Below are 230,686 nucleotides of genomic sequence, written 5' to 3'. Positions count from 1 at the left end.
GAAGAGCGTTTAATCGAGACTTATTTACAGTTTGGTATTGATGGCATCATTATTTCTGGTACCCACCATACAGAACGAAGTAACCGCTTATTACGTAAATCAAATTTACCTGTCGTTGAAATCATGGAATGTAATGATAATGCAATCGACATGTCTGTTGGTTTAGACCATGCACAAGCAGGGTATAAGATCACTGAGCATTTAATTGGTAAAGGCTATAAGAATATTGGTTTTGCTGGTGCGCGAATGGATTTACGTGCGCAGCTTCGTTTAGATGGTTGGCGTAAAGCGATTTGGGAAACAGACCTGAGCGATGAACGTGTGATCACCAGTTCTTATGCATCTACTTACCAGATGGGCGCAGATATGCTCACTGAGATATTAAGTGAATGGCCTGACACCGATTGTATTTTCTTCTGTAATGACGATTTAGCAGCGGGTGCATTATTTGAATGTCAGCGTCGTAATATGAAAGTACCCAAAGATATTGCGTTAGTTGGCTTTAATGATCTGGATATTTGCTCTGCGACAAACCCGAAATTAACGTCTGTTTGTATTCCTCGTTTTGACATTGGCGAACAAGCTGCCAAGCTATTATTGAAAAAAATCAACGATGAACCGATTGAAAATAAACATCTAGATCTCGGTTTTATTATTTCTGAACGCGCGAGCACGTAACTCAAGCGGATAACACTTGTTTTTTCTCGTGTTAACGGTAACATTGCGTTAGTTGATTTAGAGCGATGTTAAGAAGTAAAGAATATGATAGGCAGAACAATTATTGTAATGGGCGTTTCTGGTAGCGGAAAGTCCACGATAGGGTTAAAACTTGCACAGCAACTTGGTGTTAAATTTATTGATGGAGATGATCTCCATCCAAAAGCCAATATTTTGAAAATGGCTGCAAGTCAGCCGTTGGATGATTCTGATCGAAAGCCGTGGTTAGAGCGTATTAGGGATGCATGCTTTAGTATGGAACAAAAGCATGAAGCCGGTGTTATCGTTTGTTCTGCGCTGCGTAAAGACTATCGTGATCAAATTCGTGAAGGGAATAAAGCTGTTACTTTTATCTACTTAGATGGCAGCTTTGATTTAATTTTAACGCGTATGAAAGAACGAGCTGGTCACTTCTTTAGTGGTGAAGCGATGTTACAAAGTCAGTTCAATACTTTAGAGTTACCACTTAGTGAAGAAAGTGACGTACTTTCTGTGCCTATCGATGGTACAATCGACGACATCGTAGGACTGAGTATTAAGGCTTTAACAAGCGATTAGTACTATGATGTTGTGTTGATATGATTATTTTTATAAAACATTAACGCATCCATAAAGAATAATAATGGTCATATTTTAAACAAAATATGACCGTTTTTTTTATCTCGAGTTTTAGCTTTCAAATGAAACTGAAAAGTTGAACATATGTAACAATAGTGACTTAAAAGTTGAAATTAACCGATAATTTTATGTGAAAATGTGATGTTACCCCTAGAGTTTAACTGTTTGGGAGGGTAGTATTGCCTCAACAGTTACCGGTAACATAATAAGAACATCATTATCGGGTTTATCAGAAACAAGGATACCGCTACTAATGAAAACGATTACTAAAACAATTATTGCTGCATCAGTTGCAACAATGATGAGTGCATCAGCATTCGCAGCTGAATTTAATTTTAAATTCCAATCTTCAGATCCATCAGGTGAGAAGAACTTCCAAGTACAACAAGAATGGGCTGACCAACTAGAAAAAGATTCTAATGGTCGTATCGATGTCACTATGTTGCCTGTAGGTGCTGTAATTAAGCACACAGAAACACTTGATGGTATTAAATTTGGTGTTTTACAAGGTCACATTACTGCAACGGGTTTCTTTGCTGGTAAAGATCCTGCATTTGGTTTGATGGGTAACACAGTTGGTGCTTGGTCAGAACCAGAGCAACTACTTGATTACATGTATAACGGCGGCGGTAACGAGCTAATGCGTGAAATCTACAAGCCATATGGTATTTACTATATTGGTGCATCAGCGACAGGTCTTGAAGCGTTTGTTTCTAAAGTACCATTAAATGGCGTTGAAGATCTTAAAGGTCTTAAACTGCGTGCACCAGAAGGTCTGGTACAACAAGTATTTGCTGCGGCAGGTGCGTCACCAGTTAACTTACCGGGTTCTGAAGTATTTACAGGTTTAAGTAAAGGCGTTATTGATGCTGCCGATTACACGGTATTCTCAACGAACCAGAAAGCGGGTCTAAATGATGTTGCACCGCATCCTGTATATCCTGGCTTCCACTCATTACCTGCAATTGAAGTATCAATCAGTGCTAAATCGTGGAACAAACTACCAGCTGATCTACAAAAAATAATGCAAGATTCAGTTAAAACATTTGCTTACACTATGGTTGATACACTGAAAAAAGCAGATGCTGAAGCGGTTGCTGAAGCGATTGCAGATCCAAAAATCACAGTACATGACTGGCCAGCAGCAGAACGTAAAAAATTCCGTGCTATTGCGCGTAGCCAATGGGAAGTTTACGCAAAACGCTCTCCAAACGCACAAAAAGTATATGACTCTGTTACAGCACATTTAAAAGCGAAAAACTTACTGTAATTTAAGTAAGCGTTATACCTGAAGGCTGCTTAGCAGCCTTTTTTTTCCACTTAGAAGATGAAAAAATCTATGAGTAATCCAGAAGAACTGCAACCAAGAAACCGTCTCGATGCGGGTATTATATGGGCTGGCAATGCAATCAGTGTGTTGTTTCTGTTCACGGTATTAATATCGTTTTATGAAGTACTTATGCGTTACGTATTTAATGCACCGACGATTTGGGTACATGAAACCGCGTCCTTTATTGGCGGCACATTATTTGTACTTGGTGGCGCTTATGGATTAGCGACAGATAAACACGTACGTGTTGTACTTATCTATGATCATGTATCAGAACGCACAAAACAGTACTTAAATGTGTTCCACCATATTATGGGTTTGCTGTTCACTGTATTACTTTCTTTTGCTGCATGGACAATGACTGAAGGTGCTTGGTATGCACCTTGGGGTGAAATGCGTCTAGAAACATCGGGCTCTGCTTGGGACCCTGCATATCCTGCGCTACTTAAAGCGTTAATTTTTGGTACTCTGTGCTTAATGTCAGTGCAATTTATGTTGCACCTCATTCAAGAAATCCACGGCTTAGTTAAGAAGAATAAATAATATGTTTGATCTTTCATCTATCGGTATTGGTTACGGCAGTTTGTTAATGCTTGTGCTTATGATCGGCCTGTTATTAACAGGTATGCAGTTGGCATTTGTAACTGGCTTAGTTGCTGTTATTTTCACATTTGGTTGGTTTGGTCCAGAGGTTTTACCGCTGATCACTAGCCGAATTTATAGTTTTGTTAGTGGGTACGTATTTTTAGCCGTGCCTATGTTTGTATTGATGGCCGCCTTACTTGACCGTTCTGGTATTGCGCGTGATTTATTCGATGCAATGAAAAAAGTGGCTCGTAACGTTCGTGGTGGTGTTGCGGTTCAAACATTGTTAGTAGCTGTATTACTTGCATCTATGTCAGGTGTAATTGGTGGCGAAACGGTACTACTTGGTATTCTTGCATTACCACAGATGTTACGTCTTGGTTACGATCGTAAATTAGCGATTGGTACGACTTGTGCAGGTGGCGCGCTAGGTACAATGTTACCACCAAGTATTGTATTGATTATTTATGGTCTAACGGCAAGTGTATCAATTGGCGATCTATTTAAAGCGTCGTTCTTACCTGCGGCGATATTAGCCTTGTTATATATTGTATATGTATTGGTTCGCTGTTATTTAAACCCGTCATTAGCACCTTTGCCATCAGCTGAAGAATTAGCTGAAGACGAAGCAAAAGATATTAACTTCAAAAAAGCATTATTGTTCCCAATGTTATCTGTGGCTGTGGTACTAGGTAGTATCTACAGTGGTATTGCGTCAATTACTGAAGCATCGGCATTAGGTGTTGTAGGTATTGCGATTAGTGCGGCAATTCGTGGTGAACTTAACTGGAACATGTTGAAAGAAAGTTCAATTGCGACGTTACGTACTTGTGGCATGATCATCTGGATCGGTATTGGTGCGAGCGCATTAGTTGGTGTTTACAACTTAATGGGCGGTATTGATTTTGTAAGTGAAGGTATTCTTGCAATGAGTGGTGGTAGCCCAATGGGTACTATCTTAATCATGATGGCAGTGCTGTTTGTATTAGGTATGTTCCTTGATTGGGTTGGTGTGGCACTGTTAACTATGCCTATCTTTGTACCGATTGTGGTTGGTCTAGGATATGATCCGATTTGGTTTGGTGTGGTGTTCTGTATGAATATGCAGGTGTCATTCTTGTCTCCACCATTTGGTCCAGCGGCCTTCTACCTTAAATCGGTAGCACCAAAAGATATCAGCTTAGGTGAGATCTTCAGCGCGCTTGTACCGTTTATCTGTTTACAAGTTGTGGCATTAGCGTTACTTATCGCGTTCCCTCAGTTGGCGCTGTGGTGGCAGTAATCCTCACGCTCTAAGTTTGTAAGATAAGTAAATGTTAGATGTAAAAAAGCCAGCTATTGTAGCTGGCTTTTTTGTGAGTCAAATAACGACTATATTTTTAATATTTCTTTTTTCTTCAGGCTATATTCTTCTTCAGTAATAATACCTTCTTTATATAGCTTGTTTAATTCACGAATTGATTCGAAGCTATTAATTAATTCAGCTTCTTCGTCCGCTTTTTCTTTTTCAATTACTTGTGCTGTTTCAGCAGTCACTGTGATGCTATCAATTGACTCGTATTCGCCGATAGTAAAACCTGTGTCATTTTTTAATGACTCATAACCTTTACCTTCATAAACCGTGTCAATGTCATTACCTTCAAAGCGTACATAGTAGTGAGTTAGCTCGTTATTGCTACTCGATAGGTACTTGTATATTGCTTTACCCGGAATACCTACTTCTGCTACCCAAGCGTGCCATTTAATACCACCGCCAAGACCTGCAACTGATGGTTGTGAACGATAAAATTTCATTGGTTCACTAATCACATACTCAGCAACTTCAGGGTTATTTAACTCTTCAGCAAAATAATCCTTAATTGTTTGTTGGTAAGCTTGCGGTGCAGCACCAAATTCAGTATCGGCGCTAAGCTTTTCGATATTACCTGCACAGCCAGAGGCTAATACCGGTACAGCGATAACCAATAATAATTTACGCATTTTTTGGCTGATAATATTCATAACTATTCCCTGATGTCGTACAAATTGTGTTGTTTACATAGTCTGTTTAATGCAATGTAAACAGGTAGTTTATTCTGCTTCACCATACAGGAATGAGATTAGTTTTCAAATTTAAATCATTGGCTCGATGACACACTATTACAATTCAAATAACACATCTGTACGGATAATGTATTTTATCCCGCTATAAATAGGTTCCGAACTGTGAATGCAGTGCAAAGGGTGCATACCATGAGGGAAACAAAGTACGCTGCCTGCGGGTGTGCGAATATCTACCTCGGCAACTGAATCGCCACGACGAGCGGGCTGACGAGTGTCATTAGCATTGACTAAAAATCGGGTTGCACCACCGTCAAAATATTCAGAGAGTAATATTAAGAATGTCATTTGACTAAACCTATCGCCATAGGCATCAGCGATAAGCTTGTTATTAATGACGCGGCTACCGGGCCAAGAACCGTCTGAATGTGGTTTAAAATAATCCCCTTTACTGTAACGATAAAAGCGAAAGCGGGCGTTAATTCCTACAGCGGCTTTATTATCGAAGATACCTTCATCATCGGTCATTAAGTGTTTAACTCTATCCCAAATAAGATGGTCAGTTTGCTCATCAACCACCCAGGTTAGGCTATCGTTATGTCGAACATTACGAGGTAATGAAACCGCCGCATCTGGCAGGTAGCCCATTGATTCACTGACTTTAATAAGGCGCAGGCATTCTTGTGGCGAGAATACATTGAGTAATTGAAAAGCACCGGGTACGTGTGGCACTGGTTTTTTTATGATGTTATTACTGCCTACTGGTGATAGTGCTGCTAAATTATTTTTGCTATTCGTCCATGTTGGTAGCGCTGGATGTTCAGCCCCCGGTTCGAAGGCCGCAACAAAAAAATCAGTGTTGATGGGGCCTTTATTCTTGGATGTTGTGTTCATTAAATTTGTCCTCTATTAAATGGGGTGGTGCTATTTGCTGATAACGCGCACTTGTGCGAATTGACGATGGCCAGCCGCTGACCCATGGAAGCCAAACCCGCTTTGCTTTGCACCAACCCAAGGCGCATTGCCACCACCAACACCTTGGTTTACGCCAACCATGCCTGCATCAAGTTGTTCTGCAACGGCATTTGCCCCTTGACCACCAAAAACAACTGCACCGAGTCCATAGGGGCTGTCATTTGCGCGGATAATAGCGTCATCAATATGGTTAAAATGACTGATGGCCACGATTGGCCCGAATGTTTCATCCTGTTCTAAACGCATATCTGGCGTGATCCCTGTAATAACGGTTGGGTTGATGAAGGGCTGTGGATAATCATCGCGACCAAGTAATAACTGTGCGCCTTTTGACGTTGCGTCCTGTAATTGAGATAAAATACTTTGGTGTTGTTTTGGATTAACAATTGGACCGATATTGACGTGCGGTTTATCCCACGGACCTACTTGATATTGACGAGCAAGCGCAACGACTTTGTGTTCGAACTCTGCGGCAATGCGGGCATCAACATACACGCGCTCAGTTGATGTACACATTTGTCCGGCATTTTCGAATGAACTCGCCACTGCAAATTGTACGGCAGCATCGATATTGGCACTGGCCATCACGATCATCGGGTCGTTACCACCAAGTTCCATCACTAGACGTTTTAGCTTAGGTGCAGCACTCGCCATGATCTGCTTACCTGCAGACATCGAACCTGTAAAAGCGACCATATTAATGTTACTTGCGACGAGTGCTTGGCCAGTTTGCTTATCACCGTGAGCCACTTGTAATACGCCTTGTGGTAATATTTTATTAAGGGTGTTAACAAAGAGTTCTGCAACTAATGGCGTTTCTTCTGATGGTTTTAAAATAACAGCATTACCAGCGATCAAGGCTGGCATTAATAAATTATTTGCCATCGCTAATGGGTAATTCCAAGGAGAAATAACCGCGACAATACCCAGTGGCCGATATTGCAGTTCAGTGGAACGATCAAGCTGGTCTGTTGTGAGTGCTTGGGCAATTTCATCGGCAAAATAAGCGGCGCTTTGAATCGTACCGCCTGCTTCATAGGTTGCACGACGGTAATCTTTTCCCATTTCTTTACTAATGAGCATTGCAAGTTGGTTTTGTACAGGCTCTAGTTGTTGATAGGCTTGGGTCACGCATTGTTGACGCTGAGTTAAAGATAATGCAGCCCATCGTTTTTGTGCTTTTTGCGCATTATTAATTAATGCTGGCATTTGTTCTGCTGTGGTTATTTCGACTGTGCCTAAGGCACTGCGGGTATGGGCATCGTAAGATGTTAACGTCGGCATAGGTAGTTTTCCTGAATAAATATAACGATTTAATGGGTACGTTTTGGTTATATTTTGATACTCTGGGATATAAAAGCAACCAGTATACTTTTAGTAACCTTGTGGTGAATAATGAAAACAGCAGTAGAAACAATGGCTAATGGTCATAAAAAAGTTATCAACCCGTGTGAAGAACCTTGTTCTGTTGAGCGTGGAATGCGCATGTTAGGCGGAAAGTGGAAAGCATCTATACTGTGGCACTTACAAGATGGCCCAGTCCGTTTTAATGATTTGGCCCGTATGTTGGGTGGTGCAAGTAAGAAGATGGTCGATCAACGTTTAAAAGAATTGGAAAACCAAGGTTTAGTCATACGAGAAGTAATAAGTGACAGACCGATTGCTGTCACTTATGAAATCACGGAGTTTGGCCGTACTGCGCTGGATATTTTGAAACGCTTAAAAGATTGGTCGGAAGAACACGGTATATAAGTACATGGTATATAAACACATGGAATATAAAGACAGAGCAGAGGTTTATATTTTTGCTAAACGTCGATGTTGTTCGAACGCCATTAAGTCAGTTTGTGTTATGGGCTCTCGAATCACATGAGCCTGATTATCATCAACTAACACTTCTGCGATGATTGTACGGCTGTTATAGCTGTTACTCATGACGGCGCAATAAGCACCGGCATCAAGAAAACACATAAGTTCTCCTGCGGTTAATTCACTGGATAATTGCACTGACTTTGCAAATGTATCAGTACTTTCACACACAGGACCAACAATATCGTATTGGGTCAATAGCGACGAGCGTGGCTGTTGAACGGGAATCAAGGCGTGGTTTGCTTGATATAATGCCGGACGCATAAGATCATTCATTGCGGCATCTAATACCAGAAATGGTGTGGGTTGGCTTTCTTTACGGTATGTTATCTCACTGACCATAACTCCAATGTCGGCAACGAGTGAGCGCCCCGGTTCAACACTTAATCTGCCTTGCCAATCAGGTAATGCTGATTTGATTGCGTTGGCAAAATCCGCAAATGTTAAATAATGTTGTGCTGCCGTGGAATCAGTTTTATTAAGTGCTTGGTTGTCTCTATATTGAATACCAAAACCGCCACCAAGGTCGAGATGGGTGAGGGGATAGTCTTGTGCTTCAAGTCGGTTTAATAGTGCGCGTATTTTAGCTATTGCATCAAGATAGGGCGCTACACTGTGTATTTGTGAGCCGATGTGCATCGCTAATCCATTGATGTTTAAAAATGGTGATTGCTTCGCCGCTGCTAGCATTGGCAGTACATCGTTAAAGCTCACTCCAAATTTGTTCCCCTTTGCACCTGTGGTTATATTTTTATGCGTATCAACTGTGATCTCTGGATTCACGCGGATCAGTGCTGAAACGGATTGTTGGCACTCACTTGTCACTGATATTAATGCGGAGAGTTCTTCTTTCGATTCTACATTGAATTGTCCTACGCCTGCACGTAGCGCGGCTGTCAGTTCTGATGTGGTTTTTCCTACCCCTGAAAACACAATGTCTTGCGCATTAAATCCAGCATTGAGAGCGCGTTGCATCTCACCAATAGAAACAATATCAACACCTAACCCTTGCTCTGCGACAATACGTAATAATGACAGATTACTGTTCGCTTTCATCGCATAATGAATGTGTATATTTTCTGGTTCAAACGCTGCTTTACACGCGCTGATATTGTTGACTAATCCGGCTTTAGAATAACAATAAAAAGGAGTATCTACTTGCGTAGCTAGCTGCTTAATAGATACATTTTCTAGGCATAATGTTGATAGCTGATCATGATGTAAATAATGCAGTTGAGGAGGTAATTGTGTCATGGCCTAAATCCTTTTGTTGGTGAACAAATAGAATAATAAAGGGAGGCGCTGTGTACAATGTACAAAATAACACTTTGATCAGACAAAATATCACTATGACGGTTATTTTGTCTGAAGTGTGTTTCACTTGGTTAAAGGGATTAAGCAGTGTAAGGTGATTATTATAAAGATTAACGCAGAGCTACTTATGGATAAGTTTGATCGGACTATTATTGATTTACTCGTTGCCAATTCACGTCGTTCGATCGCCAGTATTGGGGATGATATTGGTTTATCGCGAACGGCTGTCAATGATCGGATCCAGCGTCTAAAAGAGTCCGGTATTATCCAGCGTTATACGATTGATGTTGCTAGTGACGACCTATCTAAGGTGACGGTGTATTTTCAGCTGACATTTAGACCGTTTGATGCGAAGTTAATCGCCCCTTACTTACAAGGTATCAATGAAATAACGCATGCACATACGTTGTGCGGTGATACTGATTTGATTATTTATGTTGAAGCGAATTCAATGACTCGTATTTCACAAATTCGAGAATTACTATCAGCTTTACCTGATTTGGATAAACTCCAAACATTTACCGCTTTAGATACATTAATTTAATCTCCCTTCTATGTTCACGATTTCACCATACAGAGTGTAACTACTTTTTATAAAACTACTGTTATGTTATAACATACGATTACGTATTTACGTTATAGGCAACTGTGTATCTATAAATCAGTTACCGATTATCCTGAGTTATTATTTGAGAGTTTAAATGATGTCTGTATTTGCATTAAAACCAAATAACAAAAGCGCCTTCTCGCAAGTTGCTACGCTGTTGTTTGGTGCATTGATAAGTATGAATAGCGTTGCACATCCACATTCGTGGGTTGATATGAAAACTGAAATTCAGGGCGACGGTCAATATATTACAGGCTTTAAGATGACCTGGGAGTTTGATGCAATGACGTCGGCTTACATGCTTGATGGGGAAGATTTATCGCCTGAAAATAAACCCAACACATTACAAGTTTTAGCCGACTCAATCATGGAGAATATGACAAAGAATCACTACCTGACTTATTTTTATGAAGAGGGAATTCCGGTTAAATATGCCTTGGCAGAAAATGGACTGCTAACACAAGAGAGCATCAAGGCTACGTTAACTTTTTACCTGCCTTTGGCTAAACCTAAGTTATTGTCAGATAAAGAACTTAAATTGCTTATTTATGATCCAAGTTACTACGTTGATATGAGTTGGCCTGCACATAATGCAATTAAATTATCGCCGAAGTTAGCGCAATACTGTAAGTTGTCTGTGATAGATGCAACTCCCACATCCGAGCAACTTGCATATGTAATGTCATTACCTGTTGATGCGGCTAGAGATGATGCGATAGGGGAGTTATTTACTCAATCTGCCATCATTAATTGTCAACTTTAACGCTATTTATAACAAGGATAAACAATGGCACCGTCAGTTCCAAATAGTAGCAATACGAAAGGAAATCTACTTAAATCACACTTTTTAACGACATTTAGCATCATTATCACGCTTTGTTGTTTTGCTGCTTTAGGCTATTTTCTTTATCAGATTTGGCCAACGCTTATGACGACAGGCATGCAGTGGCAAAAGCAGATTAATAATGAGTTGAGTGAGCTATTACAGGCCGCGAAAAATGAAAGTTTAGTTGCAGGTTTATCGCTTATCGCACTTAGTTTTCTCTATGGTATTTTGCATTCTGTTGGCCCCGGTCATGGCAAGTTAATTGTTACAACCTATATTGCGACCCAAGACGCGAAAGTGAAAGTAAGTTTGATTATTACGCTTGTGTCATCACTAATGCAAGCGTTGGTTGCAGTGGTATTAGTATCGGTATTACTCATGGTTTTTGATGCTTCGATGCGTGAAATTAATCATACGGCTGAGCTGCTAATACCGTTAAGTTTTTATACTGCTATCTTGCTGGGTATCGTCATTATTTGGCGTAATTTAGTATTGATGTATCGCGTGATTAAAAATCACCGGATGACATTGAAACAAGCATTAACGCCAGATTCAATGTTAGTTATTAAGAAAGTAACGCCTGTTAATGTAGGACATGAGCATAATGATAATTGTGGCTGCGGTCACCAGCATGTAGTCTCATCAGAAAAGATAAATGAGGCGTCATCATTTAAAGAGTATTTAGCCATTATTCTAAGTATCGGTATACGTCCTTGTACTGGCGCTATTATGGTATTGCTGTTTGCTAATATGCTTGATATTTATTGGTTGGGTATTATTAGTGCCGTTATCATGGCTTTAGGTACAGCGTTAACAACTTCATTAATTGCTGTTATGACAATTACGGGAAAGAAAGCAGTTAGACGCTATTTGCTGACCGGTAAGTCGAATCAAGTTCGAAGTGGTCGACCTAATTTAGCCAAATTTATCGTGCCTATTTTTGGTGGGGTATTATTAATATTATTAGGCGTACTACTATTAGGTTCAAGGCCAGTTGGAATGTCGCCGATGTTTTAGTCATAAAGAATAATTGAAAAGCCCGAGGCATACGCTACTTAACATAAATACGATGTTAGTAGCGTTATGTGCTCGGGCTTTTTTGGAACTGCGCGTTGTTACTTTAAAGCGTTGACGATGGTATCGACGTTATACTGCATCATCTCTAGGTAAGTTGCCGCAGATTGGCCTGGAGCCGATAATGCATCAGAGTATAATTTGCCGCCAACTTTAGCGTTTGTTTCACGACTGATTTGTTCAATGAGACGATTGTCAGCGATGTTTTCCATAAATACTGCGTTGACATTATCATGACGTATTTGTTTTATTAACTTAGCGACATCGGCAGCACTGGCTTCAGAGCCTGTACTTGTTCCCTGAGGGGATAAGAAAGTGACATTAAAGTCGCGAGCGAAGTAAGCAAATGCATCATGCGGTGTGATCACCTTACGCTGAGTTTCTGGTATTGTCGCTAGTTGAGAATTTAATTTTAATGCTAACTGGTCTAATTTTTGGATATAGTTAGTCGCATTTTGCTGATAATCAAGTCGGTTTTCTGGATCAACCTGAATCAGCCCTTGTGCTATGTTGTGTACGTAGACTTTGACGTTTTTAATACTGTGCCAAGCATGCGGATCTATATCACCGTGATCATGGTGTTCATGCTCGTCATTATGTTGTTCGTGATCATGGTGTTCATGTTCGTCGTTATGCTGTTCGTGATCATGATGCTCATGCTTGCAGCCACCTCCTGTCGTTTTAAGCTCTTCAATGCCATTAGCGGCGATAACTTGCACGCCTTTATAGTTGGCTGCTTCAATCAAACGTGGCATCCAGCCTTCAAATTGTAATCCGTTAATGACAACTAATTGTGCTTTAGAAATGGCCTTCGCATCTTGGGGGTTAGGGCTAAATACGTGTGCATCACCATTAATTTTCACTAAGTTGGTGACCGCTACATGTTCTTTACCTACTTCTGATACGAGATCACCAAGGATAGAAAAGCTACTAATCACAGCTAGCTTTTGTTCTGCCATAGCAGCCGAGCTAGCTCCTAAACCAAGTATTATCATTGATGTTGTAAGCGTGTTTTTAAGCATGTGATCGTCCTGTATAAATTTTATTTTAATAGATGAATAATTCAGAGTTGTTAGTTGTTAGTTGTTAAGCATTAATTTCGGTTTTTAAACAATAATCCACCTTGACGACCAGATAGTAATGAGGTGATATAAAGCAACCCAAGCACTAATATAATTGCAGGGCTTGTTGCTAAGCTGGCGTGGTAGGAAAGAAATAGTCCGAAGTAGCCACTTAATATTGCACTGATAAAGGCGACAATTAGCATTCCACCTAAGCGATTAGACCAAAATCGAGCGATTGCTGCGGGCAAAATCATTAAACCGACGGCCATTAAAGTACCTAACGCATGAAAACCCGCAACCAGATTGAGCACGACGAGTAATAAGAATCCATAATGGGCAACTGAGCTGAGTTTACTGACGGTTTTAAAGAAGTGCGGGTCAACACATTCCATTACTAAAGGGCGGTAGAGTAGTGCTAAAGCTAATGTCGAAATGCTGGCAATCATGGTGAGTAATATTAATGCATCATCATTTAGGGCAAGTGTTGATCCAAATAGCACATGCAATAAATCAACATTACTGCCATTAGCAGAAATAATTAATACACCAACAGCCAAAGAAAGTAAGTAAAAAGCCGCTAAACTAGAGTCTTCTTCTGCCTTTGAATGTCTGGCGACTATGCCTGCTAATACCGCGACCACACAGCCAGCAACAATGCCACCAATAGTCATCGCTGTGACAGACAAACCTGAAATAAGAAAACCAATGGCTGCACCTGGTAAAATGGCATGGGCCATCGCATCGCCGGTTAAACTCATGCGTCTTAGGGTTAGGAATACACCGACAGGTGTCGCACTAATGCTTAACACGATAATTCCCCACAAGGCGCGTTGCATAAATACAAAGTCAGCAAAAGGGGCGATAAATAGTTCGTATAATTGAGCACTCATGATGCGTGTTTCTCGGTGTTAGCAACAACAGACGTTACTGTATTTTCATTCGCATTATTAACTGCGGTATTGTTTACACTGCTTACGGCGTTGTAGGCTGGGTTATTAAAAGTGTTATGCACAGCGCAATGAGCGAAGTGCTGATAACCTGCTTGAAGTAAATACTGTTGAGTTAATACGTCTGTGGTTTTACCTGCTGCAATTAACTTGGTTGCCACAAGTAGTGTGTTTGGAAAATAGCGTTGTACTAAGGCGAGATCGTGGATCACTGCAATAATGGTTTTGCCTTGTTGCTGACATTCTTTGATGACACGCATTAATAGCTCGGTGGTTGGAGCATCAATACCGCCAAAGGGTTCATCAAGTAGCAGAATATCTGCATTTTGTAATAGCATGCGAGCAAACAGCATACGCTGAAATTGCCCGCCTGATAGCTGACTAATCTGGCGTTCAGCCATATCCTCAAGATCTACCTTTACTAATGCTTGCTGTAATAATTGTAATTCGTTGCGGCTAAAGGCACGCCAAAAACTGGTGCGTTGCCAAGCCCCTGCAGATACAAATTCAGTCACTGTGATGGGAAATGAGTGATCTATTTGACTGCTTTGTGGCAAGTAAGCAATATTTTTTAAATTTAAACCACCAAGTTCGATAGAACCTGATTTGATCGTGACTTGTTGCATGATGCTTTTTAATAAGGTTGATTTACCAGCGCCATTTGGACCGACTATCGCGCTTAAATCACCGTGTTTAATCACTGTTGAAATATTACTTAGCGCTATATTATCTTGGTAATTAACACTTAGGTTATTAATTTTAATCATTATTTATGATCCAACGAGTCGCAATAAAGCGAACGATAATAGTGCGATGACACTGATCGCGATGGCAATACGTGAATACAAGCTACTTAATAAAAGTGAAAATTGACGATTGTGGATTAAAATTGGAGGTACTGACATTTATTGTTCTTTATAATACGCTAGGAGTTGTTATGTTATAACATAACCGTAGTCACTGGCAATGATAATGTTATAACATAACAATAACTGCTTGGATTTTGCCGAAGAAAACCTTGTTGGGATTCTAGTATGTGATTAATAACGTGATGTGACGCACATTTATTATTCTGGTCTAAACTTACGTATAACTTGAGAAAGTATATTTCACTTCATCTAATGATTCATAGCATTACTAGGGAGTGGGTAGGCAGGCAGGGAGATGACTATGAATTTATATAAAGGTATGTTGGTGGCATGGGTGCTTTCCGTGGGGAGTGTCTACGCTGAAATACTCGAAATTGGTGAAAATTCCGACTTTGATAGTTTAACGAGTGCTTATCAAGCGGCAAAGCCTGGCGATGAACTTGTATTTACAGATAGCCGAACATACGACGAAGGATTAGATGTATATAAAGAAAATTTAACGATTCGTGCAGAGGCTGGGCAGTCACCGACATTAACGGGTACTGGTTCCGCATATCAAGGCATATTACATATCGGTCGCGACGGCATTGTTATTGATGGCATCAATTTTGATGGTGAAGGAGTATCGAATAAACTCGTATCAACTGGCGCAAGAACGTCAGTTATTGTGCGTAATTGTGAATTCAAAAATGCAGTTTATGGATTATTTGTCCTGCATACAAAAGCGGCTAAACGTGACGATTTTATTATTGAAAATAATGTCTTTAATAATAACGGTAATGACTTATGGCTACATAATGTAAGTGGTGGTATTGCGCGCAATAATATTGCAAATTCTGATAACGGTAATGGTATAACCGTGGGTTATTGGAGTTCGGATATGCACATACTTAACAATACCATTTACAGTAATGGTAATGAGTATCTGATGCGAAATCGTGGCGGGATAAATATTCAAGGTAATGATAATTATGTTGCCCACAACACGTCTTACAAAAATACATGGGGTATCAGTCTCTCGCAAGGCTTGAATAATCTTGTTGAACATAATACGTTATGGGATAACACCCATGAAAATATCTATTTCAGTAGTAACTCAAATGATAATACCTTCACAAATAATCTAGATTATTTTACTGATGATTTCCAAGGGTATGGTATTTCTATTCTGTTTTATCGATCATCCGGCAATGTGATTTCTCAGCATACCTCAATAAATGCGCTACGTGGTGTTTGGTTTTCAGAAATGGGTGGTGCAAGTACCAATAATAGTGTGATTAACTCATTGTTTTACGGTAACAACAAGCTGCACTCTTTTGGTATTGACGCGAAAAGCCAATCTTATGCACAAAATCAGTTAACGCATATTTCTGTTAATAATTTCAAGACGTTAGTAAATGAAAATCTAACCTTTACTCAGTTGTATGAAGATGATCCTATGCTGAGCAGTATCTATATGTTTAACCCTGCAAGTTGGGCGTTAACGGCAAGTACGCTGGGTAGACCACTGGGTTCACAAGGCGTTGATGCAAGTGTGATGGATACTTTATCTTGTCAGCCTGCGCTAATGAGTGGTAAACCTTTATTAGGTGATAATATGACCCTTAATTTAGCGTTTACCCTTGTTGATGATTTTGGTGATGTAAGAACAGATGTTAAGCCCCCTGTTATTGAGGTTGTTTATAATGACCAATATTTGGATTCAAATGCGATGGCCGCGCACAGCCAATTAACGTCGGGTGGCTCGAGTAGTTTAGGTAATAAACTAATGCCTAATGGCAGTGATTGGTGGTTTGATATTGGTGCGGATAATTTGTCTGATGGTAATTATCAGGTGAGGCTCAAACCGTCCGGTAATTACCTTATTGGCGATGATTGTGCAGGTGTCTTCTCACGTCAGTATGACTAGGCTTAATCAGCTTAAATAACATAAAAATAGCCCTAATAGATAGTATCCATTAGGGCTTCATTATTTTTAAGTCACTGTGTTAGCTGTTGCTGTGAATATGCAGTACTAGCCATTACATTTAATACGTTCAAAAATATCGACAGCCTTTTGCCATACATCTGAGCACTCGTTCTCACTACCGAGTTGTAGGAGGTGTAGCAATAGCGCACCAGCAAACTCTTCACTTGATTCTTTTGGTAGCAATGTTGGTAGATGATCAATTGCTTGCACGTAAACAGGGTGATGCTCACTGTATTTTGCCTGCACAAATGGCTGCTTCATATTTGTTATTGCATCATAAACAGGTAGCGGATTATTCGCACTGTTTGGATCGCAACTCACATCACTGATAATACGCAGTTTACTATTATCTGCTAATAATGACTGATCTATCATAGGTGGTATATCACCTTTTAAATAAACACTATTAATAAATACATCTTGTGACAAAATTGCGGTAATGGGTTTTGGTGATTCGTCATATTCTTGTTTATCCCACAGTGTCAGTTTATCAATACCGACCGCTTTAAGTAGGTCTGTTGCACCACTACCACAACGACCAAGTGCTCCCATTACCATCACACTTAATTCATTCACGTTATTACCTAGTTGTGATTGAATTGCAGCAATAAAACTTTCTTTATTTGCAAAGGGAGTAATTGCGGGAAAAATGGTTTGCTGTTGTTGATAGTGACCATAACCAAGTAGTCCTAATCCTGCGCCAACAAATCCAGCCCAATAGCCAAATGCAGCCACACGTCGATTATCTGCATCAGTCAAAAATTCAATATCAAAAATACGTCCGCCGCCATTGTTAAATCGCGCGAGTATCTGCGGGGCTTCATCTTGACCTTTAAACGCATGGGCAAAATAAATATGATCATGAGCAATCGGTTCATCACTAACGGGTAACTCTTTTAGTCCTAAAATCAAGACGTCTGTTGGCATATCTTGCCAAGGCACTGTTGTTATTTCAATACCAAGGTCACGATAATCTTGATCACTAAAGGTTCGTGTTGTCGATGACTCTACAAGTACAGTAATACCTGCAGCCATTAATATCTTAGCGCCCTGTGGTGTAAGAGGTGAACGACATTCACCTTTTTTAGTTTCACTTCTAAGATAAATTGTTTTCATGATTTAGTTTGCCTTGTTGAGATTTAGAATAAAGAAAATAGAAGCTGCCCATTGCGCCAGCCATGATTAACACGGTTAAGTTAGAACCACTTATCGACGCAAGAATAAAGCCGATAAAGGTAAAGAATGCCGTTGTCATAGCATAAGGCATTTGAGTTTCAACGTGGTTGATGTGGTTAACACCGGATGACATTGATGACAGTACCGTTGTATCTGAAATTGGTGAGCAATGATCACCAAATAAGCCACCACTGAGTGCAGCTGCAAAGCATAAAATAATACTTGCATCTAAGCTATACGCTATCGGCGCTACAATTGGTATTAACAACGCAAATGTACCCCATGACGATCCTGTCGCAATAGATAGAAATGCACCAATAATGAAAATGGTACTGGCAAGTAACCAGATAGGGAAGTTAAGTTGTTGTAACATAGTTGCAATAACGGCACCTGTATCTAATGCTTTTAAGATATCGCTGAGTGTCCAAGCAAGCAATAGAATACAGAGGATACTGACAATTTTCCCCATGCCTTGGAAAAATGAATCGGCAGATGCACTCATTTTACGGATACCAAAGTAGCGTAGAGCAATGATTGTGACAACAGATGCAACAGAGTAGGAAACCGCTAATGCAGTTCGAATTTCTGAGCCCACTAATTTTGCTTCCGCTGAGCCTGATGCACCTCGTGTAAAGTAAAAGAATAAGCCTGCCATACATAACGCAAGTGAAGACAGGGCTAATGCGACAGTTTTCGCGCCATATTGTTGCACTGCATTCATGTTTATCAGTGGATTGACGGTATCATTTTTAGTTATGTCACTTTCTGACAGGTATTCACTTGTCCCCATTTCACAGTTTCGTTGAGCTTGTTTCATCTTTCCAAGATTAACGCCAAACAGAATAATGAAGAATAAACCGATAAGTGTAAGCAGTGGGTAAAGCTGGAATAACCAAACTTCTTTAAATAACGCTAATCCATCTTTTTCTAAGCCGACATTGGTATATGCTTTTTCCATTAATCCCATCGAGTAAACACCCCAACTAATGACAGGGATCAGTACACATACTGGCGAAGAGGTTGAATCGATAATCAGTGCGAGTTTTTCACGGCATATTTTCATTTTATCGTATAGTGGACGATAAATAGGGCCTAGGATCAGTGAATTACCAGAATCGGTAAAAAAGATAGCAATGCCGGACAACCAAGTGCCTGCTTTTAACTTGGCTGGCGTGCTGACGTAACGCGTGATTGCTTGTGAAAATGCAGTCATTGCTTTAGAGGATTCAAGCAGGTAGATAAAACCAGATATGATCGTAATAACGATAACGATCTGTGCGTTGCTGCCCTTCAGTTGATTAAAGATACCATCTTTGTAGACGGCAATAATAGACTCTATCGGTGCATAATCGTGAAGAATAAAGCTACCGAGTAGAACAGCGCAAAATAGCGATAAAATAACTCTACGAGTAGTAAATGCTAAGAAAAGTGCAAGTAAAGAAGGGGATAGTGGTAATAAGTAATCCATGACTAACATATCCATTGTTAAAATAAATATAGTATTTAACTTTGGAGAGTCGGTCAATGATAAATCAGTAATAAATGGATTTTTATGCTTTATTTATGGTTTTTTATTCACGTAGTGACTAAGGTGATCTCTTACTTTAGTCACTCGTGCGGTTCTACTGCGCAGTTTTACTATGTTGCTCTACTGTGTCGTTCTATTATGTAGATCTACTGTTTAACTATCCTACTGTGTAACTATATAGTGTAACTCTGCGATAGGATTTAACTGTTATCGTATTTAGCTTCTATTTCTATGGCTTTTAATAAGCTTGGATGGGTATGAAGCTGTTTGTTGTAACGAGCTAGGTGGGTAAAATGAGCCAGTGCATTGTTATTACCTAATATCTCAACAATAAATGACATCATAATATCGGCCCCTGTTAACTGCTCTGAAACAAGGTATTTTTTATCTGCGAGCGCATCATTAAAATAGCTAATTACTTTTGCTATCTCTATGTCAGCATAATCTGCCATAAAGTTAGTTTTACAGCCATCTTTTTCAACAAACATCTTTAATAGTAACGGTAAAATAGCAGAACTTTCAGCAAAGTGTATCCATTGTGAATAATCGACGTATTCTTGTGACCACTGTTTAGGTGCGAGTTTATCTGCCGCATATTTATTAATAAGATATTCTGTGATAGCGCCTGATTCGGTGATAACTAGTCCGTCATCTTCAATCACAGGTGATTTACCCAATGGATGAATTTCTTTTAATTCAGCGGGCGCTAAGAAGGTCTTGCTATCTCGCTGATATGCAATGATCTCGTAATCAACGCCTAATTCTTCTAATAACCAAATAATACGTTTAGAACGTGATTTGTTTAAATGGTGTAATTTAATCATTTTGGCCTCTTATTTAGTGACATTAATTACAAGTTTGCCGAAGTTCTCACCTTTTAGCATACCAGTGAATGCAGACGGTGCATTTTCTAGTCCGTCAACCATATGCTCACGATACTTGATTTGACCTGATTGTAACCACGTCATCATTTGTTCAAAAAACTCATTATAGCGGTGTGCATAATCATCAAAAATGATAAAGCCCTGCATCTTAATGCGCTTGACCAATAAGGTGCCCATTAATAGTGATAAACGATCGGGACCTGATGGTAATTCTGTTGCGTTATATTGTGAAACCAAACCGCATACGGGTACGCGTGCGCCTGTATTAAGTTGTGGTAGCACGCTATCGAATACTTTGCCGCCCACATTTTCAAAATACACATCAATTCCCTTTGGACAGGCTGTACGTAATTGCGCATCAAAATCTGCCGCTTTATGATCGATACATTTATCAAAGCCTAATACGTCTTCAGCGTATTTACACTTTTCAGCCCCGCCTGCAATACCCACGACATAGCACCCTTTTAGTTTACCAATCTGACCGACGGTTGCGCCAACTGGTCCTGTTGCTGCAGCCACAACAAGCGTATCGCCTGTTTTAGGTTGGCCGATATCAAGCAGGCCCATATAAGCGGTAAAGCCGGGCATTCCTAAGATCCCAAGCGCATAAGAAGCATTGGTTGGATCAGAGCCTAACTTTACAAGACCTTCACCATTTGAAATGCCGTAATCTTGCCAGCCTGTATAAGCAAGTACCCATTCATCAACTTGGTAGTCTGGGTGTAACGAAGTCACTACTTGGCATACCGTTGCGCCCACCATAGTACCGTCAATACCAACGGGTTCAGCGTAAGATGCCCCATCATTCATGCGACCTCGCATATAAGGATCAAGTGATAAATAACTTGTTCGTAATAATATTTCACCTGATTTTGGTGTTGGGATTACTGTTTCTTCAAGGCGAAAATTGGTTGCTGTCGGAGCACCAACAGGTCGTGAAGCCAGTGTAATACGGCGATTTATAACATTTGATTGAGGCATAAAAGCTCCTTATATATAAGTCATTTACAATGTAATGACCGATCGTCTTTTAATTAGGTGTAAATAAGGTAGGATTATTTCCGATTCTAAATACGATCGATATCAGTACTGTATTAAAGATAAATGGTGATGCCTTAAAGATACGCCTTAGTAGACCGGTCGTCTATTAATTGGGGTTGTTTTTTGGTGAAATATCAAAGTTTGTAATCTAAACTTCGATCTATATCACACTTTAAGAGTGTCTTTATGAAATATTTAATCATCATTTTTAGTAGTTTATTGCTTGTAGGTTGTCCTAATGGTAGTGACAGTAACGTAGAGCGAAATAGTTATCCAGGGGCTGGTGGTAGTTTTTTTCTGCCTGATTACAGCATACGTATGAATTTAAATCCTGCTGGAATTAGTGTTGATGAGAATTTTATATCTCAAGAGAGCTTGTTAGATTTAGCCAAAATAGGGGCCAAAGGAGTCGCAGTTTCTGAAAATTCGACTGAGTGGTCTTGCGTTTTAGATAATCAAACAGAGCTGATGTGGGAGGTCAAATCGGCGCTTGGTAACGGTAGTGTTAATGATGCTGATTATGTTTACTCATGGTTTAAGTCTAGTAGTCAGGAATTTAATGGTCATGGCGTTGCTGAAAATGGCGGTATTTGTGTTGATAGTCGTCATTGTGATACCGAAAAATTCATGTTGGCGATGAATCAATTAAATTGGTGTGGCTATAGTGATTGGCGCTTACCAACGCGATTAGAATTACAAAGTATTATTAATTATTCTCAAGCAATTCCTGCAGTTGAAATAGCGTATTTTCCTTATGCACAAAATGAATATTACTGGACTGCTGATATTGATATTGATGATTTAGATTCAGCTTGGATGGTGAATTTTTTGTATGGCAATATTCAGGGGAATTTGACGAATATACCGAGAGCAGTGCGTTTAGTACGTAATAATATCGAATAAATGGTCCTCAGCAACAGGCTGAAATCATAAAAGGATTTAATGATGAACATCAATTTAACTCGTCGTATTCTCTATGTGATTAGCGTTATGCTATTCGTCACACCTATGACTGTTAGAGGGCTAGAGCAACGCTGCAATGATAATGCTCAATATTCAACACCAACAGAGCGTTTTGTTCGGAATTCTGACTGCACTTTATTTGATAAGGCGACAAGATTAGAGTGGCAAGTGTGTGTTATCGGACTGGTAGGTTCACGTTGCGAACAAGGGTTGATACGTTACTTTACTTGGTGGGAAGCGTTGGCAGCACCTGGGGTGTTTAATGTAACGAGTTCAGGTCATAAAGACTGGCGATTACCTGATATTAAAGAGCTTTATAGTATTATTGAAACTGCCTGCGAAGAACCCAGTTTGAATAAATCAGTGTTTCTCAATGCACCATTATTACCAGCGATTTCTAAGTCGTGGTCTAACACGCCAAGCAGTACTAATGGAGGAAAGGCGTGGCAAATCGAATTTCAAAATGGATTATTGTATAGCGTCTCAAATAGTGAACGTTTAAATGTTCGTTTAGTACGTAGTTGCGATGCAGCATGTCAGCAAGCCTATGATTAATATCTGTTATTTATAGTTATATTTGTATTGTGGTTTCTTATTACCATGGGTAATATAGCGGCAATTATTTATAACCAATAGGTATTACAAATATTATGTGGGTAGGCTATCGCAGTATTATACGCTTGGCGTGTATTTTCAGTATGTCTTCAAGTGTTGTCTATGCTGAAAATAGCACGACTATTGATAATGAAATTCAATCGGAAAATGTTTCTACCGAGTTAGTAAGTGATAGCGAGGTAACGAATACAACTGAATTACCTGATAGCCAATGGGGTTTAGCGATAGGTATACGTCGTGCTGATATCCCTTTCGCAGTGTCTGAGATGAGTGAAGATACAGCGGTATATGATATTTTACCTTTAATTCGTTTCGAGAATGAATATGGTTTTATTCGAGGTTTAGAAGGTGGTATTCATCTTTGGAAACAAGATGATCACGAAGTAAACGCGTATAGCCGTTTTAGATTTAATGATATCCCTAAAGAATTTCAAAATGAAGTGAAGGGACAGTCTTTTGATTTTGGTTTACAGTATCGTTATTTTGATGGTCCGTGGGCAGCTGACATTGCTGTGCTTTCTGATAACTATCAGCGCGTTTATGGTGTGACAAGAGCACAATATTCTTGGCATTATGATCGTTTGTCATTGATCCCATTTGCGGAATTAAAGTGGAAAACGGCTGATTTTAACGACCACTACTATGGTTTTGACCGTGAGAAAGCGGGCGCGGGTGTTTCTGTGAGTGGTGGTGTGAAAGCGGCTTATCATGTTGCTAGTAATCTTCACCTTATTGGTCAGTTTGGTGTAACGCGTTTAGAAAATAATGTGCATGACTTAAGTATTGTAGACAAGAATTATCAGTTAGAGTCATTTTTAGGCATTGCTTTTTATCCCGATCCTGAGAAGCCATTTATACGTACATCAGAGAAACAAAAAAATGATGAATATTTACGTTTAGCACATGGTTGGGCGACACCGTCAGATATTGGTGAGGTATTGATGTTCCAAGCTGAACGAGATACTGAAAACAACCAAATGAGTTCTCTATTTTATGGTACTCAAGTTGGTGATAACTTGTTTTCATTACCGATTGATTTGTATTTCACACCGGGTATTGCTTGGCATTATAGTTCAGATGTACAAAAAGATATTGGCGAAGTCGTCCTTGCGATTAAAGCTTTTTATACGTTTGAACTGGGTCCTCGTTGGCGTGTAGGTCTTGCTGAAGGTTTATCTTATGTGTCAGATGTTACGTATATCGAAGGATTTGAATTAGTCGGTGAAGACAGTAAGCGTGGCTATGAGAATGCATCTAAATTACTTAACTATGTTGATTTTTCTTTGGATGTGAATGTTGGTGATATCTTTGGCAGTAAAGCCCTCGCACAAACGTGGTTAGGTTATAGTATTCATCACCGTTCTGGTATCTTTGAAACTAGTTCTGCGTTTGGTCGTATTAAAGGTGGCAGTAATTACCAAACCGTTTACCTGCAGTGGCACTTCTAAAGAATTCAGTGGCATTGCTAAAGATTATAGCTCTGTTTATTGCGTGATCGAAACACGCAATAAACAGAGCTATACATTGTGAGTTAAACTAACGGATTACTACCGTTAGCTACTCGATTTATTATGCTTATGCGCAGCAGCTAAATTACCGACTGTATTTTTATCTTGGTTGCTGTGTGCTTCTGTTGACCAAGCGTCATTTAAATTGTCGTAATAGGTCAACGCATCTAATCCCAATAGCTTTTTAAGTATACGGCGTTCAGTCAGGCTGCGGTTCACAAACTCTGGCTCGTGTTCGTGTATACGTTTTGCTTCTTCATGTAATACCGCTTCGTCATGACGACGGAACACTTGACCAGCACGATGAGCCTGATTGGCACGCATCCCTAATGCTTTTAATGTTTCAACACCCAAACTGATCCCTGAATCGAGAGACTCTCTAAACACGTGGTCAGCACCAAGACGGATTAATTGTTGTGCGTGATTACGATCGGTTGCACGTGCTAATACAGTGAGGTGTGGAAAATGTTTCTTCACTTGGATCAAGATACGCTTAGTACGGCTGGCACTCTCTACCGCAATAATAAATAATTTCGCGTTATCTGCCCCTGCGGAATGTAACAAATTTAGCTGCTCAGCATCGCCATAAAATACCTTGTATTTGAATTGCTGTAATAGCTCTATCTGGCCCACATCATTTTCTAAAATAGTCGTGTTGATATGGTAGCCGTGCAGTAATCGGCCGACAACTTGCCCAAAGCCACCAAAACCTGCAATGATTACCGAGCTATCTGTATCATCAGGGATCTGATGCTCTGGAGTCTCTTTATCTTCTTGCTGTGGCAACCTACGTTTGAATGTTGGTGCTATCACTTTATCGTAAATAATTAATAATAGTGGAGTGAATACCATTGATAAGGTGACGACTAAAACTAATAAACTCGCTATTTCATTATCTAGAACCTGACGTTGCAGTGCGAATGAGGTCAATACAAAGGCGAACTCACCACCTTGGGCTAATGCACAGGAAAACAGCCAATTTTGACTACGCTGGATCTTAAAGACGATCCCAGTAACAAATAGCACAATAAATTTAACGGCAATCAATCCCCCAACGAGTAAGGCAACGAGTATAGGTTGATCAAGTAGCAGGTTGAAATCGATACTTGCGCCAACAGAGATAAAGAAAATACCAAGTAGCAAGCTTTTGAATGGCTCTATATCACTTTCTAATTCATGACGGTATTCACTGTCTGCTAATACCACACCAGCTAAGAATGTACCGAGTGCCGCAGATAAACCAACGGCTTCCATTGCTAAAGCGATACCCACAACAAGTGCTAGAGCAGTTGCAATGAAGATTTCACGTGAGCGAGAACTGGCAATAATGCGTAATAGCGGCACAACTAAAAAGTGACCACCAATGATAATACCTGCAATGACGCCTGCAATCATTAATGCACTTTGCCAACTGGGTATAGAGGATTCAATAACCGTTGTGTCTTGTATGACGAGTAAGGGTAATATCGATAGGATGGGGATAACGGCAATATCTTGAAACAATAATACGGCAAAAGCATTCTTACCGGCTTCTGTTTTCATCAATTCTCGTTCTTGTAAATTTTGCAGCACAATAGCGGTCGATGACAATGCCACAATTAAGCCAATTGCGAGTGAGGTTTGCCAAGCAAGGCCGCAAGCAAGTAATAATAAGAAAATAAATAAGGTGGTGGCACAAAGTTGTAGCCCACCAGTGCCCAGTATCGGCATTTTCAATTGCCATAATAAAGCGGGTCTTAATTCTAAGCCCACTAAAAATAGCATCATGACAACACCGAACTCAGCTACATGCATAACATCTTGTTGATTGGATATTAAGCTTAAAGCATAAGGCCCAACGATGACGCCTGCAATCAAGTAGCCGAGTACTGAACCAAGTCCTAAACGTTTGGCAATAGGTACTGCAACAACACCTGCAGCAAGATAGATGAAAGTATTAAATAATACGCCATGTTCCATGGTTAGTTATTCTCCATTCTTGTCTTTACTGCGCCATCATCAATTTGTTGTAAGCGAAGTAATTGTTGGCGGTATTCTTCCGCTTTACGTGCAATGCGCTGAGGGTCATGTCGTTTATGAATATCATGTACCACAAATGGAGGCAGGTACTCCAAGTTACATATTTGACTCATCTGACTAAAGGGCAATAAGAACGCGTTGATGTCGTGTTCATTGTAGCCTGAAGCAGAATAAGAATTCGCACTGCCCCCTGTCGATACGGCTAACATGAGTTTTTTACCGATGAGTTTATTGCCATGTTCACCATACGCAAACCCGTGTTCGAGTACGAGGTCTTGCCACTCTTTTAAAATTGCAGGGCATGAATACCAATAAAGCGGAAATTGAAAAACGATAATATCGTGTTGTAATAATAAGGCTTGCTCATGTTTAATATCGATAAATGAATCGGGATAAGCATCGTAAAGATCGTGACAAGTGATGCCTTCAATGTGCTGAATTTCATTGAATAGTGATTTATGAGCAAGGGATTTTTGTAATGCAGGATGGGCAAATAAAACGAGAATTTTGTACATATATTTTCAATCATCCTTTATTGAAATAGATCTTGATACTGGAATTTAATCGGGCATACCTCTTAGGTCAGATTGAAAGAATAGATTAGCGCAAACTGAAAGAATAGATCGTCAGCTTATTAGGCTTGGACATTATATTTTTTAGTTACCGATGATACATCTTAAAATCGTCTGGATATAGCGCATAAGCTTATAATATAAAACAAATCATTTCAGTGTTTTTTTTAGTTGTTCTGACTGATAGTTCTGATATGTATGCTATTTTTAAATTACTGAGTGGTCATTGTCCTAAATGGTTATTAAGTATTTTATATTGGATTGGTTGTGTTATGCTTTTGTGACTAAATTGACATGGATCAATATACATCAATATATATTTTTATCCTTGATACTGACTTAACCATTGGAGCTATTTTCTTACATGAGCGTTAAAAATAATAATGCATTTTCATTACCCTTATTATTCGCCAGTAGTTTACTTGCTTTCGGTAGTGTAGCTATTGCAAAACCATTAGCCAAGAGTGCAGGGTTTTCCGGTACGATTGGTGTTAACGTTGGTGTGAGTGATACTCAAGATCAATTTAATATTCATGATGATAATAAACAGATAAGCGATCTCAATAGCGCCCCTGAAAGCGTGACTACGGGGGTATTATTTCCTTTTTTTCGTGTTGCTTATACAACCGATGATTTGCAGGCCCAATACTTCCTTGGTCAGAGTCCTCAAAATATCTTAGATAGTGCGATACAATATGAGTTGGGCGTTACACACAAATTTGATAAACGCCAGAGTATGACGCTTGCGTATATCCCTCATGTGCCATTTCTAAAAGAAACTTGGTCAGATCCTTTTTTAACGGGTGCGGAAAGAGAGAAAACAGACATAGATTCAACCGCTGTACGAGTGGCTTATAAATTTATGCCAGTGCAAATTGAATATGCGTATGCATCGTATCAAATAGAAAATGAGCAAAGTGGTTCTCAAAATAACGCGTGTGGTAGTCAAACGTGTTCCGCAGAACAGCAAGATTTGCTTAACCGAGACAGTGATTACCATAGACTGAGCTTAGAAAGTTTGATTCCCCTGTGGAAAGGTACATTTGCAAAAGGCAATGCATATTATGCTAACCAAGATGCGAAAGGTGAGAGTCAAAGCTTTGATGAATTACATTATAGTGTCAGCATTATGACCAAATACGAACGTCACTTTTTATCGCTTCAAGCGGCATTTAGTGACCGTGAATACAGTGCTGAAAATCCAATTTTTGGCCAAGTACAAGAAGAAGATGCTGCGCGTTATTCTATCGTTTATTCGTACTCTGCGCCCTTTGATATTGAAGACAGTAATCTAAATATTCTTTATCAAAATAAAGATATTGATGCCAATATTGATTTTTATGACAGCACGAATCAGTTTGTCTCTATTGGTATGAGTTATAATTTTTAAGCGATAAACAATAAACAATAAACAAATAAATAAACAGTAAAGACGTAATATAAACCGGTTAATACCTGTCGATATTACGTCTTTTTTGTTTCTATAGCGCTAGATTAATACCCTAAACTTAATGCGCTCGGACGACGTGGATCGGATGCGCCGTAAACGCCTTCTTCGGTTAGCATGATTGTTTGTGTACTCCCCATCGCAGATTTCACTTCAAGCTTATGACCTTTACCTTCTAATAGATTAATCGTATCGACATTTAAGCCCTTTTCAATACGGATCATATCCGGTAACCATTGATGGTGAATACGGGTAGCTGCACTGGCTTCTGCAATATTCATCTTATGATCAATGACATTCATAATAACCTGAAGTGTTGTGGTGATAATACGTGAACCACCGGGACTACCAGTGACTAAATAAGGTTTGTTATCTTTTAATACAATGGTTGGTGTCATCGAGCTAAGTGGGCGTTTTTTTGCTGCGACAGCATTGGCTTTACCACCAATAAGGCCATAAGCATTTGGTGTCCCCGGTTTTGCAGAGAAGTCATCCATTTCGTTATTTAATAATACCCCAGTGCCATCAGCGACCAGCCCTGAACCATAGCTAAAGTTTAGGGTATAAGTATTACTGACTGCATTACCAAATTTATCTACAACGCTGTAATGAGTCGTTTGGTTACTTTCATAAGGCAGTAACGTGCCTGGTGAAACCTCGCTGCTAGGTGTAGCTTTGTTAGGGTCTATTTGACTGACAAGCTGTTTGGCGTATTGCTTACTTGTTAACGCGGCAACGGGTACATCCACAAAATCAGGATCGCCCAAGTACAAGCTACGATCGGCATAGGCGCGGCGCATAGACTCGGCCATGACATGAATTGTCGCGGCACTATTGTGGCCCATTTTATCAATCGGGAATTGCGATAGCATATTCAACATTTGAATAATATGCACACCACCAGAAGAAGGGGGTGGCATTGATATCACTTGGTAACCGCGATACTCACCAGTTACTGGTTTCCGTTCAATTGCTTTGTAGGTGGCTAAATCTTGCATTGTCATGATACCACCGGCATTTTTAACCGACTCGCTGATCTGCTTAGCAATTGCTCCTTGATAAAACGCGGGGCTGCCTTTCTTGGCTATTGCTGTGAGCGTATTAGCAAGATCGGTTTGTTTTAATATTTCACCGGGTTGATACTGACTTCCATCCGCTTTATAAAAAATAGCATGGGTACTTGGCCATTGGCTTAGGCGTTTTTGCGTTGCACTGAGTGAGTTCGCTAAATCAGGTGTTACAACAATCCCGTCTTGGGCTAATTTTATGGCGGGCGCAATCACTTGTGCTAATGACATTGTGCCGTATTTTTGTAAGGCAAGTTCAAAACCAAGTACGGTACCAGGTACTCCGACTGCAAGGCCGTGATAGCGAGATAGTTTTTTGCTGGGATTTCCTTCCTCATCCAAGAACATATTTGGATACGCGCCTTGTGGTGCAACTTCACGATAATCAATCGCTACAGATCGTTGTTCATCAGCCAAATACACCAGCATGAAACCACCACCGCCTAAATTACCAGCACGGGGCAAAGTGACGGCTAATGCGTATCCAACTGCGACCGCTGCATCAATCGCATTACCGCCTTGCTTCATAATATCGACACCGATTTGAGTCGCTAGTGCTTCTTGGCTCGCGACCATGCCATTGGCTGCCCAGACAGGATGGTGAATAGCCATTTGACTATAAATCGCACTTGGCGAGGGCTTGATCTTGGCGACAGTATCACTACTTGGCGTATTCGTCTTGGCCATTGCCGTTGGTAGCGTGACGCTAATACAGCCGATGAGCCCGAAGGTAAGTCCTTTAATAAGGTGCGTTGTTGACATGAATATTCCTTATTCGATTGTTCTTGGTGTTGATACAGCATAGCAAAGGGCGGTTATTACTTGTTTTCGGGTAGATTAATTTGTTGGTTCATTCACATAAATAGCAGGTATATGTATCAAAGCGTAACGTTGTTAGCGGTGACATTGAATTCAGTCTAAATTTTATCTATTTTTATGTATCTACCGATATATTAAATTATTAAGGGAATAAAATGACAAAAGTATCACGCACCAAAATAGCGCCAGAAGGACCTGTGTTTTCCTCGTTAGTGCAGGGATATTGGCGTATGGGTGATTGGAACATGGACCCTCAGTCACGCTTAACTTTTTTAAAGCAACATGTGGAATTAGGTATTACAACCGTCGATCATGCGCATGTGTATGGTTCTGCTCAAGCGCCTTGTGAAACCTTGTTTGGTGAAGCGCTTAAGCTGGACCCAGCAATGCGAGATGAAATCGAGATCATCTCAAAATGTGGGATTGAGGTCATGCGAGGTGATGCTCCGAGTAATCATGTTAATCACTATAATAGTTCGCAAAGTAATATCATTCGCTCTGTCGAAACATCATTACAGCGTTTGGGTGTTGAGCAGCTGGATGTACTATTAATTCATCGCCCCGATATATTGATGGACGCAGATGAAGTGGCAAGTGCTGCCGCGTTATTAAAGCGTCAAGGTAAGATAAAACATCTTGGCGTCTCTAATTTTACACCTTCACAGTTTGCTTTATTACAATCACGTTGTGATGCGCCATTAGTCACGAACCAAGTTGAAATTAACCCATTAAATTTAAGCGTGACAGAAGATGGGACATTAGATCAACTTCAGCAATTCTCTGTTCGTCCTATGGCTTGGTCTTGTTTAGCGGGAGGGGCCTTGTTTGATACGAATACTGATAATGTGCAGCGTTTACAACAAACATTAAATGCAATTAAACAAGAAATAGGGGCTAAATCAATCGAGCAGGTTGTGTTTTCGTGGGTGTTAAGGCTACCATCTCAACCGCTTCCTATTATAGGCAGTGGTAATATAGAACGAGTGCGTAGTGCGGTTGCAGCAACAGAATTAACATTGAGCAACCAGCAGTGGTATCGCATTTGGGTAGCCTCAAAGGGACATGGCGTCGCTTAGGGGTTATTAAGCCGCTTTGCTTTCTGATTCTGCACTCGAAAATTGGCGTTTGGCAGTACCGAGGTCTTTCCATATTTGCATATGCGCTGGTAATTGTTGTGGACGTTGTTCTACGGGAATAATTTCCATGACTTTATCGGGAGCGACTACTTTTCCTTTTTGTGTAAATACCGCTTTAACTAAACTGTAATTACACAACTTTCCATCAGCAACACATTTTTGTTCTAAATAGAAATACTTTTCATCCCAACCTAAATAAGTTGTTTCGACATCGAATTTTTTAAATAAACGTATTTCGCGGATATAGCCTACTTCAACCCCTGCCACGATAAAATTTAGTTTGTTCTTTAGCAGTGGATTAAATGTATTGGTCTGGATTGAATGATCCCAGCGCGCTTTTTCAAGAAACATCAGGTATTTTGCATTATTAATGTGTAGGTTTAGGTCTATATGGCGAAAACCGACTCGAAAAGACCGAGTGATGGTATCGAAGAACCCTTTAGTGTTGGTTTGTTTGTTACGAAGATAAAAACAACGAATCAATTCACTGATCATAATGCCTCAATAATTATTGTTATAAGTAATAGAATAAAGAGTCTACGTCGTTATTTTTTATTGTCACGCGAATTGTAACTTAAATGTTAAATCAGGCGCTGTCTCTCGTGAACAAGTCGCAGTGTGATGATCAATTTTATATTTTCAGACAAGCTGATAACTCTGTGTTAACCATTTTTACATTGTAAAATAAGTTAAATCAACTTGATAAGTATAACCTGCTAGGTTTTATCCTGAACGTTAGCTTTAACTAGTTTTTTATATTGTTGTGGTTGCGTGATTTTACGCTGGAAAGTGTTATCTAGTTCACAGTTGTAGATATGTTTTTACATATGTGGCGCTAGTTATTATTTATTGTTACTTGGTTTATATTTAAATATTTAGTCGTAGCGACCTTTTTTATTCATTTAAGCTACTGATTAAATTGAGTATTTTTGATTTTTCAATCGCGAATTGTATGACAAGCTGTTACCTTTTGCTTTTTTCTATAAGTAAGTTAATTATCGATGGAAAATAAGTTGTCTATAATCGCGGTGTGTAAGTGTAATAGCATTATAAACTGCCTCTTAAGTGTTATATTTATTTCATCTTCTGACCTATAGTCAGCGAATAAATTGCTTTTATAAGCGATATTTCTCAGTGTGAAAAAAGTCACTAAATATAATCGAGGTTCCAATGAAAAAAATAGCATTAACTCTTCTTTGCGCATCAATCGCGGCTCCAGCCATCGCTGGTGATTCATATGTTACTGGTAACGTTAAAGCTAATACAGAACGAGATACTGAATACACATTGGAAGCAGGCCATACATTTTCTGCAGGAACGACTTTATTAGTAGAAGTTGCAGGTACATTACACGATGGCGTGCGTAGTGTGACTGATACAACATTTGGTATTGAGCAGATGGCTTATACAAATGGTGGTTTATGGACTGCTGTTGGTTACCATGACCTAAGTCTTGATGGTTCTGTTGAAGGTGATTCTGGTCAGCGTCGTCCATTAGTTAAAATTGGCTATAATTTCGATAATGGTTTGTTCGTAAGTAACCGTACTCGTTTCCACTACAGCACGACAGAAAGTGATTGGAAAGAGATCCGTTATGACAATGCGATTGGTTTTAACATGGATAACGGCATTCAACTTAAACTGAATGTTATCTATAACCAACGCGGTTTTGCTGACACTGCAAAATTTGGTGATAATGGCGATCGTGATAGCTACAACACCGAGTGGCGTGTAACAAAGAATGATTTCATGGGTACTGGTATTGCACCATACTTTGAGTTACGTGATGAGGACATGGGTAAAAATGAAGATCGTAACCTAGCGTTCACATTTGGTGCTTCTTTCGGTTTCTAAGTCTGACGAATAGAAAAGTAATAAATCCTTTATGTAAAATCCCACTTATTTGCAGTAAGTGGGATTTTTTATAACACGTCTTTTTTACGTATTTGTAAGTGAGCGTTGTTGTGTTGCTCTGAGCCGTTAGCCGTTAGCGGAAATAGGCGATGAAGTTAGATCTATATTCTTATTCTTATACATCGCTAAATCTGCTTTACGCAATAATTCATCAACACTGGTATCATCTTGTGGATACATACTCACGCCCATACTTGCAGTTACATCTAGCATCATATCATTCACGAAATAAGGTTTAGACAGTTCGCTGACAAGTCTACTAATCGGCACCTCAATACATTCTGGTGTATCAAGGTGATTAAGAATAATCGCAAACTCATCTCCACCTAAACGCGCTACCGTATCTGTTTGACGGCTAGCATCAACCATTCTAGCGGCGACCTGTTGCAGTAAAATATCACCTACCTGGTGCCCATAGGTATCATTAACAGGTTTGAACTTGTTTAAATCAATCAGCATCAGACCCACTGATTTATTATTTATTTTTGCTACATCGAGCGCTTCTTCTATCCGTAATTCAAATTGATTACGGTTAGCAACACCAGTGAGCGGATCTGTCATGGCTAACTTGCGGATCTCGGCCTCTGCTGCTTTACGCGCGGTAATATCATGAATAACAGTGGTGTACATTAGCTTGTCACCAACGGTCATTTCGTTAATCGACATTTCAATTGGAAAATGAATGCCGTTAGCGCGTAATGCTTCTTCTTCATAGACCTTACCTTGTTCACTTTCGGTAAAGGTTTTATTTGCTTTTGGTAGTAGTAGCTTGATGTTTCTACCTAGAATATCATCCAGCTCGTAATCAAAAATAGCTAATGCAGCAGGATTAAATGCCAGAATAACACCACGGTCATTCGTGGTAACAATGGCATGTACAGCCGTATTGATAACGGCTTTTACCTGTGCTTCGGAATCTCGATGTTTTAATGCGTTAGCGCGAAAAATTTCTAATGAACGCGCCATTTCACCAATTTCATTATCACGGTCGGTGGCGAAAACCTCGATGTTAAAATTACCTTCCGCTAACTTTTTCATCGATGTAATAAGCCCTTTAATTGGGAGCATTAAACGATTACGCATCAGTAAAATAGCAGTAATGATAAAACCAGTAGTAAAGATAATTGTAAACCATGATAGCCAGTTAATGAGTTGGCTAACAAAAGAGAGTGTGTCACTCATGTTCTCTGCATTTTGTTCTATTTGAATTACGATTTCTCTGTCTAATACAGATAACCCTCGTAATGCCGATTTATCATCAATTTTTACTTGTTTATCAATTTCATGGGCTGTTTTATCTTGACTGAGTAGTTGACGTATAGTGGCAACTTCTTGTTTATAATTATTCAGTGTTCGATCGATATCTTCGAGTGCGAGCTTCTCTGCGCTAGTCAGACTTTTGTTACGATATAAGGTGATGATTTCATCTGCTTTGGCTAAACAGCTAACTGCTTTGCTGAGGTATCTTTCATTGCCACGTAATACTGCATTTTTAAAGTTATGAATAAACCCACCATAACCAAGTGCTGAACGTAGTTTTACCGCAAGATTCGCTTTGCTGATATGGAGTGTGTCGTTATTGCCGTCAACGAGTTGTAACTCTTGCTGTAGTTCTAGGTTTAAAATTTGTAGACCGCGCATTGCGAGCGAATCATCAATCGCCACGTTTTTATCCACTTCAGTCAGTGGCACGCCTTGTTTAAATAACAGCTCAGCCTGTGTGAGTGCTGCGCTATATGCGTCCACCATATTTTTAATGTCATTTAATGCGATGGCCTGAGAATTGGTTGGCCCAAGAGTATTAAACTGTATGATGGCTGAATTAACCGCACCTAGTTTTGCTTGCACACGTTCGATTCGCCAAGGTTCTTGACGTAATAAGTAATTTTTAAACTCATGAATCGCACCACCATAGCCCAGTGCCGAGCGTAGGGCACTATCGATTCTGACTTTTTCAGACTTATCCGTTTTATATTCACTCCATACAGAAGCTACTAAAGTGACATTGTTATTGATAACAATACTTGAAGTAATAAAGACAAGTGCGGAGAGGACGAAACCACAAGTGAAAAATAATCCGATTGTACTGAGTTTGATGTGTTTGAAGAGGGAATTACTCATGGTTATAAACTGCCTTGTTACCCTGAATTATTTATTAAATGAAATAAAACCGTATGGTTTTTTATGATGAAGGGCGTACATTGCGTGAAGTTGACAGTTATTTCAATGCCGTAACTTACCTATTTACTCAAAAAGGGGGGGGGATAAGATTATCTTAAAATACATAGTTGTTTAGATGCGTATCTATAAAGAAGTATATGGGTGGTGGTGTAAAGATAACCAGCGTGTACAAGACTGGTTACCTCATTCGCATTGTTTATAACTAAGGCGTTATTTGTCGTTAAGGTAATCTTGGCGCGATGATTATGTCGATATTTTTTGCTTCAATGGCACTGCGCTGTTCTTCGGTAATGTCGGCATCGGTAATTAAGGTGCTAATGTTATCCCATGCTAATTCTAAATTTGGCATCTTGCGGCTGATCTTGTCAGACTCGACCATGACAACTACTTCGCGTGATACTTCTGCCATGACACGGCTAAGGCCGATTAATTCATTGAATGTGGTGGTTCCGCGCTCTAAATCAATGCCGTCGGCCCCGATAAACAACTGATCAAAGTCGTAAGAGCGAAGTACTTGCTCAGCAATTTGACCTTGAAATGATTCTGAATGTGGGTCCCATGTACCCCCTGTCATTAATAGCGTCGGTTCATTCTCTAAACCATTCAGTGCATTGGCTACTTGCAGCGAATTTGTCATCGTGATCAGGCCTTTCTTATCTGCAAGCTGTTCAATTAAACTCGCAGTCGTTGTGCCACTGTCGATAATAATTCGATTGTGATCTCGAATACGCTGTGCCGCAGCAATGGCGATTTCAATTTTACACTGAGAAACTTGGTCCGTTTCAACCTCTGGTAACAGCTCTTTTGGAATCGGTACTGCACCACCATAACGGCGTAGTAATAAACCATTTTGTTCTAACGCAGTGAGGTCTTTTCGGATGGTAACCTCTGAAGTTTCAAAACGTTGTGCTAGTTCGTCAACGCTGAGTTTACCTTGCTCTTCAAGTAACTTTATGATGGTATGGCGACGTTGTTGAGTGTTACGTTTTGACATAATATATTGAGTTCTTTTATCATTCTTTATTTGACGTATAAGTGTAGCAATATAATGAATTAGCGTCAGCCGTTATCTAGGCTGAAACGCTGTATTCGGAATAAATTAATCACTCGTTGGAAAATATAAATTATTACGTTGTATTAAGCTGAATTTTTCTATTTGTTCTGGAGCAATATCATTGCAGCTTACACCTTTTATTATTGTTATTTGATCATCAATACAATGGCGTAAAAGTGGTCGTTTTTTGATTGGCTCAAGCATATCAAAATCAACAATGAGTGGTTGTTTCAAACTATCAGTAATCCCCATCTGAACTTGTGCTTGTTGTGCTTGATACTTAACAATAGTGCCTACCGGATATATTCCCATCATTTTAATAAACTGTTCAAGATAGGCTTTGTTGTAGTGCTTATCAGCCAGCTTAAATAATAGACCGATAACAAGGTGAGGGGAGTAGCGCTGTTGAAGCAGGTTGGAATTACACATCTCATTATAGCGGGTTGTAATCGCAATTAATTGCGCATATTTCGAGATCTTGTCTTGTTTTATTCCTCGTGGATAACCACTGCCATCAAACTTTTCGTTGATCTGTAAGATACTATTAATAATCACATCGGAAAGAGGCTCGATACTTTGCAATTTTTGTGATGCATAAGCGGGGTGTTGTTTGAGATAATTGACTTCTGGCTTAGTTAACTCTGACTTCTTATTACGAATCGAAGCTGGTACCCAGAGCATACCAAATTGACTTAATAATGCGGTCTGCGCCACAATCGCCACATCTTTCGAACTAAAAGACAGCTGTTGAGCTAATCGAGTACTTAAAACGGTGATATTCATGGCGTTTTGGTAAAGCGTGTCACTGGATAATTCTTCGTTACATAATGCAAGGTTGTAATGTGACGTTTGTTCAGACGCGATAGTGAGCTCACCAGAAAGTGATTCTAGCAGTGATATTGCTTTTAACGGCTGTAAGTTGAGTTTGCTATAAATATCTTTCAGTATCGCAATTTTATTTTGGTATGTTGATCGCGCTGTACGTATCTGTTTCCACCAAGCTTGCTGCTGTAATAATTGGTTTTGTTCTTCAGTTTGTTTCAATACTGCTTGCTCTACAGCTTCATTCTCTTTTGCTATGTGGGCCGCGACCGCTTCAGCCATCGCTATATCATTCGTTATCGACGGTGTTGATGGCGATTGTGCATGTATTACTTTTTCTTCAATCACGCTAGGCACAACACTCGGTTGTGATATTTTGCTACGAGACGGATCTACTGAAATAGTGTCTAAACCAAGATGTTGCAGCATGAGTAGCTGTTTTTCATCTTTAATCACAAACGAATTTAAGATGAAGGGATGAGACGTCCAACCAATAGGAAGATTAATGTAATGACCTACTTGTAAGTCTTTGATTGCTAATAACACGTTTGCTATGCCTCTTCCTTGTATTACTTTTTGATTTAACAAGCTCATCGTTAATATGGCATTGGAAATGCGTTTTAAATAATTATAGGGAATATATTTATTCTTATCAAAATTAAATATAAGGACTCGATGTAGATCAAACTTTAGAAATGGTTTGTGTTATTCGCTAAGGTTAGCAAAGTATAAAATAAATGCGTTCAACATTGATTAGCATAATAAATGGTATGGTAAAGCAGATTACGATAAAAATAAGGTTTTTGGCTAACTATTTATGGGTGATTTTGACGTGGAGATACTTGTAACGAGAGGATATTAATTTAAATATGTCTGTTGTATTTTTAAACGTTTTTACGTGGATTATGTTGGTTAAAAGCCCAGCTAACCATAAAGGCTAACTGGACTGTTATTATTTACTTAGCAACTGATTTTTCAGCTACCTTTTTTTCTTTATTTTGTTCTAGTACATAGCTTTCTTGATAATCATTACCGTAATAAGAAGCCAGTAATAGTGCTTTTAACTCGCTGATTAATGGGTAACGTGGGTTAGCACCTGTACATTGGTCATCAAACGCTTCGATTGCAAGTTGGTCAATTTTAGCAAGGAAATCTGCTTCATTTACACCAGCCGCTTGAATTGATTTAGGAATATCTAAATCAGTTTTAAGTTCGTCTAACCAGTTTAATAACGCTTCGATTTTGTCTGCTGTTTTACCTTCACGGAAACCTAAGTGCTCTGCAACTTCAGCGTAACGAGCACGTGCTTTCGGACGGTCGTATTGTGAGAATGCCGCTTGTTTCGTTGGCATATCTGTTGCGTTATAACGAATCACGTTGGTGATAAGCAATGCGTTTGCTAAACCGTGTGGAATATGGAATTCAGCACCGATTTTGTGTGCCATTGAGTGACACACCCCCAAGAAAGCATTGGCAAAGGCGATACCGGCAATGGTTGAACCATTGTGTACTTTTTCACGTGCGATTGGGTCTTTCGCGCCGTTTTTGTATGAACTTGGTAAGTACTCTTTTAATAGTTTCAGCGCTTGTAATGCTTGGCCATCAGAGTATTCGTTTTGTAGAATTGAAACATACGCTTCTAGTGCATGTGTTACTGCATCATAACCACCGAATGCAGTCAGTGATTTAGGCATGTTCATTACCAAGTTTGCATCTACAACAGCCATGTTTGGTGTTAGTTCGTAATCAGCGATAGGGTATTTTTGACCCGTTACTTCATCTGTTACAACTGCAAATGGTGTTACTTCAGAACCGGTACCTGATGTTGTTGTTATCGCCACTAATTTTGCTTTGATACCCATTTTAGGGAATTTGTAAATACGTTTACGAATGTCCATAAAGCGCATTGCAAGGTCTTCGAAGTGCGCATCTGGATGTTCGTACATTACCCACATGATCTTCGCTGCATCCATTGGTGAACCACCACCGAAGGCAATGATAACGTCAGGTTGGAAGCTATTCATCACTTCAACACCTTTCTTCACGACTGCTAGCGTTGGATCTGCCTCTACATCGTAAAATACTTCTGTGTCGATGCCTTTGCTTTTTAGGATTGATACTAACTCATCAACATAACCGTTGTTGAATAAGAATTTATCAGTCACGATACATGCACGTTTTTTACCTACTAGGTCGTCCATTGCAATTGGTAATGAACCACGGCGGAAGTAAATTGATTCTGGAAGTTTATGCCACAACATATTTTCAGCTCGCTTAGCAACAGTCTTTTTGTTAATAAGGTGTTTAGGACCTACGTTTTCAGAGATAGAGTTACCACCCCAAGAACCACAACCTAGCGTTAGTGATGGTGCTAGACCGAAGTTATATAAATCACCGATACCACCTTGTGAACTTGGTTGGTTAATCAGGATTCGTGCGGTTTTCATTTTATCGCCGAAATCTTTAATGCGATCTTCGTTTGCATCTTGGTCTGTGTAGATACCAGATGTATGACCGATACCGCCAAGCTCAACCATCGTGATTGCTTGTTCTACAGCGTGGTTGTAATCACGAGCGCGGAACATACCTAATGTTGGTGATAGTTTTTCGTGAGCGAATGCGTCGTCAACGTGTACTTCAGGACCTTCACCGATAAGTACTTTTGTGAATGGTGGTACTTTAACGCCAGCCATTTCAGCAATTGTAATCGCAGACTGACCCACAATAGCAGGGTTCATGTTGCCATTGATTAATACTATTTCACGCACTTTATCTGCTTCTTTTTTCGATAAGATGTAGCCACCGTGTGTAATGAAACGCGCTTTTACTGCATCATATACTTCGTCAACAACAATAACTGCTTGTTCTGACGCACATACAACGCCGTTATCGAATGTTTTAGACATTAAGATTGAAGATACTGCGCGTTTAACGTCGGCAGTTTCGTCAATTACAATCGGTGTATTACCAGCGCCAACACCAATTGCAGGTTTACCTGATGAGTAAGCCGCTTTAACCATACCTGGACCACCAGTCGCAAGGATAAGGTTGATGTCGTCGTGGTGCATTAATGCATTTGATAGTTCAACTGATGGCTCATCAATCCAACCTACGATGTGTTTTGGTGCACCTGCTGCAATCGCTGCATCTAATACAATTTTAGCTGCTGTGTTTGTTGCATTCTTAGCACGAGGGTGTGGAGAAAAGATAATACCGTTACGAGTTTTAAGCGAGATTAACGCTTTAAAGATAGCGGTTGATGTTGGGTTAGTCGTTGGAACGATACCACAGATGATACCTGTTGGTTCTGCAATCGTGATGGTACCAAACTCGTTATCTTCTTCAATGATGCCGCAAGTCAGTGTGTCTTTATATTTGTTGTAGATATATTCTGATGCGAAGTGGTTTTTAGTTACTTTATCTTCTAGTACACCCATACCTGATTCTTCAACAGCCATTTGTGCTAAAGAGATACGTGATGTTGATGCCGCAAGTGCAGCAGCGCGGAAAATTTTATCAACTTGTTCTTGGTTAAATGTAGCAAACTCTTGTTGTGCCGCTTTAACCTTTGCAACCATTGCGTTGAGTGTTTCAATATTCTTAACAGTCATAATATATCCTTAAAACTAATTTGAAATCTAAAAAATTATTTACTAAGGGTTACCTCTTAGTGAATACCTTTGATTTGAAGTATAGGCAATCTTACGGATTAAAAATTGATCTGTGTCAATTGTAGGAATATTACGTATTATATTTTCATATTAGTGTTAACTTGGTCATATATATTAAAAATAGATGTATTGTGTAATTTTATTTCAGTATCGCTTATTCTCAATTTTCAAATTAATGAATTATAACGCTATGAATATTGGAATATAGTAGCTAATTGAACAAAGTTATTGTAAATTCCAGAACCATTAAGGTAGCATTCACTAAATAGTTTTTATTAAAGGATTTTACACTATGCCAAAATTATCTAAGGTTATGGCGACTGCGCTTAACCAACAAATGACAAAAGAGTTCACAGCATCTCACCTTTATCGCAGCATGGCATCTTTTTGCTATGCTTCTGATTTTATTGGCGCAGGTGATTTCTTTTATACGCATGCAGCAGAAGAGCAACAGCATGCACAACTATTATTCCGCTATATGATTGACCGTGGCATCCAGCCATTAATGGAAACTATTCCAGCGGCAGAGTCTGAGTTTTCTGATCTATTAGACGTGTTTAATAAAGCACTTGATCACGAAGTAATGATTACTGAATCTATTTCTGAAATCCTTGGTTTAGCGCACGAACTGAAAGATTTCCAATCTGTTGCTCACCTAAATACATTAATGGAAGAGCAAACAGAAGAAGAAGCATTATTTAATGGCATCGTGAGCCAAATCCGCCGTGTTGGTGTTGATAATGGTCACGGTCTATTCATTATGGATCAAGAATTAAAAGCAATGAGCAAAGCACCTGCTGCAGCGCCAATTACAATTTAATTCTATTCGCGAATAGGTATTCATATTCGCTGAAAAGTATTGTTATTCTAGTATTAAAACCACTTATACGTCTGTGTAAGTGGTTTTTTATTTTTAAAATGTACTCTTTAGTGGTAGTGTTGCTTTAATTAATCGAACATTTAAATCAATAGGTAGAATAATTATGTCTAATAATAACGATGCTGATATTAAAGATTGCTGTGGTTCATTTGCTGAAATTGGCAGCATAATTCAGCCCGATGATACTGAACTATCTTTTCCTATTACATTTGATTCTCAAGCAGCTGCAGACGAAAAGTTACGCGAACTTGAAGCGTATGTTGATGAGCAATTTGATGAAGAAGTAACAATTAATTTTTCAGCACAAAGCGAGTTTTCTTACCAAGTCACCTTGTCGTTTACGTGTACTGCTGAAAAAATGATTTTTGAAATGAATTTACGTCATTTATTAGCATAATTAATTGACGTCACTTGTTCGTTTGAAGTGGCTTAAATAGTTATCATAAATAAGGGCATAGAGTTAGTTACTCTATGCCCTTATTTTATATATACAAGACTATTTATACGTCGGGTAAGCAGTCAAAACTAGCCGAAGTGCTGTTTACAATAAGCAAGTCGTTGGTCTAGATCCATGTTTTCGGTATTCGCCGCTTCAATTTGTTGTAATCGAGGCAGTAAGCCCATTCCGTTGGCTATTTGAATCGCCAGACCTGGTCGTGCATTTAACTCAAGTAACATCGGGCCATGATCTCGGTCTAGTACTACATCCGCACCTAAATATCCTAAGCCTGAAATGTCATAGCACTGCGCCGCTAAGCGAATCACTTCTTCCCAGTGTGGTACTTTTAGTAGTGCGAGCTCTTTTTGTGTGTCTGGATGATGCGTCACCATTGCATCATATTGCACGGCGTTAAGGGCTTCACCTGTAGTGATATTGATACCTACACCGACGGCACCTTGGTGCAAATTAGCTTTGCCGTCAGACATCGAGGTTGATAATCGCATCATCGCCATCATAGGAATGCCTTTAAATACGATAACACGTACATCTGGCACACCTTCAAAGCTATAACCTTCAAAACTGTCATCAAACACAATCAGAGCTTCAACAACGGCAACATCGATGCCACCACCGAGTGAAAATAGCCCTGCTAAGATGTTGGAGCAATGGCGTTCAATGTCATCAAGAGAACATTCACTACCGCTGGGTTTGTAATAGCGACCGTTTTCGACCTTGGTGATCACTAAAATACCTTTACCACCAGAGCCTTTCGCTGGTTTGATCACAAAACCATTTAAGCCGGTAATGAGCTTATTCACTGATTTCACGGCATGTTGATTATCAACAACACCAATGAGTTCTGGTGTACTCACATTTGCATCTTCAGCGATTTGTTTCGTCTTTAGTTTATTATCAACTAAAGGGAAAAGTTTTCGGGGATTGTAGCGTGATATGTACATATTATTACGCTGGTTCATCCCCAAGATACCTTGTTTTTTTAACTTACTCGGTCTCGCGAGTTCTTTAAAAAATGAAAATGTCATGTTTACTCACCTTGCATGTCTTTAAAGCGGCGTAGTTCAAGTAGACGATAGCCTGTATAGGTACCTAACATTAATATAACGGCCATAATGATCAGCTGTAGACCAAGGAAGTTAAATGCCCAATAGCGTAATAATTCATTACTAATGGTGAGGTAAACAAGGACTGCAACAAATAGACTGCCACCACCTTGTACAAATACTTCTTTCGGGCCTTCTTCTTCCCATAGGATAGACATACGCTCGATAGTCCAAGATAAAATGATCATTGGGAAGAAGGTAATTTTAAGTCCTTCAGTCAGACCAATTTTGTAAGACAGCACGGAGAACAAACAAATGATGGCGATAACCGTAATGATCACCACGGATATTCGCGATACTAATAATAAGTTCAGTCGAGAAAGGTATGAGCGGATCACAAGACCAACACCGACAATGAGTGTAAAGCCAATGAGACCTGTTGCTAAGCTAGTTTGTACAAATGCCATTGCAATTAATACTGGCATGAAGGTACCGGAAGTACGTAGCCCAACCAGAATTCGCATTAAAACAACAATCATGACACCCAATGGGATCAGTAGGATACCTTTGAATAACGCTTGCTCTTCAAGTGGCAGGCTATAGATACTAAAGTTAGACAAGTTAGTACTATCTGCTTTTTCTTTTAGTACCTGCATGACTGGTTGAGTCTGCTGAATGATAGAGAAACTAACACGAGAGTTTACACCACCAATAAGATCGAGAGTCGGTTCGCCATTTTGCTCCCAAAGCAATAGGTTGCTTTGGTCTGCTGTTTTACCTAACTTTACATCAATTAAACGAGAGTCATCTTCGCCAAAAACTAGTACAAATGGCTGTAGCTGTTGCTGACGACGACCATCTTCAAGGTATAGACCTTTAACCAGTAATGCGGGAATGTTTGCGTCATTTAGCAAGGCAACAAATAAGGCTGATTTACTGTTTTCTTGCAGCATTAGTTTCGCGTTTTGGCCTAAATCATCACCCGACAGTAATTTGAGTAATTCTCGGCTATATGAAAAGGCATCTGCACTTTTTTCCATTGCGCTGTTAACAAGTTGCTCTGCAGCGATATCATAAGGCGGCAACCACGTTGTTTTATTAATTGGTACGTCTTGCTCGTTGATCACATCAAGTGGAATGTCATTAGTCAGTACATTTACTTTATAGTATAAATCTTGCTTGCCTTCGGCATTGCGAATTGTCCATTGTGCGCGATTATCGACAAAAGATAACCCGTAACCAGGTGACGCTGCGGTCTGACTTAAGACTGTAAAGTTAGATTGCGTTGCAGGCGTGGCAAAAGAGGCATTAACGGCATCCCCTTGAGCTGTAAATTCTACTTTCGCTTCAATCATCCAAGTTGAATATGTTTCACCAGGAAACCAAGGGATCTCACCACTGTAGTGACGTTGTGCAATACTGCCTACGCCAAGGAGAAATAGTAACGCAACAAAAATGCGAAATGGGATCTTAGATGGCATGATTAGTTAGCCCCTTTTTTAGCGGAAGTTGGTTGTTTTTTATTAGAAGTCGGCTTTTTCTTTGGCTGTGTATATTCTTGTGCAACATCGACGATTGCAATGTCCTTTAAGAATGTACGTCCTAAGAGGATAGGGAAGATCATACGGCTTCTGTCTGCGAGGGTAAACTCGGTTTCAGTTTTAATGTCACCTAGTTCGATGGGTAAGCTCACCACATAGCGTCGTAGTGCTTCAACAGCATTAGTCTGACGTATTTTAATGGTACGTACGACAGGTGCTTCCATTGGGAATGTAGTATCGTCGTCTTTGTGAGATAAATTGAATTTAACCCAGTCTCGACCATCTCGTTCAAATTTGACGATGTCGGTTGCATTTAGTGAGGATGTTGTCGCGCCAGTATCAACACGTGATTTAAAGTTGGTTTGAAATTCATCTATCCATACCCACTCTTCTTGACCAAGGATGACCTTGTTTTTGTAATCACTGTCGGCTTTGCTTTCTACGGGTACCACGATAGGCGTTACCTTTTTAATTTTGCTATCCGCTGAGAGTTCATCAAGTTGTTCGGTTAATTTTTCAATCGCTTTATCTTGCTCGCTGAACTTGTCTGGTTGTGATTGTAATGTCGTTAGTATTTGCTGCTGCTGTTGCAAGATGGTTTCTATTTGTGCTTGCTGCTGTGTCACAATCGCAGTATTCGCTTTATTTTGTGTCATGGCACAGCCATTTAAAAATACAAGACTTAGCACACTAGCAATCGCTATTTTTGATGTTTTGACGGTACGAGATGTAGCTGTATTTTTCATTAGGTATGTGGCCCTATTGGCTGATGAAAAAAGAGGGTTAGTTCACTAAAGTTGGATAAAAGTTCAATCCTATCTATACAAATAATATATTTATTTAAAGAAATTGTGGATTTATATTTAAAATCAATCGATTCATCATTAAAAATGAGATTAAACCAGAGTGCTTCTTAACGTAATGATTATAGTAAACGAAAGTATGGCTTATTTAGAGCCATAACTTAGCCTTTTACAACGCTTATATATCAACTGTTTATACGTCAGTTAGTTGTAAATAGCAATTTCTGGCGATGCTTTCTTTTATCGTGTCAGGGGGGAAGTATAGGAAAATTATACTGTTTCTAGAATATTGTAGAGGGTGAAGCTAGGTAGGGCAGTAATAGAATGCGTATTTAACGTGTTGATACGCATTCTATTTTAATTTAGATATTACTACGTGTTTTGCATTACTGTATTGCCGATTCAGTTAGCATATAAGTACGAGCAACATCGACCATGACAATATCTTTTAAGAATGTACGTCCCAGTAATACTGGAAATGTCATGTGGCTACGATCGGCCAATGTAAACTCTGTCAGCGTTTTTATGTCACCAAGTTGCACTGGTAATTCAATGATAGGGCGACGTGTTGCTTCACTGTTGTTTGCTTGACGGATTAAAATAGTACGAGCGATCTTAGCTTCGATAATTTGCGCTTCATTATTGACGGCTTGACTGAAGTTAAAACGAACCCATTTTTTACCGTCGCGTTCAAATTCAACAATGTTTGTTGCATTAAGTGATGATGTCGTCGCACCTGTATCAATACGCGCTTTATATTTTTCTTTGAGATCATTAAGCAATACGAGTTCTTCAGAGCCAATGACTAATTTATCAATGGGTGCCGTTGCGTCTGTTGACTGTATCGAGGTGAGGTGTTTGGCTGCTAATTCGACTTGCTTATCTGCTTGGCAATCTGCAATGCGCTGGGTGTTATTGATGACATCTTGGCGTAATTGAACATAACTTTCGAGCTTGTTATTTAGGTGAGTGATATTTTGTTTTTGCTGTGAAAATAATGCTGGTTGTTTTTTCAGTTCAGCTAATATCATGTCTTGCTGCTCAACTAATAAGGTCATTTGTTGATTTTGCTGTTCAATTTGTAATTGCAGTGCTTGCGCAGATGTATCACCTTGATTGATAAATTGATCAATACTGGCGCAGCCTGAAAGTAGGGCGCTTAGTATAATACTGGTAATCAATCGTTGTGACAGTTTCAAAGTATCCATTTCTTTAGCTCTAACTTTTAATTTTAATCACCGGAAATTTACCTGACCAGTTTTCTTTTATTTTTATCTAAGCACCGTTTCCGGTGCTTAGATATCGCATTATTCGTCTAACGGTTCAGCGTAAGGTTTCGTCGCAATTAACACCGCACGTTTTGGTGCAGGGTAACCTTCCACTGTTTTACTGTGATCGTTTGGATCAAGGAAATCAACCAGTGATTCGTTGCGCATCCATTCTGTTGCACGTTGTTCTTCAATGCTGGTATCTGATACATCAACGATACGTACATTTTCAAAACCGAGTTTTTCAACCCACAATTTTAATGCCGCACAGCTTGGTAAGAACCAGACATTACGCATTTGCGCATAACGATCGCCGGGTACTAATACTGCTTGTTCATCACCATCAATCACTAATGTTTCTAATACTAACTCACCGCCATCACGTAGCTGGTTTTTAAGCTGTTCGATATGGTCAATTGGCGATTTACGATGGTACAGGACTCCCATAGAGAAAACGGTGTCGAATGCACGTAATTTTGGTAATTCTTGAATACCAAGGGGTAATAAATGCACGCGTTGGTCATTGTTAGCAAAATGACGGATCGCTTCAAACTGCACTAAGAATAATTGACTTGGGTCAATACCCACTACAAATTCAGCATCATCACCCAGCATACGCCACATGTGATAGCCACTGCCGCAACCTACATCTAATACATAACGGTATTTTAGTGGTGAGATGAATTCACGTAGACGTTCCCATTTCCAATCACTGCGCCATTCTGTATCAATGTGAATGCCGTGAATATTGAATGGGCCTTTACGCCATGGGTGGAACTTTTGTAATAGGCTTTCGGTTTTACGTAAATCGCTTTCACTTAACTCACCCGGCGCACCAACTTCAAATTTGTCAGTGATGTTGATGTGCTTGGTTTCGACCTTTGGTAGTTTTTTTAATACCTTTTCCCAGCGCGGCAAGAAACCATGTTTGTGTTCGCGTTCCCATTCGTGCATTTGTGCTGGTAGCGTGTAAAGCCAATGGTGTAATTTGTTTTTCGCAATTATCTGGTAAAAATTTGAAAAGTCGATCATGGGTAACCTATTATTACTTTAAATTAATGCTACTACTTTAAATTAATGCTACTGCTTTAAATTAATTCGATTTGTGGTGCTACTGATGCTGCTTGTTTACTGCGATAACCGACCATCTTATTTGATCGCAATCATAGAACCAAAGTTAAAACACTGGAACCAAGAGTTTGCGCTACTAAAGCCAATCTCTTTGAAACGGTTTAGGTGTGTTTCAATACTATCTGGACGCATTACATCTTCAATTGCGCTGCGTTTTTGACTAATTTCTAATTCACTGTAGCCGTTTGCACGTTTAAAATCTTCGTGCAAATTAATCAGTAAATCATTGACATTTTCGTCACCAAAGCAGAATTTCTCTGACAGGATCAAGATACCACCGGGTACTAAACCATCATAAATTTTGGTTAATAGTGCTTGGCGTTCTGCTGGTGGAATAAATTGTAACGTAAAATTTAATACCACGATTGATGCATTGGTAATATCGACAGCGCAGATATCGTCACACAATACTTGTACTGGGGTTTCACTTTTATAAGCGGATAAATGACGTTCACAACGCTCTACCATTGCTTCGGAATTATCAATTGCCACGATATTACAGTTTTTTGCTTGTACGTTACGGCGCATTGCAATTGTTGCTGCGCCAAGTGAGCAACCTAGATCGTAAAGCTGAGTGTCATCTTGGGTATAACGCGCGGTCATCATGCCTATCGCAGAAATGATATTAGAGTAACCAGGTACGGAACGTTTGATCATATCTGGAAAGACTTCTGCAACACGTTCGTCAAAGGTGAAATCACCGATTTGATCTAATGGGGCTGAGAAAATCTGATCGCGTTGTGGCATTGTTATAACCTGCAATAAAAATTAGCGAAATAAGGCGGCGTATTTTAGTTAAAATGACCCGCTTTGTCTCTAGCTAAACCGCATATAGGGTGAATAATTTGATTGTTTCTTTATCATGTTGGTTTTTTCATCGGTAATAATGTTTTTTTTGTTAATAAAATAACGGTTATTTAACCAGCAAGACGCAATTGGAACTGTATTTAAGAAGCGGGTTTTGGTGTTGTTTAGGGATAACTTGAAGTTGTTTATCTATAACTATTGGTTGCATCGCTAATTTCAATTACAATAAAGGTAATTTTTTGAGGGTAGCTAAGTCTAGTTATCCGATTCATCGATTTAGTAGGATTATACAGATGCGTACAGTGTATTGCGGACAGGTAAATGAAGCACATATCGGCCAACAGGTTGAGTTGTGTGGTTGGGTTAATCGTCGTCGTGATTTAGGCGGTGTTATTTTTATCGATTTACGTGACCGTGAAGGTATTGTGCAAGTTGTTTATGATCCAGATGTAGAAGCTGTATTTGAACGCGCTAGCCAATTACGTAACGAATTCTGTGTAAAAATCACAGGTAAAGTACGCGCTCGTGACGAACGTCAAGTGAATAAAGATATGGCGACTGGTGGTATTGAGGTTTTAGGTCTAGAACTTGAAGTTATCAATAAAGCTGACGTACTACCGCTTGATTTCAACCAAACAAACACGGAAGAGCAACGTCTTAAGCACCGTTTCCTAGACTTACGTCGCCCAGAAATGAGCAACCGTCTTAAGACACGTGCTAAAGCAAGTAACTTTGTACGTCGTTTCATGGATGACCACGGTTTCCTTGATATCGAAACACCAGTACTAACAAAAGCAACGCCAGAAGGCGCACGTGACTACCTAGTACCAAGCCGTACACATAAAGGTGAATTCTTCGCGCTTCCACAATCACCACAGTTATTTAAGCAACTGTTGATGATGTCTGGTTTTGATCGTTATTACCAAATCGTTAAATGTTTCCGTGATGAAGATTTACGTGCTGACCGTCAGCCTGAATTTACTCAAATCGATATCGAAACATCATTCATGACTGCACCACAAGTGCGTGAAGTGACTGAACGTTTAATCACAAGCATGTGGAAAGAAATCTTAGACGTTGAATTGCCAGCGTTCCCAAGCATGACTTATGCTGATGCAATGCGTCGTTTTGGTTCAGATAAACCTGATCTACGTAACCCATTAGAGCTTGTTGATGTTGCAGACATTCTAAAAGATGTTGAATTCAAAGTATTCGCAGAACCAGCTAACAACCCGAAAGGTCGTGTTGCAGTATTATGTGTTACTGGCGGTGCTAAACTGTCTCGTAAGCAAATTGACGAGTACACTAAATTTGTTGGCATCTATGGCGCGAAAGGCATGGCATGGATGAAAGTGAAAGACGTTGCAGCTGGCGCTGAAGGTGTTCAATCACCAGTAGCTAAGTTCTTAACGGCTGACGTTATCACTGCATTACTTGAGCGTACTAACGCGAAAGATGGCGACATTATCTTCTTCGGCGCAGATACAAACAAAGTTGTAACTGAAGCACTTGGTGCACTACGTCTTAAAGTAGGTACTGATTTAGAATTGACTACAAACGAGTGGAAACCACTTTGGGTTGTTGACTTCCCAATGTTTGAAGAAGATGAAGAAGGTAACCTACACGCGGTTCACCACCCATTCACAGCACCTATGGATGTTAACGCAGAAGAGCTTCTAGCTAACCCTGCTAACGCAATCTCTGATGCTTACGACATGGTTATCAATGGCTATGAAGTTGGTGGTGGTTCTGTGCGTATTCACAAAGGTGATATGCAAAAAGCAGTATTCGAAATCTTAGGTATCGAAGCGCAAGAGCAACAAGATAAGTTTGGTTTCTTACTTGAAGCACTTAAATACGGTACGCCACCACATGCTGGTTTAGCATTTGGTCTAGATCGTCTAGCGATGTTGCTAACAGGTACTGATAACATCCGTGACGTTATCGCATTCCCTAAAACAACAACTGCTGCATGTTTATTAACATCAGCACCAAGCGAAGCAAACCCAGCTTCTCTTGAAGAGCTAAGCATTGCTGTTGTTAAAAAAGAAAAGAAACAAGACGCTGAGTAATTACAGTCGCCATTATTTTATAATGGTTATGTAGTGAGTAAGTGTGACTAATAAAAAGCGGATATAGCCTTAGGTTATATCCGCTTTTTTGTGAGGGTAATAGAAGGTCTTTACCCGCTATGTGTCGTGGTCATGATATCATCTAGCACTTACTTTCATTCTCTAAGTCCTTTAATTTGATAGCTTATGATTTTTTCTAAACTTAATAGTAAAACTTTTCATTTTTCCGCACATCAAAAGGGAGTAATGGCTTCAATAATAGCGTCTTGTTTATTTGCATTGCTACCCATGTATGTACAGTTTCAACCAGCCTGGCCAGAGACTGCTGTTGCCTCTGGTGCTGGTCATTGGTTAGCTGGACAAAGAGTGTTGTGGAGTGCCGTCATTATGCTATTAGGCTTAATCATAGTAGGCCGAATTTCAATGTTGTGGGAACAATTAAAACAATGGCGGCTATGGCCTCGGTTTTTACTTTCTGCCTGTTTAATTGCGCCACAGTTTTGGATTTTTATCTGGGCGCCTCTACAGGGAGAAATACTCTCTGTGGCATTAGGCTATTTTGCGTTGCCTTTGACGTTGGTTGCCGTTGGTTATTTTGTGTATGGTGAGAAATTAACCCGCGTACAGTTACTCGCATGTATCATCGCTGCTTGTGGCGTTGTTTATGCCTATGTCATTGCCGATGGCATCTCTTGGATTGTGTTTGTGGTTGCTTTAGGTTATCCGTTGTACTTTATGAATCGCCGACGTTATCCAATGGCGAGCGATTTGGTATTTACTTTAGACAACATTTTTTTACTACCAATCGCACTGTTTGGTATGTTTTATTTACAGCCCTTTGATGATTGGCTACAAATCGAAGCCTTATCTTGGGCTTATTACCTAGGGCTCGGGATTGCAGGTACGCTTCCCATGTTATTATTTTTATACGCCTCACAGATGCTTCCACTTAGCTTGTTTGGTTTATTGACCTATTTAGAACCAACATTGGTTTTTTGTGTTGGTCTATTACTTGGTGAGCGCATTGATCTAATCCAGTGGCCAATCTATGGCGCGATTATGCTGGCCTTGGTATTAATCGCGATAGACAGTTATAAGCGACGGGATTAGTACTGTATTGGGCATAATGAGTGGGTTACTCTAAGCCATATTTGGAGTGCCCATTTAAAATCTACCATTTGAAACCAACTTCCTATTCCAAAATATAAGTTCAGACTTTGTTAACTTCACTTATTTCACCTGAGCGATATCATCATTCTTTATTGTGATCTAGCACCACGCAATTACGACCGTTATTTTTAGCTTTGTAGAGTAACTTATCTGTATAGGCAATAAACTCATCATTATTAAATGAGTCGAACTCATGCCATTCTGCAAGGCCAATACTGACTGTTAAGTGAATATGCGCTTGGCCATAAAGGACTGTTAGTTCACTGATATTAAGGCGTAGTCGTTCTGCTATACACTGTGCTTGTTGTTTCGTTGTTTCTGGCATTAAGATAGCAAACTCTTCGCCACCGATACGTGCGACGATGTCAGACGATTTAACACTATTAAAGCAAGCCTCGTAAAAATCACGTAACACTTGGTCGCCACCTGCATGGCCATAGTTATCGTTAATTGTTTTAAAGTGATCAATATCAAGCAGCATTAACGAGAGTTTTTGCTTGTCCTGTTTAGCAAACCCAATTTCTTGTTTCAGAATATGATTGAATTTACGTCTGTTTAATGCCCCTGTTAAGGTATCGCGTGAAGCCAGTTCGCGGTATTTATCTCGTTCTTTACGGCGATCTAATAAGGATTGTTGCTGACGCTTAATAAGACTTTTCGCCATGTCTGCCTGTAATAGCTTTCTGCGCAGGGTTTCATATGCGTCATACATATCGCCAATTTCATCATTTGAATAGCAGTCATCCATTTGCTGATTATAATGACCTAACGTCACTTTTTGTAAGGCGTTTGTGATACGACGGATTGGCGTAATGACGCTGTGAAATAAGACGGTGAACAGTAAAATATTAAAGATGACAATCGTGGTGATTAGCATTAACACGAAATAAAATCGTTGTTCTAATTTGCTTAGTCTTAATTTCGTTTTAACTTCGAGTTCGCGTACCAGTTTGTCGGTAACAATCTTAATATCATCAATGCGCTGAGACAGTTGAACAAACCAAAATTGACTACTTTTCTGCGTTAGTGGCTGTAGCATAAAGTCAGATATTGTTTTGTTAATAAAAGCTTTATGTTGAATGGTGTTGCATAAGTCGCCACAAATTTGTTTCTGTTCTTCAGTTGCGGAATAATTGAAAATGAAGATGGCATTAAGTTGCATGCCCAGTTGCGTATAAAGTTGGTTGTAACGTTCGTTGTGTATTATATCGTGTGTTGAAATCTTTTCGTCGATCAGCAGTGTGCCTATTTCACGTTGCTGTCCGAGGATCTCCTTTAATCCAGAAATTGCGTTAATTGCGGTAATATGGTTAGCAAACCGAGCATTCATTTTAATCTGTGATAAGTGATTAACGCGTGATAATAACTTGCCAATAATGTCATTATAACCCGTTAACATTTGCTCGTTTGTGAGTGATGGGTCGAGTACGTTTTTTCTGAATTCGATCAGTTCTGCGATATCAACTTGTGTCGATTGAATAAAGTCGACTAGTGTGGGTTCTTTTAACAAGGCTACCCGAGAGTTTAACAGTGTTGAAAATACGTGTATTTCATTGGTACTTTTATATTGTCTTGTTATTAGCGCTTTAGAGAAGCGGGTGAAGTCAGAACTTATATAACTAGACAGCAGTCCACGTTCAATCTGTAAACTGTGTGTGAGCGAGCTAACCTGTATCACGATTTGAGTTAGGTTCTCTAATAGCTGCATATTCTTGTATTGCTGGTAGTTATCTTTAATGGCGACAAAGCTTAGAATGAGAACGCCAATAATGGGTAACACAGAAGTAATAAGCACACGAGTCGAAATATTAACGCGGTGACTGAGCCATTCTGATGAGCGATAGAAGAGTGTTTTTAATGATGTTGAACGGCGAGTTTCGTTATGAAAAGCGTGTACGTAGTCCATGTCTGAAATGAGAATATGCTCAATTACCCAGTCATATAAAAACTGACAGACTTCTTCAGCATTTTCGACATTGCTTGAGTCGACGATTTGTTTTTGTAATTCAGGTATTTTATTGAGAAATGCACAATGGTCTTTTCGATGCTCAATGAAGTCGATGAAGTTCATTGTTTGCATTAATGCTTCTTCATGTTTGAAGTGGGCGGTTGTATGAATAAGTAAATCAGTAAAGTGTTTATCAATTGTTTCAGTGTTACTGTTCGTCTCAATAGCGTCGATAATAGATGCAATAATAGAGAGGATTTTTTTATGGTCAGCATCGATTTCATCGATACCTACGCACATGTCTTCATTCCATTTTAGACTTATCATTGCTGCTATTACTTAACCCTGCCCTAAGAGACTGCAGTATAAAATTTCACTAAGTTATGTCAACTTAATTCAGCCATTTTTAACCCTAAGTGAGTGGTTTATTTATGTTTATACTTTTTTATTAAGTATTTGATTTTACATCTCGTAGTTTATTAAGCCGTAATTGTGTAATGCCAAAGACAGAATGTTCAGGGTACTCCTCATTATCGTAGGCTTCTCCGGCGATCATATTGGTGAATAGGTTCACGGCTTCTTTTACATGATCGATAGCCCAAATATGGAATGTTTCATTTTCAACAGCCTCGACAACATCATTACGCAGCATTAAATTATGCACATTTGCTTGCGGAATAATGACGCCTTGAGTGGCAAGAGCTCCCTTTGATACACACACATCAAAAAAACCTTCAATTTTTTCATTTACGCCACCAATCGGCTGCGCATGGCCAAATTGATCCATGGATCCTGTAATGGCTATATCTTGACGTAAGGGCAGTTGTGAAAAGGCTGAGATAATAGCGCAGCATTCGGCTAATGATGCGCTGTCACCATCGACTTCTCCGTAAGATTGCTCGAAGGTTAAGCGTGTTGTAAGGGGGATCTTCGCTGTTTTCCCAAACGCAGAAGCAAGGTACGCAGATAGGATCATAACTCCTTTGGAATGAATATTACCGCCGAGTTTGACCTGGCGTTCAATATCAAATATTTCACCCTCACCAAATGATGCTGTTGCAGTTATCCGTCCCGGAATACCAAATTGATGTTCGGATGTAGCAATAACGGATAGGGCATTAATTTGGCCTACCTTTTTACCGCTAATATCAATTAATGTTGAGCCGTTAACGAAGCTTTGTAATAAGTAATCTTGAAGTCGACTCGCGCGTTGCTGCTTATTGGCTAGCGCTTGTTCGACATGGTGCTTTCTAATGAGAGTGGCATTGGCTAAACGTGCACAGTAATTGGTTTCACGTAAAAGGTTCGCAATATCGAGAGAGTGCAGTGATAATTTATCTTGGTCTTCAGCTTGTCGAGAGCTGTACTCAATAATTCGACTCATGGCTTTTCGGTCACAGTGCAACATATTGTTATCATGAATGATGCTCGATATAAATTGAGCGTAATGCGCTTCTGCGATAGGGGTTCTGGGCATGACATCTTCAAAGTCTGCAGTGACACGAAATAGCTCTTTAAATTCGGGATCATATTGCTGTAAAAGGCGGTAAGTTTGATAGTCTCCGAATAAAATAATCTTAACAGACAGAGGGATTGGTTCAGGATCTAATGAGATAGTGCCTGATAAACTGACTTCTCGTTCTAGTGAGCTTAAATTCAATTTGTTGGCGCGTAATGCCCGCTTTAACCCGTCCCAAACATAGGGCCTTTCGAGTACTTTGACTGCATCCATCATTAATACACCACCGTTTGCTTTGTGCAAGCTACCACTGCGGATCAATGATGCATCGGTAAAAACAGTGCCTTTAAATGTCGCATTTTCAATATAGCCAAAGATAGTATGATAATTGGGACTTTCTTCTACCACGATAGGGAAGCCATCTGTTTTTTGACTCACTAATACGTTAACTTGATACCGGCGTGGCATTTTTTTGTCTAATGCTGCATAAGCTAAGGAAATATCATCGTCACTGCTTTCTATAAATATTTCAAGATTGGTGAGTATGTCTTTATTCATCGCACTCAGGTGTGCTTTTATTTCTGGCTGTTGGTTGTATTTATCTTTTAATGTTGTGGTGCAATGCACTAATACTTCAAGAGCGATTTGTTCATCTAATTTTTGAAGTTTATCGCTAAACTCTTCTTCCCAAACTGTTAATTGGCGGATGATGTCTCGTAGTTTACTTTCTAACTCGCTGATGTTTGTTTCAAAGTGCTTCCTTTCTTTGTCGCTTAATTGGTCGAACCCTTCTTCTGTATAAGCTTCACCCTTGGCATCGACTGCGGTGAGTTGATAATCTCCTTGGGCTGTCAGAGTCAGGCTAATGCTATGTTGCTGTGCTAACTTAGTGAGGTTTTGTAACACCGCTTCTTGTTTTTCTTCCAGCTGATTTTTTAGTTTGTCGGAGCGGGCAAAATAGATTTCATTATCAAATGCCATGGGTAAGGCTTTGACTAAACGATGGATTAAGTTTTCTACATCCTTTTTGAATTGCTGTCCTTGTCCTGCGGGGAGTTTCAATACTTTGGGGTGGCGTGCATTATCAAAATTAACGACATAACACCAATCAAAGACAGCGCTATTATTGAGACTACAATTTAAATTACTGTGATGACCGTTGGGCTCGTGGCGATTTAAATACCGCAATACCATGGTTCGTTTACCTAAACCATTATTACCAAGCGCATAAATGTTATAGCCTTTTTCTTTGATCGACATGGCAAATTCGACGGCTTGTTGGGCCCGATCTTGACCAATGATTTGATCTAACGGCTGTAGATGTTTGGTGGATTTACAGTTTTCGGAAAGTTCTGACAGTGTTGAAGCACGATATAACTGGCTACAACTTAGAGGTTTTATCGACATACAGTTCCCTCTTATAAAACAGCTATTACCCTTAGTGTAGACTTAGATCGGTTGTGTTAGCATACGGTTTTATATTTCCTGCCAGCTTGTAAGCAATAAAGAAGAGAGAAAGTTTGAATGATAGCGAATGCTGATACCCTTATTATACTGGATTTCGAGACAACAGGACTATCACCTGACATGGGTGATCGTGCAATTGAGATCGGTGCAGTAAAAATCGAAAATGGTGAGATCACAGGACGTTTTCAAGAGTTGATGCACCCGGGTAGACGAGTGAGTGGTTTTATTGCCAATTATACGGGCATTACCAATAGCATGTTAGAAGATGCTGCACCTTGCGAAGAAGTAATGCACCGTTTTGCTGACTTTATTCAAGGTTATAATTTGGTCGCGCATAATGCGTCATTTGATAAACGTTTTTTAGATGCTGAACTGACGCGTATTGATCGACACTATGACGGTGAATTCAGTTGTTCATTGCTGGTGGCAAGGCGCATACTTCAAGATGCGCCCAGCCACAAATTAGGTGAACTGATTAAGTACACCAATATACCTTCAGAGGGTGGGTTTCACCGGGCTTTATTTGATTCTGAAATGACGACTAAGCTTTGGTTAGTCATGTTAGATGAAATAAAGTCTCGTTGTAACTTAGCGATTGTCCCGTTTACCTTGGTGCAAAAGATCGCTAAAACACCAAAAAAATCAGTGGATAAAGTGTTAAGCCGTTATACCAATTAATCGCCTATATGAGTCCTTGTTTTTTCGCCTGGGTGGGAATGATGAGTGTGAACTTAGCCCCTCCTAGTTTGCTTTTTGATACGATAATTCGCCCGCCTAAGCGTTTTGATGCGCTTTTGGCAATGGGTAAGCCGAGGCCTAAACCACCGGTTTTACGGCTGCGGCTTTTATCTAAACGCGCAAAAGGAATGAAAATCTGGTGATAGTTTTCTGGCGGTATACCGGGACCGTCATCTTCCACGGTGATTTTAATGGTTTTAGCAAGTTGAATGACGTTGACTTCAACGTGAGAACTAGCGTGATTTAACATATTTTTTAGTAAGTTATCAAAGGCTAAACGTAAACACATTGGGCTGCTTTGAATCGTGGATTCGTCTTCAGCGTGGAAGCTTATATTGATATTACTGTGCGTATCATAGAGCATTATTCTTGAATGAATGAAGTGAGCTAATTCAATTGATTGCTCGTCTTCATTACAACAAGAGTGTTTAGAACTTACGCGTGAAAATGTGGTTATTTGTTCCGATAACTCAACCATGTCATCTACATAATCATCAATACTATCAAGTAAATCGGTGTGTTTCTTTTGTTTTAGATCCTGCTTTAATAGACCCACTGCGAGTTGTATTCGGCTAAGCGGTGTTCTTACCTCATGGGGTAAGGCTTGCGCGAATATAGCACCTTCATCAACACGTTCGGTAATCGCTTTTGCCATCGCATTAAAGCTCGTTGATAAATCATGAAGTAAAGGGGTTGTCTTAATATCAACGCGCGCAGTTAAATCGCCATTACCGAAGGTATGATTGATGGCAACTAAATGATTTATCTGTAATTGTAACTTACGAATCGGTCGATAGAGGTTTAACGCGATAAGAAATAACATGAAAGCAAAGGTACCAAGTAAGATGATATCATCACCCACACCTTTTTCGACATTTGCATCATAAAGATCTTCACTGATCGTGATCGCTGCAATTGCGTTACTGAGTCGGTATACCGCTAAGTATTCGTTACTCTCTTGCATGTAAATATCGACTTTATTCATCGTCTTTATATATTCACATTTCTGGCAAGGAGATAGGCTTTTTAATAACGTTATTTTTTCAATATTGTAGTTATATAAATCTATTTCAGCGCGCTGATAAAAATCATCAGCACTCATTGACACACTATTACGCTGAGACTCTAGCTCTCGATAAACTTGCATCGTGTTGGTATAAAAATGCTCAGTATCTTTTTGATAGGCAAATATATTCATTAACCACACGGTTAATAAAATACAAGCGCAGATGGCGATCACTATGCATATATAAATATGCGAAAATAGTGAGGTGATACGATTATTCATTGATTAGCATATAGCCTTTATTACGCACTGTTTTGATTATTTGTTGGGTAGAACAATCAATATTGAGCTTTTTACGCAAGCCTGAAATTCGCATATCAATAGAACGATCCGAAAAATCATGGTCGATACCACGTAGCTGCTGACAGCATTCTTCTCGAGAAATGATTTGCCCAACATTTTTGGTTAATAATAATAATAGATCATATTCAGAGTCGGTGAGCTCTAAGGCCTTTCCTCTAAATTCAACACGCTGTCTTCTTGGGTCTATTTTAAGGCGTTTGAGTTCTATTGTGTTATATCTACTTTTTTGGTGTCTTGTTGTGCGACGTAATAATGCTGTAATGCGTGCTGCCATAATATGTGGGCGCACAGGTTTTGTCAGGTAATCATCAGCGCCCAACTTGAGCAAGCTCACTTCGCTTAGTTCATCATCACAAGCTGTTAATACGAGAATAGGTTCTTTGAAAAAATTTCTCGCTTGCGCACAAATCTCCATGCCAGATAATCCTGGCAGCATTAAATCTAAAATGAGCAGGTTAGGTTGGTATTGCTTGATGGTACTTAATGCTATCGCACCATCATTGATAACTTTCGTTTCATAGCCTTCACTGTTTAAATACATTGCAGTTAATCGGGCAATTTCGTGGTCATCTTCGACAATTAATATTCTAGTTTTAGGCATTTGTCCTACCTTGGATAGTTTAATGTAGAGTGTCGGTCTGTCCGCACTAAATAGTTTGGTGGATTATAAACATATTTAAAACTATGTAACCTATCCGTAATTGGTATGGGAATCGTTGTCACAATATGTGTTATTTTTAATGCGAATTTTTAGCATATTTAAGTACTTTATTATGATTAATTGTACTATTTAGTTTGATAAATACCTTTATACCGACTTTTCGCTGACAACTTCTTACAATAAAATTAATTTATCGTGGGGAAATGGGCGCTGATTAACCATAATACATAAGTTGGCGGTATATTTTATGCTGGTCGCTGAATAGGCTAGTCGAGCCTCAACTTGTATTTGTAACTTGGCTCGGTATATCATGATCAGTCTTTTGTTATAAAGCACTTAGTGTTTTACGTTTTTAATTAAGTACTGACTGTGAAAGGATGCTAATGTCTCGTTCTGTCTTTTTTATTTTGTTTATGCTGCTGTCAGGTTGCGCGGGCGTGCTCGTTGTAAACTATGATGTGATGTATGGTGCTGAAGAGGTTCAGGACCGAATTGTTCCTCCTTTAAGTTCACAAGCGTCAACTTACCTTAATGATGTACAACCCTTGTTAAATCAGCGCTGTGTTGTTTGTCACGGTTGTTATGATGCGCCTTGTCAGCTAAAACTCACCTCTCCAGAGGGAATTGACCGTGGATTAAGTAAAGCATTGGTTCACAGTGGTTCTCGATTACGATCTGTACTTCCTACGCGGTTATATGATGACGCAACGTCAATACAAGCGTGGCGTGAAAAAGGTTTTACATCTGTTTTAAATGAGCGAAAACAAGTTGAAGAAGCAAACCTAATGGCAAGTGTACTGTATCGCTCATTGGTGCTAAAACAGCGAGATGCGTTAAGCGGTCAAGCTGTCTCGGGTAAGGTATTGCCTGACAGTTATGATTTTTCACTTAACCGAGAACAGCAATGCAGTACGATTAACGAATTTGATGAATATGAATTAAAACACCCAACAGGCGGGATGCCTTATGGTTTACCGGCATTAAACAATGATGAGTTTTCATTATTATCGTCATGGTTAACGAAGGGCGCAAAGATGTCGCCATTACCTGCGTTATCTGAAGATATTCTTGCTCAAATCACGTATTGGGAAACGTGGTTAAATCAACCATCACTCAAGAACCAGCTAGTCTCTCGTTATATCTATGAACATTTGTTTTTATCCCATATGTATTTTAGTGAGTTAGATGCAGCGTATTCTACTCAGTTAGATATGGACTACTTTAAGCTTGTCCGTTCTAAAACGCCTCCCGGTCAGCCCATTGATATTATTGCCACTCGTCGACCTTATGACGACCCTAAGGTTGACCGTGTGTATTACCGTTTACAGCGTGAACGTGAAACTATTTTAGCTAAAACGCATTTACCTTATGCGCTTAATACCGCTCGTATGTCGACATTTGAAGAGATATTTTATCAGCCTAACTATAACGTAACTCATTTCCCAAGCTACAAAGCGGAGGTCGCCTCAAATCCTTTCATCACGTTTGAAGCGATTCCACCACAGTCTCGTTATAAGTTCATGCTACAAGAGGCTCAAAATACCATTATGGGCTTTATTAAAGGGCCTGTGTGTCGTGGTCAGATAGCGGTGAATGTGATTGACGATCATTTTTGGGTATTTTTTGTCGCACGCGAGGCACAAGCTGGACTTAATAGTGACAACTTCTTGTCTCAGCAAAAGGCACATTTACGCCTACCAGCAGAGTCTGAAAGTGACGCTGGTTTAGTGGTTAACTGGTTCCAATATTCGCAAGCACAAAATAACTATTTAGATGCCAAACAGCAGAAGGTGAATGAATTATTTGAACAGGATTCATTGCTTGATTTACATTTGATTTGGGATGGCCGAAATCTAACAAAAGCTAACCAAGATAAAAAGGGCAATGATAATGCGGCTCTGACTATTTTCCGTCATTTTGATAGTGCGACGGTCGTTAAAGGGTTAGTCGGTCAGCAGCCTAAAACAGCGTGGTTAATTGACTATCCACTACTTGAACGCATTCACTATTTGTTAGTCGCTGGTTTTGATGTATATGGTAATGTCGGTCATCAGCTGAATACGCGTTTATATATGGACTTTTTACGTATGGAAGCGGAGTTTAACTTTTTAAATCTGCTGCCTAAAGAAAGCCGTCAAAAAGAACATGATTACTGGTACCGTGATGAAGGCATTAACCTAAAAGAATACTTAGAAGATAATGATCATTTTGTGGCGAAAGATACGGATATTAATTACAAAACAAAAGATCATAAAACGGAACTATTTGGCCTATTAGAGCAGCGCTTGGCTAAAGTATTACCGAGTCAATATGCGTTGCTTCAACCGGGCACGCCAAGTAAAGAAACCGCATTGATGCGGGTATTAACCGCGCTTGAGGGGGCTCCAATTAACCAATTGCCAGAGATCTCGGTATTACTCGTTAATGATGGCAGTAAAAAGCGTGTTTATACATTATTGAAAAATGTTGCCCACAGTAATATGTCGAGTTTACTGGATGAGGAGTCAAACTTATTACCAGCTGAAGATACGCTAACTGTGGTGAGTGGCATTATTGGTGATTACCCAAGTGTGTATTTAACGGTTGAAGCTGACAAGTTACCGACATTTGTGGCACATTTAGCGGCGATGAGAACGGCTGATGATTATGCTGCTTGGTTAGACAATTATGGCGTAAGGCGTTCAGATCCTCGATTCTGGCAACACAGCGATATGATTCAAGCGCTAAACCAACAATTACAGCCTATTAATGCGGGCTTGTTAGATTATAATCGCTTACAAAATAGATAATTTCCAACATGATAACTAATTGATTTTTTGATGCTTAAAACGTAAAGTAACAGGGTGTTATAGCGCCAGAATACGAAGTGAAAATCGATGTCCGTACAAGGTATGGCGCGATTATATTAGAGTCGGCAGGCAAGATAGGTGGCCATTTATGTCAATGATTAAACCATGGAAGTTAATAAGTCTGTTATTTATTTTACAGCTGTTAGCTGGCTGTGAATCAAAATTAGAGCAAACTCAAGTTACAATAACGCAAGGGATCACTAAAACACAGGGTGATATCGATAGGCTAGGCCAAGCCATTGAACGAGGTAGTGTACGTAATGCACGGTTACTGGCCGAGTATGCCGCTGTTTTAAAACAGCAAAAACCAGAATTAACACGTATCGCGAACCTGATTGCTGAAGATGCAACCCGACAGGGACCATTATATCAAAACCTGACGATGCGTTTGGGTGATGTTCAATCTGAAACGGTAACATTAGAGAATGCAAATGCGTTACTTGATGAAATAACTCGTATCCAAGAAGCCGCTAAGCTTAGCTTGTTTAATGATGCGTTAACCGATCCGATCAATGTATTAGCTGATATGTCTGATGGTCAACTGGCGCGTGTCGGTGCGATTAGCCAAATGGCAGAAAAAAGCGGTGGTGATGGTACAGACTATGGCGCTGGTAGCCAAATGGTTGGTAATCCAAACTATGGTGGCTGGCAATCGGGTAGTGGTGGCACCAGCTTTTGGCAATGGTACGGCATGTACCGTATGTTTGGTGATTTAACGAATCGTGTTGAGTATTCAAACTGGAGTCGTAACCGTCGTTATAGCTATTATAGCGATTATGGACGTTCGCGTTATACCAGCCCTAAACAAAGTGTTCAGCAAGCTGCTGTTGAAACGCGAACGCGTAAATCGTTCCAACGTAAAGGCCAATCGTTTAGCTCGCCTTATGCGAAGAAACGTACTGGGTCTGCGGGTTTAAGCCGATCTAGTTACACCCCGACTAAAACGGTGAGTAGTTATGCGAAACCGAAAAAGTCGTTCACGAGTAGCAATAAACCAGCGAGTAACAAGGCCACAAGCAATACGGGGTCATTCCGTAATAGTGGCAGTCGTACATCACGTGGTGTCAGTCGCGGTAAATAAAAAAACCGTAATAAAAGATGACCGTGAGTAAACAGATAGAACAGTTATGGAGAGTTAAGTATGTACGAGTTTGATGGATTGACTATGTGGACGACACAAGCACTGATTATTGATTTTATTATCATTATTGCTTTATTCGTTAGTTTAAAAATGATTAAAGGCTGGGTATCAAACCTGCATGCCAATGATGAGATTGCAAAACGCGATAACTTTGCTTTTGGTATCAGCTTTGCCGCAGGCTTAGCAGGACTTGCTATCGTATTAACGGGTGTGACAAGTGGCGATTTTGCTGATTCATTATTTGAAGAAGCAACACAGATGACTGGTTATGGTTTATTAGCTATCGCCTTAATTAAAGCTGGTCATTTTTTCCAAGATAAAGTGACATTACAAAAAGTCAGTCTGCATGATGAAATTGTGAAAGGCAATGTGACAGCTGCCTTTGTTGATTTTGGTCATGTTGTGACTGTTGCTATCGTTGTACGTTCTGCGTTGATTTGGGTATTAACGGAAGGCTGGCATGGATTACCTGTTGTGATAGCGGCATTTGTTGTGGCAAACGTCATTATGTTATTGGTCAGTAAATACCGCGTGCGCTTATTTAAACGTACAGGCGATTGTCTACAACAGCTTATCTTAGATGATAACCTTGCTGTTGGTATTCGCTATGCTGGTTTCCTTGTTGGTTCAGGTCTGGCTATCACTGCTGCGACGGGTCTTGCTCCGTATGCTGCCGATAACATTGGTTTAAGTCTGATGTATTGGGCATTCTTTGCTGTTATCAGTGTGATTATCTTTTCGATTCTACAATTAATCACCATCAAAGTGATTCTCTCTGGTGTGGATATTGCGGATGAGGTTATTCGTCAAAAGAACATTGGTGTTGCTGTTATTTCTGCAACCGTGTCGTTTTCAGTCGGCTTAACAATGGCAACATTACTTGGTAGCTAATGACTTATTAAAGTACAGCTCGCATTACTAAGTAATAGGTTTCATCGTTAAATAATAGATATGCTCAAATTCAATTACGTTACTCAGTATTCGTCATGCTGATAGTGTGTTTGAGTTTGGGCTTTTTAAGTTTTAACCCTTGGCTTAATCCGCTAAACATCAATTAAAATCCAATAAGGCATTGCGTGACACACTCAGTTGTAAATAGTGATAATAAAACAAAGCAGGCACAGGATCGTAAACGTACATTGTTGTTTCACGATGTATTATTAATTTCAGTCATGATTGTACTTGCAGGGTGCGGTTTGATTTACGAATACTTGCTGTCGCATTATGCGGGTAGGGTATTAGGTTCTGTTGAAAGCGCCATTTATGCGATGATTGGCACCATGATTGTAGCGATGGGTATCGGTGCATTTTTAGCGCGCTGGTTTAAAGATGCGTTTACTGCATTCGCGTGGCTAGAGGCTTTAATTGCATTAATCGGCATGAGCTGTATTTTGGTTATTTCGGCGATGATTGCTGTAAGTTATAGCTTACCACAGTTGTTATCGGCGACGTTTAATTTACCCAGTAACATTGTACTTGATGGTTATTTGCCGCAACAGTTGGAAAAAATAGCGAAGTTCATGCCTTATGTATTCGGGTTAATCCTCGGTATTTTTATTGGTATGGAAATCCCGCTGATTGCACGTGTTCGCCAGCAAGTTTATGGTCATTTTTTAGAAAATAATGCGGGTACTATTTACGGCGCTGATTATATTGGTGCGGGTATTGGTGCGGCTATTTGGGTTCTAATCATGTTGTCGTTACCGATTATGGAGGCGGCAGCGTGGACTGCATTATTTAATATTATTGCGGGACTGGCGTTTCTATGGCGTTATCAAGATAAGATCCGTTGGGCTAAATTACTATTCGTCTGTCACCTGTTATTAATTGTTTTATTTACGGTTATTTTAACTTTAGGGACAGGCTGGTTAGCTCAATTAAGTAGTGTACTGTATAAAGACAAAGTGATTTATTCACAGTCAACAAAATACCAGCATGTGGTGGTGACAGAGCGTTATTTGAAAAACCAAGTAGACCCTGTGACGGATTTATTTATTAATGGTCATTTACAATTTTCGAGTGTGGATGAGCAGTTGTATCATGATTTATTAGTGTATCCGGCCATGCTTGCATCAAACCGTCATGATAATATTTTGATTATTGGTGGTGGTGATGGTTTAGCACTACGTAATGTACTGCGCTGGCCTGTTAAAGCGGTGACCTTAGTCGATTTAGATGCGGAACTATTGGCGTTATTTGGTGCCGATACGGTTGATTACGCGGCGCCAGAAGCGATCAAGCAACGTATGCTGAAGCTAAACGAAGCGTCGTTACAAGACTCTCGTTTAACGCTTTATGCGACAGATGCATTTTTACAAATTGAAAAACTACTCGATGAAGGGGCTAAATTCGATACCATCATTATTGACTTACCTGATCCGAATCATCCTGATTTGAATAAGCTTTACAGTGATTATTTTTATAATCAGGTGCGCCAATTATTGGCGGCTGATGGTGCGTTAGCAATACAATCGACATCACCTTATCATGCGCAAAAAGCCTTTTTAAGTATTGGTAAAACAGTGAAACAAGCAGGCTTTTTACATGTTGAACAGTACCAACGCAATATTCCCTCATTTGGGCAGTGGGGCTGGACGATTGCCACGACACGAGGTAAATCACCGAGTCGACGTATTGGTGATGTGGAAACCTTGCCTGTGCCATCGAACTGGTTGAATAAGGAGTTCTTGTTAGCTTCTTTTGTGTTCCCTGGTAACTTCTATGACAAGATGGATACCATTGAAATTAATCGTTTAGGTTCTGGTGTGTTATACGATTATAATCGCGAAGCATGGCAAACAGAATCAGAGCTATATAAGAATTAGCGGTTAATTAGCCATTCGTTATCAAGCATAAAGTATTTTAGTAAGTGAATATAATTATGGAAGCAAAAATATATAATCAACGCTGGTGGTTAAGCTGTTGTGATAGTGAAGCGTTGAAACGTGTTATTTCAGCGGATCTCGAAGCCGCGGGTTTTACCGTATTGAACTTTGTAGAACACTACTTTCAGCCACAAGGTTATACAGCGTTGTGGTTATTGGCTGAAAGCCATGCTGCGGTGCATACTTTTCCTGAAGAAGGGAAGTCGTATGTCGAACTATCGAGTTGTGCAGATACCCTGTTACAAAATTTTGACCGTTACCTGCAAGTGGCAGCGTCAGAGCACCAGTGGCAGATAACGGTATCCTAGTTTGTGTACTCTATTGGTTTAAAATAGGCGTTCAAAGAACTATGAATAGAGCAGTTTTAAACTCATTGCGATAGACATAGTGACCATTAATGGCTTAATGATTTTAACGCCTTTTGATAGTACTAAACGTGAGCCAAGCGTTGCCCCTAACGCTTGGCCTACTAGCATCACGCCACCTAAAACCCATAATACCTTGCCACCTAATGCGAAAAACATTAATGATGCAATATTAGTCGTGAAGTTAAGTACTTTGGCGTGAGCGGTTGCTTTCGCTAATCCAAACCCTGCTAATGATACAAATGCCATTGCAAAGAAACTGCCTGTCCCTGGGCCAAAAAAGCCATCATATAAACCCACACCAAAGGCAGCAGTAACAGCAAACAGTGTCGGGGTGAGTACTTGGTGTTTATCTTCATCGGTGACTTGCTTTGAAAATAAGAAGTACCCACCGATAGCAAGAATAAGAAAAGGTAAGATGACTTCTAATATACTTGGATCAATAGATTGGATGGCGATACTGCCGAGGGCTGAGCCTACAAAGGTACAAGCGATGGCGAGTTTCATTTTCTTTATATCGACCATGCCCTTACGAATAAAGTAAAAACTAGCGAAGAAGCTTCCACCGCAGGCTTGCAGTTTGTTAGTAGCAAGGGCCGTCGCAGGGGGAAGGCCTGCCCATAAGAGTGCTGGAATTGTTAATAATCCGCCACCGCCTGCAATCGCATCAATAAAACCAGCGATGACAGCGACGATAAACAGCATGCTGACTATCTCTGTTGATAATTGTAAGGACATATCCAAAACCATGATGTTGTACTCCTGCGTAATTTGAGTGGGCAATATAATCTTATTTGCACAGGTAACGCAAAGGAGTTATCTTCTTCCATGCGTGAGATATTCTCACACTAATTAATTGAGGCGTATTTTCATGTATCCTAATTTACCACCATTAAATGCAATGCGTGCATTTGAATCCGCAGCTCGAAATGTGAGTTTTACGCTTGCAGCGAAAGAGCTGTTTGTGACCCACGGTGCAGTGAGTAAACAGGTAAAGATTCTGGAGGAGTACCTCGGGGTTACTTTATTTATCAGGCAGCATCGTAAGTTAGTGCTTACTGAAGAGGCAAAGCCTTATTTAATGAAAGTGCAAGGTGCATTGCAAACCATTAATAGTGCGACACAAGAGCTGATTACTCAACCTCAATTAGCCCAGCGTTTATCAATTAACGTGTTACCAAGCTTAACGATTAATTGGTTAATACCAAGTTTAGAAAGCTTTAAAATCAGTAATCCTAATCTATATGTTGATTTATCCATTGGTGATTTCAACATTGATTTTAGGCAGCATCAATATGACATTGCGATACGCAGTGCAACGACATTACCGCAAGGGTGTAACGTTATTAAGTTAATGGATGAAGATCTGTGCCTTGTTTGTTCGCCGCAATTAGCAAAACAGATGACGTCATTGCAAGATATTAACAACATGACGTTGCTTGAGCATACGTCAAGGCCGGGTTTATGGCGTTATTGGGCTGATGATATCGGTATGGAATTAACGACGGACAACAAGTTTGGTATGGAGCACTTTTATATGCTCAGTCAAGCAGCGGCAAGCAGTATGGGGGTCGCGCTTATCCCCCGATTTTTTGTTCAACAGCAACTTGAAGATGGCTCGCTGGTTATTCCATTTTCAGCTGGGTTTATTAGCCCTTATTGTTATTATTTGCTTACCCCAACAGCCAGTCCATTACCGCTTAAAGTTCAAACATTTATTGACTGGCTATTGCCTTTATTTGAACCCTACAGAGAGTGAACAATCATTAATAGCCTGCTATTTACGATGGATCATTTTTCGAGACACAACTTCTACACCTGCTTGATGGCGTCCGTTTGCCGCATTTAGCGCCATTTTTAGAGCGTGTTCGGCGATTAATTCAAACTGTTGTGGTAATGATTGTATCTTACTTGGTAAAAAGTCGAGTAAACGGTTATCACCAAAAGTCGCCAGTTTGGTTGTTGCCATTAAATTGGGATTCAAAATCAAGCAATCAAGCACACCTTCGAATAAGGTATACGAGGTCGCCAAGATCGCGTCGGGAAATGTGTCATTATCAATCCAGTGCTGTACTTGGGCTTGGCCTTGTTCTTGGCTAAAGTGATCACCGTAGGCAATTTGCTGTGTAATTAATGAATTGTGCTGACTAATGGCAGAAAGGAATCCTTGTTCACGTTCTTTCGAGATACCCAATTCAGCGACTGCACCAACGAGGCCAATACTGTTAACGCCTTGTGCGAGCAATGCTTGAGTCAGCTCATAAGCACCATCTAAGTCCTCACTTATTACACAAGAAAATATATCATCATCCATCGCGCGGTCTAACCCGATAACAGGTACGCCATTGGCTTGGACTTTACGGTAATAATCATGATCGATGGGCAAGGCACTTGCTACAAGTAATGCATCAATACGACGACTGAGTAAAGTTTCTGCTACTTTCATTTCAGTATCTACGTCATCATCAGAGCAAGAGATAATGAGTTGGTATCCGGCTTTGCGAGCATCACGTTCAAGTAATTTAGCTAATTTGGCATAACTGCTATTTTCAAGATCAGGAATGATTAACCCAAGTGACCGGTTACTGCCAGCACGCAAAGATTGCGCAGCATGATCAGGACGGTAATTATGTTCATTAACGACAGCCATTACTTTTGTCTGTGTTTTTTCACTAATACGGTATTTACTGGCTTTACCGTTGATTACATAACTGGCCGTAGTGCGTGATACACCTGCTAGTTTGGCTATTTCATCTAATGTCATATTCACTCGTCCCCAAAATTGTGCGCTTGCTCATAGTTTCTCACATGATTTGTTATTGAAAATTGTAATCTGCTCAGAAACACTTCAATATATTAGCTGAAAGGTTTCAGCAATGCCATTTATAATCATTTTGCATCACTGAAGCCTTTTTTACCACCTTGTTGCTGAAACGATTCAGCTGACTGTAAAGCAAATTGTAAAACAGATTGTAAAACAAGTCGTCAGCTAATCGAAAGCAAGGTTAAAGCAAATTATAAGCGGTGTTATGAACAACGCTATTATGGAGTAACGTTATGTTGTCACTATCTTCGAATGACATTAAATTAAATAAATCTGCATCGAATAAACAGCAAGCCATTAAATCCCTCGCGCAGGATCTCGCTAACAAAACGTATGTTGAAGCAAATTATGTTGAAGGGATGCTGGCTCGTGAAGCGCAGAACTCGACTTATTTAGGTAATGGCATAGCGATACCACACGGCACAGTTGCAACACGTGACTTAGTGAATAAAACAGGCGTGCAATTACATCATTTCCCACAAGGCGTGAATTGGGGGGAAGGGCAAATTGTGTATTTAGCGATTGCGATCGCAGCTAAGTCAGATGAGCATTTATCGATTTTAAAACAGCTGACTAAAGTATTAAGCGCTGACGGTATCGAGCAACAATTACAGCAGTGTGACAGTGCTGAATCCATCATTGCTTTGCTGAATGGTAGTCAACAATCAGAAACATTGTTAACGACTGAGTTAGTGCAACTGAATTTTCCTGCTCAAGACCTATCACAGTTAACAGCTGTTGCAGCTGGCTTACTTAAGCATCATCACTGTATCGACAATATCGGTGTTGCAGATGCAATTACAACATCGGCAACCCACCTTGGACAAGGCTTGTGGTTAGCGAAGACAGCGAAGTCGGTAGCAACAACGGCAATTTCATTTGTGACACCTGATCATGAGTTACAACAGGGTGGAGTGCCTGTTCAGGGGCTGATTATGCTAGCGAGTGCTAACAACTTACATCTAAATAATATGCAATGCGTTGTTGACCTTATTTATAAGCAACAAATTAATCAGTTATTTAATGCGGATGCAGAGTCGGTTATTAGCCTATTAACGGATGTAAAACCGAGTGGTTTAAGTGCTTCATTTATTATTCATAATAGCCATGGTTTACATGCACGACCAAGCGCGATGTTGGTGAGTATTGCGAAGAAATTTAAGGCTGATATTCAAGTTACAAATCAAGCAGGAAAATCGACGAATGTAAAAAGCTTGATGAAGTTAATGTCATTGGGTGTGCGTTGTGGTGAATCACTGATTTTTACTGCGAAAGGTGGCGATGCTGCATTAGCACTGACAGCCATCGGTGAAGGTATTGAAGCTGGTTTAGGTGAAGGTAAATAATGACAATGCAAACAACAAATCTAAAAGTCGTCACTGTGACGTTAAACCCAGCATTGGATTTAACTGGTCACTTGCAAGCATTAACAACAGGAACAGTAAACCAAGTTGAACGCAGTGCTCTCAAGCCTGCAGGTAAGGGCGTTAATGTTGCAAAAGTATTAGCAGAGCTGGGCGCAGATGTCACGGCTACCGGCTTTTTGGGCATTGAAAACGAAGCGCCATTTTGTCAGCTTTTTGATGATATTAATGTTTTGGATAAATTTGTTCGAGTACAAGGCTCAACACGCATCAATGTGAAGTTAGTCGAAGCCAGTAGTCAGGTTAGCGATATTAACTTTCCGGGTGTGAATGTCACCGCAGCTGCGATGGCTGAGTTCGAAACGATGTTATTTGACTTGTCTCTCACGCATGATGTTTTTGTTATCGCAGGTAGTTTACCTGTCGGTATTACGCCTGAAATGTGTGCTGGCTGGATAGAAAAATTGCAACAAGCGGGTAAGAAAGTCTTTTTTGATAGCAGTAATGCCGCACTCACTGCTGGACTTACAGTGCAGCCTTGGTTAATCAAACCAAATGATGAAGAGTTAATACAGTGGGCAGAAAGTGCGTCACAAGCAGATAAGTCATTAACAGAAATCGCGGAACAATTATCAAGTACAGGCATTGCCAATGTGGTGGTATCGCTTGGTGCTGAGGGTGTTATGTGGCTAGACCAAGCTGGTTGGTTACAGGCTAAACCGCCTAAGATGACTGTTGTTAGTACGGTCGGTGCAGGTGACACCTTAGTTGCTGGTATGTGCTGGGGACATTTAAATAATTGGGGTAAGACGGAAACATTACGCTTTGCAACGGCATTATCAGCGTTAGCTGTGACACAGGTTGGTGTAGGCGTAGAAGATATAAATTCGGTACAGACGTTAAGTAAACGCATCGATATTTGCTAATTAAAGGATATTAATAATGAAAATTGCAATTGTAACAGCATGCCCAAGTGGCATTGCAAGTAGCCTTATTGCTGCTGGATTATTAGAAAAAGCAGTGACAGAGCTAAATTGGCAGGCGGATATCGAGTGTCATTCATCTGTCGCCCCTGTTACCCCATTAAGCGGTAAGCAAATCACAGATGCTGACTGTATTATTATTGCTGCTAGCGCAAATATTGATGATACGCGCTTTATTGGACATAAAGTGTATCGTTCAGAGGTTGATGCGGTATTTACAGATGCAAAGACATATTTAGAATATGCTGCGAACAATGCAGAAGTGCTTGCTGCCAGTGATGAGTCAACACTCATTACTGCTGATACAGTGAGTCACGGTAAAAATATCGTGGCTATCACAGCATGCCCAACGGGTGTCGCACATACCTTTATGGCTGCTGAAGCGTTAGAGCAAGAAGGTCAACGTTTAGGTCATGCTATTAAAGTAGAAACGCGTGGCTCTGTGGGTGCTAAAAACCAATTAACGAGTGACGAGATTGCTGCGGCTGATGTCGTTATTATTGCCGCCGATATTGATATCGACTTAGCACGTTTTGATGGTAAAAAAGTGTTTAAAACCAGTACTGGTTTAGCATTAAAGAAAACCAAACAAACAATGGATAATGCGTTTAATGACGCGCAAGTTTACAGCCACGGTAAAGCAGCGACAAGTGAGCAGGCAAGTACTGAAAAAACGGGTGCTTATAAGCATCTAATGACAGGCGTATCGCACATGCTACCACTGGTTGTTGCGGGTGGTTTGGCTATTGCGTTATCGTTTGTATTTGGTATCGAAGCATTTAAAGAAGAAGGTACATTAGCTGCTGCATTAATGACGATTGGTGGAGGCTCTGCATTTGCATTAATGATCCCTGTTCTTGCTGGTTTTATTGCATTCTCTATTGCTGACCGACCGGGTCTTGCTCCGGGTCTGATTGGCGGTATGCTAGCTAGCTCAACGGGTGCTGGTTTCTTAGGTGGTATTGTTGCAGGTTTCCTTGCGGGTTATACGGCTAAGTGGATTGCAGAGAAAGTACAGTTGCCACAATCAATGGAAGCGTTAAAACCAATCTTAATTATTCCGTTAGCAGCCTCGTTAATTACTGGTCTAGTCATGATCTATGTGGTTGGTGGTCCAGTATCAGCAGCAATGAATGCACTAACTGAATTCTTGAATAACATGGGCTCAGCTAATGCTGTGTTATTGGGTATTATTCTTGGCGGCATGATGTGTTTCGATCTGGGTGGTCCAGTAAACAAAACGGCTTATACGTTTGGTGTGGGTTTACTTGCATCACAAACATATGCACCGATGGCTGCTGTTATGGCTGCGGGTATGGTACCTGCGTTAGGTATGGGTTTAGCGACACTGCTTGCGAAACGTAAATTCAATAACAGTGAGCAAGAAGCGGGTAAAGCCTCGTTTGTGTTAGGTCTGTGCTTCATCTCTGAAGGTGCAATCCCGTTTGCTGCACGCGATCCAATGCGTGTAATTCCAAGCTGTATTGCTGGTGGTGCGTTAACTGGTGCATTATCTATGTACTTTGGTGCAGAGTTAATGGCACCACACGGTGGCTTATTTGTATTACTTATTCCAAATGCAATTACACCGGTATTAATGTACTTAGTTGCTATCGCAGCAGGTACGTTAGTGACAGGCGTAAGTTATGCGATGCTTAAAAAGTCAGAGGAACAAGCTGTAACAGCATAAAACGAAGTGTTTTCTGTGCATTAAAAAGCCAGCGTATATCGCTGGCTTTTTATCATGTTAGCTAAGTACTGGGTTAGCACTGATAACTTGATTCCGACCGTTACTTTTTGCTTTGTAAAGGGCTTCATCAGCACGAGCTATCATTTCCGTTATACGTTCGTCTCCCATTTGAGCGATACCGATACTGCAAGTTAACTCATTATGATGACACCATTGATGTGTTGCGACGATATTTCTAATCCTTTCAGCCCGATGCTTCGCTTGGTGGCTATTAGTTTCTGGAAAGAATACGATAAACTCTTCACCACCCCAGCGAACCAAATAATCGCTACTACGAATGTTAGCCGATATAAGCAATACAAACTCACGTAAGATATCATCTCCAACCTGATGCCCATATCTATCATTAACATGTTTAAAATTATCTATGTCGATAAAGAGTGCAGAGAAATCTTGTTTATCCCAGCGTACTTGTTGTGACATCTCTTTTAGCCAATCTTGTACTGCATTTCTATTTAAGGCTCCGGTGAGTGGATCTCTATTGGCTAATTCAGAAAATTTGACATTTTTTTCAGTTAGGCGCTGGTTTAATTTAAATAACTTGGCTGCCCTTTGGTGACTTTTTCTCAATCTCTGATGTAGTTTGCTTTGCTCATATAAAATAAAACCAATGATTAATAATAGCCAAGTGTATAGCAGTATTTTTAGCATGGTTGATTCTTTGATCCATACTCCTTGAAACTCAATGCTGTTTACGATGATTTCAAACGAGCCCTCGGTGACACCCGATGCGGTCGCAATTTCAATAATAGGCACATTGGAAAAGTCAGTTGATGCATGCTCTATGTCGATATTATTATCTGCGATCCACCATGTTAATACTTGAAAAGTATCGAGGTTAATGGCTTTTTTTCCATCACCAAAACCTGGGGAGTATTCAATGCCATTAAATTTTAATGAGGTTCTTTCATCTGCGCGCGTATAGGCGGGATGGCTATTGCGGATATATACACGCAGTCGTTTATTTGGGTGGCTGGTTGTATAATCAATATCAAGACTGATCTTATTATATTCTGAAAAATCGATGCCTTGAAAAACATTATCTGAAAGGCTGATTTCTAATTCACAATATGGCCATGGATAATCTGAGTTTTTTACAACCTCACAGGTAATGTACGCCTTTCCCTCTTTAAATTTGATTGCAGAACTGCTTAAACCGCCTTTACTGCTATCGTCTATATTCATGAAGCGAAAGTTATCTGGTGTGATCGTGTAGGTTTTAGTATTCGCGCGGAAGTGATACCACACTAATATAATTAGGGTGACGATAACAATTCCGATTGTTATTTTTTGAATATTTCGCACTTACCTCTCCCTTTGCGACCACTCGTCATATGAATTGAGAGTATAGAATGAAGTGATTTAAAAAAATATAATAATGATACTTTAATATGCTGATTTAACAGCTATTCATTCTGACCATAATAACACGAATGCTATTTAGTGATTATATAATGATTGTTATGACTTGTTGTTATGACTTGTTGTTATGACTTGTTGTTATGACTTGTTGTTGTGCGAGTGACTGGGATTAATATCGTTGTAACTAAATTGGAGTTGTAGTGGGATTCAGTCGTAGGTATCAGCGAGAGGGGATAGTCATCATCGGAATATACTCTTTTTAATCGATATATTGTAGTATTGTAGACTAACTCATTATTTAAAATGAGGATTATATTTATATTACGGAGCAATTATGCCATCTCATTTACCTAAAAAATTTAGTCAGGTATTTTTAAAGCTATTTAGTTATGTCGAAGCAGTGCTACTTGTTGCGATTACGATTGCCACCATCTATGCGATGGCGAATGATTTTTTCCATGTTTACGAAGAAAGAACGGTAAAGTTAACTGATATTTTATTAATGTTTATTTACCTAGAAGTACTTGCGATGATTCAACAGTTTGTTGTTAATGGCAAGATACCTGTTCGTTATCCTATCTATATCGCGATCATGGCAATTGCGCGTTATGTGACGTTAGGTATGAAAGAACTGCAGAGCGTGGATGTTGTATGGCTTGCTATTGCGGCATTAGTATTGGCTGTATCGACAGTTATTATCCGTGCTGGCCACTTTTATTGGCCGTATAAATCGCTGGGCGACGAATAACAACTGTCTTGAATTAGGCCTTAATCTCTCACACAAACAGATGAGGTTTTAAGCGGCTGTTGTATCGCCGCTATTACTTTTTCTGGTGATTGGGTAAACGCAGTACTAAGTGAATCAACATCCAGTTTAGCTTCTAAATAACGCACGTAGTCATTTACTTTATGTTGCGCGTAAGCTGCTGGATAGCTTGCTTTACATGATTGATACCACTGCACATAATTGTCAAAGAACTGGCTTGCGTTATCCGCAGGCATTGTCGACATTAAATTAGCCATATTTCGACTTACTTGAAAATGTTGGTAGTCGATAGGCGTATTCCAAAAACCACCCCAATATAAAAAGCCATTATCAGCAAAGGTTGCTAATACATCTTCAGCAAAGCCTTGGCGTTCATCTTTACCATATCTAAACTGCATTCTATTTGCATATTTAGAGCCTTCTTCAGGTTTAAATGTCGCCTCTCCTTGCTCACCAAATTCAATGAATGGATTTTGCTTTGGATTAATATCGATGGCTAAACCATAAGCGTGTACTGATAGCGAACGCTTGCCTGCGATAGGGCGGTAATTAAATGCAGAGGTGTTATTGTCTGCCATTGATAAATTATCATCACCTTGATAATGGCGTATCGGTACCGCTTTATTGATCGGGAATTCTAACGTGTATAAACGATCAAAAATGGCAGCGATGTAGGGTGATACTGCATCCATGACGATAATCGAACCATCATTATGCTGCTTACCCTGAAAATCGACATAGTTAAATTGTACTTCTCTTAATCGGTCACATTGCACAGGTGCTGCTGGCGACATTGTTCCTGCATCAGCCATTGCATTACATACTTGTTGTGATAATTCAGAGATGTTTGCTGCAGATACTGATAATGAAGCACTACCAATAATTACTGGGATTAGTGTTTTAAACCAAAGGGTTGACATATGTTTCCATTCATTTAGTCATGTGTGAATTTCATCTTAACCTTGATGTAATAAATGTAAATACATCAAGGCTTTATTTGGTGCTCATTATTATGCGTTTGTTCTTATTTTGTACTGTTTATCACTACTTACCTTGATTTTGTAACCTATACTGGATTGGACATTAGAGATTAAAATATTATGTCGTTTATGAAGATAAGGAAGTATTGATGCATAAGATTATAGCAATAGCGTTGTTTGCTGGTTCATTGGCTGGCTGTGAAACATCATCTCAAGCTTACAGTATGGCGCAGCAAGGTGCGGATGCATTTTCGTGTAGTGAGATCAGTAAAGCATTCATTGCTTATGAAGCTGACCGTCAATCGGCCAATGCGTTAACTGTGATCGCTCCGCTTATTTCTGCGGATGTCGGTACGATGACTCAAGGTGCAGCAACGACTACTGACGCCTATTATGCACAAGCTAAATCCAGTGCCAACGTGGCTCTGCTACTGAAAGGATGTGGCCCTATTATTTAAGACAATGGGTGTCATATTTGAGTAATAAAACAAGCTGATACACAGTTGTTTAGCTTGTTTTATTATATTAGGTAGGAATCGACGTTATCGTCAACTTAGCCTGATGGCATCGCTAGAATTTCACTAATGTTAATACTCTTTGTATATTGCACTAGTTTAGGTTCTTGCTGACTACGTGCTAATACAGCCATGCGATCTGATAGTTCGTTGCCTTCAATATTTGCGTGGCCTTTTACATGAGAAATAATTAAATTAGATTTTAGTTGCTCATACAAAGTAAAACATTGTTGAATAATCGCGAGGTTTTTAATTTCTTCATTTTTACCCCGTTTCCAACCTTTATTTTTCCAGCCTTTTGCCCACTTAGTGATGCAGTCAATTGAATATCTTGAATCAGACAAGACCTGTACTGTTTTACCTTGTTGGATATGAGAAGCCGCAAAGCGAAAAGCAACCAACAAACCATTTAATTCCGCAGAGTTATTCGTGCCGTTTGCTTCATATAGGCCATACCAAAGCTGCGTAAGCTGTTCTTTCTCATAGACAGCCATGCCCGTACCGGATTTACCCGGGTTAGGTGAACAAGCGCCGTCACAATAGATATTTAAGTCTGCTACTTGTGGTGCGGCAGACAAAATAGACTTTGGTGCACTTGATGAGCGAGTTGTTTTTGGTTTAACACCAGAACCCGTTGACCCTTCTTTTGCTAATGAGCGTTTCATTAATGCACGGGTATAGGTTGAGGCGAATGCTTGATCAGCTTCGTCTTTTGATGGAAACCCCATGTATTGGGCATCGCTACGACCATCAATCTGTGCTTTGGTTTCAGACCAGTTGTCAAACACACCTGTTTTAACACCTTTCCACACTACGTAATGTTTTTTACTCATAACTCAATTTAATACTCTTAAAGTGTAATCACTAAATAATAAATGTCTTCACTCAAATTACCAACTATAACCACAGTATTGTACATAAATCACGCGTCATAAAGTGATGTTAGCGCAGTGATTATAGCGTTTCACTTTCAATAAAGGTTTTAATTAAATGCACAACCATATCGGGCTGTTCATTTGTTACCCCGTGGCCGGTATTTGGTATTACAACCAGTGGAGCTTGTATTTTTTTACTCAGGTAAATGCCATTTTCGACGGGAAAGATGCGATCTTTTTCTCCCCAGATCAGCAGTGTTGGGGTTGGCGTTATGGGTATTTCTAGTAAGGCGTCTCGGTCGTCTTGCAGTGATTGGATCATAGCAATTTTTTGTTTGTGCCACGCAGAAAAGTAATTTTGATAGATTTGGTCTGCAATAAAATCAGGCATCATTTTAGGCGCAACGAGTATGCCATCAAATAAACGGCGTAATTCATCACTATTCTTCGGAACAAAAAAATCTTCAGGACTATCAACAGAAAAACGTTGGTTTAATGCGGCAAGATCATCATCACTAAAATAAGGCCCAGGACTGGCGATAATAATGGCTTTATTAATTCGCTCATCTTGGAGGTTATTGTTCAGCATGTTGAAAGTGATAAAGCCACCATAAGAGATACTGGCAATATTGACGTTATCGAGTTGCAGGTCATCGATTAGCTGCCAGATAGCTTGTGTTTGTGTTGTTAGATTCGCTTCACCCGCACTGAATGAGTCACCAAACCAAGTAAGATCAGGTGCAATGACTTGATAGTTTTTACTTAGCTCAAACATTTCATTTTTCCACGTAGTGACTGCATTACCGCCAAAACCGTGGATAAGCAGTAGAGGTTGACCTTTACCACCACGCCAATAACTCAGCGTGCCACCTTCTTCTAGGGCAAGACTATGCTGCTCAAAACCCACTGATTTAAGGTGTTCTTCAGCGCTATCTATCTGCCATCGAACAATAGAGCAGCCAGAAAGTAATGAGAAACATATAAAGAGAGTGAATAATCTTAGTTTGTTTGAAATCATATCGTTAGGCCGGTTGCTCGTGAATATCAAACCATACCTTAGATTCATGACAAATAAAATAACATTAATTTAACTTAGCGATATGGAGGGGCATATTATGAGAGGACGAGATTGGTTTTAAGGTGCGGCATTAAAGTAGGCGGTGTGATAAGAGGCATGCCTAGGTAATTCACCGCGACATGCTTTATACGATAGCGTTACTGCGTTCTAGCGGTTTTTCTTTGCTTGTTTCTGTAGTGCCATATCAAATTCGTCTGGGAACATAATAAGACCTTCGTCATCAAGATTTGGGAAAACAACGATAGCTAAGTCGTCATCCATTAAACCTGATGTCCAACGGCTTTGCCATTTAGCTAATGAAATCGATTCTGTTTTACAATCTTTCCATTCGCCTGTTGCCCAAGCTTGTGCAAACTCTGCGTTAGGCCATACTGGCACACAATCTTCGTCATCGTTATTTAGCATTACACAACCGTGTTCATCCGTTAAGATCCAGATTTTACGTTCGCTTGTTACTTCTTTTAATAAATAGCTAAGGCGCTTCTCTTCATCGTAAGCTTGAATTGTTGCTATTTGGTTCTCATCGAGAGTCTTTGACATGCAGTCTGTTCCTAATTTTATTCATATGACGGTAAATATTCATCACCGATATTTCATTGTTTATTCGCGAAGACTTAAGCGTTAATTAACCAAAAATCAGTTGCCAAACGCTAGGCTTACTTTTCTTGTGGTATTCTTTTCTTAAGCTATCAACTTGCTCCAACTTACTTTTAGCAAGGTCTAAGTTGGCTTCAGTTACATCCACTTTTTGAATGCTATTAAGCACAGACTCAACTTTATTTAAACCTTGATTTGACATCTCTGCGCGATCTGGTGAAAAGTTATAGCTTTGTGCAACGGCAAGCATTTTACTCATTTCATCAATACGCACGTTAAACTCATCCGCAGATGTGGTTTTCATTGCTTGAGTATACGCTAATCTCATTTGTTTCATGGTGACTTTAAGGTCGATACTGTCTATTTCTGCGCTATTTACAAACGTTGAAAACAATAAAGTAATGATAAGACCTATCTGAGCAAAACGGTTTTTCATGATTCATATCCATATAGTAATGATTAAATGCTGCTGTTAATGACAAGGGCACTAACAGCCTATTCGTACAGGGGATTTAACTGCGATACATGCTTTCAAATGATTTGATTGAAAAACCACGTAGTACTTGATCGCCTATCTTGAGTGTTGGTACACCACGGCCACCAATTGAAGCGAGTTCTTTACTGCCGCGTGGTTCATTCACGCTGCATAAGCGGTAAGGGATTTTCTTCTCATCTAAGTAGCGCTTTGCCGTATCACAATTTGGACACTTCTTTTGCGTATATAATACGACTCTTTTCATTTTAGCCCCACAAGGTATGCTGTAAAAACGCGCATTATAACAAGCTAACATTTATTCACAATGTATCAATATCGCCAAACGATTTGAAATACACTTCTTTACAAAATAGAACTGGCAGCACGTTATAGCATCGTATTTTTATTGTTTAATTTATATGCGTTATCTCAATTGATTAGTCATAATCATTTAGCCTTTGGGTTTCAAAGGATGGGACAGGTATACTGTAATTATAAACATGACTTTTAAAGATGATAAAGATGAGCATTATTCTTGGTATTGATCCGGGTTCTCGAATCACTGGATACGGTGTGATCCGGCATGTACAGGGCAAATTTCAGTATCTAGGCAGTGGTTGTATCCGTACATCGGGTGACTCGTTACCTGAGCGGTTAAAACAAATTCATGCAGGGGTAAGTGAAATTATTATTCAATTTCAACCTGATAAATTTGCGATTGAAGATGTATTTATGGGTAAGAATGCCGCGTCAGCATTAAAATTGGGTCAAGCCCGTGGTGCTGCAATTGTTGCAGCTGTATCAGCTGATTTAGAAGTGGGTGAGTATACCGCTAGGCAGATTAAACAAGCTGTTGTTGGTAATGGTGGGGCGGATAAAGAGCAAGTTCAGCAAATGGTCGTTAATCTGCTTAAACTAGCGGGTACACCACAAGCAGATGCTGCGGATGGATTAGCGGTTGCTTTATGTCACGCTCAGAGCTTACGCACCTTAATAAACATGGCTGGTAAAGTGAAGGGCACTGCACGTGGTCGCTTTAATTAATCGTGTGGTGTCGTGATAGCAAAATAAAATGATCTGGATATTTAACCAGTATTTTATTATGCTACTGAACATTATATTCGTTTTAAAAAATGTTGGAAATAATTGTGATTGGACGTTTACGTGGCACCTTATTAGAAAAGCAACCACCAGAGATTTTACTTGAAGTAAACGGTGTCGGTTATGAAGTTCAATTACCGATGAGCTGTTTTTATGAATTGGGCGATGTCGATTCAGAAGTGATTGTTTACACCCACTTTGTTGTTCGAGAAGATGCGCAATTACTTTACGGTTTTAATAATAAAATGGAACGTTTGATGTTCCGTGAATTAATTAAAGTAAACGGTGTTGGTCCTAAGTTAGCGCTCGCTATTTTGTCTGGCATGACAGCCAATCAGTTTGCACACTGTGTTGAACATGATGATATTAACAGTTTGGTTAAGTTACCTGGTGTGGGTAAAAAGACTGCGGAACGTTTATTGGTGGAAATGCGTGATCGTCTGAAAAACTGGGTTACTCAAGATTTATTTACACCAGAAGCAGATAAAGCGCAATTACAAGGTTATGGCAATACGTCGTCAAATGCGATTGAAGAAGCTGAAGATGCCTTGGTTGGACTTGGTTATAAACCAGCTCAAGTTGCGAAGATGATTAAACAAGTTGCACAACCAAGCATGAGTTGTGAAGATATCATTCGTCTTGCATTACGCGCTACCTTACAGAATTAATTTAGGAAGTTACTTTAGTGATTGAAGCTGATCGATTAATTTCTGGCGGTGTTATCCGCGAAGAAGAAGTCATAGACCGTGCAATCCGACCTAAGATGTTATCGGATTACCAAGGTCAAGATCACGTACGTGATCAAATGGAAATTTTTATTGAAGCCAGTAAACGTCGTGATGATGCATTGGATCATTTATTAATTTTTGGTCCACCCGGATTAGGTAAAACCACATTAGCAAATATTGTGGCGAACGAGATGGGTGTGAGCATTAAAACCACATCTGGGCCGGTATTAGAGAAAGCAGGCGATTTAGCTGCGTTGTTAACGAATCTTGAACCCCATGACGTATTATTTATTGATGAGATCCACCGTCTTAATCCATCAATTGAAGAAATACTATATCCAGCAATGGAAGATTATCAATTAGATATCATGATTGGTGAAGGCCCGTCTGCACGTTCTATCAAGCTTGATTTACCGCCTTTCACACTTATCGGTGCAACGACACGTGCAGGTTCATTAACATCGCCATTGCGTGACCGCTTTGGTATTGTTCAGCGCCTTGAGTTTTATAAAGTTGAAGATCTACAAGATATCGTTTTACGTTCGGCAAATTGTTTAGAATTGAACATGGACAGTGCTGGTGCGTTAGAAATAGCGAGACGCTCACGTGGAACACCACGTATTGCTAACCGCTTGTTACGCCGTGTACGTGATTACGCGGAAGTTAAACACGATGGCGATATCGATGCCGAGATCTCATCAGCTGCACTCAGCATGCTTGATGTTGATACCTGTGGTTTTGATTACATGGATCGTAAACTGTTAATTGCGATTGTTGATACCTTCTCTGGTGGCCCTGTTGGTTTAGATAACGTGGCAGCTGCAATTGGTGAAGAGCGTGAAACGATTGAAGATGTACTTGAACCTTACCTTATTCAACAAGGTTTTTTACAACGTACACCGCGTGGACGTATTGCAACACCGCGTGCTTATCTGCATTTAGGCTTCGATTACCCAGAAAAGTAAGTGTAGAAACGTATTCTTCACATTAAATCAATTTCATATCTAATTTTTGTCAGGTATATTAATAAACTTATAACGTAAAACAACGCGATTGTAGCGTTATAAGTTAGGCCTGTAGTGTTAGAAATGTGGACTTGAGAATAATGCAAAATGAAATAGTACAAAATGAATTCAATGTGCGAGTTTATTTTGAAGATACTGATGCTGGTGGCGTGGTTTATCACAGTAATTATTTAAATTACGCTGAACGCGCAAGAACCGAAATGTTACGTAATAAGGGCTTTTCGCAAGCGCAACTATTACAGAGTGACATTGCATTTGTGGTTCGCAAAATAGATATAGATTATCGTTATTCCGCATACCTTGACGATTTATTAATTATAAAATCACATATCAAGGAACTAAAACGCGCATCTCTGGTCTTTTCTCAGAGTATTTATCATGAAAATGGTAAGTTGTTATCAGAATTAACAGTTAAAGTGGCGTGCATTCAATTATCACATAAGAAACCTTGTGCGATGCCGACAGAAATTATAAGGAAACTTACCAGTGGAACCTGCTGACATTTCATTTTTTGGTCTTTTTTGGGAAGCTAGCCTATTGGTTAAAGCGGTAATGCTATTATTGCTTTCCATGTCCGTAGCATCATGGGCTATGATTTTTCATCGTTCAAAAGTTTTAACGCAAGCAAGTGAAGCGTCAAAGCGATTTGAAGATAGATTTTGGTCTGGTATCGACTTATCAAAATTATATAAAGAAAGTGAAGCCCGAAAGAATAATATTCAAGGAATGGAATTAATTTTCCACTCTGGCTTTAGAGAATATGTACGTATTCATAATGCAAACCAAGAGAATACAGATGCGATCATGGATGGCAGTCATCGTGCGATGCGAGTGGCTTTATCTCGTGAAGTTGATGATCTTGAAGTTAATTTAAATAACTTGGCGACCATAGGTTCTATTAGTCCTTATATCGGTCTATTCGGGACTGTATGGGGTATCATGAGTTCATTTATTGCGTTAGGTGCTGTACAACAAGCCACTCTTGCGATGGTTGCACCGGGTATTGCAGAAGCGTTGATTGCAACCGCAATGGGCTTATTTGCCGCTATTCCTGCTGTTATAGCTTATAACCGATTCTCTAATACTGTCATGAGAATAGAAAATAATTACGCTAACTTCATGGAAGAGTTCTCAAGTATTTTACATCGCCAAACATTGGCTAAACGAACGCAGGACTAAGCGATGCAGCCTTATCAACGCAAACGTAGACGACCTGTTGCGGAAATTAATGTCGTACCTTACATCGATGTGATGTTGGTACTACTTATTATCTTTATGGTGACAGCACCATTAGTTACTCAAGGTGTGCTTGTTGATTTACCTCAAGCACAAGCTGAAGCATTATCAGAAGACAGTAAGCCGCCAATTGTTGCTTCTGTTGATAAAGACGGTCTGTATTATCTTGATGTGGGCGATGGTGATAAGTCACCTATGTCTCCAGATGATTTAGCTACTTTGGTTGCTGCACACTTGAAATTACAACCGGACACACCTGTTGTAGTTAAAGGGGATGGGTCTGTTGCTTATGAACAAGTTATTCGTTTAATGGTTGTTTTACAGCAAGCTGGCGCTCCCTCTGTTGGTCTAATGACTGACCCTGTAGAGTAAAGAGTAGGGTTATAGTAGGGTATATATAAAGATGAAGGATAATCAGTCTAAGTACTCGGTTGCAGTTATTGTTTCAGTAGGGCTACATGCTGTACTGCTTATAGTGTTAGGCCTTAGCGCCACATCTACACCATTAAAACCACAGCCAAAACCAAAAGCGCAAGCGATTCAGGCCGTGGTCGTGAATGAGCAAGCGGTTAAACAGCACGCTGAACGTATTAAACGTACAGAACAAGATAAACGTAGAAAAGAACAACAGCGTTTACAGCAAGCGGAAGATCGCATTAAAAAGTTGAATGAAGAGCGTCGACAGAAAGAAGCTGCAATTGTAAAAGCTAAAAACCAACAGTTAAAAGCAGAACAAGCGGCAAAACGCGCTGAAACTAAACGAGCAGAAAAGGAAGTTGAGCGTAAATTAGCGGAAGCTGCGGCGGTTAAAGCAGAGCAACAACGCTTGAAAAAAGTAGAAGAACGTAAAAAAGCGGAAGCTGAAACGAAAAAAGCCGAACAGCAACGTGCTAAAAAAGAGTTAGAGCGTAAAAAATCAGAGCAAGCAGCCGCAGCGGCGGAGAAAAAACGCCTTGTAGCTGAAGAGAAAGAGCGTAAGCGTCAGGCTGAAGTTGCTGCAGAGAAGAAGCGTAAAAAGGCAGAAGAAGCCAAGCTGAAGGCTGAGCAGGAGCGTAAACGTCAAGAGGCTGAAAAGAAACGTGTTGCAGAGCAGAAACGTAAAGCTGCAGAAAAAGAACGTCAACGTTTAGCTAAAATAGAACGAGATAGACAAGAGAAGTTAATGCAAGCCCAGATTGAAGCTGAATTTGCGTCTGAACTTGATAGTGAAATTCAACAACTTGATGCTGTACGTCAGCAAGAGGTATTGAGTGAAGTAGACAAGTACACCGCACGAATTCAAAGCTCAATTCAACGAAATATGTTAACAAGTGATGCGATGAAAGGTAAATCATGTGCGCTTAATATTCGTTTATCTAACTCTGGGTTGGTGTTAAGTGTTACGAGTGGTAAAGGTGATAACGTTGTTTGTAGAGCCGGTGTTAATGCCGTAAATAAAGCGGGTTCGTTACCTATGTCTGCGGATCCAGATGTTGCCAGCAAACTTAAAAATATTAATTTGATTTTTAGACCAGAGATTTAATATGAGAATGACTAAACGATTTTTATCTTTTTTTATTTTATGTTTCATGCAGATTCAAATCGCGTATGCAGCATTAGAAATTGTGATCACAGAAGGTACAAACAGCGCTAGACCTGTTGCTGTGGTACCGTTTAAGTGGTTAGGTGCACAGCCTCAACCAAAGGATATGACGGACTTTGCCAGTATTATTGCTGATGATCTACGTAATAGTGGTCGTTTCTCACCGTTAGAACGTAATTTGATGCCGCAAACACCTGCAACAGAAAGTGCGGTTGATTATGCTGCCTGGAAAGAAACGGGTGTTGAAGCGATTGTCATTGGTACGATAAAGCCGTTAAGTAATGGCCGTTTACAAATTCACTTTCAGTTAATTAATGTGTTGTCTGGATTTAAAAATCAAACACCGCAAAAGATTGATGAGCAGTTAGTGAAAAATACCGACCATATTAAACTTAATTTAAAAGGTAACTTTTCGACACGTCGTCCTCGTCATATTTCGCATCGCTTAAGTGATTATATTTTTGAAAATCTAACGGGTACACGTGGTGCTTTCTTAACTCGTATTGCTTATGTGTCTATTAACTATGATGATAAATATCCATTTAAATTATTAATTTCTGATTATGATGGCATGAATCAGCATGTATTGTTCCGCTCAACTGAGCCTGTTATGTCTCCATCATGGGATCCGACAGGTAAAAAGTTAGCGTACATGAGCATGGAAGATAAAAAACATGAAATCTGGATTTATGATCTTGTTACTCAAAAACGAGAGCTGATTGAACCATACAAAGGTAGCAATATTTTACCGGTATTTTCACCGGATGGCACAAAACTCGCGATGATACTCTCTAAGTCGGGCCAAGCTGATGTCTACGTTTATGATTTAAAGACAAAAGGGTTAGAAAGACTGACTAAAAATCGCGGTATTGACACGGAAGCTACGTGGACGCCAGATGGTAAGTCGATTGTATTCACATCGGAACGTGGCGGTCGCCCACAGATTTACCAAATTAATTTAGAAAGTAAGAAAATTAAACGACTTACCTTTGAGGGGAACGCAAACTTAAATTCTTCAATTACTCCTGATGGCAAGAATTTAGTGATGGTCAGTTTGCAAAAAGGCAAGTATAGTATAACTAAGCAGGATTTGTCAGATGGATATGTTCAAAAACTGACTAACGGTCGTCTTGATAAGTCACCAAGTATTGCGCCAAACGGCAGTATGGTGATTTACAGCACGGTTGTTAAGGGAAAACAGGTATTGTCGCTAGTCTCAATGGATGGACGTTTTAAAGCGGTTTTACCAGCAAGTGATGGAGAAGTAAAAGCACCAGCTTGGTCACCTTTCTTGACATCTAAAAAGAATTAATTATTGATAGGAAAATGAAAATGCAACTAAATAAAATCTTAAAAAGTTTAGTGATTGCGTTACCAATGCTGACATTGGCTGCATGTAGCTCAACAACTGATAAAACTGCAAATGATGCAGTTGAAAGCTCTGCACAACAAACACTAAATGATTCAACAGCGAATGCTGAATCTGGTTCAAATGTTGTTGTTGGTAGTGATACTGACGTAAGTATTGATCCAGTTGAAAACTTAACTGCTGAAGAAGTTAAAAAACAAGTGATTGATGAATTACGTAAACGTCACGTAGTTTACTTTGGTTTTGATCAGCAAGCTGTTACAGCTGAATATGGCGAACTATTACAAGATCACGCTAACTTCTTAATCGATAACCCAGCGGTTAAAGTATTAATTGAAGGCCATGCGGATGAACGTGGTACACCAGGTTATAACATCGCACTAGGCGAACGCCGTGCTGATGCAGTTGTTAAATACCTAAACAATCTAGGTGTGTCTTCAAGCCAAATTTCAACAGTAAGTTATGGCGAAGAGAAACCAGTTGATACTTCTCATACTGACGCAGCATTCTCTAAAAACCGACGCGCAGTGCTAGTTTACTAAGGATTAGTCACCTTGAATCGAATTAATACGAAAGCGGCCATTATGATGGCCGTTCTTTATAGTGGATTCGGGCACGCGGCACCTGCTACAGTTCTTGATGTTAATGATAGTACTGAGCAGGTTGTTACGAGCAAACCTAAACGCTCTGTTGAGCAACGCCTAACCCGCATAGAGAACATCTTAAAAGCCCGCACTAGAGCACAATTGGAAACACAGCAAAGACTTGATCAATTATCGATTGAATTGATGAATTTGCAGGGTGCAATTGAAGAAAGCAATCTAGAGCAAACTAAAATCACCAAACGCCAACGTGATATTCTCAATGATATTGAGCGTATACGTACAACGCTTGTTGCTAAACCTGTCGTTCCTGTTGTAGCAGATCAAAATATTCTGAGTGCGACAAATCAACCCGTCAATTTAACAGGTAAAGATTCTTATAATTACGCGATCAAACTGATCAAAAATGAGCGTAAGTATGACGAAGCTATTCCTGCGCTGCAGAGTTTCATTTCTACTTATCCAGAATCTGAACTTGCTGCGAATGCACATTACTGGCTAGGGCTACTTTTACGTAAAGACAATAAGAACGATGAAGCAAAAGCTGAATTCGAAAAAATTGTGACGAAATACCCTAAATCCAATAAGCGTGCAGATTCTTTACAGAAACTGGGCCAATTAGCGAAGTTAGCTGGTTCAACGAGTGAAGCTAAGCGTTATTTTAACTTAGTGATTAAAGATTACCCTAATGATGCAGTTGCGAAACTTGCGAAACAGGAATTAGCGACACTGAAGTAATAATTTGAAGCAGATAAATTTTGCAATTCTATCTGCTTGTATTATTTGCCATCTTATTGGCGTTAAACTGAACGGAATTCAGAGTTTTATCATTGAATTGTGATTTCGAGCAGATTTTACTTGCAGAGTTTTCTGAAAAAAGTATTATAGCCGCCATCGAGAGGGGTTGTCGCAACAACATCGTTGTTTAGATAGTTTTCTTGATTATAGATTGTCGCGGGATGGAGCAGTTTGGTAGCTCGTCGGGCTCATAACCCGAAGGTCGTTGGTTCAAATCCGGCTCCCGCAACCAACAAATCTATAGCCATTTAGTGGCGCAATTTGTGGGTCCTTAGCTCAGTTGGGAGAGCATCGCCCTTACAAGGCGAGGGTCACTGGTTCAAGCCCAGTAGGACCCACCACAAATTATTAAGTTTGGTTATATCTTATTAAGATAAATAACGAGACTTTATAATAAAGAAAGAATTTGGGGCTGTTAGCTCAGTTGGTAGAGCAGTTGACTTTTAATCAATTGGTCGAAGGTTCAAATCCTTCACAGCCCACCACTTTCTTTATTACTTACGTAACGTAAGACACAGAATTGTCGCGGGATGGAGCAGTTTGGTAGCTCGTCGGGCTCATAACCCGAAGGTCGTTGGTTCAAATCCGGCTCCCGCAACCAGTTAAAACGATAGACACAACTATCGCTAAAAAATAATGTGGGTCCTTAGCTCAGTTGGGAGAGCATCGCCCTTACAAGGCGAGGGTCACTGGTTCAAGCCCAGTAGGACCCACCACTATTATTGTGGTGATTATGTCATAAGGCATACACAACAAAGTTTCTTGTAAAAGAAACAATAAAGTAAAGGGCTGTTAGCTCAGTTGGTAGAGCAGTTGACTTTTAATCAATTGGTCGAAGGTTCAAATCCTTCACAGCCCACCACTTTACTTTTTATAAGTAATATGGACTTTATATTATACAGAATTGTCGCGGGATGGAGCAGTTTGGTAGCTCGTCGGGCTCATAACCCGAAGGTCGTTGGTTCAAATCCGGCTCCCGCAACCAGTTAAAACGATAGACACAACTATCGCTAAAAAATAATGTGGGTCCTTAGCTCAGTTGGGAGAGCATCGCCCTTACAAGGCGAGGGTCACTGGTTCAAGCCCAGTAGGACCCACCACTATTATTGTGGTGATTATGTCATAAGGCATACACAACAAAGTTTCTTGTAAAAGAAACAATAAAGTAAAGGGCTGTTAGCTCAGTTGGTAGAGCAGTTGACTTTTAATCAATTGGTCGAAGGTTCAAATCCTTCACAGCCCACCACTTTACTTTTTATAAGTAATATGGACTTTATATTATACAGAATTGTCGCGGGATGGAGCAGTTTGGTAGCTCGTCGGGCTCATAACCCGAAGGTCGTTGGTTCAAATCCGGCTCCCGCAACCAGTTAAAACGATAGACACAACTATCGCTAAAAAATAATGTGGGTCCTTAGCTCAGTTGGGAGAGCATCGCCCTTACAAGGCGAGGGTCACTGGTTCAAGCCCAGTAGGACCCACCACTATTATTGTGGTGATTATGTCATAAGGCATACACAACAAAGTTTCTTGTAAAAGAAACAATAAAGTAAAGGGCTGTTAGCTCAGTTGGTAGAGCAGTTGACTTTTAATCAATTGGTCGAAGGTTCAAATCCTTCACAGCCCACCACTTTACTTTTTATAAGTAATATGGACTTTATATTATACAGAATTGTCGCGGGATGGAGCAGTTTGGTAGCTCGTCGGGCTCATAACCCGAAGGTCGTTGGTTCAAATCCGGCTCCCGCAACCAGTTAAAACGATAGACACAACTATCGCTAAAAAATAATGTGGGTCCTTAGCTCAGTTGGGAGAGCATCGCCCTTACAAGGCGAGGGTCACTGGTTCAAGCCCAGTAGGACCCACCACTATTATTGTGGTGATCATGTCATAAGACATACACAACAAAGTTTCTTGTAAAAGAAACAATAAAAGTAAAGGGCTGTTAGCTCAGTTGGTAGAGCAGTTGACTTTTAATCAATTGGTCGAAGGTTCAAATCCTTCACAGCCCACCACTTTTACTACACTCATTTTTACGAATGAAAGTAGAATCAAGAATAAAACAAAAAAGCCTCGCTATTAGCGAGGCTTTTTTGTTTGTGCTGAAAAAAGTTCACGCTAAATTACGTTTTCATGACAATGCCATGTATAATACGCGAAGTTATATTTTTTGAGCACTGAGTAATTAGCTATGATTCCCAATGTAGTAGAAATGGAATACCCATTCCCACAAAAACCAGTTCCGTTATCGGCAGAAGAAAAACTGGAATATAAAGCTCGTATCAAACAGCTTTTAAAAGAAAAAGATGCAGTATTAATTGCACACTATTATACAGATCCTGAGATCCAAGCACTTGCAGAAGAGACTGGCGGCTGTGTTGCTGACTCTTTAGAAATGGCTCGCTTTGGGAACAATCACCCAGCTAAAACGTTAATCATTGCTGGTGTTCGCTTTATGGGCGAAACAGCAAAGATTCTAGCACCAACTAAACGCATTATCATGCCAGCGTTAGATGCAACGTGTTCATTAGATCTTGGTTGTCCTGTTGAAGAGTTCTCTGAGTTCTGTGATGCACACCCAGAGCATACTGTTGTCGTTTACGCGAATACATCAGCAGCCGTTAAAGCACGTGCTGATTGGATTGTAACGTCAAGTATTGCGTTAGATGTGGTTGATCATCTAGACAGCGAAGGAAAAAAATTAATCTGGGGTCCAGATCGTCATTTAGGTGCGTGGATTGAAAAGCAAACTGGCGCTAAAATGGTTCGTTGGCAGGGTGCTTGCATCGTACATGATGAATTTAAAGCGTCAGCACTAAAACGTTTGAAAGATGAAAACCCTGATGCAGCGATTCTTGTTCACCCTGAATCACCTGCTGAAGTGATTGATCTTGCTGATGCCGTTGGTTCAACAAGCCAACTGATTAAAGCAGCGAAAGAATTACCACAGCAGAAGCTCATTGTAGCGACTGATAAAGGTATTTTCTTTAAGATGCAGCAAGCGTGTCCTGGCAAAGAAATGATCGCAGCCCCAACAGGTGGTAATGGCGCAAGTTGTCGTAGCTGTGCAATGTGCCCTTGGATGGGAATGAACGGCCTTAAATCGATTGAAGATTCATTGGTTAATGATGAAGGTCATGAAGTTTTTGTTGATGAAGACGTGCGAGTTAAAGCCCTTATTCCATTAGAGCGTATGCTGAACTTTAACGTATCAAATTAATAATTTGTCACGATTTAGTGTAGGGGCGAGAGCCTTTAAGCGATTGCTTTGATATTAAAGCCTGAAGATTTTCTTCAGGCTTTTTTTATTCCTGCAAGTTGAGCTGTGGCTATTGTTCAGTGGCCGTAATTGAGCTAGCTAGTCTTGCGACAGTTGCTTTGCCGATCCCCTTTATTTTGCTTAACTCTGCAGTGCTTTTAAATTCACCATGACGTTCTCGCCATTCTATGATGCGTAACGCTTTTTGTTCTCCAATACCTGATAATGCCGTGAGTTCTAATTTACTGGCGGTATTGATATTGAGTGGTATTAATAATGAATCTCGTGATATTGATGAATGACTCAAATCAAAAGCTGTTGTAGATGTGGCTATTGGGGTTACATTAATCTCAGTTAATGATGGGGATTGTTCTGCATTAGCGAGTGAGGGGATTAGTAAAGGTGTAGCTATAGTCACGTAGAGAGCCATTCGAGCGATTTTCTTCAGCATTGATATTCCTTTCATAATGATGATTTATGATCTATTCAGAATCAAACTGTAGTGCTCAGGGTTAGTTTTGTTATGGGGAATAGCCCAGTTGTGCGAGATATCACATACCGCTATATAGAATCATATCGGGGCTCAAATTCGTAGTATGAGAAAAGTAGTAGGACACAGAGGCGGGTAATATGAGAAGAGAAGTACTGCATTTGATTAATGATTAAATCAAATACAGTACTTAGATATTATTTAGAATTATTTATTTTCGCTGTTTTCTTTAGGCATGTAGCGATATAGGTACGCAACTGTCAATATGGTGAATACCAGCATAATACCAAGAACACCAAAGACTTTAAAATCAACCCACACCTCTTCAGACATGTTAAATGCGATGTAATGGTTTAAACCAGCAAGCGCGAGAAAGAATATTGCCCACGCAGTGTTTACGCGAGACCAGACAAATTCAGGTAAAACCATCTCTTTGCCCAGCATTTTTTTAAGTAAGTTCTGCTTGAAGGAATACTGGCTAACCAATAAGACAATTGAAAATAAGCAGTAAATAACCGTTACTTTCCATTTAATGAAACTAGAATCCTGAGTGAATAGCGTAATACCACCAAATATGGTTACCATCGCGAAGGTGATTAATTGCATTTTTTCAACTTTACGGTATTTGAACCAGCTAAAAATCAGTGTGCATGCTGTTACTACGATTAACCCTGCTGTAGCGGCGTAAATATCGTACATTTTATACATAGCGAAAAAGACGATCAGGGGAATAAATTCATTAAATTGTTTCATATAGTTTTTGGCTCACGGCTAATGATTTAGATCAGTTTACCATGAAAACTATAGATATAAAAAAACAGCCTCGTGATGAGGCTGTTTTTACATTTCTTTAAATCAATTTATCAGTATTAAGCGTTTGCTATTACTGGCTTTTGATTTGATGTTTCATCTTTCTCAATAACTTGACCTTCTGCACCATGCATCCAGTAAATCAGTTTGCGTGCTGATGCAAATAAGATTAGAGAAGAAATAACAGCGGCGATAGCGATACCACCAAAGATAGCCATTGGACCCGCTTCACCAATTTGTGCGCCAATCATACCAGCAACTTTATTTGCAATCGCGTTAAAGCCAAACCAAGCACCCATCATTAATGATGCTAAACGTAGCGGTGCTAATTTAGTAATCATAGATAGACCAATTGGAGAAAGACATAATTCACCCATTGTATGGAAGAAGTACGCGCCAATTAACCAGTACATGCTTGTTTTAACAGTTAAGTCGCCACCTTGTTCTAGTGTTGCGAAGATCATGAACACAAAACCAATTGCGAGCATCAATAGTGCCATTGCAAATTTAACTGGTGATGTTGGTTCTTTAGGACCCATTTTAACCCAAATCATACTCACGATTGGTGCAAAGGTAATAATGAAGAATGGGTTAAGCGATTGGAACCATGCAACTGGTACTTCAAAATCACCAATCATACGGTCTGTATAATCATTGGCGTAAAGGTTCATTAGACCACCGGCTTGTTCAAAACCAGCCCAGAAAATGATAACAAATAAGCCTAAAATTAAGATAACTTTAATACGGTCAACTTCAATCGCTGTTAGCGTTGGTTTCTTACCTTTATTCGCAGCACGTTCTTTTTTAGCTGCAGCTTCAATACCGACATTACCAAGGTATTTATTAGCGAATAATTTTTGTAATACAACACTTAATACCATTGCGATTGCAGACATTAAGAAGCCGAATTTGTAATCGCCAGTATAAACAACAACAGCACCAACCATAATACCTGATAGGAAAGCACCAATGTTAATACCCATATAGAAGATAGTGAACGCGCCGTCACGACGGTTATCACCATCTTCATATAGATCACCAACCATAGTTGAAATGTTTGGTTTGAACATACCATTACCAGCAATAAGGAATGCAAGGCCTAAGTAAAGGCTAGCAGTACTGCTTAAAGGTAAAATACTTTCAGGTACGAATAAGATTAATTGCCCAAGTGCCATTAGCACACCACCAATTAAGACACTTTTACGTTGTCCTAAGAAGTTGTCAGCTAACCAACCACCAATAAGTGGTGTGATATAAACTAAACCTGTGTATGTACCGTAGAGAGAAAGAGCATCTGCTTGAGTCCAACCTAAGCCTGGAATACCTGCTTGGTAGTTAGGATCGGTTAATAATGCAGCAGCTTGCTGATCTTGAGTAACTGAAACAAGAAAAAGAACGAGGATCGCACGCATGCCATAATAGCTGAAGCGTTCCATCATTTCTGTACTAAACAAAAGGAATAAGCCCTTTGGGTGCCCCATAAAAGTATCTGAATTATTAGGATTCATAATATCGCCTGTTTTGTATTTTTGTATTTGTTTTTTATATTTGTATTTTTATGCTGATAATTTATCTGTTATCAGTGTATTCATTCTTTTATATCCCTTTTGGAAGTGTGTAACAAGCGCAAATTTCAATTCTAAGAGCTGAATCACCATAAACTGAGTTTTTGTTCTACATTTGCCAATCATTTGTTGTTTATATGTTGCTTTTATGGTTCTTTATGGTTGATATATATGCGTTTATGATTAATTTAAATTTCGACTTTAATTTCATTTATTATGAAGTAGAATTAAAAGTGAGATCATGATTAGGATAATCAAAGCAACAATGATGGAAAATCAAAGAGGTTGGTACTTACTCTATTGCAAGGGTAAGGAAGAGGTTAGAGCATTGACTAACCTTAAAAATCAAGGTATTGATAGTTTCTTCCCGACGATGAAGGTGGAAAAAGTTGTCCGCAAAAAATTAACGTGTGTTGATGTGGTGATATTTCCCAACTATTTATTTGTTGAAATAGATGCTCAAACCGCTAATTTTAATAGTATTCGCTCTACGCGTGGTGTAATCGACTTTGTTAAATGTGGCGCTAATTACACGAAAGTACCTACGTCATTAATTACAGAGCTAAAATCCAAGCAATTGTTACGTGATAAAGCGCCGAATGAGACGAGCTTATTTAACCACGGTGATAAGGTGGTTATTCAAGACGGTGCGTTTAAAGGTATTGAGGCCATTTACCAATGCAAAGATGGATTGGAACGCTCAATATTATTGATTAATTTGATTAATAAAACGGCTGAAATGAGTATCGCTAACGCTGAAATTAAAAATAAGCCTGAAGCTTAATATCAAGCCTAATAGAAAATAGTCTCACCTTAATGAGGCTATTCTCTATCACTCTTTTTTATATCTTCCTATTACCCCTGCAATATTACCAGCAGAGTGTGGGCAGCTGCGCTAAATTATGATTTAAGCTCATCTCCTTACAGTCCTCATCATTACGCTGATTACCTATGGATGTTGCTGTTATTTTATATTGATTATTATCGGTAATATCAATGCTGTATTGGTATGTGCTGCTACTGAGGTCGATCGCTAAATTCTTTAATTCAAGGTACGTCTGATGCCGACTAAAATGATCCGTTTGTAATAAACTGATTGTTGTTAATTTCATTTTAGCCTGATCGCGGTGTGTCGTTAATATGCTTTGTTGGTAGTTTGGTATTGCCATACCAACCAAAATACTCATGACGGATAGGGTTGTTAGTAATTCAATCAGTGTAAAACCAGATAATGTTAATCGTTTATGCATTGTACTCTCCACTATTATTAAGTTGCCTTGAGTCTAGGTAGTCCCCTTTCCGTTGATGATGTTTTAAGCAGTGTTGTGATAGGGATTGTGTTTAGGCTGAGGCTAATTGCTATTGAACAAGGCTAACTAGCTTGCATTCGCATTTAGTTGTTGTGTCTGGCGTCATTTTGTTAGATCATTGCTCACTATTTTATTAAAAATTTACTGTTTGAGGTAAGGAATGAGTCAGGCCGAAGTACGCCCAACGAACTTTATTCGTCAGATTATTGATGAAGATTTAAATTCCGGCAAACACACTAATGTGCACACGCGTTTTCCGCCGGAGCCGAATGGCTTTTTGCACATTGGTCATGCCAAATCTATTTGTTTGAATTTTGGTATTGCTGACGATTACCAGGGACAGTGTAATCTACGTTTTGATGATACAAACCCAGAAAAAGAAGACATTGATTACGTTCACGCAATTCAAGAAGACGTAAAATGGTTAGGCTTCAACTGGGATGGAGAGGTTCGTTACTCATCAAATTATTTCGATAAATTATTCGAATATGCAGTCGAGCTTATCCAAGCGGGTAAAGCGTACGTTTGCTTCTTAAATGCAGAAGAAACACGTGAGTACCGTGGTACGCTTAACAAGCCAGGTAAGAACAGCCCATTCCGTGAAACTAGTATCGAAGAAAACTTAGCGCTATTTAACAAAATGCGTGATGCTGGCTTTGCTGATGGTGAATGTTGTTTACGTGCTAAAATTGACATGAGTTCATCGTTCATGTGTATGCGTGATCCGGTTATTTACCGTATTAAGCGTGCTCATCATCACCAAACTGGTGATAAATGGTGCATTTACCCAATGTACGATTTTACGCATTGTATTTCTGATGCGATAGAAGGTATCTCACACTCTATCTGTACATTAGAATTCCAAGATAACCGTCGAGTTTATGATTGGGTATTAGATAATATCTCAATTGATTGTCGTCCGCGTCAATACGAATTCTCACGTTTAAATATTGAATATACGATGATGTCTAAGCGTAAGCTTAATGCATTAGTGACAGAAAACCATGTAAGTGGTTGGGATGACCCACGTATGCCAACAATTGCTGGTTTACGTCGTCGTGGTTATACTGCTGCGTCAATTCGTGAATTCTGCAAACGTATTGGTGTGACGAAACAAATTAATACAATCGAAATGGGTATGCTAGAAGCGTGTATCCGTGAAGATTTAGAAAATGCTGCACCACGTGCAATGGCTGTACTTGATCCGATTAAATTAGTGATTACTAATTACCCTGAAGATCAAACAGAGCAATTAATTGCGCCTGCTCACCCTAAATTAGAAATGGGTAACCGTACTCTGCCATTTGGCCGTGAACTATTTATTGATCGCGCGGATTTCCGTGAAGAAGCGAACAAGAAATACAAACGTTTAGTATTAGGTAAAGAAGTACGCTTACGTAATGCATATATCGTTAGAGCCGACGACGTTGTAAAAGATGACGAAGGTAACATCACTGAAATTCACTGTACTTACGACGATGAAACACTGGGCAAAAACCCAAGTGATGGTCGTAAAGCAAAAGGTGTTATTCACTGGGTGTCAGCTACCGATTCTGTTGATGCAGAAGTACGTGTTTATGATCGTCTATTTAAAATAGAAGATCCTGCAAGTGTTGAAACATTAGAAGAAGCACTGAATGAAGAATCATTAGTTGTTATCAAAACAGCTAAAGTTGAACCGGGTCTTGTTGCTGCACAAGCTGCAAGTGCATACCAGTTTGAACGTGAAGGTTACTTCTGTGCAGATAAAGATTCAACAGCAGATAAGCTTATATTTAACCGTACAGTGTCTTTACGCGGCTAATTAGTATTATGTGTTAGTTATTAAAGCCAAGTGGTTGTTTATCACTTGGCTTTATTTAACCGAATCATAGGTATAAAAAAAGGAGCTATTGGCTCCTTTTTGTTTATCTACAGTTTAGTACATGATAATTAGTGTTCACATTTACCATCGAGTGAACGACCATACAGGTATAAGCTGTGGGCTTGTAATGACATGCTATTTTCTGCTGCAATTTCACGTTGACGATCTTCGATCAAGTCATCATGGAATTCAATTACGTGGCCACAGTCAAGGCACACTAGATGGTCATGGTGATTTTGAGTTGCCAATTCAAAAACAGATTTACCACCTTCAAAATAGTGACGGGTAACGATACCTGCATCATCAAATTGGTTAAGCACTCGGTATACCGTTGCTAGCCCTATTTCTTCGCCTTTACTTAGTAATTGCTTATATAATTCTTCAGCGCTGACATGTTGACTGCTAGGGAGTTGTAATAATTCTAAAATTTTAATTCTTGGCAGAGTTATTTTTAACCCAGCTTTTTTTAATGCGGTTTTTCTATCAGTCATAACGTACTCATTTTTAAATAGAGAAGAGTATTTTTTCTTTATATTCTTTATCATTATATGACGAGACGCAAAAACAATAAACCTCATATTTGTTAAAGCGGGATTTAAATTCACAAATAGAGATATTAACTTGGGCTAGTTGGCGTTGTTTGTCGTATAAATAGGGAATGCTGGATATGCCTGGAAAAATAGAGGTAGATATTTAGCTGGAACGATTTAGATAGAGGATATTTTAGAAAGGGGGATAGAAAAGAGTAAAAGGTAAATAACGTGATAAGAACGCTATTTACCTTTTACTGTATAAACTAAAAGACTAGTCTTCTAGTTCTGCAAGACACATTTCGCTGTGGATTTGTTTAACCCAAGCTTCAACACGCTCTGCTGTTAGTTCTGGTTGGCGATCTTCATCGATACCTAGACCAACAAAATGGTTATCATCTGTCAGTGCTTTTGATGCTTCGTAATCGTAACCTTCAGTTGACCATTCACCGATTAATGTACCACCTTTAGCTTCTACAACGTCACGTAACGTGCCCATTGCGTCAAGGAAGTACTCAGCGTAATCTTCTTGGTCACCACAACCGAAGATTGCAACTAGCTTGTCAGAAAAATCAATTTCTTCTAGTGAAGGCATGAAATCATCCCAATCACATTGAGATTCGCCATAATACCAAGTTGGAATACCTAAAATTAATAGGCTGAACTCGTTAATATCTGCTGTTGTTGATTTTGCAATATCTTTAACATCAACAAGTTGTTTACCCAGTTGTTTCTGGATCATTTTAGCAACTACTTCAGTGTTACCAGTGTCACTACCAAAAAATAAGCCTACGCTAGCCATTCTTAAATTATCCTAATAGTTTTAATTTAAACTTATTTTGCTACATGAGTTTGCAGTAATGCTTGTATATATTCACTGCGCGTCATATTAGCACTTTTTGCTTTCATATTTAACATATCAAATAGGTCTTGTTCGACCTTTAATTCAATACGTTTTAATCCATTAGCCTTATCTCGGCTTAATTGATTTCGTTTATTTTGTTTCAACTGCTCTTTACGTGAGAGCGGGTTGGTTTTGGGTCTGCCAGCACGCTTCTCTTCAGCAAAAAGGTCAATCGTCGTTCTATCGAAACTTTCCTTTGCCACGTTATATTCGCCATTGCAGTTAATATGTTGAGTAATTAAATCTGGGTTTCCCAGACTGCGATCAATACTTCTTTAAAAACAAAACCGGCCATACCGAAACAAAGTACAAACCAAACAGCAACACGCCCAAACTGAGGTACGTTACCTTTTTTCAGCACATCTTGAATTGCCATTCCGATTAAGAAAAACAGTGCAACAAAGAATAACTTAATGCCGACAGTTTCAATTAAGTCGATGTATTCATACAACATATCAATATTCACCTAAAGTACGAATGTGCAAATATATCACAATGTGGCTAATGACTAAATAAAAAGTCGACTATTATTTTGTTAAATATCGCAGGTTTTTCGGCATGTAGCCAGTGTCCAGCACCTTGCACTAATTTTGCTTTCGCTGATGGGAAATACTTGGCGATGGCTGATTTATGCTCATTTGTTATGTAGTCTGAATTCATGCCTTTAATAAATAGTACTGGTTTATCATACTGTTTATTTACTTCTGGCCAGTCAGATATCGCATCATACTCTGCAATGATCGTATTTAAATCATAGTGAAAATCAAATTTACCTTGCTCGTTTTTATATAGCCCTTTAAGCAAAAATTGCTGTACACCGGGGTCTTCCACGTATTCTGCGAGCTTAGCTTGTGCCTGACTACGCGTGGTTATATCGTTAAGTGGGATATTTTTTAATCCAGTAAATACATTATCGTGACGAGGGGGGTAATTAACTGGGGCAATATCTGCCACGGCTAAGCTTTTCACTCGTGCTGGAAAGTTAATTGCAGCGCGCATTGCGATCTTCCCACCCATTGAATGACCGATAAGATGAGCGGCGTGGATCGTTAAATGATCCATTAGCTGAATAATATCATTTGCCATATCATCATAATGCATACTATTATGGCGCATAGAAGATCCATGATTTCGAACATCAACGGCGATCACTTGGTGATCCGTTTTTAATTGTTTTATTAGCATGCCTAAGTTAGTGGCACTGCCAAATAAGCCATGGATCACGATAACAGGATCACCCTGACCGTATATTTTGTGATTAAGTAACATATATCTCTCCGTTATTGTGGCTGATTCTACCGCAATAATTACGTCATTGTCGTGTATGAATCGTTGATAAATGCATCACAGAGGTAATATTTTTTCTATAAGCATAGAGAGAAATCTATTCACAAGGTATAATTAAACCAAATTTATAAGCAAGGATTTACTAGTTAAATATGAAGACGATTGAGCTTGAAGACGACCTATATCGTTATATTGCTAGTCAAACGAAAGATATTGGCGAAAGTGCATCAGATATTTTACGTCGCTTACTTGAAGTACCCGATAGTGCCTGTGCAGATTTAACAAACGTTGAAGTATTGCAACAGCCTGTAGAGAACATCAACAGTGAGACTAAGCAAACGGTAACTAAATCACCGGCAGTAGTAGAGCCAGCCCCTGTTGCAGCACCTGTTGCTGTAGAACCAGAGGTTGTTAGCCATTCTACATTGCCTGCCAGTATCGATAAGCTTATTAAAAGTAAGAAATTTAAAGAAACAACTGTTTCGGTTACTAAGTTTATACAGATCTTATCTGTACTTTATGCAGAAAGCCCGAAAGAGTTTGATAGCGCGACAGATATTAAAGGCCGTAAACGTATTTACTTTGCAAAATCGGAAAGTGAATTACTGAGTGCTGGCAGTACAACAAAACCGCGTCAAATTGAAAATACGCCGTATTGGGTTATCACTAATACCAATACAGGTCGTAAACGTAACATTGTTACACAACTAATGGCTGAAATGGGCTATACCCATGCGCTGATTGATGCAGTAAGTAAATCAATCTAATTCGCAGCCTTTCGACAGGGTGTCTAAAATATGTTTAAGCTTGTTGCTGACGTTATTGCAGATACCTTGTCTATTTTTCCTTAATATTCCTCCTCTTAAATTATGATCGACCTGCTTAAATTACAGCGTGCTAGTGCACAAAAAAGTCGAACTACTCTGCTATTTTTATCGATTTGCCTTGTTGCCGTTATTTTCATTTCTCTTGCGTCAGGTAACTTTAGTATTGGTATTGATGACTTCCTTAATGGCTTAACGCCTCTACAACAGCAAGTACTATTTGATTTACGTTTTCCTCGTATTATTACGGCTATTTTAGTTGGCGCAGCACTCGCGGTTGCGGGCTGTATTTTACAAGTTTTATTAGCGAACTCGTTAGCTGAACCAGGGGTGATTGGTATCTCATCGTTTGCCAGTTTGTTTGCTGTCTTATCGATTGTATTACTTGATACTCTTTTTCCAGAATGGATCGGATTTCAGCATTATATTTTGCCATTGTCTGCTTTTACGGGGGCGAGTTTAGTTACATTCCTACTGTATCAAGTGACGAAGAATAACTTGCCTACGACAAAGATCTTATTGCTTGGTGTTGCGATCGGGATCTTCTCTGGTGCGATCATGACGTGGTTATTGTATTTTTCTGATGACAGCAGCATGCGACAAATGCTGTATTGGATGATGGGTAATTTAGCTTATGGATCAGATCTTATCTATATCGCGATCCTGCCTTTAGGTTTGAGCTTTCTGTGGATCATGCGCCGTATTGATGCGTTAAATTTATTACAGTTTGGTGAGCAGGGGGCATTTCAATCTGGTATCGATGTCCCTAAGTTACGCATCCAACTTATTTTATGCGTGGCGGTACTGACGGGGATATCTGTATCAATGGCGGGCGTGATTAGTTTTATCGGTTTAGTTATTCCACATATTTTAAGAATACTGGTGACGAGCCAGTTACGTTTTCTTATACCTGCATCCGCATTATTAGGTGCTAGTTTTTTATTACTTGCAGATTTAATCGCACGTAGTATGTTCGCGACGGCAGAGCTTCCCGTAGGCGCGATTACAGCAAGCCTTGGTGCGCCCTTCTTTATCTATTTGTTATTACGTAAACAAGATGTATAAATTGAAGTGATTATGGACAAATTAAATCAATCGATGAATCAATCAGACCTACTTAACTCAGATATAGTGAAATCAAATATAGTGCAGTTAGCTGAGATCCAATATCAGCAACGGTTAGATGATATTCATGTTTCGATTAATAAAGGGTGCTGCCTGTTTTTACTCGGGCCGAATGGGTGTGGTAAAAGCACCTTATTATCTATTCTTGCAGGGCATGTGAAAGCATGCAGCGGTGCATATTTATTAGCAGGTCGTTCTATTCTTGATTATCCGATTGCTGAACTTGCACGTCAGCGAGCATGGCTACCGCAAGTCTCTCCCCCTCCTTTTGCTATTCCGGTTTATCAATTTATTGCTTTAGGTCTACACCCTTTAGGCGTGAATCTAGAGAATGAAGAAGCTTGTCAGGTTATCAATCAGCTACTATCACGTTTGGATATAGCCAAATTAGTAGAGCGTAATTGTGACCAATTATCGGGTGGTGAATGGCAACGAGTGCTTATCGCACGTACATTAGTACAAGTGTCACCACTATTAAATAAGCAGTCAATTCTGTGTTTATTGGATGAACCGTTAACAGGGTTAGATTTGAAGCATCAAATTGAAGTGCTACAGATCTTACAAGAGTTTGCGGATCAAGGTATAACAGTGATTGCCTCTATTCATGATCTCAACCTAGCACTTAATTATGCTTCTGAAGTGTTACTGTTAAATGCAGGGCGTGTTGTGGGGCAGGGGAGTGCGAGTCAGGTATTAACGGTTGATACCATCAAGCACGTTTATGATGTTGATACAGAATTACTTGCGGTTAATGGTCGTCATTTTATTGTTTCTGCAGCACTGCCTGCGTCAGATTAGTTAGATAGTAGGATCCCGCTTTGGAATTACGTAATACACCTGTAGATGAAGTCGAATTTTTAGGCCGTCAAATTTACGTTAAACGCGATGATTTATTAGACGAGGCGTTTAGCGGTAATAAAGCCCGTAAGTTTTACCATTTTTTACAACAAGATTTATCACAGGTCGATAGACTTGTTGGTCACGGCTCTGCGCAAGCTAATTCTCTGTACTCACTGTCTGTATTAGCGATGTTGAAGGACTGCCAACTCGACTATTATGTTGACCACTTACCACAGTATCTTATTGATAACCCGCAAGGTAATTACCGTGCTGCGTTAGAAAATGGCGCAAATATTATTGTAGCAGAATCAAGTGCAGTATCGGTTATTGAACATATAGAGCAGTTTGTACTACCGGCACTTGAAGCTCGAGGGCAATCTGCCGTGTTTATTCCTGAAGGAGGCCGCTGTGAGTATGCTGAAACCGGATTAAAAATATTGGCTGATGAGATTATTGATTGGGCTGCTTCAAAATCTTATGCTGATGTGCGAGTTGTGTTACCTTCTGGGACTGGTACAACCGCGTTATTCTTACAAAAAAACGTACCTTTTGAAGTTCAAACATGCGCATGTGTTGGTGGTGAATCTTATTTAAAACAACAGTTTTTAGAATTGTGTGAAGATGAGTCACAGCACCCAACAATACTTACAACAGCAAAGAAATATCACTTTGGTAAGCTTTATTTACCTTTTTATCATATTTGGGCTGGGTTAAAGCAAGCCACCAATATTGAATTTGAGCTGCTTTATGATCCGCTGGCTTGGTTATGTTTACAACGTGAGTTCAGCGAAAATAGCGATGAACTTGAAAGTGCAGATAAACGCCCCATTTTGTATATACACCAGGGTGGATTACAAGGTAATGAAACGATGTTGCCACGTTATTTGCGCAAGTTGGCATTTGTGAAATAAAGTTGCAGATGCTGGACTTACAACACCTATGCTTATTTGCATCATAAAGTAATACAGATTTTTACTATTTATTCTTAGTATTTATCCTTGGTATTTATTATTGTGCAGCGTACAATCCGCTGCTGCTTTATTATAAACATTATTTGAAACTGCGAACGTGGTTTCTTGAGAGAAGATTATGACATTTAAAATTCATGACAAGCAAACTGCTGACGCAGTTGAAAAATCACCTGAAGCTCGTTTTAACTATTTCGTATTTCGTGCAGTTAAGTCTGAAGAAGTATGGACATTAGCGGATGCGAACGGTTTTGTTGTTAGCGAAGCAGAAGGCGAAAGAAGTATTCCTGTTTGGCCACATGCTGAATTTGCAAGTGAATGGATCCAAGGTGATTGGTCTGAATGTCAGCCGCTTAAAATTGAAATGGGCGCGTGGCGTAACAACTGGCTACCGGGTCTTGCTGCAGATGGCGTTGTTATTTCTGTATTCCCGAAAGCAGGTCAAGACGTTGTTGTTGTTGACAGTGAAGAATTAAATGCTTCATTTAAAGATGAATACGACGCACAGAAGTAATTATCATTAATAAGAATAAGCACGCGATTACCTATTTAGTTACCATAAAGGACAAAATTTAGATGAAACTATTCGTCAAAGATCTTACTGTTATCGATTCTTCAGTATTAGATTATTCACGTGGCATTATTGGCCAAAGTTGGTTAGTGGATATTGTTCTGCATGGTGACTTAAATGAACAAAGCATGATCCTTGATTTTGGAATCGTGAAAAAACTGATTAAATCGACTGTTGATGAATTAGTTGATCATAAGCTGATTGTGCCTGCACATGCTAAGTTTTGTGATGTAATGAGTGACGGTTCATTTACGTATGTTGATGCATGGCGTGAACACAGTGATTCAATTCATTTAGCCTGTCCTGACCAAGCATTTGCGTTGATACCAGCAGAGCAAATCACACTAGAGATTTTAGAAGCTTATTTAACTGAGCAGCTAATGTTACGTTTACCAAACAACGTTAAAAAATTAGATGTTAAGTTACGTGAAGAGAAGATTGACGGTGCTGAGTACTGTTACAGCCATGGTTTACGTAAACACCTTGGTAATTGCCAGCGTATTGCCCATGGTCACCGTTCTACTATTGAGATCTTGCGTAATGATGAGCGAGATGCGGCATTAGAAACGAGCTGGGCTAAGCGATGGGAAGATATTTATCTTGCTGAGCAATGCGATATGGTTTCAGCATCAGAGCTTTCATTGTCTCGTTCTGGTATGGCAGCGATTACGCCTGAGCATTACTGCTTTAAATACCAAGCACCTCAAGGTGAATTTCAACTTGCGATTGGTAAATCAATTGTAGAAATTATGCCAACAGAAACAACGGTTGAGAATATAGCGCAATATATTGCGGATACATTAGCAAAAGATTGCAGTGATTCATTAACTGTTTTTGCTTATGAAGGTGTCGGTAAAGGCGCGATTGCGTCTGCTTAATAAGCCTATTTAATCGTTAAGCCCATTACAAACTACACTAAGCTGTAGGGTGTAGTGGGCTTTTTTGTTATGGCTCTCTTTTCTTGATAATTGTTTGGGTATAGATAATGAACGATGATGGATAGTGGGTGTATTTATTTATTTTTTCACATATGATTGAATAACTTAATTTTGTAATGGAGCTAAACAAATGGCAGAAGAAACGATTTTTCGTAAGATTATAGATAAAGAGATCCCTGCTGATATTCTTTATCAAGATGAATTAGTGACTGCATTTCGTGATATTAGTCCAAAAGCATCAACGCATGTTTTAATTATTCCGAATAAGTTGATTCCAACGACGAATGACGTACAGGAAGAAGATGAACTTGCACTTGGACGTTTGTTCACAGTGGCAAGAAAAATTGCTGAACAAGAGGGCATCGCTGAAAATGGTTATCGCTTGATTGTGAATTGTAATAAACATGGCGGACAAGAAGTATATCATTTACATATGCATCTTGTTGGTGGTGAGCAATTAGGTGTGATGGTTACAACATACTAGTGGCTATAGTTATCTAGCGATTTGATACACAGTATGGAGATGATCGTTTACGTTGGTGGTAAGTAATAACTCACAATGCACCGCATAGGTCATCCCATTAACTTTCAGTCACGTTGAGGAGACTATTACATGAAATGGATACTCACACTGATTTATATATCGAGTGCGCTATTTGTCACGGGTTGTACATCACAAGCAAAACCTGAGCGACAGTTATTATCAGCCCCTCTCGAGGCTATTATTGAGCATCCTCTCACGACTAAAGTGAGAGAGTTAAGTTGGCAATTATTACAACAACCCTATTTTGTTCAAGGTAGTTTTGAACATGGGGAAGCGTTATTTATAACTCACCCTGATACTGCCTCAGTGCTGCCTACGACATCGAATGAGTTACAACGAGCAAGCGCAGAAACATTGGATCGTTTAGGTTGGTTTGATATTCAAACGTTAACAGAAATTGAGTCCCAATCACATCTAGAGCGTATTATGTATGGGTATTCGCTGGTGATTAATGTAGATCCTGTTAGCCGAGAGCTAAATAAACATATGTTAACGATAGAATTGATAAATAATCGTTTTAAAACGGTTGAAGCCCACGTGAATAGTATCGTTTCTTTATGATAAGTCCCCCTGATTTTGTTGTACATTTTAGTCCTGTGTTATTTTCTTTACAGCCTGTTTCAGGTGGATTGAGTAATCATAATTATCGTTTGGATTTCCAAAAACAAGGATTAGACCATCGTTATTTTGTTAGGCAGTTTTCTGCGACTTACAATGACATGGATAATGATGTTAAGCACGAATGTGCAGCGCAAATACAAGCGGCGAATGTCGGTATCGCACCAAATATTATTGCGCAATATGAACAAGGCATTATTTGCGATTGGATAGCGGGTAAGCATTGGGAGCTAATAGAACAAACTGAAGGCTGTAATATTGAGAAACTCGCCCAACTTGTGGCAAACCTTCATCAACAACCTGTACCTGAGTATCACCTTGATATGACTGTACGGTTGCAGCATTATTATCAGCAATTATTACCAGAATTTAAAACGACGGCGCTTGAGCAACAACTGCAACTTGTTGTCGATTTAATCGAGCATAAATTAGCGCGTAATAGACATGGCTTTTGCCACCATGATATGAACCCGTTGAATTTTATTATCAATGAACAAGCTAAATTATATTTGCTGGATTGGGAGTTTGCAGCGGCAGGGCATTGTGATTTTGACATTACGACCCTATTTCAGACGTTCGCTTGGCAGCATCCACAGAAGGTATTGTTTTTAAAATATTACAATCATTATCATTCCGGCGCTAAAGTCACCTTATCACAATTAGATGTGATGGATGTTGTGGTTGAGATGATGACATTATTGTGGTGTATTGTTATGTACCAGCAAGATAGAGACAGCACCTATCTGACGTTGTGGCAGCAATCTGACTGTGCCATTAAAGACAAAATTAATCGATTGAGGAAGGATTCAAAGTGGGACCAATAGTAGTAGATGTTAACGGTTATGAACTAACAGCAGAAGACAAAGAAATCTTAGCGCATCCCCTCACTGGTGGATTGATTTTGTTTAGCCGTAACTATGGTGATCATGCTCAGCTAAACGCATTAATTAAATCAATTCGTAAAGCAGCGGACTCACCAATTGTGATTTCGGTTGATCACGAAGGTGGGCGAGTTCAACGTTTTCGTGAACAATTTACGCGTATTCCTGCGATGGGTAAAATAGCAGAGTTGTATGCTGATGATCGTGAGACGGCGAAACAATTCACACAGCAATGTGGTTGGTTACTTGCTGCTGAATTACTCGCATTTGATATTGATCTAAGCTTTGCACCTGTATTAGATTTAGAGCGTGGCAGTCAGGTTATTGGCGACCGTTCATTTCATACCGACCCAAGTTGGGTTACAGACCTTTCAACGCAGCTTTGTATTGGTATGCATAATGCGGGAATGAAAACGACAGGAAAACATTTCCCTGGTCATGGCAGTGTATTAGCGGATTCTCATATTGCATTACCGATTGATGAGCGCAGCTTAGCAGAAATAACGGCGACAGATTTATTACCATTTAAAGCCTTGATTGCTGATGCACAATTAGATGCAATTATGCCTGCACATGTGATTTATCAGCAGGTTGATAGTAAAGCGGCTGGGTTTTCTCAGTACTGGTTACAGACGGTATTAAGACAGCAGCTCGGATTTAAAGGCGCTATTTTTTCTGATGATTTATCTATGCATGGCGCAAGTGTCGCGGGTAATTATTTAGAACGCGCAGAGCAAGCTATGTGGGCGGGTTGTAACTTATTACTTGCCTGCAATGATCGCACGGGCGTTGAGACCTTGCTTGATGGTTTGGATAATAATTTAACCACGCCTGATTTTAATCTTAAGCACAGAAGTGATTTCTCATTAGACGAGCTTAAAATGAGTCGTTTATGGCAAGATACAACGGAATCTGTGATTAAATTTAATCAACAATTTAGCTAAGTATGAACAAGTAGAAAGAAGGCTGGTTAGATTGTTTTAAGTAATCAATTTAACCAGTGATTTATTTTTTTCATTAGTTGGTCTTCACGGGCGGGCTTCATTAAAAAGTCATTCATACCAACCGCAAGGGTATTCTCTCGATCTTCGGTCGTTGCATTTGCTGTCATGGCGATAATAGGAGTGTCTCGATTTATATTACTGACCTGACGTATCCCTTTTGTTGCGCCAAAACCGTCCATTTCAGGCATTTGTAAATCCATTAAGATTAATTGATAACGTTTCTTCTCACAGGCTTCGATAGCAAGTAAACCATTACCCGCTACATCGACGGCATAACCTGCACGTTGCAAAATGGTCTTTGTAATGAATTGATTGGCTTTATTGTCTTCAACTAACAATAAGTGCGTTGGAGTATCATCAAATTGCACTTTAATTTGCGGTACGGGTGCTTCAATTATTGGTGCTGATGTATTTTCTAATGTGAGTTTAATCGTGAATTCACTACCAGTATCTATCTGACTGGTGACCGTAATTGCCCCCTTCATTAAAGTAATAAGCTGTTTAGAAATAGCAAGGCCTAAGCCAGAACCGCCGTATTCTCGTGAAAAAGAACTATCTGATTGTACAAAATCGTCGAAAATATGTTTCAGTTTATTTTCGGGTATACCTATCCCAGTATCTTTGACAGTGAAACACAGTTGGGTGTGATTAGATTGTGTAACGGCATGCATGATGACATCGACGTGACCTTGTTGGGTGAACTTTATTGCATTATTCGTTAAGTTGATGAGTATTTGCGTTAATCTATTATCATCACCCAATAGCCACAATGGTTCTTCGATATTACTTGAATGCTGAAGCGTGATGCTTTTTTTCTGTGCTAAAGGCTCAAGAACGCTGGTGACGCCCAGTAATATCCCTTGGATATCAAATGGTCTATGCTCTAGTTGCAGTTTACCCGCTTCAATTTTAGACATATCAAGAATATTATTGAGTAAGCCGAGTAGTATATTTGCTGACTTTAGACTGGTATCAATAAAATGTTGCTGTTCAATATCCAGTTTGCTTTTATCTAATAGTGATAATGCACCTAAAATAGCATGCATTGGATTTCTTATTTCATGGCTCATGGTTGCAAGAAAGGTCGATTTTGTCGTATTCGCATTGATTGCTTGTTCTTTTGCTACACGTAGTTGTTGTTCTCGGTGCTTTTGTTTATGAGTGAGATCTTGAATGAGGTCTACGGATTCATTTAAACGATCTAATTCATTGGTTGAAACTAAAGTTATCTGTTCATCAACCTGATGCAATTGGGATAAGCGTAATAAGCGATTGTTGATGTGTGTGATGGGCTTTAGCACTGAAGAATGTAGTAATAACGAAATTGCGAGTGCTAAGCATATTAATATTAATGCAATCAGTAGACGAATTAAGTTCACATGCTCTGTAATGTCATCTTGTAGATGTGCAGTACTCACTGCTATTTGCATATAACCAAAGGTTTCTCCACCGAATGATACGGCCTGCTGAAAGATTTGATGCTGTAGATCTTCTTCTGGTAATTCTCCCGAACTCACTAATACGGTATGAAGCTCATTATAAATCGCGAAAAATTCGATGTCTGGATAATTTGATGATATTTGTAGCATGATTGTTTCAAGCAGGGGGATATCTTCGGTGATCAAACTATCAATCGTCGTGGCTGATAAAAGGTTGAATGTTTGTTGTATTTGTATGGTTAAATTATTCGTTAGGTAGTTGTATTCAAAGCGTCGTGCTAATTCACCAGCCGCCAGACTGATTAACATTGTAATACACAATGTGGCGGCTAGGATCTTCGACCAAAGTGGAAAGTGGTTGAACCGCTTGATCATTTAATTGAGCTTACTTCAAAAAAACGATTGTCAATCATCGACTTACGTATTATGTTGTAATCACTGTCATTACCCGCTAAAAATCCATTTTTACTAAATGAATTTTTGTATAGTGCATTTGATTCACTGCTGGCGATGAGCAGTGCGGATAGTGTTTGTGCTATTTCGTCATTTAACCCAGCTTTCGCCACCCAAGGTTTTGTGACATTTGGGAAGCGGGCTATTTCTCGTAAAAGCACCCCTTTATTCCGTAACTTTTTAAATGTGCCTTCTTTTAATGCGCCTGCATCATAGCGACCTGCTGCAACTGACGCACCTACTGCATCATGCCTGTCTAAGTAATCATATTTCGCTAAATCTGTTGCGAATATATTGTGGTCTGCAAGGTAAGTTTGTGACAGATAGCGGCCAATTGTTGATTGCTCAGATCCAAATGCAAACCGTTTCCCGATTAATTGTTCAGGTTCAGTGATGGAACTGTCACTTTGCACCGCAATAATGCCGTAGAAACGTTTTTTGCCTTTTTTAGCTTCAATCGCCAATAGTTGTAAATCAGGATTGATATTTTTGGCTGTAATGTATGAGGCTGGCCCTAGTCGGGAAAAGTCAACTTTGCCGCTGGTTAGTGCGCGAACACCATCATTATAGTTACTGGATATGTGCATTTTTATACGGACGGGTTGTTTTAATGCGTGGGTCATTTGTGCTTCAAGTGTATTAATAAAGGGTCGGAATTTAGTGACCATCGTGGTGGGTTTGTCGGAGGTATACAAGCCAAAAACAAGGTTGATTTCAGCGTGACTGGATATACTAAACAGTATCGATATAAAGATGATTAATGAGTGAGTGAGGGCTTTAAAGGTCCTCCTTGAGTTAACGAATAGTCGCGTTGGCATATCCTCTCCTTAGACATTCTCTCTTGAATTTATGTTATATCTGTCACACGGGTTATTGGTATAATGTGATAACTATTAATGATTGTTTACATTGACTTAAATTGCCAACTTTACAATGCATTGTATTCAGGTCAGAAAGGACATGTACGGTTGTTTTAGCAGCAGAAATGACAGCAATTGAAGATGATTTGATCACACGCAAATTTTAAGCGGTGACAATCGTGATTAGCAATGGGATACTGGATAATTAACGCTTTGCTATACTGAAGGTAGATGCGACAGCGAGTCTCGTCGGGCTTCTAGGGAGTTGAGACTGATATTTGAGGATGTAGAAATAATTAATCTATAGGCTCAAATTTAATAAAACGGTCACAATCTTATCTGATTATAGGGAAAGCAGACCAGATGACGTTAAAAAATAAGTAAGAATAACGTAATAATCTTATATTAGGGAATATCATGAAAAGAGCGGTTATAACAGGTATCGGTATTGTATCAAGTATCGGTAACAATAAAGCAGAAGTATGTGAGTCACTGAAAGCGGGTAACAGTGGTATCGAATTTGAACCACAATTTGCTGAACAAAACTTACGTAGCCATGTCTGCGGTACTGTTAATCTTGATCCTAAAGAAATCATTGATCGTAAAGCAATGCGTTTCATGGGTGATGCGGCTGCTTATAGCTATATTGCAATGCAAGAAGCTATTGATGATTCAGGTTTAACAGAAGAACAAGTTTCTAATGTACGTACTGGCCTTATTGCAGGTTCTGGTGGTGCATCATCAAAGAACGTTGTTGATTCTGTTGATATCGCTCGTAATAAAAGCGTGAAGCGTGTGGGTCCGTATATGGTGACTCGTACTATGTCGAGCACAATCTCTGCTTGTCTTGCTACACCATTCAAAATTAAAGGCCCAAGCTATTCAATTACTTCTGCATGTGCAACGAGTGCGCATTGTATCGGCCATGCAGTAGAACAAATTCAATTGGGTAAACAAGATGTTGTCTTTGCTGGTGGCGGCGAAGAAATTGATTGGACTCTGGCATTAGAATTTGATGCGATGGGTGCACTTTCAACGAAGTATAACGACACACCACAACAAGCATCACGTACATATGACGCAAACCGCGATGGTTTCGTTATCTCTGGTGGCGGCGGTATGGTTGTTGTTGAAGAACTAGAACATGCACTTGCACGTGGCGCAACTATCTATGCTGAAATTACTGGCTACGGTGCAACATCAGATGGCTATGACATGGTAGCACCGTCTGGCGAAGGCGCTGTACGTTGTATGCAACAAGCACTTGAAACAGTGACGGGTGAGATTGATTACCTGAATACACACGGTACATCAACGCCTGTAGGTGATACAAAAGAACTTGAAGCAATTCAAGCTGTGTTTGGTCATAAATCACCTAAAATCAGTGCGACTAAAGCATTGACTGGTCACGCACTGGGTGCGGCGGGTGTACATGAAGCAATTTATTCATTAATCATGATGGAAAATAACTTCATCGCAGCAAGCGCAAATATTCAAGATCTTGATGAAAAAGCAGAAGGTCTAGATATTGTTGCTGGTCAAGCAGTTGATGCTGAACTTAAAAACGTAATGTCGAACAGCTTTGGTTTCGGCGGCACGAATGCGACATTAGTATTTAGTAAATTCGCTAAATAGTTTTCGATTCATTAAGGAAGGCGTAATACGTTTTCTATGATGAAGAGAACAATGTAAGCCCATTTATCAGATTATTGATAAATGGGCTTTTTTTTTCCCTTCACAACGCGCAAAATGATGCTTTACCGTTATAAAGCGGAAATGACTCTAATCGTATTATTAAGAGAATGCTTAAATGATGAAGATCGTAGTTGATGAAAATATGCCTTATGCAGCTGAACTGTTTTCTCAGTTTGGTGATGTGATCCCTTTATCTGGTCGAACAATTAGTGCTGCAGATTTGCATGATGTCGATGCCTTGATGGTACGTTCTGTAACTCAGGTCAATGAAGCCTTGTTAGCTCAAGCGAATAAATTAGCATTCGTGGGAACTGCGACGATTGGTATTGACCATTTAGATCAGCCTTTACTACAACAACGCAATATTGAATACACGAATGCACCGGGCTGTAATGCAGTGTCTGTTGGCGACTATGTGTGTAGCGCATTATTAGTATTAGCGGAGCAACAAGGTTTTACATTCGCAGATAAATCAATTGCGGTTATTGGTGTGGGGAATACGGGCGCACAAACAGTAAGTCGATTAACCGCATTAGGTGCTGATGTGATGTTATGCGATCCACCGCGTGTCGAGAAAGAAGGACTAGCGGGTTTTGTTAGCTTAGAAAAAGCCTTACAAGCAGATATTATTTGTTTACATGTACCATTGGTGAAAACCGGTAGTCATCAAACGAAACATTTATTAACGGCAGAATTACTTGCTGGTATTGCGCAAGATGCCATCTTAGTTAATAGCGGTCGCGGTGATGTGATTGATAACCAAGCATTACTCGAATTGAAACAAGCTGGGCACGGTATGACGTTAGTACTGGATGTATGGGAAAATGAACCAACACCATTACTTGAGCTTATCCCTTATGCTGCGATTGCGACACCGCATATTGCAGGTTACAGCTTAGAAGGAAAAGCGCGCGGTACTGAGATGATCTATCAAGCCTACGCACAATTTATAGGCCAACAAGCAGACCGTAGTATAAGCGACATCTTACCTATACCAGCGATAAGCCGCATCGATATTAATCAAAGTGCCGATCAAACATTCGTCAAAAGTTTGGTGCATTTGGTATACGATGTGCGTCGAGATGACGCTATTTTTAGAAAAAACATAATGAAAGCGGGTAGTTTTGATGAAATGCGTAAAAATTACCTAGAAAGAAGAGAATTTTCCTCATTGAGGCTAGTAAATGAGTCACATTATGCGGTAGAGTCGTTGTATCAACTTGGTTTTGCCAAATAATTTTTTAGGAGTCGTTGATGAGTCAACTATATGATGTTGCAGTATTAGGTGCAACGGGTGCCGTAGGGCAAATGATGTTGGAAATTTTACAGGAACGTAAATTTCCAATTGGTAAGATCTATCCATTAGCAAGTAGCCGTAGTGCTGGTGGTACAATTACCTTTAATAATAAACAAGTTGAAGTATTAGACGTTGATAACTTCGATTGGACACAAGTTCAAATCGGTTTGTTTTCTGCTGGTGGTTCAGTATCAGAAAAATGGGCACCAATCGCTGCCGATGCTGGTGTTGTTGTTATTGATAATACATCACAGTTCCGCTATGACGATGATATTCCATTAGTTGTACCTGAAGTAAACCCAGAAGCAATTGCGCAATATACAAATCGTGGCATTATCGCAAATCCAAATTGCTCAACAATTCAAATGCTTGTTGCATTAAAACCGATTCATGATGCAGTGGGTATTTCACGTATTAATGTTGCAACATACCAAGCCGTATCGGGTTCTGGTAAAAGTGCAATTGATGAACTAGCGGGTCAAACGGCAAGTTTATTAAATGCACGTGAAGTAGAAACAAAAGTATATCCAAAGCAGATCGCGTTTAACGTGATCCCACAGATTGATGTGTTTACTGAAAACGGCTACACCAAAGAAGAAATGAAAATGGTGTGGGAAACACAGAAGATTTTTGGTGATGAATACATCATGGTTAACCCAACAGCAGTACGTGTACCTGTATTCTATGGTCACTCAGAAGCGATCCATTTAGAAACGCGTACACCTATCAGTGCTGAAGAAGTTCGTGCTCTGATGCGCCACGCACCGGGTGTTAAACTGATTGAAAATGAAGAAGACTACCCAACACCAGTTTCTGACTCTGCGGGTCATGATGAAGTCTTTGTTGGTCGTATCCGTGAAGATATTTCACATGCAAGTGGTATTAATATGTGGGTTGTTGGCGATAATATCCGTAAGGGTGCCGCAACAAACAGTGTGCAAATTGCAGAGCTATTAATTAGCGATTACCTGTAAATGTAAATGTAAATGTAAATATTAGTCCTTGATGTCACAGATATTGAGCGTTATTAATTTATTTTAATTGCATATTTAGCACCCAATAATGGGTGCTATTTTTTTATTTGTTTTTTATTTTTCTGATTTATATCATAGTTTCAATTCACAAATTTTTTTTCTTAGAATTAAGCATTAGAATAGTTATACCCAAGCTACTTCAAAATGCACAAGCAGCAAACCGAAAGGAGAGGATATTCAAGGCATGACGTCGAGGATTTAGTTATTCTAAATCAAGACTTCATAACGCCGAAGATGCCACCTTTCGGCTTGCCCTACGGGAGACAAGCAGGTATAACAGCACTGCGTTATAATATTTGAAAATGGAATAACCATTATCTACATATTGTGCCTTGTTCTATTATACCTGCTCGTCTCTGATACAGCATTTTGAAGTAACTTGGGTATATATAGAAGATACCAGTGAATTCATGTGTATACTGGTTTTTTGGATATGTTATATTGAATTCAAGTATATTGATGTTGTTTCAAAGTGAGTAAGGGTTAACAATGATATCGGCTTTATCGAAGTTAAAATGGGTTGTTTTATTTCTGCTGGTCCCAATGGCAGGCATTGCGGCCAATTCAAATGGATTTGTGCTTCAATTAAAAGGCCCAGAAGTTCACACACCTTCTTCGCCTAGTAATTATGGCCCTATTGTTAAAGCGGACACATTATGGTCTGTAGCAACAAAAAAAAGACCCAATAATAGCTTAAGTTTATATAAAACGATGGCGGCTATTTTAGCGCTTAACCCACATGCATTCTTAGACGGCGACATCAATAAAATGATTGATGGGAGCTTTCTTAAGATCCCCAGTGCCGCTGAAATACAAGCGACTGATGGCTCAAGGCTAAAGAACTTACTGACTAAAAAAACAAGCTCCAAACCTAAAGCTGTCCCGCCGGCTAATTCAACAAAACCGAATGTAAAAACGGTAGCTACTAATAAAATAAACAGTGATAAGCTGGCTTTGTTAGAAGGTGAGTTAAGTGAGAGTAACGAGCACCTTCTATTATCAAGTGAAACGAATCGTCGCCTAAAATTACAGCTAGAAAGAATCCGTATCGAATTAGCGGAGCTTAAAGAACAAATCGCGATTGATAATGAATTAAAAACTGATTTAAAAGCATTAATTGAACAGCAGAAAGCACAGATAGCAGAGCAGCAAACTACGATTAATGATGCAAAAGTGAAAGCTGAAATAGAAGCCGAAAGTCATAATAATTGGTGGCTGATCGGTGGTATTTCTGGCGTGTTTTCATTGTTATTTTTAGTATGGTTAGGTCTATGGCTAAAAAATAGAAATGATCAGAAGAATAATGTTGAAGATAACATGATGTTCGACACGGATAATACTGTTGATGAACTGAGCGATTATCTTAATGCTGAAAGTTACTCAGCAGAAAATCATACGATGCCAACTTCTGAAGAGGCTCAAATTCCTACGGGAAAGCCTAATGACGAGGTAAATACAGTTGTCCCTCCTAATGTAGAAGAACCAAACTTTAATTTGCAGATGGAACCTGAAGCCGCTGCAATGATGGATGAACCTTTTGATTTATCACTCGATCCAATTGTGACTCAAGTGGCGACGCCTGTTACCCCTGAAGTGATTGAGCAAGCACCTGTCATGCCAGAGTTAAGTTTGGATGATAATGACTTTAGTGATATCGATTTAACGCTAGATGATGAAAGCACCAGTTTTGAAAATGACAGTGTAACCCCTGATTTAAGCTGGCGTGAAGAGCTTGATGAACCAAGCTTGATCCCTGAACAGCCAACACATAATATGAATTCGTTGGATGAAGATTTAGCTGAAGTTGATTCAATGCTAGAACAATTCAAATTAGGTAACTCACAAGTACCTGATGCGAAACCGTCGAGTACTCAAACTGACGATTTTGATTTTAACTCAATGGATGATCTTGATCTGACCCCAGAGGCACCAGCAGAATCATCGCCAGTAGTGAATGATGAATATGTGAGCATGGATGATATTGATAGCATCTTGGCTGAAGCTGAATTAGAGACACCGACTCAATCGACGGTTGAAGCAAGCTCACCAACGAATGAATCAAATGCAGCTGATGATAATCCTGTTATCGATATGGATGATATTGACAGTCTGCTAGCTGAAGCGGGGCTTGATGCGATTGCGCAAGCAGAAACGAGTACAACAGCTACTCCTACTCCAGTAGAGAATGATCAAATTGTTGATATGGATGATATAGACAGTATTTTAGCAAGTGCTGGATTAGAAGAGCCTGTTAGCGATGCTGGAAACGACGCAGACGAATTACCACAAGCACATGGGCAAACAGTTGATGAAATGCTCGCTGAACTTGATGGCACGGCTAGTACAACGGCTGAGGCGGTAAAACAACCAGATAATAATGATCCACTCGATGATATTGAAGCGATGCTGGCTGAATATAGTCCAAATGCATTTAGCAGTGCACCGAGTGAGCAAGCTCCTATTGATGTTGAAGCGGCACAAGCGGAAGAGTTTATTGATATAGATAAATTATTAAATGAAGTCTCTCAACAGCCTGCGAACGTTGAAGATGAGCCTTATGATCAAGTAAAACTAGATGTCGGTCTTGATGAGTACAGTAATACCTTACTTGATAGTAATGCTGTTGATATGAATGATGAAAATGACCGTTTTGGTGCGCAACTTGATCTTGCTCGTGCGTACCTTGAAATTGAAGACAAAGAGGGTGCTAAATCTATCCTAGAGCCATTAACTGGTGCGGGTGATGCAACACAGCAAGCGGAAGTAAATAAACTCTTAAGTCGATTACAGTCATGATATAAAAAACAGTAGTTGAGTTTATCAATCCTCAACTACTTTCAAGTTGTAACTTGAAACGGTATAATTGGAAAATATATTAATTGAGTGATATATAGCAAAGCGGTGGCGAGAGTCACCGCTTTTTGTTTTTTAAAATTAATGAAAGTCTAAAGTTGGAAGAAAAATGCGAATTGCACTCGGTATAGAATATGACGGTAGTAAATATTACGGCTGGCAACGACAAAAAGAAGTTATTAGTGTCCAAGAAAAACTGGAAGATGCACTATCACGTGTTGCTAATCACCCTGTAGTTGTTCACTGCGCAGGACGTACTGATTCTGGTGTTCACGGTACTGGTCAAGTAGTGCATTTTGATACTGATTCTATCCGTAAAGATGTTGCTTGGACGCTGGGTGTTAATGCCAATTTACCTGATGATATTGCTGTTCGTTGGGCGCAAGAAGTTGATGAAGAGTTCCATGCCCGTTTTAGTGCTACAGCACGTCGTTATCGCTATATTATTTATAACAACAACCTACGACCTGCAATCTTAGGGTCTGGTGTAAGTTATTATCACGGTGATATTAATGCTGATTTAATGCATGAAGCGGCACAACAGTTAGTCGGTGAACATGATTTTACGTCTTTCCGTGCAAAGCATTGTCAAGCGAAAAGCCCTGTTAAAACGATGCATCACATTAAAGTGATTCGTCAAAATGCATATATTATTATAGATGTGAAAGCGAATGCATTCTTACATCACATGGTGAGAAACCTTGCAGGCTCATTAATGGAAGTGGGTAAAGGTAATAAGCCGGTATCGTGGATAGCTGAGTTACTCGCTGGTAAAGATCGTTCTGTTGCTGCTGCAACAAGTAAAGCGGAAGGTTTATATATGATTGAAGTCGACTACCCAAGTCAGTTTAATCTTCCTCGACCTGCAGTGGGTCCATTATTTTTACCAGAGCAATTTTAACTACTTGCTTTAATTAGTATAAAATTAAGTTTAATTTAAATAACGGATAATAACTATTTGTGATAAAAAGCGTTACAAATGGTTATTATTTATTTTTCTTTATCATTTTTTATGAATTTTTGGTCGGAAGTCACAAGGGTATGACCAGTTTTAGATAAACTTATTGGAAAATCTGTGATTTAATTGTGTTACGCGATAAATGTGGAGTATTGTTAAGTTTGGTAATCACCGACTTAGCGCATTAATTTTTGTTAATTCATTTGGAATTATTGTTCCTATTTCTATTAACAACGCATTTAACATCATATACTTCAATTAATTAGAACAAATTATAAGTAGGGTTCATGAGCTGGATTGAAAAAATACTACCAAAAAGCAAGAGCGCAACGGCGCGTCGTAATATACCTGAAGGTGTTTGGACTAAGTGTGGCTCTTGTGACCAGGTTTTATATCATGCAGAACTTGAGCGTAATTTAGGCGTTTGTCCTAAGTGTGATCACCACATGCGCGTAAACGCACGTGAACGCTTAAATAAATTACTTGATAAAGACGGTCGCATTGAAATTGGTGCTGAATTTGAACCAAGCGATAAATTAAAATTCCGTGATAGTAAGAAATATAAAGATCGTTTAGCCAGTGCGCAGAAAGCAACAAACGAGAAAGATGCGTTAGTTGTTGAAAAAGGCACAATTAAAGGTATCCCTGTTGCTGTTTGCGCATTTGAATTCTCATTTATGGGTGGTTCAATGGCAACGGTTGTTGGTGCTCGCTTTGTGGCAGCGATTAACGAATGTATGGCTGAGAACCGTGCGCTAATTTGCTTCTCTGCAAGTGGCGGTGCTCGTATGCAAGAAGCATTATTCTCATTAATGCAAATGGCAAAGACAAGTGCTGCACTAGCAAAACTATCAGCGAAAGGCTTACCTTATATTTCAGTACTAACTGACCCTACTATGGGTGGTGTATCTGCAAGTTTAGCTATGCTAGGTGATATCAATATCGCTGAACCAAAAGCATTGATTGGTTTTGCAGGACCACGTGTAATTGAACAAACGGTACGTGAAAAATTACCAGAAGGTTTTCAACGTAGTGAGTTCTTATTAGAAAAAGGCGCGATCGATATGATTGTTGATCGCCGTGAGATGCGTGATAGACTTGCAGGCTTATTAGCGAAGATGATGAACTTGGAAACGTCTGATAGCATCTCGACTGAAATGCCGAGTACAGAAGCAACCCCTGCCGTTGTACCAGCAGCCGATGACATTAAGACTCCAAGTGACGCTCAAAACAATCACGAGTAAACACTAACGAGTAACTATTACCGATGTTGAACAATATTAATAAAAGCCAGTCTCTTGCAGACTGGCTTTGCTATTTAGAAAGTATTCATCCTGTTAATATTGAAATGGGATTAGGTCGCATAGGACGTGTTGCCGATGACTTAGCATTAACGACATTCGATGCCAAAGTTATTACTGTTGCCGGTACGAATGGCAAAGGTTCAACATGCGCGTTACTAGAGCGTATTCTACTTGATGCCGGTTACAATGTTGGCGTAACCAGTTCACCTCATATCCAAGACTACCGTGAGCGCGTTCGCGTTAACGGAAACATGTTAACCGCACAAGCACATGCTGATTCGTTTGCTTTTATTGAAGCTGGGCGCGGTGATACGACATTAACGTATTTTGAATTCACGACATTATCGGCGTTAAAACTATTCCAAGATGCAGCATTAGATGTGGTTATTCTTGAAGTCGGTTTAGGCGGACGTTTAGATGCGTCAAATATTGTGTCTGCAGATGTTGCTGTTGTGACTACGATTGATATTGATCATGCCGATTGGTTAGGTACAGATAAATCTGTCATTGCGCGTGAAAAATCAGGTATTTTCCGCGCGAACAAAAAAGCCATTTGTGGGGTAATTAATCCTCCTACAACTATTGCTGAATATGCAGATGAAGTGGGTGCAGAGCTTGTCGCGGTTAATCGTGATTATCACTATATTCAGAATTCGGAAGGTTGGGATTGGTTTACTGACTTAACTAAAAAGAATGATGACACACCATTACGTTTTTCAGATCTCGCTTTACCACAGTTACCGTTACAAAATGCAGCGACCGCGATTGCCGCCGTTCAAGCATTAGGATTAGCGATACCTGAATCTGCAATCCGCAGTGGTGTTGCTAATGCGACACTACCTGGTCGTATGCAACGATTGGGTTCATCACCACAACAGTTTTTGGATGTGGCGCACAATCCAGAATCAGCGCGTTATTTGGCAACACAACTGACACGTTTAAAACAACAGGCTCATTCACCCGTTAAGGTGATCGCTGTTGTGGGTATGCTCAAAGATAAAGATATTGCTGCAAGCTTAGCTGCATTAACGGGTGTTATTGATAGTTGGCACCTAGCAGCGTTACAAGGCGAGCGTGCTGCACCTTGTCAGCAAATCGAGCTAGGATTAGTAGATGCTATGCTGCTGAATGGGAAAAGCCATGATAGCCTTAGCCAGCAGGCTATGAGTCATGATACAATAGCGCAAGCTTGGCAATCGGCAAACCAAAGTGCTGATTGTAATGACATTATTATTGGTTTCGGCTCATTTTTCACTGTAGCGGAAATTATCCAACATATAAGTGGTTAAATAAACGTGGCATCGACATTTCAACATCGTTTAGTCGGCACTATTATTTTAGTGGCGATTGGTATTATTTTTTTACCGGACTTACTAGATGGTCAGAAGGTAACGTACCGTGAAAACACGGCGAGTATACCTTTGCGTCCTGCGTTGGTTGAACTTGCCGATCCCGTTAACTTTGATTCATTAGAGCGCGATTCACTCGATAATGAGGGGGTCGATACTGAACTGCTCATCGAACCTGCGCCGACAATGAATTTAACCTCGACTGAAAAAGTCAAAAAAACAGTGTCAGAACCAAAACCTATTTCGAAAGCACCTAAGCTTGTGCCGTTAGTGAAACCTGTCGATGTAGCGAAAAAGGTGCCACCAGTCGGGGATAGTTGGAATGTCCGTCTAGGTACATTTAAGAATTCAGCCGCTGTTGATGATTTAGTTAAAAAGATCAGGAAGGCTGGATTTGATGCGTATCGATTGCCGCGTTATAAGAAAGCCGGTCAGTTAAATAGGCTTTATGTTGGCCCTAATGTGGATAAGAACGAGTTAAAACGTTTACTACCAAAATTAGAAAAAATCACAGGCCTGAAGGGTGTGATTGAGAAATTTGACCCTCGAGACAAGTAATTAAAAAACCGACATTTATGTCGGTTTTTTTTGTTTATAACTATTATCAATCTCGTATTTAACTTGTTACAATGGCGCGAATTTCAAATGAGTGAAACAGAACATGGCGTGGATTGATTACCTTATTTTAGGTGTTGTTGGCTTATCTTCAGTAATAAGTTTAGTACGTGGTTTTGTCAAGGAAGCATTCTCTCTTTGCACTTGGTTCAGTGCTTTCTTTATATCTCGATTTTACTATCAAGATATTGCTGCTTACTTAGAAAATTTTGATGCATTTAGTGCTGCATTCAGTGAACAGTTAGTTAAAAATGGCGTAGCGATAGCGCTATTATTTATTTCGACCCTCATATTAGGGGCTTTGCTAAATTACATACTTGGTCAGCTCGTGGATAAAACAGGCTTATCAGGTACGGATAGATTGCTCGGTGTATGCTTTGGTATTGCCCGAGGAGTATTAGTGGTGTGCGTGATACTGTTATTTTTACAGTTATTCACCAGTTTCCCAGAAACAGCTTGGTGGCAGGGCTCGCCACTAATAGCTGAGTTAAAACCACTCATTAAATGGTTTTTTGAACATCAAGCATCTGCATGGGACAATATGCAGAGCTTATGACAAGTGAAACGTTATAAATAGCATTTTATCGAAAGCACAGTAAACGAGGATTTAGGTTATGTGTGGAATTGTTGGCATTGTTTCTACAACCCCTGTTAATCAGTCGATCTATGACGCATTAACAGTATTACAGCATCGTGGACAGGATGCTGCTGGGATTGTAACCTTAAGTGATGGAAACTTTAGGCAGCGCAAAGCGAATGGTTTAGTGAGCGATGTATTCGAAGCTAAACACATGCAACGCTTGAAAGGTAATATCGGTATCGGTCACGTTCGATACCCAACAGCAGGAAGCTCGAGTGCCGCTGAGGCTCAACCTTTCTATGTTAACTCTCCGTTCGGTATTTCCCTTGCTCATAACGGAAATCTAACCAACGCTGCTCAATTAAAAGAAGATCAATTTCATAAAGCCCGCCGTCACATTAATACGACTTCTGATTCAGAAGTACTACTTAATGTTATGGCGCATGAATTAGATAAATGCCCAAGTTTACATTTAACAGCAGAAGATATTTTCACTGCGGTTAAAGCTGTACACAAGCAAGCACGCGGTGCTTATGCTGTGGTATCACTGATTATTAATCATGGTCTTGTTGCTTTTCGTGATCCTAACGGCATTCGTCCGTTGGTATTAGGTATGCGTACAGAACATGGACATAAAGAATATATGGTTGCTTCTGAATCCGTTGCACTTGATGCAGTTGGTTTTGAATTTGTGCGTGATGTGGAACCTGGTGAAGCGGTTTATATCACGGATGAAGGTGAGTTATTCAGTGCGCACTGCGCTGAAAATGCACAGCACAACCCATGTATTTTTGAATTCGTTTACTTTGCTCGTCCAGACTCAACAATAGACAAGGTATCGGTTTACGAATCACGCCTTGCTATGGGTGAAAAATTGGGGCAAAAGATTGCACGTGAATGGACTGATTTAGACATTGATGTTGTTATTCCTATTCCTGAAACATCATGTGATAGTGCGTTAGAAATTGCCAAAGTATTGAAGTTGCCTTACCGCCAAGGTTTCGTTAAAAACCGTTATATTGGTCGTACGTTTATTATGCCTGGGCAGACATTACGTCGTAAGTCTGTACGTCGTAAGTTAAATGCAATCTCATCTGAATTTGCGGGTAAGAACGTACTATTAGTTGATGACTCTATTGTTCGTGGCACCACGTCAGAACAGATCATTGAGATGGCTCGTGAAGCCGGTGCGAAAAATGTATATTTAGCATCAGCAGCACCAGAGGTTCGCTATCCAAATGTATACGGTATTGATATGCCAAGTTCTGATGAACTGATCGCTCATGGGCGTGACGTTAATGAAATTTCGAAAATGATTGGTGCTGATGCACTTATTTTCCAAGATCTAGATGATTTAGTGGCTGCAGTATCGAAATGTAATCCTGAGATCACGAAGTTCGAAACATCTGTATTTAGTGGTGAATATGTTACCGGTGATATTGATAAGGCTTATTTACAACGCCTTAACGATGTTCGTAGTGACGATGCTAAAACAGTAAAAGAACAAAAAGAAGAAATTGCTAACTTAGAAATTCACAACGAAGGTGCATAACCTGTGTGTGAGTTAAATGACTTAGTTGATTACTTTAATCAATAGATCGTAAAAGGAGCGTCATGCTCCTTTTTTAGATCTTGCTATCAGTGTATTTGAAGGCGTGAGACTTTCTGTATCTACGCTAACATTATTTACGCACCGTTTAAAAATGCACGTTGTTGCAAGTCATATTGGCCATCTTTCCAAACAAGCACGCTGCCTTGTTCAAACCAGTCACCTAGTACGATACGTTTACCATGCTTATCTGCTGTTAATGGAACGTCATGTATATTAGGTTTATGTGTATGACCATGAATTAGAATATCACAGCCGAATGTTTGCATCTGTTTAATGACTTCGGATTCTGTTACATCCATAATGGACATGCTTTTTTGCTGATTACCTTCTTGGCTTTTACCACGTATTTTATCGGCAATCGCTTCTCGTACAAAGATAGGTAAACAGGTGAATAATGTTTGACGCCATGGGATATTCACAGCTGTACGAAATGCTTGGTATTTTTCATCAAGTGTGCAAAAAGTGTCGCCATGTGCAATTAATACCTTTTGACCATCAAGCTCAATCGCAGTGTAATCTCCTAGGATTGTGATACCAGTGCGTTTAGCAAAACGTTTACTGACTAAGAAATCACGATTTCCTTTCACTAAGAAACATTTAACGCCGCTTTCGGTTAACGCTTTGAGTCCATCCTGAACGCTGTCGTTAAGTGGATTACTAATATCATCACCAGACCAAAATTCAAACAGGTCGCCTAGAATGTAGAGGGCGTCGGCTTGGCGCGCTTCGGTCGCAAGAAAATGTAAAAATAATTGAGTGATTTTCGGGCGGCGTTCATCAAGGTGTAGATCTGAAATAAACAAAGTAGTCATATTGGTGCTTTCATCCTTGTCGTGAATAAAAAAAATACACTACCTAAGCAGTGTATTTATTTTAAGAGACTGAGTGAGCGATTAAGCTTCTTCTACAGTTACTTTAGTAATGATAATGTCTTCTAGTGGCACGTCACCGTGGCCACGTTTGTTGCCTGTAGCAACTTTTTTCATTTTCTCAACTACGTCCATGCCTTCAACAACTTCAGCAAATACACAGTAACCCCAACCTTGTGACGTCTTGCTTGTGAAGTCTAGGAAGTTGTTGTCTTTCACGTTAATGAAAAATTGTGAACTAGCTGAATGCGGGTCCATAGTACGTGCCATTGCTAATGTACCTAACTTATTCGACAGACCGTTGTCTGCTTCATTTTCGATAGGTGCATTTGAATTTTTCTCTTCCATACCAGGAAGCATGCCGCCACCTTGAACCATGAAACCATCGATTACACGGTGAAAGATAGTACCTTCGTAGAAGCCGCTTTTTGCGTATTCTAGGAAGTTAGCTGCTGTTTTTGGTGCACTTTCAAAGTTAAGTGCGATTTTGATATCACCGAAATCTGTATGTAGAGTTATCATCTTAATGATCCTTTAGTTAATTAACGAGTAAATTCTATCCTAAAGGGTGCCAATGGCAAAGCTTTTAGGGAAAGAAGGGGTGGGAAGGGCTTATTTTTGTGCTTTCATTTGCCTGATTTATACACTTTTTTGGTTGTTCCGTTAAATTTACTTGTTTTATGCCACTGCAAAGCTAGTAATCATTAATGCTAATGGTAAAATCAGTCAATTAATTGCATTTTTACTGTTTGCGCAAGGATCACTATTCGATGCTGAAGATTTACAACACACTGACTCGCCAAAAAGAAGAATTTAAACCTATCACCGAAGGTGAAATCGGTATGTACGTATGTGGTGTGACTATCTATGATTACTGTCATATTGGTCATGGTCGTACTTTTGTGGCGTTTGATACTGTGGTGCGTTACCTTCGCCATCGCGGTTATGCGGTTAAATTTATCCGTAATATTACCGATGTTGATGACAAGATCATTAAACGTGCAAACGAAAATGGCGAAACATGTGATCAGTTAACGACACGTTTCACTCAAGCAATGCACGAAGATTTTGATGCGCTGCATATGATCCGCCCTGATATCGAACCAACAGTAACGGGCCATATGCCTGATATTATCGAGATCATCGAAAAATTAGTTGCTAAAGGCCATGCCTATGTTGCTAATAGTGGCGACGTATTGTTTGAAGTAAAAACATTCGCGGATTACGGTAAGCTAAGTGGCCAAGATTTAGATATGCTACAAGCCGGTGCGCGTGTTGAAGTTGAAACAGATAAGCGTAATCCAATGGATTTCGTATTATGGAAAATGGCAAAACCGGGTGAACCAAGCTGGGTTTCTCCTTGGGGTGAAGGTCGTCCAGGTTGGCACATTGAATGTTCTGCAATGAACAATAAACTGCTTGGTGAAGTATTTGATATTCATGGTGGTGGTTCTGATTTAATGTTCCCACATCATGAAAATGAAGTAGCACAGTCATGTTGTGCACATAATGGTGAGTACGTAAATACGTGGATGCATTCAGGTATGGTACAAATCGATAAAGTGAAAATGTCGAAATCATTGAATAACTTCTTTACTATCCGTGATGTATTAGAAGAGTACGATGGCGAATCAGTTCGTTACTTCTTACTTTCTGGTCATTATCGTAGTCAGTTAAACTATTCTGAAGAAAACTTAAAACAAGCGCGTTCAAGCTTAGAGCGTTTATATACTGCATTACGTGGTGTTACCGTTGCAGATGTTGACGGTGTTGTACCTGGCTGTGAAGCGTATGTAGAAACATTCAAAGCGGCAATGGATGATGACTTCAATACACCTGAAGCATTCCCTGTATTGTTTGAACTTGCAAAAGAAATCAACCGCATTAAAGAGACTGACGCAAAACGTGCTGGTGAATTAGCCGCGCAGTTAATTTCATTTGGTAATGTACTTGGTCTATTGTCGCAAGAACCTGAAGCTTTCTTGCAAGGTGATGCGGGCGAAGATGATGAAGTAGCTGAAATTGAAGCGCTTATTAAGCAACGTAACGATGCTCGTGCAAGTAAAGACTGGGGCATGGCTGATGATGCTCGCGATAAACTAAATGCGTTAGGTATTGTCTTAGAAGACGGTGCTAACGGTACCACTTGGCGTCGTAAATAAATTCACGAACGGATATTTAATGCCAATAACTAGACCTAGATATTGGCATTTTTTTATTAGATAAAGGACTAATCATGTTAAAAATTATTTCAGTTATTCTCGGTTGTGCACTCATTTTCTTCCTTATGCAGCGCATGGGTGGTAATAAAAAACAAGCGGCTGAAAATATTGAGTTAGGTAAGCAGTTTTTAGCGGCAAATATGGAAAAAGAAGGTGTGGAAGTAACTGCATCAGGCTTACAGTCAACAGTGTTAACAGAAGGTACTGGTACTGAGCATCCAAAAGGCCGCTCTAAAGTGACAGTGCATTATCACGGTACATTATTAGATGGTACTGTTTTTGATAGTTCTGTTGAACGTGGACAGCCTATTACATTTGGTTTAAATCAAGTTATTCCAGGTTGGACTGAAGGCGTACAGTTGATGGTTGTTGGTGAGAAGCGTCGTTTCTTTATCCCAAGTAACTTAGCTTACGGTAATCGTGGCGCTGGTAGCATTCAAGCTGGCTCAACCCTGATCTTTGAAGTTGAACTGCTAAGTTTCAAGTAATGGTTAAGCTTTAAGTCATCACTTAAGTGTCCAATAATGAATAAGCGTTAAATTGTCAGCTAAAATGAAGACACAAAAAAGCCGCGTTACCTAAGGTAGTGCGGCTTTTTATTATATTCGATTTACTCTTTTTTGCTTAGTGATTACTTTGAGTGGTAATCGCGGCAAGAAATTAACGTATTTTCGATTAAGCTTGCTACAGTCATTGGGCCAACACCACCTGGTACAGGGGTAATGAAAGAAGCGTTTTCTTTTGCTACTTCAAAGCCAACATCACCAACAAGTTTGCCATTTTCTAAACGGTTAATACCCACATCTACAACCATCGCACCTTTCTTAATCCATTCACCTGGAATAAAGTTAGGGCGGCCCACTGCAACAACCACTAAGTCAGCACGACGAACATGCTCTTCGAGGTTCAGGGTGAAGCGGTGACATGTCGTCGTTGTACAGCCTGCAAGTAATAATTCAAGCGTCATTGGACGACCAACGATATTTGACGCGCCAACAACCACAGCATCTAGACCATGTAGGTCAACACCTGTTGATTCAAGTAACGTGATAATACCTTTTGGTGTACAAGGGCGTAATGCAGGAATACGTTGAGATAAGCGACCAACATTATACGGGTGGAAACCATCAACATCTTTATCTGGACGAATATGTTCCAACACAACGGTTGTATCAATATGTTCAGGTAAAGGCAACTGCACTAATATGCCGTCGATAGTTGTATCTGCGTTTAACTCATCAATCAACGCTAATAACGCTTCTTGTGAGCTATCTTTTTCAAGATCAAAAGATTTAGAAACGAAGCCTACTTCTTCACAGGCACGACGTTTGCTCCCAACATATACTTGTGATGCCGGATCGGCACCCACTAAAATCACAGCAAGACCCGGGGCGCGTAATCCTTGTGCAGTACGCGTAGCCACTTCTTCAGCAACATTCTGGCGAACTTGCTGAGAAATATTTTTTCCATTAATGATTTGAGCAGTCATTGAGTTTTTGAATCTCTTGGTTAGAAAGTTGCGCTATTTTCGCACTAAAATGTGACTTTGTCAGCAATTCTTGGGATAAATAATCATCTAATTAGAGTGACAAAGAGGACCTATTTGGTTATAAAGATGCTTTAAATTACTTAGGTAGATAACAGTGAAACACCAAGAGCATATCATTTCCGTTTTTGCAGACGTAGCAGCACCCTCAACCCGTTTAATTGACAGTGCGACTGTTAATATCGAAAGTAAAGATGTTGTTATTATGCAGCGTGCGCTGTTAGAAATAAACCCTGCATTTCGTCAACTTATTCCATATGTAGTGGTAAAGCAGGGTGATAAGTATTTAGCTTATGAGCGTTCTAAATCAGGCGGTGAGTCACGCTTACACAACTTATACAGCATTGGTATTGGTGGTCACGTTGATGCTGTTGACGCTGTTTACGATGCGAATGGTGTTTTCCAATTGGCTGATACATTACGCACGGGAATGTACCGCGAATTACACGAAGAACTTGGTTTAACAGAAGCTGATTTCTTGGGTATGTCGACAATTGGTTATCTTTCTAAAGATGTGACAGCGGTTGATGAAGTGCATTTAGGCATTGTCTTAGTTGCAGAGGTTCATGCTGACTTAGTTGTTACAAGTAAAGAAGATGCATTGAACTTAGCTGGTTTCTTAGCTGCAGATGAATTGTCTAAATTAAATCTAGAATCATGGTCTGAAACTGTGGTCGCAGAGTTGGTATAAGTAATAAAGACACGATGAGCAGGTGAATGAAGACCTGCTTTGTTGTTGATTTGCGTTACTATTTACTAAAAAGTCTGCAATTAGCATCTAAAATATGCGTATTGTTATTATAATCTCGTTCGGTGTATAACTATTAAACAGTTAATTGTTCGGTCACATAAACTGTTTGACGCGAACAGAGCAACTCTGTATTATCCACCCTCGTTGACAGACGTAGTCTTCAACAGTTCGGTGATTAGCGCAGCTTGGTAGCGCACCTGGTTTGGGACCAGGGGGTCAGAGGTTCGAATCCTCTATCACCGACCACGACCCCTTAGCTCAGTTGGATAGAGCAACGGCCTTCTAAGCCGTAGGCCATAGGTTCGAATCCTATAGGGGTCGCCATTGTTTAAGATTGATTCGCTAACTTATAGAGGTAGCGGGTTAATATAAAAGTTTGTGGCGGTTGTAGCTCAGTTGGTAGAGCCCCGGATTGTGATTCCGGTTGTCGAGGGTTCAAATCCCTTCAGTCGCCCCATATTTGATAACTCACTAAGGTGATGTTATCGACCCTTGTCAGAGTTACCTACTGATAAGTTGATAGTTTGTGCGGAAGTGGCGGAATTGGTAGACGCGCTAGATTTAGGTTCTAGTATCGCAAGGTGTGAGAGTTCAAGTCTCTCCTTCCGCACCATGTTCGGTGATTAGCGCAGCTTGGTAGCGCACCTGGTTTGGGACCAGGGGGTCAGAGGTTCGAATCCTCTATCACCGACCACTATTCGAAAAGCCTGCTCATTGAGCAGGCTTTTTTCGTTTTGACGTTTTTCAAAATCGTGCTACTTATTGTTTAAGTAAGCATTTAAAAACAACGCTTATTTACATAGGATAAAAGTATTATGACTGACAATACACAATTTTTAGAAAAGCTAAACAACGACATCGACACTAAACTACAATTTGTTGATTACGCTGAAACTAAAGTAAACAAGCACTTAGCTAAAGCTGACCAACCTGAAACACAACATTTTGCGATTAACATTGCATTATTAGCGTTAGAAGAAGAGCAAAACACAGCAACTTATTCTGCGTTATTAAAATTGTTAGTGGTACAGCTTGAAGCTTACCTTGTGTTACCTGCTGCAACGGTTGCGGATGATTTCCGCGCTGAAATGAATGACACTATCGCGCAGTTAAATGCGCTTGTAGCTGAAGTAGAAGCTGCTGCGCTGTAATTATTAGTTATGTAGATTGAGCTTTTACTAGTTATTAATAGCTAATAGCAGTTAATAACTCAAATCTATATCCTAATACCAAATAAAGCATTGATTAACATCGCGTTAATTGATGCTTTTTTTATTCCAAGAAAACAATAAAAATGATTATAACGTCGATTGCATGGATTCGCTTTAGTTGTCGTCATTTTTGTTGTTTATGACTAACTGAATGAATAATAAAAGGCTATCCATGAAAGAAATTAGCATGCCGCAGGGCAATGAGGCAAAACTTAATACAGAGTTAAATAAAGAGCTTAATAAAGATTTAAAGCAAGAAGTTAATCACCCATTTTTATCATTAGTTGTGATGATTATTATCGCGGCATTCGCGACTTATTTTGTCCCTGCTGGTGAATTCACTCGTATCGTCGTTGATGGTCGTACTGTTATTGACCCAGCGTCTTATACTCTGCTAGACAATAATCCAGCCACTATCTTTAGCTTCTTTGAATCTTTTTATAAAGGTTTTAAAGCTGCGTCAGGCGTAATGGGCGTCGTATTCTTTGTTGGTGGTGCCTTTGGTGTTATCAAACACATGGGATTATTAGATGCCTCGGTATTTGCATTAACGGACAAGCTAAAAGATAAAGGTTTAGTCGTTATTGCCCCTGTTGTGATGATTGCGATTGCATTAAACGTGACATTCACAGGTATGCGTGAGCTTGATGTAATTTTTATTACCTTGATGATCCCTATCTGTATTCGTCTTGGTTACGATGCTATGACTGCATTAGGTGTGGTGTTATTAGCCAGTTGTGCTGGTTTTGCTGCTGCATTAGCAAATCCTTTCTTTACTGGTATTGCCCATAGCATTGCTGAATTACCGTTGTATTCAGGTATGTGGTATCGCGCTATCTGTGCAGTGTTCATGCTAGTTACGGCTATGATCTTTGTTCTCCGTTATGCCAATAAAGTAAAAAAAGACCCAACAAAAAGCCTATTGCATGGTATGGATTACCAAGTTGAAGAGTCTGGTGACATCAAAGCGTTATCACTTAGAGAAAAGCTAGGTGGCATTACATTTTTAGCTTTATTCGGTTTTATGATCTTTGGTACGTTAAAACTGAGCTTTGGTTTCACTGAGATTGCAGCAACGTTTGTAGCGATGGCTATTTTACCGGGCCTAGTCGGTGGTTTATCTCCGAATCAGATCTGTGAATCGTGGACGAAAGGTTGTGCGGATGTGATGGTTGCAGTACTCATCATCTTCTTCGCACGCTCTGTATTAGTGGTGATGGAAGATGCGCAAATTGTTGATACGATTATTCACTTTTTAGCAGGTTTCATCTCTCAAAGTAATAAGTTACTGGCAGCGGGCTCAATCTACATTGCTCAAAGTGTGATTAACTTGTTTATTCCATCAGGTAGTGGTCAAGCGGTTATTACGATGCCTATTATCATCCCATTAGCTGATATTGCCGGGATCACCCGTCAAGTAGCGGCACTGGCTTCACAATTGGGTGATGGTATTTCAAATTACATCTACCCAACCAACGGCGGTCTATTAGCGGTATTAGCATTAGCAAAAGTACCTTATACAAAATGGGTGAAGTTCTTCTTACCACTGTTCTTATTCTGGACTGTGTGTATGTTGATCGCGGTTGTGATCGCGCAGTATATTGAACTAGGGCCTTTTTAGTAAAAGCTTATTCGATTTAAATGATGGAGGCCTGCTTGATAGCAGGCCTTTTTTGGTTTTGTAATAGCCTTCTAAAAGTAGCTATTACGTCTTGGGTGGGGGGTCTTATTACTTCAAGATTAAAATTATTTATCGAGACTAAAAACACGTTAGTATCGATAAAAACGTAAAAATTTTATTTATTAAAATACAATGACTTGAATAGATAAATATTCACCATCCCAAATTAATTTCAATAATTCACTTGAAAACGCTATCAACAATCCACATCTTTTAATTAAGCGCTCATGAGAGGCTTAACCGAATGAGACAACTGCCGTTAGGAGTTAGATCTTATTCATCACAATTTAAAAACGAAACATTTTACTCATGTAATAAACGCGAATTATTCGGTTTATGACACATGAAATATTGCTCAATGGAGAATATAATTATGACTACTTTTGACTTTTCATCACTATACCGCAGCGCAATTGGTTTTGAACGTTTAGCTCAGCTAGCTGAAACCGCATCACAAACGCGTCAGTCTGGTAACAACTTTCCTCCGTACAACATCGAACAACTTGATGAGAACAATTATCGCATCACAATGGCGGTTGCTGGTTTTGACCAATCAGAAGTTGAAATCGTAACACAGAATAATGAATTGCTTGTTAAGGGCACTAAAGCCGAAAAAGGCGAGAAAGATTCCCGCACATTCTTACATCGTGGTATTGCAGAGCGTAATTTCGAGCGTAAGTTTGAACTTGCTGATCATGTATTCGTTAATGGTGCAGATATGAAGAACGGTCTTCTATATATCGAACTTGAACGTCAATTACCTGAAGCGATGAAACCGCGTAAGATCGAAATTAATGGCGCTAAAACGCTGTCATCAGACTAATTTAGACACCCCTATATTCTATTGCTAACTGATCATTTCGGTTAGCAAGACAACACCTGAAATATAATAAACAGACTTTAATACATAGAGTGCTACTCAGTAGGCTCTAGATAATAACTATGCTTAAGGAAGATAGATTATGACTACTCATTTTGACTTTACCCCTCTATACCGCAGTGCTATTGGCTTTGATCGTTTTGCTCAAGTTGCAGAACGCCTTACGGAGCAACGTAAATGTACTGATTACCCTCGTTATAACATTGTTCAATTAGAAGAAAACAAATACGAAATTACCCTTGCTGTTGCTGGCTTTGAGCTAAGCGAAATAGATATCGAAGTACGGGCCGATGAAGTTGTTATTTCAGGTCAAAAAACCACAGATGAAACTGAAGCCAAAAAATCAGCAGAATCTAAGTTTTTACATCGTGGTATTGCAGAACGTAATTTTACCCGTAAGTTTGAATTAGCGGATCATATAGAAGTCAAAGGTGCAGATCTTGCGAATGGCTTACTCACGCTATTATTAGAGCGTAATGTACCTGAAGCATTACAGCCTCGTAAAATTTCGATTGGTGCGTAGTTGCTCTGATTAATATGAATTGATAAAGGCGCCAATTGGGCGCCTTTTTTTAGCTTGTAAATAAACATGAATAAAGAAATTTATTGTATCTAATTTTTCATCTCTTATTTTATTTTGTTATATTATATATCCTTATCTTATTGTATTGAAAGATTTTTATTTTATTGTTCATAGACAGACTCTTTACTTATTCCTCAATTTATATACTCACCTTTTTTATAATTCATTATCCTGCTTCTAAAATTATCGCGTTGTTATGTTGATCTAGATCAACATTAATTCGCAGCGAGAAATAAGATTTATTTATTTAAAGTTAACGCGATATCTTTATGTTTTTTTATTTTTACCTAGAGCTTAAATTCTAAGTGATTATTCACTTATACAAATTTAAAACAAAATAAATCATTGTAGCCTGTTGTTATTTAAGGTTATTTCTGATGTTTTTTAATTTTTATAAATATGATTAACAGTTGTTAATAATGATTAATATCTGAAATGTTCATTAACATCGATTTTCGACTAGCATCAAGTAATTAGACATGAAACATATTTCAGATCACAAATTAAGTTTTTGGGGTTTGTAAAAAAAAATACATTGGCGCAACATATATCTCAAAGGGGGGGGCAGCTGGATGTTAGGTAAAATAAATTCAGCACTCACTAAAATTTATTTTAAGTATTAAAATCAAGAGGCTATATAAAATGATTAAAATTTTCCTTTGCTGTGCTGCTGGTATGTCTACATCTATGGTTGTTAATAAAATGCGTCAAGCTGCGGAAGCATCAGGTGTTTCAGCAGAGATTAACGCTTACTCAATTTCTGCATTTGAAACTGAAGTGAAGCGAAATGATGTTTGCCTAGTGGCTCCACAGGTGAAATACAAATTTGCTGAATTTAGCAAGCGCTGTGAAGAAGAAAGCGTAGCGTGTGGACAAATTGACATGATGCAGTATGGCATGATGAAGGGTAAAGAAATTCTTCAGCAAGCAATTGATCTTAAAGGCTAATGGTCGATTAGAACCAGTTTTTATAATTTTTATTTTTAACTTAAGTAATGAGCGTTCAGGAATGAGCCTTGTCGTATAAAATGGGATAACTTATGAAAAAGACAACTTTAGCAATCTTAATCGCATCAGCAATGGCAGCACCAGTAATGGCAGCTGAAACAACTGAAGCACTTGAAGTAACAGCAGATACAGTGGTTGTTGACAGTAGTGGTTTTTGGAGTGATGCAACAATTTCGGGTAATGTAGCTACTTGGACTCGTCAACGTACTCGTGACGGTGAAGGGCGTGATGAAAGTGCGGGTAGTGGTAATGATGACAATAATACAATTGATGAACGAGAAACAAAAACGAATTTAGATCAAACATCTGTATATGCAGCTATCGATTTTACATCTGGTTTTGCTGCTGACAAAGTTGGTATTGATGTGAGTGCTTATGCTACAGCTGATTTATATAATCAAGGTTCACCAGATCATGAAATGAACTTCTGGGATGTAGACAACCCTTATACGGGTGGTGGTGAAGATGGTGCGTGGGATTCAACAAACACGAGCGATGGTATCGCGGTTTCTAAAGCTAATATCAAGTTTCAAAAAATATTAGGTTTAAATGGTAAAGTCGGTCTTTTCCAGCCTTCAGTCCCATCTGCATTAGGCGTTAACTGGTCTTATGCTCCTGGTACTTATACGGGTGGTGAAATAGGTACCAGAATTGCTGGTATTGAACTTGGTGCTGTGTTCGCAACAGAATATCGTGCCCCTTGGTTTAAAAGTTCATATGGATTCCGCGAAACAGATAATTTAACAGATGCTGGCGAACTGTATTCTGTAGGTGCAAGAACTGAGCTTGGTTCAATTGCAGTAGATGTTGCTTATGCAGGCTTAACTGATGGACCTCGTAAAATTGCGCATATCAAAACAGGAACAACACTTGAAAATGGCCTTGGCTTAAAAGGTCAAGTGTATATGGTTGACGACTCTGGCATGTATGAAGAGCTAGCTTACCATGCTGCATTCCTATCAAATTATTCAACAGGGCAATACACAGTTAAAGCTGAAGCAACATATACATCTGCAGTTGACAAAAATAAAGATAATGTAGGTAACTTCTCATACAGAGCTACAGCAGCATATGGTTCTTCAAATGGTGCGTATGATATCTGGTGGAATAACCGTTCTGACTTTAACCATGATGGTGAAGTTGCAGTATTCGCAAGTCTCGCGCGAGATATGGCTGATTTAGGTGCTGAAAACCTGACTGTAGGTATTTCTGGTGCGTATGGTTTCGGTGCTCAAGGTGAAGGTGTTGAAGAATTAACTGAAGCAGCTGTAAGTGTATTTGGTTCTTATAATGCTGGTTTCGCAACATTCGGTGCTCACGTAACACAATACAACAACGGCACAAACTTAGAAAACTGGACTGTTTATACAAACGCATTCCAAGATGAAACTGATATTAAAATAACGATGAACATTCCATTCTCAATTAAATAATCAATGAGTGCGCAGCCTTCACGCTGCGCATTTTTTTAGACTTATTAAATATACATATTTTATAAATAAGGAAGTTGTATGTCACTTTTAAATTCGGTTATGGGCTTTGTAGAGCGTGTCATTGCGCCTATTGCAGGTAAGGTTGCTAGTCAAAAGCATATCTGCGCAATTAAAGATGGTTTTATTTCAACAATGCCGTTCCTGATTGTTGGTTCGTTACTGTTAGTGTTTGCTAACCCTCCAGGTACTGGTAATTGGTTCTTAGACGGTTGGCACTCAGTTGTTCAAGGCATAGGTCGTGATAACATTGTTGGTCCATTCTTCGTTAGTATGGGTATTTTCGCAATGTATTCTGCTTACGGTATTGCATACAACCTAGCAGAGACGCTTAACACTAAAGGTGTTAGCCCAATGAACTCTGGTATGTTATCTATGTTCTCTTTCCTATTAGCTGTTGCGCCAGCTGTTTGGGTTGGTGGCGAGCTAGGTAGTGTTATTCCTATGGCTTACTTAGGTGGTGCTGGTGCATTTACAGCTATCATTTGTGGTTTATTAGTACCTACATTACAAACGTTCCTTGTTGAAAAGAACATCCGTATTAAGATGCCAGAAGCAGTGCCAGAAAAAATCTCTGCATCATTTGACCTACTTATCCCTGTTGTTGCAATGATTCTAATTGTACAAGTTATCAATGGTGTATTAGGTAACTTCGACCTGAATATCGCAACGGGTATCATGGCACTGTTTAGCCCACTGGTTGCTGCTTCTGATACATTCTTTGCCTTTGCATTAGCTATTTTGTTAATCCAATTATTATGGTTTGCAGGTATTCACGGTGCATCTGTTGTTCTAGGTGTTATTGGTCCACTATTGTTAATCAATTTAGGTGCAAACCAAGAAGCGCTTGAAGCAGGTAAAGACTTACCAGCTATCTTCATTAACCCAACAATGGACTTCTTCGTATTCGTTGGTGGTTCAGGCGGTACATTAGCACTAGTTTGTATGATGGCTCGTTCTAAATCAGCTCACCTACGTACTATTGGTAAAATGTCATTCATTCCGGGTTGTTTCAACATTAATGAACCAGTAATTTTTGGTACGCCAATTGTGATGAACCCAACATTCTTTATCCCTTGGATTGCAGCGCCACTGGTTAATGCATGTATCGTTTGGAGTGCATTCAAGTTCGATTTAGTGTCTAACGTTGTTGCTTTACCACCATGGACAATGCCTGCGCCTATCGGTGCTGTGATGGCGACTAACTCAATGCTAGCTGCTGCTGTTGTTGCTGTCTGCTTCGTAGTGAGTGGTTTAATCTTCTACCCATTCTTCAAAGCTTATGAAAAAGAATTATTAGCACAAGAAGAACCAGAACAGCTTGTTGAAGACGTGAAACTATCAACAGCTAAAGCAGCGTAATCATCAGAGTAGCGCAGTTAATTATCTCGCATAAATAACTGCTTATCACAAACGACAATGTAACCATCTTTTACACTTAATCTCCACAGTAATAGATGGTTACAACGATTTAGCATTTAAAAATAGAATATTAGGAATTGATAATGGAAGTAACAGAAGAATTTTTGATGACGTTATTATGCCAAGCAGGCGCAGCGCGTTCAGCAGTAATGCAAGCAATGGTAGAAGCAAGACAAGGTGATTTCGAATCAGCAAAAGCATCACTTAAAGCAGCGGATGAAGCATTAGAAGAAGTACATAAATCACAAACAGAACTCATTAGCTTTGACGAAGGTGAAGGCAAAGTGAAAATGACCCTTATCTTAACGCATATTCAAGATCACATTATGAATGCGATGTTATGTAAAGATTTAGCATTCGAAATCATTGAACTTCAACGACGCATTCAAAACGAGGACTAGCAGATGTTAAAAATTACAATTATCGGTGGTGGTTCTAGTTATACACCTGAAATTATTGAAGGCTTTATTAATCGTCACCACGAACTGCCTGTGACACACATTGATCTGTTTGATATCGAAGATGGCCGTTACAAAGTTGAGACTGTTGGCGCATTAGCGAAACGTATGATTGAAAATGCAGGTCTTGATATTGAACTTAATGTTGAATTCGACCGCCGTAAAGCATTAACGGGCGCTAGCTATGTTTGTTCTCAAATGCGAGTTGGTATGATCCCCGCGCGTGTTCAAGATGAATTGTTGGGTAACAAGTACGGCATGATTGGCCAAGAAACCAATGGTATCGCTGGCTTTGCTAAAGCAATGCGTACTATTCCAGTGACGCTTTCTTTATGTAAAGACATGGAAGAGATCTGTCCTGATGCTTGGTTAATTAACTTCACTAATCCATCTGGCATTATTACTGAAACGGTATTAAAGCATACAAACATTAAAGTAATTGGCCTATGTAACGTGCCAGTATGTACACAGTTTGGTATTGAAGAATTGATGGGTACTAAAAACTTACAAGTTCAATTTGCAGGTTTAAATCACTTCATCCACGCATTCCATATTTGGGATCATGGTAAAGATCGTATTGGTGAATTAATCGATAAAGTATGTTCGGGCGAAGACTTTTCACTGCCTAAAAACTTAGGTGAAGTAACTTGGGTTCCTGAGCAATTAAAACACTTAGGTGCGCTACCTTGTGGTTATCACCAGTACTACTATAAGCAAGATGATTTAGAGCAAAAAGAAGTTAAATCAGAAGGCTATGTAACACGTGGTGAACAAGTTCAAGAAATCGAAACTGCATTATTTAAGTTGTATGAAGATGTAAACCTAAATGTGAAACCTAAGCAATTAGAAGAGCGTGGCGGAGCGCATTATTCAGAAGCTGCATGTGAACTGATTAATGCAATTCATAATGACAAACGTACGTTAATGCATGTCAATATTCGCAACAATGGCACGATCTCTGAATTACCACACGATTGCGCTATTGAAGCGACGTCTGTTATTACATCATGTGGTCCACAGCCATTGAATGTGGCACCGATTACGAATCCAGCTATTCGTGGTACGTTGCAATTACAGAAAGCGTTCGAAGAACTGGCTGTTGAAGCGGGTGTATTTGGTAATTATGGTGCAGCATTACAAGCGCTAACAATTAATCCATTAGTACGTAAAGGTACTGTAACAAAAGAAATTTTAGACGAAATGATTGAACTGAATGCGAAATATGTTCCTCAGTTTAATACTAAGTAAGAGCTTCTTATGAAACTAATTGTGAACATTGATGATTTCGGTCTGACTGAGAAAGTGAATGAGTCGGTTGTTAAATGTTTTAACGTTGGTATTGTGCAGTCAACAACAATGATGATGAATCAGCCTGCAACCGATCATGCTATTGCGCTAATTAAGCAGGGCCTGGTCCCCAATGTCGGATTACATTTAACCTTAACCAGTGGTAAACCTATTTTAGATCCGAGCTTAGTGCCTGATTTAGTTGATAGTGAGGGGTTCTTTTTAAAACAAGGCGAAGTGATGGCCTCTGAGTCGCTTAGTTTTGACCAAGCGTATAGTGAGTTTAAAGCGCAATACGATAAAGCGATCAATGCGGGCGTTAAATTAACCCACCTTGACAGTCATCACTTTGCAGCTGTATTCCCTCCTTATAAAGAAGCATTTATTGCTTTTGCTAATGACACTGGGATCCCTGTACGTCGTATTGACCATGTTGTTGCTGGGTGTGAAGGTTTAATCGTGCCAACTACCGAAGCTTTTAGTGCTAATTTCTATGCTGATGGTGTGACATTAGAGAAACTACAAGCCTTGATTCTTGAATTTAGTGCTAAGTTTCCGAATGGAACACTGGAATTAATGAGCCATACAACGGTTGCAGGAGATGAGTTGTTACCTTCGTTATCTAGCTATTCTGAGACGCGTCTTGATGAGTTTGATATTTTAACTTCTCAAGCGCTAAAAGATTGGTTAGAGATTAATAAAATTGAGTGTACTAGTTTTACTTCAATTTAATTAAACTCAGAAAATAGTTAAAATGAATACCCATTACATCATTCTGAGGTAATGGGTATTTCTATTTTTGATATCTCTTAACACTCCTCTCGCGTTAATCACATGTTACATTCTTTGCGATATGTTATAGATTTATGTACACTTCATACAAATCTATAGAGTATCGTATGAAATACAGTTCATTTTTTAATAAATCAATGTTGTTTGCTAGCCTGCTGAGTTGGGTATTAGTCACGCTTATGCCTGTGCTTAATGCGCATAATAGCGTGGGTGTGTGGGCTACATTGTGTACAGTCAATGGATTAGAACTGGTCCAGATAGAAGAAGGCAAACCTCAAACACATGAGGGGAAACCTTGTCCATTTAGCCATTTCTCTTCATTTCATGATCTTGAGTTATTGACGACTCCTGTACTCGTTCGTATCCGTCACTCAATTCAAGAGCACTACTCGTTTTTAGCGCACCATGTACGTTATCAATCACAAGTCCCCCGTGCACCACCTGTATTCCTTTCATAACTTAAATTACTACCATTACCGCACATATACGTTATCCATATACCGCTATGCCTTTGAGTTTACGCGGGAATTGATGACGAAAAAATTTAGTTAATATGGATGACCGTCGTTTAATCGATAGGGATTTTGTAGAAAGGAATATACAAAAATGTCGAAAGTTAATACATTCGTAAGTGAACCATCATCTCATCATGAGGAGCGAACGCGTGCTAAGTCGCGCTATTTTTTAACGTGGCGCTGGCACTTTTATGCAGGCTTATTTGTCGTTCCATTTATGTTGATGTTAAGTGTTACGGGTTTAGTTATGCTGTTTGATGATGAAATCGAATTTAATCGTTATCAATCAGTATTAGCAGTGACACCAGAAACCTCGACGGTGGCGACATCATTACAAATGGAGAATGTACAAAAGGGCTTTCCGGGTGCAAAGGTGACTCAGTTTGTACCGAGTGCGAGTGCTGATTTAGCTAATCGATTTTCTATTAGTCTTGAATCGGGTAAAACCTTAATTGTGGCCGTGAACCCTTATAACGGCAATATTCAGGGCATGATAGATCGCAGTGACAGTTGGTATGCGCTGGCGAATGATATTCACGGTACTTTATTGTTGGGTGAGTGGGGAGATTACCTCATTGAAATCGCGGCAAGTTTAGGTGTGATCTTATTAGTGACAGGTATTTATCTGTGGTTGCCACGAGATAATGCCAGTAAAGCAGGCTTCCTCAAAGTGAGAATAACTAATGGTTCCCGTATTCTTATACGAGATCTGCATGCCAATATCGGCGGGTTATTGTCTTTTGTTTTATTGTTCTTTCTTATTTCAGGTCTTGCATGGGCAAGTGTGTGGGGCGGTCAGTTTGTGCAAGCGTGGAGTAGTTTCCCTGCTGAAAAGTGGGATGATGTGCCACTGTCGACACAAAATCATGCCTCAATGAATCACGGTAGTGAAGAAGAGATGCCGTGGAATTTAGAGCTGACATTAATGCCTGAATCACATGATCACGCTGCGATGTTGGCTGCAGAGTCTCGCGCTATGCAGGATGATACAAATATTGTTCATCATGTGAGTAAACACACTTCTGCGAAACTTGGTATCGATGAAATTTTAGATCAAGCTGACATGCTTGGATTCACTACCTTTAAGCTTAATTTACCGCGTAGTGAAACAGGTGTTTATACATTAGCTGCGAATACGATGAGTGGTGATATAACCGATCCTAGGTTGGATAGAACAACGCATATCGATCAGTATACAGGTAAGGTCTTAGCGGATGTAACATGGAATGAATATAACCCAATGGCTAAGTTTATGGCGGCTGGTATTGCATTGCATCAAGGTGATGTAAGCGTATTTAATAAAGTGGTTAACGTACTGTTTTGTTTCGCCTTTATATTTATTGCTATATCAGGTGTTGTCATGTGGTGGCTCCGCCGACCTCGCGATAGTAAAGTACTCTGTGCACCACCTCGGTTTGAACATGAAGGTATTTGGAAAGTAGGCTTAATCACGATTGTATTATTGTCGTTTACATTTCCTATGGCTGGCGGGACTATTGCCGTTGCTCTGTTTATTGATTGGCTTGTGTTTAGTCGCGTAAATAAATTAAAACTGGCATTGAGTTAGTTTTTTATCGCTTCAAGAACGCCTTGTTAACCGTTATTATGGTTCTAAGAGTAAAGTAAATTCAATAATATAAGTGAGATAGCATGTTTAAAAATATATCTGCAGCACTTGGTTTTGGTGGCGCGAAAGTCGACACTATTCTCGATCGTAATGAAGTGGTTCAAGGTGGTCTTGTTTCTGGGCATGTAAAAGTCATTGGCGGTAATGTAGACCAGCACATCGACGCAATTATTATTCGATTGATGACAAAAGTGAAGCAAGAAGTTGACGATAATATTGAGTTTGTTGATCACGTCTTAGCTGAATATAGTGTCTCTGAACCGTTTGATGCTGAAGCAAAGGCTGAATATCGTTTTGAGTTTGAATTTAACCTGCACCCTGAAGCGCCAGTGACCACATTAGCGGTTGATAATAATCAATGTTTAGTATGGATCGACACAGAACTAGATATTGAATACGCGATGGATGCAAGTGATGAAGACGTTATTCACGTGACGCCGTTACCCGTAGTCGCAAATATCATCGCTAAGATCATCGATGATAAAGACTTTAAACTTGTAAAAGCAGACATGGAGTCGGGAACTGTTTCGATGTCTGGGTTCACGAATGAATCGGGTGCATATCAAGAAATTGAATTCTGTCAAAATGGCTTTTTTAGTCGTGGTGAACTCGAACTCACATTCATTCTAAAAGGCGATACAATTTATGGGTTAGCTGAAATTGATCGTGTATTAAGAGGTGATAGCTATAAGAGCTTTGATATCTCTATTCACGCATCAGATGCTGAGATAAATGACTTAGTTGATTATTTAATTTAAGTTCATCACGCCATCAACGTTTCACTCTGCCACTTTATTTAGCGCTCTTCATAGGGCGCTACTTCTTTATCAATAAAAACCCTTCATTAACTTTCCTGTGTTTATTGTTTGTTGCATTTCAAACTTGTTCTATTCGGTCTGTTTTATAAAGATTAGAGTTGAAACTATTATTTTTATTTCACTAAATATGACACTATTTTTTATTTTTTAATTTTCAAAGTAAAACAGTGCCTTACTGTATGTTTGTGTGTGATTTTATATGCGTTATATTTTATTGAAATGGTGTTGATTATAAAAATTGGGGTTGATAGTTACAGCTCTAACTATTATAGTTGTTATTAATTGAACGTTCAATTAACAATAATGAAACACGGAAAGTTACTTATTATGCCAAGACCGGTAATGAAAACGGTAAGACAACAACAGCTGATTGATGCCACATTAGTCTCTGTTGCACGCCACGGTTTACATCACACAACGATTAATACCATTAGTGGATTAGCTGGACTGTCTTCAGGCCTGATTAGTCATTATTTTGGTGGTAAACAAGGTCTAATTGAAGCAACTTTCAAATATCTACTCGATGAATTAAAACACGCATTATTAAGCCGCATTTTAGGTAAAAACTTATCACCTGCGGAACGCTTGTCGATGATTGTCGAGTCAAATTTCACAGAATTACAGCGCTCAACAGCTGCGACTAAAACTTGGTTAAGTTTTTGGTCTCAAGCTGTGCATGAACCAGGGTTAGCCAGACTTCAGCATATCAATAATCAACGTTTGTATAGCAATCTCGCATTTTCATTTAAACAATTGATGGCAGAATCTGATGCGGTCAACTGTGCTAAACAAACGGCGGCGATGATTGATGGCTTTTGGCTACGAAGTGCCTTGGGTAGTGAGCCTGAGCAAGAATTCGAAGAAGCCCAAATTTTATGTAAAGCCTTTATTGAGGCCGTGATCATGCAGTACGGAGAAAATTAATGTCGTTAGTTACTTATAAAAATTATGTCCACGGACAGTCTCTCTCCAATGACACAGGTGAAACCTTTGAAGTCATTAATCCGGCTAACGGAGAAGTAAGCTATTTAGTTGAAGTTGCTGATGCACGTATTCAACAAGCAACGATTGAAAGTGCAAAAGCTGGTTTCGCTATTTGGTCTAAAATGACTCCGATGGAGCGTAATCGTATCTTATTAAAAGCGGTTGCTTTATTGCGTGAGCGTAATGACGAACTGGCTGTTATCGAAGTACAAGATACAGGTAAACCTTGGCAAGAAGCATCAGTGGTCGATGTTGTCACAGGTGCAGATTCAATTGAATTTTTTGCTGGTATTGCCCCAAGTATTGAAGGTAATCAGCAGCAGGTCGGTGATGATTTTTATTATACCCGCCGTGAACCCCTTGGTATCTGCGCTGGTATTGGCGCTTGGAATTACCCGTTGCAGATCGCGTGTTGGAAATCAGCGCCTGCGCTTGCATGCGGTAATGTGATGATCTTTAAGCCATCAGAAGAAACGCCACGTGGTGCAATTAAGTTAGCTGAAATATTTACTGAAGCGGGTGTACCTGATGGCGTATTTAACGTTGTTCAAGGTGATGGCCGTGTTGGTGCTTGGCTCACAACGCACGACGAAATCGCTAAAGTATCTTTCACTGGTGAAGTGGGAACGGGCAAAAAAGTAATGGCAGCCGCAGCGGGTTCACTGAAAGAAGTAACGATGGAATTAGGTGGTAAATCACCACTTATCATCTTTGATGACGCTGACATTGATAATGCGGTATCGGCAGCGATGCTTGCTAATTTTTATACTCAGGGTGAAGTGTGTACTAACGGTACACGTGTATTTGTGCAAGATGCTATTTACCCACGCTTTATCGAAAAACTGCGTGAGCGTACAGAGAACAACATCATTTGTGGTGACCCAATGGACCCAGAGACTAACTTTGGTGCATTGATTTCGAAAGAGCATCAAGACAAAGTATTGAATTTGATTGAAATTGGTAAATCAGAAGGTGCAGAACTACTTACTGGTGGTCATGCTCTACAACCTGAAAATTCACCGAATGGTTATTTTGTTGCACCAACTATTTTTACTCAGTGCACTGATGACATGACGTTAAGTAAAGAAGAGATCTTTGGCCCTGTTATGTCGGTATTAACCTTCACTGATGAAGACGAAGTGATTACGCGTGCCAATAATACGCGCTTAGGTTTAGCCGCGGGTGTATTCACTCAGGATATTACTCGTGCTCACCGTGTTATTCATCAAATGGAAGCGGGAATCTGCTGGATTAATGCGTATGGTGCGTCACCTGCAGAAATGCCTGTAGGCGGGTACAAAATGTCGGGTATCGGTCGTGAAAATGGCAGTGAAACCTTGAAAGCGTATACCCAGATAAAAGCTGTGTATGTAGGTATGCAACCACTTGAAAGTCCATTTTAGAGACTCTTTATTAAGACATCATTTTAAGGAAAGGTCATGAAACAGGTACAAGGACTGTATGATTATATTATCGTTGGTGCGGGTAGTGCGGGTTGTGTATTAGCAAACCGATTATCTGCTGACCCTGCGAATAAAGTGCTGCTGCTTGAAACGGGCGGCAGTGACAAGAGTATTTTTATTCAAATGCCAACAGCGCTATCTATTCCGATGAATAGCGCGAAGTATGCGTGGCAGTTTGAAACGCAAGCTGAACCCTATTTGGACAATCGCCGAATGCATTGTCCACGCGGTAAAGTATTAGGTGGTTCATCTTCGATTAACGGTATGGTGTATGTACGTGGCCATGCGCGTGATTTTGACGAATGGCAGCAGAGTGGGGCTAAAAATTGGGATTATGCTAATTGTTTACCTTATTTCAAAAAAGCTGAAAGCTGGGCATTTGGCGGTGATGAGTATCGTGGCGATAATGGCCCATTAGCTGTCAACAATGGCAACAACATGAAAAACCCTTTGTATAAAGCCTTTGTTGATGCGGGTATTGATGCTGGCTACATGGCGACTGATGATTATAACGGCCAGCAGCAGGAGGGTTTCGGCCCTATGCACATGACAATTAAAAAAGGTGTGCGTTGGTCAACTGCAAATGCATATTTAAAACCTGCGATGCACCGCAGTAATTTAACGGTTATTACCCACGCTTTGGTGCATAAGGTGCTATTTAAAAGTACAAAGAAAGAAGATAAAAAGATTGAAGGCAAGCAAGCAATAGGCCTAGAGTTTGAACGTAAAGGCAAGCTAATCAAGTTGTATTGTAATAAAGAGGTCATTCTTTCGGCTGGTTCGATTGGTTCACCACATATCCTGCAATTATCTGGTATCGGTAAATCAAGCACATTAGCTGACGCGGGTATTGAACAAGTTCATGAGTTACCGGGCGTCGGTGAGAACTTACAGGATCACCTTGAGTTTTATTTTCAGTTTAAATGTCTGCAGCCTATATCGCTAAATGGCAAGCTTGACCCGTTAAATAAACTGTTTATTGGCGCTCGCTGGTTCTTTGATAAATCAGGTTTAGGTGCAACGAATCACTTTGAATCTTGTGGCTTTATTCGTTCAAAACCTGGATTAGAGTGGCCTGATTTACAGTACCATTTTTTACCAGCTGCAATGCGTTATGACGGTAAAGAAGCGTTTGCTGGGCACGGTTTCCAAGTTCATGTTGGTCATAACAAACCTAAGAGTCGTGGCTTTGTGAAAGTGGTGTCTAAAGATGCACATGTCGCACCGCAGATTCAGTTTAATTATTTGTCTCATGCTGAAGATATTGAAGGTTTTCGAGCGTGTGTTCGTTTAACGCGTGAGATCATTAATCAACCAGCACTGGATGCCTTCCGAGGTGAAGAAATTCAACCCGGTATTACCATTCAAACGGATGAAGAAATTGATCAGTTTGTAAGAAGCGCTGTAGAAAGTGCTTACCATCCTTCTTGTTCGTGCAAAATGGGCGAAGATAAGATGGCTGTAGTGGATTCTGAAACCAAGGTACATGGTATTGACGGGTTAAGGGTGGTTGACTCCTCTATTTTCCCGACGATACCGAATGGTAATCTTAACTCGCCGACAATCATGCTAGCTGAGCGAGCTGCGGATCTGATACTGGGTAATACACCGCTTAAAGCTGACGTTATTAGTGTAACCGTTGCGCCTGAATGGCAGAAAAAACAACGTTTACAGGTCCCCAAACGGCAGCCTGCTTAACCATCGTATTGCTAATGCGTTGTGAAAATAACGCATTAGTTATCTAGGTATCTGACCAGCCTAAGCCACTCTGGCTGAATGGTCTTTAACGCGACACTCAATTCATCAGGGTTTAAATATCGTCAATCCGATATTTAAGGTTTGAGGGTTAATGCAATCTAAATTTGGGTTATAGACTTAATTGTTATTACAGATTTAGTGTTGTTACTGACTTAAACGTTGAGGGTGGCAATTTAAAACATAAATAAGGATATCAATTTATGTTTTACATTTACATGGAGTTTAAATAATGACTACTTGGCTTACCATCGGTATTTTATTTACCTTTGCAGCAATTGCATTTGTGATTTTTCGTTGGGGTAATGTGCAGTGTGTCGGTGTGACACCTGTACGTACATTTACCTTTATTGCTATTTTATTCACTTCGGGTCTGGATGTGGGACTGATTATGTTCCCGCTGACCGAATTTGCGGGTTATGCAAATCTTGCGGCGAGTCCTGAATACAGTTTTAGTAATCCATTGGCGATTGAATTTGGTTTCTGGGCTTTTTTGATTTGGGCTTTTTACTTCTTAACTTGTTTCTATTTCTGCGTTATTGAACCAAGAGTGAAGTTCTTTGAGATCCCTGTGATTAAATTCATCAATAACCTGATTATTATCGGTACTTGTGCCTTTACAGCTTATTTACTATTGACGAATCTACCTTGGTATTTACCTGAATTAGGTGATGGCGAAACGATAGTAAGTAGTTTCTACCTGATTGTCTTTGTTGTTATTGCAGCAGCGGTTTATTCAAGTACCAGTATTCGTTATGTACGTATATTAAGCTTGGCTAGTACTTGGTTATTCTTAGGATTAATCGCCTTGATGTGGGCTGGGGCATTTTTATCAGAAGGCTCAAGTGTGAGCGAATTTACAACTACCTTTGCCTTGATTGGCGATTATTTTGGTAACTTGCATCACTTTGTATTACCAATGAATGACTATCATGAATTTTATTTATTCTGGTGGTTCTCGTGGAGCATCATGATTGGTCAATTCACGTCTCGCTTTGTTGGTGGCATGAAAACTTATCAAGTACTGATTGCAATGATGGTATTTCCGTCTATTCCTATCGCAGTGTGGTTCTCGGTACTTTACTATTACAGTGTGAACGAGATCGCAACGACAGGTTTCTATAACCTTGCGATGATATTAGTGGGCATTACCTTTGTGATTAACTCGCTGGATTCATTAGTGCGACTTTATACTGATAATTTAAACTTAACAGTAGAACGTTTTGGTAAAGCTAAATACATCATTGGTAATATTGTACTGATGAGTTGTTTAACCTTATTGTTTAAATTAGATTTCTTACAAATTCAGTGGGTTGGTGCATTAGCTATCGCATTAATCATTGGTTGTTTTGGTTATATTTTAGCGAAGAAATACAAACAAGTTGCTGAAATTGAACGCTCACCAAAAGAAAATGAAATCGACTTTGGTAAAATTGAATTAGTGAACTAAAGTGTTTTTAATTACCTATTGAACACGTAAATTGGTTCGATAGCGGTTAGGAATACAGCAAAAGCAAAATAGCGTGTGAACGTTATTTTGCTTTTTTAATATTTGCAGTAGGAGTTAGGTGTGAATTTCTGTTATTGTGGCGAAAAATGACATGTTACCTGTTATCAATTCGGTTACCAATTAGGCCAAATTATGGAAAAGTACGAAGAATTATTAGTGTCATTGCGCCAAGTGATCAGAGCCATCGATATACATTCCCGCCAGTTGAATAAACAGTCTGGCTTAACGGGACCTCAACTTATGGTAATGCAAAATATTGCCATGCTCGATGCGCCACTGGCGAAAGATATAGCCAAAGAAATAGCTCTCAGTGCCGCGACAGTGACCACTATTATCGACAGACTTGAAAGTCGCGCATTAGTGATCAGAACTCGAAGTGAAACTGATAAGCGTAAGGTGCACTTGTCGCTGAGTGACGCGGGTAAATCATTATTGAGTGGTTCACCTAAACCACTGCAAGACCATTTTATCAAGCGTTATCAAAACCTTGAAGAGTGGGAACAAAGCCAACTATTATCTGCGGTTGAGCGGATTGCCTCAATGATGGACGCAGAAAAATTAGATGCATCGCCAGTATTATTAGTTGGCCAAATTCAGGCCGAGGAGTAATTATACTGCTTTATTAATGTTGTGGAGTATTTACTTCTATCTAGTGTACCAACTGTAGCTTTTTTTACCCATGTTTACGGTTTTTAGTACTTATCTAAGATTTTAGCATCAATTTACTGTATTATTAGTGATACTTCATAACAATAATAAGGATATTATTAATATGCGGAAAACTTTAGTTTCCTCAGCAATTCTTGCCTGTGCATCTCTTTCTACTCCCGTTTCTGCTAGTGAATGTGGCAGTGTCACTATCGCTGACATGAGTTGGAATTCAGCAACCATTATCGCTAATATTGATCGCTTTATTTTAGAGCATGGTTTTGACTGTGATGCTGAACTTGTACCTGGTGATACCATGGCAACAGGTACAGCTATGATTGAAAAAGGCCAACCTGATATCGCCCCTGAATTTTGGAGTAACTCCATGAAAGCAGCACTGGATAAAGGTGTTGAAGAAGGGCGTATTCGTTATGCTGGTGCAACACTATCTGATGGTGGTGAAGAGGGTTTTTGGGTTCCTGAGTATATGGTTGAAAAGGACCCGAGTTTAGCGACTATCGCTGGTGTTAAAGCGAATGCTAAATTATTTAAGCACCCTGAAGATCCTGATAAATCAGCATTTATGATTTGTCCATCTGGTTGGAACTGTCAAATTACCACGACTAAATTGTACGAAGCATTAGATCTTGAAGAGGATGGCTTTGACTTAATTGATCCAGGTTCTGGCGCGGGTTTATCTGGTTCAATTGCGAAAGCTTATGAACGTAAAGAAGCTTGGTTTGGATATTACTGGGCGCCAACTGCTGTATTGGGTAAATACAATATGGTGAAAGTTGACTTTGGTACTGGCATAAATGAGAAACACTTTAAAGAGTGTATTACTCAAGAAGATTGTTTAGATCCTAAAGCGACTATGTTCCCCCCTTCGGCTGTAGATACTGTTGTAACCGAAACATTTGCTGCAAGAGCGCCAGAAGCACTTGCTTATCTAAATGCCCGTTCATTTAAAAATGCACAGATGAATGAACTGCTTGCTTGGATGGAAGATGAACAAGCAGATGGTGAATACAGTGTTGAGCACTTCTTAACAAACTATGAAGATACCTGGTCACAGTGGGTTGATTCCGCGACAGCGAAAAAAATCAAGAAAGCAGTCTCAGAACTGTAATCTTTTACTGCAGCCTTTCACTATACCCAAGTCATTTTAGTTTTCTGATTACGAACCTTAAAATTGCTTGGGTATATATAGCCCGAACCATTTGGGTTTTTTCATCTTAGGAATAAATAATATGTCAGACAGTTCATGGCTTTCGGAAATACCGCAGCTAGACCGCCGCCAATTACTTGATATTAGGAAAACATTGGATGGTGCTTATCGCAGTTTTTCGCGTGAATACGGTGATAGTATTGAAGCGTTTTTTGATCCTTTACTCAGTTTTCTTATTTGGTTCGAAAAGTTATTACTCGGTAGCCCTTGGTGGTTAGTAATTGCTGTTTTAGCGGTGTTTGCTTATATGGCAAGCCGCTCTTGGAAATTAACGTTAGGTGTTGTTTTAGCTTTCTTCCTCATTGGTTTCTTTGGCATGTGGGACAATACCATGCGAACCATGAGTATCATTCTTGTCTCAACCTCACTCGCGGTGCTCATTGGTATACCCATCGGAATTTCGATGGCGCGCTCTGACCGTGTACAGTCAACAGTGACGCCTATTCTCGATATTATGCAAACCATGCCAGCCTTTGTGTATCTGATCCCTGTGGTTATGCTACTCGGTATTGGTAAGATCCCCGGTGTTATTGCCGTTATTATTTACGCTGTACCGCCTGTTATTCGTTTAACTAACTTAGGTATTCGTCTTGTTGATAAAGAAGTACTAGAGGCAGCTACAGCTTATGGTGCTAGCCCTATGCAACGTTTATTTGGTGTGCAATTGCCGCTGGCTATGCCTAATATCATGGCTGGTATTAATCAGACCATTATGATGGCGCTTGCGATGGTTGTTATCGCGTCTATGATTGGCGTGAAAGGGTTAGGTCAACCTGTATTAAAAGCCATTACCAACCAATACTTTACCCTAGGTTTATTGAATGGTTTAGCTATCGTTGTACTTGCGATTATCTTTGACCGTATTTCGCAAAGTTATGCAAAACGTACATTACAAAATTTAGGAGGGCACTAATATGAATTTGAATAAAAATAGCAGTTCAGATGAAAAGAGCCGTTCGCATGAAAGGGATTCTTCACATAAAAAAAGTAGCCCGCTAATTCGTATTAAAAATTTATATAAGATTTTTGGTAAAAATGAAAAAAAGGTGCTTGAACTCGTTAAAGCGGGTAAATCTAAAGATGCCATTTTAGCTGAAACAGGCCATACGGTTGGTTTATCTAATATTAATCTGGATGTTTATCCAGGCGAGATATTTGTGATCATGGGGTTATCTGGTTCGGGTAAATCAACCTTGATCCGTCATTTTAATCGCCTTATTGAACCGACAGCTGGTGAGATCGAACTTGCTGGCAGTGATGTGATGAAGCTATCGAGTAAAGACTTACAAGATTTTCGTCGTAACAAAATGTCGATGGTATTCCAGCGTTTCGGATTAATGCCACATCGTACGGTGTTAGACAATATTGGTTATGGTTTGCAAGTGCAAGGCGTCAAAAAGGCAGAGCGAAAGAAGAGTGCGACACAGTGGTTGGAAACCGTGGGATTAAACGGTTATGCCAATCAATACCCTGGACAGCTATCTGGTGGTCAGCAGCAACGTGTTGGTCTCGCCCGAGCCTTGTGTACCGATGCAGATATTCTATTGATGGATGAAGCATTTTCAGCGCTTGACCCATTGATTCGTAGCGAAATGCAGGATCAGCTAATCGAATTACAAGAGAAGTTACACAAAACAATTGTGTTTATTACTCATGATCTTGATGAAGCATTACGATTAGGTGATCGCATTGCCATTCTACGTGATGGCGTATTAGTGCAGCAGGGCGCACCGGTTGATATTCTGCTTAATCCAGTTGATGACTATGTTGAAGCGTTTGTTAAAGATGTCAATCGCGCACGTGCGTTAACGGTAGAAACGGTGATGCAGCCACAAATATGTCGTATTTCGACAGAAACAATTGGTGAAGCCGTTTTACAAATGCGTAAATCAAAACAAGATTATGGCTATGTCGTTAACAATGATGGTTATCAAGGTGTGATCACACAAGATACTTTAGATAAAGTTGAAAAAAGTGATTACAGCAATGCCATTGATGCATCGTTATTAGAGAATGTGCCTGCGGTGCAAAGTGATGCGTTAATCGAATCGGTCATCCCTGAAATGCTGGATAACGAATTACCACTGCCAGTATTAAATGAGGAAGGAGACGTTGAGGGGCACCTGTGCCGTTCTACACTTGCCGAAGTATTAAGTGACCAGACTAGCGTAGAAGAAGAGAAGTTAACTCACGCTTAAGGTGCTTACTGTCGTCTACACGAGAAGATAAAATGCCCATTACTATCGTTTAGAAGTAATGGGCATTTTTGTAAGTATTACACTCGTTTTTGTACAAACTTGTCTGGGTAAGCGAATCCCGCTCACTTAGCTGTGAGCGGTTCGCCTCGTATTTATTGTACTTGTAATAAACTATATTGCTCGCCAGTATCAAGGTTTGATACGCTGATAATAAAGAGCTGATTACTATTGTTATAAAACGCGTAGAGTGGATTAGTTCTGTATTTAACCGTATCTACTTCGGTGTTTTCTAAGGTAAACAAGTGTGTTTGCTGTATTGTTCCAGAGTCGATATATCGTAGCGTACCAGATGCTGGATCATCAATTAATACGAGTTGTGTATTATCATTTGATGACTCAATATGACTAATATCATAATAGCTAATCCAGTTGCTATCATCTTCAACCATCAGTGGCAATGTGCCCGCATATGTCATGTCTGTATTACGATCTTCAGTTGCCCTAAAGCTAGTACCCGACTTGGTATAGATATACTGGCCATTATTGGAGTACCAAAAATCAGCACCGATATTATAATCACCGTGATAAGGTGAATCATATAACTCCACGGGATGCAGTGGATCACTCAAGTCTGTTTTAGCTATATCACGAGGGCTTGTGTCTGTTGTCATTGTATAAAGATATTCACCTGTTGGGTGTATTTTTAGCAAACTACGGTGACGAAGTGAAGAGCTGGCTTTCACGATTGAGTTAGTACTTATTTCAATGGTTTCTATATTTACCCATTGTCCTTGATAAGGTGATATCCAGACATAATCCCCTTTAATTGCTAAATCATAGACATGACTTGTTGAAGCTAGGGTGATAACGTCTGATGCACTCGGCGTTATATTGTCATAATTTATCACGGTTACTAACGCATCGTGACCAACGGCAATTTTTGCTGCTGCGCTAATATTATCAACAGCAAGCGATGTAGCTGGCCGCGTTAGCGGTATTTTTTGGCTAGTGTTGTTCTTGGTATCATAAATATAAACGGCATTATCGGGGGTGCTAGAAGTCATGACGACAATATCTGCGTTATCAATATATTCGGCTTCTAATACGTTATGATTTAATGTGCTTAACTTCGTTGTGTTCAGGATAACAGAACCGTCAGGTACAGATGCTTCGTAGTTCACATTGTAATTTATATTATAAGAGACAGGGCTGCCTTTAATTGGATAAACACAGTCATAATCATAGCAAGCATCAATAGTCACTGAACCAGAGTGCACACCGAATCCGGCATCACTTGGATCCATTGTTCTTAAATTTAAGCCGAGATTATGGCTACTAACTGTCGTTGTAATATTGTCTAAATATTGGTGCTCATCACGGACATTAAAATAGAGATTATCGTTTTTAGCACTTGCTAAAGTCGCAATATCATCAATCGTTACATACTGACTTGCAGCATCGGTGTCTGTTGATATTTCAATTGTCTCTGTTTTGTTAGTTGTTATGCTTTCATCAAGAGTGACTGACATGCTTATATTTATAGAAACGGGTGAGCCTTCAATTTGGGACTGGCAATTTTCATCATAACAAGCATAAAAATCAACGGTAGTCGTTTTTAAACCTTCACCTATTTTATAACCTTGCTCAAAGGAGAGTGACAATTCACCTGAATTCTCAGCGGTTTGATATACATTCATATACTGTATTATTGGTGTTGAGCCCGTCTCTAAGGCGCCAATATAGATAGTACTATTATCTTTTTGGTTAATGGTAAATGGGATCGTTGAGTAAACAGACTCAGTACCATTGGAAGAGAGTGATAAGCTTGTTATTGGCATACTCAAGCTTGTACTATTTGAGGTCTCATCGTCACCACCACCACAGCCATAAAGAGTTGTGCATAGCATGATTAAAACTATCTTTTTCATTAAACATTCCTTGTTTATCTCGTTTAGTTTTAATTACTTTATAGGTAGGTTGTATATTAAGCTATGGATTGATATGAAATTAATTACTTTTAGAGAGAAATAGGACGTAGCTCATGATTTAGCATAGCTATAGGCTAGTTGTTTTAATATAGGTGGGGGACGTTGTTTTAATATAGAGGGAGATGAAACTTGTTATAAACAACACACATACAGATCCTTTGTTATGTGTGCTATTGATGTGCATTGCTGCAGCCATTATCGCCTAATTAGGTAATAACGAATTGTTTAGCTTGTCTTGCTTCAACGATATATCTTCTTTTTAATTTTTTAGCCATATCAGGTGTTAGATCTGAATGAAGTAGCTCTAACGTGCTTTGGCCTTTACTTTTTAGGTAAGCTGCAACTAATGGACGGCTTGGATCTGCGTGGCCTTTAGCCCACTCATAGCTTTTTACTGCGTTTGCTGGTGGCGTTTTTTTTGCTGCGATATAAACACTGCCATCAGGAAAAGATACACGGTAAATATTGATCATTTTTTTCTCACTTAATCGTCATCATCAAAATACTAAATTTTATAGCCCTAGTATGACAGCTTTTTAAATGTTAAACATCATTACTTGAGTTTAGCACTGAGCCAATTGTTTAATTGCTCACTTAATTTAATGCAATTGTTATTAAACGCTGGTGGTTTAAGCAATTAACTCGCTCAACCTCCGCTAACCTTGATAATATCAGTGCAGTACTTTTAATTTGGCATATAAGTTGTTAATTTAAATAGCATCGGAAGTGTACTTATAAATAAGTAATTTTAAAGGGTTTATCGATAATGAATCAAGCAATCAAATACACGACTGTCGCAGCATGGAGCTTATCAATTGCGAATGCGTTACATGCGATGGATTTTGATCCTAATGAAATATTTAAAAATGCCGGTATTTCATTGGCAGATATACAGGACGATCCTTATTCATTGCTTGATATAAAACAAATGACGGCGCTTTGGAAAGAAGTTGCGCTGATCACGCAAATGCCAAACTTTGGCCTTATCGTTGGCGAACATTCCAATATCAAAAAAAACCATGTCTATAATCACTTGATTAAAAAATCCGATTCATTACTGCAAGTGCTTGAAGGATTGCCTAGTTATTACGGTAAATTAAGTAATTCTGTTTGCTTAACGTTAAATAACACGCCGCATTTACTGGGAGTGAAGATATCACCACTAGAAGGTGTTGAGATCAGCGATATGGCTATTGATGCGTTCTTTTCTTCATTTGTAAACATTATTAATGATTTTGTTGATTCTGATTCGTTTATACATCACGTTGATCTTGTTAGGCATAAACCCAAAAGTATCCGCCCATGGTTAGAGACTTTTTGTTGTGAAACGAAGTTTGATCAGGAAGTGAATTGTTTATGGTTAAATAAATCCGTATTAACGCAATTCTCAGTGAAGAATCTAATGCATGAAAAGAGAAGGGTTGAACCCTTTAATTTAGATAAGATGTCGTTAACTGAGAAAATAGAACGCTTGATCCACAGTTCTATTGCGAATAATGAACCTACACTTGATGAAATCGCAGTGATGTTGAATATGAGTGTGCGTTCTATTAGCCGGAGTTTAAAAGAGGAAGGCTTGACCTTTCGGGATATTCTAAAGCAAAAAAGACAAGAACTGGCCTTGCACTATCTGACTAAAACAGATGAATCTATCTTAATTATTTCTGAAAACCTAGGGTATAAAAACATGGGTAATTTTACGCGTGCTTTTCAAGTCTGGTTTGGTAAAACGCCCTCACAATATCGTGATGAACACAAAAATAAGTAATTTACGGCCTAAAATGTAGATATATAAATTGCGCCTGATAAGTGGGCGCAAAATGATAAACGGCTTGTTAATGAGTTGTGATACCTTGTCATTATCGTAACTACTAATGGCTAGATGGACATGTTTAATAAAAAGAACTTAAGCGCACTAATTCAAAAATCAATCTATAATAATTTTAAATTAAAGAAGCACTTACCATTAGCAGTTATTGCTTCTGGCAGTTTGTTTTTAGCTGCTTGCGGGCAAAGCGATGATGAGAAATTCGCGAGTACTAACCCTGATAAATACGGTTTTACGCCAGCCTCTGAATATACCACTGAACTGAATCAATCAGTATTAGAAGAACTTCCTTTCGAAAATAAACAAGATTTTACCGATGCTAACCGTGGCTTTATTGCGACTCTGCCAGAGTTTGTTGTTAAGTATACAGACGGCACAACAATCATGGATTTATCTGCTTATGACTTTATTAATGGACAAGCGCCAAACAGTGTAAATCCAAGTCTATGGCGCCAAGCTAAGCTAAACAATATCAATGGTCTGTTTAAAGTGACAGAAGGTATTTACCAAATTCGTGGTTTCGATTTGGCTAATATGACGATTATTGAAGGTAAGTCCGGTTGGATTATTGTTGATCCGCTGACAACGTCAGAAACGGCGAAAAAAGCCCTCGACTTTGTGAATAAAGAGCTTGGCTACCGCCCTGTATCGACGATCGTATTTACCCATAGTCACATGGATCACTTCGGTGGTGTAAATGGGTTACTTGAAGCCGCTGGTAACGATGTTGCAGATATTGAAGTTGTTGCACCGGGTGGATTTATGGAAGAAGCAACGAATGAAAATATCATTGCTGGTCCTGCAATGAGTAAACGTGCGAGTTACATGTACGGTAATTTATTACCACGCTCAGAAAGAGGTCACGTTGATGCAGGCTTGGGTAAAGCTGTTCCATTTGGCACGTTCAGTATCTTAGAGCCGACGTTGACGGTGAGTAGTAACGAAACACAAATTATTGATGGCGTTGAATTTGAATTCCAAATCGTATCTGGCACAGAAGCACCATCGGAATTCACTTTCTATTTACCTGCAATGAAAGCGTATTGCGGTGCGGAAATGGTCTCTAAGACGATGCATAACTTGTATACCCTACGTGGTGCACATGTGCGTGATGCAGTGTTGTGGAGTAAGTCGATTGATGAAGCCATTGAAGAACAAAAAGAAGCTGACATTTACTTTGGCTCTCACCACTGGCCAGTATGGGGACAAGATAATATCAATGAATTCTTGGTGACACAGCGCGATACTTACCAATATATTCACGATCAGTCTGTTCGTATGATGAATGCAGGCTTAACACCGAAAGAAATTGCCGAAGAAATCGAAATGCCACCAAAGCTGGCTAATACTTTCTCTAGCCGCGGTTATTACGGTACTGTGAAGCATAATGCGAAAGCTATTTATCAGGCTTATCTTGGTTGGTACGATGCGAACCCAGTTAATTTAGATCCGTTACCTGAATATGAATCTGCAGCTAAGTATGTGAAGTTAATGGGCGGTTCAGAAGCCGTTATCATTAATGCACAAGCGGCTTATGATAAAGGTGAGTACCGTTGGAGTGCTGAACTATTAAACCACCTTGTGTTTGCAGATGCTGACAATAAAGCGGCAAAAGAATTGCTTGCGAGTAGTTATGATCAACTAGGTTATCAAGCTGAATCAGCACCTTGGCGTGATGTTTACTTATCTGCTGCGTATGAATTACGTCATGGTGCGGCAGATAAAGTGATCGACTTAGCATCAATGAAAGTGATTATGCTAGAAACGCCAGTAGATAAGTTCTTTGAAAGTATGGCTGCGCGACTGATTGGTCCTGAGGCATTTGGTGAAGAGTTTACGTTAAACATTAACTTCACAGATTTAGATAAGAACTATGTGTTAAAACTTGATAACGCCGTATTACGTCATGAGCTTGCGCCTAAAGATAAAACGGCGGATGCAACATTAAACATTAGTCATGAGTTATTTATTGACTTGGTTATTGGTGTGGCTGGTGTGTCAGAAGTACTGCTATCAGATGACTTAAGTATTGAAGGTAGTAAGCTTGGCTTAGTTAACTTCTTCTCATTGCTTGACCAACCTGAAGGTGTATTCAATATCGTTACGCCTTAATAGGCTATTGATGAAAGTAATTAAGTAAAATAATTAAGTAAATAAAAGCACGCTATTAAGCGTGCTTTTTCGTTTCTAATTTTAAGTTCGCGTGTAGACATCAACTAGATTTATTTGTTAATGATTAATTCGGGTTCAAATTCATACTGAGCATAACGGGTGATACAGGCATCTAATAAATCATCGTCATCATAAAACTCAAAGACCATATCCGCAATTGTATGTAATGCATCTTTGTCTTCACTGTGAATGCTAAACATCATTGTTTCATCACCAAATGTCAGTTTTTCTAATAAGCTTGGATTCTTTTCTGACAGCATATTTTCTAACAGTAACGCCCAATCTTCACCATCTCCTAAAAAATCATGAGACTCAAAAGCTTTCCATTTTAAATCACTTAGCTTTAGGCTGTGATCGCGATTGAAAGTTGAAAACAAAAATGGATGGTAAACATTTGCTTGCTTCATAATATCTCTCTAATGTGGTGGGAATAGATTAAATAACTTCTCCAAAAGGGTAGAAGTTAGGCCACCACTCTACGCCCTGTATTTTAATTAAATGATAGATGCATCATGCTTTATCTCATTGCTCTTAATAATAGAACATTGAAACACCGCTATTTATGATATTTGTGAGCGCACCAATAGTGTTACTAGTTTCTTATTGTCTCTACCTAATTTTAAATACATCATTTTAGATATTACAGGCATAAAAAAGCACGCCATAAGACGTGCTTTTTAGTGTCATAGTAAGCGATTAATTACTAATAAGTGTAATTCACTTTGATACCAAACGTACGCTCTGGACCAAATATGCCAATGACAGGGCCAGATGTTGCACCTGAACCATAGCCGTAACCGTATTTAGCAAGAGTATATTCTTCATCAAGTAAGTTTTTAGCCCATAGATTCACTGCTAGTTCACCGGTTTTTAATGGTATTTCAGCCAGTGTTAAATCAAGGTTTAGTAGTGAGAAACTGTCATTTTCCAAAATGTCTAAACCGTTATTACTGCTGTAAAATGCGCCACGGTAAATATTCGTTAGCAATACTGTTGGCTGACCAAAATCGGTTTTATCAAAGCGGTAGATAAACGAAGTCAGTATCGTTTGTTCTGGTGACTGTGGGATCATATCTGGCACATCACGTGTGATTGGATTAAGAACTGGATCAGACCCTGGAATTCTCGATGTTACTTCATCTCTGTGGCTGTATTCATCATATTCCATTTGTAGGTATGAATAGTTAAATTTAACCATGGCATTCTTAGATAAGAAGGCGAATAAGTCCAGGTCAACACCGTATGAGTGAGCTTTTTGTACGTTGTAGGTATCGACCATGGTCGGGTGTACACGGTTCGATGTATTCGCTTGATGGTTTTTTATATCGTTATAGAAAGCCACAGCGTTTAACTGTAGTGCGCGGTTAGCAAAGTTACCTTGAAATCCGATGTCGTAGGTCATCATGGTTTCTTCATCAAAGCCACTCTCGAAGTTTTCAACACCGGCTAGGGCATTAAAACCACCTGGGTTCCAGCCTTTGCGTATTGATGCATAGACATTCTTTTCACGGCCCACTTCATAATTGAATTTAATTGACGGTAACAACATTTGGAATGACGCTGAACTTTCAATATAGACATCGTCTATATCATTTCCAGGTAGTGGTATCCCTGTTCCTTCCCAAGTGCCAGGGCAAAGGGCACCTGCGATAGCAAGGGCTGTGTTGTAGTATGGATTTGTTGGGTCCATGATCACACCACCGGTCGGTGTTAATTGGCAGTTACCATCGTATTGTTTATTTGCATCTACGTTCACCCATTCTTGACGTAGTCCTGTCGTAATTGTGAATTTATCATTGAGTATTGCAGGAATGAAACTCGCTTCACCATAGATAGCAATGTTTTCTAATTCGCCTTGTGTAGACGTTGCGAAGGTTGATGTTTGCACGCCTTGGTATAGCTGACCCGGTGCAAAGCCTTTGTAATCAGTGTTATTCACATAGCGTGAATTATCTGCATAGGCAGTTGAATCACTGTCTTCACTGTAATAGAGAGTGCCAAGGCTAAAGTTAATTCGTTCATTAACGGTGCTACTTAAGCGAAACTCTTGAGACCACTGACTAACATCTAAAGTCCCGCCTGCAACAGATTCTTGCGTACCGATAACAGCGTCGGTATTACCATCTGCTTTACGGAATGAGCTGATAGATTCAATACTAGTACGTTCATTAAACTGCCATTTAAAGCCAAGGCGGTGACCTGTCGCTGTATGGTCATTACTATCATCTAGGTATAAATCTGTTGATGTTTGACGATCTTCATTCGCATCGCCAGGGTTTAGACTGTCACTGGCTAATAATTGTATGTAAGGGCTGAGGTAGTCGGCATCAGAATAGTCATAAGCATAGTCAACAGTGAGGTGTTTATTCGGTTTCCAGCGCAGTGCACCTGTCACAGCACTCGTATCAATGTCACCGAAGTTACCGGTAGCTTTTTCGCTGGTGGATGTAATAGCGCCTTCACGTGTAAAACTTGAAATACTAAATCGTCCGCTTAGTGTATCGGTCAAAGGAATGTTAATCATGGTCTTCGATTTAAGTTCATTTTGGCTACCGATAGAGAACTCTTGTTCTAGCTCGAAATCATCTTGCGGCTTAATAGAAACGTAATCGACACTACCTGCGAGTGCATTTCGGCCTGCATTTGTCGTTGGTCCTCTATTATAGACAACATCCTCTAAGTCCGCGACATCAGCGGCAAGGCCCGCCGTTCGCCCCATGTATACTTGGTCGTGACTTATGGTCACAGCGCTATTTTTAGTTGCTTGGGTATCTAAACTTGAAAATCCGCGAATAAAAACAGCTCGAGATGCTTTCGTTGTTGGTAAGGGAACGAGATTGATTTCTGGTATTTCGGTTTTTTTTGTTTCAACTGGTGTTGTTTCAATACTTGTAATTGCGTCTTTAGATTGCTCGTTAGCGATAACATTCATAGAGAGTAATGAACTTATAATTATCGGTGTAATGGGCATGGTTTTAGATTTCATAATGATGACCTATCCTTGGATTAACATTTACTTAACGATTGCGAAAAGGTACCACAGCAAATACGTATATTATTTATCATTTTACGCCAGATGTAACAGGGTGTTATTTATCAATAAGAATGATAATTCTAATTAATTTCTTTAAATCAGCGGCTTAGTTATATTTTATGTTCACTTGTCGGAGTAGACGACAGTTCGTCATACTTGGCGTTAAATGATAAATTCATTGTTATTAAGCTGTGATATTGTTAGCTCGTTTTCAATCACTCATAAGTTAGGAATTAATTCATGGATACGAATAAAAAGTTTCGGTTAACGTCGTTGGCTACTGTAGTTTCATTGTCGATATTGATGTCGGGTTGCTCAATGATTGATACAGATGCCCAGCCTAAAGATTTGCCTGAATATAAACTAACGGATTGGAAACCAAGTGGTGTACCAAACGCTGGACCTATGAGTGATACCGTACCTGTATTAAATACGTTCCATACTATGCATGGCAGTATTAATAATACCGATCAATTAATGATTGCTACGGCTCCGGAGCAAAAATTATCTTGGGTTGCAGAAACACAGTTTTATGTGCCTGAAGGACCATCGATTGACCAACAAGGTGACTTATACTTCAGCCCATTTCGCCCGAATGAAGACGTGAGTCTCGTTGCCCTTGATGGTAAGACGGGTGAGCGTCGTTGGACATTACCTGCACATGGCGATATTAGTGGATCTGGTGCGACGCTAATCCTTAATTCACCAGAGCATAAGCAAGAAGTTATCTATCATTCAACTTATCAGAATATCTGGGCAGTAACGACGGATGGCGATATTTTATGGACGAAAAAAACCGGTTTAACATGGGATACAGATGAAAGTGCGTCTCCTCATGCATGGGGCGTTAATTTTGTACCTGGCTTAAATGCATTGAGCGTGGTTACGGGTAACGGTAAAATCATGCTGTTTGATCGCTTAACTGGTCGCCCATTATTAGAAGGGGCATTTGATTTACCTGGTTCAGCTGCTGTGAATAACTTAGATGCGCGACCACCTAAATTTGTACGTAACTGGGCAGATGAAGCGGCGGAAGAGCAATTTGGTAAACCAGAAAGTGGTAACGGTCTATTTACTACTATTACTGATATTATTTTTGGTGGTGGTCGTGAAGTAACTAACTTCTATGCCAGTGATCCTATTTCAAATCGTCTCTATGTAGCAGCGACGGCACCAGATGAACTTGATGGCACTAAAGATGATATTTCAGAATTAGGTGCATTATATGCGCTAGATATAGTAGCGACGACAGAAGGTCAATATAAATTAGACATCGGAGGCCGTTTTGATTTTGATGGTGGTACGGGTGCAACACCATCTGTGAGTAACGATGGTCAAAAAATATTTACCACGGATGATCACGGTAATATCATCGCGCTTTCTCGTGATTTAACCGAAATTTGGCGTGTTAATGTTGGTGAGAAAATCGCGGCATCACCGGCAATTGGTGCTGATAACGGTGAAATTTACGCCATTACTATGCACAAAATTGTAAAAATACAAGATAACGGTAATTCAGGAGAGCTAGTCTGGAACGCTAATCTTGATATGTTCCCTGATTTTAATTCAATTAATGCATTAACACCGACCATTACAGCTAATGGTGTGGCGGTGAGTATTGGTGCTGTTAAAAGTTATGGCAGCGTTGACTTAATGGTGGGTGTTGGTTTTGGACTACTTGATAAAGATACTGGCGAAGTAGTGAGCTTTGTTGAAGGCGCTGAAGAATCTATCGCTGTGACAGTTTTAGCCCCAGATGGCGGCTATGCTATTGGCCACTCGCCAACACGTCGCTTAGCTGCAAAAGGTATATTAGGTGATAACTCAGACGCTATTATTGGTGGTGTTGCACGCTATGTACCAACGAATCCTGAGTTAGTCGCACGTGATGCAGTCTGCATGGCTGTTCGCTATGAAGAGCGTCAGCAGAGTTACAGTAAAATAGATAACGAACAAGCTTATCAATGGGATACGAAGCAAATTAAAGTGCTAGTAAATCAGGCTGAAAATGCGCTTGGACGTGAACTAGGTGATTTATCTCAAGAGTGCGAAACGTTAACAGTAAAGTTAGATAAGGTAAGTAATACAGCTACCTAATATCGTTAGCCAGTATTTAATGAGCGATGTTCACAGCCTGTGGACATCGCTTTTTTGTTTTTAAATGATAGTTAAAAATTACTTTTCAGTCGGTAAATCGACTCATCAAGGGCACGATAGATAGTTCCTTCAGGTTTGTTCACTGCACGAATCCCCATTCCTCGTTTTTTGTTCTTTGTTTCAAGGCTTCGCGTATGGCGTTATTACAACTTATTAAGAAATCACGCATTTATTTATAAAAAAACCTTTATGCAAATAAGAATGATTAGTGTTAACATCCTAATACTTTTGTAAAACAACAATATTTTAATGTGTTGTTATCATAACTCTAACAAGCAGTGTTGTTTATCATGAACGCAAAGTTAATTCTGTCTTTATTAAAAGGTGACTATTCAAAATTTGTAGTCGCAATATTTCTTAGTGCATTAAGTGCTGCAGCTGGTGTATCCGTTATCGCATTTATTAATGAAGCGATTAGTCGATTAAGTGTCGGTACTGATTTTCCAATCACTTTATTTTTTGCCCTCATATTTCTATTATTTGGATTGAGTTATATCTCTCAATCTCAGATTACTCGGTTAGGCCATCGTGTTGTATATGAGCTTAGGTTGAGCATGAGCCGCAGGTTAATGAATATGTCTGTCGAACGTGTCGATCAGTTAGGCCAGCCAACTATTCTTGCTACTTTAACCAAAGATATTGCAGCGATAAGCCAAGCGTTTAATAGCTTACCCTTTGTTGTGTTTGGCGCATCAGTGGTGCTCTTTACGTATGCGTATTTATTTTGGTTGTCAGCGACATTCTTTATTGCGACGCTTGTGATGAGTACTGTATCGATTGTTTTCGGCCGCCGATTAATGATCGCATCCCGTGATTATAAAAAGCGCGTACGAGAAAATGATGACGTATTATTTGACAGCTATGATGCTATGTTACGGGGTCGAAATGAGCTTAAATTAAGTCAAGAACGCCGCACCTCTTTTTATCATGATCAATTGCAAGCATCAGCAGAGCAGGCGAGGGTGTTAGATACAAAAGCAGATCGACTTACAGTACTTAACGGCAGCTGGATAAATACATCTGTATTGCTATTAATCGCACTTGTTTTACTTATGCATACCCAATTCCAAATTGGAACATCGGAACAAGTGACTGGATATGCATTGGCAATCCTATTCTTGCGTTCACCTTTGGCTGGACTTGTTGGTTCATTACCTGCACTTATCATTGGCTCTGTCGCTTATGCCAAAGTGTCATCGTTAGAATTATCAGAAGACAAAAATGAACTGAATACACTTCCTGCACTTCAGACGTCATGGAAAACACTTCAGCTGGATAAAATTGAATATGACTACCCAAGTGACGATGGCGAATCAGGCTTTTCTGTTGGACCAATTGATTTAACGATTAATCAAGGGGAGTTGATTTTCTGGGTAGGTGGAAATGGCAGTGGGAAGTCAACTTGCGCACGCCTGCTTACCGGTTTATATAGTGCGCACCGTGGAACCATTACATTTTCTGATACTGTGATTAATGAACATAATCTTGATTGGTATCGTAATCATTTTTCTGTGGTTTTCGCTGATTTTTATCTATTCAAAAATATTATTAATGAAAATGGGGTTAAGCCCGATCCAGTACTGGTTGAACACTATCTAACGAAACTTGCTTTAAATAATAAAGTTGAAGTGGTTGATGGTCGTCTTAGTACAACTGAACTATCTCAAGGGCAGCGTAAGCGTTTAGCATTATTATTGGCATACCTTGAAGACCGCAGCATCATTGTTCTTGATGAATGGGCTGCCGATCAAGATCCGACCTTCCGACGTATTTTTTATACCGAGTTACTGCCAGAGCTTAAAGCACGCGGTAAAACGATTATAGCCATCACACATGACGATCATTATTTCCATCTTGCAGATAAACTATACCGTATTGATGCAGGACAATTATCCCCTATTAACAATGAAGTGAATAAACTAACTATGGAGCAAGCTAGCTAATGGATATACAGCAATCTATTCGAAGGTTATTAGGGGGGGCGTTAGTTTCAATCGCGGCATTTAGTCCTTCTGTGCTGGCCGAATATACCAGTCATGGTATCAGCTTGTATGGTGAACCAAAGTATACCGAGCACTTTAGTCATTTTGATTATGCGAATCCTAATGCGCCTAAACAAGGTGAGTTGGTGATGGCAGAAATGGGAAGTTTTGATTCTTTACATCAATTTATCGATTTAGGTAAAAAACCGAGAGGGTTATTCTGGCTTTATGATCGACTAACGGTTCGTGGTCATGATAAAGATGAGATTAAAACGCGTTATGGTTGGTTAGCTGAAAAGATGACAATCGCTGATGATTACTCTTCGGTTATTTACGCTTTAAGAAAAGAAGCTAAGTTTAGTGACGGTTATCCAGTGACAGCTGAAGATGTGGCGTACTCGTTAAACCTGTATCGTGAAAGTGGTTTAAGCAATATTAAATCGCGTTTTAAAATGGTTAAGTCGGTTGAAGTTATTGATCCTTTGACGGTGAAAATTAATTTTGGTGATGATGGTAGCCGCTTACAAATATTAAACTCGGGTAACTTACCTGTATTACCAAAGCATATCTGGCAACAAAAAGACTTCACACAGCCATCGCTTGATATTCCGGTTGGTTCTGGCCCTTATAAAGTAACCTCTGTGGATCCTGGTCGTGGGATTACTTATGCACTAAGGGATGATTACTGGGGTAAAAACTTACCTGTCAATAAGGGAAAATATAACTTTAAGAATATCAAAGTAGAGTATTTCCGCGATCGTAACGCAGCAGTGCAAGCGCTTAAAAGCAATGATGTAAATTATATTGCTGAAACGAATCTCTTACGCTGGAATAAGTTGTACCAAGGCGACGTGTTTAGCGCTGGAACGGTTGTTAAAGATAAGATCAATTACGACGCCCCTTCTTTTGTTACGGCAATGGTATTTAATTTAAGACAAGCTAAATTTGATGATCGCAGAACGCGAGAAGCGTTAGTTACCGCATTTGATTTTGAGTGGTTAAATAAAAAAGCATTTAATAATCAATACACTCGCGCTACAAGTCTATTTAACAATAGCTTCTTGGCCGCAGATGGATTACCTACAGCGCAGGAAAAAGCAGTATTAACGCCACTGTCTGCACAATTGCCAGCTCAGGTATTATCCAGTGAATTTACATTACCAAGCACAGATGGCTCAGGGCGTAACCGTCAGAATTTATTAAAAGCACAAACCTTATTAAAAGAGGCTGGCTGGAAAGTCAAAAGTAATAAATTGGTTCATAGTGTGACGGGCGAGGTGATGACGATTAATTTCTTATTACCATCACCAGCCATGAAACCTGCAATCGGTGCTTATATTCAAACACTGAAAAAACTGGGTATTAGCTCAAACATAACAGTCAAAACCGGTACTGAATATTACAAACTATTAATGCAACGTCAGTTTGATATGACCCCAAGTCAATATAAAGTTCGAATTCCGCCAAATACGGAGTTACGTTCATCGCTTAAATCTGAATTTTCGGGTGTTGCGTCAAGTTATAATATCAGCGGTATTCAAGATCCTGCCATTGATGAATTGGTCGAAGGACTTGTTCAGTCAGACAGTTATGCGGATACGCAAGCATACGGACGCGCATTAGACCGAGTGTTGAAATGGAACTATTACTATTTACCATTGTGGGCACGTAACTTTCAGTTAGTTGCTTATCAGAACTATATTGAAAAACCGTTACAAGCACCAAAGTATGGTTATGAAGTTGAATTCTGGTGGGATGAGCGCTCGAAGTAATATGTTTAATCTTTATTTTATTCGTCGTTTGTTGTTAGTGTTTCCGACGCTATTTATTATTATTTCGTTAAACTTTTTCTTGCTTCAGTGGTTGCCTGGTGGGCCTGTAGAGGCCGCTTTAGCCAAGCAGCAAGGCATTGATAGTTCGGCAAATGCGCTTTTTTATGAGACTGACCAAATCACTAATGGTCAGCTTATTGATGACCAGTTGCGAGACAAAATTGCGCGAGAGTATGGTTTTGATAAGCCACTATGGCAACGTTATACAGAAACGCTCAGTCGTTATTTATCATTCGAATTAGGGACAAGTTATTTTAGTAAACTTCCTGTAGGGGAATTAATTTTTTCTAAGCTACCTGTCTCTTTATCTTTGGGTTTTTGGACTTTGTTCCTTACCTATTTAATCGCAATACCGCTAGGGGTGATGAAGGCGAATAATCAAGGTGGTATGTTTGATTCGACATCAAGTTTACTGCTGTTTATCGCTTATGCAGTACCGACTTTTATTATCGCTATTATGTTATTGATTTTATTTTCTGGTGGCGTTTTTAGTTGGTTCCCGCTGCGGGGACTTGTTTCTGCAAATCATGCTGACTTATCCATTACAGGGCAGCTTCTCGATTACTTTTGGCATTTATGCTTACCTGTTGCAGCTTGTGTTGCCAGTGGCTTGGCTTCGTTAACTGTCTTAACTCGTAATTCTATAATTGACCAAATGGCGCAACCTTATTTAGATACAGCTATCTGTATGGGGGAAAGCCGAACTGGTGCAATGTTCAATCATGTATTGCCTAATAGTATGTTAGTTATCGTTGCTCGGTTACCTTCGGATTTATTGTCTATTTTCATTGGTGGCACCTTGCTTGTTGAAATTGTATTCTCACTCGATGGCGTTGCCTTATTAGGTTTTGAGGCGCTATTAGAACGAGATTACCCTGTGGTATTAGGTATTCTATATTGCTATTCATTATTGGGTCTTGTCTTGAATTTGGTTGGTGATTTGATATATCGCTGGGTTGATCCACGCGTTGATTTTTCCGAGGTTAACGGATGATGGATGTTAGTCAAGGTGTTGTAAATGAGCAGAATAATACAAAGAAGAGCAATCGTCGATTTAGTACATTAAGACGAGGGAAATATGCTGCGGTTGTTTTTTTTATATTGTTCTTGGTTAGCCTATGTTCAGAATTAATCGCGAATGATAAACCGCTACTTATTAGCTATAAAGGAACGTTATTTTTTCCTATTTTAGTCAGTTACCCCGAGACTCAATTTGGTGGTGATTTTGATTCAGAAGCGGACTATACCGATCCTTTTTTAAGTGAGCAGATCGCAAAGCAAGGCTGGGCATTATGGCCGTTTGTGCATTATAGCTACAGTACCATTAATTATGAGCTTAGCTATCCGTCACCCCCAACTTCCGAAAACTGGTTAGGGTTGGATGATCAGGGGCGTGATGTTTTTGCTCGGCTTCTTTATGGTATACGTATTAGCCTAGGTTTCTCCTTTTTTATTACCCTCAATATTGCGTTGTTGGCATTAGTTGCTGGTACATTGCAAGGGTATTTTGGCGGCTTAGTCGATCTGTTTGGTCAGCGAGTTAGCGAAATTTTGGGCTCGGTTCCCGTGATGTTTGTTGTCATGATTGTATCAAGTCTTATTCAGCCGAGCTTCTTTACCTTAAGTATGATTCTAGCCTTGTTTGGTTGGCATTATTTAGCGCAGCTAGTGCGAGCCGAGGTATTAAGAACACGTCAGCTGGAATATATCCAGTCGGCATTTATCGTCGGTGTTCCTGATTGGCGGATTATTTGGCGACACATTATGCCAAATGCACTTATTGCGACATTAAGTAGTCTGCCGTTTGTATTTTCTGGGGCGTTAGGCTCGCTCATTACGTTAGATTTTCTGGGGTTCGGGTTACCTGCTGGTTATCCTTCTTTAGGGGAGTTGATTTCGCAAGGTAAAAATAACTTGCACGCGCCTTGGTTAGGCTTAACGGGTTGTGGTGCAATTTTACTGATTGTGACATTAGTAGTGTTGATGAGTGAAGCAATCCAAGAATGGTTGAGCCCTTATAAGGATAAAGATCATGTTGAAGGTTGAAGGACTAAGTTATTGGATTGGAAAAGCGAAGCTGCTGGATAATATTAACTTTCAAGTTGATAGGGGACAAACTTTAGCTGTGGTTGGCGAAAGTGGTGCTGGAAAAACCTTATTATCCAAGTTATTACTGGGTATTGAGCCTAAAGCGGGTATGGTGAGTGGGTCTGTTCATATTAATGGACATAATTGCCGCACTTTTTCTGATCTTCAGTGGCAACATGTGAGAGGAAAGCAGATTGGCATGGTGTCTCAAGAACCCTTGTCAGCACTCAACCCTGTGAAACGTGTCGAGTGGCTGCTTAAGCGAGTAATTGCATTACATCATAAATCGGGTAAGTCATTCAGTGCGGGTAATACAGCTTTGTTAAATCAACGTATTGATGAGTTACTTGAACAAGTCGGTTTATCTTCAGACCTAAAAACACGTTACCCCCATCAATTGTCAGGAGGGCAGAGGCAAAGACTGCTTATTGCGCTGGCGATTGTGAATAACCCTACATTACTTGTTGCAGACGAGCCATCGACGGCACTTGATCCCGAGGTGCGTCAGCAAATTTTACTGCTGTTAAAACAGATCCAAACTCGAACTGGTATGGCTATCGTTCTCATCTCGCATGATTTACACATGGTAAGACAGGTTGCCGATCAAGTGATGGTATTACAAGAGGGTAAGGTTATTGAGCATAACCAAGCCTTACTGCTATTCAACGCCCCACAGCATGAGTACACGCAAGCTTTGCTTAGACCTATGCACTTTACTTCACCTAGGGTGCCGAGTAACCGAACTTTACTTAATGTAAACGACTTATCTGTAGATGTTAAGTCGACAGGCTGGTGGAGTAAACCGCAGCGATTATTGGATAACATTAATTTTTCGTTGAATGAAGGCGAAAGTATTGGAATTATAGGTCAGAGCGGTTCTGGAAAGTCCACGTTAGCGAAAGCGTTATTAAGACTTATGTCTGCGACAGGGTCTATTTATTTTGATGATCATGATTGGCTTAATGAAAAACGTCGAATGTTACGACTTCATCGCCATAAAATACAATTCGTATTTCAAGATACCGCCTCTAGTTTAAACCCTAGACTAACGATTGCCGAAACACTCACAGAAGGGTGTTTGGCTCAATTGCAAACAAATAATCTATCATCTCGACTCGATACAATTATGGCAGATGTAGGTTTACCTACCGCGTTTTTAAACCGTTATCCACACCAATTATCTGGCGGACAACGTCAACGTATTATGATTGCGAGAGCCTTGATTCTGTCACCTAAATTATTAATTTTAGACGAACCAACGACAGCATTAGATCAGGAAAATCGATACCGAATGATAACGTTACTGAAGTCGATTCAGGAAAAACATCAAATCAGCCTCGTATTGATTACCCATGATTTAACCTTACTTCAAGCACTATGCCATCAAGTATTGATATTAGAACAGGGTAAACAGGCTCAATATCAGTCTGTTGGTCATTGGCTGCCTGCTGAAAACACATATGATAAACAAGAAAAGGAATTTAATAATGAACCCATTGGAATCGTTGCTTGATCGCCGTTCATATAGCTTATCTAAATTAGGTCATCCAGCGCCTTCTGAAGACGAGCTTCGTAATTTATTTGACCTAGTGATGACAACACCTGATCACGGTAATGTGAAACCTTGGCGTTTTATTGTTGCCCGTGGTGATAACATGCAAAAATTAGGTGATTTGACGTTGGAGTTATACAAACGTCAAAGTGAAAATGGTGAGCTAAAAGATAAAGCGTATCGTTCTGCAAGGGATATTGCTGCAGTACCTATGATGATTATGGTGGTAACGAATCTTGATCCTGAACATAAAGTATCACTGTGGGACCAACGATTGTGCGCAGGAGCAGCAGCTCAGAACATCATGAATGGTTTGCATTTAATGGGCTATGGTGGTCTTTGGTATACATTTTTGGCTAACGACAATACTAAACCTATGTTTGGTATGAGCCCCGACGATCAGGTTGTAGGTGCAATTGCGGTCGGTACGCCAAAGTCTCATTTTGTGAAGAAGATTAAACGTCAGTCGCCCGAACGCTACTGTTTTGAATGGCAGGGATTAGGTGTTGCACCAACCCCTTTGTTTGCTAAATAACAGGCATTTTATTGTAAAGTTGTTGAGCAAGCGTGGCTAAGAAGAGTGGTAAATCTTGATTGAAATAAAAATGATCACCTGACATTTCTATTAATTCAAACTCTGATTCTGTGAACGAATGCCATTGCTCGACATTTTTCTTTTCAACTACCGGATCATGGCTGCCGTATATTGCTGTTATCGGTATTGATATTGCGGATGTATCACTGCAACTGTATTCTTCATTGAGCTTTAAATCGGCTCTGATTATAGGCAACATTAATGCCATCAATTCTGCGTGAGCCAATACTTCATCTGCTATTCCACCCATTGTTTTTAATGTCTTAATTATCTCGCTATCGGTTTGCTTGCTTGATAAGGATGAGGGGAGATTACAGAGCGGTCCCTGACGCGCCGAAATAATCAATTGTGAAGGTAAAGGCAATTTTAACTTGCTTAATAAGCGCGTGGTTTCAAAGCAGACTAACCCTCCTAAGCTGTGACCTAAAAAGGCAAACTCTGTTGTATGCGCTAGCTTCGGCTTAATTTGATTGATCAAGTCATGCGTTAATTCAGCGATTGAATCAACAGGGCTATCGCAGAAGCGAGTCCCTCTTGCTGGATATTCCAATGCCACCAGTTCAATATTTTGTTGTGCTAATAATACTTTCCATGATTGATACATACTGGCTGCACTGCCTGAAGAAGGAAAGCAAAAAAGTGTTTTCATTCAAATCTCCAATAAAAGAGGGACTCAATGAGTCCCTCTATTTTAATCATTTATACTCATACAATATTAGAAATTATATGCGGCACTCAATGAAATTGTTCTTGGAGAGCCTAAGTACACTGCATTCTGAGATGAATCAGATGATGCTGTGTAGTATTCTTCGTCAAATAAGTTTTTCACATTTAATTGAAGTTTTAGGTCGTTATCTGCAAAATCTGGAGCGTACCAAATAGCAGCATCAATGAGTGTGTAAGCATCTAAAGTATAATCATATTCTAGACGACGGTTACCAGCGCGGTCACCCACATAACGAACGCCACTACCAACACCCCATTCATGACTAGCTTGATACGTTAACCAAAGACTTGCATTATTTTTTGGTACGTTTACAGGTTTATTGATGTCGTCTGGTGCATCAATAAATTTAACGTCAGTATAACCATATGAAAATAGCGCCGTTAGGTCATCTGTAATAGCATAATCACCATCCAATTCAAAACCTTGGCTTTGTTGTTTATAAACGTCGTAGCTACCCGTGATATCACCAGCGTAGGCAACATTATCTAGTTCTACATGGTAGACAGTCGCAGTGAAATTCAAGCTGTGTCCTAGTAATGATAATTTACTGCCCGTTTCGTACTGAAGACCTTGTTGTGCATCAACCCAATCTTTTTTAACTGAGTCATATTTTTGGTTAGGTAAATAAGAGTTAGTTACATTACCAAAGAAAGATACCTGACTATTGAGTTTGTACAAGGCACCAGCTTGGAAGCTAATATTTTTTTCTGTTGGGCTTTCTGATGCTGTATTCGCGAGTGGAACACCAATCGCGGCTGCATTTTTCTGAAGTGTTGGATCCCACGTGTTTTCATATTTAGCTTTAAAGATGTCATAGCGTGCACCAAGAACGAAACTCCAATCATTCAGTTCGATTAAATCTTGGGCAAAAACACTGTATTCGGTGAGTTCCTGTCTGATTTGCATTGTACTGTACATGTCATCAGGATAGGGTGCTAAACTCGGATCTCCAGTGTAATAATCATAGCTCCCTTTACCTGTATCCGGTGTGCCAAGCGCATATTTAGAATAAAGAATGTATTCATTTTTACTCCAACTAGCAGACGCTAATTGGTCTTCTTTTTCTTTATAATGCGTATAATCAGCACCTATAATTACGCGATGTTCAAGTTGAGCTGTATTAAACTCAATATTATTTTCCCAAGAGTATAACTGGGTATTACTAGAGAGTTCACTGCCATTGATATAGCGATTTATCGTACCGTCAAAGGCTACGCTGGCACCATCTTGACCGTAAACAGGGCCTTTTTGAGATGCTGCTGAAGACGCATAAAAGTGAACTCGTTCAGCTGAGCCTTCTCTATCGTAATTACGCGCTTTTATACGCATGCTCCAGTAATCATTGACGGAATGGTCAATATCAAGGCCAAATTTATGGACTTCACGTTCTTGACGAGAGAAATCACTGCCTAAATCATTCTCACCAATATCTAAGAATTCCCAACCTGTATTGGTGCTATTACGCACTGCTAATGTACCGCGGTCAAAAGGTAATTCTTCTTTATTATATTTATAAGAGAATGTGAGTGTCGTATCGTCAGTCACTAGCCAGCTAAGACTTGGTGCAACATAAATTTGTTTACTATCTGAATTATCACGCCAGTCATCTGATTCATCAAAGACACCGACAAGACGATAAAGTAGGGTGCCACTGTCATTGGCTGCACCAGTGAAGTCTACGCTAAGTCGTTGTTTACCATGTTCATCGACGGTCGCTTTGACTTTATTTTGTGATATTGGAGTCGGACGTTTACTGATTAAATTAATTAAGCCACCAGGACTCATATTACCATATAGAACGGACTCTGGGCCTTTCACTACTTCAACAGATTCTAGATCTTCAATGACTGCTTTGTCTTGAGCTAACCCGTAAACTCGAGTGCCATCTTCGTAAACATTAGCTTCATAACCACGGATTTTGAATAAATCGCGTGTGCCACCAAAGTTATTATGCTCTGTCACGTTACTGACGTTTTGCACTACATCACTTAGGTCTGAAGCATCCTGTTGTTCGATCACCTCTGAGTTGATGACTTGCACTGAACGGGGAACCGTAGACAAGTCAGCTTCTGAGCGCATGGTTGATTGGGCTATGTTACTGGTTAAAGTCTGTTTAATTCCGACTACTCTCGTAACCTGTACGTCTTCTGTTACGTCTTTATTTACATCTTGTTCTGATGAAAACGCTGACGTTGAGGTTGCGAGAAGAGTCATCACTAGATATTGCGGTTTTAATGACAGGCTAATGGCTTTAGCTAGTTTAGATTTGAGCATACTACATCCTATGTTAATGCTGATTTACGTTTACAGTTGTTAAAGTTATGTGAGTGCGTTTTTCAAAGATGCAGGGCGCATATCCGTCCACACTTTTTTAATTTCTTCTAAGCAATGTTCTTTACTGCCTTCAAAGCCCACGTCTTTCCAGCCAGTAGGTAATGGTTTATAGCTAGGCCAAATGGAAAACTGTTCTTCGGTGTTAATCACTATGTTAAATAATGTCGACGTTTGTTTCATGCTTAGCCTATATCTCAATTTAATGTTTAATATTTGTTTTAAAATGTGATTCATACCTATATGATACTGATTATCATTATCATTACCATTTAAAATTTAAATTATTTTATCTTATTTTAATTTTCACATGAGATTTTAGCTATGAGCACAACAACGAACTTACGTATTAACTCTATGTTTGCAGAACATGATTTACCGAAAATTGTAACCCCGACCTTAGGCGGACGATTATCGGATTATTTGCAAGGTGCACATCAGATTGTTGAAGAAGAGTTGCTACGCGCTGGTGGGGTTTTATTCCGAGGGTTTGATACGATAGGTGAAGAACCATTTCAAGAGTTTGCGCGTTCGTTTGGCTCTCCATTACTTAATTATGAATTTGCTTCGACACCCAGAACTGATCTTGGTGAAGGTGTTTATACCACTACTGAGTATCCCGCACATCAACAGATCCCACTGCATAATGAACAGGCTTACACGCTTAATTGGCCGATGAAAATTTGGTTTCACTGTATTACCCCAGCTGAAACTGAAGGTGAAACACCGATTGCGGATAGCCGCCTCATCTTCAATAAAATAGATCCTAAGATCCGCGAACGCTTTGACTCTAAAAAATTAAAATACGTTCGTAATTACGGTAATGGACTTGATCTGCCATGGGAAAAAGTATTTGCAACAGAAGATAAAAAACAAGTTGAACGATTTTGTCTGGCAAATAAGATTCACTTTGAATGGAAGTCTGATGGTGAATTACGAACTAGTCAGGTATGCCAAGGTGTTGCTCAGCACCCTAAAACGCATGAAATGGTCTGGTTCAATCAAGCGCACTTATTCCATGTTTCTAACCTTGAAGCCAACATTCGAGAAACCTTATTATCTGTCGTAGACGAAGAAGATCTGCCACGTAATGTGTATTACGGAGATGGTTCTCCTATCGAAGACTCTATTCTGGCTGAAATCCGTGGCGTCTTAGACGAGTGTACAATTAAATTTCCATGGCAGGCCGGAGATATTTTGATGCTTGATAATATGCTTACTGCTCACTCTCGTTCGCGTTTTACAGGCGCCCGTAAAGTTGTCGTTGCTATGGCTGAAGGTAATGTTTAGGAAGGTTTAAAATGGAATTGGAACAAAATAAAATGGAACAAAATGAACAAGGACTTCGACTAGATGTATCTTCGAATCAAAAATCGCTTTGGTTCTTATACAAGCTAGCCCCTGAATCTTCCGCGTATAATATGTATTTTTCTACCTTACTAGGTGGTAGAGAGCAGCATGCTATTGATATTCATTTATTAGAGCAGAGCTATTATCATACGATAGCGCACCATGATGCGCTTAAAACGGGTTATCAACAAGATGAAAAGGGCGTTTATGCTTTTCTCGCATCGCATAAATCAGCACATTTTTCTGTCGAAAAGCACAGCTTCACAGAAACAGAAAAGGATGATTGGATAGCAAAATGCGCTGATCAACCATTTGAATTAGAACAAGGTTATGTGTGCAGAGCTAATGTGTTGATAAATGACTCGGATGGTAAGGTAACACCTTATTTAATCGTGACATTGCATCATATTGCGGGTGATTTTTATTCTATTGAGCAAATGGTTGCTACTTGGGCCAAGTATTATTCTCAGCTTGTTGATAGCACAGCTGCTCCAGATTCTTCTGTGCAGTATAGCCAGTGGGTAACAGAACAAAAGCAATACCTTTCTTCAGATGCTGCAGATAAAGCGTTAGCGTTCTGGCGAAGTGAATTGGCTCCATTACCTGCACCTCTGTCTATTAGTACGGACTTTGAGCGTGGAGATATTCAAAAATTTGATGGTTGTGAGTTGCAATTTGATGGTAGCCAAGCGCTGACTGATAAAGTTACTACGTTGGTTCGTGAAACGAAGACTACATCATATACTGTCTTGTTAAGTGCTTTTCAGTTCTACTTACATAAACTGTCTGGGCAATCTAAGTTTTTAATTGCGTCGCCAACGATGGGGCGTTATACGCGAACCCATAAAGAAATTGTTGGTTATTGTGTTAATCCTTTTCTTATTCCAGCTGATTTTACAGAGCCAGGTAACTTTACTGAGCTGATCGTTGAACGTGCTCATTTTTATCGTCAATCATTACGTCACCAAAGAATGCCGCTGACAGAAATCAGTGAAGCATTGATGGATAATAGAAGTGCAGAACGGACCGCGGTTACTTCGCATATGTTTACTTATACACGTGCTAATGACCGTATTATTGGCATGCCGATATCCGATCATATCATTGACTCGGGACAGCGTGGCGCTGCACATGAACTTAATTTAGTTGTCTATGAATACGAGAATGCGTTCCGTTATCACTGGCGCTTTAACTCTTCACTATATACAGCTGAAACAGTGACTGCGATTGCTGACGGATTCTTTGAACTCTTAGAGGAATTGCTATTATCGCCTAATAAACCGCTTACCCAGCATCAATTAAAAGCTTGGTTGCCAGATACAACCCCCATGACTCCTAGTTACGAAACGGGGCTGGCGATGTGGCAAGATATTGCACCTACACAGCCTGCATTACTCTATAACGAACAGGTATTAACCGTTGCAGAGGTAAGTGAGCAAGCGTCTCGTTTAGCCTATGCGCTGTCTCAATCTAATGTGAATCACTGTGATCGCGTTGCTATTTTATTACCGCGAGGTGTAGATCAAGTGATCGCGATGCTCTCAGTTTGGTATGCCGGGGCTGCGTTTGTTCCGTTAGATGATGGACAGCCAAATGAGCGTACACAAACAATGCTTAAAGAAGCGGATGTAGAAGTATGTGTTGGTGCTGGCAACAGACCTGATTGGTTACCTGAAATTTATCAGTGGTTAGACGTGGTAGATACTTTAGCTCAAGCATCGCAACTCTTGGCACAACCGCTTAGGTTATGTGCAGATGATCCAGCTTATTTAATCTTTACCTCTGGTTCGACTGGTACACCCAAAGCCGTGTCCGTAGGGCATGGCGCACTGGCTTCTTATGTTGAAGCTGTAAACAGCCGCTTAGATCTACCAAAAAATAGTGTGTATGCGAGCCTTGCTAGTGTCGCCACTGATTTAGGCTACACAGCACTTTGGGCTGGATTATTATCTGGGAATCAAGTGCGTATTTTAGATCAAGAATTTATGCTTGATGCTGAAGGGTTAGCTGATCACTTGGCTCAATACCCAGTTGATATGCTTAAAGTTGTGCCTTCACATTTACAAGGGTTATTAGCATCGGAACGTAGTGAAATATTACCTCGGCACACGTTAGTTTTTGGTGGTGAGGAAGTAAATAATAGCTTACTCGAACAACTTCGAGTCTATTCTTCCGAGTTAAATGTTTTCAATCATTATGGTCCGACTGAAGCAACGGTAGGCGTTATTGCGGGGCGTCTACTTGCTGGTGAACCTACGGCTTTAGGTACACCGCTTGATGGTTGCCGAGTTTATCTATTAGATAGTTTACTTCAAGCAGTGCCCGTTGGCGCGATAGGTGATTTGTATATAGCGGGTAATCAGCTAGCGCAAGGGTATTGGCAAGACAGTGTGAAAACAGCGCAGAATTTCATTCGTGATCCATTTAATGCTGGTGAGCTTATGTATCGATCTGGTGATCGAGCGAAACAGTTGGCAGACGGACGAATTAAATTCATTGGTCGAGCTGATGGTCAGGTTAAGATTAGAGGGTATAGAGTTGAACTCGCTGAAATCGAAACTCAGCTTAATGCGCTGGCTGGTGTTGTTGAAGCTGCCATTGTATTCGATAAAATGGAAGGGCGTGAAAAACTCACCGCCGTTGTTGTGAGTAAGCAAGATAAAACAGAGTTATCTCATTTGTTATCAATGAGCTTACCTAGCTATATGCAACCGCATTACTGGCATTCAGTAGCTGAAATACCACGTACTATTAATGGTAAAGTCGATCGAAAAAATTTAATTGATATATTGAATCGTAGTACGAATGAGAGTGATTTAGATTCTGCGTTTTATTCAGAGCAAGGTGCTTTATTCTTCTGTCGCTTATTTGCTAAGGTCTTAAATAAGCAGGTAAATGAGATAACAAGTAGTGATGGTTTCTTTGCTATTGGTGGTGACTCTATTTTAGCGCTGCAACTAGTGGCAATCGCGCGGAAAGAAGGCGTTAAATTAACACCTCAGTTGTTATTTAAACATCAAACACCCGTTGAGTTAGCAGAGGTTATGGCTGATCAATTGCCCCAGCTGGATCCTAAGGAAAAACTTCATGAGCAAGCTATATCTGCTCTGGTTGAGCTCTGGTCAACGGCGTTATCAAAACAAAATATTAAATCGAGTGATAACTTCTTTGAAATAGGCGGTGATTCTATTTTAGCGCTGCAATTTATTGCTGCTGCACGAAAGAAAAATATCATTCTACGTCCTCAGGACGTATTTAAATATCAAACACTGGCTGATTTAGCGTTGTTTATAGCACCGCAGATAGAAGAGAAAAATACGAATGTTGAGCAAATATCTTCTACGACAGTGATAAATACTGAGCAATCTGTATCTCGTTATGATCTGGATGTTTTACCTGATACGTTAGCTGTTGATGATGTTACTGCCAACATTTCTGCTCGAGATCTAAATACGATTTGTCAGGATATTCCGGCATCTTTAATTGATGATTTGTTACCTTTGTCTCCGACTCAGCAAGGTATTTTGTTCCATTGCTTGCTGGATCAACAACCAGAGCTGTATTTAAACGTCACGAGCATGGCTCTCACAGGAAGTATAAATACAGGCGCTTTTCTTAGCGCATGGAAAAGCGCAGCGCTGCGTCATGATGTTACTCGAAGCCGATTTATTTGGCATGATCTTGAACAGCCATATCAGGTTGTATGTCGAGATACTGAAATGAACACCGTCATGCTTGATTGGCAGGCATTTTCGACATCTGAACAGAATACTAAATTTGAGACACTAGTAGCTAAAGAGCATCAAATTGGATTTAAACTGACCGATGCACCGCTTATGCGCGTGATTCTAGTTAAATTATCTCCACAAGAACATCGTCTGATATGGACGCGCCATCATTTGATTGTAGACGGTTGGACATCGGCATTAATTGCAGGTGATGCGATGGCTATTTACAAGCAAAAAGATTTATTACCTGCGCCGCACTATGCTGATTATTTTTCTTGGTTAGCACGTCAAGACATGACGTATGCGGGAAAAGAGTGGCAAGCATATTTAGCTGATTTTACTCAAACGACACATTTACCTCGTCCTGAAATGCCAATGCAAGGGCAAAAACATCGCCAGTATCAAATAGCTGAGTCTGTGACACAGAAGTTGAAGACGCAGGCTAGAACGCATGGTTTAACGTTAAATACCTTAGTACAACTGGCATGGGGGATTACGTTAAGTCGATTTACTGGTGGTTATGATGTGATATTTGGCATGACCTCTGCTGGACGCCCGCAGGAAGTTTCTGATATTGAGCACATGGCTGGCGTGTTCATTGCTAGTTTACCATTGCGTGCTAGTCTTAATCCCGCTGAACGATTAGTTGATTGTGCTGCGCAATTGCAGCTCGATGCATCTGAGTTACGAAGCATTGATTACATGCCACTTGCTGAGATCCAATCATATGTAGATCTTGAGCCTGGAGAGCTATTGTTTGATACCGCTCTTGTGTTCCAAAACTATCCATTTCCTAAAGAACTTCGGGATATGACCACGCCGAAGTTTGATCTACTTGAGGTATCTGAATCAAGTAACTTCCCGCTGATGTTACAGGTTGAACCGAGTCATGTACTGAATATTCACTGCTCTTTTGATACTCAAAAAGTCTCACAAGAGTTAGCGGCTAGTATGTTAACCACACTTGACGCGGCACTAACTTATCTTTCTGAAGACGTAGATACGTATACTTATCAACTTATTGAGTCGTTAACGTTACCTACAGTAGTGAATGAACCTCAAGTGGACTTACCTGCAAAGTGGGATTTATTAGACGAAGTTAAATTACGTGCGAATGAATATGGTGAAAACCTCGCCCTGATTACTGACAACCGCCAGTTAACTTATCAAGAGCTAGTCGTTGAAGTGTCAGAACTCGCTGGCGCAATGGGGAGGTTAAACCTCAATAATGAGCAGCCTATAGCCGTTTGTTTAGCACGTGAAGCTGATCTCGTTATTACGCTATTAGCAATTTATCAATTGGGCTTATCTTATATCCCACTCGATCCATTACAGCCACAACGCCGCTTGGAAGATATTTTAAATCAAGCTGAGCCTCAGTTAGTGATAACCGAACGTATTTTCGATTCTGCACCTTGTCTATCTCCGACGGCACTGAAAAAACAGCCTGAAGTATTTGATTCTGTAGTTGATTGCCACCCAAATCAATTGGCATACACGATTTTTACATCCGGCTCTACAGGTCGTCCTAAGGGTGTTCAAATTGATCGTGCCGCATTAAATTATTTCCTACAAGCGATACAGGATGTAGTGCATATATCAGCTGAAGATCGGCTGTTAGCAGTCACAACGATTGGGTTCGATATTGCAGTATTAGAATTATTCTTACCTTTAGTACACGGTGCAACTTTAGTGTTAGCTAACGAGCAACAGAGTAAAGATAGCCAAGCACTAAGTCAGTTATTATCTCAGCATAAAATCAGTGTGATGCAAGCAACACCTGCAACATGGCAAAGCTTAGCTGATATTGATAGTGCTTGGTGGTCATCACTTAATGTCCTGACTGGTGGTGAGGCGTTAAGTGCAGCATTAGCCGAATTATTGATAAAAAAAGCGGCTAGTGTGACGAATGTTTATGGTCCAACAGAGGCTACCGTTTGGGCATCAAGCTCGTCTGTTGAGCATGTAACTGGTAAATCCGCGGCACTGGGTAAGCCATTTAATAATACTCAGTTTTATGTTTTAGATAGTGCACTTCAGCCAGTATTGTCAGGTGTTGAAGGTGAGCTATATATCTCAGGATTAGGGTTAGCTCGCGGATATTTAAACCGTCCAAAACTAACCGCAGAGAGTTTCTTACCAGATCCTTTCTCACAAGCGCCAGGACAGCGTATGTATCGTACCGGAGATCGAGTTTATTTCGATTCAAAAGGTGAGTTGCAGTTCATCGGAAGGACTGATTTCCAAGTGAAATTACGTGGGTTTAGAATTGAATTGGGCGAAATAGAAGCCGTTCTTCAGGCGCAAAATGGTGTTAAGGAAGCGATTGCTCTTGTATGGCAGGCAGATACTGAACATGGCTATATCACTGCTTACGTTACGTTACGCAAATCTGTCGTCTTAGACAGTGAACTGCTGTTACGCCTGATTGCTGAGCATTTACCTGTTTATATGGTACCAACTGAAATTGTTATTCTCGATGCAATGCCACTGAACAGCAATGGCAAGATCGATCGCAAAGCGCTACCGGAATCTGATAGTCATGGTATGAGCCATTACCTATCGCCACAAACGGAGCTTGAGCATCAATTAGTGGATATTTGGCAACAAATCCTTGGCCATGATCAGATTGGCATCCAAGACAGTTTCTTTAGATTAGGCGGTAATTCGCTTTCAGCTACGCGCCTACAAGCTCGAATCCAGCGTACGTTCAGCGTACAGATCCCACTCGCTGAGTTATTCCACAATCCGACAATTGCCGAGCTAGCCATGCTTTTAGAAAAAGAGTCGTTGCAACAAGATGATCTGGCAATGATGGCTGATCTATTAGACCAATTTGAGTAAATTATGAACCAGAATACACATTCAATCAGTATTGCAAAGCGTTTGGCTAAATTGCCAAAAGAGAAAAAAATTCAGTTTAGAGCTTTGCTAAAAGAAAAAAATATCGACAGTTGGCAATTGCCTATTGTTGCTGCAGAAAGGGAAGATGAAATGGAAGTCTTGTCTAATGCTCAGCAGCGCCTGTGGTTTATAAACCATTATGAACAAGGCAGTTCTGCCTATAATTTGTTTACTCGTTTAGACATAACAGGTGATATTGATATAGATGCGTTAAAATTAGCGCTTCGAGAAGTACTTAATCGACACGCTATATTACGCAGTACATATCATGTTGTAGATGGTAAACCGATGCAGCGTTCTGAAGTTGATTATACGTTACCATTTTGGACTGAATCTGATGTTTCTGATCTAGAACAACGCAGTTTGGCTGTAGCAGATGCAGTATTTGATTTAGAGAACGAGCTACCTTTACGTATCTATCTATTATCAGATAAGTCAAAGCAGCACTGTCTGGTATTTGTTGCACACCATATTGCTTTTGATGCTTGGTCTGAAGCTGTGCTTGTTAAAGAGTTCTCTGAATGTTATGCCCGCTTTACATCGCAGGGAAGTGTTCAAGTATCGCCTGTACCTGAACTACAATATGCTGATTTTGCTCAATGGCAGCAAGATTGGCTTGAAAGTGAAGAAGCTGAACTACAACTCGAATATTGGAAAAATCAGCTAACGGGAATACCTGAATGTATGCCTTTGCCTCTTGATTTTTCTCGTCCTGATGTATTATCAAGAACCTATCAGGGTGCAGAAGTTCAACTTGATGTGCCTGAAAACGTTTATCTTAAACTACAAGATATGGCGAGAGAGCAAGGCACGACGCTTTATTCAGTGATGCAGGCTGGTTTTTCCTTGTTATTAAATCAGTTGGGCGCAGGGCAAGATATATGCTTAGGTACGTCGGTAGCGAGTCGCCAGCGCCCTGAGCTGGAAAGTATGATTGGCTTTTTGGTTAACACCCTCGTTATTCGCCATCAGCTACAAGATAAACAAAGTTTCAGACAATTAATTGACCAAGTATCAGCCACGACTCGGGAAGCATTTGAGCATCAAGAGCTGCCTTTCGATTTGGTTGTCGATAAGTTAAATATTCCCCGAGGTCGAGCTTGGAGTCCATTGTTCCAAGTGCTTTTTGTTCATCGAAATGTGCCTCGCCAAGCTCTCAAACTAGGTGAACTGGAATTAACTCAGGTACCACACCAGAGCAACCGTTCTCGCTTTGATCTTACGTTACGTCTTACTGAAGATGATAATAAGCTGAGGTTGGACTTAGAATATAGCTGTGAACTATTCAACGAAGATACGGTTGTTGATTTATTAAATCGATATTTACAGCTATTAAGTTCGTGTCTGAGTACCCCTGATATACTGATAAATATAGAACAGACTTCAGTTGTAAAAAATGTGGTTGAACGGTCAGTTACAGATGATAGTAAAGCTAAGAACGCGTTAACGAATGAGCAAAAATTGCAAATTACGAGTCAGCTGATAGTTCTGTTTGCTGATATGTTAGGGCGTGATGTTTTGGCTGGTGACAGTTTCTTTGAGCTAGGCGGAGATTCAATCTTGAGCTTGCAATTGGTAGCAAAAGCCAAAAAATCAGGTTTAACCTTGACGCCTAAATTATTGTTTAAGGCGCAAACACCACAAGCGATTGCCGCTGCTATAATCTCAGAATTACCGACTAAAGCGGAGCCTATTGTAACAGATTATCCTTCGCAGACTCCGGTCTTACTTGCGGCATTTAAACAGTTGCTTGGTAATCAAGAGTTAACTGACAAAGACAGCTTTTTTGAGTTTGGAGGTGACTCAATACTTAGTCTACAATTAGTCGCTAAGCTAAAAAAACAAGGTATTAAAGTTACCCCTAAGCAGGTTTTCGCACTACAAACACCTTATCATATCGCACAAGCTCTCGCTGCTGAAGAGGGGCATTCTGATGTTATTAATCATGAGTTAGTGAAAGATAATACCAGTACTACATCTGAATATGCGATGGCACCTATTCAGCATTGGTTTTTTGAACAACAGCTTCAGCATGTTGATCATTGGAATCAGTCAGTACTCTTGTCTCATGATAAGGTTTTAGACGTCGCTAGTTTTACTAAAGCGGTAGAGCAAGTGTTAGCGATTCACCAGCAACTAACGATGAATTTCATCCCTGGTAAAGGTGGTGAATATCAGCAGCTTACTGCGAGTCATCAGCTTGACGTTCGTTCACACACGATCCATAGCGAAGAGCTGTCATCACAATTATCAAGTCTGCAAGGTACGTTAGCACTGAATGGAAAGGCGCCTATTCGAGTCGATCTATTTAAGTTAACGGATCAAGAACAAGGGCGTATTTTATTTACGGCTCATCACTTGGTTGTCGATGCTGTTTCTTGGCGGGTATTAGTTACGCAGATTTGGCAAACGTACCAATTATTGAGTCATGGACTTTCTACCGATGGCTCGTTAGAGGCATACCAAACCACATCTTATCAAGCATGGGTCGATGATTTATTACATTGGCCTAAACATAAGATAAAGGCTGCGCGTGATTATTGGTGGCCGCTGGCGAACGAAGCTCAAGAAATTCAACAAACTTGGGTGTCTTTGCCGATGAGTAACTTAGACAATACTCACACAATTGAAAATCATATCCGCGATGTTGATGCTGTTGAAGTCAAACTTCCTGCTGACTTGAGTGAGAAATTGACCTCTAAGTCTTTGTCTGCATATCAATTAAAAATTGATGAATTAATGCTAGCAGCGGTGACGTTCGCTATGTCGCAATGGCGTGGTACGAATAAAATGTTGATTGAACTCGAAAGTCATGGACGTCATCATGACGATCTCGATCTATCACAAACGGTAGGCTGGTTCACGAGTCGTTACCCCGTGTTATTAGAATCAATTGATAGCTGTTCATCAGATTTACTGATGCGTCAGCATATTTTGTCTATTAAAGATCAGTTACGTGCAGTGCCTGATTATGGGCAAGGTTTTGGCGTGTTGAAGTATCTGAATAACGAAGTGAAAGAGCTTGTTACACCTACTTTAGTATTTAATTATCTTGGTCAAATCGACAAGGGCATGATGAGTCAAGGCGTTGGGCTCGCGACGGAATTTATTCCTAATCAGCGCCATGGTGATAATACTCGGCCACAATGGCTAGATTTAAATGCAATGATTATCGGCGGTGAATTAAGCATGCGCTGGAATTATAATACCTTGGCGCATACAAAAAATGAGATAGAGCTGCTGGCATTGGCTGTCATTGAGTACCTGTCAAAAATGATTGCGCATTGTGAGCATACTGATAATGCAATATCAAAGTCTGAAGTACCGTTATTGGCGTTAACTCAACCCGATCTTGATCGTTTAGTTGATTTAATACCGGCTCCCCAAGACATTATTAAGGATATATACCCTTTAACACCTTTACAAAATGGCATGCTGTTCCACACATTATCAGAGCAAAGCTTAGGTATGTATGTAAACCAAAGTTTGGTTGAGCTAGATGGAGAACTTGATGTTAAGGCATTGGAATCTGCTTGGCAGTGGGTAATTAATCAACATGATATGTTACGCACAGGTTTTATGTGGCAACAGCTAGATGAACCTATCCAATATGTTGTTAAAGCGTCACAAGTTGATTGGCAAAATATCAATTACCTTGAAAAAACAACAAGTGAAGCAGAAGCTGAATTGAAGGTATTAGCTGAACAAGAGATTGATACCGGGTTTGAGTTAAATAAAGCGGGCTTGATGCGCTTTAAATTAGTGACATTAGCAGCAAATCATCATTGCCTCATCTGGACTCGACATCATTTAATTGTTGATGGTTGGTGTACGAATTTGGTGATAAGAGAAGTACAACAAGCGTACCTTGCTATATGTGCTAATCGTACCCCTGCTAATTCGCACCGTCCACCGTTCCGCAACTTCATTGAATGGTTAGGTAATCGCGAGCTTAAGGAGAGTGAAGCATATTGGCAGCATTGTCTAAATGGCTATGACACGATGGCGAGACTACCTAGACCCTTTAACAGTGATTCGGGTATTTCTCAGCAAACTGAATATTTATCTATAGAGCAGACTGAGTCGCTGAAGTTATTAGTCGCGAAAAGTCGCTTAACATTGAATTCGCTTTGCCAAGCTGTATGGGCGTTAACGCTGCAGCGATATACAGGCAGTAATGATTTAGTCTTTGGTGTTACTAGTGCTGGTCGTCCTGATGATTTAGCTAATGCGAATGATATTGTCGGTGTGTTTATTACCAGTATTCCACTTAGAGTACAGCTGTCAGATGAGCAGAGTTGGATTGATTTAGCGCTTCAGTTGCAAGATCAAATGGTTGAGAGTCGAGAGCATGAGCATGTTTCTTTGTCGAATATTCAGCGTTTAACGGGTCATCAAGTTGACTTGTTTGACAACCTGCTAGTGTTTGAAAATTACCCCGCAGATAAACAACCTGTTGATCGCAACCTTACATTAGGTGTACGTGAAACGACAGAACGGAATAACTACCCACTGACGATGATTATTATTCCACACCAACGTCTTGATTTCAGAGTTGTCAGTAATAATAGTCAGTTAGATTCAAGTATTGCGAATGCGTTACTTACTGACTTTATGACGTTATTAGCGACCTTAGCAAAAGGTGATACAGCTGAAAAAACAGGTGACGCATTAAGTTGTAAGGGACTCGTTGATGAGCTAAATATTCATTCTGAGCAATCTCCTGCGTGGTTATTGAACCAAACTCAGTATGACTTTAGTCATCATCCCGATACACTTCCTGCATGGCTTGAGCAACAAGCTCAGTTGACACCAGATGCAGTAGCCTTAGTTTATCAGCCTTCAAAAAGAGTGAATGGTGACCAGCATTCTGAGCAACATGCTGTATTAACTTATGCCCAGTTACACGAAAAATCAGCTCAGTTAGCACATTATTTAATTAATGAACACGGCTGTAACTCGGAAGATAAAGTGGCGGTATGCATGACTCGCTCACCGCAAATGGTGATCAGTTTATTAGCCATTTTAAAAGCGGGTTGTGCTTATTTACCGCTTGATCCCGAGCATCCTTCACAGCGTTTAGCTTATATAGCGGAAAATGCGAATGCAAAAGTTGTATTAACACTAGAGGCATGCAGAAATACGCTATCGAGTGAGCTTCAAACAACCGCTGTTATTGTGGATGAAGCATTAGATATCTGCGTTAACTATCCAACGACGGCACCTCAGGTTCGAATTTTACCTGAGCAGTTAGCATATGTGTTGTATACATCAGGCTCAACGGGTCAGCCTAAAGGTGTTGCTATTCCTCATGCCGGTATTGTTAACCGCCTCGCTTGGATGCAGCAGCAATATACATTAACAGAGCAAGATGTGGTGTTACAGAAGACACCTTATAGCTTTGATGTCTCTGTTTGGGAGTTTTTCTGGCCGTTAATTACGGGCGCAAAACTGGTCGTTGCAGAACCGAATGCACATAAAGACAGTGCGCACTTAGCTGCTATTATCCAGCAACATCAAGTCACGACTATTCACTTTGTCCCTGCGATGCTGCAAGCATTTCTTGACCACTCTACGGTAAGTGATTGTCGCTCGCTAAAACGGGTCATTTGCAGCGGTGAAGCTTTACCTTATCAACTACAGCAGCAATTTTTCCAAAGCTTTGATGCTCAGCTACATAATTTATATGGACCAACCGAAGCCTCTATTGATGTGACTTTTTGGGACTGTCGAAGTCAAGATATCCCAAATGTCGTCCCGATTGGTCATCCTATTGCCAATATGCAAACTTGGATACTTGATAAGGCACTGAATACTGTCCCTGTTGGTGTCGAAGGAGAACTTTATCTCGCTGGTGTTGGTTTGGCGCGAGGTTATTTAGGTCGTGATGACTTAACAGAAAAAGCATTTATTGCGAATCCGTTTGCCATAAAGGGTGCGAATACGGACGCGCAATTTAGTCGTTTGTATCGCACTGGTGATATTGCGCGCTATCGACCTGATGGTGCAATTGAATATGTGGGACGAGCTGATTTTCAAGTGAAAATTAGAGGGCTACGTATTGAGCTAGGAGAGATTGAAGCCTGCATAGCGGAACATCCTGAAGTGAAAGAAGTTGTCGTGATAGCTCGTCGTAGCGGTGAGGCGAATGACTATTTAGCAGCATATGTTGTACCAGAAGAGACAGCTAAAGGACAGCTAGACGACTTGCTAATGTGGCAGGCATTTCTACTCACTAAACTGCCTGATTATATGGTGCCGACGTTTATAACTGTATTGGCACAAATGCCAGTGACAAATAACGGCAAGGTAGATCGCGCTGCATTACCTGAACCTAAATCATCTGGTCACACTTTTGTAGCACCAGCAAGCCCGACAGAGCATAAGGTCGCCTTATTGTGGCAAGACTTGCTAGGTGTCGAAGCGGCAGGTCGAACGGATAACTTTTTTGCGTTGGGAGGACACTCATTATTAATAACGCGTCTTGTTAACCAGATAAATAGTATTTTTAGTTTAAACATCAGTCTAACGGACGTGTTAGCAATGACAGTGCTTGAACAGCAAGCAAGTTACATCGATATGTTGATTTCACAATCTCAACAACAGTCTCAATCACAGTCACAAATTGAATCTGAAGAGCAATGGGAGAGTTTTGAGCTATGAGTATTGCGGTTTATATTACAGAGTTATTTCAGCGCAATATTCGTATTAGCCTTGAAAATGGAAAGTTAAAAGTGGATGCCCCGAAAGGGGCTATAACGAGTGAGATAAAACAAGAATTAATGAGTAAGAAACAGGCGCTCATTGATTATTGGCAAGAGCAGCAAAACATGAGCTTATTGCCTGCGTTAACTGCCGTAGACCGTAGTGAAAATGATTTACCTATGTCATCAGCGCAACAAAGATTATGGTTTTTACAGCAGCTTGATCCCGAGAGTAGTCAATACAATGTTAATGCATTATTGGCGTTAGAAGGTAACGTGAATACGGTATTATTACGCCAAGCCTTTGCTGATTTAGTTATCGAACATGAGATATTTCATACTGCATTTTCAGAGCAAGGTGGGCGTGCCGATGTACAACTACTGTCTCCTAAATTGATTGCGGATGCGGTAAAAATTGATGAGATAAACTTACAACATTGTAAGCAAAATATTGAACACAAAGATTACCAAAACGCGGTTAAACTGGCTATGTCAGCACCTTTTAACTTGGCTGAACCGCCGCTATTTCGTTTGGTCGAATTGAAAATGAGCGATACTTTGTCGCATCTGGTACTTAGCTTTCATCATATCGTTATCGATCATTGGTCATTGCAATTATTAACGAAACAACTGTTACACAACTATAAACATAATTTAGATATCTTGAGTGGTGATAAAGGCGCAACAGAACCAAAGACTGTATTGCAATATTTAGATTATGCGCATTGGCATAATCAATTATTAGCAGGCGAGCATTATCAAAAGTTAAAAGATTATTGGCTACAAACGTTAGGCACAGAAGACTATTGTTTAAGTTTGACGACTGATCATCCTAGAACGTTAGACACAGGTCATCAAGGTGCTCGGTATAATATCGCGTTAGACAATGAAACGTTTACCGCTTTAAAGAAAATCAGTCTTACTCTCGGTTGTACACCCAATACAATATTGTTAGCGGCATACCAGTGGTTATTGGCTCGTCACTCGGGAATGACTGATATTCGAGTTGCTTGCCCTGTGGCGGAGCGTGGTCATGCTGATCTTGAACATATGCTTGGCTTATTTGTAAATACGATGGTTGTTCGATCTGAGTTGTCTTCTGGAATGACGGCGAGTGCTTGGTTGGATGTAGTACATAAGTCTATCTCAGGCGCGCAAAAACACGCTGCAATGCCATTCGAGAAACTTGTTGATGAACTCAGCGATTCCCGCGAAGGTGAGCATGAACCACTTGTACAGACAATGTTTAACTATCTTGCTGTTGATTCTGGTGAGCCAGTCATGCTTGATGGTATGAGGGTGACAGCATTAGCTGTACCTGAGTTTCAGGCAAAATTTGATTTATCATTATTCGTTGTTAATGATGGGCAGGGAATTAACCTATCGTTCCAATATAAAACTGAATTATTTGAATCAAATACTATCGCACGATTAGCTGAACAGTATATTTCAGGGCTTAAGTATTTATTGTCAGCGCAGGATAAACCGCTTGCGAATCATTCGGCACTTTCTGTTCAAGAATGGCAGCAGCAACTACAATGGAATGCCACTAATACAGCGTTCGATACACCAGCGACATTGACCGATGCTTTGGTTGCGCAGCAACAAGCAACACCAAGTAATATAGCATTACGCTACCAATCGCTTAGTTGGACCTATCAGGAATTAGGCGATAGAGTTAATCAGCTAGCCAATTGGCTGGTGGAACAAGGTTGCCAGCCAGAAGATAAAGTGGCTATATGCATGACTCGTTCACCGCAAATGGTGGTGAGTATTTTAGCCGCAGTAACAGCTGGCTGTGCATATTTACCGTTAGATCCTGAGCATCCTCAGCAACGAATCGATTATATTTTAGATCTCGCGAAACCGAGCGTGATTTTAGCGATGCCTGAATTTAAACAAGGATTATCGGAATCAAATCAGTCTCATAATCTATGGATGTTGGATGATTCATTTAGTTTAATTTCATCACAAAGCACAGCGTTTGAAGCGTCATCTAATATCAGTAGCCAGCTTGCTTATGTGCTGTATACATCAGGTTCGACTGGGCAACCGAAAGGTGTTGCTGTACCGCATAGTGGTGTCATGAACCGAATCGCGTGGATGCAAGCTGAATATGGCTTGTCTGCAGACGATATCGTATTACAAAAAACCCCTTATAGCTTCGATGTGTCAGTATGGGAATTCTTTTGGCCATTAATGACGGGGGCAACACTGGTATTAGCGGGAGCTGGAGAGCATAAAGACAGTCAGCGACTTATTGAGTTAATCAATGAATACAAAGTTACCACGCTGCACTTTGTTCCTGCGATGTTACAGGTTTTCTTAGATAATCCAGATGCGATAAGTTGTGTCTCTTTATTGCGTATATTCTGTAGTGGTGAGGCTTTACCCTATCAACTACAGCAGCAATGCCTATCCAGTTTAAGGGCTGAATTACATAATCTGTATGGTCCGACAGAAGCTTCTATTGACGTGACTTACTGGGATTGCCGCAAGCAACATATTAAGGATGTGGTACCCATAGGTTCTCCTATCGCAAATATTCAAACTTGGATCTTAGATAGTGAATTGAATCCTGTTCCAGTTGGGGTTAGTGGTGAGTTATATCTTGCTGGTATTGGTTTAGCTAGAGGGTACTTGAATCGACCAGATCTTACCGCAGAAGCTTTTATTCCGAATCCTTTCGCTGAGTCTGGTGCTATTGGCGATGCCCAATATAGTCGCTTATATCGTACTGGTGATGTTGCTCGTTATCGTCACGATGGCAGTATTGAGTATGTAGGACGTGCTGATTTTCAAGTGAAAATTCGTGGGTTACGCATTGAACTAGGTGAAATTGAAGCGCGTATTGCAGAGCTAGACGCGGTTAAAGAAGTCGTTGTCATGGCGCGTAAAGAAGAACAAAATTCAGAATACCTGGCTGCTTATGTTGTGGCTTCTGACGGTAAAGTACTGCCGGAGCTCGATGAGTGGCAAACGCTACTCTCATCGTCACTGCCTGAATATATGGTCCCAACAGTGTTTGTCGCTTTGGACAAAATGCCGCTGAGCCAAAATGGTAAAGTGGATCGCAAAGCACTTCCACAACCCGATTTAGCTGCGCTAAATAGTCGTGATTATATTGCAGCTACTTCTAGCAACGAAAGTATTTTAGTCGATATCTGGCAGTCGCTATTAAATATCGAGCAGGTTGGGATTAATGATAACTTTTTCGCTATTGGTGGTGATTCAATTATTAGCTTGCAGGTTGTTGCACGAGCGAGAGAAGCTGGGTTAACACTGCAACCAAAAGATATTTTCCGTCACCAAACGGTCAAAGCATTAGCTGGGGTCGCAACGCTGGAAGCTCAAGTCAGTTATAACCAAGATGATGTTTATGGCGATATACCGTTAACAGCGATACAAGATTGGTATTTAGCGCAACCTTTACATAACCCGAACCAGTTTAACCAAGCGATTTTATTGGCAAGTAATAATGACATAGTGCCAGAATATCTGCAGCAGGCGCTAACACGTCTTGTATTATCTCATCCTATGTTGGCAGCTCGATTTACTGAGTCTAAAACGAAGCAAGGACAAGCTTGGACACAAAATACGTCTATTGATGACGAAATGACGATAGCATTCAATGTTATTGATTTTTCTGACTTGGCTGATTGTAGCGCGGTAGAGAAACAGGCTGAAGTCACTAAATTGTGTCAGCATGAGCAGACTCAACTGCAGCTACAAACAGGTGATGTTTTCCGAGCATCATTACTGCGTTTTGGCTCTTTACAAGATGGACGTACGGATTATCGCTTACTGCTTGTTGCCCATCACCTTGTTATCGATGGTGTATCATGGCGGATCATATTAGATCAACTCAGCCATGATTATCAGCGTTTAGAACGCGGTGATAAATTGGCTGATATTGTATACCAAACCACACCATTTAAACGTTGGGCTGAACAAGGGCTGTTAAAGTCGATAGATGCTGAAGGTGTTGAACTTTGGCATGAGTGGGTGAGCAATACTATGAATGGACAAGCGATTGAGTCACTATTACCGCTTGATCGTGTCGTTAACAGTTACCAACCCGGAGGGCAGGCTAATCAGCGATTTAGTTTAAGTCGAATACATTCTGAACGTTTGCTACGTCAGGCTGGGCAACCTCTTCGAGCTCGTATAGATGAGCTATGTTTAGCTGCTTTATCTAAAACATTAACTGAGTGGACCACTAATTCGAATCATTTGATCAACCTAGAAGGCCATGGTCGCGATCTGTTAGATATGGATGTTAGCCAAACAGTTGGTTGGTTTACGCGTTTATATCCAGCAGTACTTAGTTCTGAGTCGGATAACTGGCGAGATCAGATATTACAAACTCGTCGTCAACTGAGTGCGTTACCGGAGCAAATTGTACCCTTTAGTTTAGTGCAGCCTTTACTTACTACACAGGTTAAACCACAAATCGTATTTAATTATTTAGGCCAGCTGGATACTCAACAAGGCTTTATGCAGAAAGCGCCTGAACAATTATCTGAATTTAGAGACCTCGCTAACCCATTAGCTTGGTTGTTAGAAGTAAATGTCTTTATGCAAGAAGGGTTGCTAAAGGTTAATCTGCAATATGCACAACAGGCCTTTTTACCTGAAACGATTGAATATTTAGCTCAAGCATACCAAAGCCACTTAGAAGGTATGCTCAATGAACTTTGTGGAGTGAATCAAGTTAGCAATAGTCCTGCCTGTTTACCGGGGGCGATTGCGGCTGATTTTCCACTTGCCAAAATCACTGATAGCCAAGCTCAAACGCTTGTTGAAAAATATAGCAATCAAGTTGTAGAAGATCTCTACCCGTTGACGCCAGTGCAACAAGGCATGTTATTTCATTGTTTAGATCACAGTGATGCTTACATTAGCCAAAGTATCGTTAAATGCGAAGGTGAATTAAATACGTCGATCTTTGCTCAAGCGTGGCAGGTGGTTGTAGATCGTCATCCCGCATTACGTACCGAGTTGGTTATCGACGGTGTTGATGAACCGCATCAGGTTGTACTAAAACAGGCTAATTTATCTGTTGTTGAATACGATTGGCAGGGACTTTCTACTGAACGTAAAGTAGAAGCCCTCGCTGAATTAAGAGATACAGAGCTAGCCGCTATCGAGCTGGATATTGCGCCGTTAATGCGAGTAGCTCTGATTTGTCACGGTAAAGATAACTTCCAATTGGTCTGGACTATTCACCATTTGATTATGGATGGCTGGTGCTTGAACTTATTGGTCAGTGAAGTGATGCAAGGGTATGCATTACTATCGGGTGAAAAGTCGAACCCAAAATCGAAGCCTTTGCAACAAATTGAACCTGCGGTGCCGTTTAGCGACTTTATGGTTTGGTTACAAAGTAGGGACGAAGCTGCCGCAGAGGATTATTGGCGTCAGCAATTGGCTGGTTTTGAACAACCTAACCAGTTACCTGCTGCGTATGTACAACCTCTTTCTAACGGTTGTTTACCAGAGGAATGTTATAGCATTTCACATCATATGATGGGTGAGGATAAATCTCGACAGCTAGATACGCTTTGCCAAAATAAAGCGTTGACCTTAAATACAATGATTCAGGGATTGTGGGGAATGGTTCTGTCTCGTTATGTGGGCAGTCTCGATATTGTTTATGGTGTTACTACCTCTGGTCGTCCTGCTGATTTACCGGGGGCAGATAAAATACTGGGTGTATTTATTAATACATTACCCCTGCGCCTAAATCTGGACACAGAGAAGAAACTAGGTGATTGGTTAACAGATATTCAGACTGAAAACCTCACAATGAGAGATTTTGAACAGACGCCTTTAGCTAAGATTCATCGAGTGACATCGGTGCCTCAAGAAACGAGCTTGTTTGAAAGTTTACTCGTGTTTGAAAACTTACCAGCAAGTGATAATAAACCTCAAGATGGTTTGTCTTTAGCATTGGAAGAACACCATGTCCGTAATAACTTCCCGCTGACACTACGTGTTGTGCCAAAAGCAGAGTTACAGTTTGATCTATTAATCGATAGAGAAAGAGTCGATTTAGCGCTTGCTACACAAATGGTAGCGTCATTAATACAACTCATTGATATTGTACTGACTGAGAAAGGTGCGCTTGATAAATCGTTAAATGCGCACTTAACAGGCTTAGTTTCTGGTTTAACAGTCGTTAACTTACCTGATGCTCCGGTAGGAAGCTTATTAGAACGAATCAAAGTTCAGCCCGCAGAGATCCCTGCATTGTTATTTAGCAAAGATGATAGTCAATTGAGCATGAGTTACCAACAACTTATAGTTCAGGCCGGATTGCTCGCATCTAAGTTACCGGAACTCAGCAATAAAGAACCTATTATTGCGATATGCTTACCACGTCAGCAAGAACAAATTATTGCTATGTTGGCGGCATGGTGGAAAGGTGCTGCATGGTTATGTATTGATGCAGGGCTGCCTGTCGAGCGTATTAAATACATGCTTGAGGATGCGAATGTTGATTATGTACTTGGTATTGAACAGCCTGAGTATTGGCAACAATTGTCGACCCCTTGGTTTGATGTTTCATCTGCAGCCTCGATTCAAGTCTCGGGTACTGTGGATAGTATTATTCCTGTCGCACCATTGAGTATGTCTGATACTGCGTATGTCATTTATACTTCGGGTTCAACTGGTCAGCCTAAAGGCGTAGCGGTAAGCCATGGTAATGCGCTTAGCTATATTGATGCATTCTTCGCAAGAGTTAAGATTGCAAGTGATGCCAGTATGACTACACTCGCTACTGTTTCTGCTGATTTAGGGCTCACCTCTGTACTTGGTGCATTAGCAACAGGTCGCTCCTTAATGCTGATCCCCGCTGAGTTGAATTTCAACCCTCCTGAACTGGCTGACTATTTGGCTCGTTATCCTGTGGATGTATTGAAAATTGTACCTTCTCATTTAAAAGCAATGTTAGCCGTTGATGAACCTGAACGGTTGTTACCGCGTCAGTGCCTTATTTCTGGTGGTGAATCTTTGACTGAAGAGCTAGTCGGGTGGCTATCTAACCAAGCTCCTAAGATGACGATTGTTAATCATTATGGTCCGACAGAAGCGACGATTGGCTGTACAGCTAAAGTTATAAAAAATGGAGAACCAGTATGTCTAGGTAAACCATTAAATAATAGTACAGCGATGGTTGTTGATGGTCATGGCATAGCGGTTGCACAAGGTGTCGCTGGTGAATTATGGCTAGCAGGACATGGAATTGCTAAAGGTTACTTGAATAAACCTGAGCAGACGGCGACTAGTTTTGTCAATATTCCGCTTATGCCAGAGCTAGGTCAAGAAGGTGACGATCTTGGTTCTATACGTGTTTATAAAACAGGTGACAAGGTTTACCAAACACAAGAGGGTGAACTCGTTTACCTAGGCAGAATGGATGATCAAGTTAAGATCCGAGGTTATCGCGTTGAACTAAGTGAGGTCTCAACAAAACTTTTAGACATTCGCATGCTGGTGGATGCCATTGTGGTCGTTGTTCCGGGGCCATCTGGAAATAGACTTGCAGCCTGTATTGTACTGGATGACGCTATGAGGGGAGAGCTTAGTGATAGTGCGCAGCTAGATACAGTTAAGAACGAGCTATCGAGTATGTTGCCTGATTACATGGTGCCGACTCTGTGGCACGTTGTTAAATCACTCCCCTTAAATCGTAATGGTAAAGTTGATCGCCAGCAGGTGGTAGAATTGCTGACTAAACCCGTTAAGGCAGGCACTAATCAAGTTAAAGTGGCTGTTGAAGACACGAAATCAACAACCGATATTATTACGGATATTTGGCAAGGCTTATTAGGCTGTGAAGTCGAATTAAACAACAATCTATTCAGCTTAGGTGCAGATTCAATTGTATGTTTACAATTTATCGCTAAAGCGCGTAAGCATCAGTTTAAATTTACGCCTAAGCAAATATTCAATGCGCCGACGGTCGGTGAGTTAAGTGTATTAGCTGAAAATATGATTGCAAAAGTTGTGACCTCAGTAAAAGAAAGCGTCATCCTTGATACGCCTGTTAGGGCTGATACTCTCGACGTTAAAGAAGTTAAAGAAGTTAAAGAAGTTAAAGAAGTTAAAGAAGTTAAAGAGACGAAATCAACAATCGATACTCTTACTGAAATTTGGCAAAGCTTATTAGACTGTGAAGTCGAATTGAACGACAATTTATTCAGCTTAGGTGCTGATTCTATTGTATGTTTACAATTTATAGCTAAAGCGCGTAAACATCAGTTTAAGTTTACACCTAAGCAAATATTTAATGCGCCTACGGTCAGTGAGTTAAGTCTATTAGCTGAAAATATGATAGCGAAAGTTGTGGTTGAACCAAAAGAAAGCGTCGCAGTAGATAGCCTTGCTCCTGTCCACTCTGCTTTACCTATCGAGTCTGATTTATTGCCTATTCAGCACTGGTTCTTTGAAGTTGAGCAACCAGTGATGCATCACTGGAATCAAGCTGTGATGTTAAAACTACCCGAACAAGTTGATCATAGCGCAATGGCTCAGGCAATTGATGCAATAGTGACAAAGCATCCCGCTTTAGCTGCAAGGTTTACTTTTGATGAGAAACATCGTCAATACCGACAGAAGGATAGCGGTGAAACAGCTGGTATTTATGCCGCGTTTGATAATCAGCAACTAGCTAACATTGATAGTTTGGTACAGGCATGTCAGCAAAGTTTAAACTTAACATCTGGTCCATTATTTAAAGTTGTCTCGTTTAACTTACAAGATGGTAGTGCGCGATTATTATTGATCGCTCATCACCTTGTTGTTGATGGCGTATCTTGGCGTATTATTGGTCATGATCTGCAGCGTGCTTATCAAGCTTACTTATTTGGTGAGTCAATCGATCTCGGTTCAGAGTATATGTCGATGGCTGAGTGGCAACAAAGCTTAATCGATTACCCTAAAGATAAGCTGGATCTGGCTAGACAGTTCTGGCTGCCTATGGCTGCTCGTTCTTTGGATGGCATACTTATTCCTGGAACACAAAATGGCACTATTGCTGAATCGGAAAAAATTGAACAGATCTTTAGCCCCTCATTAACTCAGTCACTCATCGAAATGGGTGTCATTGAGCAACGTTCTGGCTGTGAAGTTGCGATGCTTACGGCTTTATCAACAACGCTATGCGAAGTATTTAATAAAAATAAGGTGATGATTGAATTAGAAGGTCATGGTCGTTATCCATGGCTTGAAGAGCAAGATCTTAGTGAATCGGTTGGGTGGTTTACAACGCGGTATCCAGTTTCATTTAATGCGGAATCTTGCTCATTATTAACTGTCGGCAAATCGTTATCTCAAGTGCCTGATCAAGGTCTTGGTTATGGTGTATTACGTTATTTACAACAAGAGTTTGCTTTTGAACATCCACAATTGGTATTTAATTTCCTTGGCCAAGTTGGAACAAATAGTAGTGAATGGCAACTTGTCAGTAATGGCTCTGGTCAGTCTCGCCATCCATCGAGTATTCGTCGTCAGCTCATTGAAGTAACAGCTCAAATCAGAGATGGTCAACTGCAAATATTATGGCAATTCCCAGGTGTTCTTAATGACAAGCTAACTGGACTAGTTAAGTTATTTGAGGAGAAACTCAGTAACCTTATCGCGCCGAAATTAAACCCTCATTATGCGCTAACACCAATGCAGCAGGGCATGTACTTGCACAGCACTTCTTCGCCGGAATCTTTGTATTTTAATCAAACAGTCGTGGAGCTGAATGGCGAGTTAGACACTTCGGCATTCATTCAAGCATGGTTGCAAACTGTCAATGCAGAACAAGCACTAAAAGCTGCCTTCGAGGAAACCAGTAATGGAGAGCCTGTTCAGTGGTTTGCTAAGGACGCAGAATTACCCGTTCATCGTTATAATTGGCTTGGTTTAGACGAAGGAGAGCAGCAACAGCGTCTTGATGATTTGTGTATAGACGATCGCGCGCAAGGCTTTAATCTAGCTCAGCCACCATTAATGAGATTGCACTTGATTCATATAGCCGAGGGGCAGTATTGGTTAATTTGGAGCCGCCATCATTTAATCGTCGATGCTTGGTGTTCTTCATTAGTGATTAAAGATGTACTTCACCGTTATTTGAATTTAACTGGAAAAGTACTTTCAACGCCACACGTGCGACCACAATTCTCTCAATACCTTAATTGGTTAACACGTCAAGATATGACACAAAGTCATCAGTTTTGGCGTGACCAATTGGCAGGTTTTAATACGCCGTTAGTTTTAGCTAAAGGTCATGACGATGATGATTTTTATCTTGATGATTATAAGTTGTCAGCGTCATTAACCCAAAATATCAAAGCGATGTCTAAGCGAGAAGGGGTAACGTTGAATGCAGTCATACAATCGGCTTGGGCATTAACGCTGGCACGCCATAGTGGTAAGCATGATGTTATTTTTGGAATGACGTCATCGGGTCGACCTGCAGATTTAGAGCAGGCTCAGCAGATCATTGGTATTTTTATTAATACGCTGCCTGTTCGCGTTAATCTTATTGAGACAATGACGGTTCCGCAGATCTTGAAACAGGTTCATCAACAAGGTGCTGAATTACGAGAACATGAATATACCCCATTGGTTGATGTCCATGCTCAAAGTGAGTTGAGCGCAGGGCAGAGCTTGTTTGATACGTTATTGGTATTCGAAAATGAAGCGATGTCTGAATCATCTGAAATATCACAGCACTTATCTGTGCGCCCTTTAAGTGGATATGAGCGTAATAGCATTCCGCTAACGATTACCATTATGCCTCATCAGCAGTTGGTGTTCAGAGTCGGTTGTAATGGAGACAAACTTTCTTACATTGAATCTAAGCATATGTTGGCGAGTTTAGAGTCGATGCTGACCAAGATGGTTGAAGTAGAGTCTCAACCTTTAGGTTTATTACTCGGTGAGCAGAGTACTCGCGATAGCAATGCATTTGTGGGTAAAAGTCAAAAGCAGTGGGCAGATAATTGGTGTCTTGAAAAGCAGATACTCAATGTAGCAAAGAACTCCCCTGACGCTATCGCTATATGCGATCAAAATGGTGAACTTACTTATAAGCAGCTAGTTTGCAGAGCTGTTCACCTTGCGCAAGCTCTTAGTGAACGGGGTATTGGGATGAATAGTACAGTTGCAATTTACCTGCAGCGAAATACTGAACTCCTCGTTTCATTATTAGCTGTTTTATGGTCTGGCGCTGCTTATATCCCACTCGATCCTAATCAACCAAGTGCAAGATTAGCATTGATTTTAGCGCAAGCTGAACCCGATATAATTTTAGTCGATGAACAAGCTACCGAACTATCAACGGATAGTGCACAGACGACGTTAGCATCCTTATTACAAGGCTGTACTAAGGATGACTCATGGTTGGATGCACAACCATTACCGCACCCAGAACAATTGGCATACACTATTTTCACGTCTGGTTCGACAGGCGTTCCAAAAGGCGTGCAAATTTCACGACGCGCGTTTGCTAATTTCCTACAGAGCATTATGGAGATAACAGGGCTTAGTGCTAAAGATAAGCTATTGGCTGTCACGACTTTAGGTTTTGATATTGCTGGGCTGGAAATGTTCTTACCCTTGCTTGCTGGTGGGCAAGTTGTCATGGCAAGTTATGCTGCTTCACGTGATGGTCAGCAACTAGCAGAACTGATTAAACAGCAAAGCATTACTGTTATGCAGGCAACACCGATAACATGGCAAATGTTGGTAGAGCAAGCGTCTTTAAATTGGTCAAACCTTACTGTACTCACTGGTGGTGAGGCGCTGCAGCCGTCATTAGCGCAGAGTATTGTGGCAAAAGGGGCAAGGTTACTTAATGTTTATGGTCCAACAGAAACGACAGTTTGGTCATCAGCCGTAGAGCTTAATGAGCACAGTGCTTTACAACCTCATTTAGGCTCACCAATTGCAAACACTGACTTTTATGTACTGGATGACTGGCTAAACCCCGTTGCTAATGGGGCTGAAGGCGAGTTGTTTATTGCTGGCGAAGGTCTAGCTCGAGGTTATACGAACCAACCAAGTTTAACTGCGGCGGTGTTCATTCCCGATCCGTTTAGTGCCATTGCTGGTGCAAGAATGTATCAAACGGGAGATGTGGTACGTATAAATAGCCAAGGTGATATGGAATTTATTGGGCGAAAAGATTTCCAAATGAAATTGTGGGGTTATCGAATCGAAGCTGGGGAGATTGAGGCGATGTTAAGCGCGTATCCAGGTGTGAAAGATGCTGTCATTCAACTTTGTTATGCTGACACGCCACAAGCTTGTTTAGTGGGATATGTGACGGAAACGCAACGTTCTAGCCTTGATATTGATTCATTAATGGCTCAACTCAGAAACGCGCTACCATCTTATATGGTTCCGCAATCCATCGTCGTATTAGAGTCAATGCCATTAAATGCGAATAATAAAATAGATCGCAAAGCCTTACCAAATCCGGAACAAAGCACGAAGTCTGGATTACCGCCGAGTTCTGAAATGGAGCGTTGGTTAGCCAGTTCATGGGAGCACTTATTAGGGTGCTCAGAGGTTTATGCTGATGATGATTTCTTTGCTTTAGGCGGTAACTCATTACTTGCTGGACGGATGACCGCATTATTAAAACAGCAGAAAAATATAAAGCTGAATTTAACGCTGCTATTTCGCTATCCAGTTCTGCGTGATCTTGCTGCCGCTATTATGGAGACTGATAAATCAGAACTTATTTCAGCCTCTTCTTTAGTTGTTGCACTTAAACAAGGTGTTGCTGTTAATGAAGATAGCCAGCAGCAAGCACCATTATTTATATTTCACCCTGCGGGAGGACACGTTAAGGCCTATGCGGAATTAGTTGCGTCATTACCACCTGAAAATACAGTATATGGAGTTCAGTCACCTCAGTTAATGGATTTAGCTTTAGTGCCAGATAGCGTAGACGAGTTTGCTAAGTTATATGTAAAAGCGTTGCAGTCAGTTCAACCTAAAGGACCTTATCGCTTATTGGGCTGGTCTTTTGGCGCATGGCTAGCGATTGCTGTAACAAATCAACTTGAAGCGTCTGGTCAGACTGTTGAGTGGTTAGGTATTGTGGATGCTAGAGCGGATGCACATCGTGCAAAGCTAAACTTACCTGATTTTCCAACGGTGGCAAGGTACATAGCTTGTTTAGATAATGATACTCGCGAGTTATTACTAGATAAACACAGATTAGAATTAAATTCGTTGGAGGTTAATTTGCAGCAAGCACGTGCTGAAGAACGAGATGATATTGCATTTGAATATTTAACTGATTTATTGGCGGCTCACAAGCCTCTGATTAACCGAGACTCGGGAGTCAGTGAAATGCATTATATGCAGATGAAGCTGTTTATGAAATGTCACTTATTAATGCAAAGCCATAAGTTACAGCCTGTTTCTGTTCCAATGGCGGTCTGGTGGGCGACTGGTACTTTAACCGACCGAGACTACCAGTTAGGCGCGAAAGAGAATGAATGGTTAGATTATGGCTTAGTATCGATGTCTATATTGACTGGTGACCATCAAAGTATTATTCGTGACCCTTTGTTAACGAATGAGATTGTTAATTCGTTAGGTGCTATTTCGTAATATTACTGAGGTAAAAGCGCAGAATGAATATTCTGCGCTATCTTAATTAATCTCTAAAAATAGAAATAACGCGTCCGGTTTCTGAGTCATAGTTTATTGACATTTTAGCGTCTTCGGGCTTACTTGTCTTATCGCCAAGGGTTCTCAAAATATAAGTACACTGGCTTTGATCTCCACCGCCTGGAGGTGTGTGACGATAAGAAGTAAAGTCAGTATTATCTGATTGCTTTGATGAAACTGAAGGTGGGTCTAAAAGCAATATATTCCACAATGATACACAGCCTTCTTTACCTTTACCGATATTTTTAGGTTTTGACATATTTTCATTTTTATCTACACCTAATGGAAAACCGCTAGGATTCACATCAATAGTGCCGTCAGCATAGCCGGGGATATTGGCCATATTTTGACTTAACCCTAATATTTGATAGCGTATCTGCACAAAGCCTACGGCTTCTTGATAAGCAGCAGCAACCGCTTTAACTCGGCTTATTTCTGCATCTTCACGGAAGTTTAAGAATTTTGGGATCGCGATTACAGCTATTACAGCCAAAATTACGATCGTAATAGCAAGTTCAATAAGGGTGAACCCTTGTGCCGCTTTTAATCGAGATGTCATACTGTACCTTTTATTTTTGACTGCTCTTAATTATAACTGATTAGTAAAGTATTGGTTTAATTATTGTTAATTAATTTATTTGCGATTTAATCTTAGTGATACATTATTGTTTGGTACTGTTGATTAATACCTCTCTTGCAATATAATAATCTGAAAACTGGCGTTTGTTTGTTATATACATTAGGTTAATTGGCGTTTTGCATAAGTAAATATAATGTATTTGTATTGATTTATGAGATCTTCCCCTCTAATTGATTACTCCTTAAGTGTTAATATCTCGGCGTGTTTACCTTTCTTTACTTATCCATAATAAAAGAGATTAATTATGTGGAATCGATTGAATAAATCTATGATGTGCTGCCAAATGTTATTTGGTTTATCTTTTTACGGTGTAATGGTTATTTTAACCCGCTTCTTTTTAGAAGATTTGGGATATAGCGAAGCTGATACCATGATGGTTGTTGGTGCTTTTTCTTCTATTGGACCACTTTTTGCGATTGCAGGTGGTTTCATTGCTGATAAATTCTTAGGCGCCTATCGCTCTTTAACGATTGCTTACCTTGGTTTTGGTATTGGTTATACGTTACTTGTTTTAGGTGCATCAGCAGGAAATGTACCTATGAGCTTAGTAGGTATTGCCCTTGCTAGTTATGCTCGTGGCCTAATGTCTCCTTCGTATCCGAGCTTGTACAAACGTACATTTGCAAGCCAAGAAGACTTTGAAAATGGTTATCCAGTTAACTATTCAGTGAATAATATCGGTGCGTTTTTAGGTCAATACCTATTCCCGATGTTAGTACTTGCTGTCGGCTTTAATGGTAGCTTTATGCTGTCTGCAACAATGGCTTTTGTTGCTTTCATTATCTTAGTTGTGTCACGTAAACCATTATTAACGGTTGGTGCTGAAATTGATCAAGCACCGGTTAGTACTAAAAACTGGATTGCGTTTACAGCATTGTCTTTAGGTATGATCGGTTTAGTATTCTTCATGTTCTCAAATATGGATATCGGTCAGAATATCGTATATGCAATTGGTGCAGCTGCGATCCTTTACTTCATCTCATTAATGCTTAAATCAGAACGTGCTGATGCGTTGAAGATGGGTACAATTCTTATCATGACAGTGTTAACAACAGCGTTCTTCGTTTACTACGGTCAAATGATGACGTCAATGACAATGGTAACAATCAACACTATGCGTGGTGATCTGTTTGGTTTCATTCCAATTGCACCAGAAGCGGCAATGGCGATGAACCCACTATGGTGTATCGTTGGTGGTCCAGTTATCGCTTATGTATTCTCATCACTTGAAAAACGTAACATTAACTTCACTACAGCAACGAAAGTCGGTTTCTCATTCATTCTAACAGCAATCGCATTTGGTATTTTGACCATGGCGGTATTGAATGTTGGCGAAGATGTGATTATCCGTCCTGAAGTATTCCTTGCTATTCACTTCTTCCAAGCATTTGCTGAAGTTATTGTCGGTAGTATGGTTGTGGCATTTATCTTGTCTGTAGCGCCTAAACATATCGAGAACTTCTCGGTAAGTCTATTCTCTGTTGCGATTGCAATGAGTGGTATCGTTGGTGCGGTGTTCTCCACATCAATTGCATTAGAAAAAGGCCAAGAAATCACCCAAGAAATCGTTCAAACAGTTTACGGTGACTACTTTAGTCTACTAACTGGCTTAGCGGTTGTGATGGTTGTTGTGGCATTTATGGCTTCGTTTGTTATTCGTAAGATGCTTGAAAAGAGTAAAGAAGCTGAAGAAATGACAACAGCTCAAGCGTAATGACATCGTTTTAAATAATACGATAGGGCGATGACCTAAGTTATTAAGTTATTAAGTTATTAAGTTATTAATTGACCTATAAAAAGAAGGCTTCTAAATTGATATTAGAAGCCTTCTTTATTTCTATTCGAATACTCGTTTAACCCTTTTATAGCATCAACACTGCCGCTTATCCCATTCAATAAATGACATTTTAGTCTGTTCAGAAAACATAATTATTGGTAATTGGAAAGTATCTAGAATTACTTTTGTAATTATTTATTTTTCACCGCTAATTTGGAATTGTCCAGATCTGAGGAAGGGCAATAACGTTAAGCCTATAGCGAGATAAATAGTAATCTAGCCTTGGTTAGATTAGCTCGAATGCAAAGGAGATCCCCATCCTGAATTATAGGTAAATGTGTTTAAAATCGTCAAACGAGGCTTAGAGGTGAATTTTTGTCTGAATGCTGAAATAGTTGCGCATTATCATTTTTATATTCAGCAGCTATTGTATTAACGTGGTTACCACTTAAGTGATATTTTGTGTGTAAAGTAATGAAAAAAAGTGTAAAATACTGTATTAAATCAAATGTATAGTATAGGAATTTAATTTATGAATGCAAAGCAGTCAGCATGTTTAGCTGCATGTATCTTGATAAGTGCTTGCTCTTCGACTAGTCAACAACCAGATAGCACTTCAATAAACTTTTTAAATGATGGATTATTCTCAAATACTAATCTTTACGGTTACTTAGAAAAAGATAAAAATGGTAGTTATTATTTTTCAAAGTTTATAAGCAATAAGAACTCGCTTAATAGCTTTGAACCTTGGGTTTCCCTAAATAACATGGATCCTTTATTTACGACCAAAGAGTATAACTGTGCTACAGGTGGTTTATTGGGAGACGCATCAGGTGATAACCATAAAATATGCGACTCTGATGATCTTAACGATACGCTATTTCGTTCAACCAATGTGAGTGCTGGTGATCTCGCACAAACTACAATAGGTAACGCTGCTTATATCGCATTATCATTTGGCCTTGGCGCATTCTCTGCTGAAGGACATTATACAAGTGAATTCGATCGAGATGCATATGCAAAAGCAGTAAATGAAGCAAGTTCGAAAGCTAACTTAAATAAATTAGATAGCGATTTAAATGCATTTTCATCTTATAAAAGCAAACAAGAAAAAGAACTTATCGTAACCATTAATAATAAACACTTAAAGTTGAATGACTCACTAAAAATTAACTTTATTGATAACAGTAAGCTATATGATTTAAAATTTAAAAAAGAGAAAATAAAAATTGATAAAGCGGATGTAAATACGTCACTTCATGCATCTAATATTGTTTTTTCTGATATTGAAGAACTTTATCAAAAGTTAAATAAACAAATCAAAGAAAAAAAAGACAATGTAACATTCAACGTTAGCTGTAATACAAGTCAATTTAGACTTTGGTCTCTATCAACCAAAGGGTGCAACAAGTCTTTTGATTTAACAAATAATGTGAGTTCTATACCAGTAACATATACGGTAGAAAATAAAAGAGAATTTAAAGTGAATTACTTTCCTGCAATCGAAGACAAGGTGATAAGTTTATATTCTGATGGTTATCAGATTATAGCCACCAACAAAACTGATTCTTTTTTAGATATAAAAACACTATCGATGTATGTTGGTAATAAAATTGAAACACAGAGTAATTTAAAAATTGAAATCCCACCAAGAGCTAGAATCACAGTAGCTCAATTGCATAGCTTTAATAGAACTCAGGATAGATTAGTATTAAAAAACGTAATCAAACGAGATGTACAAAAAAATATATCAGTTGGTTCTGCAATTAAATACGTGATTGTAGATACAGATAGTGAAAAAACGCTGTTTGAGACTAATAATATTAAGCCGTTACAATATCGCTGATTTAACAATATAGCGGAAGGTTGTTCTCATGATATAAAAAAGCACTGAACGTATTCACGAACAGTGCTTTTTCTTACCATTATTTACTTACATATAAACAATGAGATGTACTGCTTAACCTTTATAGATCTTCGGGTTAAACGCATCACGTAACCAGTCACCCAGTAGGTTAATTACAAGTACAAGTGTTACCAGTAATACACCAGGGAAGGCTGTGATCCACCAAGCGCCAGAGAAGATATACTTAAAGCCTGTACTGATTAACGCACCCAATGAAGGTTGGTCAACTGGTAAGCCTAAGCCTAGGAACGACAGTGCTGCTTCAGACATAATTGCATTGGCAATCTGTACTGTTGAAATCACGAGGATAGGGGATAAACAGTTTGGCAGAATGTGTCTAAACATAATGCGCATCGACTTTAAGCCCATCACTTGTGCTGCTTCAACGTATTCTTTTTGCTTCTCAGCCAATACCGATGCACGAATAGTACGCGCATACTGAGGCCATTCAGCAACACCGATAATGACAATGAGCATGACAACGGCATATTGACTAAAGAACTCAGCACCAAAGCTGGCTTTAAAGATTGCCGAGACAATAATCGCTACCATCATGGTCGAGAATGATAACTGTACGTCAGCAAAGCGCATGAGGAAGCTATCAACACGACCACCGAAGTAACCTGCAGATAGACCAATCACAATACCTAAGATTAACTGTACGCCTACGGCTAAGAAACCAATGGTCAATGATAAACGTGAACCATAAAGCATGGTTGATAAAATATCACGGCCTTGATCATCTGTACCTAATACAAAGCGTTCGTCACCGTCTTCTAACCAAGAAGGCGGTAGCTCAGAATCCATGATATCAATACTGGTAATATCATACGGGTCTGTTGGTGCAATTAATGGCGCTGCTAGTGCTGAGATCAAGAATGTTAAAAAGATCGCAAAACTGAACATTGCTACCTTATCTCTTAAGAAATAATAGATAAGGTCTGAATTTTTAAAGCGTTCCCAGCGAGTAGGAACATGAGAAGAAGTCACTGTGTTCATACTAATTATCCTTTACCTGTAATGTTTACTGTTGGGTTAACGAACCCGTATAACAGGTCAACAAGGGTATTTGTTACCACGAAGATTAAACCTACAAAGATGACATAAGCGGTAATTAATGGTGTATCAACACGGTTAATCGCTTCTAAAAATAGGAAGCCTGTTCCTGGCCACTGGAATACTGTTTCGGTCAAAATTGTATAAGCAATCATAGTACCGATCTGTACACCACCAACGGTGATCACAGGTAACATGGTATTTTTAAGGGCATGTACATAGTAAATTTTGTTTAATGCTAAGCCTTTCGCTTTAGCAAACTTGATGTATTCAGAACTTAATGCTTCTAGCATTTCAGAGCGAACCAAGCGGATGAAAAGTGGCAACATGATAGAAGCCAATGAGATGCTTGGTAAAATTAAGTGTAAGAAACCATCCACAGTAAGGAAACCTGTTTCCCAACCCATGATATTAACGGTTTCACCACGTCCGTAGGACGGTAGCCAATTAAGCTCGATAGAGAAAACATACATCAACATGATTGCAGTTAAGAATACCGGTACAGAAATACCAACACTACTTACTGCCATGATTATTTTTGTTAGTGCACTTTTGGGATGAATAGCAGAGTAGACACCTAATGGGATCGACACGAATACAATAATGACGGCTGCGCCAAACACAAGTTCGAGTGTTGCTTGAAGTTTATCGAAAATAACTTCTGCTGCAGGTCGTTTAAAGAAATACGAGGTACCTAAATCACCTTGTACTGCATTAACAAGAAAGCGGCTGTATTTAGTTATGTACGGATCATTTAGACCTAGTTCATCACGCAGTGCTTGTCGTTCGTCTTCTGATACAGATTGACCAACTAATTCGCGTAACGGATCGCCTAGATTATCCTGAATGGAAAATGCTACCAAACTGATCACGAACATTACTACCAAGGCCTGAAATAGGCGTTTGATCAGAAATGTGAACATTCCTTGTCTCCCAAAGTAATATTAATTTATAACTTTATCGTTATATTTTTAAATAATCGGTGTTTTTATCGTTTAATCTAATAAAAACACCGCATAGTAAGAGTATTAAATACCCTAAATATTAGTAGTTTGTTTAGCTATAAAAGCTTATTTAACTACTAGGTCACCGAAGTACGGGAAGTTTAGTGCGTTTACAATCGGCTCAATTTGTAGCGTCGATTTTGCGCCCCAAGCTAGATCTTGCCAATGTAGAGGCACGAAAGCAGCTTCGTCATACAGGATGTTTTCAACACGTTGCAGCATCACACCACGTTTTTCTGGGTTTGTTTCTGCGTTTGCGCTGTTAACTAGGCTATCAACTTCAGCATTTGAATATTGACCACAGTTGTAAGCACCACGACCAGTTTCAGCATCTTTAGTCATTGTTAAGAATTCAGAGAAGTTAGCTGAATCTTCAGTATCTGAATGCCAACCAATCATCATCATGTCTGCAGAACAAAGATCAAACTCAGGCCAGTATTGTGCTTTTGGCATTGTTTTTAGATCTACTTTGATACCGATTTTAGAAAGCATAGCAGCAGTTGCTTGTGCGATCTTAGCATCGTTAACATAACGGTTGTTTGGTGCCATCATTGAAAGTTTAAAGCCATTTTCATAGCCAGCTTCTTTCATTAACTGTTTTGCTTTTTTCAAGTCATAACGTGGCACTAGATCTGCATCATAACCAGCGTAACCAGCAGGACCTTGTTGACCAGCTGTTGTACCGAAGCCTTTCATGATCTTCTTCACAATACCTTGGTTATTGATTGCATGTACGATCGCTTGACGTACGCGCACATCTTTAAGCGCAGGGTTGCTGTTTTGGTTCATTTGGAACGTGATAATACGCGTACCAGATACAGTTACTAGATCAATGTTTTTCGATTTTTTAACACGTTTTTGATCGTTTGGTGCAACTGGGTGGATCATGTCAACGTCACCAGAAAGTAGAGCAGCAACACGTGTCGCATCTTCTTTAATTGGCACAAGCGTTAGCTTGTCAACGTTACCTGGAGATGTCTTATCCCAGTAGCCGTCGAAACGTTCGAATACAACTTTTACACCTTGCTCACGAGAAGCAATAGTGAAAGGACCTGTACCAGATACGTTTGTTGAAGCGTATGAGCTACCGTGTTTAACGATTGCTGATTTGTCTTTACCGTTTGCCGATTTACCAGAGTAGAACTTCTTATCCATAGGGAAGATATAAGTTGCTGTCTGTAGTACTAGCGGATACGGTTCTGAAGATACGATTTCTACTGTGTAGTCATCAACCTTCGTCATTTTTTCGTATGGAGAGAAAATGTTTTTGTAATCAACTGATAATTTTAGACGGTCGAATGTCCAAACAACGTCATCAGCAGTTAGTTGGTTACCAGAATGGAATTTTACGCCTTTACGTAGGTGAAAACGGAAAGTTGTGTCATTCACACGTTCCCATTTTTCAGCAATTCGGCCTTCAAAATCGAAATCTTTGGTAAAACGAACCAGCGGATCAAACAGCATGTGCGACATCTGTAATGTACCACCAGATAGTTGCTCATGCGGGTCAAGCGATACCGGATCTGCATCATATGCAACTGTAATGTCTGCTGCTGCAGCGCTAAAGCTTAGGCCTGCGGCCATTAGGGCAATGGCTAGTTTGGTCTTTAAGGTTTTCATTTGCATAACTCCTTCATGCAGGGACGTTACTCCCGTATGTGTTGTGTTTATTGTTATTATTTAGTTGTTTTTTCGTTTAGCTTGCTAACTTGCTACGTAGGCCTTTAAATTCAGGCATAAGTGAAACAAGATGTTTACTGTAGTCATGTTGTGGGTTCGTAAATAATTCTTCTGTTGGTGCTACTTCAAGTAACTGACCTTTTTGCATTACACCAACACGGTCACTGACCTGACGAATAACCGGTAAATCATGACTAATAAACAACATAGTTAGATTGAGTTCGTCTTGTAAATCTTTAAGCAGGTTAAGAATTTGTGCTTGTACCGATACGTCCAGTGCGGATGTTGGTTCATCACAAATTAATAAACGTGGACGAGTTGCAAGTGCACGTGCAATGGAAATACGTTGACGTTGACCACCTGAGAATTCGTGCGGGTATTTAACTCCAGCCATTTTACCCAGTCCAACATGATCAAGTAGATCGTGTACGATTTGACGGATTTCTGCTTCAGACGATGCCAGTTTATGGAAACGAATAGGCTCTGAAATGATGTCAAAAATTTTCATTCTTGGGTTCATCGATGTATATGGATTCTGGAATACCATTTGCATTTGACGACGAATAGGGCGACGTTCTTTTTCAGATTTTATTGCGGTTAAATCGATGCCTTCAAAGGTGATATTACCTTCGTTAGGTGCATAAAGACCGGCAATAACACGTGCAATCGTTGATTTACCTGAACCTGATTCACCCACAAGACCAAACGTTTCACCTTCTTTAATATCGAAGCTTACTTTGTTTGATGCTTGTACGTACTCACGCTTGCTTTCAAAGAATGAGTCTTTTGTTACGAAGCGAAGGCTTACATCGTTAACTGTCAGTAGTGGACCTGTGTATTCACGTTGATCTTCACTTTGGCCTAGCCAGTGATTTTTAATATCGATGTGCTTCATTTCTTCGGCTTCTTCGATATAACTCACCAATGGGAAACGATCTAACTTGATATCAGAGCGTGGCACGGCAGAGATCAGACAGCGCGTATAATCATGCTCAGGATCACTTAATACTTCTTTCGTTGGGCCAAATTCAACAAGATCACCACGGTACATAACCGCAATTTTATCTGTAACGTTTGATACCACACCCATATCATGAGTAACGAGCATACAGCCTACGTTTTTCTTGATACAAAGTTCACGGATCAGCGTTAGAATTTGGTCTTGAATTGATACATCAAGTGCCGTTGTTGGTTCATCGGCAATGATTAAGTCAGGTTCACAAGACAGGGCGATTGCGATAACCACACGCTGTCTCATACCGCCAGAAAACTGATGCGGATATTGTTTAATACGTAATTCAGGTTCTGGGATACCCACTTGTTCCATCAAGCTAAGTGAACGGCTAACCGCTTCTGCTTTGCTCACATCAAGATTAGCAAGAATAGTTTCTACCATTTGCTGTTCGATGGTGAATAACGGATTTAGTGATGTCATTGGATCTTGGAAGATAAATCCGATTTTAGAGCCACGTACAGAACGCATCTCTTCAGCTGTTAAACCTGATATTTTTTCACCTTCGAGGAAAACGTCACCGCTTGCGATTAGACCCGGTGGGCTTAATAGATCAATAATGGCATTACCCACAGTTGATTTACCTGCACCAGATTCGCCAACTACACCAACGATTTCACCGCGTTCGATAGAGAAAGACAATGATTTCACTGCTGCGTGAACACCATGTCGAGATGGATATTCGATGCGAAGATTTTTTACTTCTAATAAAGACATTACCAGACCCTTATAACTCGATGATTCCCCATCCAGTCTGAAAAATTGATTCCATTCATTATCAGCAGTAGATGTCACTGATATGTTACGTGGCTATTAATCTGACAAATAAACTGTGATAAAGCAACATAAAAGGTATAAAAATCTAGATTCCGTAAAAAAATTGCACTAAAACGCAGGTTTTCACTAGTTTTTTTAGATTTATCAAAAATAGTTAAGCGAAGAATTATAGACTTTTTACGTAAAATTAACTAAAAAGTAATAAATTTACTATTTTTTAACGTCATGGTTTAGCGCTTGGTAGATCCAATTAATGACGGGACCATTGGCTTGATCTCGACGTTTTACAATCCCCATTTCGATGAGTAGAGGGTCGGTAATATGGATCGTGGATAATTCGACTAAAGCATCTTTATACCAATGCACATTAGCAACATGTTCTGGTACTAACGCCCAACCAATACCACGAATAACGAGTTCGGTAATGTAGTAGTAACTGTCAATATGCCAATGATTTGGTGAGATAGCTTTGGCTTGTGTCATCCCCATTCGATCGCGAATGACCAATTCTCTAAATTGATTCAGTTGTTCTATTTTTGGCTCCGGGATCTTAGCGAGAGGGTGTTCGGGGGCGACGATTAAAGACTGGGTAAATTTACCAATAGACATAAACTCAAGTGAGTCTAATAGCGCTTTTAAGTGGAATAAGATGCCAATATCCGCTTTTTTCTCATCAACCCATTTCGCTATATCTGCTTGTGAACCACTGATAATGTTGATTTTTAATAGCGGGAATTGCTTGGCGATATCTTCAAATAGATGCTGGAACATCATAATCGGTGCAGCTTCGTCCATGGCAATCGTTAAACAGATTTCTTCGCCACCCGATACTGTTAATGCACGAGATTGCAGGCGTTGACATTGTTGGAGTACTGCTTCTGCTTCGGCAAACATATCTTCACCTGCCAGTGTCAGTACTGGTAATCGTGCACTGCGGTCAAATAAGGTTATATTGAGATCGGTTTCTAAATTCGCGATAGCAGTACTGACTCTTGATTGTGCTTTGCCTAAATGGCGGGCAGCAGCAGAAAATGAGCCGAGTTTGACTGCGGTAACAAATGCTTCTAATTGATCAACAGTCCAATTCATTTTATTTCCTCGCTTTATTTGATGACTATTCGGTGGCATATAATCGTCGGAGATGACGCTCTATAAAATACGTTAGGATTAACGCTGGCCTGAAAGTATTCATTATAACTATCCATTATAACTATCCGAAAAACGGATGGATGCTAACTTTCATCAATACTAAAAACAAGCATAATGCACCAAAACATAACGAAGTTAATAGAAAGAAGAGGTTTTTGTGAGTGCATCGCCAGTACAAGTAGGATCACTAGATCATCAGGGGAATGGACTAGCATCGGATACCGAGATCCGACGTTCATTTTGGCGTTACGCACTTCCGTCGATTGCTGCGATGCTTGTCAGCGGTCTGTATCAAATAATAGACGGCATTTTTGTTGGTCACTATGTTGGCGTCGATGGGCTAGCAGGGATAAATATGGCGTGGCCTGTCACGTTTGTGATCTCTGGTTTTGGCTTAATGCTTGGTATGGGCGGTGGAAGTTTAATATCGTTAAAGCGTGGAGAAGGGGATAACACTGCCGCACTGAAAGCTTTTAATGTTAGCTTTTTCTTAATGATTGTATTGGCTTTATTTGCAACCTTTGGCTTGTCATTGTGGGGCGCTGATTTGTTACGTGCTCAAGGTGGCGATGGTGTGACGTTTAGCTTAGGGTTAGATTACGTCACTATTTTTGCTAATGCGACAATTGTAACGATTATGTCTGCGGCAATTCCCATGCTGATTCGTAATGATGAAAGTCCGAATGTTGCGACAGGGCTAATGATCTTGGGCGCGTTATTAAATATTGTGCTGGACTATGTGTTCATTGGTTTGTGGCAATGGCAGCTTGAAGGTGCTGCATTGGCGACCATCATTGCGCAACTGATCGTCTGCATTATTGGTATTCTTTATTTTTTATCAAAGCGATCCACTTTGGGATTCAATCGACAGATTATTATGATTGATCCGCGCATGGCGGCCAGCATTGTGAGTTTAGGATCGTCATCGCTAGTGATGTACGTATACACCAGTTTTGTATTTGCACTGCATAACCGTTTATTTATGGAATACGGTACATCGGTGACAGTGGGGGCATTTGCGATTGTGGGTTACATCATGACGATGTATTACTTGGTCGCAGAAGGTATTGCAGAAGGTATGCAGCCACCGGTGAGCTATTACTATGGTTCGAAACAGTATGAAAATATCAAGAAAATGCTGCTATTGTCGATAAAAGTAACCGTTATTGCAGGTATTGGCTTTATCGCTATTCTAAATATAATGCCTAACCTCATCATTGGGATGTTTACAAGTGATAGCGGTGGACTGATGGTTGAAGCTAAAAACGGAATTCAGTTACACCTGTTTGCGATGTTCTTGGATGGTATTATTGTGCTGGCATCGGTGTACTTTATGGCGATAGGCAAAGGGGCTAAAGCATTGTCTATTTCGATCGGTAATATGCTTATTCAGTTGCCGTTTTTGTACTTCTTACCACAGTGGTTAGGGGTTGATGGGATCTGGCTTGCGCTACCACTCTCTAACATTGCATTGTTTAGCATTGTTGCGCCTATGGTATGGCATGACATAAAACAGCGTGAGCAGCAGCCTGAGTTTAACGTTTGTTCGTCGACTTAGTTAAAATGCTTTGTTTATCTAATACACCTTGTTTATTTAATATAAAGCAGTCTAAATCCTTGGCAAGAAAGAGGTTATTGTTATAAACAGCACGTGCTTCATTTTCGATATCCACAATCGAAGGGCTGCTGTTTATGGCATTTTGATAGCGTGGACTAAAGTGAGTTAAAACGAGATTGTCGATGTTCATATCGTGAGCAAACTGAGCGGTCATTTTCGCGCTACAGTGTTGTGGACCTTTGCCGACTTTGATCGCAATATCTTCCGTATAGGTTGCCTCATGCACTAATACGTTTGCAGTCTTAACTAATTCAGTCAGTAATGATGGATCGTCATTGTCACCGGAAATGATGATCTGTCGAGGGGCTTTTATTGGTAACAGATAATCTTGCGCATAAACAGTACGTCCATCATTCAGTTGAATATCCAACCCTTGCTGTAACTCGCCCCAAAGCGCACCACGGCAGATATTATCTCGTGTTAATTTATCAGTATCGAGTTTATTGCTTAATCGGTTTTCACTAAAGCGATAAGCAAAAGAAGGTACGCGGTGAGAGAGTTCAACCGATGTGACATCAAACTCAATAGCTAAGTCGTCCAGTGTGGTGTTTGATTCATCGATACACTTGTATTTTAACTCATAAGTTAAATTGAGATGGGTAGCAGTTTGCATCACTTCAATGAAGGTTTTAATACCTGATGGACCGATGATCCAAAGTGGATCGACTCTCCCTTGCATGGCTGCACTGGCGAGTAATCCAGGCAAACCGTAGCAATGATCCCCATGAACATGGGTAATGAAGATCGCCTGTAATCGCGCTAAAGACAGTTTGGTCTGTAAAATTTGCTGCTGAGTTCCTTCGCCACAATCAACTAAGCACCATTTTTTGGCATTTTCTCGACGTATCGCTAAACCTGATACGTTACGAGCTTTGGTTGGCATTCCTGCTGATGTACCTAAAAATACAATTTCCATAATGTGCTACTTTTGTGTTGGTTGTGTGGTCATTATCTCAAATGACTATTTTTTTAGCCAAGGCTGCTGTGCAAAACGATCTTTGAGTAGTTGTAAAAAATGCGATGTTCTTGCCGAGCGAGAGCGTGAATCAGTGCCTAATAGGGCAACAATATCTGCGTTTGGCAAGGTGTAATGAGGTAATAAACGTACCAATGTACCACTATTTAATTCGGGTTGTACATCCCACTCAGAACGCATGATGATCCCGTTTCCTGCAATCGCCCAATTTTTAACAACGCTGCCTTCATTACAGGTTAAAGTTGGTGTAATACGAACGGATGTTTGTTCTTCATTGTCGTTATGGGTGAAGCGCCACAACGTCACATCTTCGCTGTTTTCACGTAGTGCAATACAGGTATGGTTTTTTAAGTCTCGCGGTGACGTAGGTGCTCCGTATTTTGCTAAATAATCAGGCGAAGCACAAAGAAAACGTTGGTTTGATGCAAGTGTCGCTAGCTTTAATGTGGAGTCCCGTAACTCACCGATATAGACAATAATGTCCCATTTATGGCTTTCTGCCCAACTTGGATTATCCGATAGTTCGAGTTCGACAGTTAAGTTTGTATGCTGTTGTTGAAATTCTCCTACCAAAGGCGCGATGTAATCATTGCCAAATCCCAATGGTGCTAATACTTTTAATGTGCCATTGATCAGGTTTCTTTTGTTGTCCATTAAGGCATGCAACTGGTCAATGTCATCAAGAATAGTTTGGGCTTTGTTTTGTAGCAAACAACCTTCTTCTGTCAGGCTTATTCCACGGGCTTGTCGCTGTACTAATTTCACATTTAGTTTTGCTTCAATAGCTTGTAATCGCTGGGTGACAGTGGGTGGTGTGACATTTAACTTACGTGCAGCGGCACTTAACGAAGCTTGTGTTGATATGGTATAAAAAAAACGGAGATCTTCACTGGTTAGCATTAAGTTCAAACCTAATATAGAAGTTAGTAATCATTAATTTTATTCTAAACGCTGCTATTGCACAATGCTCTCATTCATTAATCATGAACCGAAATATGAGGGCAGACGATGTCTACTAATTTGCAAACAACCGAACCTGATTTAACTGCGATAGATACACCTTTTTTGTTAGTGGATAAGACTAAGTTTGATCGTAATGTTACGGCGCTTAAAGTGAAACTATCGCCCTTTAATGTCGAACTCAGGCCACATTTAAAAACGGTTAAATCAATTGCCGGTGCTAGGCATGTATTAGACGACTTTAATTCACCTGCGACGGTGTCAACGGTGAAAGAAGCTGAGGCATTTGCAGAGGCTGGTTATACCAATCTTATTTATGCTGTCGGTATTGCACCGCAAAAATTACCGCGTATTCAAGCGCTATTAGCTAAAGGCATTGATATTAGTGTTTTGCTTGATAGTGTCGCACAGGCAAAAGGGGTAGTGGCATTTTGTCAGGCACAAAACATGACAATCCCTACATTGTTGGAAATTGATTGTGATGGTCATCGCGGTGGGATCCAACCTGATGATACGCGATTAATTGAAATTGCGACGATCTTGCATCAAGGCGGCGCTGAATTGCGGGGCGTATTAACACATGCTGGTGAGTCTTACGACTGTGTGAGTAAGGGGGAATTGGTTGCTGCCGCTGAGGCGGAGCGCTATGCAGCGGTGATTGCGGCAGAGCAATTAATTGCAGGTGGTTTACCTTGTCCTGTGGTGAGTGTCGGTTCGACGCCAACCGCACATTTTGCTGAGAATCTCGATGGGGTAACAGAAGTCAGAGCGGGTGTGTATACCTTTTTTGATTTGGTGATGGCAGGGATTGGTGTGTGTAAGCCAAGCGATATCGCATTATCGGTTGTAACCAGTGTGATTGGTCATAATGAAGAGAAAAATTGGTTATTTATCGATGCGGGTTGGATGTCATTATCGCAAGATCGCGGTACGCAATCACAGCGTAAAGACTGTGGTTATGGACTTGTTTGCGATAGTAAAGGTGACGTTATTCCCGGGTTACAAGTCATCGGAGCTAACCAAGAACACGGTATTATTGCAGCGGTTGATGACTCGATTGATAGCAGTCAGTTAGCTGAGATAGTTGTCGGTACGCAGTTACGTATTCTCCCCAATCATGCTTGCGCGACTGCAGCCATGCATGTGGGTTATTACGTAGCAGATCCAGAGCAGGTTGAACTTGATTATTGGGCTCGAATTCAAGGCTGGTAATCATACTATCCAAAATATATAAATACTACTCTGAATAGACTGTAGCTGGTTATTTGATGTAACGAGCATGAATAAATTAATGGAAGATTAAAACAGTATGAAATACATAAGTGAAGCATTATCGAGTCAATTGATTAGTCATGAACTGGCGTTTAACGCGGTATCCGCTGCGTTTATTGCGGCAAGTGAACAAGCGAAGTTATTTCCTGTTGTGATCGCAGAAGGGCATACTGAAAATAGTATTTTTTCGCTTAAATCAGCCAACACTGCAGAACTCGTCGGTTGGAAGGCGGGAAGTTATTGGCCGGGTAATACCGCGAAAAATATCCCTTGTCATGCCTCGACGATTTTTTTGCTAGATCAAGAGACTGGACGCTTGGATGCTGTGATTGAAGGCAGTACTGTTAATGCTTACCGAACAGCCGCAGCGGATGCGGTTGCAGTATCGGTATTGGCACGTGAAGATGCGAGTTGCTTGGCTATTTTTGGCACGGGTCATCAGGCATTTTATGAATGCGTTTCAGTTTGTCGAGTGCGTGATATCCGCAGTGTACTGGTGGTTGGCCGTAATAATGATAAAGCACAGGCTATGGTTGAGAAACTAGCGGGTGTCGGCATCGATGCTAAAGTCTCTAGAGCTGAAGAAGCCTGTCGTGCTGCGGATATTATTATTACAGCGACGACTGCACGTGAAGCACTGTTTTCTGCTGAATGGGTGCAAGCGGGCACACATATTTCGGCAATGGGAGTTGATACCAAGGGTAAGCAAGAATTACCCCCTGCCTTGTTTGAACATGCTGATTTATATTGTGATTTTTCAACACAGTCAGTTGTCATTGGTGAGTTTCAACATGCGAATAAAGACGCTATTACAGGCAAGTTAACTATTACAGGTAAGTTAACTATGATTGGCGAGGTATTGTCTGGGCGTATGAAAGGACGTAGAAATAACGCGGATATTACTATTTTTGATAGCTCGGGCATTGCGGTTCAAGATCTGTTTATTGGGCAGTATCTGTTGAATGCTGCACTGGATGCTGGGCATGTTATTGAATGTTAAGTATGAACGAATGAATAGTAGGTATTAAAAAGGCGGGTTTGATACCCGCCTTACTCATAACTGAATTATGACTTCATCGCATTGAAATAATCTATTCCGTAAACGTCGATAAATGTTGTTTTACAGCATCAGATGCGAACGCATGTTCAATACTGATTTTGTAAATATTGAAGTAGTCTTCACGGCTTAAGCTAAACTCTTCCATTACTTTACGTACTTCATCTGTCATCGTTGTGTTTGACACAGTACGGTTATCAGTATTGATTGTGATCTGAAGGTTGTCTTGATAAAAAGCTTTAACAGGGTGGTTTGCTAAATCTTCAACTGCTTTAGTCTGTATATTACTGCTTGGGCATGTTTCTAATGCGATATTGTTTGTTTTAACAAGATCATATGCAGCTTCATGGCCAGTAATGTGAATACCATGACCCACACGCTCAGCACCTAATAGTGATACCGCATCAAATACGTTTTGACCAACACCTTGTTCACCTGCATGAATGGTTACACGGTAACCTTTTTCAACTGCATATTCAGCGTAAGGTACAAACTTTTCACAAAAACCAGGCAGTTCTGCGCCAGCTAAATCGAATGCAACAATACCATTATTTAAATGCTTTTCTGCTGTATCTAATACTTCTTTGATTCTATCTGTCGGCATGTGACGCAGAATAGATAAGATGTAGTTACCTTTGATATCGTACAACGATTCCGCACGTTTCATACCCGCTACAACGCTATCAAATACTTGTTCAAGTGTCAGACCCTGCTCTAAATGCAGTAAAGGGCCAAAACGTACTTCTAGATATTTAACATTTTCTTTTGCTGCGTCTTCAAACACTTCAAACGAGATTCGTTCGATCCCTTCTGCTGTTTGCATCACTGATAACGGTAAGTCAAAACGTTGTAGATATTCACCAAGGTTTGGACATGTTTCAGGTGCGATCATCAATGTTCTGATCTCATCTATGTCGGTAGTTGGTAGGGTAATGTTTTGCTCGCGCGCAAGATCTAAGATTGTTTCAGGGCGAACACTACCGTCGAGATGGCAATGTAGGTCAATCTTCGGCAAGTTAAAGTAATTCATGAGTCTCTACCTTTATATGTTTTTTAGGTTTTAAAGTTACAGACTTCATAATCAAGAGTTTAAGGATCTTGGTAGAAACTCCCAAACCATATTATTGGGATTATACGAAGTAATTTAGCGAGGTAGTTTAGCAGCCTGATTTAAACTCTGCAATTAGCTTGGTTAACTCTCTTGAAAAATACTGTAACAATAAAATTGTAGCTTTATCATGCCTTCTTCGATAGAAATAAGGCTGCTTCAGGTATCTATCATTCTCATTTGTTCGCTATATATTTTTATATATTTATTCGTATTTTTAATAGCCGTGAAGATGTCATAAGTAGGGGGGATTTAATTTGTGCGATACCTCTCAATAATACCGTTCATTCCGATGTTTCGTAGTAGATGGTAGTATTAATTTTGAAAAAATGATGTTCAAGGTTATGATTTATTAACATTTAATTCTATAAAATGGTAAGACATGAAAGTAGCTAAATTTGAAGCCGATATGGATGCGCTTCAATTAATGTATGTTGATATGCGATTGGTTATTGAAGTTTCTCTCCCTAATAATAAAAAGTTGAAAACTACTTCTCGTTTAATCGGTTATAAAAAAGATGATTTTATTCTCATTGACTACCCAGCTGGCTTAGATTCTGGATTTGGAAACCCATTTTTAGAAAATGCTAATATTATTGTTCGGGCAATTACGGATAGCGGATTTAGAGATATTATCGCGTTTAAAACCAAAATTAGCGCTATGATCACTCGTCCGGCAAAAATGATTTCGCTTGATATGCCAGAAAACATAGTCACTCATAAAATCCGCGAAACACCTAGACTTGGAACTGAATATACTGTCGATATTGCATGTAATGGCAAGCTGTACCCGGCTAAAATGGTCGATTTTTCTATATCGGGTTGTGGTTTAGCACTTGAAAATCAGGATGTGAATATACTTAAGGACAGCAACATAACAATAAACTTATCTGCCTCAAACTCAATTAAAGCCGTTCTTGGCGGTCAGGTTGTCAGTGTTCACATTGATTCAGGCGCAGTAAAAGTTGGGGTTAAATTCAATCAAAGTCAGCTTGAGCTGACAAAAGATATTTACCACAGTATCATCATTGAAATGAGCATGAATGAAGCTCTGTCATCAAAATGACGGACGAAATGAGTGGTGTACTAAAGCTTAATGACACCAGTAATTGCTGATTCCTTTTTTTAAGGCTATGTCTCATAAGTAAAAACCTCTGCCGATAGGACTTAATCCGAGTAATAATATCCCGCCGCATTCCGACAGACTAAAACTCTAATTACTGGTTTCAAATTGCAAATACGCGATTAATACCAATAACCCCTAAGTTACCACTACGAGTGCTTAATCGACTTTGCTTATTAGCGACTCGCTATTAATTATAGCCGTGAAAAAACAATTGAACTAACCTCGGTGACAGGTGAATAGTTGAGTGAAATTAAACAACATAAAAGTGGTGTCATCGCCACCTTTCTAGTCTATTGATTATCAATTATAGCTTGTTAGATATTAAGTTACTGTTTTTAATTGGTATTTCTTTTTTGTTTAGCCTCGGGGATTCCGGAATAACATTACTCATGCTCTCGCTTTTTCAAAAAATAAAAACACACTGGTCTGACCGCATTGTTTGATATGACTCAAATATTGTTGTTTTTATGTTCTTTATTTGTTGCGCAAATTAATGGTTGGGCGTAGGTTTTATATAAGCCTCTGGAAGGGGTTTGATCTTGACTGGCATGATTACTGTTTGAATATCCGCCAATACATGTTGTATGTAATTACGCCTACTTTTCGATTTTCTAATTTATTACATGGAGTTCTTGTGAAATCAATATTTTTAAAAAGTACCCTTAAGTTAGCGATGGTAGCGGCAATTAGTGCACCTGTACTTGCGGCAGCTCCTCAGGCACCGTCAATCGCGTGGGCCGATTATTCAAAACTAGGTTTTGTAACCATTAATACTGATGCAGTCGTTAGCTATAAAGACATGTATACACGTGTTGATGTTGTTGAAGTGCCTGTTTCTTGGAATGTTTGGTCTGGTGATAAAGCGACAACATGGGAAGTAGAAGTTAACGGTAATGTCATGATGTCTGGTTCAGGCACAGGGAAAAGTACTGTTTTATCTTTCACTGAAGGTGGTTTAAAAAACATGGTTGTGCGTTTATGTAACGCCGATGGTTGCAGCGAAAGCGCAACGACTGAACTCTTGATTTCAGATACTGATGGTTCGCATTTAAAAGCGGACTTGCCAATGACGACAGATCCGGCTAACACGCCTTACGCACAACAAAAAGATAATATTGTCGGTACTTACTTCGTTGAATGGGGGGTGTACGGACGTAAATACAACGTTAATGATATTCCAGCTAATAACCTAACGCACATCATCTACGGCTTCATTCCAATTTGTGGTGGTACAGGTGATAACAAATCCTTGTTAGAACCAAACCCATCAGGCCATGAGTTATTAAAAAAGATGTGTGCGGGCCTGCCTGATTACTCAGTTGTTATCCATGATACATGGGCTGCATTGAATTCGACTTACGGTGAACCTGCAACACGTTTAGACGGTAAAAAAGTGGGTTCATTAGAAATCGGTAAGGGTACTTACGGTGGCTTAATGGCGCTTAAAAAAGCGAATCCACACATTAAAATTGTTCCATCTATCGGCGGTTGGACATTATCAGACCCATTTTTTGGTTTCACTGAAAAAGCTAATCGAGATGTATTTGTTGCTTCAACAAAAGAATTTTTAAAAACGTGGAAATTCTACGATGGCATTGATATTGACTGGGAATTTCCTGGTGGTGATGGTGCCAATGCAAGCTTAGGGGATCCAGAAAAAGACGGCCCAGCTTACATCGCATTAATGCAAGAATTACGTGCAATGTTGGATGGACTTGAAGCTGAATATGGTCGTAAATATGAACTTACCTCTGCAATCGGTGTGGGTTACGACAAGATCGAAGATGTTGATTATGGTGCTGCTGCACAGTACATGGATAATATCTTCATGATGTCTTACGACTTTTATGGTGCATGGGGTCCAAATACGGGGCACCAAACAGGGATTTATTGTGGTGCTCACATTTCAGCTGAAAAATGTAATGGTACTGGCGAGTTTGCTGGGAAACCTGAATACACATTAGATAACGCAACGAAACTTTTACTCGCGCAAGGTGTGCCAGCGAAGAAATTAGTTGTTGGTGCTGCAATGTATGCGCGTGGGTGGCAAGATGTTGTCGCTGAAAATGGTAATCCAATGGGATCTGTCGGCTCACACATCGATTCTTCTGAAGGTAGCCCATTTAATGGTAGTCTTGGTGGCGATGGTACAGACGTAAACGAGGCTGCTTGGGCTTGGGAAGCTGGCATCATGGATTATCGTGGTGTGCTGAAGTTCTTAGAGTCAAACCCAAATGCAATCATAGGTTGGGATGAAATAGCGAAAGCATCATTTGTTTGGGATGAAGTGAGTGGCACATTGTTAACCTATGATACGTCACGTTCTGTACTTGCTAAAGGTGAATACCTGAAGAGTCTTGGCCTTGGTGGTATCTTCTCATGGGAGATCGACGGTGATGGTAACGGCGATATCCTAAACGCGATGAACCAAGCTGTAAATAACCCGCAAGGTCAAACGAATTGGTCTGGTAACGTCATCACGAATGAAGCGCCGAGCATTAGTATTACATCTCCATCGGGTTCAGTGGTACATACTGAAGGTGATACAGCTCAGTTCTCAGCATTAATTACGGATGATAAATCAGTGGCAGCAGTGGAGGTTACTGTTAATGGTGTAACTCAAACCGTGGCGCAAGATGCTGCAACTTACTCTGGCAGCTTTGTAGTAACGCTTGGTAGCAACACTGTTATATTCAAAGCAACAGATAATGAAGGCACTTTATCTCAGAAAACAGTCACCATTACTGGTAACGCTCAAGGCTTAGTTTGTGAAGAGGGTTCTTCTGTTGTAAACGGTGAATGTGTTGTAGACCCAATCGTTTGTGAAGAAGGCGCTTCGCTTGTCGACGGTCAATGTGTTGTCGATGATGTTGTTACTGAACCCCCATTTGTTGCGGGTTCGACTCAAGCATCTAACGGTGAAGTATATTCGTATCAAGGCTCGTGTTACGAAGCTAAAAACAGCCCAGGTACTTGGGAAGTTCCAAGCGCAACATCTTGGTTCTGGACGCCAGTAACATGTTCAGGCGCTTAAGTTAACGCATAGCGAGAGATGCAGGAGCTTCACTCGCTGCAATGATTTGTACTGATACTAGATAACGCATTAATACTTACTGAAAAGGGGGATTAATGCGTTATCAACTTAAGGGGCTATGTTCGCCTCTATATGAGCATCATCAAACGATCGTTTTTTATTCGTGTTCGCAATCATTGCTCCGGATAATATTAACGCGAGTGCAATGATAATGTTAGTAGACCAAGCGTTAAAACCTGCAATGGCCAAAATGACAGATGAAATGAGTGGTGTGCTAAAGCTTAATGACGCCAGTAATTGCTGATTACCTTTTTTTAAGGCAATGTCCCATAAGTAAAAAGAGCCGCCGACAGGCCCTAAGCCGAGTAATAATATCCCGCCCCATTCCGATAAGCTGAAATCCCAATGACTGGTTTCAAACTGCCAATGTGCGATCAGTGCTAACAATGCAACAACTGCTGATAACCAGGCTATATCTTCAACTTCGTTGTCTGATGTAGATAAGAACCACGAGTAAGAACCCCAAATAACAGCGCAAATAGCAGCAAGAACATAACCAATTTGATAGTCGCTATTTAAGGTTAACTCACCGTTACCAACGATAATGAAAGCGATACCGATAAAGCCTAAGCTTCCCCCAATGAGTGCTCTGAATCGACTTTGTTTGTTCGCGACCAGTGTTGCTAATAATAATGGCCACAGATACACAATTAAACTGACCTCGATAACCGGGGCGAATTTAAGTGCCATGAAATAACAGAAGTGAAATCCAAATAGCCCAATTATGCCCAGCAGCCACTGCGTTGGGGTTAACGATGGTTTGGTAAACACGGGCTTTTTAAGCGTGATTCGTTTAATGATGACAATGATTGCTGAGATAGAAAAACAAAGTGAGAGTAATTGAAATGCAGGGATATTCGCTGTAACTGTGCCTAACAGTGCTAAAGTCCCCCATAATCCGATTGCGATGAAACCGTATAGTGTAGCCATTATTTATTGTCCTTAAGTAATGTTAATGACAAAATAATAAGGCTTTAATTAATGAGCTTGTTTGCTGAAAGGATGATTTTTTTGGCTAAAACGCTGTTTAGTATCTGAGTCAAGTTAATAGGATAAACTTCTGAAGGTGAATAACTAATAACTAATAACTAAAGGCTTTAGGTGATTGGCCAAAGTAGTGCGAAAAACGTCTGCTAAAGGCTGATAGATCTTGGTAGCCAACTTGTTCTGCGACAATGCGAATAGGCAGGTCGGTATGGGCGAGCAACGCTGACGCCTTTTCCATACGCAGTTGGGTGATATATTGATGTGTAGTCATGCTCATACTTTGTTTGAACAATTTTTTGTATTGGCTTGTGCTTAAACACGCAATATCAGCTAGCTGATCAATGCTAAATAGTATGCTGATATCTTGTTTAATGAAGTGGATAACCTCTGCTATTCGAGCGTCGATACGTTCATGACAGGTTTGTTGAGCAAGGAGTTGATAGAAGAGCTCAAACGCAGTCGATTCAAGTTGTTTATTGACTTGATGTGCCAGCTGCTTGTCGATGAATTGTATATAAGCAAGCAGGGGCGGGTTTATCGAGAATTTTTCAATATCAGACTCGGTAATATTAACGGGAAGGATTACCATATCAACCACAATAAAACGGGCTGCATCATCAGCCCGAAAGTCATGTTGTTGTCCAGCTTTAATTATCACGCAATCACCAATGCTTACTTTGCCTGTGTAATCGCCAACCTTAATATCAATCGCACCATGTAATGGCAGCACCAGCTGGTGGAACTCATGATAATGACTGCGTATTTGGCTTGTATAAGCGCGAATAGAAAGGTTATTAGGCATGTTAATCCGCTTATCTTTGATGATGTACAGGTATTTAATATCTTAAAGGGTAAGTGTTTATTTTGATAGGGTAGTCAGTAATATTAGGCAGGCTTTTTACTCGTTAACAAAGTGACCAATAGTTAATCTGAGCCACTTTGTTTTATATGCTATCCGTTTCTTTTTAATAAGCAGAAAGTCTTATCAAGTTACATCGGCGGGGTACCTTCTTTAAATTCTTTGGTTATATTTTCCCTGAATTCCGGCGTGTCTTCATAACCGTGTACGCTTGCACCATGTTCAAGTACGGCTTGTAGTAACTCTTCTTTGGAATCCGCTGCAAGTGCCACTGAACATTTCACATCCCCTGGATAATCGCGACAATCAATATAATATCTGGCCATGATTATGTACCTCTTAGATCAGCTAAATTACCTAGTCGGCTTTTAAGTTATTGAATATATTTAGTCGACCAATGTTAGAACTTATTATTCGTGTTCCAGAGCTTAATTATAGCAAAGCCTGACAATATCTAGCGTGAGGAATACAATCAAAATGACTGCGCTAATTCACTCTCTGTCATGCTTACCCCTTTGATCTGAGCATACACACTTTGCCCAACTGTAAGAGCCAAATCATCACATGCCCACGGGGTGATATTCGCCCATATATGATCATCACCAAACGCTAATTTAACTTGTACATTATCACTTGATTCTGAGTGTATTATCTCAGTAATTGTCGTTGGTAGAATATTACGAATACTGCTGTCTTGTGGGCGTGTTTTACACAGGGATACATGGTTGGCATGAATCCGTACACGTAGTTTACTGTTAACAGGTAAAGGTAAGCCATTGATCCACAGATAAGTACCATCAGTGAGTGATAACTTACTCATGCGATAACGTTCGTTCAACTCTGTTACCCTTGCCATTAACAGTGAGCTTTGTTCCTTAGCTGGCAACCAAGGGCGCATCTCTGCACTGTCCCAAACCGCTTGTAAGTGACCGTTTACTAGCACTTTACCTTTGTCTAATACCAGCATTGTATCAGCGAGTTGTAAGATCTCATCTAAGCTGTGGCTCACATAGATAATCGGCAAATCAAGGGTTTTAGCTAGCTGTAACAAATAAGGAATAAGTTCACGCTTACGGGGTAAATCCAATGCAGCTAATGGCTCATCCATTAATAACATTTGTGGTCGAGTTAACAAGGCGCGACCAATAGCTACGCGCTGCTTTTCACCACCTGAAAGTGTCGATGGATAGCGGTCTAATAGCTCGCCTAAACCAAGTAACGTCACTACGGTGTCAAAGTGAGCTTGGTCTTTATCTTTATTTCCGTAATTGAGATTGCCGCGCACACTGTAGTGGGGGAATAAACGCGCTTCTTGAAATACGTAACCAATACGACGTCGTTCAGGAGGGAGGTTA

181 protein-coding genes, 20 tRNA genes and 1 riboswitch (2 of these 202 cut by a window edge) are annotated in these 230,686 nt (G+C 39.9%); of the genes, 129 read left to right on the top strand and 72 right to left on the bottom strand.

The features are described from left to right. The 5 genes from HWV00_RS14625 to HWV00_RS14605 all read left to right on the top strand — a co-directional run. Positions 1-678 carry the 3' portion of a LacI family DNA-binding transcriptional regulator gene (locus HWV00_RS14625; protein WP_211682428.1) on the top strand. Its footprint begins 336 nt before the window's first position, so the window shows 678 of its 1,014 coding nt (coding positions 337-1,014); its start codon lies off the left edge, out of view; the stop codon is at positions 676-678. Between the two features lie 84 nt (positions 679-762). Beyond that, the gene (locus HWV00_RS14620; RefSeq protein ID WP_211682426.1) at positions 763-1,275 is read left to right on the top strand and encodes a gluconokinase; all 513 of its coding nucleotides are present in this window, start codon (positions 763-765) and stop codon (positions 1,273-1,275) included. Positions 1,276-1,588: 313 nt separating this feature from the next. Further along, positions 1,589-2,605 carry a TRAP transporter substrate-binding protein gene (locus HWV00_RS14615; RefSeq protein WP_211682424.1) on the top strand — a complete coding sequence of 339 codons (1,017 nt, stop codon included), beginning with the start codon at positions 1,589-1,591 and terminating at the stop codon, positions 2,603-2,605. A 69-nt stretch (positions 2,606-2,674) separates the two neighbouring features. Beyond that, on the top strand, positions 2,675-3,208 hold the full coding sequence (locus HWV00_RS14610; protein WP_255554585.1) for a TRAP transporter small permease subunit: 534 nt from the start codon (positions 2,675-2,677) through the stop codon (positions 3,206-3,208). A 1-nt stretch (position 3,209) separates the two neighbouring features. Then, positions 3,210-4,532: a TRAP transporter large permease subunit gene (locus tag HWV00_RS14605; RefSeq protein WP_211682421.1), complete on the top strand. Its 1,323-nt coding sequence runs from the start codon at positions 3,210-3,212 to the stop codon at positions 4,530-4,532. 89 nt (positions 4,533-4,621) lie between these two features. Here the strand turns inward: HWV00_RS14605 and HWV00_RS14600 are convergent, their stop codons facing one another. The 3 genes from HWV00_RS14600 to HWV00_RS14590 all read right to left on the bottom strand — a co-directional run bounded on the left by HWV00_RS14600 (position 4,622) and on the right by HWV00_RS14590 (position 7,549). Beyond that, complete coding sequence (locus HWV00_RS14600; RefSeq protein ID WP_211682419.1) at positions 4,622-5,251, bottom strand: SHOCT domain-containing protein; 630 nt, start codon at positions 5,249-5,251, stop codon at positions 4,622-4,624. Between the two features lie 138 nt (positions 5,252-5,389). Continuing rightward, a complete protein-coding gene (locus tag HWV00_RS14595) occupies positions 5,390-6,184 on the bottom strand; it encodes a 2OG-Fe(II) oxygenase (protein ID WP_211682417.1) in 795 nt (264 codons plus the stop codon). Positions 6,185-6,214: 30 nt separating this feature from the next. Further along, positions 6,215-7,549: an aldehyde dehydrogenase gene (locus HWV00_RS14590; RefSeq protein WP_211682415.1), complete on the bottom strand. Its 1,335-nt coding sequence runs from the start codon at positions 7,547-7,549 to the stop codon at positions 6,215-6,217. A 111-nt stretch (positions 7,550-7,660) separates the two neighbouring features. Here HWV00_RS14590 and HWV00_RS14585 point away from each other — a divergent pair, with 111 nt between their 5' ends. Beyond that, positions 7,661-8,017, top strand: a complete 357-nt coding sequence (locus HWV00_RS14585; RefSeq protein WP_211682413.1) for a helix-turn-helix domain-containing protein — start codon at positions 7,661-7,663, stop codon at positions 8,015-8,017. A gap of 45 nt (positions 8,018-8,062) precedes the next feature. Here HWV00_RS14585 and lysA read toward each other — a convergent pair whose 3' ends face one another. Then, positions 8,063-9,388, bottom strand: coding sequence for a diaminopimelate decarboxylase (gene lysA, locus HWV00_RS14580; protein ID WP_211682411.1), 1,326 nt, complete (start codon positions 9,386-9,388; stop codon positions 8,063-8,065). A 187-nt stretch (positions 9,389-9,575) separates the two neighbouring features. Between lysA and HWV00_RS14575 the strand changes: the two genes are divergently transcribed. The 3 genes from HWV00_RS14575 to HWV00_RS14565 all read left to right on the top strand — a co-directional run bounded on the left by HWV00_RS14575 (position 9,576) and on the right by HWV00_RS14565 (position 11,898). Then, positions 9,576-9,992, top strand: coding sequence for an Lrp/AsnC family transcriptional regulator (locus tag HWV00_RS14575; protein WP_211682409.1), 417 nt, complete (start codon positions 9,576-9,578; stop codon positions 9,990-9,992). 157 nt (positions 9,993-10,149) lie between these two features. Further along, positions 10,150-10,818 (top strand): DUF1007 family protein, encoded by a 669-nt coding sequence (locus HWV00_RS14570; RefSeq protein ID WP_211682407.1) that lies wholly within the window; start codon positions 10,150-10,152, stop codon positions 10,816-10,818. A 24-nt stretch (positions 10,819-10,842) separates the two neighbouring features. Continuing rightward, a complete protein-coding gene (locus HWV00_RS14565) occupies positions 10,843-11,898 on the top strand; it encodes a nickel/cobalt transporter (protein WP_211682405.1) in 1,056 nt (351 codons plus the stop codon). Between the two features lie 98 nt (positions 11,899-11,996). Here HWV00_RS14565 and HWV00_RS14560 read toward each other — a convergent pair whose 3' ends face one another. The 3 genes from HWV00_RS14560 to HWV00_RS14550 form a co-directional block, all read right to left on the bottom strand. Then, entirely contained in the window at positions 11,997-12,977 is a 981-nt protein-coding gene (locus HWV00_RS14560) for a metal ABC transporter solute-binding protein, Zn/Mn family (RefSeq protein ID WP_211682403.1), read from the bottom strand. A 71-nt stretch (positions 12,978-13,048) separates the two neighbouring features. Further along, positions 13,049-13,909, bottom strand: coding sequence for a metal ABC transporter permease (locus HWV00_RS14555; protein ID WP_211682401.1), 861 nt, complete (start codon positions 13,907-13,909; stop codon positions 13,049-13,051). Next, positions 13,906-14,733 (bottom strand): metal ABC transporter ATP-binding protein, encoded by an 828-nt coding sequence (locus tag HWV00_RS14550; protein WP_211682399.1) that lies wholly within the window; start codon positions 14,731-14,733, stop codon positions 13,906-13,908. Before HWV00_RS14550 ends, HWV00_RS14555 begins: the two co-directional genes overlap by 4 nt. 403 nt (positions 14,734-15,136) lie before the next feature. Here HWV00_RS14550 and HWV00_RS14545 point away from each other — a divergent pair, with 403 nt between their 5' ends. Then, positions 15,137-16,744 (top strand): nitrous oxide reductase family maturation protein NosD, encoded by a 1,608-nt coding sequence (locus tag HWV00_RS14545; protein WP_211682397.1) that lies wholly within the window; start codon positions 15,137-15,139, stop codon positions 16,742-16,744. A gap of 105 nt (positions 16,745-16,849) precedes the next feature. On the opposite strand, the gene HWV00_RS14540 is transcribed toward HWV00_RS14545, so the two are convergent. The 4 genes from HWV00_RS14540 to HWV00_RS14525 all read right to left on the bottom strand — a co-directional run bounded on the left by HWV00_RS14540 (position 16,850) and on the right by HWV00_RS14525 (position 21,373). Then, entirely contained in the window at positions 16,850-17,920 is a 1,071-nt protein-coding gene (locus tag HWV00_RS14540) for a hypothetical protein (protein ID WP_211682395.1), read from the bottom strand. Continuing rightward, positions 17,901-19,448 carry a Na+/H+ antiporter NhaC family protein gene (locus HWV00_RS14535; RefSeq protein ID WP_211682394.1) on the bottom strand — a complete coding sequence of 516 codons (1,548 nt, stop codon included), beginning with the start codon at positions 19,446-19,448 and terminating at the stop codon, positions 17,901-17,903. Before HWV00_RS14535 ends, HWV00_RS14540 begins: the two co-directional genes overlap by 20 nt. A 260-nt stretch (positions 19,449-19,708) precedes the next feature. Beyond that, on the bottom strand, positions 19,709-20,332 hold the full coding sequence (locus tag HWV00_RS14530) for a glutathione S-transferase family protein (protein WP_211682392.1): 624 nt from the start codon (positions 20,330-20,332) through the stop codon (positions 19,709-19,711). A 9-nt stretch (positions 20,333-20,341) separates the two neighbouring features. Beyond that, positions 20,342-21,373 (bottom strand): NADP-dependent oxidoreductase, encoded by a 1,032-nt coding sequence (locus tag HWV00_RS14525; protein WP_211682390.1) that lies wholly within the window; start codon positions 21,371-21,373, stop codon positions 20,342-20,344. A gap of 246 nt (positions 21,374-21,619) precedes the next feature. Here HWV00_RS14525 and HWV00_RS14520 point away from each other — a divergent pair, with 246 nt between their 5' ends. The 3 genes from HWV00_RS14520 to HWV00_RS14510 all read left to right on the top strand — a co-directional run bounded on the left by HWV00_RS14520 (position 21,620) and on the right by HWV00_RS14510 (position 24,459). Further along, on the top strand, positions 21,620-22,336 hold the full coding sequence (locus tag HWV00_RS14520; RefSeq protein WP_211682388.1) for a DUF1566 domain-containing protein: 717 nt from the start codon (positions 21,620-21,622) through the stop codon (positions 22,334-22,336). 39 nt (positions 22,337-22,375) lie between these two features. Further along, complete coding sequence (locus tag HWV00_RS14515) at positions 22,376-22,951, top strand: DUF1566 domain-containing protein (protein ID WP_211682386.1); 576 nt, start codon at positions 22,376-22,378, stop codon at positions 22,949-22,951. A 143-nt stretch (positions 22,952-23,094) separates the two neighbouring features. Further along, positions 23,095-24,459 (top strand): MipA/OmpV family protein, encoded by a 1,365-nt coding sequence (locus tag HWV00_RS14510; protein WP_255554584.1) that lies wholly within the window; start codon positions 23,095-23,097, stop codon positions 24,457-24,459. Positions 24,460-24,564: 105 nt separating this feature from the next. On the opposite strand, the gene HWV00_RS14505 is transcribed toward HWV00_RS14510, so the two are convergent. Both HWV00_RS14505 and HWV00_RS14500 read right to left on the bottom strand, forming a co-directional pair. Beyond that, positions 24,565-26,478, bottom strand: coding sequence for a monovalent cation:proton antiporter-2 (CPA2) family protein (locus HWV00_RS14505; protein ID WP_211682382.1), 1,914 nt, complete (start codon positions 26,476-26,478; stop codon positions 24,565-24,567). A 2-nt stretch (positions 26,479-26,480) separates the two neighbouring features. After that, positions 26,481-27,053, bottom strand: coding sequence for an NAD(P)H-dependent oxidoreductase (locus HWV00_RS14500; RefSeq protein WP_211682380.1), 573 nt, complete (start codon positions 27,051-27,053; stop codon positions 26,481-26,483). 421 nt (positions 27,054-27,474) lie between these two features. Here HWV00_RS14500 and HWV00_RS14495 point away from each other — a divergent pair, with 421 nt between their 5' ends. Continuing rightward, on the top strand, positions 27,475-28,500 hold the full coding sequence (locus HWV00_RS14495; protein ID WP_211682379.1) for a DUF2860 family protein: 1,026 nt from the start codon (positions 27,475-27,477) through the stop codon (positions 28,498-28,500). Between the two features lie 104 nt (positions 28,501-28,604). Here the strand turns inward: HWV00_RS14495 and ggt are convergent, their stop codons facing one another. Continuing rightward, positions 28,605-30,386, bottom strand: a complete 1,782-nt coding sequence (gene ggt, locus HWV00_RS14490) for a gamma-glutamyltransferase (protein WP_211682377.1) — start codon at positions 30,384-30,386, stop codon at positions 28,605-28,607. A gap of 212 nt (positions 30,387-30,598) precedes the next feature. On the opposite strand from ggt, the gene HWV00_RS14485 reads away from it, so the two are divergent. Next, positions 30,599-31,519 (top strand): aldo/keto reductase family oxidoreductase, encoded by a 921-nt coding sequence (locus HWV00_RS14485; RefSeq protein ID WP_211682375.1) that lies wholly within the window; start codon positions 30,599-30,601, stop codon positions 31,517-31,519. 6 nt (positions 31,520-31,525) lie between these two features. Here HWV00_RS14485 and HWV00_RS14480 read toward each other — a convergent pair whose 3' ends face one another. Next, positions 31,526-32,074 carry a thioesterase family protein gene (locus tag HWV00_RS14480; RefSeq protein WP_211682373.1) on the bottom strand — a complete coding sequence of 183 codons (549 nt, stop codon included), beginning with the start codon at positions 32,072-32,074 and terminating at the stop codon, positions 31,526-31,528. Positions 32,075-32,749: 675 nt separating this feature from the next. Here HWV00_RS14480 and HWV00_RS14475 point away from each other — a divergent pair. Continuing rightward, entirely contained in the window at positions 32,750-33,433 is a 684-nt protein-coding gene (locus HWV00_RS14475; RefSeq protein ID WP_211682371.1) for an oligogalacturonate-specific porin KdgM family protein, read from the top strand. A 126-nt stretch (positions 33,434-33,559) separates the two neighbouring features. On the opposite strand, the gene HWV00_RS14470 is transcribed toward HWV00_RS14475, so the two are convergent. The 4 genes from HWV00_RS14470 to adhE all read right to left on the bottom strand — a co-directional run bounded on the left by HWV00_RS14470 (position 33,560) and on the right by adhE (position 41,161). Beyond that, positions 33,560-35,614 (bottom strand): sensor domain-containing diguanylate cyclase, encoded by a 2,055-nt coding sequence (locus tag HWV00_RS14470; protein ID WP_211682369.1) that lies wholly within the window; start codon positions 35,612-35,614, stop codon positions 33,560-33,562. Positions 35,615-35,894: 280 nt separating this feature from the next. Next, complete coding sequence (locus HWV00_RS14465; protein WP_211682367.1) at positions 35,895-36,668, bottom strand: DeoR/GlpR family DNA-binding transcription regulator; 774 nt, start codon at positions 36,666-36,668, stop codon at positions 35,895-35,897. Between the two features lie 105 nt (positions 36,669-36,773). Beyond that, entirely contained in the window at positions 36,774-38,096 is a 1,323-nt protein-coding gene (locus HWV00_RS14460; RefSeq protein WP_255554581.1) for an HD-GYP domain-containing protein, read from the bottom strand. Positions 38,097-38,506: 410 nt separating this feature from the next. Then, positions 38,507-41,161 (bottom strand): bifunctional acetaldehyde-CoA/alcohol dehydrogenase, encoded by a 2,655-nt coding sequence (gene adhE / locus HWV00_RS14455; protein WP_211682365.1) that lies wholly within the window; start codon positions 41,159-41,161, stop codon positions 38,507-38,509. A 352-nt stretch (positions 41,162-41,513) separates the two neighbouring features. Between adhE and HWV00_RS14450 the strand changes: the two genes are divergently transcribed. Then, positions 41,514-42,041: a ferritin gene (locus HWV00_RS14450; protein WP_211682363.1), complete on the top strand. Its 528-nt coding sequence runs from the start codon at positions 41,514-41,516 to the stop codon at positions 42,039-42,041. Between the two features lie 163 nt (positions 42,042-42,204). Next, complete coding sequence (locus HWV00_RS14445) at positions 42,205-42,498, top strand: DUF406 family protein (protein ID WP_211682361.1); 294 nt, start codon at positions 42,205-42,207, stop codon at positions 42,496-42,498. A gap of 128 nt (positions 42,499-42,626) precedes the next feature. Here the strand turns inward: HWV00_RS14445 and HWV00_RS14440 are convergent, their stop codons facing one another. From HWV00_RS14440 to cmoA, 6 genes are all read right to left on the bottom strand, one after another. Continuing rightward, on the bottom strand, positions 42,627-43,586 hold the full coding sequence (locus HWV00_RS14440; RefSeq protein ID WP_211682359.1) for an alpha-L-glutamate ligase-like protein: 960 nt from the start codon (positions 43,584-43,586) through the stop codon (positions 42,627-42,629). Positions 43,587-43,588: 2 nt separating this feature from the next. After that, positions 43,589-45,085 carry an inactive transglutaminase family protein gene (locus HWV00_RS14435; protein ID WP_211682357.1) on the bottom strand — a complete coding sequence of 499 codons (1,497 nt, stop codon included), beginning with the start codon at positions 45,083-45,085 and terminating at the stop codon, positions 43,589-43,591. 2 nt (positions 45,086-45,087) lie between these two features. Beyond that, a complete protein-coding gene (locus HWV00_RS14430; RefSeq protein WP_211682355.1) occupies positions 45,088-45,891 on the bottom strand; it encodes an ATP-dependent zinc protease in 804 nt (267 codons plus the stop codon). A 443-nt stretch (positions 45,892-46,334) separates the two neighbouring features. Then, on the bottom strand, positions 46,335-47,156 hold the full coding sequence (locus HWV00_RS14425) for an ATP-dependent zinc protease (RefSeq protein ID WP_211682353.1): 822 nt from the start codon (positions 47,154-47,156) through the stop codon (positions 46,335-46,337). A 99-nt stretch (positions 47,157-47,255) separates the two neighbouring features. Continuing rightward, a complete protein-coding gene (gene cmoB / locus HWV00_RS14420) occupies positions 47,256-48,248 on the bottom strand; it encodes a tRNA 5-methoxyuridine(34)/uridine 5-oxyacetic acid(34) synthase CmoB (protein WP_211682351.1) in 993 nt (330 codons plus the stop codon). Positions 48,249-48,365: 117 nt separating this feature from the next. Continuing rightward, positions 48,366-49,094 carry a carboxy-S-adenosyl-L-methionine synthase CmoA gene (gene cmoA / locus HWV00_RS14415; protein ID WP_211682349.1) on the bottom strand — a complete coding sequence of 243 codons (729 nt, stop codon included), beginning with the start codon at positions 49,092-49,094 and terminating at the stop codon, positions 48,366-48,368. Positions 49,095-49,447: 353 nt separating this feature from the next. On the opposite strand from cmoA, the gene aspS reads away from it, so the two are divergent. Next, on the top strand, positions 49,448-51,226 hold the full coding sequence (gene aspS / locus HWV00_RS14410; protein ID WP_211682347.1) for an aspartate--tRNA ligase: 1,779 nt from the start codon (positions 49,448-49,450) through the stop codon (positions 51,224-51,226). Between the two features lie 246 nt (positions 51,227-51,472). Beyond that, entirely contained in the window at positions 51,473-52,336 is an 864-nt protein-coding gene (gene rarD / locus HWV00_RS14405; RefSeq protein ID WP_255554580.1) for an EamA family transporter RarD, read from the top strand. Between the two features lie 142 nt (positions 52,337-52,478). Here rarD and HWV00_RS14400 read toward each other — a convergent pair whose 3' ends face one another. Beyond that, positions 52,479-54,671, bottom strand: coding sequence for a bacteriohemerythrin (locus HWV00_RS14400; RefSeq protein WP_211682344.1), 2,193 nt, complete (start codon positions 54,669-54,671; stop codon positions 52,479-52,481). Positions 54,672-54,792: 121 nt separating this feature from the next. Beyond that, positions 54,793-57,210, bottom strand: coding sequence for a Lon protease family protein (locus HWV00_RS14395; RefSeq protein ID WP_211682342.1), 2,418 nt, complete (start codon positions 57,208-57,210; stop codon positions 54,793-54,795). A gap of 117 nt (positions 57,211-57,327) precedes the next feature. Between HWV00_RS14395 and HWV00_RS14390 the strand changes: the two genes are divergently transcribed. Continuing rightward, positions 57,328-57,948 carry a PolC-type DNA polymerase III gene (locus HWV00_RS14390; RefSeq protein WP_211682340.1) on the top strand — a complete coding sequence of 207 codons (621 nt, stop codon included), beginning with the start codon at positions 57,328-57,330 and terminating at the stop codon, positions 57,946-57,948. Between the two features lie 4 nt (positions 57,949-57,952). Here HWV00_RS14390 and HWV00_RS14385 read toward each other — a convergent pair whose 3' ends face one another. After that, positions 57,953-59,206: an ATP-binding protein gene (locus HWV00_RS14385; protein ID WP_211682338.1), complete on the bottom strand. Its 1,254-nt coding sequence runs from the start codon at positions 59,204-59,206 to the stop codon at positions 57,953-57,955. A gap of 82 nt (positions 59,207-59,288) precedes the next feature. Next, the gene (locus HWV00_RS14380; RefSeq protein WP_211682336.1) at positions 59,289-59,978 is read right to left on the bottom strand and encodes a response regulator transcription factor; all 690 of its coding nucleotides are present in this window, start codon (positions 59,976-59,978) and stop codon (positions 59,289-59,291) included. A 443-nt stretch (positions 59,979-60,421) separates the two neighbouring features. Between HWV00_RS14380 and HWV00_RS14375 the strand changes: the two genes are divergently transcribed. The 5 genes from HWV00_RS14375 to HWV00_RS14355 all read left to right on the top strand — a co-directional run bounded on the left by HWV00_RS14375 (position 60,422) and on the right by HWV00_RS14355 (position 67,221). Next, the gene (locus HWV00_RS14375; protein WP_211682334.1) at positions 60,422-62,827 is read left to right on the top strand and encodes a fatty acid cis/trans isomerase; all 2,406 of its coding nucleotides are present in this window, start codon (positions 60,422-60,424) and stop codon (positions 62,825-62,827) included. Between the two features lie 148 nt (positions 62,828-62,975). Beyond that, a complete protein-coding gene (locus HWV00_RS14370) occupies positions 62,976-63,968 on the top strand; it encodes a CHAD domain-containing protein (protein ID WP_211682332.1) in 993 nt (330 codons plus the stop codon). A gap of 60 nt (positions 63,969-64,028) precedes the next feature. After that, a complete protein-coding gene (locus tag HWV00_RS14365; protein ID WP_211682331.1) occupies positions 64,029-64,919 on the top strand; it encodes a DUF350 domain-containing protein in 891 nt (296 codons plus the stop codon). Positions 64,920-65,104: 185 nt separating this feature from the next. After that, on the top strand, positions 65,105-66,853 hold the full coding sequence (locus HWV00_RS14360) for a polyamine aminopropyltransferase (RefSeq protein ID WP_211682329.1): 1,749 nt from the start codon (positions 65,105-65,107) through the stop codon (positions 66,851-66,853). Positions 66,854-66,909: 56 nt separating this feature from the next. Further along, positions 66,910-67,221, top strand: a complete 312-nt coding sequence (locus HWV00_RS14355; protein ID WP_211682327.1) for an S-adenosylmethionine decarboxylase family protein — start codon at positions 66,910-66,912, stop codon at positions 67,219-67,221. A gap of 39 nt (positions 67,222-67,260) precedes the next feature. Here the strand turns inward: HWV00_RS14355 and HWV00_RS14350 are convergent, their stop codons facing one another. After that, a complete protein-coding gene (locus HWV00_RS14350; protein WP_211682325.1) occupies positions 67,261-68,016 on the bottom strand; it encodes a TSUP family transporter in 756 nt (251 codons plus the stop codon). A gap of 133 nt (positions 68,017-68,149) precedes the next feature. On the opposite strand from HWV00_RS14350, the gene HWV00_RS14345 reads away from it, so the two are divergent. Next, positions 68,150-69,037, top strand: coding sequence for a LysR substrate-binding domain-containing protein (locus HWV00_RS14345; RefSeq protein WP_211682324.1), 888 nt, complete (start codon positions 68,150-68,152; stop codon positions 69,035-69,037). An 18-nt stretch (positions 69,038-69,055) separates the two neighbouring features. Here the strand turns inward: HWV00_RS14345 and cra are convergent, their stop codons facing one another. After that, positions 69,056-70,042: a catabolite repressor/activator gene (cra, locus tag HWV00_RS14340; protein ID WP_211682322.1), complete on the bottom strand. Its 987-nt coding sequence runs from the start codon at positions 70,040-70,042 to the stop codon at positions 69,056-69,058. A 293-nt stretch (positions 70,043-70,335) separates the two neighbouring features. On the opposite strand from cra, the gene fruB reads away from it, so the two are divergent. The 3 genes from fruB to fruA are packed head-to-tail and all read left to right on the top strand — an operon-like array spanning position 70,336 to position 74,139. Beyond that, on the top strand, positions 70,336-71,448 hold the full coding sequence (gene fruB / locus HWV00_RS14335) for a fused PTS fructose transporter subunit IIA/HPr protein (protein WP_211682320.1): 1,113 nt from the start codon (positions 70,336-70,338) through the stop codon (positions 71,446-71,448). After that, a complete protein-coding gene (pfkB, locus tag HWV00_RS14330) occupies positions 71,448-72,392 on the top strand; it encodes a 1-phosphofructokinase (RefSeq protein WP_211682318.1) in 945 nt (314 codons plus the stop codon). The genes fruB and pfkB overlap by 1 nt, the downstream gene beginning before the upstream one ends. A gap of 16 nt (positions 72,393-72,408) precedes the next feature. Continuing rightward, positions 72,409-74,139 (top strand): PTS fructose transporter subunit IIBC, encoded by a 1,731-nt coding sequence (fruA, locus tag HWV00_RS14325; protein ID WP_211682316.1) that lies wholly within the window; start codon positions 72,409-72,411, stop codon positions 74,137-74,139. Between the two features lie 57 nt (positions 74,140-74,196). Here the strand turns inward: fruA and HWV00_RS14320 are convergent, their stop codons facing one another. After that, on the bottom strand, positions 74,197-75,504 hold the full coding sequence (locus tag HWV00_RS14320; RefSeq protein ID WP_211682314.1) for a GGDEF domain-containing protein: 1,308 nt from the start codon (positions 75,502-75,504) through the stop codon (positions 74,197-74,199). Between the two features lie 391 nt (positions 75,505-75,895). On the opposite strand from HWV00_RS14320, the gene HWV00_RS14315 reads away from it, so the two are divergent. Next, on the top strand, positions 75,896-76,309 hold the full coding sequence (locus tag HWV00_RS14315) for a phosphate-starvation-inducible protein PsiE (protein ID WP_211682312.1): 414 nt from the start codon (positions 75,896-75,898) through the stop codon (positions 76,307-76,309). Positions 76,310-76,329: 20 nt separating this feature from the next. Here HWV00_RS14315 and HWV00_RS14310 read toward each other — a convergent pair whose 3' ends face one another. After that, positions 76,330-77,247, bottom strand: a complete 918-nt coding sequence (locus HWV00_RS14310; RefSeq protein WP_211682310.1) for a M15 family metallopeptidase — start codon at positions 77,245-77,247, stop codon at positions 76,330-76,332. A 209-nt stretch (positions 77,248-77,456) separates the two neighbouring features. Here HWV00_RS14310 and HWV00_RS14305 point away from each other — a divergent pair, with 209 nt between their 5' ends. Further along, the gene (locus tag HWV00_RS14305; RefSeq protein WP_211682308.1) at positions 77,457-77,765 is read left to right on the top strand and encodes a hypothetical protein; all 309 of its coding nucleotides are present in this window, start codon (positions 77,457-77,459) and stop codon (positions 77,763-77,765) included. 95 nt (positions 77,766-77,860) lie between these two features. Here the strand turns inward: HWV00_RS14305 and HWV00_RS14300 are convergent, their stop codons facing one another. The 5 genes from HWV00_RS14300 to HWV00_RS14280 form a co-directional block, all read right to left on the bottom strand. Then, on the bottom strand, positions 77,861-78,655 hold the full coding sequence (locus HWV00_RS14300) for a ribonuclease H family protein (RefSeq protein WP_211682305.1): 795 nt from the start codon (positions 78,653-78,655) through the stop codon (positions 77,861-77,863). Positions 78,656-78,776: 121 nt separating this feature from the next. Then, a complete protein-coding gene (locus tag HWV00_RS14295) occupies positions 78,777-79,715 on the bottom strand; it encodes an alpha/beta fold hydrolase (RefSeq protein WP_211682303.1) in 939 nt (312 codons plus the stop codon). A gap of 207 nt (positions 79,716-79,922) precedes the next feature. Continuing rightward, positions 79,923-80,315: a DUF2750 domain-containing protein gene (locus HWV00_RS14290; RefSeq protein ID WP_211682301.1), complete on the bottom strand. Its 393-nt coding sequence runs from the start codon at positions 80,313-80,315 to the stop codon at positions 79,923-79,925. Positions 80,316-80,400: 85 nt separating this feature from the next. Beyond that, a complete protein-coding gene (locus HWV00_RS14285; protein ID WP_211682299.1) occupies positions 80,401-80,808 on the bottom strand; it encodes a cytochrome b562 in 408 nt (135 codons plus the stop codon). Positions 80,809-80,884: 76 nt separating this feature from the next. After that, complete coding sequence (locus tag HWV00_RS14280) at positions 80,885-81,112, bottom strand: glutaredoxin family protein (RefSeq protein WP_211682297.1); 228 nt, start codon at positions 81,110-81,112, stop codon at positions 80,885-80,887. A gap of 257 nt (positions 81,113-81,369) precedes the next feature. Between HWV00_RS14280 and ruvC the strand changes: the two genes are divergently transcribed. From ruvC to nadA, 26 genes are all read left to right on the top strand, one after another. Continuing rightward, positions 81,370-81,891, top strand: coding sequence for a crossover junction endodeoxyribonuclease RuvC (gene ruvC, locus HWV00_RS14275; protein WP_211682295.1), 522 nt, complete (start codon positions 81,370-81,372; stop codon positions 81,889-81,891). Positions 81,892-81,995: 104 nt separating this feature from the next. Next, positions 81,996-82,616, top strand: coding sequence for a Holliday junction branch migration protein RuvA (gene ruvA / locus HWV00_RS14270; RefSeq protein WP_211682293.1), 621 nt, complete (start codon positions 81,996-81,998; stop codon positions 82,614-82,616). 17 nt (positions 82,617-82,633) lie between these two features. Beyond that, positions 82,634-83,641: a Holliday junction branch migration DNA helicase RuvB gene (ruvB, locus tag HWV00_RS14265; RefSeq protein WP_211682291.1), complete on the top strand. Its 1,008-nt coding sequence runs from the start codon at positions 82,634-82,636 to the stop codon at positions 83,639-83,641. 140 nt (positions 83,642-83,781) lie between these two features. Next, positions 83,782-84,201: a tol-pal system-associated acyl-CoA thioesterase gene (gene ybgC, locus HWV00_RS14260; protein WP_211682289.1), complete on the top strand. Its 420-nt coding sequence runs from the start codon at positions 83,782-83,784 to the stop codon at positions 84,199-84,201. After that, positions 84,188-84,880 carry a protein TolQ gene (gene tolQ, locus HWV00_RS14255; RefSeq protein ID WP_211682287.1) on the top strand — a complete coding sequence of 231 codons (693 nt, stop codon included), beginning with the start codon at positions 84,188-84,190 and terminating at the stop codon, positions 84,878-84,880. The genes ybgC and tolQ overlap by 14 nt, the downstream gene beginning before the upstream one ends. A gap of 3 nt (positions 84,881-84,883) precedes the next feature. Beyond that, positions 84,884-85,309 carry a protein TolR gene (tolR, locus tag HWV00_RS14250; RefSeq protein WP_211682285.1) on the top strand — a complete coding sequence of 142 codons (426 nt, stop codon included), beginning with the start codon at positions 84,884-84,886 and terminating at the stop codon, positions 85,307-85,309. A 31-nt stretch (positions 85,310-85,340) separates the two neighbouring features. Next, positions 85,341-86,459 (top strand): cell envelope integrity protein TolA, encoded by a 1,119-nt coding sequence (gene tolA / locus HWV00_RS14245; RefSeq protein WP_211682283.1) that lies wholly within the window; start codon positions 85,341-85,343, stop codon positions 86,457-86,459. A gap of 1 nt (position 86,460) precedes the next feature. Next, positions 86,461-87,831 carry a Tol-Pal system beta propeller repeat protein TolB gene (gene tolB / locus HWV00_RS14240; protein ID WP_211682281.1) on the top strand — a complete coding sequence of 457 codons (1,371 nt, stop codon included), beginning with the start codon at positions 86,461-86,463 and terminating at the stop codon, positions 87,829-87,831. A gap of 20 nt (positions 87,832-87,851) precedes the next feature. Then, entirely contained in the window at positions 87,852-88,430 is a 579-nt protein-coding gene (pal, locus tag HWV00_RS14235) for a peptidoglycan-associated lipoprotein Pal (protein WP_211682279.1), read from the top strand. 12 nt (positions 88,431-88,442) lie between these two features. Next, positions 88,443-89,228: a tol-pal system protein YbgF gene (ybgF, locus tag HWV00_RS14230; protein WP_255554576.1), complete on the top strand. Its 786-nt coding sequence runs from the start codon at positions 88,443-88,445 to the stop codon at positions 89,226-89,228. A 215-nt stretch (positions 89,229-89,443) separates the two neighbouring features. Further along, a tRNA-Met gene (locus HWV00_RS14225) sits at positions 89,444-89,520 on the top strand. A gap of 33 nt (positions 89,521-89,553) precedes the next feature. Continuing rightward, positions 89,554-89,629, top strand: a tRNA-Val gene (locus HWV00_RS14220). 68 nt (positions 89,630-89,697) lie between these two features. Next, positions 89,698-89,773 (top strand) — tRNA-Lys (locus tag HWV00_RS14215). Between the two features lie 39 nt (positions 89,774-89,812). Further along, positions 89,813-89,889, top strand: a tRNA-Met gene (locus HWV00_RS14210). A 39-nt stretch (positions 89,890-89,928) separates the two neighbouring features. Further along, positions 89,929-90,004, top strand: a tRNA-Val gene (locus HWV00_RS14205). A gap of 70 nt (positions 90,005-90,074) precedes the next feature. After that, positions 90,075-90,150: transfer RNA gene (locus HWV00_RS14200), tRNA-Lys, on the top strand. 46 nt (positions 90,151-90,196) lie between these two features. Beyond that, positions 90,197-90,273 (top strand) — tRNA-Met (locus HWV00_RS14195). Positions 90,274-90,312: 39 nt separating this feature from the next. After that, positions 90,313-90,388: transfer RNA gene (locus HWV00_RS14190), tRNA-Val, on the top strand. Between the two features lie 70 nt (positions 90,389-90,458). Then, positions 90,459-90,534: transfer RNA gene (locus HWV00_RS14185), tRNA-Lys, on the top strand. Between the two features lie 46 nt (positions 90,535-90,580). Further along, a tRNA-Met gene (locus tag HWV00_RS14180) sits at positions 90,581-90,657 on the top strand. Between the two features lie 39 nt (positions 90,658-90,696). Next, positions 90,697-90,772, top strand: a tRNA-Val gene (locus tag HWV00_RS14175). Between the two features lie 70 nt (positions 90,773-90,842). Beyond that, positions 90,843-90,918 (top strand) — tRNA-Lys (locus HWV00_RS14170). Positions 90,919-90,964: 46 nt separating this feature from the next. Then, positions 90,965-91,041 (top strand) — tRNA-Met (locus tag HWV00_RS14165). 39 nt (positions 91,042-91,080) lie between these two features. After that, positions 91,081-91,156 (top strand) — tRNA-Val (locus HWV00_RS14160). A gap of 71 nt (positions 91,157-91,227) precedes the next feature. After that, positions 91,228-91,303, top strand: a tRNA-Lys gene (locus HWV00_RS14155). Between the two features lie 197 nt (positions 91,304-91,500). Continuing rightward, entirely contained in the window at positions 91,501-92,508 is a 1,008-nt protein-coding gene (gene nadA / locus HWV00_RS14150; RefSeq protein ID WP_211686589.1) for a quinolinate synthase NadA, read from the top strand. Between the two features lie 109 nt (positions 92,509-92,617). Here nadA and HWV00_RS14145 read toward each other — a convergent pair whose 3' ends face one another. The 3 genes from HWV00_RS14145 to HWV00_RS14135 form a co-directional block, all read right to left on the bottom strand. Continuing rightward, positions 92,618-92,998 (bottom strand): helix-hairpin-helix domain-containing protein, encoded by a 381-nt coding sequence (locus HWV00_RS14145; RefSeq protein ID WP_211682277.1) that lies wholly within the window; start codon positions 92,996-92,998, stop codon positions 92,618-92,620. A gap of 246 nt (positions 92,999-93,244) precedes the next feature. Then, a complete protein-coding gene (locus tag HWV00_RS14140) occupies positions 93,245-93,790 on the bottom strand; it encodes a septation protein A (RefSeq protein WP_211682274.1) in 546 nt (181 codons plus the stop codon). A gap of 116 nt (positions 93,791-93,906) precedes the next feature. Further along, a complete protein-coding gene (locus HWV00_RS14135; RefSeq protein ID WP_211682272.1) occupies positions 93,907-95,355 on the bottom strand; it encodes a peptide MFS transporter in 1,449 nt (482 codons plus the stop codon). Positions 95,356-95,653: 298 nt separating this feature from the next. Between HWV00_RS14135 and rfaH the strand changes: the two genes are divergently transcribed. Continuing rightward, complete coding sequence (gene rfaH, locus HWV00_RS14130) at positions 95,654-96,196, top strand: transcription/translation regulatory transformer protein RfaH (protein WP_255554575.1); 543 nt, start codon at positions 95,654-95,656, stop codon at positions 96,194-96,196. Between the two features lie 85 nt (positions 96,197-96,281). Here rfaH and HWV00_RS14125 read toward each other — a convergent pair whose 3' ends face one another. After that, positions 96,282-96,662: a type IV pilin protein gene (locus tag HWV00_RS14125; RefSeq protein WP_211682270.1), complete on the bottom strand. Its 381-nt coding sequence runs from the start codon at positions 96,660-96,662 to the stop codon at positions 96,282-96,284. A 220-nt stretch (positions 96,663-96,882) separates the two neighbouring features. Here HWV00_RS14125 and glnS point away from each other — a divergent pair, with 220 nt between their 5' ends. Continuing rightward, complete coding sequence (gene glnS / locus HWV00_RS14120; protein ID WP_211682267.1) at positions 96,883-98,526, top strand: glutamine--tRNA ligase; 1,644 nt, start codon at positions 96,883-96,885, stop codon at positions 98,524-98,526. 128 nt (positions 98,527-98,654) lie between these two features. Here the strand turns inward: glnS and fur are convergent, their stop codons facing one another. The 5 genes from fur to HWV00_RS14095 form a co-directional block, all read right to left on the bottom strand. After that, a complete protein-coding gene (fur, locus tag HWV00_RS14115) occupies positions 98,655-99,077 on the bottom strand; it encodes a ferric iron uptake transcriptional regulator (protein ID WP_211682265.1) in 423 nt (140 codons plus the stop codon). A gap of 313 nt (positions 99,078-99,390) precedes the next feature. Continuing rightward, complete coding sequence (fldA, locus tag HWV00_RS14110) at positions 99,391-99,918, bottom strand: flavodoxin FldA (RefSeq protein WP_211682263.1); 528 nt, start codon at positions 99,916-99,918, stop codon at positions 99,391-99,393. Between the two features lie 32 nt (positions 99,919-99,950). Next, entirely contained in the window at positions 99,951-100,223 is a 273-nt protein-coding gene (gene ybfE / locus HWV00_RS14105; RefSeq protein ID WP_211682261.1) for a LexA regulated protein, read from the bottom strand. Positions 100,224-100,258: 35 nt separating this feature from the next. Continuing rightward, positions 100,259-100,474, bottom strand: a complete 216-nt coding sequence (locus HWV00_RS14100; protein ID WP_211682259.1) for a DUF2788 domain-containing protein — start codon at positions 100,472-100,474, stop codon at positions 100,259-100,261. Between the two features lie 47 nt (positions 100,475-100,521). Next, on the bottom strand, positions 100,522-101,289 hold the full coding sequence (locus HWV00_RS14095) for an alpha/beta fold hydrolase (protein ID WP_211682257.1): 768 nt from the start codon (positions 101,287-101,289) through the stop codon (positions 100,522-100,524). Between the two features lie 170 nt (positions 101,290-101,459). Between HWV00_RS14095 and seqA the strand changes: the two genes are divergently transcribed. The 10 genes from seqA to nagZ all read left to right on the top strand — a co-directional run bounded on the left by seqA (position 101,460) and on the right by nagZ (position 109,560). Beyond that, positions 101,460-102,074: a replication initiation negative regulator SeqA gene (seqA, locus tag HWV00_RS14090; RefSeq protein ID WP_211682255.1), complete on the top strand. Its 615-nt coding sequence runs from the start codon at positions 101,460-101,462 to the stop codon at positions 102,072-102,074. Between the two features lie 102 nt (positions 102,075-102,176). Further along, the gene (gene btuC, locus HWV00_RS14085; protein WP_211682253.1) at positions 102,177-103,196 is read left to right on the top strand and encodes a vitamin B12 ABC transporter permease BtuC; all 1,020 of its coding nucleotides are present in this window, start codon (positions 102,177-102,179) and stop codon (positions 103,194-103,196) included. 12 nt (positions 103,197-103,208) lie between these two features. Next, a complete protein-coding gene (locus HWV00_RS14080; RefSeq protein WP_255554573.1) occupies positions 103,209-104,054 on the top strand; it encodes an ABC transporter ATP-binding protein in 846 nt (281 codons plus the stop codon). A gap of 20 nt (positions 104,055-104,074) precedes the next feature. Then, on the top strand, positions 104,075-105,007 hold the full coding sequence (locus HWV00_RS14075) for a 1-aminocyclopropane-1-carboxylate deaminase/D-cysteine desulfhydrase (RefSeq protein WP_211682251.1): 933 nt from the start codon (positions 104,075-104,077) through the stop codon (positions 105,005-105,007). 178 nt (positions 105,008-105,185) lie between these two features. After that, complete coding sequence (locus HWV00_RS14070) at positions 105,186-105,578, top strand: DUF2750 domain-containing protein (RefSeq protein ID WP_211682249.1); 393 nt, start codon at positions 105,186-105,188, stop codon at positions 105,576-105,578. A gap of 62 nt (positions 105,579-105,640) precedes the next feature. Continuing rightward, a complete protein-coding gene (locus tag HWV00_RS14065) occupies positions 105,641-106,513 on the top strand; it encodes a 6-carboxytetrahydropterin synthase (protein ID WP_211682247.1) in 873 nt (290 codons plus the stop codon). Between the two features lie 190 nt (positions 106,514-106,703). Then, positions 106,704-107,057, top strand: a complete 354-nt coding sequence (gene hinT / locus HWV00_RS14060; protein WP_211682245.1) for a purine nucleoside phosphoramidase — start codon at positions 106,704-106,706, stop codon at positions 107,055-107,057. A gap of 129 nt (positions 107,058-107,186) precedes the next feature. Beyond that, positions 107,187-107,678 carry a penicillin-binding protein activator LpoB gene (locus HWV00_RS14055; RefSeq protein WP_211682243.1) on the top strand — a complete coding sequence of 164 codons (492 nt, stop codon included), beginning with the start codon at positions 107,187-107,189 and terminating at the stop codon, positions 107,676-107,678. After that, positions 107,675-108,559 (top strand): phosphotransferase, encoded by an 885-nt coding sequence (locus HWV00_RS14050; RefSeq protein ID WP_211682241.1) that lies wholly within the window; start codon positions 107,675-107,677, stop codon positions 108,557-108,559. Before HWV00_RS14055 ends, HWV00_RS14050 begins: the two co-directional genes overlap by 4 nt. Further along, complete coding sequence (gene nagZ, locus HWV00_RS14045; protein ID WP_211682239.1) at positions 108,547-109,560, top strand: beta-N-acetylhexosaminidase; 1,014 nt, start codon at positions 108,547-108,549, stop codon at positions 109,558-109,560. The genes HWV00_RS14050 and nagZ overlap by 13 nt, the downstream gene beginning before the upstream one ends. Before the next feature lie 44 nt (positions 109,561-109,604). Here the strand turns inward: nagZ and HWV00_RS14040 are convergent, their stop codons facing one another. After that, entirely contained in the window at positions 109,605-111,368 is a 1,764-nt protein-coding gene (locus HWV00_RS14040; protein ID WP_211682238.1) for an ATP-binding protein, read from the bottom strand. Positions 111,369-111,430: 62 nt separating this feature from the next. Next, positions 111,431-112,330 carry a PhnD/SsuA/transferrin family substrate-binding protein gene (locus HWV00_RS14035; RefSeq protein ID WP_211682236.1) on the bottom strand — a complete coding sequence of 300 codons (900 nt, stop codon included), beginning with the start codon at positions 112,328-112,330 and terminating at the stop codon, positions 111,431-111,433. 459 nt (positions 112,331-112,789) lie between these two features. On the opposite strand from HWV00_RS14035, the gene fabB reads away from it, so the two are divergent. The 10 genes from fabB (at position 112,790) to purF (ending at position 125,609) form a co-directional block, all read left to right on the top strand. Then, entirely contained in the window at positions 112,790-114,007 is a 1,218-nt protein-coding gene (gene fabB, locus HWV00_RS14030; protein WP_211682234.1) for a beta-ketoacyl-ACP synthase I, read from the top strand. 175 nt (positions 114,008-114,182) lie between these two features. Further along, positions 114,183-115,304, top strand: coding sequence for a 4-phosphoerythronate dehydrogenase (locus HWV00_RS14025; RefSeq protein ID WP_255554572.1), 1,122 nt, complete (start codon positions 114,183-114,185; stop codon positions 115,302-115,304). Between the two features lie 17 nt (positions 115,305-115,321). Further along, positions 115,322-116,338 (top strand): aspartate-semialdehyde dehydrogenase, encoded by a 1,017-nt coding sequence (locus tag HWV00_RS14020; protein ID WP_211682232.1) that lies wholly within the window; start codon positions 115,322-115,324, stop codon positions 116,336-116,338. Between the two features lie 549 nt (positions 116,339-116,887). Further along, positions 116,888-119,194 (top strand): FimV/HubP family polar landmark protein, encoded by a 2,307-nt coding sequence (locus HWV00_RS14015; RefSeq protein WP_211682230.1) that lies wholly within the window; start codon positions 116,888-116,890, stop codon positions 119,192-119,194. A 166-nt stretch (positions 119,195-119,360) separates the two neighbouring features. Further along, a complete protein-coding gene (truA, locus tag HWV00_RS14010) occupies positions 119,361-120,152 on the top strand; it encodes a tRNA pseudouridine(38-40) synthase TruA (RefSeq protein ID WP_211682228.1) in 792 nt (263 codons plus the stop codon). Between the two features lie 344 nt (positions 120,153-120,496). Further along, positions 120,497-121,453: an acetyl-CoA carboxylase, carboxyltransferase subunit beta gene (gene accD, locus HWV00_RS14005; protein WP_211682226.1), complete on the top strand. Its 957-nt coding sequence runs from the start codon at positions 120,497-120,499 to the stop codon at positions 121,451-121,453. 23 nt (positions 121,454-121,476) lie between these two features. Further along, positions 121,477-122,802, top strand: coding sequence for a bifunctional tetrahydrofolate synthase/dihydrofolate synthase (gene folC / locus HWV00_RS14000; protein ID WP_211682224.1), 1,326 nt, complete (start codon positions 121,477-121,479; stop codon positions 122,800-122,802). A 6-nt stretch (positions 122,803-122,808) separates the two neighbouring features. Then, a complete protein-coding gene (locus HWV00_RS13995; RefSeq protein WP_211682222.1) occupies positions 122,809-123,420 on the top strand; it encodes an SPOR domain-containing protein in 612 nt (203 codons plus the stop codon). Positions 123,421-123,523: 103 nt separating this feature from the next. Then, positions 123,524-124,033 carry a CvpA family protein gene (locus tag HWV00_RS13990; protein ID WP_211682220.1) on the top strand — a complete coding sequence of 170 codons (510 nt, stop codon included), beginning with the start codon at positions 123,524-123,526 and terminating at the stop codon, positions 124,031-124,033. Between the two features lie 58 nt (positions 124,034-124,091). Continuing rightward, on the top strand, positions 124,092-125,609 hold the full coding sequence (gene purF / locus HWV00_RS13985) for an amidophosphoribosyltransferase (protein ID WP_211682218.1): 1,518 nt from the start codon (positions 124,092-124,094) through the stop codon (positions 125,607-125,609). Between the two features lie 134 nt (positions 125,610-125,743). Here purF and lpxH read toward each other — a convergent pair whose 3' ends face one another. Beyond that, on the bottom strand, positions 125,744-126,481 hold the full coding sequence (gene lpxH, locus HWV00_RS13980; RefSeq protein WP_211682216.1) for a UDP-2,3-diacylglucosamine diphosphatase: 738 nt from the start codon (positions 126,479-126,481) through the stop codon (positions 125,744-125,746). Between the two features lie 81 nt (positions 126,482-126,562). After that, positions 126,563-127,060, bottom strand: coding sequence for a peptidylprolyl isomerase (locus tag HWV00_RS13975; protein ID WP_211682214.1), 498 nt, complete (start codon positions 127,058-127,060; stop codon positions 126,563-126,565). Positions 127,061-127,308: 248 nt separating this feature from the next. On the opposite strand from HWV00_RS13975, the gene cysS reads away from it, so the two are divergent. Both cysS and HWV00_RS13965 read left to right on the top strand, forming a co-directional pair. After that, positions 127,309-128,700, top strand: coding sequence for a cysteine--tRNA ligase (gene cysS / locus HWV00_RS13970; protein WP_211682212.1), 1,392 nt, complete (start codon positions 127,309-127,311; stop codon positions 128,698-128,700). A gap of 125 nt (positions 128,701-128,825) precedes the next feature. Further along, positions 128,826-129,248, top strand: coding sequence for an FKBP-type peptidyl-prolyl cis-trans isomerase (locus HWV00_RS13965; RefSeq protein WP_370630522.1), 423 nt, complete (start codon positions 128,826-128,828; stop codon positions 129,246-129,248). Positions 129,249-129,391: 143 nt separating this feature from the next. Here HWV00_RS13965 and folD read toward each other — a convergent pair whose 3' ends face one another. After that, on the bottom strand, positions 129,392-130,249 hold the full coding sequence (gene folD, locus HWV00_RS13960) for a bifunctional methylenetetrahydrofolate dehydrogenase/methenyltetrahydrofolate cyclohydrolase FolD (protein ID WP_211682208.1): 858 nt from the start codon (positions 130,247-130,249) through the stop codon (positions 129,392-129,394). A 154-nt stretch (positions 130,250-130,403) separates the two neighbouring features. Between folD and HWV00_RS13955 the strand changes: the two genes are divergently transcribed. From HWV00_RS13955 to HWV00_RS13825, 27 genes are all read left to right on the top strand, one after another. Further along, positions 130,404-130,997: an NUDIX domain-containing protein gene (locus tag HWV00_RS13955; protein WP_211682206.1), complete on the top strand. Its 594-nt coding sequence runs from the start codon at positions 130,404-130,406 to the stop codon at positions 130,995-130,997. A gap of 229 nt (positions 130,998-131,226) precedes the next feature. Then, positions 131,227-131,303 (top strand) — tRNA-Pro (locus HWV00_RS13950). Between the two features lies 1 nt (position 131,304). Continuing rightward, a tRNA-Arg gene (locus tag HWV00_RS13945) sits at positions 131,305-131,381 on the top strand. A 57-nt stretch (positions 131,382-131,438) separates the two neighbouring features. After that, positions 131,439-131,514: transfer RNA gene (locus tag HWV00_RS13940), tRNA-His, on the top strand. A gap of 71 nt (positions 131,515-131,585) precedes the next feature. Next, positions 131,586-131,670: transfer RNA gene (locus tag HWV00_RS13935), tRNA-Leu, on the top strand. Between the two features lie 4 nt (positions 131,671-131,674). Beyond that, a tRNA-Pro gene (locus HWV00_RS13930) sits at positions 131,675-131,751 on the top strand. Between the two features lie 121 nt (positions 131,752-131,872). Then, positions 131,873-132,208 (top strand): hypothetical protein, encoded by a 336-nt coding sequence (locus HWV00_RS13925; protein WP_211682204.1) that lies wholly within the window; start codon positions 131,873-131,875, stop codon positions 132,206-132,208. Between the two features lie 232 nt (positions 132,209-132,440). Beyond that, positions 132,441-133,889, top strand: coding sequence for a YfcC family protein (locus HWV00_RS13920; protein WP_211682201.1), 1,449 nt, complete (start codon positions 132,441-132,443; stop codon positions 133,887-133,889). Positions 133,890-134,322: 433 nt separating this feature from the next. Continuing rightward, positions 134,323-134,772 carry an Hsp20 family protein gene (locus tag HWV00_RS13915; RefSeq protein ID WP_211682199.1) on the top strand — a complete coding sequence of 150 codons (450 nt, stop codon included), beginning with the start codon at positions 134,323-134,325 and terminating at the stop codon, positions 134,770-134,772. 139 nt (positions 134,773-134,911) lie between these two features. Beyond that, positions 134,912-135,352: an Hsp20 family protein gene (locus HWV00_RS13910; protein ID WP_211682197.1), complete on the top strand. Its 441-nt coding sequence runs from the start codon at positions 134,912-134,914 to the stop codon at positions 135,350-135,352. A 702-nt stretch (positions 135,353-136,054) separates the two neighbouring features. Continuing rightward, on the top strand, positions 136,055-136,360 hold the full coding sequence (locus HWV00_RS13905) for a PTS sugar transporter subunit IIB (protein ID WP_211682195.1): 306 nt from the start codon (positions 136,055-136,057) through the stop codon (positions 136,358-136,360). A gap of 92 nt (positions 136,361-136,452) precedes the next feature. Next, complete coding sequence (locus HWV00_RS13900) at positions 136,453-137,853, top strand: hypothetical protein (RefSeq protein ID WP_211682193.1); 1,401 nt, start codon at positions 136,453-136,455, stop codon at positions 137,851-137,853. A gap of 78 nt (positions 137,854-137,931) precedes the next feature. Further along, positions 137,932-139,272, top strand: coding sequence for a PTS sugar transporter subunit IIC (locus HWV00_RS13895; protein WP_211682191.1), 1,341 nt, complete (start codon positions 137,932-137,934; stop codon positions 139,270-139,272). A 143-nt stretch (positions 139,273-139,415) separates the two neighbouring features. Beyond that, complete coding sequence (locus HWV00_RS13890; RefSeq protein ID WP_211682189.1) at positions 139,416-139,733, top strand: PTS lactose/cellobiose transporter subunit IIA; 318 nt, start codon at positions 139,416-139,418, stop codon at positions 139,731-139,733. Positions 139,734-139,736: 3 nt separating this feature from the next. Beyond that, the gene (locus HWV00_RS13885; RefSeq protein WP_211682187.1) at positions 139,737-141,038 is read left to right on the top strand and encodes a 6-phospho-beta-glucosidase; all 1,302 of its coding nucleotides are present in this window, start codon (positions 139,737-139,739) and stop codon (positions 141,036-141,038) included. 9 nt (positions 141,039-141,047) lie between these two features. After that, the gene (locus HWV00_RS13880) at positions 141,048-141,809 is read left to right on the top strand and encodes a carbohydrate deacetylase (protein WP_211682185.1); all 762 of its coding nucleotides are present in this window, start codon (positions 141,048-141,050) and stop codon (positions 141,807-141,809) included. A 167-nt stretch (positions 141,810-141,976) separates the two neighbouring features. After that, on the top strand, positions 141,977-142,327 hold the full coding sequence (locus tag HWV00_RS13875; RefSeq protein WP_211682182.1) for a hypothetical protein: 351 nt from the start codon (positions 141,977-141,979) through the stop codon (positions 142,325-142,327). Between the two features lie 148 nt (positions 142,328-142,475). Further along, the gene (locus HWV00_RS13870; protein WP_211682180.1) at positions 142,476-143,951 is read left to right on the top strand and encodes a PepSY domain-containing protein; all 1,476 of its coding nucleotides are present in this window, start codon (positions 142,476-142,478) and stop codon (positions 143,949-143,951) included. Between the two features lie 83 nt (positions 143,952-144,034). Then, positions 144,035-144,769: a sporulation protein gene (locus tag HWV00_RS13865; RefSeq protein ID WP_211682178.1), complete on the top strand. Its 735-nt coding sequence runs from the start codon at positions 144,035-144,037 to the stop codon at positions 144,767-144,769. A gap of 387 nt (positions 144,770-145,156) precedes the next feature. Beyond that, positions 145,157-145,753, top strand: coding sequence for a transcriptional regulator BetI (gene betI, locus HWV00_RS13860; protein WP_211682176.1), 597 nt, complete (start codon positions 145,157-145,159; stop codon positions 145,751-145,753). Then, positions 145,753-147,216 (top strand): betaine-aldehyde dehydrogenase, encoded by a 1,464-nt coding sequence (gene betB, locus HWV00_RS13855; protein WP_211682174.1) that lies wholly within the window; start codon positions 145,753-145,755, stop codon positions 147,214-147,216. Before betI ends, betB begins: the two co-directional genes overlap by 1 nt. Positions 147,217-147,252: 36 nt before the next feature. Continuing rightward, complete coding sequence (gene betA, locus HWV00_RS13850) at positions 147,253-148,974, top strand: choline dehydrogenase (protein WP_211682172.1); 1,722 nt, start codon at positions 147,253-147,255, stop codon at positions 148,972-148,974. Positions 148,975-149,263: 289 nt separating this feature from the next. Then, positions 149,264-150,481 carry a BCCT family transporter gene (locus tag HWV00_RS13845; RefSeq protein ID WP_211682170.1) on the top strand — a complete coding sequence of 406 codons (1,218 nt, stop codon included), beginning with the start codon at positions 149,264-149,266 and terminating at the stop codon, positions 150,479-150,481. Positions 150,482-150,673: 192 nt separating this feature from the next. Beyond that, complete coding sequence (locus HWV00_RS13840) at positions 150,674-151,150, top strand: MarR family winged helix-turn-helix transcriptional regulator (protein ID WP_211682168.1); 477 nt, start codon at positions 150,674-150,676, stop codon at positions 151,148-151,150. A 163-nt stretch (positions 151,151-151,313) separates the two neighbouring features. Beyond that, positions 151,314-152,318, top strand: coding sequence for an ABC transporter substrate-binding protein (locus tag HWV00_RS13835; protein WP_211682167.1), 1,005 nt, complete (start codon positions 151,314-151,316; stop codon positions 152,316-152,318). A 121-nt stretch (positions 152,319-152,439) separates the two neighbouring features. Beyond that, the gene (locus HWV00_RS13830; protein ID WP_211682165.1) at positions 152,440-153,330 is read left to right on the top strand and encodes a proline/glycine betaine ABC transporter permease; all 891 of its coding nucleotides are present in this window, start codon (positions 152,440-152,442) and stop codon (positions 153,328-153,330) included. 1 nt (position 153,331) lies between these two features. Beyond that, the gene (locus HWV00_RS13825) at positions 153,332-154,615 is read left to right on the top strand and encodes a glycine betaine/L-proline ABC transporter ATP-binding protein (RefSeq protein ID WP_211682163.1); all 1,284 of its coding nucleotides are present in this window, start codon (positions 153,332-153,334) and stop codon (positions 154,613-154,615) included. A 152-nt stretch (positions 154,616-154,767) separates the two neighbouring features. On the opposite strand, the gene HWV00_RS13820 is transcribed toward HWV00_RS13825, so the two are convergent. Both HWV00_RS13820 and HWV00_RS13815 read right to left on the bottom strand, forming a co-directional pair. Beyond that, a complete protein-coding gene (locus tag HWV00_RS13820) occupies positions 154,768-156,543 on the bottom strand; it encodes a hypothetical protein (protein WP_211682161.1) in 1,776 nt (591 codons plus the stop codon). A gap of 266 nt (positions 156,544-156,809) precedes the next feature. Beyond that, a complete protein-coding gene (locus tag HWV00_RS13815) occupies positions 156,810-157,076 on the bottom strand; it encodes a hypothetical protein (protein ID WP_211682160.1) in 267 nt (88 codons plus the stop codon). Between the two features lie 293 nt (positions 157,077-157,369). Between HWV00_RS13815 and HWV00_RS13810 the strand changes: the two genes are divergently transcribed. Next, positions 157,370-158,371 carry an AraC family transcriptional regulator gene (locus HWV00_RS13810; RefSeq protein WP_211682158.1) on the top strand — a complete coding sequence of 334 codons (1,002 nt, stop codon included), beginning with the start codon at positions 157,370-157,372 and terminating at the stop codon, positions 158,369-158,371. Between the two features lie 120 nt (positions 158,372-158,491). Next, a complete protein-coding gene (locus HWV00_RS13805) occupies positions 158,492-160,543 on the top strand; it encodes an alkyl/aryl-sulfatase (protein WP_211682155.1) in 2,052 nt (683 codons plus the stop codon). A 110-nt stretch (positions 160,544-160,653) separates the two neighbouring features. Here the strand turns inward: HWV00_RS13805 and HWV00_RS13800 are convergent, their stop codons facing one another. Both HWV00_RS13800 and HWV00_RS13795 read right to left on the bottom strand, forming a co-directional pair. Further along, positions 160,654-161,010, bottom strand: a complete 357-nt coding sequence (locus tag HWV00_RS13800) for an Imm51 family immunity protein (protein WP_211682153.1) — start codon at positions 161,008-161,010, stop codon at positions 160,654-160,656. 296 nt (positions 161,011-161,306) lie between these two features. Further along, positions 161,307-163,589 (bottom strand): TonB-dependent receptor, encoded by a 2,283-nt coding sequence (locus tag HWV00_RS13795; protein ID WP_255554571.1) that lies wholly within the window; start codon positions 163,587-163,589, stop codon positions 161,307-161,309. A gap of 288 nt (positions 163,590-163,877) precedes the next feature. Between HWV00_RS13795 and HWV00_RS13790 the strand changes: the two genes are divergently transcribed. From HWV00_RS13790 to HWV00_RS13760, 7 genes are all read left to right on the top strand, one after another. Next, the gene (locus HWV00_RS13790; protein WP_211682151.1) at positions 163,878-165,734 is read left to right on the top strand and encodes a PQQ-binding-like beta-propeller repeat protein; all 1,857 of its coding nucleotides are present in this window, start codon (positions 163,878-163,880) and stop codon (positions 165,732-165,734) included. Positions 165,735-166,084: 350 nt separating this feature from the next. Then, positions 166,085-167,737: a cyclic peptide export ABC transporter gene (locus HWV00_RS13785; protein WP_211682149.1), complete on the top strand. Its 1,653-nt coding sequence runs from the start codon at positions 166,085-166,087 to the stop codon at positions 167,735-167,737. Continuing rightward, on the top strand, positions 167,737-169,548 hold the full coding sequence (locus tag HWV00_RS13780) for an extracellular solute-binding protein (RefSeq protein WP_211682147.1): 1,812 nt from the start codon (positions 167,737-167,739) through the stop codon (positions 169,546-169,548). Before HWV00_RS13785 ends, HWV00_RS13780 begins: the two co-directional genes overlap by 1 nt. Beyond that, a complete protein-coding gene (locus HWV00_RS13775; protein WP_255554569.1) occupies positions 169,511-170,602 on the top strand; it encodes an ABC transporter permease subunit in 1,092 nt (363 codons plus the stop codon). Before HWV00_RS13780 ends, HWV00_RS13775 begins: the two co-directional genes overlap by 38 nt. Next, complete coding sequence (locus HWV00_RS13770) at positions 170,599-171,654, top strand: ABC transporter permease (protein WP_255554567.1); 1,056 nt, start codon at positions 170,599-170,601, stop codon at positions 171,652-171,654. The genes HWV00_RS13775 and HWV00_RS13770 overlap by 4 nt, the downstream gene beginning before the upstream one ends. After that, positions 171,641-173,209 carry an ATP-binding cassette domain-containing protein gene (locus tag HWV00_RS13765; RefSeq protein ID WP_211682145.1) on the top strand — a complete coding sequence of 523 codons (1,569 nt, stop codon included), beginning with the start codon at positions 171,641-171,643 and terminating at the stop codon, positions 173,207-173,209. Before HWV00_RS13770 ends, HWV00_RS13765 begins: the two co-directional genes overlap by 14 nt. Beyond that, complete coding sequence (locus tag HWV00_RS13760; protein WP_211682143.1) at positions 173,184-173,783, top strand: nitroreductase; 600 nt, start codon at positions 173,184-173,186, stop codon at positions 173,781-173,783. Before HWV00_RS13765 ends, HWV00_RS13760 begins: the two co-directional genes overlap by 26 nt. Here HWV00_RS13760 and HWV00_RS13755 read toward each other — a convergent pair. From HWV00_RS13755 to HWV00_RS13745, 3 genes are all read right to left on the bottom strand, one after another. Next, positions 173,776-174,492: a thioesterase II family protein gene (locus HWV00_RS13755; RefSeq protein WP_211682141.1), complete on the bottom strand. Its 717-nt coding sequence runs from the start codon at positions 174,490-174,492 to the stop codon at positions 173,776-173,778. The genes HWV00_RS13760 and HWV00_RS13755 overlap by 8 nt on opposite strands. Positions 174,493-174,558: 66 nt before the next feature. After that, the gene (locus tag HWV00_RS13750; RefSeq protein ID WP_211682139.1) at positions 174,559-176,844 is read right to left on the bottom strand and encodes a TonB-dependent siderophore receptor; all 2,286 of its coding nucleotides are present in this window, start codon (positions 176,842-176,844) and stop codon (positions 174,559-174,561) included. A gap of 45 nt (positions 176,845-176,889) precedes the next feature. Then, positions 176,890-177,084: an MbtH family NRPS accessory protein gene (locus tag HWV00_RS13745; RefSeq protein WP_211682137.1), complete on the bottom strand. Its 195-nt coding sequence runs from the start codon at positions 177,082-177,084 to the stop codon at positions 176,890-176,892. Positions 177,085-177,225: 141 nt separating this feature from the next. Between HWV00_RS13745 and HWV00_RS13740 the strand changes: the two genes are divergently transcribed. Genes HWV00_RS13740 through HWV00_RS13725 form a run of 4 tightly spaced genes read left to right on the top strand, consistent with a single transcriptional unit; the run spans position 177,226 to position 205,213 of the window. After that, positions 177,226-178,191: a TauD/TfdA family dioxygenase gene (locus HWV00_RS13740; protein WP_211682135.1), complete on the top strand. Its 966-nt coding sequence runs from the start codon at positions 177,226-177,228 to the stop codon at positions 178,189-178,191. A gap of 11 nt (positions 178,192-178,202) precedes the next feature. Next, positions 178,203-184,823 carry a non-ribosomal peptide synthetase gene (locus HWV00_RS13735; RefSeq protein ID WP_211682133.1) on the top strand — a complete coding sequence of 2,207 codons (6,621 nt, stop codon included), beginning with the start codon at positions 178,203-178,205 and terminating at the stop codon, positions 184,821-184,823. A 3-nt stretch (positions 184,824-184,826) separates the two neighbouring features. Continuing rightward, the gene (locus HWV00_RS13730) at positions 184,827-191,546 is read left to right on the top strand and encodes a non-ribosomal peptide synthetase (protein ID WP_211682131.1); all 6,720 of its coding nucleotides are present in this window, start codon (positions 184,827-184,829) and stop codon (positions 191,544-191,546) included. Next, positions 191,543-205,213, top strand: coding sequence for a non-ribosomal peptide synthetase (locus tag HWV00_RS13725; protein WP_211682129.1), 13,671 nt, complete (start codon positions 191,543-191,545; stop codon positions 205,211-205,213). The genes HWV00_RS13730 and HWV00_RS13725 overlap by 4 nt, the downstream gene beginning before the upstream one ends. A 46-nt stretch (positions 205,214-205,259) precedes the next feature. Here the strand turns inward: HWV00_RS13725 and HWV00_RS13720 are convergent, their stop codons facing one another. Then, positions 205,260-205,832: a type II secretion system protein gene (locus HWV00_RS13720; protein WP_211682127.1), complete on the bottom strand. Its 573-nt coding sequence runs from the start codon at positions 205,830-205,832 to the stop codon at positions 205,260-205,262. 325 nt (positions 205,833-206,157) lie between these two features. Here HWV00_RS13720 and HWV00_RS13715 point away from each other — a divergent pair, with 325 nt between their 5' ends. Both HWV00_RS13715 and HWV00_RS13710 read left to right on the top strand, forming a co-directional pair. Continuing rightward, positions 206,158-207,627, top strand: a complete 1,470-nt coding sequence (locus HWV00_RS13715) for a peptide MFS transporter (RefSeq protein WP_211682125.1) — start codon at positions 206,158-206,160, stop codon at positions 207,625-207,627. A gap of 595 nt (positions 207,628-208,222) precedes the next feature. Continuing rightward, positions 208,223-209,536 (top strand): hypothetical protein, encoded by a 1,314-nt coding sequence (locus HWV00_RS13710; RefSeq protein WP_211682123.1) that lies wholly within the window; start codon positions 208,223-208,225, stop codon positions 209,534-209,536. Between the two features lie 114 nt (positions 209,537-209,650). Here the strand turns inward: HWV00_RS13710 and HWV00_RS13705 are convergent, their stop codons facing one another. From HWV00_RS13705 to HWV00_RS13685, 5 genes are all read right to left on the bottom strand, one after another. Then, the gene (locus tag HWV00_RS13705) at positions 209,651-210,595 is read right to left on the bottom strand and encodes an ABC transporter permease (RefSeq protein WP_211682121.1); all 945 of its coding nucleotides are present in this window, start codon (positions 210,593-210,595) and stop codon (positions 209,651-209,653) included. A 5-nt stretch (positions 210,596-210,600) separates the two neighbouring features. Continuing rightward, the gene (locus HWV00_RS13700) at positions 210,601-211,575 is read right to left on the bottom strand and encodes an ABC transporter permease (protein ID WP_211682119.1); all 975 of its coding nucleotides are present in this window, start codon (positions 211,573-211,575) and stop codon (positions 210,601-210,603) included. A 147-nt stretch (positions 211,576-211,722) separates the two neighbouring features. After that, the gene (locus HWV00_RS13695; protein WP_211682117.1) at positions 211,723-213,276 is read right to left on the bottom strand and encodes an ABC transporter substrate-binding protein; all 1,554 of its coding nucleotides are present in this window, start codon (positions 213,274-213,276) and stop codon (positions 211,723-211,725) included. A 76-nt stretch (positions 213,277-213,352) separates the two neighbouring features. Beyond that, positions 213,353-215,065, bottom strand: coding sequence for an ABC transporter ATP-binding protein (locus tag HWV00_RS13690; protein WP_211682115.1), 1,713 nt, complete (start codon positions 215,063-215,065; stop codon positions 213,353-213,355). Between the two features lie 270 nt (positions 215,066-215,335). Beyond that, a complete protein-coding gene (locus HWV00_RS13685) occupies positions 215,336-216,214 on the bottom strand; it encodes a LysR family transcriptional regulator (RefSeq protein WP_211682113.1) in 879 nt (292 codons plus the stop codon). Positions 216,215-216,431: 217 nt separating this feature from the next. On the opposite strand from HWV00_RS13685, the gene HWV00_RS13680 reads away from it, so the two are divergent. Next, positions 216,432-217,832 carry an MATE family efflux transporter gene (locus tag HWV00_RS13680; RefSeq protein ID WP_211682111.1) on the top strand — a complete coding sequence of 467 codons (1,401 nt, stop codon included), beginning with the start codon at positions 216,432-216,434 and terminating at the stop codon, positions 217,830-217,832. Here HWV00_RS13680 and HWV00_RS13675 read toward each other — a convergent pair. Beyond that, entirely contained in the window at positions 217,810-218,808 is a 999-nt protein-coding gene (locus HWV00_RS13675) for a ribonuclease Z (RefSeq protein WP_211682109.1), read from the bottom strand. The two genes, HWV00_RS13680 and HWV00_RS13675, sit on opposite strands and share 23 nt — an antisense overlap. A gap of 45 nt (positions 218,809-218,853) precedes the next feature. Further along, positions 218,854-219,768, bottom strand: coding sequence for a LysR family transcriptional regulator (locus HWV00_RS13670; RefSeq protein WP_211682107.1), 915 nt, complete (start codon positions 219,766-219,768; stop codon positions 218,854-218,856). Between the two features lie 108 nt (positions 219,769-219,876). Between HWV00_RS13670 and HWV00_RS13665 the strand changes: the two genes are divergently transcribed. Both HWV00_RS13665 and HWV00_RS13660 read left to right on the top strand, forming a co-directional pair. Beyond that, on the top strand, positions 219,877-221,040 hold the full coding sequence (locus tag HWV00_RS13665; protein ID WP_211682104.1) for a DSD1 family PLP-dependent enzyme: 1,164 nt from the start codon (positions 219,877-219,879) through the stop codon (positions 221,038-221,040). A 97-nt stretch (positions 221,041-221,137) separates the two neighbouring features. Further along, entirely contained in the window at positions 221,138-222,100 is a 963-nt protein-coding gene (locus tag HWV00_RS13660) for an ornithine cyclodeaminase family protein (RefSeq protein ID WP_211682102.1), read from the top strand. A gap of 91 nt (positions 222,101-222,191) precedes the next feature. On the opposite strand, the gene add is transcribed toward HWV00_RS13660, so the two are convergent. Next, on the bottom strand, positions 222,192-223,187 hold the full coding sequence (gene add / locus HWV00_RS13655; RefSeq protein WP_211682100.1) for an adenosine deaminase: 996 nt from the start codon (positions 223,185-223,187) through the stop codon (positions 222,192-222,194). Positions 223,188-223,215: 28 nt separating this feature from the next. Beyond that, positions 223,216-223,315, bottom strand: a riboswitch (purine riboswitch). A 332-nt stretch (positions 223,316-223,647) separates the two neighbouring features. Here add and HWV00_RS13650 point away from each other — a divergent pair. Together HWV00_RS13650 and HWV00_RS13645 are read left to right on the top strand one after the other, a co-directional pair. Next, positions 223,648-224,331, top strand: coding sequence for a flagellar brake protein (locus HWV00_RS13650; RefSeq protein ID WP_211682098.1), 684 nt, complete (start codon positions 223,648-223,650; stop codon positions 224,329-224,331). Between the two features lie 694 nt (positions 224,332-225,025). After that, positions 225,026-227,425, top strand: coding sequence for a glycosyl hydrolase family 18 protein (locus HWV00_RS13645; protein WP_211682096.1), 2,400 nt, complete (start codon positions 225,026-225,028; stop codon positions 227,423-227,425). Between the two features lie 108 nt (positions 227,426-227,533). On the opposite strand, the gene HWV00_RS13640 is transcribed toward HWV00_RS13645, so the two are convergent. The 4 genes from HWV00_RS13640 to modC form a co-directional block, all read right to left on the bottom strand. Continuing rightward, complete coding sequence (locus HWV00_RS13640; protein WP_211682094.1) at positions 227,534-228,415, bottom strand: DMT family transporter; 882 nt, start codon at positions 228,413-228,415, stop codon at positions 227,534-227,536. Positions 228,416-228,566: 151 nt separating this feature from the next. Next, positions 228,567-229,274 (bottom strand): AraC family transcriptional regulator, encoded by a 708-nt coding sequence (locus HWV00_RS13635; protein WP_211682092.1) that lies wholly within the window; start codon positions 229,272-229,274, stop codon positions 228,567-228,569. A gap of 188 nt (positions 229,275-229,462) precedes the next feature. Then, positions 229,463-229,615 (bottom strand): DUF1059 domain-containing protein, encoded by a 153-nt coding sequence (locus HWV00_RS13630; protein WP_255554564.1) that lies wholly within the window; start codon positions 229,613-229,615, stop codon positions 229,463-229,465. 188 nt (positions 229,616-229,803) lie between these two features. Next, positions 229,804-230,686, bottom strand: partial view of a molybdenum ABC transporter ATP-binding protein ModC gene (modC, locus tag HWV00_RS13625; RefSeq protein WP_211682088.1) — the 3' portion only. The gene runs 206 nt beyond the window's last position; 883 of the gene's 1,089 nt are visible here — the last part of the coding sequence; its start codon lies beyond the right edge, outside the window; the stop codon is at positions 229,804-229,806.

It is taken from the genome of Moritella sp. 24, from assembly GCF_018219155.1.
GTDB lineage: Bacteria > Pseudomonadota > Gammaproteobacteria > Enterobacterales > Moritellaceae > Moritella.
This window is presented reverse-complemented; position numbering and strand designations above follow the sequence as displayed.

Bases quoted from the DNA above. Each gene is read 5' to 3' on its own strand.
- HWV00_RS14620 (WP_211682426.1), top strand. From the start codon at position 763: ATGATAGGCAGAACAATTATTGTAATGGGCGTTTCTGGTAGCGGAAAG.
- HWV00_RS14615 (WP_211682424.1), top strand. From the start codon at position 1,589: ATGAAAACGATTACTAAAACAATTATTGCTGCATCAGTTGCAACAATG.
- HWV00_RS14610 (WP_255554585.1), top strand. From the start codon at position 2,675: ATGAGTAATCCAGAAGAACTGCAACCAAGAAACCGTCTCGATGCGGGT.
- HWV00_RS14605 (WP_211682421.1), top strand. From the start codon at position 3,210: ATGTTTGATCTTTCATCTATCGGTATTGGTTACGGCAGTTTGTTAATG.
- HWV00_RS14600 (WP_211682419.1), bottom strand. From the start codon at position 5,251: ATGAATATTATCAGCCAAAAAATGCGTAAATTATTATTGGTTATCGCT.
- HWV00_RS14595 (WP_211682417.1), bottom strand. From the start codon at position 6,184: ATGAACACAACATCCAAGAATAAAGGCCCCATCAACACTGATTTTTTT.
- HWV00_RS14590 (WP_211682415.1), bottom strand. From the start codon at position 7,549: ATGCCGACGTTAACATCTTACGATGCCCATACCCGCAGTGCCTTAGGC.
- HWV00_RS14585 (WP_211682413.1), top strand. From the start codon at position 7,661: ATGAAAACAGCAGTAGAAACAATGGCTAATGGTCATAAAAAAGTTATC.
- lysA (WP_211682411.1), bottom strand. From the start codon at position 9,388: ATGACACAATTACCTCCTCAACTGCATTATTTACATCATGATCAGCTA.
- HWV00_RS14575 (WP_211682409.1), top strand. From the start codon at position 9,576: ATGGATAAGTTTGATCGGACTATTATTGATTTACTCGTTGCCAATTCA.
- HWV00_RS14570 (WP_211682407.1), top strand. From the start codon at position 10,150: ATGATGTCTGTATTTGCATTAAAACCAAATAACAAAAGCGCCTTCTCG.
- HWV00_RS14565 (WP_211682405.1), top strand. From the start codon at position 10,843: ATGGCACCGTCAGTTCCAAATAGTAGCAATACGAAAGGAAATCTACTT.
- HWV00_RS14560 (WP_211682403.1), bottom strand. From the start codon at position 12,977: ATGCTTAAAAACACGCTTACAACATCAATGATAATACTTGGTTTAGGA.
- HWV00_RS14555 (WP_211682401.1), bottom strand. From the start codon at position 13,909: ATGAGTGCTCAATTATACGAACTATTTATCGCCCCTTTTGCTGACTTT.
- HWV00_RS14550 (WP_211682399.1), bottom strand. From the start codon at position 14,733: ATGATTAAAATTAATAACCTAAGTGTTAATTACCAAGATAATATAGCG.
- HWV00_RS14545 (WP_211682397.1), top strand. From the start codon at position 15,137: ATGAATTTATATAAAGGTATGTTGGTGGCATGGGTGCTTTCCGTGGGG.
- HWV00_RS14540 (WP_211682395.1), bottom strand. From the start codon at position 17,920: ATGAAAACAATTTATCTTAGAAGTGAAACTAAAAAAGGTGAATGTCGT.
- HWV00_RS14535 (WP_211682394.1), bottom strand. From the start codon at position 19,448: ATGGATTACTTATTACCACTATCCCCTTCTTTACTTGCACTTTTCTTA.
- HWV00_RS14530 (WP_211682392.1), bottom strand. From the start codon at position 20,332: ATGATTAAATTACACCATTTAAACAAATCACGTTCTAAACGTATTATT.
- HWV00_RS14525 (WP_211682390.1), bottom strand. From the start codon at position 21,373: ATGCCTCAATCAAATGTTATAAATCGCCGTATTACACTGGCTTCACGA.
- HWV00_RS14520 (WP_211682388.1), top strand. From the start codon at position 21,620: ATGAAATATTTAATCATCATTTTTAGTAGTTTATTGCTTGTAGGTTGT.
- HWV00_RS14515 (WP_211682386.1), top strand. From the start codon at position 22,376: ATGATGAACATCAATTTAACTCGTCGTATTCTCTATGTGATTAGCGTT.
- HWV00_RS14510 (WP_255554584.1), top strand. From the start codon at position 23,095: ATGTCTTCAAGTGTTGTCTATGCTGAAAATAGCACGACTATTGATAAT.
- HWV00_RS14505 (WP_211682382.1), bottom strand. From the start codon at position 26,478: ATGGAACATGGCGTATTATTTAATACTTTCATCTATCTTGCTGCAGGT.
- HWV00_RS14500 (WP_211682380.1), bottom strand. From the start codon at position 27,053: ATGTACAAAATTCTCGTTTTATTTGCCCATCCTGCATTACAAAAATCC.
- HWV00_RS14495 (WP_211682379.1), top strand. From the start codon at position 27,475: ATGAGCGTTAAAAATAATAATGCATTTTCATTACCCTTATTATTCGCC.
- ggt (WP_211682377.1), bottom strand. From the start codon at position 30,386: ATGTCAACAACGCACCTTATTAAAGGACTTACCTTCGGGCTCATCGGC.
- HWV00_RS14485 (WP_211682375.1), top strand. From the start codon at position 30,599: ATGACAAAAGTATCACGCACCAAAATAGCGCCAGAAGGACCTGTGTTT.
- HWV00_RS14480 (WP_211682373.1), bottom strand. From the start codon at position 32,074: ATGATCAGTGAATTGATTCGTTGTTTTTATCTTCGTAACAAACAAACC.
- HWV00_RS14475 (WP_211682371.1), top strand. From the start codon at position 32,750: ATGAAAAAAATAGCATTAACTCTTCTTTGCGCATCAATCGCGGCTCCA.
- HWV00_RS14470 (WP_211682369.1), bottom strand. From the start codon at position 35,614: ATGAGTAATTCCCTCTTCAAACACATCAAACTCAGTACAATCGGATTA.
- HWV00_RS14465 (WP_211682367.1), bottom strand. From the start codon at position 36,668: ATGTCAAAACGTAACACTCAACAACGTCGCCATACCATCATAAAGTTA.
- adhE (WP_211682365.1), bottom strand. From the start codon at position 41,161: ATGACTGTTAAGAATATTGAAACACTCAACGCAATGGTTGCAAAGGTT.
- HWV00_RS14450 (WP_211682363.1), top strand. From the start codon at position 41,514: ATGCCAAAATTATCTAAGGTTATGGCGACTGCGCTTAACCAACAAATG.
- HWV00_RS14445 (WP_211682361.1), top strand. From the start codon at position 42,205: ATGTCTAATAATAACGATGCTGATATTAAAGATTGCTGTGGTTCATTT.
- HWV00_RS14440 (WP_211682359.1), bottom strand. From the start codon at position 43,586: ATGACATTTTCATTTTTTAAAGAACTCGCGAGACCGAGTAAGTTAAAA.
- HWV00_RS14435 (WP_211682357.1), bottom strand. From the start codon at position 45,085: ATGCCATCTAAGATCCCATTTCGCATTTTTGTTGCGTTACTATTTCTC.
- HWV00_RS14430 (WP_211682355.1), bottom strand. From the start codon at position 45,891: ATGAAAAATACAGCTACATCTCGTACCGTCAAAACATCAAAAATAGCG.
- HWV00_RS14425 (WP_211682353.1), bottom strand. From the start codon at position 47,156: ATGGATACTTTGAAACTGTCACAACGATTGATTACCAGTATTATACTA.
- cmoB (WP_211682351.1), bottom strand. From the start codon at position 48,248: ATGATCGACTTTTCAAATTTTTACCAGATAATTGCGAAAAACAAATTA.
- cmoA (WP_211682349.1), bottom strand. From the start codon at position 49,094: ATGCCACAACGCGATCAGATTTTCTCAGCCCCATTAGATCAAATCGGT.
- aspS (WP_211682347.1), top strand. From the start codon at position 49,448: ATGCGTACAGTGTATTGCGGACAGGTAAATGAAGCACATATCGGCCAA.
- rarD (WP_255554580.1), top strand. From the start codon at position 51,473: ATGGCTTCAATAATAGCGTCTTGTTTATTTGCATTGCTACCCATGTAT.
- HWV00_RS14400 (WP_211682344.1), bottom strand. From the start codon at position 54,671: ATGATAAGTCTAAAATGGAATGAAGACATGTGCGTAGGTATCGATGAA.
- HWV00_RS14395 (WP_211682342.1), bottom strand. From the start codon at position 57,210: ATGTCGATAAAACCTCTAAGTTGTAGCCAGTTATATCGTGCTTCAACA.
- HWV00_RS14390 (WP_211682340.1), top strand. From the start codon at position 57,328: ATGATAGCGAATGCTGATACCCTTATTATACTGGATTTCGAGACAACA.
- HWV00_RS14385 (WP_211682338.1), bottom strand. From the start codon at position 59,206: ATGAATATATTTGCCTATCAAAAAGATACTGAGCATTTTTATACCAAC.
- HWV00_RS14380 (WP_211682336.1), bottom strand. From the start codon at position 59,978: ATGCCTAAAACTAGAATATTAATTGTCGAAGATGACCACGAAATTGCC.
- HWV00_RS14375 (WP_211682334.1), top strand. From the start codon at position 60,422: ATGTCTCGTTCTGTCTTTTTTATTTTGTTTATGCTGCTGTCAGGTTGC.
- HWV00_RS14370 (WP_211682332.1), top strand. From the start codon at position 62,976: ATGTCAATGATTAAACCATGGAAGTTAATAAGTCTGTTATTTATTTTA.
- HWV00_RS14365 (WP_211682331.1), top strand. From the start codon at position 64,029: ATGTACGAGTTTGATGGATTGACTATGTGGACGACACAAGCACTGATT.
- HWV00_RS14355 (WP_211682327.1), top strand. From the start codon at position 66,910: ATGGAAGCAAAAATATATAATCAACGCTGGTGGTTAAGCTGTTGTGAT.
- HWV00_RS14350 (WP_211682325.1), bottom strand. From the start codon at position 68,016: ATGTCCTTACAATTATCAACAGAGATAGTCAGCATGCTGTTTATCGTC.
- HWV00_RS14345 (WP_211682324.1), top strand. From the start codon at position 68,150: ATGTATCCTAATTTACCACCATTAAATGCAATGCGTGCATTTGAATCC.
- cra (WP_211682322.1), bottom strand. From the start codon at position 70,042: ATGACATTAGATGAAATAGCCAAACTAGCAGGTGTATCACGCACTACG.
- fruB (WP_211682320.1), top strand. From the start codon at position 70,336: ATGTTGTCACTATCTTCGAATGACATTAAATTAAATAAATCTGCATCG.
- pfkB (WP_211682318.1), top strand. From the start codon at position 71,448: ATGACAATGCAAACAACAAATCTAAAAGTCGTCACTGTGACGTTAAAC.
- fruA (WP_211682316.1), top strand. From the start codon at position 72,409: ATGAAAATTGCAATTGTAACAGCATGCCCAAGTGGCATTGCAAGTAGC.
- HWV00_RS14315 (WP_211682312.1), top strand. From the start codon at position 75,896: ATGCCATCTCATTTACCTAAAAAATTTAGTCAGGTATTTTTAAAGCTA.
- HWV00_RS14310 (WP_211682310.1), bottom strand. From the start codon at position 77,247: ATGTCAACCCTTTGGTTTAAAACACTAATCCCAGTAATTATTGGTAGT.
- HWV00_RS14305 (WP_211682308.1), top strand. From the start codon at position 77,457: ATGCATAAGATTATAGCAATAGCGTTGTTTGCTGGTTCATTGGCTGGC.
- HWV00_RS14300 (WP_211682305.1), bottom strand. From the start codon at position 78,655: ATGAGTAAAAAACATTACGTAGTGTGGAAAGGTGTTAAAACAGGTGTG.
- HWV00_RS14295 (WP_211682303.1), bottom strand. From the start codon at position 79,715: ATGATTTCAAACAAACTAAGATTATTCACTCTCTTTATATGTTTCTCA.
- HWV00_RS14290 (WP_211682301.1), bottom strand. From the start codon at position 80,315: ATGTCAAAGACTCTCGATGAGAACCAAATAGCAACAATTCAAGCTTAC.
- HWV00_RS14285 (WP_211682299.1), bottom strand. From the start codon at position 80,808: ATGAAAAACCGTTTTGCTCAGATAGGTCTTATCATTACTTTATTGTTT.
- HWV00_RS14280 (WP_211682297.1), bottom strand. From the start codon at position 81,112: ATGAAAAGAGTCGTATTATATACGCAAAAGAAGTGTCCAAATTGTGAT.
- ruvC (WP_211682295.1), top strand. From the start codon at position 81,370: ATGAGCATTATTCTTGGTATTGATCCGGGTTCTCGAATCACTGGATAC.
- ybgC (WP_211682289.1), top strand. From the start codon at position 83,782: ATGCAAAATGAAATAGTACAAAATGAATTCAATGTGCGAGTTTATTTT.
- tolR (WP_211682285.1), top strand. From the start codon at position 84,884: ATGCAGCCTTATCAACGCAAACGTAGACGACCTGTTGCGGAAATTAAT.
- tolA (WP_211682283.1), top strand. From the start codon at position 85,341: ATGAAGGATAATCAGTCTAAGTACTCGGTTGCAGTTATTGTTTCAGTA.
- tolB (WP_211682281.1), top strand. From the start codon at position 86,461: ATGAGAATGACTAAACGATTTTTATCTTTTTTTATTTTATGTTTCATG.
- pal (WP_211682279.1), top strand. From the start codon at position 87,852: ATGCAACTAAATAAAATCTTAAAAAGTTTAGTGATTGCGTTACCAATG.
- nadA (WP_211686589.1), top strand. From the start codon at position 91,501: ATGGAATACCCATTCCCACAAAAACCAGTTCCGTTATCGGCAGAAGAA.
- HWV00_RS14145 (WP_211682277.1), bottom strand. From the start codon at position 92,998: ATGCTGAAGAAAATCGCTCGAATGGCTCTCTACGTGACTATAGCTACA.
- HWV00_RS14140 (WP_211682274.1), bottom strand. From the start codon at position 93,790: ATGAAACAATTTAATGAATTTATTCCCCTGATCGTCTTTTTCGCTATG.
- HWV00_RS14135 (WP_211682272.1), bottom strand. From the start codon at position 95,355: ATGAATCCTAATAATTCAGATACTTTTATGGGGCACCCAAAGGGCTTA.
- rfaH (WP_255554575.1), top strand. From the start codon at position 95,654: ATGATTAGGATAATCAAAGCAACAATGATGGAAAATCAAAGAGGTTGG.
- HWV00_RS14125 (WP_211682270.1), bottom strand. From the start codon at position 96,662: ATGCATAAACGATTAACATTATCTGGTTTTACACTGATTGAATTACTA.
- glnS (WP_211682267.1), top strand. From the start codon at position 96,883: ATGAGTCAGGCCGAAGTACGCCCAACGAACTTTATTCGTCAGATTATT.
- fur (WP_211682265.1), bottom strand. From the start codon at position 99,077: ATGACTGATAGAAAAACCGCATTAAAAAAAGCTGGGTTAAAAATAACT.
- fldA (WP_211682263.1), bottom strand. From the start codon at position 99,918: ATGGCTAGCGTAGGCTTATTTTTTGGTAGTGACACTGGTAACACTGAA.
- HWV00_RS14100 (WP_211682259.1), bottom strand. From the start codon at position 100,474: ATGTTGTATGAATACATCGACTTAATTGAAACTGTCGGCATTAAGTTA.
- HWV00_RS14095 (WP_211682257.1), bottom strand. From the start codon at position 101,289: ATGTTACTTAATCACAAAATATACGGTCAGGGTGATCCTGTTATCGTG.
- seqA (WP_211682255.1), top strand. From the start codon at position 101,460: ATGAAGACGATTGAGCTTGAAGACGACCTATATCGTTATATTGCTAGT.
- btuC (WP_211682253.1), top strand. From the start codon at position 102,177: ATGATCGACCTGCTTAAATTACAGCGTGCTAGTGCACAAAAAAGTCGA.
- HWV00_RS14080 (WP_255554573.1), top strand. From the start codon at position 103,209: ATGGACAAATTAAATCAATCGATGAATCAATCAGACCTACTTAACTCA.
- HWV00_RS14070 (WP_211682249.1), top strand. From the start codon at position 105,186: ATGACATTTAAAATTCATGACAAGCAAACTGCTGACGCAGTTGAAAAA.
- HWV00_RS14065 (WP_211682247.1), top strand. From the start codon at position 105,641: ATGAAACTATTCGTCAAAGATCTTACTGTTATCGATTCTTCAGTATTA.
- hinT (WP_211682245.1), top strand. From the start codon at position 106,704: ATGGCAGAAGAAACGATTTTTCGTAAGATTATAGATAAAGAGATCCCT.
- HWV00_RS14055 (WP_211682243.1), top strand. From the start codon at position 107,187: ATGAAATGGATACTCACACTGATTTATATATCGAGTGCGCTATTTGTC.
- HWV00_RS14050 (WP_211682241.1), top strand. From the start codon at position 107,675: ATGATAAGTCCCCCTGATTTTGTTGTACATTTTAGTCCTGTGTTATTT.
- HWV00_RS14040 (WP_211682238.1), bottom strand. From the start codon at position 111,368: ATGTTAATCAGTCTGGCGGCTGGTGAATTAGCACGACGCTTTGAATAC.
- HWV00_RS14035 (WP_211682236.1), bottom strand. From the start codon at position 112,330: ATGCCAACGCGACTATTCGTTAACTCAAGGAGGACCTTTAAAGCCCTC.
- fabB (WP_211682234.1), top strand. From the start codon at position 112,790: ATGAAAAGAGCGGTTATAACAGGTATCGGTATTGTATCAAGTATCGGT.
- HWV00_RS14025 (WP_255554572.1), top strand. From the start codon at position 114,183: ATGATGAAGATCGTAGTTGATGAAAATATGCCTTATGCAGCTGAACTG.
- HWV00_RS14020 (WP_211682232.1), top strand. From the start codon at position 115,322: ATGAGTCAACTATATGATGTTGCAGTATTAGGTGCAACGGGTGCCGTA.
- HWV00_RS14015 (WP_211682230.1), top strand. From the start codon at position 116,888: ATGATATCGGCTTTATCGAAGTTAAAATGGGTTGTTTTATTTCTGCTG.
- truA (WP_211682228.1), top strand. From the start codon at position 119,361: ATGCGAATTGCACTCGGTATAGAATATGACGGTAGTAAATATTACGGC.
- accD (WP_211682226.1), top strand. From the start codon at position 120,497: ATGAGCTGGATTGAAAAAATACTACCAAAAAGCAAGAGCGCAACGGCG.
- folC (WP_211682224.1), top strand. From the start codon at position 121,477: ATGTTGAACAATATTAATAAAAGCCAGTCTCTTGCAGACTGGCTTTGC.
- HWV00_RS13990 (WP_211682220.1), top strand. From the start codon at position 123,524: ATGGCGTGGATTGATTACCTTATTTTAGGTGTTGTTGGCTTATCTTCA.
- purF (WP_211682218.1), top strand. From the start codon at position 124,092: ATGTGTGGAATTGTTGGCATTGTTTCTACAACCCCTGTTAATCAGTCG.
- lpxH (WP_211682216.1), bottom strand. From the start codon at position 126,481: ATGACTACTTTGTTTATTTCAGATCTACACCTTGATGAACGCCGCCCG.
- HWV00_RS13975 (WP_211682214.1), bottom strand. From the start codon at position 127,060: ATGATAACTCTACATACAGATTTCGGTGATATCAAAATCGCACTTAAC.
- cysS (WP_211682212.1), top strand. From the start codon at position 127,309: ATGCTGAAGATTTACAACACACTGACTCGCCAAAAAGAAGAATTTAAA.
- HWV00_RS13965 (WP_370630522.1), top strand. From the start codon at position 128,826: ATGCAGCGCATGGGTGGTAATAAAAAACAAGCGGCTGAAAATATTGAG.
- folD (WP_211682208.1), bottom strand. From the start codon at position 130,249: ATGACTGCTCAAATCATTAATGGAAAAAATATTTCTCAGCAAGTTCGC.
- HWV00_RS13925 (WP_211682204.1), top strand. From the start codon at position 131,873: ATGACTGACAATACACAATTTTTAGAAAAGCTAAACAACGACATCGAC.
- HWV00_RS13920 (WP_211682201.1), top strand. From the start codon at position 132,441: ATGAAAGAAATTAGCATGCCGCAGGGCAATGAGGCAAAACTTAATACA.
- HWV00_RS13915 (WP_211682199.1), top strand. From the start codon at position 134,323: ATGACTACTTTTGACTTTTCATCACTATACCGCAGCGCAATTGGTTTT.
- HWV00_RS13910 (WP_211682197.1), top strand. From the start codon at position 134,912: ATGACTACTCATTTTGACTTTACCCCTCTATACCGCAGTGCTATTGGC.
- HWV00_RS13905 (WP_211682195.1), top strand. From the start codon at position 136,055: ATGATTAAAATTTTCCTTTGCTGTGCTGCTGGTATGTCTACATCTATG.
- HWV00_RS13900 (WP_211682193.1), top strand. From the start codon at position 136,453: ATGAAAAAGACAACTTTAGCAATCTTAATCGCATCAGCAATGGCAGCA.
- HWV00_RS13895 (WP_211682191.1), top strand. From the start codon at position 137,932: ATGTCACTTTTAAATTCGGTTATGGGCTTTGTAGAGCGTGTCATTGCG.
- HWV00_RS13890 (WP_211682189.1), top strand. From the start codon at position 139,416: ATGGAAGTAACAGAAGAATTTTTGATGACGTTATTATGCCAAGCAGGC.
- HWV00_RS13885 (WP_211682187.1), top strand. From the start codon at position 139,737: ATGTTAAAAATTACAATTATCGGTGGTGGTTCTAGTTATACACCTGAA.
- HWV00_RS13880 (WP_211682185.1), top strand. From the start codon at position 141,048: ATGAAACTAATTGTGAACATTGATGATTTCGGTCTGACTGAGAAAGTG.
- HWV00_RS13875 (WP_211682182.1), top strand. From the start codon at position 141,977: ATGAAATACAGTTCATTTTTTAATAAATCAATGTTGTTTGCTAGCCTG.
- HWV00_RS13870 (WP_211682180.1), top strand. From the start codon at position 142,476: ATGTCGAAAGTTAATACATTCGTAAGTGAACCATCATCTCATCATGAG.
- HWV00_RS13865 (WP_211682178.1), top strand. From the start codon at position 144,035: ATGTTTAAAAATATATCTGCAGCACTTGGTTTTGGTGGCGCGAAAGTC.
- betI (WP_211682176.1), top strand. From the start codon at position 145,157: ATGCCAAGACCGGTAATGAAAACGGTAAGACAACAACAGCTGATTGAT.
- betB (WP_211682174.1), top strand. From the start codon at position 145,753: ATGTCGTTAGTTACTTATAAAAATTATGTCCACGGACAGTCTCTCTCC.
- betA (WP_211682172.1), top strand. From the start codon at position 147,253: ATGAAACAGGTACAAGGACTGTATGATTATATTATCGTTGGTGCGGGT.
- HWV00_RS13845 (WP_211682170.1), top strand. From the start codon at position 149,264: ATGACTACTTGGCTTACCATCGGTATTTTATTTACCTTTGCAGCAATT.
- HWV00_RS13840 (WP_211682168.1), top strand. From the start codon at position 150,674: ATGGAAAAGTACGAAGAATTATTAGTGTCATTGCGCCAAGTGATCAGA.
- HWV00_RS13835 (WP_211682167.1), top strand. From the start codon at position 151,314: ATGCGGAAAACTTTAGTTTCCTCAGCAATTCTTGCCTGTGCATCTCTT.
- HWV00_RS13830 (WP_211682165.1), top strand. From the start codon at position 152,440: ATGTCAGACAGTTCATGGCTTTCGGAAATACCGCAGCTAGACCGCCGC.
- HWV00_RS13825 (WP_211682163.1), top strand. From the start codon at position 153,332: ATGAATTTGAATAAAAATAGCAGTTCAGATGAAAAGAGCCGTTCGCAT.
- HWV00_RS13820 (WP_211682161.1), bottom strand. From the start codon at position 156,543: ATGAAAAAGATAGTTTTAATCATGCTATGCACAACTCTTTATGGCTGT.
- HWV00_RS13815 (WP_211682160.1), bottom strand. From the start codon at position 157,076: ATGATCAATATTTACCGTGTATCTTTTCCTGATGGCAGTGTTTATATC.
- HWV00_RS13810 (WP_211682158.1), top strand. From the start codon at position 157,370: ATGAATCAAGCAATCAAATACACGACTGTCGCAGCATGGAGCTTATCA.
- HWV00_RS13805 (WP_211682155.1), top strand. From the start codon at position 158,492: ATGTTTAATAAAAAGAACTTAAGCGCACTAATTCAAAAATCAATCTAT.
- HWV00_RS13800 (WP_211682153.1), bottom strand. From the start codon at position 161,010: ATGAAGCAAGCAAATGTTTACCATCCATTTTTGTTTTCAACTTTCAAT.
- HWV00_RS13795 (WP_255554571.1), bottom strand. From the start codon at position 163,589: ATGAAATCTAAAACCATGCCCATTACACCGATAATTATAAGTTCATTA.
- HWV00_RS13790 (WP_211682151.1), top strand. From the start codon at position 163,878: ATGGATACGAATAAAAAGTTTCGGTTAACGTCGTTGGCTACTGTAGTT.
- HWV00_RS13785 (WP_211682149.1), top strand. From the start codon at position 166,085: ATGAACGCAAAGTTAATTCTGTCTTTATTAAAAGGTGACTATTCAAAA.
- HWV00_RS13780 (WP_211682147.1), top strand. From the start codon at position 167,737: ATGGATATACAGCAATCTATTCGAAGGTTATTAGGGGGGGCGTTAGTT.
- HWV00_RS13775 (WP_255554569.1), top strand. From the start codon at position 169,511: ATGAAGTTGAATTCTGGTGGGATGAGCGCTCGAAGTAATATGTTTAAT.
- HWV00_RS13770 (WP_255554567.1), top strand. From the start codon at position 170,599: ATGATGGATGTTAGTCAAGGTGTTGTAAATGAGCAGAATAATACAAAG.
- HWV00_RS13765 (WP_211682145.1), top strand. From the start codon at position 171,641: ATGTTGAAGGTTGAAGGACTAAGTTATTGGATTGGAAAAGCGAAGCTG.
- HWV00_RS13760 (WP_211682143.1), top strand. From the start codon at position 173,184: ATGAACCCATTGGAATCGTTGCTTGATCGCCGTTCATATAGCTTATCT.
- HWV00_RS13755 (WP_211682141.1), bottom strand. From the start codon at position 174,492: ATGAAAACACTTTTTTGCTTTCCTTCTTCAGGCAGTGCAGCCAGTATG.
- HWV00_RS13750 (WP_211682139.1), bottom strand. From the start codon at position 176,844: ATGCTCAAATCTAAACTAGCTAAAGCCATTAGCCTGTCATTAAAACCG.
- HWV00_RS13745 (WP_211682137.1), bottom strand. From the start codon at position 177,084: ATGAAACAAACGTCGACATTATTTAACATAGTGATTAACACCGAAGAA.
- HWV00_RS13740 (WP_211682135.1), top strand. From the start codon at position 177,226: ATGAGCACAACAACGAACTTACGTATTAACTCTATGTTTGCAGAACAT.
- HWV00_RS13735 (WP_211682133.1), top strand. From the start codon at position 178,203: ATGGAATTGGAACAAAATAAAATGGAACAAAATGAACAAGGACTTCGA.
- HWV00_RS13730 (WP_211682131.1), top strand. From the start codon at position 184,827: ATGAACCAGAATACACATTCAATCAGTATTGCAAAGCGTTTGGCTAAA.
- HWV00_RS13725 (WP_211682129.1), top strand. From the start codon at position 191,543: ATGAGTATTGCGGTTTATATTACAGAGTTATTTCAGCGCAATATTCGT.
- HWV00_RS13720 (WP_211682127.1), bottom strand. From the start codon at position 205,832: ATGACATCTCGATTAAAAGCGGCACAAGGGTTCACCCTTATTGAACTT.
- HWV00_RS13715 (WP_211682125.1), top strand. From the start codon at position 206,158: ATGTGGAATCGATTGAATAAATCTATGATGTGCTGCCAAATGTTATTT.
- HWV00_RS13710 (WP_211682123.1), top strand. From the start codon at position 208,223: ATGAATGCAAAGCAGTCAGCATGTTTAGCTGCATGTATCTTGATAAGT.
- HWV00_RS13705 (WP_211682121.1), bottom strand. From the start codon at position 210,595: ATGAACACAGTGACTTCTTCTCATGTTCCTACTCGCTGGGAACGCTTT.
- HWV00_RS13700 (WP_211682119.1), bottom strand. From the start codon at position 211,575: ATGTTCACATTTCTGATCAAACGCCTATTTCAGGCCTTGGTAGTAATG.
- HWV00_RS13695 (WP_211682117.1), bottom strand. From the start codon at position 213,276: ATGAAAACCTTAAAGACCAAACTAGCCATTGCCCTAATGGCCGCAGGC.
- HWV00_RS13690 (WP_211682115.1), bottom strand. From the start codon at position 215,065: ATGTCTTTATTAGAAGTAAAAAATCTTCGCATCGAATATCCATCTCGA.
- HWV00_RS13685 (WP_211682113.1), bottom strand. From the start codon at position 216,214: ATGAATTGGACTGTTGATCAATTAGAAGCATTTGTTACCGCAGTCAAA.
- HWV00_RS13675 (WP_211682109.1), bottom strand. From the start codon at position 218,808: ATGGAAATTGTATTTTTAGGTACATCAGCAGGAATGCCAACCAAAGCT.
- HWV00_RS13670 (WP_211682107.1), bottom strand. From the start codon at position 219,768: ATGCTAACCAGTGAAGATCTCCGTTTTTTTTATACCATATCAACACAA.
- HWV00_RS13665 (WP_211682104.1), top strand. From the start codon at position 219,877: ATGTCTACTAATTTGCAAACAACCGAACCTGATTTAACTGCGATAGAT.
- HWV00_RS13660 (WP_211682102.1), top strand. From the start codon at position 221,138: ATGAAATACATAAGTGAAGCATTATCGAGTCAATTGATTAGTCATGAA.
- add (WP_211682100.1), bottom strand. From the start codon at position 223,187: ATGAATTACTTTAACTTGCCGAAGATTGACCTACATTGCCATCTCGAC.
- HWV00_RS13650 (WP_211682098.1), top strand. From the start codon at position 223,648: ATGAAAGTAGCTAAATTTGAAGCCGATATGGATGCGCTTCAATTAATG.
- HWV00_RS13640 (WP_211682094.1), bottom strand. From the start codon at position 228,415: ATGGCTACACTATACGGTTTCATCGCAATCGGATTATGGGGGACTTTA.
- HWV00_RS13635 (WP_211682092.1), bottom strand. From the start codon at position 229,274: ATGCCTAATAACCTTTCTATTCGCGCTTATACAAGCCAAATACGCAGT.